The organism is Bremerella sp. TYQ1 (genome assembly GCF_020150455.1).
GTDB lineage: Bacteria > Planctomycetota > Planctomycetia > Pirellulales > Pirellulaceae > Bremerella > Bremerella volcania_A.
This window is the reverse complement of sequence record NZ_CP083740.1, coordinates 3,979,339-4,210,024: the sequence shown is the minus strand read 5'-3', so window position 1 is coordinate 4,210,024 and position 230,686 is coordinate 3,979,339. Positions and strand designations below refer to the sequence as shown.

Below are 230,686 nucleotides of genomic sequence, written 5' to 3'. Positions count from 1 at the left end.
CTTCTTCGTCGAGCCAGTTCAAGATGGTCTCGCGGAATTCAGGCGAGGGGCCATCAAAGCCGCTCGGGACCCAGACGATTACGTCGTGACGCAGCATCCCTGGCGAGACGGCCGTGTAGCTACGGATGCCGTAGCCAGCTTCGCGGAACATCTCGGACAACGCCTTGGTGCCGTTGATGCTGCCGACGCCGTTGCCGGTTCGTTTGCCATAGACCGTCGAGAGCTTGTCGCTCGGTTGACCGCAACCGGATAGTAACAGCGCTGCAACGACGAAAAGAAAGGAGGTGATGCGGAGGAGGTTCGTTGTCATCAGACGCTACCTCCTGCCAATTGCTGATTGAACTGGCTCATCTGATTCCAGCAACGCTCGAACCGATCTCGTGATAGATCTCGGTTGCCGAAGAAGACATCCTCGAACGCGTTCATCGTTCCTTGCAGGATCTTTCGCAGGTCGCGATTTCGACCAGCTTCGCGGAGGTACTGCCCGTTGGTCTTGCCCTTGGCCAAACGAATGATATGCCCTTTGTCGAGCTCCAGCAGTTGGAAACTGAAAAGATAGACGATCGCTTCGTTGAAGTTGCCAGACTCGTAACAGCGGCGTGCTTCGTCCAGCAAGTTGCCGTCTTTCTTTTTAACCTCGAAAGGAAGGTGTTCGACGCGGTCGACTTGGCGGGACTTTTCTTCGACGATGTTTTCAGGAACGTAAGAACTGCTGGCGGTAGCCCCCCCGGCGCTGACAGCACGGTAAATCAAATACGAAATGACACCCAGGATGATGATCAGCAGCGAGTACATCACGATGGATGCCAACGACATGCCGCCCATGCTGGGAAACCAATTTCCGCCGCCGACATTGTTGGCAGGCTTGGGGGTGATTTTTTTCTTCTCGACCCCAGGCTGAGAGTCGGGCATTTTGGTTTCGCCAGGGATCGGAACGCTGCGGATCTCACCTGACTTGCTGTCGTACCAATTGGCTTGCGGGATATTGGCGAGCGCTTCGCCACCTTTTTCGACGGGCTGTTTCAGTTGACGCTCGCCGTACTCGGACGTATCCCACTCTTGAGCCGACACAGTAGGAACCGCAGCGGCCATAAGTAGCAGGCACCAAAGCATTTTTAGCGCGAGGAGATAACGCATTATCCGGCTACCTCCTTGATTCGTGTCGCTTCGGCGCGAAGGACCAGTTCGACTTCCCATCCTTCGCGGCGAATGCGGAGGTCGAGATAGCAAAGGAAACGGACAACCGTCATGAACGCAACCACCAGCCACAACGCCAGCGGGAACCAGATGAACAGGAACATGTCGTCCCAGTTCCATTGCCCGAAAACATAACCTCGTAGTCCAAAGACGTTCATCACGATACTTGCGGCCAGCAAAATACTGATGCTGGAGGCCATCGCACGGATAATCAGTTCGCCGAAGTTAGGTTGATGCAAAGCCGAGCTGCGACGCCCTACGGTGATCGCTTCTTTCTGTTTCGAGAAGACAGGGTTCTTCTCCAGAATGAGGATCTCGCCGATGTATGGACGAACGGCGCGAAGAATCGCCGCGTAGCAGCAGACGAAGAAGATCAGCGTTCCAGCGACGATGTTCTCGTCGTAAGCGGCAAACGCGGCGAGTACCATGCCTGGCAAGATGGCGCGTAAAACCAGAATGATCCAAAACACACGCGGTATGACCGGCCACAATCCGGTACACATGCGTCGCCAGTCTGGCTTCTCGTGAAACAAAGCATCCCCCAGCAGCAGCGTGATCGGCAGGCCTGCCAATGGAGCTTGCAGGAAGATGAGCGATATCATCAGGTAGATGAACTGGGCCGCCGTTTCGTTCACCACCAAGTCGGGTTCCATCACCCACAGCAGCGCGGCATTGATTAGCGTCAGGGGGATCGCCGTGATGGCGAGGGCCTGGATGATCTTCCACCAATAGACCCGCATTACGATCAGTGCAAGATCGTAAATCTCGAGCAGCTCTCGTTCGCGGATCGCTATTTTGGTTTTATCAAGCTGCATCCGATTCCCTTCGTGGATAGCCGAGCACGATGAAGTACACCATCAGCAAACCACTGCAGAAGATTGCAACGACTTGCTTGGCTTGCTCCGGCAGAGGAGAAGGGGAGATCCACGCTTCGATCATCGCGGCGAGGATAAACAAAATGGCGGATGCGCCCATGATTGGTAGAGCTCGTTTCGCACCGATACGGAGCGAGTCGATTCGCTCGAAAGCGACACGACGTGACTTATCGAACAGGCTTTCCTCGTCCTTGCGTATTTCATCCTGCTCAAGCGATTCTTCTTTGTGGTAGGGACTGATGAGCGAGAACCCAATCCGTAGCCCGGCACCAGCGGCAAGCACGATGGCCGTTAGTTCGAACGGACCATGGGCGGTGACGAACTCGAAGAAGTGTTGGCTGACATCTTCCGAAACATTGGGACTTGCCATGTGCCCAAACGTTGCCCCCAACACTGCCGCGTTGAACAGCAGCACGCAGATGCCTCCGATTACGGTGATTCCCACGACAAAGCACTTGATACCGATACCGGTGTTGTGGTTCACATAGAACGCCGCGCCTGCTGCGCTGGGGCCGTTGTTGCCGCTGCTTGGTGCGTTGGCGTACATCTGTTCGTACATATCGATGTTTTCGGCACCGACAATCTCAGCTGCGAAGTTAGGAAAACGGTCCGGGTTGGAGGCCATGAAGCCAGCCAGCAGAAACACCATCCAGAACAGCCAGAACGTCAGCTGCACGCAACGATCCTGGAAGATCTCGCGAGGAATTTGCCGAAACAGAATATCCCCGATCTTCGACCAATCGACGCGACGGCTGCGGTACAACTGACCATGAGCACGACCGACAAGCTTATGGAGGTAGTCGACAATGTTCGGCGGCAGCTGGTAGCTATCGGCGAGTGCCAAGTCGGCACAAGCGGCTCGGTACAGTGTCGCGAAGCGAGCAATATTGCGGGCCCCGATCGTCTTCTTGCGCGAGCTGGCCATCTGAGCACAGAGACTTTCCAGCTCTTGCCAGTAGACGCGTCGCTTTTCGATCAGTTGGGCAACTTTCACCGCCGTGGTTCCTCTACTTTAAATTCGTTTCCGCGAGTGACTGTGACGCAGCATTTCCGGCATACGGATTGGCTTGGTGGGCTGGGTTCTGCAATAGCTCGGCATCATCCTTGGTTCCATCGGTCGATTGCTTTGACAGGAACGTGCGATAATACAGAGCACAGAGGAGTAGATCGTAGCTGGTATCGGCAGGCAAACCAAACTTTTCCAACAATGGTTCCGCCAAATGCCGAGCGATCTCGCGGCGGCGAGCCGTCGTGAAGTAACGTCGCCGTTCGACATATGTGGCCACCGCTTTGACCATACTTCGCGGCGCGACGAAATTGGGCGGAATGTAATCAGCCAACAGTCGGGCACGGTCGTCTTCGATCTTGGCGACTTTCATCAGCCACGAACGATCTTCGATCACCACCATCGTTCCCGCGATCAAGTCGCCGATCCGCTGAAAACGTTTATTAAAAATCGGGACGATCAACGCGAACAGAAACGTCACGACAATCGGTTCGGCGGTCATCTCTTCCCGCATCGCCGCGAAGGGAAGGGGAACCATCGGCCACATATCGACATAACGAAACAAGTTTCGTACGGCCGACTGAAACAGATTGATTGGTTCGCCTTCGTCGGTCGTCACACGTAAGTTCAACAGCCACTTACCCGGCGTGGTTCCATTCCACCAATATTCGAAGGCGGCCATGTAGAACCAATTGAAGAAGAAGGCAGCCAGCGTCATCATGGCGACCATCAGGTCTTCCAGGCCCGCTTGAGCCAACGCGTTACCAACGCCAGCGATGGCCAGCATGATGAAGAACGCGACGATCACCGCGGCACGGATGGCCAAATCCAACAGAAAAGCAAGCAAGCGACGGAAGGGTCCGGCGACCTGGTAGTTGAACGCGATGTTTTCCGGCGTCACGACTTTGAATTGTGAGTCGATTGCCTCGGTGTTCCACGGAGCTACCATCGAGGAGCTTTTCTATCCCTTGCCGATGCGGCGTGCGTTAATCGATTGCCGTCAGATGAGTTATCTCCAGTCTACCGCAACTACTTGCGAAAAGACGAGCACTCGTCCTAGATTAATCGGTTTTAACACCCCTCAACAGAGGTGACCACCTTTTTAGGCACAGCTTCTTACGCGTAAATACGTCGTCGAGAGGTTCGATTAACTCGGATTTCATTTTCGACCCCTGCTATCAGACGGTATGATGCCGATTACCCCCAAGGTTTTTGTCCTGCGGAAGGAATCACCTGAATCATGGCTCGCATGCGCAATGTCGTTGGCAAATCGCCCGATTTGATTTTCCAAGTCACTGAAGACCAACTGCCCGGCGGACAATTCCGGACCACATGCTTCGAGGGAAAAATTCGTTTCGTGGCAGGCCGAGGACCTCATAGCGGGTACTATCGCTCTGCGTTCGATCATCATGGGCACCTGATTGCCGATCAGTTTGGCGGCCCGGGTGATGCGGCGAGCGGAAATATTGTGGCGATGCATGGGCATGCCAACAACGGTTCCGGAGGCGAGTACAAGCAGATGGAAGATTCCATCAAGCAGCTCCTTGGTGACCGAGATGGCTACATGAAAGTCGAAGTCGGGTATCAAAACCTGACTGAAATTCGGCCTTATGTCTTTCATGTGCAGTGCCAATTCGACAACGGCATGCATTCGCGATGGAGGATCTTCAACTTCTATCCACACATGCCGAATCCATTTCTGGCGCAGCGATAGACACTATCCTTTGAACCAGCCGCGGCTGTAAAACCAGCCGATGAAGCCAACCGCTACGCCAATCATCAATAGCCAGCAAAACTCGTAGCCATACTTCCAATCGAGGCCGGGCATGTCCTCGAAGTTCATTCCGTACACGCCGGCGATAAAGCTAAGCGGGATGAAAACCGTGGCGATGATCGTCAGCGTCTTGGTCACTTCGTTGGCCCGCTGACTTGTCAGTGCGAAGTGGAAATCTCGCATGTCCGAGCAAATCTGGCGGTACGCATCGATTGCGTCGAGAAGCTGTGACGTATGGTCGTCGGCATCGCGCAGGAAGACGGTTGTGTTGTCGGTATACCGCGTGAAACGGGCCCCCATCATGTTTCGAATCGCTTCCCGATGTGGCAGTAAATTGCGGCGAATGGTTAGCAAATCGCTGCTGATACGTTGGATCTCGGGAATGATGTCGTTCGTGTAACCAGCTGCCAAAGGGTCGTCGATCGCATCGAGCCGATCGCCAAACGATTCGACCACGGGAAAGTAGTGGTCGATGACGGTATCGAGCAGTGCGTAGGAAAGGTAATCCGCTTTCATCTGGCGAATGCGTCCGACTGGCTTGCGAAGCCGTTCGCGAACCGGTTCCAAATAGTTGTTGTCGCTCGCCTCTTCGATACTCAAGACATAGTTGTCGCCGACCACCATACTCAGCTGCCGCGTATCGAGTCGCGGTTCCAGCTCGACCATTCGGGCCACGATAAATGCATAGTCGCCATACTCTTCGGCTTTGGCACGTTGATGAGGATGCAGGATGTCTTCATAAACCAGCGGGTGCAGCTCGAACATATCGGCCATTTGACGAAGCTGAGCCGTATGCCCCAGACCGTGGACATGAATCCAAGTCACGTCGTAGTTGCCCAGATACTCACGCAGGTCTTCAACTTCGGTGATGACTTCTTCTTTGATTTCGTTCGGACTGAACGCGGTGACATGAACGTGAGATGCGATTTCCTCTTCCGGTTTCGTGGCCGTGCCGGGGGCAGAGCCAGGCGGCGTGCGACGTTCAAACGGACGGCGGAGAAACTGCAAATCAATGGGCAACTTCATGTTTACGATGCATCCTGCGCGGCTTGGAGTAACTTCGAGACCACGTCCGGTTTCTGCGTGGCCAGGTTTTCAACGGGATCGGGCGTCTCGCTAATATCGTACAGTTCAATCTTCTGCGGTTTGCCTTTGGCGTTTTGCATGATCAATCGATATTGTTCGTCTCGAATGCTGACATTGCCGCCACGCCAATAACTGATCGCAACGTCCCGGACCGAATCGTTTTTGCCGTGAAGCAGCGGAGCCAAACTGATACCATCCAGTGGGAACTGCGTCTCTTGAAACTTTGGCTGACAAAGTTCGACCAGCGTTGGATAAATGTCGAGTGTTTCCGCGAGTGCCGGAGTAACGTTTCCACCATCGGTCACGCCAGGCACTTTAATGAGCAAGGGACTACGCAGTGCACGTTCGTGGGTAACGTGCTTGGCCCACAACGCACTTTCGCCCAAGTGCCAACCATGATCGCCCCAGACGACCACGATCGTCGAGTCCTCTAAGCCGCTTGCTTTTAGCCCTTGAAGCACTTTGCCAATCTGCCGATCGGTGTAACGCACGCAGGCGAGGTACGCTTTGCGAGCGGTGACTTGGTCTTCCTTAGCCAGCGGATTTGACTTGGGATAGTCGGTCTTGTATTTGTAGAACTCTCCAGAGGAATGCCAATAGTTGGTTTCGGGTTTCGTCCCGTGCGGAGCAGGTTCGATATCCATTTGGTCGACCGCTTCCCAGTCCTGCTTGGTAGCCACAAACGGCAGGTGCGGCTTGAAGAAGCCAAGCCCCATAAAAAATGGCTGGCCACTTTCGCCGTATGCTTTAAGCTTTTCGACCGCGGTTTCGGCCATCATCCCGTCGGGAAGATCGGTATCGTTCTCGACGGTGAACTGCATCAGGTCTTGGTGCCCACCCCCATCTTCGCGATGCTTTCCGTCAGCGTAGGCGAAGAAGATGCCCCAGCCTCGCTTCCACGGACCATACGGCGTCGCCAATTCGTCCCAGGCATGCGGCACTTCGTCGCGGCCATCTCCCTTACCGTTATAGGCATACACTTTTCCGTCGGCCGTGTGCGACACCTTGCCGATCAGCGTGGTGTGGTATCCGCTTCGCCGGAACAGTTCCGGCAGAGACTGAGCTCCCGGCAACTGCTTGTGTGACAACGCCACTTTGCCACTGTATAAAGCCTCGTTCCCCAGGGCATTTGTTTTCGCCGGGCTGCGTCCGGTAAGTAGCGCGTATCGCGAAGCCCCACATGTCGGAACTTGCACGAAATGATTTTGAAACAGGACCGACTGTTTCGCCATTTCATCCAGCGAAGGGCTCACCGATGGGGAACGTCCGTAGCAGCCAAGCTCGGGCCGCAAGTCGTCGACGGCAATGAACAGAACGTTATAGTTGTTTTCCGCGGTGGCTACGCGGACGAGCAGCAGGGCGAAAATCGCCGTGGTCAAACCGATTCGAAGCATGATGATCTCGTCAAAAAGTGGGTGTTCGGCGGATTCCATACCTAATCGATCCGCTGCCGAGAAACAAGGTTGCCGCCATTTCGGGCCTAGTCCCTGGGCCGCTCTTGCAGTAGGCTAAACCTTGTGAAGGAAAGGGTTTGCCCGCAGCCTTTTCCCGCGGTGGGGACCAGCGGGGCGGCCCGCTTTCTGGGATTTTGGCACGTGGCAACGGATTGGGCCAATCAGAACGAAGCCGGCGATCTGTCGGGCAAACGAGTCGCCATTGTCGGCAAGCTGGCCGGAATGACGCGGCGCGAGGTCTTCGCGGCCCTACGAGAAGCGGAGGCCACCCCCAGCGAAAAAGTCGACGATCGCGTCGATATCGTCGTCTTTGGCGAGAACGATCTGGGCGGGCTCGGCGATCAAGCCATCTCGGAAGAACTCCAAGAAAAAGCCGCTGCCGGCGATCTTAAGTTCATCAGCGAAACCACCCTCTGGCAGTGGCTCGGGCTGATCGAACCGCATCAGAAGCTGCACCGGCTGTACACCCCCGCGATGCTATCGGACTTGTTGGGGGTCTCGAAATCAATCATCCGCCGCTGGCATCGGCGAGGCCTGATTGTCCCGGCCCGACAAGTTCGCAGCTTGCCCTACTTCGACTATCGCGAAGTCGCCACGGCGAAGCAGTTGGCTTCGATGTTGGCCTCTGGCATGTCGCCTGATCGGATCGAGCGGCAGCTCTCGGCCATCTCGGAATACCTGCCGGATGTGCAGCGGCCGCTGGTTCAGCTGTCGGTCATGGTCGAAGGACGCGACATTTTGCTGCGGCAAGGGGAAGGGCTCGTCGAGCCAGGCGGCCAAATGCGGTTCGATTTCGACCGCGAAGAGGACTTCACCGAAGCGTTCAACGTCGTCGATCCCGGCAGCGAAACCCCCGAGACTGCCGCCCAGTGGGACGCTCGAGCTGCCGACTACGAAGATGACGAACAGCTCGAAGAAGCAATTCGGTGCCTACGGTCGGCGTTGTCGATCGGGGGACCGAATGCGGAGCGATCGTTCCGCCTGGCCGAACTGCTGTATCGAGCAGGCCACTTGGACGGAGCGATCGAACGCTATCACACGGCGATCGAGCTGGACCCGGAAATGATCGAGGCGCGAGCCAACTTGGGCTGCGTGTTGGCGGAGTCAGGCCAACTGGTCGAAGCGGTCACCGCACTGCGAGACGCGATCGAAGTGTACGACGACTACTGCGACGCTCACTACCATCTCGCACGAACGCTCGACGAGCTCGGCCGCGAGCGTGAAGCGGCGTCGCATTGGGAGAAATGTCTGCAGCTTAACCCCGACTCCCCCTGGGCCGACGAAGCGTATGCCCGGCTGAATCCGGAAGAGGTTTAAGCGATAACGTCTGAATTGCCAACGAGCTTTGGCACAAAGAACGGAGGTGCTGACATTCTACCAAACGAATGTCCAAGTACCTAAGGAAGTTTTGAAATGCGCGTCATTCCGGAGAGTTACGCGTCTTCTTGTTGGCGTTCCTCGTTCGCCTGAGGCACTCTACCCTTAATTCGAGCCTTGGTAACGCGCAAACTATCGAGGAAAACAGACTCAAAACCGTTTGTAAGATCAATAAGTCGCGAATAGTTCGCGCATGCTTGGACAATACTTGGTTATAATATCTCCCACGGAGGTTGGCCGAGGAGTGAGGCGAGAATAAGGGCATCGTGTTCGCCACTAACGGCGCATAAAAATCGCGTGACAACATCGGTCGACGTCGTCACGCGATTTGATTTTCGATGGTCGAGCGAGAAGCGACTTAGCTACCGACGTTGACTTCCAGTCCGGTCAGCTGCGACTCAAGTTCCTCGGCACCTTCTTTCGACGCGCCGGTTTGCCAGAGGTACAAGTTCTTCAGGCTGGTGATGTTGGCCAGCACATCGATTCCCTTGTCGGTCACTTTCGTCCCGTACAAGTTCAAGTACTCCAGCTTCGTGTGCGGCACCAGGTAAATCAGTGCGGCGTCGGTGACGTTGGTTTGAGCGAGATTCAGTCGCTGCAAATTGGGCAGGCCGACCAAATGCTTGATTCCTTCATCGGTGATGGCCGTACCACGGGCGTTGACTTCGACCACGTTTCGCAGGTTGCGAACCAGCTTGAGGGCTTCGTCATCGATTGGCTTGTCGCTCAGGTGAAACGACACGACTTTCTCGTCTGAGTTTTGTGCGAGCAGATTCACGCGGCCTCCTTTGGCGACGATCTGCTTGATCGCTTCTTCTTCGGTGGCATCGTCAACCGTTGGCGCAGGATTGGCTTTGACAATCTCGATCACTTGCAGCTGCGTCTTGATGGCGTCGGCCATGGCTTTGCGAAGATCGGTCGAAAGTTCCGCTTTGACTTCCTGCTTGATCTCGGCTTTCAACTTGTCGAGCGCGGCTTGATCGAGCACGAGACCTGATTCTTTTTCCCCTTCGGCAGCGGCCGGCATCGGTTCTGGCTGAGGCTCCGGTTTCGGTTCCGCTTTGGCGATGTCGGAAGGAAGGTTTCCGGCGCTGATGTTGTCGGCAAACGTCGGCGACTTTTCGTCGTCGGCGTTGACTTTCATCGCTTTCACTTTTTCGAGAGCGGCGGCCACTTCTGCGGTCGCTTTGTCTTTTTCCTTCTCGAGACGGTCCTTGCCGAAGTTTGCTTTGTCCAGCAGTTCGTCGAGTGCTGCGCCGTAAGCGTTGCGTTCCTTTTTGCTTTGCCCATCGATATGGCAGACGTTGCACTTCGAACCGGTGGCGGCCGCCGCGAACTTTTTGGCAGGCTCTTCCTTCGGCTCGGCAGGGACGACTTTCTCGTTGAAGACTTCCCAGAAAAATGGAATCGCGAAAGCGGGCTGGCTGATCAGGCCAACTCCGACGACAGCAAGTGCCGACGACAAAACGATACGCGCGAACATGATGGCTACCTCGTCAGATGACTTTTGCAATAGAAGCGAATTCGGCAGGGCCACGCTCGAAGGCGGACAGGTCCCTGGCGAGCTTTTGGCAATTTGGGCGAGTTATTACGATTCTGCCTCGCAAACCGGCCCGATGCAAGTCGGGACCCAAATTCGAGGCAAACTCGAAGCCCCGCGAAGCATTGTTACGCCGGTCGTGCGTGTTTGAACCTTTGGCGATGGCCTGTAGGGTGCGTTTCAACGCCCGATGTGTTTTCGGAGAAATTGCCATCGACCCTTTCGCTTAGTAGAGCTGAAAGTCCCTTGACGGCGTTGCCACGCGATGCTGTTGGGTGCCGGGCAGGCACTACTTGGTGCGTCGAGACGCACCCTACGGAAATGGGCCGGGTGCCATGCCGTCGTCTTCGTCTGCATGCTGAATCAGAAGTAAGTGGGACAAGTTTTTCGTTTGGACGATACGTCGCTTCTTCGGAGCTGGCGAGATGTCGTTAATCTACCATGGCAAGGAGCGTAGGGTGCGTTTCAAAGCACCATGTTATTACGAATGCGATCGCCATTGGGCTTTCACATTTTAACGTAGAAGGCTCGTTGATGGCGTTGCCACGCGATGCTGTGGGATACCGGGCAGGCAATTCCTGGTGCGTCGAGACGCACCCTACGCTTTGATTGGCAATCGCCGACAGGGGCTGGGGATTGTGTTATAGTGGGCCTCGCTTGAAGGTTCCCTTTCTTGGATGCATGCCCCATGAATTCGCAGACGCTTAGTACCGGTTCGCAGATGCCCTTATTGGGGCTGGGTACTTGGAAGATTGACAAGTCGCATTGTGCCGACGTGATTGTGGCCGCCGCCAAGGCCGGGTATCGGCACTTTGACTGTGCGTGCGATTATGGTAACGAGCAGGAAGTGGGGCAGGGGCTGAAGCGGATTGTCGACGAAGGGATCGCGACGAGGGATGAGTTGTGGATTACGTCGAAGCTTTGGAACACGTATCACGCGAAGGAGCATGTTCGCCCGGCGTGTGAGAAATCGCTGAGCGACTTAGGGCTCGACTATGTCGACTTGTACCTGGTCCATTTTCCAATCTCTTTGAAGTACGTACCGTTTGAAGATCGTTACCCGCCAGAATGGTTTTACGATCCGAACGCGAGCGAGCCGCAATTGGTCGAACAGCCGGTGCCGATCGCCGAGACATGGCAAGCAATGGAGTCGCTCGTCGACGCGAACCTGGCGAAGAACATCGGGATCTGCAACTTCGGCACGTCGTTGATTCGAGACTTGCTGTCGTATGCGAAAATTCGCCCGAGCGTGCTGCAGGTAGAACTTCATCCACGTTTAACCCAAGAAAAACTTCTGCGGTACTGCACGCAGGAAAAGATTGCGGTGACGGCATTCTCGCCGTTCGGGCCGAGCTCGTACTATCAGCTGGGCATGGCCGAGAAGAGCGAGTCGCTGCTGAATCATGACGTGGTACAAGGGGTGGCGAAGGAAGCGAGCAAGTCGCCTGCCCAGGTTCTTTTGCGATGGGCGGTGCAGCGCGGAACGATTGTAATTCCGAAAGCAAGTTCTGCGGAACATTTACAGGAAAATGGCGCAATATTTGACTTCGAGTTGACGAACGACCAGATGACTCAGCTGTCCGATTTGAATCAGAACCGTCGCTTTAACGATCCCGGCGACTTCTGCGAGGCAGCGTTTAACACCTTCTTTCCGATTTACGAATAGAGACGCATGGGCGGCGAACTGCTAACACTGGGTGCTATCTTTTTGGGTTTGGCTATCGTGATTGTCTTTGCCGGCAATTACATGGCGAAAGCGGCCGACGTGATCGGTGAGAAGTCTGGCATGGGGGCTTCGCTGGCCGGCTTGGTGCTGTTGGCCGCGGCGACAAGCTTGCCGGAACTGGCGATCAACATTAATGCGGTGCGCTTGCCGGACAGTACGCAGGGTGTCGACTTGACGCTGGGGAACGTGCTGGGAAGCTCGCTGTTTAACCTGCTGATTCTGGGGATCGTCGACTTGATGTTCCACTCGAAGGCGCGGATGTTCTCGTCGATCTCTTCGGCGCATGCATTGTCGGCAATGGTCAGCATGGCGTTGATCGCCATCGTGGTGCTGTTTCTGCTGCTCGAGCGAGACAGCGTCGGCATTCCGCTGCACTTATGGCATCTGGGCATTGGGACGATTGCGTGCGGTGTGTTCTATATCTTCTCGGTGCGGCTGATTTATTTAGATCAGCAGATGGCGGCGAAGATGGAAAAGGAACAAGAGTCGCCGCAGCAGGAAGAAGAACGCAAGAGCATGTCGCTAGGCGTGGCGATCGGGATTTACCTGGCCACGACGGTTGTGATTTTCATTGCCGCTGGTTATCTGGCCCCGACCGCGGATCGCCTTGCCGAGATTACCGGGCTCGGCGGGACGTTTGTCGGCAGCACGTTGTTGGCACTGACGACCAGCTTGCCGGAATTCGTGACGACGATTGTGGCGGTGCGCATGGGGGCCGCAGACATGGCGATCGGCAACATTCTGGGGAGCAACACGTTCAACATCGCGATCTTGCTGCCGATCGACGCGATTTATACCAAAGGTTCGCTTCTCGCGGATGCCAGCCCAGTCCATGCGATGACAGGGATGGCGGTCATTCTGCTGACCAGCGTGGCGACGATGGGCATTCTGTATCGCGCCGAGAAGAAGAAGTACTCGATCATCGAGCCTGACGCACTGCTGGTCGTGCTGTTGAGCTTGCTCTCGATCTGGGGAATCTACGAGCTGACTCGACCGACCGGAGAGCCAGAGATCAAAGACGACCCGCCGATCGAAGAGGTCTCGTACGTACCGCCGAAACCTGATGCCATCAACGTACCGCTCAACCGGTAGGGTGCGTCTCGACGCACCACGCAGCGGTTCGCAGCTTTGGGCGGCGAACCAGATGGCAACCAGATCGTTTTGTCTGGTGCGATAAAATGCACCCTACGGGGCACTGCGAGTTCGCCACTAACCCTTGAGCGAATCGGTCCATTCTTCGAGCAGGCGGAACTGTTTCGCGAAATCGTTTTCTTCGGTGCCTAGTGGCGATTTGAAGAAGCTGGAGAGTTGCGTTTGCAGGCCGGTGGCTCCTTTGCGCTGAGCCAGGTCGGCGAAGCGAGCCAGGTCTATCACCAGCGGGGCAGCGAGCAGTGAGTCGCTTCCTTGCCAGATGAACTGCATCACCATTGGCGTGCCGAGGAAGCCTTGGAAGTGGATGTGGTCCCACGCCGTCTTCCAGTCGCCCATGCTGTCGATGTTTTCGATGGTTACCAGCGTTTGCGGCGTGTATCCGAAGATCTTGCTGAGCAGTCGATCCTTGCTGACCGCTTTGGTCTTCTTGTTCTCAGGATCGTCGAGCACTTTGGCGTCCATGTTGCCAAAGATGTTGTGCCCCACCCAGCTCATGACTTTCAAGTTGCGATTGGCAAACATCGGAGCGAGCGTGCTCTTGAGAAGCGTTTCGCCCGTTTTGCCGTCGTGCCCCATGTGGCAGGTATCGTTCGACTTGGCCAGATCGTCCAGTGCGTCCAGCGCCGTGCCGAGCGAAGGGGTGAAGTTGATGAACGGGTAACCAAGTTCCAGCGAGGCAATCCCGTACAACGAACTGGCTGGTAACTTGCACTCGTTGGAAGCAAGCTGCGGCTGGAGCTCTTTCCAAGTCTTGGGGAACTGCTCGCCGTCGACCGAAGGTTCCGTCGACGAGATGTTGACCATCACGACGTTGTCCAAATCGTTCGCTTTGGCGAAGTCGGCGATGTGACCCTTCAAGCGGTCGACCGCTTCGCGCGGCGTTTCCTGCAGTGCTTGCAGTTTTTCGTGGGCGTACTCGGTAATCTTCTTGCCGGCGTTGATCAGCGTGCCGTCATGAATGTTGGCATCGAGCGCGGTCAGGTCGTCTTTGATCTTTTCGACTAAGCGGCCATCGATGGCGCGGCTCTCGAAGACCATCTTGTACGCTTCGTCCAGCAAGCTGGTTTCGCGAATGTCGTGACCACCGATGACGATATCGTCCCAGCCGACCAGGTTAAGATGCTCGAACTGCTTCAGTTCGCTCACAAGTCCGACGCTTTCGGTCAGCCCTTTCTTGAGCGCGAGCAATCCAACAATGGTGGTGGTGGCGACGCCGCCCTTGGCGCCGATCAGCCAGATCCCGGTACGCGAGCCTGCCATCTGTGAAACACTTTCCAATCGAGAGGCGAAATATCAGTTCCCGACGCTGCCCAAAGGGCCTGAGATGCCGTTGCTGCCAGCGTAACGCTTGGCAAGTTGGCGGCGACTAGTTCCGGATTGGGGGAGGAACTTTCCAGGCAGGCTTCGCAAGGAAGGGTGAAGCTTACCATTATGGTCGGTTTGGGCGGCGAATTCACCCATCCCCCAGGGCTGAGCCGCAAGAATATGTGTCATTTTTCTCAGTTTGGTACTTTTCAGCCGCGTCAGCGAACTATTAGACCGGCCGTGCATCTCGTAAAATGAATGCGTTTGTCCAACGATTAACGTCTGTGTCAGGAAACGTGATCTCGGAGACGGCCTGAATCGGATCGGTTCGGCTTGATGTCTTCCGCGGTTCCCCAGTGCAGACGTTCCCAAGACCCTCTTACCCATTGGAAGTGTATGTTCCAGCACGTCGAAACGGCTCCCCCGGACGCAATTCTGGGTCTCAACGAAGCCTTCCGCAACGATTCGAACCCTGAAAAGATCAACCTGAGCGTTGGTGTTTACAAAGACGAGCAGGGGGTGACGCCGGTTCTGAAGTGCGTCAAAGAAGCGGAAAAACGGTTGCTGGAAACGGAAAGCACCAAGAGCTATCTGCCAATCGATGGCCGCGCCGGCTACACCAAAGCGGTTCGCGAGTTGATGTTCGGCACCGATCATGAAGTGATTACCGCAAATCGCGCCGTCACCGTGCAAACGCCTGGGGGTACCGGGGCACTGCGTGTCGCAGGCGATTTTATCGCAGCCAATTTTCCTGGCGCCGCAATCTGGCTCAGCCAGCCCACTTGGCCGAACCACCCCAACATCTTCACCGCGGCCGGCGTTCCGCTGAAGACGTACGCCTACTTCGACAAAGCCTCCAACGGGCTCGACTTCGACGGCATGATCAGCTCGTTGAAGGAAGCCAGCAAAGGGGACGTCGTTCTGCTGCATGGCTGCTGCCATAACCCAACGGGGATCGATCCGACTCCGGAGCAGTGGAAAGCGATCGCTGATTTGGTTCAGGAAAAGGAACTGCTGCCGCTATTGGACTTCGCTTACCAAGGCTTCGGCGACGGTTTGAGCGAAGATGCGGCCGGCCTTCGCGAGTTGGCACGTCCTGGCCAAGAGATGCTGATCTGTAGCAGCTTCAGCAAGAACTTTGGTCTCTACAACGAACGTGTCGGAGCAATGACCGCCGTCGCTTCAGGCGAAGCGGAAGCGACCGCCGTGCTGAGCCAGCTGAAGAAGGTGATTCGCTCGAACTACTCGAACCCGCCGACGCATGGTGCCGCCGTGGTCGAAACGGTCCTGACCGACGCGTCGCTGACGAAGCTGTGGGACGAAGAACTGACCCACATGCGTGACCGCATCAATGGCATTCGTAAGCTGTTTGTCGACAAGATCTCGGCCGCTGGGATCGATCAAGACTTCTCGTTCATCCAGAACCAGAAGGGGATGTTCAGCTTCTCGGGGCTGAACCAGATGCAAGTCGATCAACTCCGCAGCGACATGAGCATCTACATCGTCGGTTCTGGCCGAATCAACGTGGCCGGTATCAGCGAAGCCAACGTCGACCGCCTTTGCGAAGGGATCAAAAAGGTCGTCAGCTAAACCAATTGGTTGGCATGCCCTCGTTCGTGTGGGCATGCCAACGAGACAAATCGCAGGATGGCTACCGGCAACCAGGTCGGATAGCCATCTTTTTTGCGCGGAGCAGGAAAAGTGGCTTGGGTTTGCTACATGCCTAGGGGGGAAGAAGTGTTGAAGCGTATGCTCAGTTTTCCCCTCACCCTAACCCTCTCCCCGCAGGGGCGAGGGGACCGGAGCTTGAAGCCTTAGCCCCAAGGGGACGACCGTTTCGCTTTTCGCGTGTTATTCTGGATCGGACGCTTCTTTTTCGGCCAGGCTCTCGTGCAGAGAGACCCATTCGGGACGTTCTTTGTTAAATGCGTGTAAATATTCGCGGCCAGCGTGGATGTAGTACGCTTCGCGAGGGCCGATGGGGTGTCGGCTTTCTCCGGCGGGATAGAACGTCGTGTTGCGTAGATCGGCGACGGCGGTTCCGGCCTGGCCATCCTTCTTGGTCGCGGCAATCAGGCGAACATCGCCGAAAAAGAAACCCAGCATCGCCGGCTGAGGTGTTTCGTAGCCTTCGCTAGCGACACGCTGCAAGAGGCTGTTGGCAAGCTCCTGCTGATTGGCTTGCCATTGGTGCGGTTCCAGCTCGAACACCTCAGGATGTTCAGCCTGCCATCCGGCGAACGCGGCATAGATGTCTGGCAGCGGCAGCGACGTGAGATCGACGGCGAAACTTTGCGTGACAGGGCCAACGATACCGACGCTTTGGAACGTACCGCCAGGCATGTGATAGGCATACTGAATCAAATGGCAGTGCTGCGTTTCTTCGAAGCCTGGCCAGCCGAGCTCGCGGCGATCGACTTGATGTACTTCGTGCGGCGGCATGCCGAACTGGGTGTCGAGCGCGAGCCACGCGGCGAGCTCTCCTTCGACTTTGGCCTCGTCGGTTTTCTGCTCGTTAGGAATCTTGTCGAGCATGTCCAGCTCTTCGGCGACGGCCAGCACGCGAGGGCGACACACGGCCTCGGCGGCCAGCTCGACAAGCAGCTCTTTACCTTCATCGTTGCCCAGTTTGGCCAGCGCGATGGCCGCTTCCGAGCGGAGTTTTCGATGCTTTAACTCTAAGGCGGACTTGAGTTTACCTTCGGCCTTGCTGTCGCCGATGAGGGAGAACGCATCGCAGATGGCCAGCGCGATGGAGGTTGCTTCCGTGACGGCAACTTTCGCTGCGGCGAAGTCTTTAGCTTCCTTGGGCGGCTCGGTTTCAAACTTGGAAAGCCGCGCGATGAGACCACCAAACAGTTCGCCGAGGGCTTCGACGCGATCGGAAGCCGGATGCTGCGCGACCATGCCGTTACGGGTCACATAGTTGGCGAGATCCAACACGAGCGATGCGACGGAGAGATGCGAGAGCGCTTCCAACAATTTTGGAAAAAGTGTCTCGGTCGGCAGATCGTCTTGGCGAAGTAGTGGCACAAACGCGATCGCGGCGGCGTTGGAGTTGGTCGGTGGTTGTTCGACGACCAGTTCCGTGAAGACGGCGAGTGCTTCGTCGTCGCCGGTGGCTGACAACAGCGCGAGCAGCAAGTGCCCCATGCGATGCGTCGCGCCCCATTGTCGATAGGCGGTCGCAATCCGCTGAAGGTCGTCCTGATCGAGCTGCTCGACTTCGCGCAAACGGATGGCCAAGAGGTTCAAAACGCGATCGAGAAAGCTTCGTTTGGCGTCGGAGATCTCGGGCGGAACGGACTCTAAAAACCGCAAAATACCCGAGATTTCCAGCTCTTCAGCACTCAGGATCCATTGCAGGGCTTCTTTCTGCGAGACCAACGCTTGAAGCGTTTGATCTCCTTCGAGCCAGCCACTGAGAACGGCATTCAATCGATCCGACATGGAAGTCACTTTCGCATAGGTCAACAGCAGACAACAACTTGGTCCATCTACAGTCTAAAGGGCAAAGCGTTTGCTCGCGACCACCAACTGCGCGGCATCGGCATGCCGCATCGAGTCGTTGCGTTTCGACATAGTGCGAAGGATCGTGCGAAGGTATTTCAAAGAAGTGTGCGCGATCAGCGATAGTTTTTCTGAACAAATTGGATTCGTGGTTCGATAATTCACCTTGACGAAAGAAAGGCAAAGTTGATTCAATTTGCGAGAAGTAGTTTTTCATGCTTTCGGTCGCGTCGCTCATGCAGTTTTTTGAGACGCGACAACATTTGCGAAAGAAGAAAAACGCCGGCTTGAAATTCCCGCGAGGATGCCGAGTCGAATAGGGGTGAGGCGACCATGGTCGCAGTTCTCCCGATCGAATCTGCCATGCATTCGGACGGATGGAAATGGATGTTAAAGCCCACTGCCGTTGGCTTTGGGATTGGCATAACTGCCTATGCAGATTCGAGAGGACTTTTGTGATGCCCCGAAAGACCTCTCTACTACCTACCCGGGCATCGAACTCTTGAGGAGCCCACGGAACGATGGCAACCAAGAAGAAAGCTGCACCGAAGAAGACCGCCAAGAAAGCAACCACCAAAAAGGCTGCGCCTAAGAAGGCTGCGAAGAAGACGGTCAAGAAGAAAGCTGCCGCGAAGAAGGCTTCGCCTAAAAAGGCCGCTAAGAAGACGGTAAAGAAGGCCGCCACCAAGAAGACGGCGACCAAGAAGGCTTCCCCTAAGAAGGCTGCCAAGAAGACCGCAAAGAAGAAGACCACCAAGAAGGCTTCGACCAAAAAGGCCGCTGCCACCGCCACTCCGGCAACGCCTGCGACCTAAGCAGTCGGGCCGAGCTTATCCCTCGGCCACTTGGTTCTTTCTTCGAAATAAGGTCCCCCCCAGGGTGGCCTGGCATATAACGACGAGAAAGGCCGAACCTTTGTCCCGTAGCGATACGGGCCGGTGGTTCGGCCTATTTGTTTGCGCGGCGCCAATTTCTTGACGGAACACCGCTTTGTTCGGCCAGTGCCAGCCGATTGAGGGGCACGCGAGATTGTCCTATCGCCCTTTGTGCATTATCGTTAGGGCTTATTGATGTAACGCAAAGTTGCGGTAACGGTAGGTCCAGCGTACCCATCCGGTGGTACGGCTATCGTGAAATGCCAGCCCCAAGGGGGCGATCCTTCATAACCAGCGGCGAAAGTCTGCTTCCCACTGGTGATCAACGGTCGCCCCTTCGGGGCTGTCACACGAGCTCTCGCTCGAATGTCAGGGACCTGCTGAGGATACCGCGGAATTTCACTCCCGCGTCTTTTCCGATGAAGACGTCCTACGCAGAAACGGTCTAGTACCTTGTCGACCTCCGAAGATTCTCCTGAAAAGCGATTTACTGATCTCGACCTTTCCCAAAAGATGCTCGCCGCGCTGAAAGAGGCCCGGTACGAGGTTCCCTCGCCGATTCAAGCTGGCGTGATCCCGATCGCCTTGGAAGGGAAGGACGTCCTCGGCCAGGCCCGCACAGGGACCGGCAAAACGGCCGCTTTCGGCATTCCGATCATCGAAACGCTTCCCGAAGGCAAAGGGCCGCACGCGTTGATCCTGGTGCCGACGCGAGAGCTCGCCGTGCAAGTGCGTGACGAGATCACCAAGCTTTCCAAAGGCATGGGCGTCAACACGGTGGCGATCTACGGCGGCAAACCGATCAAAAGCCAGATCGACAAGCTGAAGCGAAACCCAGACATCGTCGTCGGCACGCCAGGCCGCGTGATCGATCATATGACGCGGCGTTCGCTGTCGCTGGAAAACTTGAGCATCGTTGTGCTCGACGAAGCGGATCGAATGCTCGACATCGGCTTCCGCCCCGACATCGAAAAGATTCTGCGTCGTTGTCCGGATGATCGCCAAACCATGCTGCTGAGCGCTACCGTTCCGCCGCCGATCGAACGGCTCGCCAATCGCTACATGCAAGATCCGGTGAAGATCGACTTCTCGCCGACAAATATCTCGGCCGACACAATCGAGCAGCATTACTTTACCGTCGACGGTCCCAAGAAGATGGAACTGCTGGTCCGTTTGCTTCGCCGCGAACAACCGACCAAGTGTATCGTGTTCTGCCGCACCAAGCGGGGGACGGAGAAACTGTTCCAGCGACTGCAAAAGAAGACGAAGCTGGTCCGCTGTATCCATGGCGACATGCATCAAGGTGCCCGAAACCGCACGATCCGCGACTTCAAAGACAACAAGTACCGCATTCTGATCGCCACCGACGTCGTCGGCCGCGGGATCGATATCTCGGACGTGACGCTGATTGTCAATTACGACGTGCCGGAGTACTCCGACGACTACGTGCATCGCGTCGGTCGAACCGGGCGAATGGGCAAAGAAGGGGTGGCTTACACGTTTGTCACGCCGGAAGAAGGGAACCAGCTCACGCGGATCGAAATGCGAATCGATAAGCTGCTGATCCGCGACGAGATTGAAGGCTTCAATCCGTACGTGAAGACCACCGTCGAAACCGGCCCCACGCATGCCCGTGACGCCAACAGCGAACCGGCCGACGAAGAAAAGAAAGAGCCTCCCAAAAAGAACCCTCGCCGCCGCCACCGCCGAGCGCTTTAAGAGACGGCCGAAGGGGCCATCGGTCGGTTGGGACCGCTGTCGTAACTTGAGCTTGCCGGCTTAGTTCGTCAGGATGGTCTCGCGCAGAAACTCGGCAGCTTTGTCCCATTGATCGACCGAAGCGTCCCAGTCGACTTTCATGGCGCGGATCGTTTTGGGGGATTCGACTTTCAGCGGAATATCGAGCCTTGTGTTGAGAGGAATCTGGGCACTGGGGCCCTGGGCGAGGGCCGTTTCAACTTCCGCGGACAGCAGGTAATCGACCAACGCTTGGGCCGCGTCGGGGTTGGGGCCACCTTGGATGATGGCGATGGTGTTGGGAATGAAAAGCGTACCGAGCTGGCCATCCGCTTGATCGGGATAGACGATCTCGACAGGGCGGCCTGACTCGATTTCCACCATTGCATCGTCAGTGTCGGTCAGACCGAACGCTATTTGCCCACTGGCGACGGCCTGGGCGACTTGCTTGTTGCCGGGAAACATCTTGGCGTTGGTTTGTAGCTGGGTGAAAAACTCTTTCGCTTTCTCCTCGCCCAGTTCATCGAACAGCACGGCCGCGTGCGTCGCCGTCGTGCCAAAAAGTGGTTTCGCGTAACCTCCTTCTCCTTTCCAAGAATCGCTGGCTAAGTCGAAGATCGACGTGGGAGGCTTACGTTTGCCAAGCTTTTCGGTGTTGACCAGCAAGATCCGAGCCCGAGCCGCGAAGCCAAACCAAAGCCCCTGGGAAGAACGAAAGCTGGCAGGGTATTCCTCCTGATGTTTGGGCTGATACGGAGCAAGCAGACCTGCTTTTTGCAGGCGGAGCGTGTTGAGGATCTCGTTGTTCCAGAAGACGTCGCAGCGAGGCCGTTCTTTCTCGGCCAAGATGGCTTGGGTTAGGCCGACCGTTTTGTTCGCTTCGGTATCGTACTTCGCCACGACATCGACCCCTGTCGCTTTTTCGTACGCGTCGAAGTGCGTTTCCGAGAACTCTTGATCGAGCGCCGTGTAGGCCACGACTTCCTGCTTTGCCGCAGGACGACAGCCGAAGGAGCAGAGACCGAGCGACAGAATCAAGAGCGTGGCGAGCGAAAGACGATCGGTCATAAGGGATAAGCTAAGCTTTAAGTAGGCGGGTTCGGTTTGCGGGGCGTTATTTTCCAGCGAATGGCCCAGACGGTCAACGACACGATACTGGTGACCAGAAGCGAAACGAGTGTCGTCGTTTGCCCTGTGAGAAGCGGAATCGATTCCGATCTTCGAGCGAAGAAGAGAGCTACGACAACCAGGACGACGACGTTGGCGATCATCCAGCCCACGTCGGACTGACGTTCGTAACGGCTACTGCTGAACAAGTGCTGATGATCCAGCACCGAGGTTCGCAAATGGCCTGCAGCGAGCAGAAATTGATACAGCGCTGCGACTCCCCAGATCAAAAGAGCCGGCATCATGGCCGAAGCATGCTGCGGAGCGGGGGAGGGCCAATCGAAGCATGTCATGATCGCGCCGGCGAAGCAAATTAACGCACACGCGGCATGGGCTTTCGGCAAACCGGTTTTTCCAGGCGAGGTATGGTCCTGCATCAGATGTCTTAACATGAACAAAGACGTGAAATCGATTATCGTCTAAAATACCACCAATCCGAACGTTTGTCTTCCTTTCGGGCAGAGGCGGCCCATGCAACGCATTGTACTCGCAATTCTTCTGGCATCACTGGTTGTTCCTGGTTGTGGATCGTCCGATCCGCCGGCCAAACCGGTAGCTGCTGCGCCGGATACTTCTTCGCCGGAGTCGAAACCCAAACCGAAGCCAGTGCCGGAGAAGCCGAAGCAGCCCAACATTCGCACGGCAAACACAACCCTTTCTAAGCCGAAGAGCGACGCCGATGCGTTAGGGCAAGGGTTCATGAACTCGGACGGGCTACGGAACCGCTTGAAGGTCGGACGGATCGAGCCGGAAGTGCAGTTCACCGTGGACGAAGCGAAGCTGACCGCCAACGGGATCCGCACGATCCAAGGGAAGCATGTCACGCTGTATACCGATCTGGAATCGTCGCCGGAGATCGACGAGTTGCCGAGCGTGTTCGATGCGGCCTATCCGCAGTGGTGCGAATACTTCCGTGTCGATCCCAACGCAAACGACGACTGGAAAGTCAAAGCGGTGTTGATGTCAGACAACGAGAAGTTCCGCCGAGCCGGGATCTTTCCCGATACGCTGCCGGAGTTTTTGCATGGCTATTACCAGGGGGATGCGTTGTGGCTGAACGATCAGCCGAGCGACTATTACCGACGACATCTGCTGATCCATGAAGGGACGCATGCGTTCATGTACATCCTGCTCGGCGGAGCAGGTCCGCCCTGGTACATGGAGGGAATGGCGGAACATTTCGGAACGCATCGCTGGGAGAACGGCCAGCTGGAAACCAGGGTGATGCCGGAGTCGAAAGAAGCGACGCCGATGTGGGGCCGCATCAAGATCATTCAAGACTCGATCAAAAAAGGCAAAGCGCTTTCGATCTCGACTGTGATGCGGACGGAGAACAAAGAGTTTAAAAAGAACAGCCCCTATGGCTGGTGTTGGGGTGTATGTGCCTATCTCGACAACAACAGCCTCACTCAGAAAACATTCCGCGACATGGTGGCTCAAGTGAAGCTGACCGGCGGTTTCAGTGAACGCTTGTGGAACGAACTGGGCGACGTGATGCCGAAGGTGGAAGAAGGCTGGGAAGTCTTCATGACCAACGCCGAGTATGGCTACGACTGGCAGCGAAACGAAGTCGAGTATCGGGAACCGGTTCCGTTTTCTGGCGATGCGATGACTGTCGAGATATCAGCCGACCGAGGCTGGCAGTCGACTGGGATTTTGCTTGATCCCGAAGTCGACTATGAAGTGAAAGCGATCGGTCAGTATCAGATCCGCGACGACGGACAGGCATGGATGTGTGAACCGAACGGCGTGACGATTCATTACTGGAAAGGAAGGCCGCTGGGGCAGCTGGTCGGTTCGCTTCGCAACGAACCATGGCTCGGCGGAACGATCACGCCGTTGTCCAAGAGCAACACGGTCGGCCTGGGGAATTCGCTCTATCCGGAAGGGCCCTGCATTCTGTTCCTAAAAGTGAACGAAAGCCCGGCCGAACTAGCCGATAACCAAGGGACCATCCAAGTCCAGATCAAACCGCTCGCGAAGAAGGACTGAGCGGAGGTTGAGTTCTGATTGGTAAGTGGGAACATGGCTTGACCCCTTATCCTGGCCCTCACTTCGCTCTCTTCAAAAACAGAAGCGAGGGCACCGGATAAGAAGGCATGTGCTGCGAGCGATTCTTCGCTACTGCCCGATGCAGTAGAGGTGCTCTTTACCGCGAATGAACAGCTTTCCGTCGGCGATCGCAGGCGAGGCGATCGTGGTGTCAGGCAATTCGTTTTCGCTGACGAGTTGGTAGCTATCTTTCGCGGCGACCACACTACAGCGGCCGTCGATGTTGATGTAATAGACATTGCCGTTGGCGACGATCGGCGATGCTTTGAAGTTACCGCCGAGGCGTTCTCGCCAAACCAGTTCCCCATTTTGGGCGTCGTAGGCATGCGCGATGCCGTCGTCGGTGACGGTAAAGAGCATGTCGTTGGCATAAACGGGAGAAGGCGTGTCAGGCGTCGACTTGTCGACTTCCCACAAGATGGCATCTTCGGTCAGCTTGCCTTCGTTGCCGCTCAGCTTAATTGCCAGAAGAGGCTTTCGCATGCCTCGCGTGGTGAAGACTTTGCCGTCCGCGACGATAGGCCCTGTTACCGTGCGTCCACCGACCAACCCCGGAAGCTGCCAAAGCTGCTTACCGGTCGCAGGATCGTAGGCGTCGAGCGTGTTGCCACCCATGACGACCAGTTGCACCTGGCCATCTTTTTCGAGCAACAGAGGCGTCGTGTAGGCGTCCGCTTCTTCCGCAGGGGCTCCCGTCATACGAAGCGTCATCCAACGCTTCTCGCCGGTCTTCAAGTCGTGGGCGATCAAGTAGCTTTTGACCGGTTCATCTTGCAAGTCGGAAAGCGAATCTTGCATGCAGACCGAGATGACCAGGCCATCGTAGATGACTGGACTGTTGGCGTGTCCCCACCAGATGGAATAGGGGCCGTACAGCTCTTGAAGATTGTGTCGCCACAGTTCTTCGCCTTCCTTGGTGTAAGTCGCCAACAGGCCATTACCGAAATGAACCACCACGTGATCGCCATGCACGACGGGGGAAGGGCTCGCCATGTTGTGCAGATTGTGGAACTTCTGAGTCTTGCGGCGGGGCGCTTTGCGAGGCGTTTCGGCTTGATCGACGAGGATGTTCTTTTCGACCTTTCCCGTCTTCGCATTCAAACGGAGCAGACGCAGTTCGTTGGCGTCGTTTTGCAGCGTCAGAAAGACTTGATCGCCGACGATCGCAGGCGTCGAATCGCCCCAGCCTTCCAGCGGTGTCTTCCACGCGATGTTCTCTTCGGCACTCCACTTGGTAGGAGCGTCTTGGGCCGGACTGAAGCCAATTGCCTCAGGGCCACGCCACTGCGGCCAATCGGCGGGGTCGCCTTGGACGAGCGGTTTCCAGTGCGATTCGTCCGCGACGATCGCCGACGGCAGAAGCAAAAGGAGAATCAGCATAACCGGACGAAACGGCAGCGAGCGACGAGAATTGGCGAACATCATGTTTTGTGGGGTAAGATTGGGGAGCGGGAAGGAGGAGTTGTCGCTCTAACTTACCACGCGGCCAAGCCAAAATCGAGAATTTCTTAACGAACGTCTGCCAGGCAAAGGGCAGGCAAGTTAGGGGCGCACTGGGGGAAGAGAGATGTCCGAAAACGAGCAATACCAAGAACTTCGCGATTATCTTCGCGGCGAGAACTATTCCGATATCGAGATCGATCACATCATCGCGCAAGTCGAAGAATACGACGCGGGAACACGAGTCGATTCAATCATGGACAGCATCAACTCGGGCGATCTCGACATACAAGCGGTCATCGACGAGGCCCTAAAGAAGCTGGCCGATTAACGCTTGCCGATGAATTTCAGCGGGGGAAGTCTACCAAAATCCTTCGGTGAAGCGCAGAAATTTCTCGGGAAATCATCTTCCTTCCCATTTCATTACCCGCATAATGGAGGTTCCGCTTTCGTGCGCGAGAGAAGGCGGAACTTTTTTGTTTCGGTTCGGCTTGCTCTATACCCTCGTCCGAACGTTCCGAATTCCCTTTGTGGGAACGGCTGCGCCTAGCAGGTCCTCCCATCTTCAGGAAAAGAACTATCTCATGAAACGTTTTGCTCTCGCCATTCTTGCAGCATTGCTGCTGGTCTCGGGGTCGTCGTATGTTGCCCGAGCCGAAGACAAGCCTTCCGAAGAGAAAGCTCCCGAAGCTTACACGGGAGAAGTCGTTGCTTTGGATTCGCTCGAAGAATTCAAGGAAGACACGACCGAAGCGAAGCCTCTGTTGGACTTCGCCAATCAGAACTTCAAGCTGTTGATCGGTCAGATGTCGGAGTCGCCAGACACGGCTGAAAAGCACATCGCCGCGATCAAGGAAGCCATGGAAGGTGTCGAAGCGGGAGAAAATGTTCAAGCCAAGGGTTTGATCATGAGCATCGATCGCTCGTTGGACATGTTCCGATCGCGCATCGCAGCCAAGCGTTTGACGCTGGACGAAGTGAAGTCGCAAGTGACCGAAAGCCCAAGCGATACCGACGCGATCACGTTGTACATCACCCGCGTCAGCATGGCGTTTTCCGAAGAAACCGGCGAAGACGTCGCCAAGATGGAAGCGTTCCTGAAGGCAGAGAACGAGTTCATCGATTCGCTGCAAGAAGAAACCGAAGAATCGGACGCGTTGGCATCCTACAAGCGTGCTTCTTCGTTGCTGAAATCGCTCGGTAGCCGTATCGAACGTTTGAAGGTTTACCAAGAGATGGTCGGCAAAGAAATGATGCCGGTCGAAGCAGAAGTGTGGGCCAACGGCGAAGGCTTTACGCCGGAAGAGCTCGAAGGCAAAGTGGTTCTGCTCGACTTCTGGGCCATCTGGTGCGGTCCCTGTGTGGCCAGCTTTCCTCACTTGGTCGAACTGCAAGAGAAGTATGGTGACGAAGGCCTGCAAATTGTCGGCATCACACGTTACTACGGTTACACCTGGTCGGAAGAGACCGACAGCCCGCAGCGTGGTGAAGAGGAAGTTGCTCCGGAAGTGGAGCAGGAAGTGCTGAACAAGTTCACCGCTCAACATGACTTGAAGCACCCAACCGCCGTGGTTACCGATCCCAAAGCTTTGTACGAATTCTACGCCGTTTCCGGCATTCCTCACTTTGTCTTGATCGGCCGCGACGGCAAGATCAAGTATGCCAATGCCGGCATGGGGGAAGCGCGTGCGAAGCAGCTCGAGGAACTGATCAAGCAAGAGCTCGCTGAGCCAGCTGCAGGTTAGTCGCGCCTTTTCTAATGCGTCTCTGACAGGGCCATTCCTTCCGAATGGTCCTGTTCTCATTCTCTCTGGTTTCGCATGCGATGCGATGTGCGCGGATGCTGCGCACACGATCTACACCTTCATTCCCAAAAGAAAACAAAACATGAAAACCTATATTCCAGCCATCCTGGCTTTGCTGCTGGGTGTCGTTCTCACGCCGACGGCCTTCGCAGAAGAGAACGCTCCGGCCGTTGAAGTGGTCAATTTGTCGGCATTGAATGCTTATGCGGAAGATCCCGAAACCAACGTGCGACAGCTTTCAGAGTTTGTCCGCGATAACTTCACCATCATTCGCGCACAGATGGAAGACAGCCCGGAGCAAGCTCGCGCCACGATCGAGGCTGTCCGAACGGAACTCGACCGCATCGCGCCGAAGGATGACCCTAAAGGTGCCAACCCGGTCGGGGCGATGCTGCGTTCGTTGAATCAGCTTGAAGTGCAATTGGATGCCAAAGCGTTTACGTTGGATTCGATCAAAGCGGAAATTGCCAAGTCGCCCAAAGATTTGCGGACGGCCGAGATCTATGTGCAGAAGCTTCGCGAGTTCTTTGCGACGCCTGAGTTCCGGAGCGACATTGCCGGCAACGAAGCCTTCATCACTTCCGAAAAGCAGTTTGCTATGGATGCCGTAAAAGGAGCTGGCGAATCGGCAGCGGCAAAGATCTATGAGCGAGCGCAAGGACAATTCGTTTCTTACGATCGGCACATTGCCCGCCTCAAGCAGTATCGCGACATGGCAGGCAAAGAGATGATGCCCTTCAAAGCAGACGCTTGGGTCGGTGGTCCTTCGCTAACGGAAGAAGACCTTAAGGGCAAAGTGCTTCTGCTCGATTTCTGGGCCGTCTGGTGTGGTCCTTGTATGTGGTCGGTGCCGAATCTTGTTGAACTGCAAGACAAGTATGGCGACAAAGGCCTCCAAGTCATTGGCATCACTCGCTACTACAACTACCACTGGCCCGAAGGGACGGATCATGCCGAGAAGGCGGATGAAGAGATTTCTCCGGAAGTCGAACAGCAAATGATGGCCAAGCTGTGCGAAGAGAAGAAAACCAATTACCCAACTGCGATGATCAAAGAAGGTGCTGACGAGCTGTACGAGTTCAACCTCGTGAGCGGGATCCCTCACTTCGTTTTGATCGACCAGCAAGGAAAGATCCACTCGATCGATATTGGTGCCCGGGACGAGGTGTTCCAAAAGTTTGAACAGCAGATCCAGCAGCTCCTTGAAAAGCCGGCAGCCAACTAACAAAGTTGGGGGCATGCTGCCTACGCTTTGAGGAGTTCCCTGGTGCGGCACGCGAACCAACCATCGCGTGCCGTTTTTCGTGCTAGCAGAGCGTTATGCGATGACTCGTTTGCTGGTATCGCCGGCGATCTCTTCCACATAGCGTGGGACCGCGTAGCCGGGCAGCTTGGCTCGCATGGCCGCGACGATTCGCTCTCCTTCGTCGCGAGGCACCATAAAATGTGCCGCTCCTTGGACGCGGTCCAGTTGGTGCAGGTAATACGGCATCACCGACAGATCGAGCAGTTTCTCGGACAGCTCAGCCAAAGTTGCCGCATCGTCGTTCACTCCCCGCAACAAAACGCTTTGATTAAGCAGCGGGATGCCTGCTTCCGATAGCCTGCCTAGCGCGGCGGCGACATCGTCGCCCAGTTCGCGTGGGTGATTCACATGGACGACCATAAACGGTTTCAGACGCGTCCCCGTCAGCCAAGCAAGAAGTTCGTCGTTGACCCGGCTGGGGATCATCACCGGAAGCCGCGAATGCAGTCGCAACCGTCGAATATGCTTCGCGGCGGCAATTTTCTCAGCCAATTGCCGCAAAATGGGATCGGTCAGCGTGAGGGGATCGCCCCCTGATAACAAGATTTCGTGAAGGCTTTCGTCCTCGGCAATGGCTTGCAATGCGAGGGCCCAAGCGTCGATTCCCTTAGGGCCCTCGCCGTAGGGAAAGTGCCGTCGGAAGCAGTAGCGGCAATGGACCGCACACGCTCCGGTAGTGACCAGCAAAGCCCGGCCATGATATTTCTGCAGCAGCCCTGGACTAAGGGTCGCTTCGTCGTCGCCTACAGGATTTGTTGTAAATCCTTCTGTGGTAAAGGTTTCCTGCTCGATTGGAAGCACCTGGCGGAGCAGGGGATCGTTCAGATTGCCAGGCTGCATCTTCGCGGCGAATTCGCGCGGGACGAACAGCGGGAAGTCGGCGGTCGCCGTTTGCCCTGTTTCCCAGGCCGATTTAGGTAGCCGAAGGTGCTCGGCGAGGTCTTCCATTCGGCGAAAAGCATGCCGCATGGAGGCCTTCCAACCCTCGCTAGGCGATGTGGCAGGTCTCGCGATACAATTGCTACTCGCAGTTTGCGAATCGGTAGTTACAATGTTCATCTTTCCATTTTAACGAAATGGCCAGGGGCGGAAGATGCCCTAACGCCTTGGATAGACGACGGATATCTTTTTTCAGCGAGTCCCCACGTGCAATACAGTACCAGCGATTTTCGTAAGGGTTTGAAGGTTCAGATCGACGGCGAACCGTACATCATGACCGAGTGCAACTTCGTGAAGCCCGGCAAGGGGAACGCGTTGTACAAGTGCAAGCTGAAGAATTTGATCCGTGGATCGAACTTGGACCGCACCTTCCGTGGTGGTGAAACGTTGGAATCGGCCGACGTCGAAGAAACCGACGTGCAGTACTTGTACAAGCAAGGCGACACCTGGGTCTTCATGGACAACGAATCCTTCGAGCAGTACGAATTGGACGCCGACGCCGTGGGCGATGGCTGGAAGTTCCTGAAGGATGGCATGAAGTGCATGATGACGCTCTTCAATGGCAATCCGCTTGATATGACTCCACCGATGCAAGTCGAAATGGAAGTCACCTACTGCGAACCAGGCGCCAAAGGCAACACGGCTACGAACGTGACCAAGCCAGCCACCATCGAAACCGGTGCCGAGATCCAAGTCCCAGCTTTTGTGAACTTGGGCGACGTGATCAAAGTTGACACCCGCGATGGCAGCTACGTCGAACGCGTGAAGAAGTAAGCTTCACCGCGACAACACGAACCAACCCATAGCGCTCGGTCCATCAGCCGAGCGTTTTTGGTTTCTTGGGGCCAAACGAAACGGTTGTCTTCATCAGCATGCCGAAAACCAGGGAAGTCAGAGCGTTACTGAATCGTATCGCATACTTTCCGGCATCGGATACAACTCAGCGATCTTCATGAGAAGTCGTAGTGCTTTTCGGACTTGATAGTCAGAAGTGCTGACTTCATCTTTTTCGTTCAACTCGAGAAGAACAGCACGAAGTTCGGAGCTCGTCGCTTCGCGCAAGATCATGTTCATGAGTTCAATCGAATGATTTTCAAAGGGACTGCCGTCGACCTGCTTGAAACTTCGTTTTCGATCTTCTCCATCCAAGTGTCACCTTCTTCGAGGCCTTTCGCATGAGAGAGAACGACACTCAAGCTTAGTTCATGAAATATCGGAGCTATTAACAGTGCGCTACGGATCACACAGACCCCGGGGAAGGTTGACAGTCGTTGGGCAATTTATCATGATTTTGTGTTGAGACCCTTGGGTAGAAATCGGGGCGAAATGTCATTTCGCCTCCTTCTGTCGCCAGCGAATAAGCTAGAGCTTTCTCTCCAGCGATATAGCCAGTTCCAGCCTGAATTCCCTTGGGGTTTCTTGATCAATCGTCATGTGGCTGGCAGCAAGTTCTATTGAACTACGTTCCTTGGAAAGGGCGTTTCTTTTCGTAGCCGAGTGGTTACGTTTGTCATTCCACCGCATGGCTAGTTCATTTTCGCTTCGTTCGACGGTCTTAAGGAATTCACCATGTCTCAGTCGCCGTTTCGTAAAACGTCCGTGATGTCTGCTGCTTTACTTTGTTTGGGATTGGCGTTGGTCAATTACGTATCGGCCCAGTCCACGCGTAACTTCACTCATGCCCAGGGGCAAACCGAGATCGCTAGTGTGCCACAGCGTGTTGTTGTTCTCGACTTGGCTGCCCTCGATATTTTGACGGCGCTGGACATCCCCGTCGTGGGGGTTCCTTCGCTCCAGGATGATATGTGGCCAGGCTACATGCAGAAATATGCTGGCGAGAAATACACGAAGGCAGGTTCATTGTTCGAACCAGATCTCGATGTCATCAAGACCCTCAAGCCTGATCTGATTATTGTTGGTGGACGATCGAGTCGTTCGTTCGATGCGGTCAGTGCGATTGCTCCAACGATTGATCTATCTACCAGCACGACCGGATTTGTTCCCAGCGTTGTACAGAACCTTCTCACGCTTGGAGCTATCTTTGAAGTGGAATCACAAGCCAATGCCAAAGCACGACAATTGCTTCAGAGCATCCGCGAACTGCAAGCCAATGCAGCGTCGCAAGGCGAAGGGCTCCTGCTGTTCAGCGTAGGGGAAAGGGTCATGCCGCAGCAACCGGCGACCCGATTTGGGATCGTCTACGAACTGATTGGTATTCAGCCGGTCGTTAAACCAGAGGATGCCGGCCCAGCCCGAAGCCGTGACCGAGACACGAACGAAACCGAAGCGGAAAAAGATGCTCGCGAAAAAGCAGAAGCGAAAGCCTCAGCAAAACGTTTGGCCAACATCATGAGTCGCAAGCCGAGCTGGATTTTTGTAATCGATCGTAACTCGGCCTTTAACGAACGGCAAAACTCGGCCGAAATTCTCGCTGCCGATCCTGCCATCTCAGCTTCCTCTGCTTGGAATGACAAGAAGGTGGTTTACTTGAGCGGCCGTGGTTGGTACCTAGTCGGCGGTGGCGTCACTCAACTCGAGACAACCATCAAGCAGCTCGCCGAAGCTTTCGATCAGCATTCGGCAGTCCACTAAAACTAAAAGAGCGATTCGATAAAACCACGCTCAACGAAAAAGATTTGAGCGTGGTTTTTTTCACTTCTTGAGCATACCAATCACGCAACGCCTCGCCACGTAATCGAGCGCGGCTTGGCTTGGGAAGCATGCGAGCAAGTCGGCACCTGTTTTCCCTACTTTATTTCCACTACCACTTTTTCAATTTTCCCGGTGAACGAAAAGGGCGGGTCGTAGGCAGGCGTTACTGGCTGTCCGGTGTCTTCGCCGATGCCGAAGGTGTCGATGCCAAATCGTCCAGCGACGGTCGCTTGCATCTTGCCGGAGGCGACGTTTTCGCCGTTGACCTTCAGCATGATATTGGCAGGACCGCCGGCAGTTTTACCTTGGTAGTCAAAATCGACTTCGACGGTGACGTCGCCTGACGGGATAGACTTGGTACCTTTTAGAACATGATGTTCGTCGAAGTAGTTGTAGTCGAAGATCGGAATGCCTTGGTCGACATAAAGGACCATCCCAGCGGCGACGCCTCCAAATGCCATCACGACTCCGTTCGTCTTTTCGCCGTCGCTTTTGATGTCAGCCGTTAATTTCCACGTGTGGTTTTTCATCGGCGGAGCCGCTGGTTCGGCGATGCGCGTTGCTCCTACGAAATAGGTATAAGTCGAAGAACCAGGGTCGGCTCCGGGAACCGGTGGCTTAGGAATGGCAATGCGTGCTGCCCCACGATCATCCAGCGGATAGATTTCGTGCTGCTGGGCAGCGGCGTCGAACAGCTTCTTCAGCTCGGCAAGTTTCTCGGGCATGCTGCTTGCTAAATTATTGGATTCGCTGAAGTCTTCATTCAGGTTGTAAAGTTCCCACTTGTCCTGGTCCCAGTTGCCGGGGGCAAAATCTTGTCGCCAGGGGAATGTGTGTTGGGCGTTAGCTTTCCAGCCATCGGCATACATCGAGCGATTGCTGAAGATCTCGAAATATTGCTGCGGACGTCCTTCAAATTCTGGATCCGAGAAGCAAGCCAAGAATGACTTTCCTTGCAGCGGTTTCTGCTCGATTCCTTTCACGGTCTCTGGCATCGGAATATTGGTCGCTTCCAGTATGGTAGGGACCACATCCACCAGGTGTAAAAATGCATCACGTGGCTGGGTATCATGTTCGATCTTCGCAGGCCAACTGATTACCATCGGATTGCGAGTTCCGCCTAGATGCGATGCGACCTGTTTGCACCATTGAAATGGTGTATTGCCAGCCCATGCCCAGCCCATGGGATAGTGCGGTTCGGTTTCTGGTCCTCCAAGTTTATCGAGGTTTTCGACGACATCTTCCAGCTTGGTTGGCAAACCGTTGAGATTCATGATCTCGTTAAGCGTGCCGTCAGGGCCTCCTTCCGCAGAGGCACCATTATCGCCGACGATGTAAATAACCATCGTGTTTTCGGCATCAGGCAGTTCTTTCACTGCGGAAAGCAAGCGGCCAACTTCGTGATCTGTAAAGGCAAAGTACCCTGCGAAGTTTTCGTACAGAGCCGAGTAAACTTCCTTTTGCTGGTCGTCGAGACTGTCCCACGCAGGGACCCAGTCGGGACGATCGGTAAGTTTCGTACCTGGCGGAACAATCCCTTTCTCCAGCTGATTCTTCAAAACGATCTCGCGGTATTCGTCCCAGCCCATGTCAAACTTGCCTTGGAATTGATCACGCCATTGGGCAGTCACATGGTGCGGGGCATGCATCGCTCCTGGAGCGAAATACATGAAGAACGGCTTTTTGGGTGCGACCGACTTGGAAAGCTTCATGCGAGCGATGGCGCGATCGGTCATGTCGGTCATGAAGTGATAGCCTTCCTCAGGCGTTTGATCAGGTTCGACCGGTGTCGTGTTCTCGAACAACACGGGATAATACTGATGCGTTTCTCCGGCGTTGAATCCGTAGAAGTAGTCGAAGCCCATCCCGGTCGGCCAACGATCGAAAGGCCCTGCGACGGTCGTTTCCCAGTCAGGCGTATTATGATTCTTGCCGAACCACCAAGTCGTGTAGCCGTTGTCTCGAAGCACTTCCCCAATGGTGGCTGTGCTCTTAGGAATCATCGTCGAATAGTTTGGGAATCCAGTGGCCCATTCCATTAAAAAACCGCTGCCACACTCATGATGATTTCGGCCGGTGAGAAGAGCTGCCCGCGAAGGTCCGCAAATCGCGGTTGTATGAAAGCGATTGAACTTCAAGCCTTCCGAGGCAAGCTTGTCGAGATTGGGGGTTGGAATAAGACCGCCAAATGTCGATGTCTGTCCGAAGCCAACATCATCCAGCAGGATGACAATGATATTCGGGGCCCCATCCGGTGCTGCCACAGGACTTTGCCAGGCCGATTCCGAATCCTGATAAGTCTTCCCGATCTTGCCTTCGAACGGCGTCAACGGAAGCGGAAGATGCTTGCGATCAGGGTCTGCGTTGGCCTCTTCCGCCGAGAGATTGTGCAGGGGAAGCAAAAACATGGCAACGCAAGCGACAGCCCATAGAATTCGTATGCACATTGTGAAATCTCTCCTGGAACGACAGCAAGATCTGCTTAAAAGACAAGTAGAAAGTTGTGCTGCAACTATTGTGAGACCAGGCGAATACGCACGCAAACGAATTCGAAGAAAGTTGATGTCCCCTTCACATAAACGGCAAGAAACAAACGAGAGCCGGAAATCATAAGATTCCCGGCTCTCGTAGGATGGTCGATCAATGATCGTTTGTAAACTTGTGTTGCGAGTTAACCGTCGGTAGTTACCGCGAAGTTAAATTCGTTGCTGCCACCTTCAACAGTGACGGTCTGAGTCGACTCCGAATTGTACTGCGGCGGGAACTTCTCTTTAACGGCCGCTTCGACGACACGACCACGATCGTCGCGCGTGGCCGATTTCGCCGACGTGATACGAACCAGGTTCTCTCCGGTCCGTGTGCCTTTGGCGTTGCCGCTGTACTTTAGTGCGTATTCCCCATTGGCATCGGTCATGGCCCAACCGGTGCGGCCTCCTTCGACAGGCTCGAACGAGACCATCGCGCCTTCGACCGGTTCGCCATTTAACGTGACTTTGCCATGTACCTGACCGATGTCGGGCATGTTGCTGGTACCGCAACCAATGGCTACTGACGCGGCAAGCAAAATCAGAACGAATCCAAAACCAAAACGACTATTCATGATGGGTACCTCGAAACTGGAATAATGCGAAAGAAACAGTGGAGGCATGTTTCACGTATACGACATGCCTCCGAAGGGAGGTGTTACTTCCAGTTGCTAATCGGGTTGCCATCTTTTCGGTTCAGGATTCGCTCGTAGGTGGAGTCAGAAGCGTTGAAACCGTCCGGCGTATGATCGATGTGCTCAGTCAGAAAATGTACTGAGCCATCCGCGAATACGAATTGAGCTCCTCCGGGGTGATTGCTGGAGAACCCTTGGCGTCCATCCTTATCGTTACAGCCATGGCCGCAAGTTGCCGTTTCATTGATATGGGGCTTGCCACCGCCGACGACGGTAATGAATCCGTTGTCGTAGTCGCCGTTAAATTCAACATCGGAATTTCCGTTGTGGCCATAGACAACGGCAGCGCCAAGCTCGACGCCGTAAAGCATCCAAGCTCGTTCGCCGATCATTGCCGTATTGCTTGAGCCGTCTGTTAAGTCACGCATGCCGACACGCGTGGTTCGGTTGCTGTTCACATCGGTTCCGGCCACGAAGATGCCGCTTGGACCGCCTGGAATACCGTCCGATCGAGCGATGTCGCCAGCCGAGTTTACGCCAATGTAGTTCGCCGTTGCCAATTCATGGTCCGGACTTCCTTGATTGATCAGGTAGTGGGAATTCAGGTCAGGGCCAGAATCAGAAGGGCAGCGAAAGCCGTTGATCGGATTCTTAAGCACGTTCAACTTCGTTGCATTGGCAACCGCGGTGTGCAAGCGATCCGGCGAGCTGGGGGCCAACGTATCGTAGGCAGCCGTCTGTTCAATTTGTGGCAAGATCAACGTTCCCCAACTCCAACTGGAATGGCTCGATTCGTTGCCACCGTTGACTTCGTGATCGTAGCTGATCGCCGGAAATGCTCCGTAGGTGTCGTGATAGTTATGCATGGCCAAACCAAGCTGCTTCAGGTTGTTTGTGCACTGCATTCGCCGAGCTGCTTCGCGAGCCTGCTGAACTGCTGGCAGCAACAAGGCGATCAAGACACCAATAATGGCAATGACCACGAGCAGTTCGACGAGAGTAAATCCACTTCGCGCGACGGTCTTCATCAGACGTACCTCTTTCATGACTACAGACAAGATTTGGGGCATACGACAAATGAAAACGTGTCAGTTATTCATCTGTCGAAGAGCCAGGAATCGCAACTGGCATGCGCACTGGCTAAAAGAATTGATGGTTATTGAGTATTTTTGCGACTAACATTCCCTGCGCCATTATCAGGTTGTCTTAGCTATGTTGGCATTTTGTCACAAGTATTGAGAAGGGTTGCGGCCGTTTTGTGTTGCGTATCTGGAATTGAAATAGGTTGCGAGGGAATTGAGAAACTATGCGTGGTATAAGCGGGTTCGGATCGGTCCGATTTGGGTAGACAATCATCCAAAACCATCTCGAAAGTACCGATAACGGTGGCGTTGGACGTGCATCCAGAGGGGAGTAAAACGGTCAACGTGGACTCTGCGCGACCAATTTCAAAGCGATCGACGTAGCTTCCTAAGAGAATGGATGCCTGATTGCGAACGTTGAGTCTTAATTCAGAGCGGCGCCCAAAAGTAACGGGCATCCGAGGAACGCCAATCCGTAAGCCAGGCGTCGAGCGATTACTCAATGAAAAAGCAGGGGTACCGAATACCCCTGCTATCCATGTCAACTAATTGCCGTGCGATCAATAGTGACGTTTTACTTTTGCAGGCCTTCCACTTTGCGGACCATTTCCAGGAACTCTTCGCGGTACGACGAGCCTGGTCCGTCGACGTTGGAGGCGACGAGTTCTTCGATTTCGGCGAAGTTGGTTTCGTTGTGGAAGTGGCTGCCGCGGAGTTTTAAGCCGAACATGGCCACGGCCGTCGCGAATTGGAAGTCGCCACTCGCTTTATTGAACTGATGGCCAGCGTCGACGACAGGGTAGGTCATCAGCGTGCTGACATCTTCTTCTGGCTGCTTGTATCGCAGCTTCAATGTCATCAGCTCATTCGAGTCGGCCGCTTCGGTTGTTTCTGGCTTCGTCTGATATTTCAGCTCGTCCACTTTGGGATCGACCGAAGCGACTTCGCTTTCACCGTTGCCAGCCGCGGGAACCACTTCGTAGAAAGCGGTGACCGTGTGACCAGCTCCGATTTCACCGGCGTCTTTCTTATCATCGTTGAAATCTTGTGCGGCCAGCAGACGATTTTCGTAACCGACCAGGCGATACGAGGCGACCTTCTTCGGATTGAACTCGATCTGAATCTTCACATCCTTGGCGATCGTCAGCAGCGTGCCGCTCATCTGTTCAACAAGCACCTTCTTGGCTTCTTTCTCGTTGTCGATGAACGAGTAGTTGCCGTTCGCTTTGTTAGAAAGCTGTTCGAGCATCGAGTCGTTGTGGTTGCCGATGCCGAAACCCATCACGCTTAGGTAGATGTTTTTCTTCGCTTGCTCGGCGGCCATGCCGACTAAACCACCGGTGCTCGTTTCGCCGACGTTGAAGTCGCCGTCAGTGCAGAGGATCACACGGTTTGTGCCACCTTGGATGAAGTTTTCCGTTGCCGTTTTATAGGCCAGCTTGATCCCTTGTCCACCATTGGTCGAACCGCCTGCTTGAAGGCGATCGAGCGCTTTCAGGATGTTCGCTTTTTCGTATCCGTAGGTTGGTTCCAGCACCATGCCGGCGGCACCTGCGTAAACAACGATTGAAACTTTGTCGTTTTCTGTCAGCTGATCGACGAGCATCTTCATGCCCTTCTTCAGCAGCGGTAGCTTGTTGGGTTGATTCATCGACCCGGAGACATCAAGCAGGAAGACCAAATTGCTCGCGGGGCGTTCTTCCGTGTTGATCTCTTTGCCCTTGATGCCGACGCGGACCAAACGATTGGTTGGGTTCCACGGACAACTGGCCACTTCCACGTTGGCAGCGAACGGGTGTTCGTCGGTGGGGGTGGCGTAGTCGTAGGTGAAGTAGTTAACAAGTTCTTCCACGCGAACCGCATCACGTGGCGGCAACGAATTGAACTGGCTCAAGTAAGAACGAATCTTCGAGTAGCTGGCTGTGTCGACGTCAATCGAGAAGGTCGACAGTGGCTGATCCGCGACGGCGATGAAGTCGTTCTCTTCGATTGGCTCGAACTTGTCGCCACCTTCTCCGGGGCCGAGTCCTTGGCCGGGCTGGTCTTGCGGAGTGTCAGCGAGGCCACCAACGCCACCAACGCCAGAGCCGGCGTTCGGGCGAAAACCAGGTTCCACTTGCATTTCGGATTGGCGAGTTAGTGACCGATTCGAGGAGGGCACAGGGTTGCTGGCAACGCGAGCGGCTGGTTCTGCCGCAGGCGCCGGCGGAGCTTCTTTTTTGGCCTCGCCAGCAAATCGTTGTCGCTTTAAGTCCATGAAATCGTTTTGCTCGGCCACTTCGGCATCCTTCAGCCCCTTTTGGAGTTGCTGAAGCTGTTTGCCTTTCTCAGCCACTTCGCCTCCTCGCATTGCACCGGCCTCGCCAGACTGAGGCTTTGATGCTTCTGCGGGAACGTCGAATTCAACGGCGTCGACCCCTTCCGTAGCGGCGCCATCCATTCCCAAGCCATACTCGTCGCTACGAACAGATTTGCCTGGGACCGGGCCCGAGGTTTCGGCTCGCATACGACGACCGCTGACGTTCCCCATTTCTTCCCCTTCAGGCGAAGTGACAGCGGGGCTCGCAGGCTCGAATTCTTCCAAAGGCTGTCGCACTAAAGATTCGTCGACCGTGCTGCCGTTAGACGTCGATTCGACGCTTCCAACCGACTTGACCGATTCGTCCATGCTGGCAACGTTGTCTGGCTGATTGCTACACCCGACGATAGAGACGCCGAGAAGCAGGGGCGTCAGGATCCACATTTTTTTCATCGTATTTGACCCGCACAATTTTCAGTTGGGAATGGCTGGTTCGTGTATCACGTTTCTGGTGAGCTCACCCAGAGAGACGAGACAGTTGGCCGCTCCGATTTGGTCAAATCTGAATTTTTTGCAAATTCTTACTACGGCTGATGTTGGGGGCACGCCCTAGCAGCCGGCGAGTTCGGCCCAGTCGATTGGGTCTAAAAACTGCTTTGCGCCGTAAGGAACGTGCGTCAGAATCGGTACGACCGTTCTTTGTTCAAGTTCCGATCGATTCGATTCGCGGCTGACGTCGCTTACGTCCGGCGAAACGTCATTCAATACGATTCCGGCGATATCGATCCCGCCGCCATAAACGCTGGCCGTCAGAAGTGTCTGCAACGTCTCGTTGATCATTCCTAGTCGATTGGCCGCGACGATCACCAGTGGTAGGCCGAAGTCCTGAGCAAGATCGGCGACGCTGTCTTCGTCCGACATTGGCGAGAGCAGCCCTCCGGCACCTTCGACAAGCAGAAAGTCGCATTCGCCGGAAGCCTGGCGATGTTTCCACAGCGAAAACTCACTTCTCAGGCGACGGGTATCGATCTCTTTTCCTTCAGCGCGAGCGGCAAGATGGGGAGCGAGCGGGGCCTTGAATGTTTGGGGGCAGATATGCTTCGTATCCCAGATTTTGCCGGTGGCTTCCCACAGCGTTTGGACATCTTCCGAGATCCATTTGCCGGCTTGTTCGACGAGTCCGCTAGCGGCAGGCTTATAAACTCCGACGCGGAGGCCCGCATTTGTAAGGCTTTGGGCAATCAATCCGGCCACGTGGGTCTTGCCGACGCCTGTATTATTTCCGGTAATGAAGAGTCCCTGTGGTGGTTTTCCATTCATAGGGGAAATAGTACCATTTTGCCAGTTCGTCTCCCAGCATCGATCAGGCCCCTAAGCAGTCAGAATTATGAGCAAACCGGAGAAGATCAACGTTGCCGTCGTACAGATGACGTGCAGCGCTAAGAAGGAAGAAAACGTCGCCAAGGCGGTCGCCAAGATTGCCGAAGCTGCCCAGCAGGGAGCGAACATCGTTTGCCTGCAAGAGCTGTTTCCCGGCCTCTACTTCTGCCAGGAAGAAGACCACATCCAATTTGAACAAGCCGAACCGATTCCTGGTCCGACAAGCGATCGCATTCAAGCGGCTGCCAAGGAGCATGGCGTCGTCGTAGTCGCGTCGTTGTTCGAGAAGCGAGCCGAAGGCGTCTATCACAATACGGCTGCGGTGTTCGATGCCGACGGCGCGTTCCTGGGCATCTATCGCAAGATGCATATCCCAGACGATCCGCACTACTACGAGAAGTTCTATTTCACGCCTGGCGATATCGGTTTCCGAACATTCGATACGAAGTTTGGCCGTGTCGGTGTGTGCATCTGCTGGGATCAATGGTTCCCCGAAGCGGCTCGTCTGACGGCGCTTACAGGCGCCCAGATTTTGGTCTATCCAACGGCGATCGGCTGGCTGCATCCCGAGAAGGAAGAGTACGGCCCCGCCCAAGTGTCGGCCTGGGAAACAATGATGCGAAGCCATGCAATCGCCAACGGCGTGTTTGTGGCGGCTCCGAATCGTGTGGGCATTGAAGAGAACATTGAGTTCTGGGGACATTCGTTCGTGGTCGATCCGACAGGGACGCTGCTGAAAGTAGCTTCGCACGATCAAGAAGAGATCATGGTCGTGGAATGCAACTTGGCTCAGATCGACTTCTCGCGGACGCATTGGCCGTTTCTGCGAGACCGCCGTATTGATGCCTACGGCGGAATCACGAAGCGATTCATCGATGGGGATATCACCTCATGAACGATCGGCTAACGCCCAAGCAGCAAGGATATCGCTGGCCGGCCGAGTGGGAACCGCACGTCGGAACGCTCTTGTCGTGGCCGCATAATCGTGAATCGTGGCCAGGCAAGTTCGAGCCAATCCCTGGGGTCTATAAGAAACTGGTGACGGCGCTCGCCGAGGTCGAGGACGTCCACATCTTGGCCGCCGCCGGCGATGTGCTGACTCAAGCCGAAGATCTTGTGGGGTACTTGCCGAACGTTTCGATCCACGCGATTCCGACCAACGATGCCTGGGCACGCGACCATGGTCCAAGCTTTTTGGAAGCCCCGTCGGGGAAACCATGGATGGCGGTCGATTGGAACTACAACGCCTGGGGTGGGAAGTATCCGCCGTGGGATGACGATCAGGCCGTACCGGAGCGGTTTGCAGAGAAGCTCGGCTTCGGACGTTTTCAGCCTGGCATTGTGATGGAAGGGGGCGCCGTCGATGGCAACGGGGCACGTCTGGTGCTTAGTACGACAGAGTGTCTGTTGAATCCCAACCGGAACCCACACCTTTCGCAGGAACAGACCGAGAAGTATCTGTGCGATTACCTTTGCGCGGAAAAGATCTTGTGGCTCGATCGCGGCATCGCTGGCGACGACACCGATGGGCACATCGATGAGCTGGCCCGATTTGTCGGTCTGGGGACGGTGGTCGCCGCGTATGAAGAAGACAAGAACGACGAGAACTACGAGGCGCTTCAGCAGAACTTCCGCGATCTTGAAGCAATGACCGACTTGAATGAACAGCCGCTGGAGGTCATTCCTTTGATGATGCCGAAAGCCAAGTATCAAGACGATCAGCGGCTTCCGGCAAGCTACTGCAATTTCTACATCGCCAACGGAATTGTCATCGTTCCGCAGTTTGGCGACGATGCTGACGACAAAGCGTGCGATACGCTGCAACAATGCTTCCCGGACCGCAAGATCGTACCGATTGAAGCGATCGATCTTGTATGGGGCTTGGGGGCTTTCCACTGCATATCGCAGCAGATTATGAAGTAGGCAATTGGCTTTCGACGAGCCATTTTCTACTATGCCAAGCGGTTGCCGTTGGCAGTTGGTTTATCGGGGACGGCCAGGGTTACCGCGCCGTCTTCGCCATAGAAGCCCGTGACAAGGACTTCGCTGCGAATAGGACCGATCTGCTTGGGAGGAAAGTTGGTAACGGCAATGATCTGTTTACCGACGAGTTCTTCTCGCGAATAGAGCTGCGTGATCTGGGCACTCGATTTTTTGATTCCCAAAGGCTCGCCGAAGTCGATCTTCAGCTTGTAGGCAGGCCGCCGAGCCTCGGGGAAGTCTTCTGCTTCAACGATCGTGCCGACGCGTAGCTCGACCGCTTCAAATTCGTTCCAGGTAATTTCGGGCATGATTAATCTAAATAGGTTTGTAGCATTTTCAGGGTCGTTTCTTTGCCTAGCTCTCGCTTACCAAACCCCGGGACGGCGCCTGCTTCGACCGCGGCAGCTTGGGCGTCCTCGTAGTTCGAGAGAAGCATGACAGGGATTTCTTTCAGCTGGTCGTCCGCTTTCATCTCTTTCAAGATGTCCATTCCGTCGGAATGATCGCGATCGAGCTTACGATTAATGACCACCAACGCGAAGGTTTGTTCGCGCAGCATTTTCAATGTATCGGTGGGCCCGTGCGATTGGAGCAATTTCGCGTCGAAGTTGCGTTCGATCAAATCTTTCAACGAACCATGGTCGTAACCACAGTTGCCTACGTCGAGAACTTGCTTAGGCATATTGATGGTTCCTTCAGAACGGGGTGAGAAAGGGAAATGCGTATGGAGGCGTTGACGTAGGATGGTTGCCGACGTCTTCGGCGGATAGCCATGTTGGACCGCTAATCCATTTCAACCGGAAGTGGACGGCGATCGATTCGGAAGCCGCATCCTACGTGCGGTAGGGGATCGGGGCGTGGCTTGCCGTTTGAATCACCACATTAGGGCATAAAAAAACGCGAGAGGGAGCTTGGCCCCTCTCGCGTCTTGGATGCCGTAAATTGCTCAGAGGTTACTCGCCGCCTTCGGTGATGGCGAAGAGATGCGTCTTATTGGCGATGTAAAGCACGCCATTGGCAACGATCGGGGTCGAGTAGACCGAGTTGCCCATGTTGATTTCCTCAAGCGGTTCGCCATCTTCTGGATCGGCCGACAGCTTGAAGACTGCCACGTCGCCATCTTCGTCACCGATGTAAACATGGTCGTTGACGATCAGGGCCGAACCCCATGCGGCGGCGAACATGTCGTACGTCCAGTTCGGCTTGCCGGTCTTGGCATTCAAGCAGTGCAGCAGACCGCTAAAGTCGGCGATGTAAAGGATGTCGTCCTTGATCGTGCAGGTACCGATGCTACGGTGCATCGTTTCCTCGAACTCGATCTTGCCGTCGCCATCTTGGTCGAACGTGGAGTAGTGCCAGATGACGGCGCTGTTCGGGTTGGGAACTGCCACTTCGCCATCTTCTTCGATGACCGCTTGAATGCGGCGATGGTCGATCGGCACACGCTGGCTGCCTTCGATCTTCATGGCCAGCTCGCTACTGACGTCGCCACGCTTGGTGGGGTCCAGGCACCAGAGGTGACCTTCGCCTTCGCCATGTTCGGGGTCCTGACCGACGGCCACGTAAACTTTGTCGTCGTAGATGACCGGCGTAGCAATGATGTTGTTGCGTGTACCGCGACCACCGAGAACCCACTTCGAGGTCTTAGGGTTGCCGTCAAACTTCCACAGCAGTTCTGGCTTGCCATCTTTGCCCTTGTCGGCTTTGAAAGAGTACACCCAGCCGTCACCGCCGGCGAAGATGACTTGAGGAACACCACCCAATTCAGCAACGGTCGGGCTCGACCATTGTCCGTGCAGGATGTTCGTGCCAGGGGACTTGTCTGTCCACAGGACTTCGCCGGTGTTCTTGTCCATGGCGATGAAGCTCGGGGCTTCGGTCGATGGAATCACGATGTGCGATTCGTCGACACCATTGGAAGTGTTCACGAACAAGACGTCGCCGAGGCAAGTCACCGAGCAACTGCACATGTTGTGCTGCGAAACGCCCAGATCCTTCATCATGTCGTAAATCCAGATCGTGTCGGCTTCCTTTTCGCCGGTGAACTCTTCCTCTTTGTAAGGCCCGTTGTTTTCGCCGTCGCGGAAACCTTCGGTGTCGAGGCAACGAACTTCGCCGCGGCTGGTAACAAACCACAGGCGTTTGCCTTCTACGTAAGGAGCACAGCAGATGCCTTGGAGTGGCCAGTCATGAACGCGGCCGGTAGGCAGCTTTTCGCTCGAGTGTTGCCAGAGGAATTCGCCGGTTGCTTCGTCGAAGCAAACCAGGCAGCCGAGATCGACTTTGGAAGGGTAGCGATCGATGTAGCCGCTACCGTTGTTGGTACCGACGAACACTTTGCCGTCCGCAACGACAGGGTTGCCGTACGATTGGCTTCCCAGCGAGGCGACCCATTTGATGTTCTCGGCATCTTCTTTCAGCCATTCACCGGTCTTGCGATCGAAGCCGCCGATTTCCCACGTGGTGGGAATATCTTTGGCGGATGGCGTGTTGTTGCGCTTCGAGTCACCGCCCCATTGAGGCCAATCCTTGGTGACTTCCGCTTTGGCTACTTCGTCCTGGGCAATGGCTCGTTCTTCCGGCATGAGGCCTGCGAGCGTCATGCCGACACAGGCCGAGCCCATGATTGCAAAGTAAGCATACGTCGATTTCATAGGTTTTATGCTCGTACGTGAGGTAGTTGGGTTGGGGGAGGAATGAAGGAGGGATTCCGAATAATTAACTATTCGGAGTCACCTTGATATTGTCCAGGAAGATTTCGCCGGTCTTCGCATTGCCGAAGAGGCCAGGGCTGCCGGTCGTGTTGGGAACGTCGTCCACGACTTCCACCATCCACTCTTCCGGTTCGGCTTCGTCCTTTTTCCAGGCTTTACCCTGGGCTTTGGCAGTGCCGTCTTCCTGGTTCGAGACCTTCAACTTGAGGTGGTACCAGGTGCCTGGTTCCAGTTTGAAGTCAACATCTTTGGCGATTCGTTGCTGTGTGATCCACGTCAACGCACGTGCCTTCGACTCGTTGCCCATCAGGATGAACTCGTACCCTTGAGCGATCAAGCCGATGTCTGGCAGCTGACCTTCAAGTTCCTGAGCCATTACGTCGGCTTCGATCGTGTAGTCGTGCAGATCGGTGTGACCCATCCACGACTGGCTTCGTGTGCCCTTAGGAATGGTCGTAATTTTGACCATCACTTTGCTGCCATCTTCTTCACGGACAACGTGACGGTAGCGGGCTCCGACCCAAGTAATCGGTGGCTCACCTTTGCCGGACTTCTCGTCGATCTTGATGCCTTCGAAGTCGAACTCCCACGGCAACGGTGGAATGATTCGCAGGCGAGCATTGCCGGTCAGATCGCCTACTTTGGCGGTGACATACGCAGGGGCGTGTGCTGCGTCTTCGTTGGCGGTCAGCTTGCCTGATTCATCAATCTTGGCAGGACCTTCGACGCTGTATTCAACTTTCTTAGCGTCTTCCACAAACTGACCACGCGAGTTGAACAGCTTCACGCGGTAGTCGACTCCCTTGCCAGGATAGATGAGCGCTTCGGCTGGAATCACTTGAGCGTGAGCTGGTTGGGGATCTTCCGAAACCGGCACTTCTTTCGACTGCTCGGGCAGACCACTGAAACCGGTTTCTTTCTTTTCGTTGCCCACGCAGTAAAGTGCCGTGGTCGTTGGGAAGTAGATACGACCCTGGGCACAAATCGGCGAGCCCAACGCGTCCCCTTCCGGCAAACGTCCTTTCGTCAGGATATCGACGCTGCCATCTTCCTCAATGCCGAGGACATAGTAGCGACCGTTTTCGGTGATCGTGTAGATCTTGCCATCCGCGTAAAGCGGGGAAGCAAACATCTTGGTACCCAGCGGAGTCTTCTTGAACAGTTCTTCGCCGGTCTGCGGATCGAGCACGAACAGCTTGGCTCGGTCGTCGATCACGTACAGCTTGTCGTTGACGTAGAGTGGTGCACTGCGGTTGCCGTTCAGCTCGACGACTTTCCACTTCTGGCCACTGACGGAGATATCGCCAGATTGCGTTGCATCGACAGCGACGACGGCACCCATGGTGTTATCGACATCGACGACGATCTTGCCATCGACTTCTTTGGGCTGAACGTTTTCTTCACCCTGGGCCATGAAGACTGTGTCGCCTTCGATGATCGGGGTGCCGTACAGACCGCGAGCAGCGAATGCAAAGCTCCAGTTGTGCTGGCCGGTACGGGGTTGAATGCTCCAGATCTTACCGTCGCCGGCTCCGATGACGTACTGCGGAATTCCGTTGACGATCTTGATGCTTGGGGCACTGTAGGTCGTGTCGTAGGGAAGAGGAGTCGTTTCGGTGAACCAGACGACTTCGCCAGTTTCCTTATTCAGACCCAGGAAGCGATGTGCCGGCTTGGCCATGTCGCCCCAGCCGATCACGATCCCACTGATGATAACGAGGTCTTCGTAAACGATCGGGAAGTTGGTACGGCCGCCATAAGTGGTCAGCATACCGAACTCTTCATGCATCTTACGCAGCCACTTCGTTTCGCCGGTGTTGGCATCGATACACTGGAAATGGCCAGCGACGCCGAGGGCAAAAACGGTGTTCGATTCTGGATCGGCAGTGACAGCCGACCAGCCAACGCGTTCGACAGGTACGTCCGAAAGATAGACGTTAAAGCGATTTTCCCAAATTGGTTCGCCCGTTTTCGCGTCGACGCAGACAACACGTTCCCCTTCGCGAGGTGTGCCTTGTTCGGCGGCGGCGAGAACGAACAACTTGCCATTCATCACCACGGGGGTGCTACGCGTTCCGAGATCTTCACTCTTCCACAAGACGTTGCTGCCTTCACCACCTTCGGGGTCCCAGCTATCCGGCAAGCCAGTGGCTCGACTGATACCGTTGAATTCAGGGCCGCGCCAGTAAAGCCAGTCCTGTGGATCGGCTTTGCTTTCCTCGCTGGAAGAAGCGGCGGTGGTGGTCTTCTTCGCTGAAGCGACTTCCGCGACAGGCTCTTCTTTCTTTTCTTCTTCTTTGGCAGGCGTTTCTGGAGCTGGTGCTTCCTGCTTGGTCATTTCTTCCGGAGGTGTCAGCTCTTCGCTGTTTTTGGCTGGCTTGGTTTCCACTTCGTCAACAAGCGTAACGCCTGGCTTTTCGTCAGGAGTCACGACCGGATTGAGCTCTTCGCTACTCTTAGCTGGCGTTACTTTGCTCGCTTCGGTGGCTGATTCGGTTTCACCGACGGGCACTTCGTCCGGGCCAGGCAGTTTGGCAGGAGAAGTCACATTCGTGCTCGGCACGGTCGTGTTGGGATTCGGGTTCAGAGTTGTATTGTTGGTCGAAGGTCGCCCTGCGGGGGGTGGCGTGCATCCAAGAGATAGGACAGCCAGACAGAGCGAGAGCGCCAACGTCGCCGTTGGCGCGAGCCGATGTGCATTGGGCCGGAACATAGGTTTCTCTAAATCGTTGGGGGGAAGGTCGAAACGCAGCTTCAAGCTTATACCTGTTTAAACGACTATGCAAGGAATCTCTGGCCTGGGAGGTCCAGGAGAGGGAGGAAAACGTTGCCGCTGCTAGCAGAGATCTAGCCGTGTTTCAGTCGTCAAAGGCGGGAAAAACAGGGCCCAATCCCATAGATATGGCTTTTAGCCGGGGCGAAAAAAGGATGGGGCTTAGTCAAACCATTCGTCGGAGGGGTCGAACTTCGGATAAACGATGTTCACGATCTTCATTTTGCCGAGGGCACGATGACGCGTTCCAGGCCGAATCATGATGCACATTCCCGGATGGACCGAGATGATCTCGTCATCCAGCTGCATCTGGGCATCTTCACCACACTCTAGAAAGAAGTACGTTTCAGTCAGTTGTTTGTGGTAATGGACTTTGGCATCGGTGGAGATCTCGGTGACGTGGATTGTCCCGGGATAGTCACTGACATCGGCCAATCCCCGCTTTGCCGTTCCACAGGGGCAGGGGACACCCGGAATATTGGCGAAGTCAACGACTTCGTATCCCTTGGTTGATGGGGTAGAGCTCATGGCGCTTCCGTTAAAACGTCCGCAGTAAGTAAAATCGGCGTGCGAATTTCCGCATATTCTACCCGCCACGTAGCCGAGGGGCCAGCGATAGCACGAGCGTTAAACTGTATCGATTGTTGGCTACTCTGACGCCATTTATGGCAAGCTGTAACGGCTGGCCGGCCGGCATAACCGTTAAGGTTTATCTGTTTTTCGTGGCAGGCAAAGTTCCCGCATCCGTAGATGTAAACCAAGTAGCTGAAATTGGTTCTGAGCGATTAAGCCTGCCTAGTCATTCCGCCGATACCGAGTGTCAGACATACCTGCACGATGTGTCTATCAAACGGAATTCCCTCTGGCGGATCATGAGGGGCTGTCGAGTTTCGATGGGGAACTTCGGGTCAAGGATTGGCTCGACGGAACTTAGACAGAGGACTGTGGGGATTATCAAGACCAAGAAACTTTGTTCAACAGGTTCGACTACACGCTCAATCTCTTGAAGCATTGTTGTCCAACCCGCCACACGGACAGCTTTCGGAGTGCGAGCAATCGCGGCGTGGTAGTCGCATACCGTGATTGTTCACGAGAGCGCCGGCCTGGCGACAAAGAGTAATGGAATTGGAAGTCCACCACTCAGAAGGAGAAATGACTCGATGAAATGGAACACTCTCTTGGCAACGCTAGTGCTCGCCTTCGTGTGTAGCCAAGCGAACGCCGCAGGACTTCTGAACCAAATGCTGGGAACCGGCTGTGGTTGCGATACGTCCTGCTGTCAAACACCGAAATGCTGCTCGCCAAAACCGCGTTGCTGCATGCCAAAGCCGACTTGCTGTGCTCCGGTTGCCGCTACTTGCTGTGCTCCGGAACCAACCTGCTGTGCACCGGAAGCTTGCTGCGATCCAGAACCTTCCTGCTGTGCTCCTGAAGCAACTTGTGCTGCACCTTCCGCTTGCGGTTGTGCAACCACCAGCTGCTGCAAGAAGAAGAAGTGCTGCACGCCTTTGAAGGACGCTCTGCACAACCTCTTCAGCTGCAAGAAGAGCTGCTGCAAGAGCAGCTGCGGATGTGCCGCTCCAGAAGCTTCGTGCTGTGCACCTGAAGCTACTTGTGCTGCTCCAGAAGCTTGCGGTTGTGACTCGGGTGCTTGCGGTTGCGAACCAACCTGTGGTGCTCCAGAAGCTTGCGGTTGTGAACCAACCTGTGGCGCTCCAGCTTGTGGTTCGTGCTGCAAGAAGCACCACCACAGCTTGTTCGCTGGCAAGTGTGGCTGCAAGAAGAGCTGCACCCCGCTGAAGGACGCCATCGCTCGTCTGTTCTGCTGCAGCAAGAAGAGCTGCTGCTCGAGCAGCTGCGGTTGCGACACCGGTTGCGGTGACGCTGGTTGTGGTTCGGCTTGCGGTTGCGGTGCAACCTACTCGGCTCCAGTCGAAGCTGGCGAACCAACCGAAGCTGACATGATGCCACCGGCTCCAGTTCCGGCTGACACCATGACCTTCGTCCCAGCTCGTCGTCGTCTGGCTTCCGCTCGCTAAGCCAAGCGATAACAGCTTGAAAACAAAAAGCCTGGTTGGGGTAACCCAGCCAGGTTTTTTTGTGCGCGCATCATAAGCTGATTTTGTATCCATCACGGATACACGGGAAAGCAGATAAACACGCCCCACTTATTCGATGCTTCGCTGCTTATCTTGGAAGGTAGTATTCCAGCTGACGCGTCTCGTCCAAGCTCCAGCGAATCAACGCGTTCACGAAGGATCCAGTTGACTCGACAAACTTGTTATGGATCGATTCCGGAAGAACGACTCTTACCGGGCGTGTCTCGGAACGTGCAATTCCTGGGAAACGCATGCCGTGGATCTCGAGGTGTGGCTCGTCACCCCACGGATCACCCATGAAATAGGCAACCACAAACGACTTATCTTCCGACACGAGGCGAAGATGGTAATTGTCGAAGTACCAGACGAAATACTCGCCAAGACACTCGAAACGTGCTCGGCCTTTCTTACGAACACCCATGACACTCTCACGATGATCCAACAAAAAAGGCTACGTCCCGAAAGACATAGCCTTTTCTTGATAGGTAATGCTGCACCAGCTTAATACTTGCCGTTCTCGCGTGGCGTATCGTCCTGATACTGCTTGCGTAGCTCTTTCAGTTTTTCATGCATCTTGGTCTGTACTTCGGCGTAATCTGGCTTGCCGTAGACGCTGTTCATTTCGTTAGGATCTTCCTGCAGATCGAACAGCTCCCATTCGCCCAGCTGATAATAGTTAATCAGCTTGTAACGTCCGTCGAACACGCCATAGTGCCGCGGTACGCTGTGCGCTCCGGGGAATTCATAGTAGTGATAATACAACGCGTCGCGCGGCCAATCTTGTGGCGTGGTGCCATCCCCTTCGAGAATCGGCAAGATGTTCAAGCCTTGCATATCTTCCGGAATGTCAACACCGGCGGCGGCCAGCATCGTTTCGGGGAAGTCGAGATTCATTACCAGCGATTCGCTGACGGTGCCGGGCTTGATATGGCCTGGCCAACGCACCATCAGGGGCGTGCGGAACGATTCTTCGTACATCCAGCGTTTGTCGAACCAGCCATGTTCGCCCAAGTAGAAACCTTGGTCGGAGGTGTAAATGACCATGGTGTTGTCGGTCAAATCGTTGTCATCCAGGTAATCGAGCACTTTGCCGACCCCTTCGTCGACCGAGTCGATGCAGCGAAGGTAATCCTTGATGTAACGCTGGAACTTCCAACGTACGAGATCTTTGCCTTCGAGCTGAGCATCTTCAAACGCTTTGTTCTTCGGGCCGTAGGCGGCGTCCCAGACTTTCTTCTGGGCTGGAGTCAGGCCTCGCTGGGGGGCAAGCTTCAAGTCATGTGGCGTCATCGTCTTCGAGATCGTCATGTCCTGATTCTTGGCACCGGAAGCACGATTGCTGTAGTCGTCCCACATCGTTTCTGGTTCAGCGAATTCAACATCGTTGTACTTATCCAAGTACTTTGGAGCCGGCATCCAGTTGCGGTGTGGTGCTTTGTGTTGATAGACAAGCAGAAACGGCTTGTTCGGATCACGTTTCTCGTCCAACCAATTGAGCGCCAAATCGGTGATGATCTCGCTCGTGTGCCCTTCATACTTCTTCGGGCCATCGCTGGTCCGCATTTGCGGATTGTAATAAGGGCCTTGGCCGCGGAGCACGTTGAAGTAGTCGAAGCCGGTCGGTTCGGTGCCCAAGTGCCATTTGCCGATCACAGCCGTTTGGTAGCCGGCCTTCTGTAGCAGCTTCGGATACGTCATCTGGCTGCCGTCGAACTTCGGCGTCTTGTTGTCGTAGAAGCCGTTCAAGTGGCTAAACTTGCCGGTCAAAATCACCGCGCGAGCCGGACCGCAAATGCTGTTGGTCACATAGCAGTGATCGAATCGCATGCCTTCTTTGGCAATGCGATCGATGTTGGGCGTTTTGTTGATGGCTCCGGGGTAAGCTGAGATTGCCTGAAACGCGTGATCATCCGACATGATGAACACGATGTTCGGTTTCTTGCCGGCCTGATCGGCGGCATTCACATCGCTGACAAGCCAGCCTAACAGCGGCAGCGCAAGTAGCAACGTTTGGAAGAGGGGACGCAAAGGTGTGGTCATGGGATCTCCATCCAAGCCAGTGGAACGGTGGGGAACGAAGTGGAATCAACCACGGCTCGTGCGCGAAACCCAAAAAGGGCGAGCCAGATCGGAGTAGATCTCTATTTTGTTAGCTGAAAAGTACCGAGTCAATTCGACGAGCGCGTAAAGCCTCCGCACGGACATCGGAATTGCTGACACTGCGCATAAAAAAAGGCCCGCCACTGAAACTCAGCGGCGGGCCTTTGAATTCGATTTATTCGTTTTCTTCCAAGGCTTCGATCAGGCTCGGATCGGCGAGACCCAGCACGCCGCGGCCTTCGATCAAGCGGTCGCTCACATCGAGGTTCAGGAACTCGATTTCAGGAACGTAGAACTTCACGGCGTCCTTCTTGGGAAGTTCTTCCAGCGGGCGAATCACGCGGAAGCCAACCATCGTGGAAGGATAGCTGGTGAACCACCATGGGCTGAGCGGAATGTTCGGATCTTCTTCTTTCCAATCCGACTCGCTGCTGCCCATCTTGGAAGCGGCACGGCAGTTCTGAGGTTCTTCGTCCCAGCCGCCACCTTTGACCATCAACAGATCAAGTTCGGTTGGCCAGACAACGGTGTCCAATGCCTTCAGCTTTTCTTTGCCAGCGAGGTGCTTGAAACCTTCGTCGCTGTACTGATCGAGAACCCATTCCCACACGTTACCGTGCATGTCGTACAGACCGTATTGGTTGGGCTTCTTCTTTTTGACCAGTTGGGGCGATTCGTCCGAGTTGCCGACGAACCAACCATACTCTTCCAGCTTTTCAGGATCGTCACCAAAGTGGTAAGCCGTTTTGGCACCACCCAGGGCAGCATATTCCCATTCTGCTTCGCTTGGCAGGCGATACTGTTGACCGGTCACACCGCTTAGCCATTTGGTGTACTGACGTGCCGAATAGTTGGTCATCGTTACGGCTGGCAGTTTAGGATCTTCGCCATACTCGTAGGTGAAGCTTGGTTCGTACAACGGAGTCGGCACGGTGATCGCGTCGATCTTGTTCTCGTCGGTAACGGCCCGAATCCCTTCCGCTTTGAAGTCTTTGAACGGTTGGTACAGTTCCATGTACGGCTGATACTGCTCCCAAGTCGTTTCGTGTTCGGCCATCCAGAAAGGACCAACTTCGACTTCGACTTCAGGAGCTTCCGCTGAAGTATGACCCGCTTCCGATTCAGGGCTACCGAGCTTGAAGGTTCCGCCGGGGACGGGAATCATCTTCAGCTTGGCTTTCGAGCCAGGAATGGAAACTTCGTAAGGCACCATGAAACCTTTATCGGTTTCTACGTAAGGGCCTGAATCAGGCTTCGTCGAACTGATGCCAGCAACTTCCGCGGCAGAAGCGGAAACGGCGATGACCGAAGCCATTGCCAATGTCAAAACAAACTTGTGCATGTGGTCTGTCTCTCTTGGTATCGAAAGGTCCCATCGTGCGCGAGGCAGGCTTTTCGCCGCGCTGCGCTTCCTTCACGTCGTCCCCTAAAGGTAGGCGGGGGGGTGACAACGAACGGTTCAGTATAGGCAAGATGACCACGCTTTACCGGCCCAATTGAGCTTAATCACTCAATTTCCCGCCCGAAGAGGGGCGAAAGTTATTTCGAGCCGGTTTCCAACTTTATGGCGATCGAATTACTGGTTGCTTCTTTCCCGTTATGCTTCGATTTTGCAACCAATCGAACGTTCTCCAAGGGCTTTGCTGGGATCCCAGAGGGAAGTGTAATTTCGATCACAAAGTCGGTTTTATCGCTGGCGATTTCGACTGGCGGAGACTTAGCTTCTTTGGGAAGGCCTTCTGCGACAATCGTGACCGCTTCCGAGAATCCACCGGCTCGGGAAATCGAGCCATTCAAGCGGATGACTGCCTCGCCGGTCAAAGCCAAGTAGACAGGCGAGCCAAGTGTCATGCGAACGGCCGGCGTTGTCGCGGACGCTTTCACTTGCTTCTGATCGTCCGAAAGAAGTTCTCCTTTGACACTCACATCCCACGCAATGTCTTTCAATTGTTGAGGTATAGAAAGCGCAAACTTCGCGACGTTTTGATCTGCTTTGAGGACAAGGTCGCCCTGCAGCTGGATCGCCTTTGACAGATCCGGTTTTCCTTTCACTTGAGGAACGACCTGAGAGGTGAGCAACGAAAAACGGACGGGCCCGTTCTGATTTTCGCCTCGCTGGATGTTCACCGAAAGTTCGGTCGTTTGACCAAGCCCCAGCGAATCAGCTACCGGCGTTTCGCTCCAACTGACCAATAGCGCCGGCTTCTCGATAATGCCGACGCCCAAATTGACTTCGTCTGGAACGACACCAAACGTGCCTGGTTCCGTTCCCACTGAGGCGACTCGTGTTATCGATCGTTCCCCGGCCGTCACGATTCCAATAACTGGGCCGACATCGGCTGTTTTGGCGTCGGCCGATGCGGTGAATGTTACCAACGCACGATCTGCTTTCGCAGGGATCTCGGCCAGCGAAGCGGTGACGCCAGCAGGCAAATGGGGAAAGTCGAGTTGGATGGGACCGTTGAAGCCACGACGAACGGCCACTACTTCCAGTACCGCGCTACCGCCGGCTGGCACATTGACCGACGGCGAACGCACATGCAGGTGAAAATCGGCGGCGTTGGCTGGCGTAATCGAAAGATCGTAAGCATTCACCGGGCCGCCAGAATGACCAATATCGTGGATCGATACTTTGACTTGGTTCACACCTTGGGGAACATCAAACAGAGCCGCAGGATCTGGCGTGTCTTTCTGATCGTCCGAACTGGCCAGCATGCCTCCGTCCGGTTTACGGATTTCCAGAACCGCATCGACCGGAGAATGAATTCGCTGGGCAAACACTTCTGCACGCAGCTTGGTACCAGGCGTCACATCTACCAGAAACTCGTCACGCTGCTTTGGCTCTGAAAGAATTCCTCGAATACCTACAGGCACAGCGCCGACGGTCATCGCGGTACCGTCCGTATCCGCGGATTCGACAACTTCGCGAGTTCCCCCATACAGAATCACCGGTAGAGGTTCGCTGAACGCATGGGCATCGTTCGCCATTAACCGGCGGGTTTCGACGAACGTCTGCGAAAGAGAATCAACAGAGTTCTGCCATGCTTCGGTTTCGTTCGGCAAACGTAGCGCCGCAGGGAAGATCGGATCGACGGAACCAGTCGTACGGATCCTCATTCGAAAGTACCCGGGCGACGCGCCTTTGAACAAAACGTCTTGCAGTTTAATCGTGTAAGGACCGTCGGCGGGAAGCTTGACTGCTACGCGAGCATCGCCCCGCAGCGTGACTTCTCGCGACGAATATGCCAGCTGAGTACCCCGTTCGTCCACAATGCTGACCAAGGGCTGTAGCTTGCTGCCGATCCTTTGAGCTTCGATATCGACGACAACCGCCTGGCCACGCTTTCCTGAAAGCGTTGTGCTGAGAAGCTGCGAGCCGGTCAGGCTTCCGTTTAATGCGATCGGCAATTCGTCAATCGTGTCGCGAAATGCCACATTCGGAAGCATATCGACGCCAAGGGTAACCGGGGCACTGATTCCGGTGGCCGTGGCAACACGCAGTCGACCAAGCCCCGGCGGCACACCTTCAGGAAGATCAATTTCGATTTCAAGTTTCTCGGCATTCGATTCCGGCAGAACGCGGATTTCCTGTGACGGGAAATCGAGATGAATTTTCGGATCTGGACCGAGCTGCTTTCCTTGCAAGCTTAGCCGCGTTGTTTGGCCGATCGTCACACCACGTAGCGAAACGTTATCGATTCGAGGGGCAGCCAACGCAATCGAGGCAAGAAGGGGAGTCAGCACGAGACTGACTAGCACTACGTAGCGCTTCATGAGATAGGTTCCTTGGTTCTGCATGGCGAGACCGCCGGCGGGAGCAGTGGGGCAGGAAAAGTTCGGACTCATTGTCCGAAACGGAACAACGGCGCGTCAAGGAAAAACGCTGCCGAAGTTCCGCGTGTGCGAGATCATGGTGTCTCGTCGAAGTGGTTCGCTAGTTGCCGAATGGATCGTCGGCAGGTGGCGTCATCTCGGGCATCGGAGCGGCGCCGAAAGGGTCGTCCGAAGGAGCTGGCGTCGCACCGAATGGATCGTCGTTTGGCGTCGTATCCGCAGGAGCAGGTGCGGCCCCGAATGGGTCGTCACTTGGCTCGGTCGTTGGGGCTGGAGCAGCACCAAAAGGATCGTCCGCAGGCGGATTCATTGGCGTTGGAGTCGTCGGAGCTGGAGCGGCACCGAACGGGTCGTTGCCGGCAGCCGGTGGAGCGGCTCCGAATGGATCGTCGGAAGGAGCATCCATTTCTGGCATCGGCTGAGCACCGAACGGATCGTCGTTGCCAGCAGGAGGTGCGTCACCAAATGGGTCAGCCCCAGGAGCTGGCTGTCCGCCGAAAGGATCGTTGCCGCCTGATGGCATCGCGTCCGATGGCATCGCGCCCGGGGGAGTCGAAGCTCCGGAAGGACCACCCATTCCAGGAACGGAAGGAACTTTCACACTGGGGATCAACGCGTCGCCGAGCGCCCCAAAAGCGGCCGTCACAGGATTCGGCTTGCTGCTTCCAGGAGCGGCTGCGCCAGCGTTGGGGGCCGGAGCGGCACCGAACGGATCGTCGTCCGCGGGAGCAGTCATCTCAGGCATCGGAGCAGCGCCAAATGGATCGTCATTCGCAGTTCCGCCTGCAGGAGCAGGGGCGGCGCCGAATGGGTCATCACTTGGTTCGGCCATGGGCGATGGAGCCGGAGCGGCACCAAACGGGTCGTCCGCAGGGGCCGTCATTTCTGGCATAGGAGCCGCGCCGAAAGGATCATCGGCTGGGGTATCCATCGGCATCGGAGCACCACCGAAAGGGTCGTTCGCTGGAGGTGCGGCACCAAATGGATCGGCAGGTGCTTCCGTGGTTGGCATCGGACGAGCAGGTTCCGGAGCAGCACCAAAAGGATCGGCCGGAGCTGGATTCTCAGGCGTTTCCGTCGGAGCGGCGCTACCGAAAGGATCTTGCGTCATTTCCGGACCGTCAGCAGGTGTTTCAGGAGCCGGTGCCGGAGTGGGTGGCGTTACCGTCGCGGCGCCAGGGGAACCGAAGGGATCGGTTTCGTCTTCGGCAGGAACGTCGACAGGAACATCGGTCGTTGCACGCTGCTGACGATTTCGCAGCACCTGATCTTCGGCCCGCTTAAGTTCTTCGTAGATGGCTCGATCGCGTTCTTTCTTTTGCAGGTACATCTCGGCACGAACTTTGGCGCGGTAATCTTCCAGCATCAAACGTTCTGCGCCTTGGACGCGTTCCAGCGATTTGCCGACAGGGTAGACCTGGCTTCGATCAAGTTCCAGCTGTGCACCCTTGGTGAAATCGGCTTTTGCTTCGTCCTCGTTGCCCATCTTGGCGTTGGCCAGGCCAAGGAAGTAGTAGACGCGTGGATCGGTGGTGCCTTCATCGACGACGGCACCGAGCAGCTTTTGCGCTTCCAGGTAGTCGCCGCGGTTGTAAGCGTGCACGCCTCGGCCGTAAAGGTCGAGAAGAACCGTGTCTTGCGCGGCTGCCTCCTGGGTCGTACATACCGTGAGAAACAGAGTCAGGCAGGACAAAATTCCGCAGGCGATAACGTTCCTCGTCATCAAATAAAACTCCCTGGGTACCGATCGGTTGGCAGCGCTCGAAGGGCGCAAGTGTTAATAAGACTTGTTTGGGAAGTGGACGTGCTCGTGGAGATCTTGTGGGCCGGCGAAGCCTTTCACCCGACAAAATGACTGGCATTTCGTCCTTCGTCCATGAAGAGAACCCGAGACGGCTAGGAATCAGCGGCTCAGGCAGCATTGAAACCGTCCCTGGAACGGGGACCACGGCTTTCCGGTATCGTAGTTGGCATTTCATCGGATTGCAAGTTTCGACCGTGATCCCGCCCATTTGGGGTAAGTTCCCGAGCGGTGAGGACTTGCGGCGTGTCGAGTCATGTTAAGATGAGCACTGACTCGCGGACGAATCCTCACCTTCAGTCTATCTCAAGGCAGCTCTTGTCATGGCAAAAAATGTCCTCGGAACCGATCTGCAAGATTGCAGCCACGACCCTTTAACCGGATTTTTCCGGGATGGTTGCTGTAATACTGGGGCGGAAGATATGGGACTGCACATCGTCTGTAGCGAGGTCACCGAAGAGTTTCTGGCGTTCTCCAAGCGCGTAGGAAACGACCTCTCTACGCCCCATCCCGAGTTTGGCTTCCCTGGACTTAAACCGGGTAACCGCTGGTGTTTATGTGCACTTCGCTGGAAAGAAGCCTTTGAAGCTGGGGTGGCCCCGGCGGTGGTTCTGGAGTCGACCCATATCTCGACGCTCGAGTTCATCGACTTGGAAGATCTGCAGCGTCATTCGGTCGAACCGTAAGTTTCGCTAAGTTCCTGGGGAAAAAGGCTTTATCTCGTTTCGATCGCTGCTACAGTGCAAGGAAGTGAATTCCCTGCGTTCGGACCAACTTTGCCTGAAAGGTTTCCCTCATGCACCGCTTGGCTATAGCTGCGATTTGTGCCGTAACTTTGGCTGCGACAACAGCTTATGCAGAGGCAGCGCCGCCTGACTTAAGCGGAACGTACCGCTGCGTCGGGACGTCCGATCAAGGAACGAAGTACACCGGTCAGGTACAGATCAAGAAAGTTCGCAAGGGCTATCAAATAACTTGGGTGGTCGGCAAAACGAAGTATTCTGGGATCGGTTTCGTCGACGAAGACCGTTTCAGCGTCGCTTGGACCGTCAAAACTCAGAACGGAACCGCCATAGGGGTGGTGCTCTATAAGATCAAAGAGAATGGATCTTTAGAAGGCAAATGGACCGATCCGTCACTCAACGGGGTGTACGACGAAACGTTAGTGCCGATTCGCGAAGAGCGTGTTATCTGACCGGCAAGCCTTCAAACGTGGGGCGAAACAGCGAACGGCTATTCGTCCCGGGCCAATCGGATCGAGGGGGACTTGGGAGCGTGAATGCGTTGGTACCATTCTTTCCAAGCCGAAATGTTGTAGCCAAAGTCTTGTCCGTCGCATAACTCGATGAGCGCTAAGTGGACGCCCTGATTCTGAACGCGGACGGTATCGTAAGCGTTGCGGCTGCGGCCTAAGAATTCTGGCAGCGTCAGCATGCGGTACGACTCTTTCGGGCCAACGACATCAAACCGATCGGTTGGCTGCTGCGCCGTATAGAAATAGGTATACCGCGTGGAATGGGATGCGAGATGCTGCGTTTGCAACGCGTCGGCCAGCGGATAGACGGCCGTCGGATAGTTCAACTTGGCCAGCACGAACGCGGTTCGATTGACGATGGTGTTGTCGTAGCTCTTCAGCAAGTTCGCGAAGAATTCGACCATGTGCGGGTCACGATGCCGTAGCACGACATGCACACACTTCTCGCGGTAAAGCACGTTGTTTTGAAAGACCGCGTTCTCCATGAGAAACCGTCGAGCGACAGGGCTGTCGATTTGCCCCAGCGTTTCTAAGTACAAAAACGCAAGATTCGGATCAGGCTCGTTGCCCAGCAATTGAATCAATCCTTCGATCGCGCTAGGGTCGTTCAGTTCCGAGAAGTCAATCTGAACCTCAGGAGCCGGATTGCTGCCGAGCTGCTTTCTCCAGCGATCGAGCCGCGTTTTCCAGTCGATTACCTTTTGCTTCTGTTGTTCTTTGGCGACAAGCAGGGCGGCCTGTTGCATGGTCATCCAGCGGCCATCGAAGCGGACGTACCCACGCTCTGACAAGATCTCTGCGCGACTTACCCATTGGCCATCGCGGCGTTCAAATCCCAACGCTTTTCGCGCCGGAAGATAGTTCGGGTCGAGCTCAAGGACTCGCCATGCATGCCGCTGAAAAGGGAACTCAAGCCCCTGGTTCCGGCACCACTTGGCAAGTTTCCATTGATCACCGACCGAGTCGGCAAAGTTGGCGGCGTAATCGAAGTACTCGTCTTCGGTAACTTTGGGCGTTTCGGTTCGCTCGACTTGATGTTCGGCCAATACGACGGATCCGACCCCTTCCACGATCAGCTCGACGTTGCCTTGCCCGGCGAGTTCCGACTGATGATGCACGGCCGCTTCGACTTGCCCCCCATTGGCGAGCATCACCACTTGGGCATTGGCGCAAAGGGGTAGCCCCAGCAGGCCCAAGAAACTCGCAATGATAGCACTCCGGTGCAAGAAACCGCGCTCCGTGAAATAGAAAGGACAAGCACCTTTCAGGATAGGCACTGATAGCACGAACGACAACGATTTCTCCTCGAATTGATATGGAATCGCTCACATGGTTTGAGCTATTGTCTGCCACCCCGCGTTACGCGCGGGTCACGGAAGCAATGGTTATGTGAGGAGAATCACACGGTGAAACGGACGAGTGCCTTGCTGTTGGCAGTAATCGCTGGTGCCGGCGCTTGGTTCTTTTTTCAGAACTATCGCATCGAAGGGATTGATAACCTGGTGGTCGTTCCGCGCGATGCGGCTACGGCGAAACCAGCTGCTCCGGCTGGCGATCCGATGGTGGCCGTCCCTGCGATGGCGCGTAAGCAAGATTCCATTCGCATTGCATCCTTCAACATCCAAGTCTTCGGCACTGCGAAGATGGAAAAGCCGGAAGTCATGTCGCGCTTGGCCGAAATCATTCGGCAGTTCGACGTGGTCGCCATTCAAGAGATCCGCGCCACCGATCAAAGTATCATTCCTCGCTTCGTCGAAATGATCAACGCGGCTGGACGGCACTACGACTACGTCATCGGTCCGCGGCTTGGCCGAACATCCAGCAAAGAACAGTTCGCCTACATCTTCGACACGGCCAGTCTGCAAGTCGACCGTTCGCAAGTCTACACGGTGGAAGACCCCATGGATGTCTTGCATCGCGAACCGCTTGTGGCGTGGTTTCGCGTGCGTGGGCCAGATCCCAGCCAGGCGTTCACTTTCAGCCTGGTCAACGTGCATGTCGATCCCGACGAAGTCGAACAAGAGATGAACGTGATGGACGACGTCTTCCGAGCCGTGCGTGACGATGCTCGCGGCGAAGACGACGTGATCCTGCTGGGCGACTTTAACGCCAACGAATCGCAGATCGGCCAATTGGCAACCATTCCAGGAATTACCTGGGCGATCAGTGGAGTGACAACGAATACCCGCGGAACGAAGCTGTACGACAATCTCTTCATGCAGCGTAGCGCCACCAGCGAATACACGGGACGGAGTGGTGTGTACGACTTCCTGCGGCAGTTCAATCTAACACTCGACGAAGGCCTGGAGGTCTCCGACCATCTTCCCGTTTGGGCCGAGTTCAGTATCTATGAAGGGGGCGCGCCGAGTGCTCCTGTCGCCGCGGTACCGAGCGAGAAGCGATAACACCCGTTTCTCGCCGTTCTCCTCCCAGGGGCGGTTATCGACCAGCCCTAGTGACGGTTCCCATAGCGGAATCGAACACTCATGCACCGCGGGGCCGAGGGAATGCAATACGAGTATGAACGCGAAGAGGACGTCGAAACGATCCACTTCGGTCGGATCTGTCTGGCCATTTTCGGCCTGCTTCTTGGCATTCCGGCGATGCTTTTCGCCTTGTTCGTTTTTGCATGTTTAGCGATTCGTTTTGAAAGCGAGTGGGAAGACCAACGCCGCCAACGTCTCGCCCATGAAGTCCTTCAGCTAGGCTATGCGGCCCGAGAAGACCCGAGCGACTCACGTGCCGCGAAGAAACTGTTGGCCATGGCCAACGGCGACGAATTTTATGATGCGAGTAAAGCCACTAATGCCATGGGCTTGATGGGAGAAGCGGCACGTCCCCATATACCACAGATTGCTAAACTACTACGGCACGAAGACCGCTGGGTGCGGATGGAAGCAGTGCGTACGCTGGAGAAACTTGGCCCCGTAAGTGCTGAAGCGCTGCCTGAGTTGGTGAGCTATCTCGAACGCTGCGATTCGACAGGCACCAGCTTTGAGGATACCGTCGATGCTATCGCCAGGATCGGCCAGCCCAGCGTCGCCGCCTTGCCGAAACTCCGCTCGCGTGTCGGACGTGGCGATGAATCTCAGGATCGAATGCTCAACCGGGCAATCACTTATCTGGAAGCCTTGCAGCACGGCAACACTTCGGCTGTGTACGACGACGGTTGTTGTTGCCGTGAATCGAATGCTGCGGAACGAGACGAATCGAGTTCAAGGGAGGCGGAATGGCTCGCCAATACTCATTCTGTCTTAGAGAAATGATACTGCTGGCGCGCACTCCCGCCCCAAAAGCCCGCATGACGTTCTCCCATAGCATTGCGGACTCGGGGGAGGAGATTGCCAACAGAAGCGAACGGTCGAAAACGATTATGCGTGAGCTCCGGCCATTTTTTGACATGCGTCTGCACAGCGACGACATGCCTTCGCACAGGCCTGACAATGATCCATGTCGTGTTTCTCACACTCGTCCGCACACGATTCACATATTTCAGCGCAAAGTCGACATAGTTCCGCGGCAAACTGCGAGTCGCGACTCATCAACGCAGCCGCAGTCCAGCAGATTTGCGAACAGTCGCGATCAGTGCGAATGCACTCAGCCATCTTGGTCACATCCGACTCACTTAGGCAGCTGTCAGCGCAATGTTCGCATGCTTTAGCACATTCGATACAAGCTTGGATGCATTCCGCGTATTTTTCGTGTGACATATCGTCCTCCTCGAAAATTACCAACGAATCTGACGACCGATAGGCGTCGTCCCATTTCTGGGCAGAATGCGGTGCAATCACTATGCCACAAACAAACTATGAACGTAGCCACTCATCCTGAAAGACCCGCGCGAGTGGTTCGCTTTGGGTGGCTTCGATCGCGGTTTCGGTGCGTTGGCGAAGATCGCCGATGTCTCCGTGAAGTCGCAGGGCTTTGACGGCGTCGGCGGCGGTACGGATGTCGCGTTTATCGATCAAGCTGAGCAGAAAGTCTTGCGACTCGGTCGTTCGGAGCAAACCGATGCACAGCAGCAAGCTTTCGCGAACGTTCAATTCGCTGCGGTGCCCCCAGGCGGTTCGTAAAATATCGAACGTGCCTGGCAGCCGGGCCTCGCCGAGTGCCAGCGCGGTTTGAACGCAAGTGTCGGCGTCGTGCGATGGGAGAAACTGCTGAACGAACGCAAGGCCTTCTTCGCGATCCGCTTTGAGCATCGCCGAGCAGCATTCGCCATGCACTTCTGGCTGAGTGTCGCCTGAAAGGAGTTTCAGCCGAAGCAGAGGCGCCGCTTCGACCTGACCGAGAGCCCCAATGGCCTGTGCCGCTCCAAGCCGCGCTTCCGGCCAGGGATCGCACAGCAGCGCCGCGCAGTAGTTGAGCACCTCCAACGTCGGAGCGAAGTGGACTAGGCCAATCGCACAAACGCCTCGCAGTTCCGCGGCCGAGTCGATCTCGCCTTTCCAGTGCGGTTCCAGCTGAACGTAGCCGATCCCATCACGAAACAATTCGGCGTCGGTATATTCAATTTGAATGAGCGCTTTCAGTAGACTTGTCTTCCCCAGACAGCCGGGGTCTTTCTTCAGCGGGTTTCGTTTCAGCCGCCAGTAAGCTTTCACCAAATCGGCCGCAACAGATGCCATCTCCGCGTCGCCGATCAAGTCGGCCGCTTGTTGGACGATGCGATTAGAAGCATGCCCCAGCGCAGCCCGCATCACTTTCTCGTCCAGTTGGTCGGCAGTCGCGTGACGAAGTTGATCGGCGATGGGGTCGCTGCTCATCATGCGTTTCCTTGACGAAGGTGACAGGGATTAAGGACTTGCTGTTGGGTCTCGAAGGCTTGTTCGATGAGTTTTGCAGCCAGCTCTAGTCCATCCAGCTTGGCCAGCTGCTGGGCGAACTGCCTTGCTTTCTGTTGGTAGGACGGATCGTTGAGCAGTTGATCGAGCTCTCGCTGAAGACGTTTGGTCGTTACCTTTTGAACAGGAATCATGCGGCCGTTGCCGAGGTATTCGACACGTTTCGCCACGCCCGGCTGATCGTTAGTCACCGGTAAGCAAAGCATCGGCACGCCATGGGCGAGACATTCCATAGCGGTGTTCATGCCGGCATGGGTGATCACTAAAGTCGCTTTCTCCAGCAGCCGCAGCTGGGGAGCTTTGTCGACCAGCAGCACGTTGCTGGGGAAGGGGCCCGGCAGGTCGACCTGACCGCCTCCTTTGCTCAGCACCACTTGCATCGGAAGGTCTTTGACGGCATCGATGATACAGCGGAAGACATGGCTCACCCCGTTTTGCAGTGTCCCCATCGACGCGTAGATTAACGGGCGGCCATCGAGCCAATCCCACGGGAAGTCGATGGAAGTATCGTCGCGTGCCGCGCGATGCCATGGCCCGGTATAGTGCAGTCGCTCCGGGTACCGAGTTCGTGGGTACTCGAAGAACGCCGGTTGCTGAGCCAGGTGAACGAGCGCTTTGTCATCTTCGCGAATGAGTTTTAGAGGATCGACTCCGACGGTCTTCTCCGCAGCGAATAATCGATAGGCCGACAACACCAAATGCTTGGCCACTCCGTTGCGAAGACGCCCGTATAGATCGTCGCGAAAGTCCCATGCCAACGGTGGCGGCGGCATCAGCGGATCCCAATAGACCGACAACGCGTTGCAAGCGACCGCGTAAGGAATGCTTCGCTGCTCTGCTTCCATCGCCGCCGCTGGGGCCACTTGGTCGATCACTAGGCCGTCGAATTGTTCCGCTTCGAGTACGGCCGGCAAGTAGGTTCGAACGATCTTCGATTGCACGCCGAATAAACGACCTGTCTGGATCATCGCTTGAATGCCAGACATTTTCCCGAGCGCTTGAAACCCTTCGTCCAGTTGTTGGGAAAGCTCGTCGCCAGAACCAAGCGATAGGAAGGGAAGGCCGGAACGCTGGACGATGTTTTCGGCCATGGGACAGCCAAGAAACGTCACTTCGTGTCCGCGTCGCTGCAGTTCGCATCCCAGCGTTGTCAGCGGATTTAGATGCCCCGGCACTTCAGGGCAATGGAGACCAATCCTCATGGCTCCAGCTTTTGCCGAATACCGGTCATGACTTCGATTAAGTTCCGCGGGTTCTGCCCGAGGTCCCCTTTGCCGACACGCGATTGACTGGTCGCGGTGATATGAATGCCATCGTCGGTGTCGTTGAGATAGATGCGAATGTCGTCAACGAACCGCATCAGCTTGGTGGTGCGTGTTGCGTGAATGATCGTGCGACGGGCTTCTTTGGAAGTGCTTTCGACTTTCCAGTTGGGAATGTCCTGGACGGCGTCGACGACAGTTTGAGCGATCTCGCTCCGATCGCCAGAAACGGTTATCGGATGCAAGTCGGCGTTGGGATGGCTAGGGGTTGTTTCGGCATGATTGGTTGTCAGATCGCGCGACCAATCGTCGACGATCAGCGCCAACGTCACGAGCGGTCCGATCACGATGACCGCCAAGAGACCTAATAGCAGATAAAGCCAAATCATGCGTCGGCCTTTCTTCGGTGGTGAAGTTTCGGTGGCTGGCGGCTGGTCGTTCATGCGGTTATGCGAGTTCGCCTGACTCCCACGGATTTTCCCAATCGCCCCAGCCTTCAAGGTAAGTCTGATAGATGGGCGTTTCGGTCGTTCGCTGCTGGAGCCAGCTTTTGGTGTCCTGAATCAATTCCTGCTCGCGATCGAGGGTAATCTTTCCCAGCAGCACACAGCAGCGCAGAAAGACGAAGTAGGTATCCAGCACGTCGCAGCGGCAATACTCGTTGATCTCTTCCAGGCGACCCTCATGATACAAGTCTTGAACCATATGCCCTTCGATTTCCATCTTCCCAGGCTTACCCAGCAAGTTGGCGGCAAGATTCAAACCGCCAGTAAAGCGGCTCGCTCCGTAGTTGGTCAGCACATCGTACAAATCGAAATGCGAATCGTTGTTGTAGCGATAACGTGACTGCTCGAAGTTCTTCGCGTTTAAGTTGAACCAGTCCGGCACGCTTAGCCCGAACCGAAACGCGGCAAGCTCCATTAACGGAATATCGAACGCTCGGCCGTTGAACGTCACGAACGTTGGCCGTCGATATGCTTTCCAGCCTCGCCAGAAATGATCCGTGATGACCGGCGGGCGAAACTGGGGGGCATCGAGGACAACCTGATCGATCAGGTTCAGTTCGATGTCCAGCTTGGCAATCGCCACCGAAACGGGCATCTGATAAGTATAAGGAATAAAATCGCTTCCTTTTTCTTCCATCAGCTCGGCACGAAAGCGATTGACGGCCTCGTCGGCGGGGAGCCCTTCGCCGGGGTATTTCAGTCGCGAAACGAGGTTGCCGTCGGCGACCGATTCTACATCGAACACCAGGTATCGAACCGCCGTTTCCGCCATGGGGACTGCCTTCCGTTGTTGCGAATGAATGATCGAATGTTGGGTTGGCTTGGGCTGACAAACCGCGACCACCCAAGTTCTACGAACATCAACCTATCACATCCCATGGACCGCCACGACGGCGGGTGTTGAATTCCGTGCGGTTTCACTAAGCTGATAGATATCGAGATCCCATCGCACCGAGGAAATTCCATGAGCCGTCAGCGCCTTCTTGAACGCTTCCTGAAATATGTCCAAATCGATACCACGGCCGGCGAGCCTGGCGAAAAGTACCCCAGCAGCGACGGCCAATTGGTGCTCGGAAAAGTGTTGGCGGACGAACTGATCGCGATGGGGGTTGCCGATGCCCATCAAGACGAACATGGATTGGTCTACGCGACCGTTCACGGCAAAGTGATGGGCTGCCCGGTGGTGGCGCTGAACTCGCATGTCGATACCTCGCCGGAAACGACCGGCAAAGATGTGAAGCCACAAGTGATCGAGAAGTATGCCGGCGGCGATATCAACTTGCCTGGCGATTCGTCGAAGGTGATTACCGTTCGGGATAATCCGGAACTGAACGACCTGCACGGCTGCACATTAATCACGTCCGATGGGACAACGCTGCTGGGTGGCGACGATAAAGCCGGCATCGCCGTCATCATGGAAGTCGCCCAGCGGATCTTGGAAGAGGGAGGCAGCAACGTCGGCATGCTGAAGGTGCTGTTTACCTGCGACGAAGAGATCGGTCACGGCGTCGATCATGTCGATCTGGACAAAGTGGGCGCCGATGTTTGTTACACGCTTGATGGGCCAGGAGCGAACGAGCTGAATGCCGAAACGTTCTCGGCCGACTTGGCGACCGTGGTGGTCCAAGGAGTCAACATCCATCCTTCGATCGCCAAGGGGCGGATGGTTAATTCGATTCGTGCCGCGTCGGCATTGGTGGCGAAACTGCCCACTGATAAGCTTTCGCCGGAAACGACCGACGAGCGCGACGGATTCATTCATCCTTATATCGTCGAAGGGGGCGTCGCAGAAACGACGGTGCAGTGCATCTTGCGAAGCTTCGAAACGGATGAGCTGGATGCCCAGGCTCAGTTGATCCGTGACTTGGCAAAAGAAGTAGAAGCCGACTTCCCCGGCTGCGAGATCAGCGTGACCATCACGCCGCAGTATCGCAATCTGCGAGATGGCTTAGACAAAGAGCCGCGTGCTGTGCCGATCGCCGAACAAGCCCACAAGGCGCTCGACCGTCCATGTCACAAGCGCGTCATTCGTGGTGGGACCGATGGTTCGCAGTTGACCGCGATGGGACTCCCGACGCCGAATCTTTCGACCGGACAGCACAATCCCCACTCGCCGCTGGAATGGGCCTGCTTGGACGAGATGGAACAAGCCGTTCAGTTGGTGCTGAAGATGCTTCAGTTGTGGGCCAAAGAAACGAAGACGGCCGACGCATAAGCGGCTAGATTCGCATGTGTGGTTTTACCAATAGCACCACTTCTGTTGGGCAAACGTGTCGCGAGTGCTAGCTGCTGTCGTGCTGGCACTTCCCGATTCTGCCAGCGGCATCGTCGGTTTTGAGGCAAAACAGGTAAACTTGTGACCACGTTCGGTCCGAATTATTCCAACGTGAGCCCGGCCAACCTAGCCCCATACCTAGCGTACTTTGTCATTCCCCCTGAGTGAAAAGGCCGTGGCAGAAGGAATTGTTTCTGTGCTGAACGCTTCTATCGTCATTCCGAGTGTTTCCGACGCTCGTCGACTGGAAACGACGTTGATCTCGCTGTTGGAAAACCGACCCAGCGATTGCGAGATCGTCGTACCTCACTCCGGTTACTACGACGACCCCTACGATATCGCTGATGAAGTCCGACTGATCGATGTGCCTGCCGCTCGTACCGAGGTCGAGTTGCTGGCTGTCGGCTGGTCGATGTGCCAGGCCCCGATCGTCCACACGCTCGCTCCTGGAGCGACTGTGGAAGCTGGTTGGATGGACGATGCGTTGGCTCGTTTCCAACAGCCAGAAGTCATGGCCGTTGCCCCGCAGTCGCAGTTCAGCGACGGCGACGCGACCTACGGTGTCGTGGCGGATGACTTCGGGATGCGTGCCGCGGGAACCACCGCCCAAGTGCAAGCACCGATGCGGCAAGCTGGCTTCTACCGTTATTCACTGCTAGCTGCTTTGGGCGGCTTCAGTACACGGATGGAAGAGTACGCCGACTTGGACATCGGACTCTGGCTCGCCGAAGCAGGCGGTCAGTGTGAAGTCGCTTCTGGCTCGGTCGTGCAGCTGAATGTGCCAAACGATCTGGCTTCGGTTTCGGCCGATCGCATTCGCCTCGCGAAGACTCTCCAGCTGCGTCATCAAGAGTGGTTCGCTGCTCGAGGGAAAGCCAGCAGCGGCAAGCTGGGTTGGCTTTCGCGTAGCGTCGGCAGCGGGTCGATTTCGACAATGATGTCCGCACTCACGGCCAAAGCAGATGCCAAAGCGGCGCTGCATCGCCTGCCAGATTTGGACGACGTTCGAGCGGTGATCGAAGGACGGGATCAAACGTTCCGCTTCGACCCACGTAACGATCGTCCGACGCGGCCCATTCATCGCAGTGCCGCCTAAAGCGGTTCTCCAAAAACTGTAGTGTCTTGGACTGGCTGCTGTGGCGCTAGTGCCCAAGGCCGATACACCTATCGGAAAAACGCTCTAACGCAGGCATTGCTCGAATCGATTTCACACGCGCATAAAAAAGGCGTCCGGAATGTTCCGGACGCCTTGGTTGTTTCTTGCGAGAAGTGAAGCGGCCAACTAGTTGACGCTGACTTCCACTTCATCGGCACCAGCTTCTTCTTCTTCGGTCTTGGTGGCGTAGAAGAGATCACGCGTGGCGGTCAGCAATTGGCAAGCTTCCCCTTCGCCTGGCTTTTCTTCGATCTTCTTGCAGAGCGAATCGAGCAAAGCGCGACCTTCTGGCCAACGAACGGCCATGATCTTCTGGCAATCTTCCAGCAGTTGGTAGATGCGAGCACGAGTCACGCCCAGGTTACGAGCCTGCATACGAACGCTTTGTGGAGCCGATTCCAAACCGAGACGTCCTGCGGCCAGGTCGTGAACCGTTTCGCCGGCGTCGGTCATGATCTGTTGCAGCAGAGGACGCGTCAGGCGATCCATCACTTCGCTGCGGCTCAGTGGCGATTCGCTTACCAGGCGGTCCAATCCCCACGTATCGAGCACAGGGACGAACTTCGGACGAAGCGTGATGGCCAGGTGTGGTTGGCCTTGAGCGAGATCAAGCGTTTCGTGAACGCGGTAGAAGACTTCCAGCACGACGCGAACGCGTTTTTCGCCGTGGGTCTTCAAGCGGCGGATTTCAGCCAGGCTGTGGCCCATGTAGAACTCGAGTGGCGTGTTCCAGATGACCGTTGGCAGATCGTTCAGCGTTGGGGCAAGACGACCAAGACGTTCGTTGCCCAGGTTATGGCGACGAACCGTTTCTCGCCAGCGAAGCCATAGGACTTCCGATACCAGCGAAGGATCGAAGTTGCCGTCGGCATCCAGTGGGCTCTTCGTCGAGAAGTTGTCTTCGGCAGGCGCTTCTTTCGGCGTAGCGACCGAAGGCTCGAAACCGGCGTCTTCCTTCGTAGCACGGTTGAGCAGCGTGACCAGCGAGCTGATCTTCTTCTGACCGATGCCAGGGGTAGCCGAAAGCTCGTCGAATGGCGTTGCAAGCAAATCGCCGATCGTGCGGCCCAGGAACGCCAGCGGCAAGCGGCGGTCGTTTGGAAGTGCCCAGTAAGCCAGTGGCTTGTCTAGACGGTCAGCATACTTGGTGTCTTCGAGCAGTCGCTGTTTGACTTCATCGAAGCTGTTAATCAGCTGAAAGTCTTCAGCCGAGGTGATCTTGTTAAAACGCATGTCCTAAGCCTCTTCAATATGTTTCCGACAACTTGGGTCGAGTTGGGCGGCACATCTGGGGCAGGTGCCGGAGGGTCAATCAATCAGGAGGTGTTCCGTAAGTCTCCAGGGATTGCGATATCCCGTGCAATTAAATTGTAGTCTCACACAGAACAATTTCGCTACCTAAGAAACTTATTATTTCGGTAATTCGCAAAAAGACAACAAAATTAGTATGCGGCAGTCCGCAGCAGCTGTGTGAGCTATCGCTAAACATAGCTTATGCGCCTAACACTAGGCAAGTAAATCGTTTACAGGCAGGGTGGCAATTATTCAACAAATCAGGAATTATCAGTTGAAACCCTGAAGAGCTCATTTAGTTTCTGTAAAAATGCTACATTCAAGTGAAAAATATCTATGGTCACGCTTTGACCACCTTTTTTTAAGGCGAGATCATTCTCAATTCGACCCGCTCGTAGGGAATAGAATTTCGCGCAGAATGCCTCATCTCGTTCATTCCTGAAAATCGTTACAATTGGCCGTATGACCTCACTTCGTGATTTTCGTGTACTGGTAATCGGTGCGGGACCATCCGGTCTTGTTGCGCTAAAAAACCTGCGCCAGGTCGGAATCGACGCCATTGCGGTTGACCGCAATTCTGGTGTCGGGGGCAATTGGGACATCGATTCACCCCACAGCAGCGTCTACGAATCGACCCATTTGATCTCATCGAAGGGGATGACCGAGTTTCTCGATTTCCCGATGCCGGATGCGTATCCCGAGTACCCCAGCCATCGTGAAGTGCTGGCATACCTACACTTTTACGCAGAACGTTTTAATTTGGATCGCGTAGTTCGGAAAAAAACTTCGGTTGTTTCCGTTAAAAAAGGCGAGACAGTCTGGGATGTTCGGCTGAAAGAGGGGGACGACGGTCCCGTTACATCAGAGAGCTTCGATGCCATCGTGATTGCCAATGGGCATCATGCGGTACCGATGCGGCCTGAAATCGCTGGCCAGTTCCACGGGGAAGCAATCCATGCCCACGACTATAAGCATCATCGGCAGCTGACCGATCGCCGCGTGTTGGTCGTCGGGGCGGGCAACAGTGGCTGCGATATCGCTGTCGAAGCGGCCATTCATGCCAAGTCGGCGGCCATCAGTATGCGGCGGGGTTACCACTTCTTCCCCAAGTTTATCCGTGGTAAACCGGCCGATGTCGTGGGCGATCGTCTCCGGCGATGGCCGCTCCCTCGCTTTGTGAAGGATCGAATTTCGAAGTTAGTGGTCGACTGGACAGTGGGCAAGCCGCAGAGATTTGGCCTGCCGAAGCCGGAACATGACTTGTTCGAAACCCACCCGATCATCAATTCGCAGCTTCCTTACTATGCCGGGCATGGCAAGCTGGACGTCTTTCCCGACGTACGGCAATTCGATGGTGACCATGTTGAATTTACCGACGGCCGTCGTGAACGGTTCGATGTCGTCGTCTTCGCGACCGGGTATCAGCTGACGTTTCCATTCATCGACGCCGATCTTCTCAACACGCACAACGGTGTGCCGAAGCTTTACCTGCATGCCTTTCATCCGAGCGACGATACGTTGTTTGTTGCCGGAATGATTCAGCCCAACAGTGGCCAATGGCCGCTAACCGATTTGCAAACGCAGATCATGGCTCGTTATCTCAAAGCTCGGCTCAGCGGAGATGCGGTGGCGGACAAGTTCCGTTCGCAGAAGCAGTCTAGCGGCGTCGGCCTCCCTTCTCGCGAACACTTTCTCGCGACCCCGCGACATCGATTGGAAGTCGACTACTTCGAGTATCGAAAGCTGCTGACGAAGATCCTCCGCCAGTTCGATTCGGTCTAAGTCATCCCAAGTGAAAGAGTGGTCCAGGTTTGTAAACCTAGACCATCCAGTGATGTTCGGCGCTCGATGCCCATTTCCCGCATTCGGTTCGTGCGTCGTGGTTTCATTCTGTCTAGAATACAAGCCTCCACTTATCTCGCCCCGCACCTCGATCTGGAACACCTCAACATGATTCGACGCACCCTATTGCTTGTGCTTGCGGCCGGCTGTTTTGCTTGGCAAGCAGCCTCTCTGGAAGCCGCGGAAACGAAACGCCCGAACATCTTGTTTGCCTTCGCCGACGATTGGGGCAAGCAGGCCAGCGCCTACGGTCAACTGGAACCTGGTGGTATCAACGATGTCGTGAAGACGCCGCACTTCGACGCGTTGGCCAAGCGTGGCGTGCTGTTTAAGAACGCCTTCGTCAATGCTCCGTCCTGTACGCCATGCCGTAGTTCTCTGTTGTCAGGGCAATACTTTTGGCGAACCGGACGTGGGGCAATTTTGCGTGGTGCCGTTTGGGATCCCGCGATTCCCAGCTATCCGCTGCTGCTGAAGGATGCCGGCTACCACATTGGCGAAACCTATAAAGTGTGGAGCCCTGGGACTCCTGTCGATGCTCCTTACGGTGGCGGCAAGTATGCCTATCAGAAAGCAGGCGGGTCGTTCAATCAGTTCTCGCAGCGTGCTACGGCGCTCATGAAACAAGGGAAGTCCGCTCAAGAAGCAAAGGACGAACTGTATGGTCAGGTACGCGGCAACTTCGCCGACTTCCTGAAAGATCGTAACGAAGACCAGCCGTTCTGTTATTGGTTCGGGCCAACCAATGTGCATCGTAAGTGGATCGCCGGCAGCGGTAAGCAGTTGTGGGACATCAACCCGGATGATCTGAAAGGGAAGATGCCGAAGTTCCTGCCAGATGTTCCCGTCGTGCGAGAAGACCTGGCCGATTACCTCGGCGAGATTCAGGCGTTTGATGCGGCGTTGGGCGTTCTTATGGAACAATTGAAAGAGGCAGGCGAACTCGACAACACTCTGATCGTTGTCAGTGGCGACCATGGCCCACCTGGCTTTCCACAGGGGAAATGCAACTTGTACGACTTCGGCACGCATGTCGCGTTGACCGTTGCCGGGCCTGGTGTGAACGGCGGACGCGTCGTCGACGACTTCACGATCTTGCCCGATCTCGCTCCGACATTCCTCGAAGCGGGCGGACAGGAGATTCCCGAAGTGATGACCGCGAAAAGCTTGTGGCCTGTTTTGAAGTCGGAGAAGGAAGGCCTTGTCGATCCTTCTCGCACGGCGGCATTCACCGGACGCGAACGCCATGTCGAGATGGCCCGAGAAGGGAATCTGCCGTATCCGATGCGAGGTATTCAAACGGCCGACTACCAACTGATTGTCAACTTCAAGCCGAATCGCTGGCCAATGGGGGCTCCTTATCATTTGGATAGTGATAACCCGCCCACGAAGGACGAACTGACCAACAAAACGTTCGTGACGTTCCCGGACGACGACGCCGGACCGACGAAAGCGTTCATGGTGCTGCACCGAAACGACCCTGAGGTGAAGCCTGTTTTCGAACGTTGTTTCGGCAAACGTCCCGAAGTGGAACTGTACGATTTGAAGGCCGACCCGGATCAGATGACCAACGTCGCCGACGATCCGAAGTACGCGAAAGTCAAAGCGGAACTTACCGCGCGTCTGATGGAAGAACTAAAAACGAGCGGTGATCCTCGCGTGGTCGAAGGAGGCAAGTTCTTCGAAACGCCTCCGATGGCCGGCCCCCTCCCCAAAGGCGGCCCTCAACCGAACCGGAAACGGTAAACAGTTCCTGAAATAATGTGGTGCATCGCAGGCGTAGAGCGATGCACCACCAAGCATTGCTGTTTCCCAACGAAAAAAGCCAGGAGCGAATGGCCCCTGGCTTTAGGTTTGAAATGACGCAGTGGAAGCTTACTTGCCTGCTTCGATTTGGGCGAGCAGCTTTTTCATTTCGGCGAACTTGTCAGCGTTTTGCTTTGAGACATCTTTTTCTTCGCCGGGGTCGTTGGCCAGGTTGAATAGCGAGTAGCTCTGGTTCTTGTTTCGACCTTGGCGGACGAGCTTCCACTGATCGACACGCAGGCCGATGCCACGCGGCGATTCTTCCACGACGTAGTCGCGACCTTTGGCGCTCGCTTCGCCCAGCAGTGTTGGCTTCAGGTTTTCGCTATCGGGCAAAGCACCTTGGGGAACTTCCTGACCGACGAGTGCTGCGAATGTCGCACCCAGGTCGGTGGTGGTGATCATCTTGTCGGACGTGGTGCCAGGCTTCACAACGCCAGGCCATTTGACGATGAACGGTGTGCGACAGCCTCCTTCAAACGGCGTATACTTGCCGCCGCGATACGGACCGGCCGGCTTGTGATCGCCCAGCTTTTCGACGGCGCCATCTTTGTAACCATCGTCCAGCACAGGACCGTTGTCGCTACAGAACACGATCAGCGTGTTGTCGGTCAGGTTCAATTCGTCGAGCGTCTTCGTCAGTTCGCCGACACACCAGTCCAGCTGCACGATCGCGTCGCCGCGAAGGCCCATTTCGGACTTGCCCTGGAAACGTTCGTGCGGCATACGGGGCACGTGCAGATCATGCGAAGCGAAGAACAGGAAGAACGGTTCGTCTTTGTTAGCACGGATCCACTCGTTCGACTTCTTGACCCATTCGTCGGCCAGGTCTTCATCGCGCCAGCGAGCCGCATGACCACCGGTGTAGAAACCGATTCGGCCGATGCCGTTGTGGATGGTTTGGTTGTGCCCATGGCTCCAGTCGAGCTTCAGGGTATCGCGAGCCGTGACACCGGTCGGCTGATTGTTGGGGTTCTTATTGCCCACCCACAGCGGATCGCTCGGGTCGAGATCACGCACACGGTAGTTCTCGACATAAACACTCGGGACGCGGTCGTTGGTGGTCGGCAGCAGGAAGCAGTAATCGAAACCGATTTCGAGCGGGCCTGGCTTGAGATCGCCATTCCAGTCGGGGCCTTTGCCTTCGCCGAGACCCAAGTGCCACTTACCGACAACCGCCGTTTTGTAGCCTGCCGACTGCAGCACGTCGGGCGTCGTGGTTGTGTCAGGCTTGATGATCGACGTGGCGTTGGGCGGGGCGATGCCGGTTCCTTGCTGACGAAACGCGTACATGCCGGTCAGAAATGCGAAACGTGTCGGCGTGCAAGTCGACGTCGAGCAGTACCCGCTGGTGAACTTCAGCCCATCGCTGGCAAGTGAATCGATGTGGGGAGTTTCAACTCCTGTCGCGCCGTAGCAACCGACGTCGCCGTAGCCGAGATCGTCCGCCATGATGACGATGATGTTCGGTTTCTTTGTTTCCGCTGACGCAGCTGAAGTCAGCACGAGGGCCAGCAGGCAGCCGGCGAACGCATGCAGCAAAGATTTCATGAATCCAATTCTTCCAATCGGGGTGAGGGGGGATCATTAGGGGATGGAAGCGCGAGACTTCATTCTAATCAGAAACAACGCGAGATATCTAACCCGCCTCACACGCGAGGGGGGCAATCGGTCAAAAGCGTCGTGTCGTAGAGCATTTCAGCCGTACGACCGGTGAATCTGACGGAAAAATTGCCAGCGACTGTCGAATGTGCGATCTTCCGTTCGGCTACTATGCAGCCGAGACCGCGGACGTACTGCGCGGCGGGCATGTCTATTGAAAAAGGATTTGGCACGATGAAATATATTTTGCTGATGTACCACACCGAAGGCGTTTTCACCAAAGAGGAACTGCCGGGCGAAATGAAATACTCGGTGGGTCTATGCGAAGAGCTGCTGGCCAAAGGGCAGTTCGTGGGGGCTTCGCCGCTGCAAGAGATCCGCACGGCGACCAGCTTAACCGCGAAGTCGGGCCGTACCGAAGTTCGCGACGGACCGTTTGCGGAAACGAAAGAACAGCTCGGCGGATACGTGATTGTCGATGTCCCGAATCTCGACGAAGCGATTGCCATCGCCGAACGTTTCCCCGCCGCCAAACGAGGCACCGTCGAGATTCGGCCGCTGTTTCCGCTGGAAGGGATCCCCGTCGTGAAGTAGCCGTCGACCGAAGAGACATCCTAGGCGAACGTAACACCGGCAAGAAAAGAAACTGCCCACACGATTGTGGGCAGTGTTGTTTCGGGTTCGCTGAGGTAGTTAGCCTTGGTTTTTGAAGACCATGACTTGAACGATCGTTTTAGCTCTCGTCTTGTCCATTTCGAGCTTGATCATCAAGTCGTCGATGAATTCCTTTTCATCTGCTTCGACCACGCCGTCGGCGAGAACGATATCGCATGCGTTGGCGAAGACTGTTTCTCGCAGCTCAGGCGGAATCGCAGGAACGGCCGACGCGATCAGCTTTTCCGGGCCGCCTCGTTTGAGGATGCCCAGCAGGCGATCCATCATCGAGTTGAACTTGTGCGGCGGAACGTGCTGGTACATCTTCATGCGGCCGAGCGTGGTAACGAGGGCACCGACTTCTTCGTCGGCGATATGCCCGTCGCATGCCGAGGCGGCCAATAGGGTGCCAGCGAAACCTTCCTGCGGACCGAACTGTTCCGGGGCGAACGACGAATCGTCCAATACATCATCGAATAGTGACATGAATAATCCCAATCGTCTGAAGGGTTGGTTTTTGCTTTCGCGACGTGTCTGAAAACGTCGTTAACCTCGATTCTTAATGACCATCACTTCGGCGATCGTCTTGGCCGTTTTACTTTCGATCTTCAGCTTCTCGCGGAGCTTTTCGATGAAAGCCTTCTCGTCCGGTTCCACAATCCCATCGGCGAGCACAATGTCGCACGCGTTGGCGAACGCAGCTTTGGCCAACTCTTTGGGAAGCGTTGCGGTGCACGAATCGATCAGGGCATCGACCCCTTTCTTTTTCATAAATCCGTGCAGCTTATTCAAGGTTTTTCCGTATTGCCGACCATCGTAACGTTGGTACAGCTTCATGCGGACTAAGCAGGTAATCAAGCTGTTCACTTCTTCGTCAGCTATGTGTCCATCACAGCCGCTGGCGCCCATCAGGATGCCAGCAAACGATTCTTGTGGCGTCAGCTTCGAGGAACCTTCCATTCCTCCAAACAGCGAATCAAGTAATCCCATCGTTTGGATTCCCTTTATCGACAAGTGAGTAGTAGACAGATCGTAGGATGAGAAAGGGTGTTGGTTGGGTGATGTCGCGAGAGACGCGACGTTCGCCAGTCTACAAAAGAAAAGGACGCGATGCCTCTAAATTTTCGGAGAATTTAAGGGGGAAGATTCAGGCAATCACAACCGCATTCAAGCCGCGGCATGCGCTGTGGAGGGGTGGTCTGGGTTTGCAAACCCGGACCACCCTATCATTCGCATGGTTCGGTTGATTCGGTCTACCAACCAAACCAGCCGACGATGCTGAAACCGAACGATCCGGCAACTGCGTAGGCGATGAACAACGCGTACAGAAACATCAGGAACAGCGACTTGCCGCGCGTCAATTGATGCTTGTGCCACAGTACGCCGAGGGTGATCGCCGAGAACGTCACCAGCAGCAAACGCAAGTCGACTAAGCCTTCAATCGGTTTGCCATCTTGAATCAACAACACCGGTTCCCAGCCGATTAAATACGAGTTCACCAGCAGCGGAATCGAAAGGCAAATGCAGATGTCGAAGATGTTCGAACCAAACACGTTCGAGACCGCGCCGGAGTCGTCGCCCCGCATCGCAGCACCCATCGAAAGAAACGTGTCAGGCACACTGGAAGCGGCTGCTGCTAAGATCACCGCAACAAAAAAGACCGGCACGTTCAACGCGTGAGCCGTTTCGTTGGTGACTTCAACCAGCCAATAGCAAGAGATGGCTGCCAAAGCCGTGCATGTCAGCAGCACGACGGTGGCGGTGACACCATTCAGCGGAATGTCGAACATTCCGTAGAAGGCGCCCGCGGTGTCGGCTTCGTCCTCTTCTTCATCCTCGTCGGCAGAGCGTTTGATCTTATCGACCAGCGTATGGGTCGCTTTGATCTTTTCTTCCTGCAGCGTGGCAACGATTTGCTCGGTGGGCGTATCGTGACCGACTTCGCCCAGGTGAGCATGAATCGCATCCATCGCGTGCTGATACCGTTTTGCATCGATGAACAAGTGCACGATGTAAGCGATATACATGCAGATGAAGACCAGCCCCATCCACCAATACATGCGATCGTTGAACAGGAACAGGATCAGCACCAATTCGCAGGCAATGAACCAAAACCCATCGCGGGTAATCACCTCGCGTTCGACATCGACGGTCGGTTTTGATTTGCGATAAATCGAGATCACCAGCGCACAGAACGCAGGAATTAAAATCATGTTATAGACGGCACTTCCCGCACATGTGGCGAGCGTGCTGCCGTACCCTTCGGCGCCCGTCGAAGCCATGTCGGCGACCGAATCACTTTGGACGCTCATTACCGCGACGACGACAAAGAAGATCCCGCTGAATAGTTCCGGCATGCTGCTCGCCACCGCGTCGAGCGTTGCTCCACGAACCGAACCGGGCAAACGCAATGTCTCGCCGACCCACTGGGCCGCGTCGGCAAACGGATCGCAGGCCTGCCAAATGACAATCGAGATCAGCACGACTTGAATAATGAGAAAGCCGAGCTGAATGTTGAGCACCCAAGGGGAGAAAACGACCAGCAAGATCAGCGACAAAATGGTGACCCCAATGGCCACCCAATCGGCTCCGCCTTCATCTTCTTGATGATTCTGATCGACATCCTGACTCATGCACGGCTCCTAAAGGAGAGATAATTTGCGAGAAGGGGAAGGGGAGGGAACGCGATTTACTTTAGTGGAAGGTAGATGTTGGTCCGCAATTGATCAATCGGGGTCTCGTCCGGATTGTTCTCGTAAATCTCGAAAGCACTGCACCCGCGCTGCTTCAGTTTCTTGTAGCGAACGTGCTGATTGGCCGCGCTCCACGCATTGCCCAGGTGATTGTAATCGCCCAGATGTTCGACGCAGAAGGCTTTCGTTTCGGGGCACGTCCATTGCTCGAGCGGAGCCGGGGCTTCACCTTCGGCCGGAGGTATGATTCGCCCCAGCGTGAACTCGCATGTCTGCTTGCCAATATGGAACTTGTGGTAGGACGCCATCAGCTTGCCATCGGACGGAATGCCATGCTTGGCCAGCAGATCGGACAGTTCCCTCATCGCTCCTTGCATCGTGCCGCCGATATCTTTCAACGAGCTTGTCCGGCGCACGCCAGCCATCGTCAGAGGACCGATCGGTTGCACCCCTTGGATGTTGGTTTGGCTTTGGATCGAACCAGTTTCGATCCATTCTTTCAGCATCTTCAGGCCACGGTCGTAGTCCATGCTGATGAAGCCTTGCATCATGCCCTTCATCCAGAACATGAACCAGGGGAGCGAGCCATCCATGATCCAAGAGACTTTCGTTCCGAGTCCTGAGGGAGCGAACGTAAAAGCTACCTTCGAGGTAGATGCGAACGGCTTCAGAAAGCGAATCTCGTCTTCGATCTTTTGATTCGGAACGAGCTGCTTATGTTCGATTTCTCCGGCCCCGACCACTTCGCCGCTCCAGCGGTAAATGGAACCAACCGAGTTGGAATTGTCGGTCACCGTCACATCGGCATCCGGTTCGGCACACAGCCAAGGTGACCAGGTTGTCCATGTTCCAAAGTCGACGACTTTTTTGTAAACCGTTTCTGGCGGCGCAGCGATTTCAATCGAGCGGTCAACATGGAAGCGCGGCATCGGTCTTCTTTCGATTGCGGCAGGGAAAAGCGAGAACTGCCTTAAAGGCCCACGAGGGCAAGGGATACGGAAAGTTCCGATTATGGAATTCCGAGATCGCCGCGTCAAAGAATTTCAAGAGAAGTTCGCGGCGAAGAAGCAAACCGAACTATTCGGTTTCGAGATCGATCGAACAGCAGCCGAAATCAATACGTCGCATCTTGTCTTTCCCTTGGGCCGCCACTTCCGGATGCAGCGAGTAGATGACGAATCGGCCCTGTTTTTCGGTCTGGACCACTTCCGCGTGCCGCAAAACGCCGAGGTGATGCGAGATCTTGACGATTTCTTCGCCCAACTCCTCAGACAATTCACTGACATTCTTGGGCCCATCGAACAGCCGCTCTACGATCCGCAGCCGATCAGGATCGGCAAGCGCCTTCAGGCGTCCAGCACACAGTTCGTAGTCACGTTTTTGTTTCATGATGGTGAATGGCATCGTTTTCAGGCCACTATTTCGCTGGCGTTAGGCTGGAAATGTTCGTGGTTTGTCGCGATTGTAGATTGGTTTGTCTTCTTTCACCAGGGAGCTTTTCGCTTACGCGGCAATCCGCTAACAGTGCGGGTCCACCGCAATCGCAACAAGATTCGTCTCGGCGGTTACGTTCGTCTATGATCTGGATAGCAATCTTCCGTACTTTCGGAGATGCGAACAACATGATTGACAACTGCGAAAAATGATTGCGCCTAACAAACTATTGAACTACTGGAACCGCATACAACATAGCCTATGGTTTATCCCGGTGCTTTGCACATTAGGAGGGGTCGCGTCGGCAATCTGCATGTTGACGCTGGATCATTCGCTGGACCTTTCGTGGGACGACTACTTCTGGCTGCAAACCACGACCAACGGCGCTCAGACGGTGCTATCAACCATTGCCGGTGGCATGATTACCGTCGCTGGTGTGGTGCTTTCGATGGAAATGGTCACGCTGTCGATTACCTCCTCGCAGTTTGGGTCGCGTGTTCTTCGAAGTCGCTTGGGCGATCGCACCACGCAGTGGACCATCGGTGCGTTCATGGGAACTGCCGTTTACAGTTTGGTGGTTCTGAAGATGGTTCGACGCATAGGCGAAGACAATTTCTTCATTCCGCATCTGTCCGTGATGGCGGCCATCATCTTCGCGCTCGGCAGCCTGACGATCTTGCTCTACTTCATCCATCATGTCGCGATGATTGCCCAGGCCCCCGAAATTGTCGCCGGCCTGGCTTCCGATTTGAAACACTCGATGGAGCGGATCTTTCCCGACAGGATTGGCGACCCACCTCCGAAACAAAACTCGCACGACCGCGACGTGACCGACGAAGAGTGGGAACTGCTTCGCCATGGCATCACCGTCGAGTGCCGCAGGGAAGGGTACATCCAGGGGATTGAAGGGGACGATCTCATTCATTTGGCGACCAAGCAAGACTTGATCATTCAGCTGCCCAAGCGACCTGGCGATTTCCTTTCCCGCGGCGAAACGATGGCCAAAGTCGCGGTGAAAGGACAAGTGGACGAGTCGAAGTTGTCCGCCGCCATTAACGAAGCCTTCTTCATCGGCAACAACCGGACCCCGTGGCAAGATGTCAATTGCTCGGTGCATGAACTTTCGCAAATGGGCGTCCGAGCTCTCAGCCCCGGGATTAACGATCCCTACACGGCGGTCAACTGCATCGATCGCCTCTCATCCGCGTTGGCGCAGTTGGCTCAGCGGAAGATGCCTTCCCCGAACCGCTTCGACCACGATGGGCACCTCCGGCTGGTCGTCGATCGGCAGACGTTTTCCAGTGTCATGCATGCGGCGTTCGATCAGATGCGAAGCTACGCGATCAGCAGCGCGGCCGTTTCGCAACGATTGATGGAAGGCTATCAGCGCATCGCCGATGCCGTCGTTGGTGGCGATCAGGCCGAAGACGTTCTGCACCAGGCGCGACTCACCATGGAAGGCGCCCTCGAGCAGTCGCATCATCCGGCCGACATGAAGGTGATCCAGGAACAGTTCCAGCGTCTCACCGATCAGCTTCAGCCCTTGATTCAGCAAAAAGAACAGCAGGCGCCAGACGAAGACGAAAATCCAAACGATGACGAATCGAGCGACGAAGGGGAGGCCAGCGGCGAAGTGATCGGTTAGGCTGCACAAAGCATCCCAAGGAAAATCAAAAAACTTTCTACCCTAACGATCACCCTTTTTCGCCAATAACGGGTAAGCCAAACGATGGGCAACACCAACCAGGCACGGCGTCGTCGTCCTGCGGAACACTGAAAGCTACCCCCAAATGATTCAGCTTCAAAACCTTTGCAAATCGTGGGACGCCGGGCAGACGTTTGCGGTCAAGGACGTCACGCTGGAAGTTCCCGAAGGCCAGGTCCTTGCTCTGCTCGGCGGCAGCGGAAGTGGCAAGAGCACGACGGTGAAGATGATCAACCGCCTGATCGAGCCGACCTCCGGCAACATCTTCGTCGGCGGCGAAGACATCACCCACCAAGACCCTGTCCAATTGCGACGCCGTATTGGCTACGTCTTTCAAAGCATCGGCTTGCTGCCCCATTTAAGCGTGGCCGACAACGTCACGCTTCTGTTGAAACTGCAAGGCGTGCCAGCCAACCAGCGAACCGATAAAGCCAACCAACTGCTCGACATGGTCGACCTGCCGCATGAAACGTTCGCCACGCGGCTTCCCAGCGAACTCTCCGGCGGGCAGCGGCAACGCGTCGGCTTCGCGCGCGCTTTAGCAGCCGAACCCAAAGTGATGTTGCTGGACGAACCATTCGGCGCCCTCGACCCCGTCACCCGAGACACGCTGCAGATTGAATTTCAACGCATCCAACAAAACCTCGGCCTGACCGCGGTGATTGTGACCCACGACATGGCCGAAGCGTTGCTCTTGGCTGACGTGATCGCTGTCATGAACCAAGGCGAAATCCTCCGCATCGGCACCCCTAAAGAACTCCTCCAAGATCCCGGCGACGATTACGTCGCCAAGCTGCTGGAAACCCCACGCCGACATGGCGAATTGGTGCAGGAGTTGGGAGGGGGGTAGTTTTCAGTTTTCGGTGTTCAGTTTTCAGCCGGAAGGAGCTGCCGCTCCCCGCGTTGAAGAGGCACTGGAAACGCATGCCGACGAAGACGACGGCATGGCACCCAATGAGAATGGTCACCTAATCAGGATGGTTACCCGATCAGGATGAAACTGCCCTGCGAACTCAGCCCATAATTCCGGTCCCCTCTCCCCTCAGGGGAGAGGGAACCAGAGGGATGGGCAACACCAACCAGGCTCAAACCACCCCCAACCGTCCCATCAAATCTTGCTGAAAACTGAACACTGAAAACTAACCCCCATGTTCAACCTCGACTTCTGGACTCGCGTTCCCTATCAACTCAGCTTTCTTCCCGATCGCTTGGGTGGGCACGTGTTTCTCGCGTTCACGTCGATCCTCGCTGGCGTGCTAATCAGCATTCCGCTGGGGATCTACTGTTCGCGGCGGCCAAAGGTGGAACGCATTGCGGTGACGATTGCCAACATCATTCAAACGATTCCCGGCATGGCGTTGCTGGCGATCATGGTCTTCGCTCTCAATCGTACCGGGATCTTGCCGGCTTGGATTGCGCTGGTGCTCTACAGCATTCTGCCGATCTTGCGAAACACGATTGCCGGGATGAAAACGGTCGACCCTGGCTGCATTGAAGCGGCCGACGGTATCGGGCTGAACAAATGGCAACGCCTCCGCATCGTCGAGCTTCCGTTGGCGTCCCCTACCATCATTGCCGGAATCCGCACCGCATCGGCTTGGGTTGTCGGGGCGGCAACGCTCGCTTATCCCGTCGGTGCGACCAGCCTGGGCGACTACATCTTCGCCGGGCTACAAACAACCAATCCGGTCGCGCTCTTCGTGGGCTGCGTCTTCTCCGCCGGCTTGGCGTTGGTGCTCGACATGCTGCTCGGCGGACTGGAAAAAGCTTCGCAGCAGCGCAGCAAAGCGTGGGCCTTCGGTTCGATCGGCGGCATGCTGCTTGTCGCCGTCAGCCCAATGCTGCTCAAAGCAATCCAGCCGTCGCCATCGATCACTCCGGTCGAGCAATTGGCCGAAACAACCGAGTTCCAGCAAGACAAGCCGTACGTCATTGGCGGCAAGCCATTCACCGAGCAGTACATTCTGATCGAACACCTGCAGAACACGTTGACCGACATCAATCGCCAGACCGATGTCAAAGCAGGGCTTGGTTCGACAGTCGTTCTGCAGTCGCTACAGCGTGGCGAGATCGATTGTTACGTCGACTACAGCGGCACGCTTTGGGCGAACGAAATGAAGCGGACCGATAACGTCTCGTCGGCTGAAATGCTGATCGACATCGGCACGAACTTGAAGGAAAGCAGCGGCGTGCTTGCGTTGGGGCCGCTCGGTTTCAGCAACGACTATGTCTTCGCCATGCGAAAGGAACAAGCCGATCAGTTGGGCATCACGTCGCTCAGCGATCTGGCGCAGCATGCCGATCAACTGACGGCAGCCTGCGAGATCGAGTTTTGGTCGCGGCCAGAATGGAAAAACGTCCAAGCGAAGTATGGCCTGCAATTTGGCGAAACGAAGTCGATGGATGCGACGCTGATGTACGGGGCACTGCTGCGTGGCGATGCCGACGTGATTGTAGGCTACCGCACCGATGGCCGTCTTGCCTCAGACGAAATCGTCGAACTGACCGACCCACGCTTCGTGCTTCCACCATACGATGCCGTGCTGCTGGTTTCGCCCCGACTTGCCCAAGACCGCGAAGCGACCGAACGCCTGCGAAAGATGGTCAACAAAATCTCGACCGAAAAGATGCGCCGCGCCAACGGCATGGTCGACATTCAAAAGAAAGCCGTCACCGAAGCAGCCCAATCGCTGGGCGATTCATAACGCAGCGGCATCACCCCAGGATCGTGAAGCTACGTAGGGTCCGCTGTGCGGACGCGGACTACTAACCGGGGAGCGCAGCAAGTCGGGTCTTTGATTGACGCTCGTTCACGATGAAGACCTCGTTTCGGCTTCGCCTCCCCAGGTTGCAAGCAACCATGGGCTATCCACTTAAAGGCGATGCCATCATTGCTTGCTGGCCCCGATTCCGCGTCCGCACAGCGGATCCTACTCGCGTGTTGCCGCAATTACTTTTCGTTCATTTGGCCGATCGTTCCGTTTGCTCCTATCGGCCCCTGCCAAATCAGGGCACAATGCAAGATTACCCCATGGGGCCGCACTTCTATCAACGAGATCAATCCTTTGACGCCATTTGAAACCGTCGATTGCTACGACTATCCCAAGTACTGGGATCTTTCCTTTCAGGACGAAACCGAACTGGAATGCGACTTCTTCGAGGACGCTTTCAAAAAGTTTGGCCAGGGGGAAACGCATCGCGTGTTGGATCTCGGCTGCGGCGGCGGGCGGAACGTGATCGAGATGGCTGATCGCGGTTTTCAGATGATCGGTTTGGATAACAACGAACCGTCGCTCGCTTTTCTAAACGAGCAGCTGCTGACGAGAAACCTGACCGCCGAAACGATGTTGGCCGACATGGCTAACTTTCAAATCGAGCAGCCTCTCGATGCGGCGCTCTGCACGTTCAATACGTTTCGTCATCTGCTGACCGAAGAACAAGCGGAAAGTCATTTGAAGAGTGTCTCGACCGCTTTGCGACCTGGCGGGCTGTACATTCTGGGGCTGCACATTCTGCAAGACTACGACGACCCTGAATGCGAAGAACATTGGACCAATCGGGATGGGGAAGTCGAAGTAACGACGACGTTGGAAGTGGTCGAATCGTGTCGTGACAATCGCCTGGAAACGTTGCTGTTTCATCTGCAAGTTCGCGATGGCGCGAAGAAGTTGATGCTCAAAGCGGAGTATCCTTACCGCCTCTATAATCCAACGCAGCTTCGCAGCCTCTTGAAGAAATTTCCTGAGTTGGAAATCTGTGAAGTGTACGACTTCAATTATGACATCGACGATCCGATGCCGTTCGACGATGAGATCAGCGACGCCGTTTTCGTGCTGCGAAAGAAGTAAATTACGCAAGCGAGAACTGCCCGGCCAAGAGAGGCGGTCTGGTTAAACCGCACGCAAACAGGGCTCTGCGAGAAGCTGCTGATATTTTAACGAAGTTTGCGCGTACATGTCAAAAAGTATGCGCGAAATAATGACAGGGTGTGTAGCATCTCTTAGGCAGTTATTGGCCGCTCGAAACGCCATTGTTGCGCTGATACGGCAACCGGCGGGTGCTTTCAGATTGCGAATGAGACTGGTTTTTAGGCGGTTTTTGCGAATTGCCAAAAGAACGTTGGTAGCGTGTACACTTTTTCGTTCCAATAGCGAGCGACTCTCTTTCAGGGGCTGATTTCTTCACCCCAAAGTGTCGCTCTTTCACAACTTGTAGGTATCCTCCGCGTGTTCCTGCGAGCGCATAAAAAAAGGCCCGACAGGTATTCGTCGGGCCTCTGCGAGTGAGCTTTGCTGTCGCGTTACTTGGCGTCTTTTTGCAAGTGAGCCAACGCCAACAGGCTGTATCCGGTGACCAGGTTCGGGTCGCCTTCCATCCAGCGTTCCGCTTTCTCGTTCACCCAGCTGCCGTTCACTTGTTGGCGGCCGATCAGTTCTTCGGTGAACTCCTTGCGCCAGTCGTGCGACTTGCCGTCAGCGGTGACAAACGCTTCGTCGCCGTAGGCATCCAGGGCTTTCGCTACGGTGTGGTAGTAGTAGTACAGCCCGGTATCGCCCATGCCTGGGTTTTGCTCGGTGCTGTAGTTTTTACCAAGCCAAGCAACGGCCGCTTTGACACGTTGGTCGTCTTTGTCGACGCCAGCGTAGATCATGCTTTTCAAGCCGGCATACGTCATCGAGCCATAGCTACGAAGTCCACCATTTTCGGTCTGACCTGCTTGGCTGGTACCGCCGGCGGCAACCGTGTAATAGAAGCCACCATCCGGATTTTTCGGAGCGAACTCGAACTGGTTGTGCGGCGATTCAAGGTTCTGGCAGCGGCTGATGAAGATCAACGCTTTCTGCATCGCGGGATCGTCATCGCTGGTGCCGCTTTCCTTCAGGGCTTCGATTAGGAAAGTGGTGTTCGACATGTCTGGTCGCGAATGACCGCCGTAGCCAGCCCCACCAAAGAAGGCGTCGTCTTCGCTTTTGCCTTCCTCTTGATCCCACTGTAGACCTTTGAGGAACTTGTTGGCGTTGGCCAGTAGCTTGTCGTATTGGCCGTCGTTGTTGGCCGCGGCGAATGTCATCAGCGCCAGGCACGTTTCGTAGTTACGATGCCGCGTTCCTTCGACGTAGATGCCACCGTCGGGTTTGACATGCTTTTCGAGCGCGGCGAGCCCTTTCTTCACCGCGGGGTCGAGCGGCGTACGGCCATGTTCCAAAAGACCGAGCGTGCAGACGGCAGTCACACCAATTCCGGTGTTGCCGCTGAATGTGCCATCGGAGGCCTGGCCTTGATTGGTGAGGTAGGAGATCGCTTTCTCGACCGCTTTTTCATAAGCAGCGTTATCGGCGGCGTGAACGATTGCCGGCGAAAGCAACAGCGACGCGACAAGGAGGATCGCGAGGCCAAATCGAAACGGACTTACGAGCAACTGAGACATGTAGGAGGACCTCATCTCTAAGGAAAACAAGTCAACGCGGATGACAAAACGAGGCGTCATCGGGGCGAGTTGCTAGGTGCGTGTCGGGCTGCCGATGGCGAAAAGGGGATGGCAGCCGCCAAAAGGTGCTCGTTCGCAGAAGGAACGACTCCTATGGCACCGTTGCGAAGCCCAGGACGAACCAACACGTTCGCCATGAAACCAAAGCATAGGATACGCCATTGTAAACGGCGAATGCCGATTCAACCACTGTGGGGCTAAACCTTGTACAGAGAAAGGCTTAGCGAAAATCAGTTTGGTCGCCAGGAAGGGGCCGCTTAGCCGCGAATGGCGAGAATATCGCTTTCGGCCATAATCAGCAGCTCTTCGCCTTCGACTTTGATTTCGGTACCAGCCCAGCTACTGAAGAGGACTTGATCCCCTTCTTTGACGCTCAGAGGAGTCTTGGTGCCGTCCTTCAGCACGTGGCCATCGCCAACGCTGAGGACGCGACCCTGCTTCGGTTTCTCTTGAGCGCTACCGGGCAAGACGATGCCGCCGGCTGTGGTTTCTTCCGATTCCATCCGCCGCACGACCACATTGGCTCCCAGGGGAACAACTTTCATACTTGCTTCAGCTCCGGCTCAAAACAAAAGGGGATCACGCAAAGATGCAGATTCTGCAAGGAATGATTCTGACACGCCGATGGATGTGTTTCAAGAAGTGGCCGTTCCAGCTGTGGCAGGTAATGGCCCGTTAAGGGGGAGGGAAGTGCGGTTTAAGTCGAATTGGCAAAATACCCGGTGGAAACTGGCGGCTAAATCGGCTCTTGGATCCCAGATGCTGGCAGATAACTTTGCAGCGGGCAGCCCTCGCACTTAGGTGTTTTGCGGCAAAACTGGTTGCCGGTCCGGACGATCAGGGCATGGAATTCGTTGTAATGCGAGACTTCGTCGGGGACCTGGCTGACGAAATGGTCTTGGATCTGGTGGTAGTCCGCCTCCCAGTCGATCCAGCCATGCCGCTTCAAAATCCGAGCCGTATAGGCGTCGACGACGAACGTTTTCAGGTTTCCTGCATAAAGGAGAATCGAGTCAGCCGTTTCGGGGCCAATTCCATTGATGCCAAGCAGTTCCTCGCGAAGCGTGGCCACATCGTGCGAGAACATCCATTCCAAGTCGCCATCGTACTTCGTCATGACGTGGTCAATCAGGTTCCATAAACGCTTCGCTTTCAGCCGGTAATAGCCCGACGGCCGGATGATCTCGGCGAGTTCTTCCTGCCGCGTCGCATGCAGCCGGCCCAGATGCAGGAGGTCGGCATCCTTGAGGTTGGCGATCGCTTTTTCGACATTTTTCCACGACGTGTTTTGCGTAAGTACCGCTCCAATCATGATTTCCAGCGGCGAGTCGCCTGGCCACCATTGTTGGGGACCGTAATGCTCGAGCAGCTTTTCAAAGACGGTATTCAGGGAAACGTTCGAGTCGCTCAACGCTTTTTCCAGTGCGTCCGATGAGGAGAGGGTAGGCGAAATACGGTCGTAACAGTTGTTCCAGTCAGGCGAAGAGGAATCAAGTCCTGCTGGCAACCATTCCGACGCAAAAGAGTGTGGAAACTTCGTTTGATCAACCGTCGCCAGCAAAGAACGCGTGCATGTCCGCTCCTGAAGTGGAACTTGAAAATCCACCGATCAACTACTGGCAGGCCACCGCGCGGCCGCTGACCAGTTTAATCTTCGTATTGCCGATGTTGGCGATCTACGAAGCAGGCATCTTGATGCTCGGTCCCGAAGCAATCCGCAACGGGGTCGATGTGTGGCTACGGCAATTTCTCAGCTTGATGGGTTTGGGGCAGTACTTTTTGCTGCCCGTTTTAACGGTAGCCATCTTGCTCGCCTGGCATCATTTGAAGGCGTATCCCTGGCAATTCCGAGCAACCAATCTGCCTTTGATGGCGGCCGAGTCGATGGTGCTCGGGCTGTTCCTGCTGTGTTTGGCTCATTTTCAAGCCTCGATTATGCAGTTGCACGTCGTTGCGGCGAATGCGGGGCCCGAAGTTGATACCACCACCAAGCAGGTCGTCGCTTATTTCGGTGCGGGCATTTACGAAGAACTGCTGTTCCGGCTGATGCTGATCCCGGCGCTGATCATCTTTATTCAAGGGTTTGCATTCCCGAAGGTGATCGCCACGTTCGCCGCGATGCTGATCAGCAGCCTGATCTTTGCGGCGGCCCACTACAATTTTTTCGTCGTTGGTGGTGACCCAATCGACGGTTACACCTTCTTATTCCGCTTATCGGCGGGGCTGATCTTCGCATCCATCTTCGCCCTTCGCGGCTTTGGTATCGCAGCCGGTTCCCACGCCATGTACGACGTGCTTGTGGCGTTTTCTTAGGGCAAGAAATACACGACCGCAACGCGCACGGAATCAACCCCCGAAGATTCCATGTGGCTGCGGTCGGTGTCTTAGGTTTGCCATCGATTTCTGGCAAGCCAACTGAAATCAGGGATCGGCCGACACGTTCGTTGGGCCGTGCCGGCCGATCGCCCCTCGCATAGTATGTCTCGCGGCCGCGAGTGATTGACCCGTTTCCCCGTCGAGTCAAAAAGGTTATCGCGGCGAACCGCGGACGGTTGCTTCGAATCCTGAGAAAAAGTGGAATCGGCCAATTTCGAGTAGTAAAACATTGGGCATGAGAAACTCGCCGCAATAAACCAAATCGAAAGCTGGTAGCGATGTTTCCGATATTCCCAATCTGTTCCCGGCGATATCGATGGACGAAACGACCTTAGAAGAACAACCTCGACGAGCTACCCGGCCGCAGTTTCCACTTTGGTTTTTGCTGTTCGTGCTGCCGACGATTGCGGGGCTGGGGTTTGCGATTTACGCCAATTTCCAGGAGCAAGCGAAACTGCGTGAGTCGCTCGAGCTGCAGCAGGTCATCCTCCAAGCGAAAAACGTTGATGTCGATCTGGAGATAAAACGCTGGAACGTGATCGCAGTGCGGGCTCGTCGGAACTGGGATCGGTGGAAGTCGGCCGACGCAGTGGTCGATTATCTGAAGATTCAAATGGGACGCCACGAACAAGGCCCTGTCGTCTTTGAGACCGTTCCGTCAGATTCGGAAATGCGTTTGTTTTTTCATCAGGCAGACGACTACGACCTGCGGCGGCTGCTTCAGTTGATGCAGCAGGAGTACGGCACTTTTGGTGTAGGCTCGAAGTATGCGATGTTCGATCTCGTTTCGCGACTGCCGCAATTCGTGCCGGGCAAAGTGGAGACGTTGCGGCGGGATGTGAAAGAGCTGCTGGCCAAAGTAACCGACGAAGACCATGCAATGGTGCAAGCGAAAGCGAACAACGCGAGGGAAGCCTTTCAGCTGGATGACGAAGCGATTTCGCGGGAGGCAGCCTCTTGAACGATTTATTTGCAAGGAAGTCGCATGCGTGGCTGGCGGCAATCTCGGCGCTTGTGATCGTCGTGATGCTGGGCGTTTTGTTCATGCAGGTTCGCTACATTGCGGAGCAAAATCACCAGCTGCATTACGACAACGAACGATTAGCTGAGGAACTTGAAAACGCAAAGTCATCTCGCGACATCGTCGTTGCGTCTTTGATTAAGGAACTTGATAGGGGATTGCCGCTGGTCCTTGAGCCTCAGGTTAACTCGTTAAAGTTCAGTACCGAAATGGATGGCCAGATTGTCGGGGCATTGACGCGGCAATTGAAAGACGACCGAGACTATGTCCGGCATTACGGCTTGAAAGGATTGCTGGCGATCAATCTCAACAAGGATCGTCTCGATGTCTTCGCACCGATGGTGGTCCCTTATTTGATACCGCTACTACAGGAAGAGCGACTTCGCGATGACACGGTTTCGCTTCTGTTTCATTACCGAAAACGTGCCGCCGCGGCGGCACCTGTCGTACTGGAAACGGCGGATGCCACTCCATGGAACAAAGTGACTTCCGCGATCAGCCACGCGCAGGCGATGGATCCAAAATGCGATATTGTTCCGCTCCTGACGCGTCATATTCGGGAAAGCAAGGAGAGCTGGAAGGTAACGTTAGAGCGTCTCGAACGAGGCTACTCGATCCCAATGGTAGCGAAGGCATACCAGCAAGCCGCCGAAGCGACCACGGACGCGGCGCTTCGAAAACGTTATCGGGGCATCGTGCGTTATCTGAACAGCTTTCCGCCTGAGGGTAAGCTTGAGTGGCGACCCGATGTCGAGGAGTTCATCGAATGACGAGCCCTGAAAGGAAACGCCGTTGGTTCCAGTTCGGACTCGGTTGGGCGGCGTATTGGATGCTTGTTGCGGGGATTGCGATGGGCTGGGCTAGGGCTCATCAGGAAGCAAGTCAGAAGCTGATCCAACTGCCGCTCGAAATTGACGTGATGAACCGGCAGATTTCGGACTTGAATCTCGAAATTAAAGGGGACTTATACTATTACGATCGGTCGAAAGCCTTACGGGTAACGCCCGAGAATGTCGTCAGCTGGTGGAATCCAATTCCCAGGGTACCCTTGGAGAGTCCTGAGCAGTTTCTCAAGGTGCTGAAAGCACATCAAGAGATCGATCGACAGCCTGGCCGGTATGGCGAAGTCTATTCCAATGGCTGGACCCAACAGTTGTTGGTGACATCTGATCCAGTTTTTCATGAAACGATCGCTCCGCTGATTCCGCTGCTGGAAGTTCCGGAAACAGGCATACGCCGCGAACTGGTCCGAATGTTTCATGGGTTGGTCGCGCACGATCGAAAGCGAATCGAATTGCACTTCGACGTGATCGTACCGGCGCTGATAAATCGGCTGAACGATCCGGGCGAACGTGTTCGTATTGAAGCAGTACAGGCCCTGGAGACAATAGGCCTTGAAGCTCATTTGGCTCGGGGGCCGCTGGAAGAGATCGCAGCGGACGACGACGATCCGGTGGCGATCTTCGCCGCGCTGGCGCTCGAATCGATCGACCCGGAGTACGACGCAATTCCGCGTCTTAAGCAACTGGTCGAACAGAGAAAATCTGATTGGGAATGCGCGACGCAGTTGCTTGCGGATATTTTGCCTCCCGACGAAGCCGAGGCATTTCTGACCAGTCAGGTAAGTCAAACGGCAATTACGCCGGACATCGAACTGTTTGCCCGAGAATTGAACCGGCTCATGCGGCGGCAGAGATTTGCGACTGTCAAAGAGGTCGCGCCATGACGATGGTAGCCAAGCGGTCTTGGTGGGCCCTCGTTTCGCGTACAACGGCAGGGCTCTTGCTGTTAGGGCTGGCGGTTGGCTGGGGTGTCGATCGGATGCAGTGGCAGGAGTCGCTTCAGCCATTGCAAATCATCGCGGCCGAGAAGCAAGCAGAGCTCGATGCCCTGCAGGCTCGGATGTACCAAATCGAAACGTTCGATGGATTCGATAGCCTGGAAGAAGTGCTGCACGTGATCGACTACGTTCAGCCAGAGTCGGTTTTCGAGAAGCAGTCTCACTCGCTTCATCGTGCCGAAGATCCGGTCTTTGACGTGACGGTACCACGCTTGATCGAAATGCTCGACGATGAGCAGTCGTCGCGACGGCAACGAGCATGGCGACTTTTGCAAGTGGTTCGTGGGGGCAAGCGGTTTGTTCCGTATGAACAGGCATACCGCGATGGGCTGGCAAAGATGTTGCATCGCCGTTCGGTCGTGGGTTTCAACAAGCTGCTGCCGTGGCTTCGTGACGCGAAGGTAACCGACAAAGCCATTCTGGATGGTTTGAGGTCTCGCATGATGGACGACGAAGACCGGTTTGCACCGATGGCGGCGTACACGCTGGCCGAACTCGATCCGACGGTTGATATCGGCCCCAGATTGATTGAGATGATAGAAAGCAAGCACTCGCAGTGGCGCTCGATTCTACATCGTTTGCCCAAATATATGCCGCAGGAACAAGCGGATGCACTCTTCGAGAAGTACCAAGATTTTCGTTAGGTCGAGCCGCTTTTTCGGGGTCAAAATTGTTCGTTTTGCACGTTGCTTTTCAAAGAGCCTTTCAGGCCGAAAAAACGATTCTCTAAGTGGCTATCTGCCAACCACTTAGCACTTCTCCGAATCCGGGCTCCCCTAGTGGTTCGGCGCCCTCGGATTTGGTACATTACGGTGTGCAATTTGAAAGGCTTGCGTGGCCTGGGGAAACGCCGGTTTTCTCGGGGATTTCGCCCCTTTTTTGCACCCTTGAAATACGCAGAATGATAGTCGCCCCGAGCCGATTTGCTCGCGGCGCTGGATAACCTCCGAAAGGACGCTCACTTGGCAACGGACGGTAATAACCCCAACGGCGGCAGTAACGGAAACGGTGGTAGTGATGGCGGGTCGCCAGAGGACCCGACAAAGCTGTTTACCATGTCGATCGAGGACGAGCTCAAAGAGAGCTACCTCACCTATGCCATGAGCGTGATTGTCAGCCGCGCTCTGCCGGACGTTCGCGATGGGCTGAAGCCTTCGCAGCGACGTATTCTGGTGGCGATGAATGACTTGAACCTGACCCCTGGGGCTCAGCGAGTCAAATGTGCCAAGATCAGCGGTGACACCTCGGGTAACTATCACCCGCATGGTGAATCGGTCATCTACCCGACCCTCGTTCGTATGGCCCAGGAATGGAACATGCGATACGTGCTTGTCGACAAGCAGGGGAACTTCGGTTCGATCGCAGGTTTGCCACCGGCCGCTATGCGATATACGGAAGCTCGCATGTCGGGCTTCGCCCAGCTTCTGCTGGAAGATTTAAAGCTCGACACGGTCGACTACGTTCCGACATACGACGAAGCTCGCACCGAGCCGACCGTTTTGCCGAGTAAGTTCCCGAACTTGCTGGTCAACGGTGCCAACGGGATCGCAGTCGGTATGGCGACTTCGATTCCACCCAACAATCTGCGTGAAGTCTGCCGAGCCGTCATTCAGCTGATCGACGATCCCGGCACGTCGATCGACGAAGTGCTTAACATCGTCCAGGGACCTGACTTCCCGACCGGCGGTATCATTTGTGGTCGCGCAGGCATTCGCCAAGGCTACAAAACCGGCCGCAGCACGATCGTCGTGCGCTCGCATACGACGATTGAAGAAGGGAAGAGCGGCGCGAAGATCATCATTCACGATATCCCTTACCAGCAGACTCGCGACCGCGTTGAAGAGAAGATCGCCTCGCTGGTCAACGAAGGCCGTATTCAAGGGATTCGCTCGGTCAGCAACCTGTCCGACTTGCAAGAACCAGTTCGGATTGTCATTGAGCTGAAGCGGGATGCCGATCCCGATGTCGTGCTGAACCAACTGTACCAGTTCTCGCCGATCCAGGATTCGTTCTCGATCATCTTGCTGGCCTTGGTCGACGGCAAGCCACGCACGATGTCGATCAAGGAGCTGTTGGAAGAGTTCATTCGTCACCGCGTGGTGGTCATTCGTCGCCGCACGCAGTTCCTGTTGGCCAAGGCACGTCAGCGTAAGCACACCATTGAAGGTTTGCTGCTCGCACTTGCCGACATCGACGAGATCATCCGAATCATTCGCTCCTCCAGTACGCAGGCCGAAGCGAAGCAGCGATTGATGGGCGTGGAATGTCCCGCTTCGATGATGGCGCGTGCTCTCGGCGAACAAGGATTCGCTCAGTTCCAATTGGAACGTGGCGAGTCAGACGTCTACTTCCTGACGTCGGTTCAAACCGATGCGATCTTGCGAATGACGCTCGGTCAGTTGGTCAACTTGGAACAGGAGAAGCTTTCCGGCGAGCATTCCAAGCTGCTGGAAGAGATTGCCGAGTACCTGCACATTTTGTCGGACGAAGCGAACATCCTCGCCATTATTCGCGAGCAAATGGAAGAGATCGATCGCCGCTTTGGGGACGATCGTCGTACCGAGATCTCGCATGAAGAGATTGGAAACTTCGATCTTGAAGACCTCATCGAAGAAGAAACGATGGTGGTCTCGATCAGCACCAAGGGCTACATCAAGCGAACGCCGGCAAGCATTTACAAAGCACAGCGACGCGGCGGAAAAGGCATCAAAGGAGCCAAGAGCGAAGAGGAAGATCCAATTCGCCACTTGTTTGTCGCTTCGACGCACGCCTATGTGTTGTTCTTTACGACCAAGGGCAAAGTGTTGTGGCAGAAGGTTTACGATCTGCCAAACCTCAGCCGAGAAAGCCGCGGCCGAGCCGTAGTCAACTTGCTGCAGCTGGAAGAAGGCGAGCACATTGCCGACTGCCGAGCCGTCCGAGACTTCGATATGCCGGACCACTGCCTGGTGATGGCGACACGCAAAGGCTTGGTTAAGAAGACGCTTTTGGAAGCGTACAGCCGTCCCAAACGAAACGGTATTATCGCGATCAAGTTAAAGGAAGATGACGAACTGATCGACGTTGCGATCACCAAACCAGGCGACGAATTGGTTCTTTCTACGGAACAAGGAATGGCGATTCGCTTCCGGGAAAGTGATGCCCGTGCAATGGGTCGCAATTCCAGCGGTGTGAAGGGAATCAATCTTGCCAAGGGAGACAATCTTGTCGGCATGGTCGTCGCCGATCCAGAAGCACAGTTGCTGACGGTTTGCGAGCATGGCTACGGCAAGCGAACCAACTTCGGCCCCGGTCTGACTGTCGATGATGACGACAACGGCTCGGACGGCAGTGATTCCGAAAACGGCGGTTCTGAAAATGGCAGTTCGGAAGAAGAGTCAACTTCTAGCGGTGCTCGCTACCGTACTCAAAAGCGTGGCGGTAAGGGTCTGCGAGATATCAAGACCACCGCGCGAAACGGTAAAGTCGTTGCCGTGGCTCGTGTCGATGATTCGGATGAAGTCTTGATGATGACCGCACGGGGCAAGATCCAGCGAATCTCGGCTGCGGAAATCAGCATGGTGGGTCGCAACACGCAAGGTGTTCGCATCATGTCAATGGACGAAGGTGATTCGCTTGCGGCAGTGGTTCGTGTGCCGAAGGAAGATACCGAAGACGAAGCAGCAGATGCCGAAACGCCAGTGCCAGACGCACCGAATCAGGCAGAGGCACCAGAGTCGCCTCAAGCCGATAGCGATGCTGCCGAGCAGGATAGTGCTGATCAAGATAGCGGCGAGGAGTAATCCATGTCGCGCGTTGCACTTATTACTGGAATCACCGGGCAGGACGGAGCCTATCTCGCCAAGTTCCTGCTCGCCAAAGGCTACACCGTTCATGGAATGGTTCGTCGTGGCAGTACTTTGCCATTTGAGCGAATTGCTGATTTGACGGATAAGATCGAATTGCATCAAGGCGACTTGCTCGATCAGATGGCCCTCAATCGTTTGCTTGAGCATGTTCAGCCGACTGAGGTCTACAATCTAGCAGCCCAAAGCTTCGTCCCGACCAGCTTCGATCAGCCAATCCTAACCGGCGAAGTTACTGCGCTGGGGGTAACGCGAATTCTGGAAGCGGTTCGGACGGTCGATACGAACATTCGTTTTTACCAGGCATCTAGTAGTGAGATGTTTGGGAAGGTTTATGAAGAGCCACAAGACGAGTACACGCCATTTTGGCCTCGCAGCCCTTACGGTGTGTCGAAAATGTATGGTCACTGGATGACGGTTAACTATCGCGAAAGCTACAACCTCTTCGCTTGCAGCGGCATTTTATTCAACCATGAATCGCCGCTACGTGGATTAGAGTTTGTAACTCGTAAGGTTACCGACGCGGCGGCTCGGATTGCTCAGGGAGTTCAGGAAGAACTGCGACTGGGGAATCTCGATGCGGAGCGAGACTGGGGATTTGCAGGGGATTATGTCGAAGCGATGTGGCTGATGCTGCAAGCCAAGACGCCTGACGATTATGTTGTTTCGACCGGAATCAAGCACACCGTCCGCGAACTATGCCAGGTTGCCTTCGAGCGCGTCGGGCTCGACTGGGAAAAGTACGTTGTCGTTGATGAGCGGTTTTATCGGCCGGCAGACGTGAATACACTCTGCGGTGATGCTACGAAAGCTTGTGAAGAACTCGGTTGGAAGCCGAAGACAACCTTTGAAGAGTTGGTCCACTTGATGGTCGACACGGACATGCAGCGAGTAGAAAACGAGCTAAAGTGGTGTAAAGGCGTATTGTGAAAGCACTGATCACCGGCATCAACGGGTTCGCTGGTCAGCATCTCGCGACCTACTTGCGGTCTTGTGGCGATGACGTGTGTGGTACCTATGTCGGAAGCCAGTCTGCTGCTTCTCCTGTCGACCTGAAGTGGGAAATTTCTCAGCCTGCAACGCCTTCGATTATCGACACGCTTAAGTCGTTTGCTCCCGATGTGATTTATCATCTCGCAGCGATGAGCCACCCCGGCAGTTGCGGAGATGACTTACCGACCGAGCAGTGCAAAGCCGTCAATATTCTTGGGACGCGACACGTCGCAGAGCTGGCATTAGCGCTACCTTCTGAGCCTAGGATTTTGTTCATCAGCAGCAGCAAAGTGTACGGCAGCAGAACCGCCGATCAGCCATGGGCTAAGGAGGATGACGTTCTGCAGCCGAAGGGTGGCTACGCTCACAGTAAGTGGGCGGCAGAGAATCTGTTGCGGGATCGAATTTCCGACGGGCTGAAAGTTATTATCGCTCGGGCATTTAACCATACTGGCCCCAATCAGAGCTCGATCTATTTGGTCCCAGAATGGTGTCAGAAAGTGGCGTCCGCTGAAGGACCTCAAGTGGTTCGCTCGCTGAACACGTCACTTGACTTGAGCGACGTACGAGACGTTGTCCGCATCTATCGGATGCTCGCCGAGAAGGCTTCGCTTGGTGAAACGTTTAACGTAGGCAGTGGGCAACCGGTCACAACGGCCGACATTTGGGACACACTTTGTGCGATTCGTGGGCAAGCGGTCGAAGTCTCGGCCGAAAAGCTGGAAGCATCTCAGCAGCCGATTGCTAACGTGACTAAGTTGCATGAAGCGATTGGGCCACTTCAGCGAATTTCACTTCGGGAGACGTTGGAAGGCGTTTATCGCAGCGTGAAGGCAGCAGGCTAAATCGTTTGGGCCGCCAACGCGACACCACGCAAAACCAAGTGGTCAATCGTTTCGATCTCTAAGTCGATCCAAGGTGCAAGATAATTGACGTCGCCGCCGCTAAAGAAGATTTGCGGTGGTTTCTTTGAGTCGAGTTGCTCCGAGACTCTACGAATTGTTTCTCGAACGGCACCGACAGAACCCCAGAAAAGTCCGCTTTGCATCGCTTCGGTCGTGTTGGTCCCGATCGCGACCGGTTTGTTCTCTAGGTCAACGGTGATATGTGGGAGGGCATCGGTCTGTGATGCCAATGCTTTCGCGCTAGTACGCATTCCGGGAAGAATAGCGCCCCCGACGAACTTGCCTTCGCTGGAGACGGCATCAACGGTAATCGCTGTTCCCGCATCGACGACAATCGCGGCGCGATCACTTTCTCGCAGGTGATTTACGGCAACGGCTGCCGCGAGACGGTCGAGGCCAATCTTCTCCGAAGCTTCGAGACCAATTTCGATCGGTAGCCGAGAGCAGTCAAAAGCGAGGAATGAATGAACGCGCGGTTCGATTTTCGAGAAGGCTTCAAGCGAAGCGAGCGCCGATCTATGGACACTGACCGCATACCAGGGCAGCTTGTTTTCTGTCAGCCAGTCGCGAAGCCCTTGAATGTCGGACGAATAGGTCGAATAAGAGTAAGTCGAAACCGGCGCCGTGACTTCCTGAGCGTTGAAGTTCTCGAAACGAGCAAAGTGCACTCGCGTATTGCCAATGTCGACAGCGATGAGAGAGTCAACCGGCACTAGGCACCTTCCGTTTCGTTTTTGGCGGCCTCCAACTGCGTGGCGACGTGCCGAATCATTTCATTCAATCCTTGTCCAGTGACTGCTGAGATCAGGAATACGTCACGCCCGAGTTCCGATTGAAGCTTGGCGTGGAAGTCCTCTGCATCAGGTAGCTCGGCTTTGGTCACGCAAGCGACTTCTGGACGGGCAGCCAGTTTCGGATTATAAGCTTCCAGTTCCTTCCGGATGGAGTGGTAGTTCTCTAGCGGATCGGTGCCATCTACTGGTGATGGTTCAACTAGGTGAACTAAGAGTCCTGCTCGTTCGACATGTCGAAGAAATTCATGGCCCAGGCCGACGCCTTCTGCGGCGCCTTCGATTAGCCCTGGAATATCGGCCATGATGAACGTCGTGTCCATGTCGATCTGGACTTGGCCAAGGTTCGGAAACTTGGTTGTGAAGGGATAGTCCGCAATCTCAGGACGGGCACGCGAGAGTCGAGAGAGGAGCGTGCTTTTGCCCGCGTTTGGTTTGCCAATCAGGCCGACGTCGGCAATCGATTTCAACTCGAGTGAAAGCAATCGTTTTTCGCCAGGATCACCAGGCTGGCATTCGCGCGGCGCCCGGTTGGTGCTCGATTTGAAGCTTAAGTTGCCGCGGCCACCTTTGCCACCGCGCGCGGCGACTAATTGATCGCCGTCGTTAGCGAGGTCTTTCAGGACGAAGTTTTCCTTTGCATCAATCACGACGGTACCTGGCGGCACTTTGATGATGACGTCTTCGCCTTTGCGACCTGTACGATTGGCGCCGCTTCCGTGGCTGCCTCGTTTGCCACGCCAATGATGTTGATGGGCTAGCTGAACGAGGCTGTTCACGCCTTCTTCGGCAACGATGATAATGCTTCCACCGTCGCCGCCGTCACCACCATCGGGACCGCCTTTGGGAATGTATCGTTCGCGTCGGAAGCTGGAGCAGCCATTGCCGCCAGCGCCCGCTTCGACTTCGATTTGTACCCGATCGACAAACATGGATGGTGATTCACCTTCGCGCGAATGGAATAAAAATAGGGATGGCCCGATTAGGCCATCCCTACCATGTCTTATCTTTTGCGAATCGTTCGCCTAAGCTTCCCGGCAGGGAAGGGCGATTCGCCTAGTTGGCTTCCACGACGATGTTGACGCGACGGCTGCCTTGGTCAAACATCACGGTGCCGTCAGTCAAAGCGAACAAGGTGTAGTCCTTGCCCATGCCAACGTTCTTGCCAGCACGGAACTTGGTGCCCAGTTGGCGAACGATAATGCTGCCAGCTTTCACAGCCTGGCCGCCATACTTCTTAACGCCACGGTACTGTGGGTTAGAATCGCGACCGTTGCGGCTAGAACCTTGACCTTTCTTATGGGCCATGACATCTGCTCCTGAGGTATCTTATAGGGCCGCGAAAAACATGCGGCGATAGCTTGCTCGATGGATCTTATGGCCCCCAGGGTGCGGTAGCATGCCCAGGGGAAACTAGTTTTTTATCGAAAGATCCACTCGTAGTCAACCTCCCCAGGCGAACCGAACCGGATTTCCCGTTCGTTTTCTTCGAGACGATCGCCAGGACGCCAGAAGTTGAGTTTCAGCGTCTTTTGCTCGTAATCTCGGTAAGAAAGGGGGTTAGCACTCGCATCGATTTTTTCGTCGGAGTCTTTCCAGCGGAAAGCATTCGTCAAGCCATCGATATAGATGCTGAAGAAGTCGGTTTCAGGATCGACATCTTCCCATGTCACAACACCCCAGATGCTGTTGTCTTCATCTTCCGTGGTGACAGGAATGTCAAATCGGCTGATTTCAACCGTATTATAAAGCTTGCTGCCGCCAGTTTCGCGTTCCGCAATCTTATCGACAGCAGACGGGATAATGCGGTCCAGGTACTCCTTCTTTTCCCGAGTGTCCTTCGTTTCAAGGACAAATCGAGGGAAGAAGCGAACCGGAGCTGCTGGCAAGCCTTCGATCTGCTGAACTTCGAATTTCACGTTCTCGAATTGATCTTTGACAGGGACGTGACGAAGCGGATCGCCATGGTTGGTGACTTTGTAAACCATGTACCAGATCAGCTTTTTCTGTAGTTTTCCGCTCGGTTGAGGGACGTCGACTTCGATCATGCGAATTGGTTTGAACGAGAATTCCAGGCCCCAAATATCGCGACGATAGATGACTTTGCTAGCCATGGCCTTCAGAGTTCGCGTGTCGGCCAGGAAGTTGGGTGTCCAATCCAAATTGGGAATACCTTCCAGGATGTCCCGATATTGCTCAGGGTTCGAGAATGTGTCTTGAGCGTTGAACTTCATCGGAATCGTAGTCAAAACGCCATCGACAAACTTCCGATTGGGCGGGTTGGCCTGGGCTAGGCGAATGGCATCGCCAGCAGCGTCGTTGCTTTCTTCGGGGGCTGCTGCTGTTGCAAGAGGAGACGAAATGACCGAGCAGGTCATGAGCATCGTCAGTAGAAGCAGAAACCGAGTGCGAATGGTTGCAACTGTCATGCGGAAACGCCTGGAGATGGGAAAAGGAACTCGTACGGTGAAGGCGCAGTGGCGCCGTCCGATTTTATCTCAAAGTCTAATATAGTTGCCCAAATTAACAGGCGTCAAGTTTTTGGGCCTTTTGAGGTTAGGTTCTCTCGGAATGGGCCCCCGAGAGGTACCCTGACCGTCGTCATCCGAATGACCATGGGGCGGGTTGGAGCGATTATGCCGAAACCTCAAGCATTCTTTCCAACGCTACCCGCGACCATTGAGCCGTTTCGTCATCGACGTGGATCTCGTTCACTGGCGTTCCCGCGGCCAGATTCTCGAGGGACCAGCACAGGTGGGCCAAATCAATCCGATACATGGTCGCACACATGCAGACCACTGGGCTGAGGAAATGAATCTCCTGCTCGGGGTGTTCCTTCTTGAGCCGATTGACCAAGTGGAGCTCGGTGCCGATTGCCCATTTGGTGCCTGCGGGAGCGTTGCGAACCGTTTCGATGATCTTGCCTGTCGATCCGGATACGTCTGCGATTTCGTTGACTTCCCGCATGCATTCCGGGTGAACCAGGATCTTGATTCCTGCGTGATTCTGGCGGAACGCGTCGACATGTTCTTTTTTGAACATCTGGTGAACGCTGCAGTGGCCTTGCCACAGAATTACTTTGCTATCAACGAGTTGCGCCTCGGTACTACCTCCCAGGTCGCCGGCGTACGGGTTCCAGACCGGCATCTGATCTTCAGTAATGCCCATCGTCAGGGCCGTGTTTCGTCCGAGATGTTGATCAGGAAAGAACAGAACGCGGCTCGTTCGATTGAAAGCCCATTTCAGAGCTTTGTCGGCATTGCTGGAGGTGCAGACGATTCCACCGTGCTTGCCTACGAAAGACTTCAGGCTGGCTGCGGAATTGATGTAAGTGACTGGAGTGATATCATTTGTGTCAATTACTTCACCCAAGTCCTCCCAGGCATTTTCAACTTGATCGATAGCAGCCATATCGGCCATGGAGCACCCAGCAGCCATATCTGGCAAGACAACCGTGACGCGTTGGCCGTCGCGTTCTGCGACCTTTTCGGGGCGATTTGCCAAGATGTCGGCCGTTTCCGCCATGAAGTGGACGCCGCAGAACACGATAAAGCGGCAATCGCTGCTCTCGGCAGCCATTTTGCTCAGCTGATAGCTGTCGCCGCGAAGGTCGGAAAGCTCGATTACTTCATCCTGCTGATAGTGGTGCCCCAAGATCAGCAGCTTGTCTCCCATTTGATCGCGGATCTTCTGGATGCGATCGGTAAGCTCTTCGTTGGAAAGGGATCGATAAGGGGCGAAATCGAAGGATCCCAGGGAAACAGTCGACATGATGGGCTCTCTCAGGCGCCAAGTGTTGATTGGCATCCGCGTGGTTGGGGGAATTGGCTTCGGAAGGGACCGAAACTACCGAGTATTATAGGCGTCGGTGGCCAGTTAACCCACCCACGCACTGGCCGGCGAAGACCTTATATATGGCAGTGAATTCGTGAAATTACGTGATGTCGGGGAAGTGATCTATCGTAAGTGACTTGAATTTCTTAGGTTAGCAGCATCAATGCTGGCACTTGTTTCGCCCGAAAACCGCTTTGCGGCAGGGGGTTGTGAACTTGTGAGGGTGAGATTGGCTAGGTATACTGCTAAGCTTTAATTTCCCGGCGGTAGGTCAGTAAGTACCTTTTTGAAAATTCGTGACGCTAGTGAGCTGAGATGAAGTTCAGTCTGATCGATCAAATCTCGGAGATTCATCCCGGCGAGCGGATTTCAGCGGTCAAATGTTTGACGTTGGCCGAAGAGTACTTACAAGATCACTTCCCGCGTTTCCCGGTCATGCCGGGCGTATTGATGCTGGAAGCAATGACCCAAACGGGAGCTTGGTTGGTTCGCGTCACGAACAACTTCAGCCACAGCCTGACGGTGTTGAAAGAAGCCCGTAACGTGAAGTACGGCAACTTCGTCGAACCCGGTGAGATGCTGATCGTGAAGGCCGAGTTGGTCAAGATGGACGGAAACCTGGCCTCGCTGAAGGTGTCCGGCGAATTGAACGGCAGTGTGGCGGTCAGTTCGCGGATTGTCCTGGAAAGTTATAACTCGTCGGGAACCGACGAACCGAACAGTTCGGATCTGAATGCGATCCGGATTTTGAAAAATCAATACAACCTGCTGTATCGCCAGAAAGCGTCGGTATAAGCAGCTTCCGCGGTCGTGCGTGCGACTTGCGAATTGCCGCGTAGGGCAACGTTTTTCAAGCAACTTACAGCCAGTCTTTTCCCAGTCGGAGAGCAAGAAATTATGGCACCCTCGGATGACGAAGTTTTTGAAAAGGTCCGCGAAGCCTTGGTAGACGCCCTGGGCGTTGACGAGGAAGAAGTGGTACCGGAGGCCACCATGGTCGGCGATCTGGGTGCCGAGTCGATTGACTTCCTGGACATCGTGTTCCGCCTGGAAAAGGCTTTTGGCATTACTATTCCGCGTGACGAATTGTTCCCGGAAGACATTCTGACCAACGCCGAATATGTTCAGGGTGGCAAAGTCACCGACGAAGGTTTGGCCGAACTGAAGAAACGCATGCCGTTTGCCGATCTGAGCAAGTTCGAAGCAAACCCGGTCGTTTCTGACTTCGGTAACCTGCTGACCGTCAACGATATGTGCAGCTACGTTAAGTCGAAGCTGGCCTAAGTGGTTTCGGCACGGTAATCAAACTTCGGTCCGTCGACTGCGCGTTGACGGGCCGATTTGTAATTGTGCCCAAGTGAAGTCGAAGGGACCTTCGGGATGCGCTGGTTTTGGATCGACAAGTTCATCGAATTCGAGAGTGGCAAGTCGGCCAAGTCGGTCAAGTGTGTCTCGTTGGCCGAGGATCACCTGCACGACCACTTTCTCTTTTTGCCGGTCATGCCGCATTCGTTGGTGATCGAAGGCATTGCTCAGACGGGTGGCCTTTTAGCCGGTGAAGTATACGACTTCCGTGAACGTGTTGTGCTGGCGAAAGTCGCCAAAGCGACGTTTCACTGCTCGGCACACCCCGGCGATCAGCTGACCTATTCGGTCACGATGAACGACATACGTGAGAATGGCGCCTACATTTCGGCGACAAGCCACAAAGGGGATCAGCTTCACGCAGAAGTCGAGATGTTCTTCGCCCATTTGAGCGATAAAGATCATCAGAATCGCGAGTTGTTCTTTCCCGCCGACTTCCTCGCCATGCTACGACTGCTAAAGCTATACGATGTAGGCAAAGCAAAGGACGGCTCGCCTCTTCAGCCGCCAGAATACATGCTTGAAGCGGAGTGTACAGCGGCTCGTGCTCCATCCACGTTAGAGCCGAATCCGTAACGTCAAGCCGCCGACGTTTCGCCTGCGATCCTGCGACTGCCCCAGAATTTCCCAACCTTCAGGGGAAAAATCGCCGATCAGGCTTAACGTAGGGAACATCGCAACACGTAAGCGACGCCGTCGCACTGGTATCGCTAGCAGCTGGCGATGCATGTAACATTTGGCGAATTTTCAGCATCCAATCCAACTGCCGCCGTTAGGGTGGCGACCCCGCCCAAACGGCGAGATACAATAGAATAATCAGCCCGGTCGGCCTAATCTGGTCGTCCATATTGCTTCCTGTGCAGAGAGAATCTTCTATGACTAGGCGAGTCGTTGTCACCGGTGTCGGCATGGTCAATCCCATGGGGCACGATGTGGAAACGGTCTGGAAGGGCCTGAAAGAAGGAGCTTCAGGCGTCGGCTATACCAGCATTTTCGACGCTTCGAACTTTCCCACCAAGATCTCAGCGGAAGTGAAGGACTGGGACGTCTCGAAGTGCGGCGAGAAGATTGAAGATTGGGAAAAAGCAGGGCGTCATACTCGCTTCGCGGTTGGTGCTGCCAAGCAAGCCGTTGAATCTTCCGGCGTGCTGGATGTGATCAAGGATCCGACGCGCTTCGGTGTTTATCTGGGCTGTGGCGAAGGCGACCAAGACTTCCATACGTTCACCAACATGGTGGTCGCCGCGATCAGCAGCGGCAACGGTGATTGGGATAAGTCTGCGTTCATCAAAAAGGGACTGGCAACGCTCGATTCGCAGCGTGAAATGGAGCAAGATCCAAGCATGCCATGTGGGCATCTTGCTTCGCTCTTCAACGCCCAGGGACCAAACCTCAACTGTCTGACCGCTTGTGCCGCTTCGAGTCAGGCAATCGGTGAAGCACGCGAATTGATTAAGCGTGGCACTGTCGACGTGATGCTCTCCGGCGGAGCTCATTCGATGATTCATCCGTTTGGTGTAACGGGGTTCAATCTGCTGACTGCGCTTTCGACACGCAACGACGAGCCCACCAAGGCGTCACGTCCCTTCGATCGTGAACGGGACGGATTCGTCCTCGGTGAAGGCGCGTCGATGGTGGTTCTCGAAGAACTCGAGCATGCCAAGGCTCGCGGCGCGACAATCTTCGGCGAAATCATCGGTTACGGTACCACCGCCGATGCGTTCCGTATCACGGACACGCATCCAGAAGGACGCGGTGGGATTGCCTGTATGAAGATGGCGATGCAGGATGCCGGCATTGGCCCTGAAAGCGTCAACTACGTGAATGCTCATGGGACAAGCACCACCGTCAACGATAAAGTTGAAACGCTTTGCTGTAAGGAAGCGTTCGGTGAAGAATGGGCCAAGAAAATTCCCGTTTCCAGCACCAAGAGCATGATGGGGCACTTGATTGCCGCCGCTGGCGTGACGGAAGCGATTGTTTGCATGCTGGCCATTCGTGATAACGTTTTGCCTCCAACGATCAACTACGAAAATCCGGACGACAATTGCGATTTGGATTACGTGCCAAACGAGGCTCGCGAAGCGAAAGTTGACATCGCGTTGAACAACAGCTTCGGCTTCGGCGGCCAGAATATTACGCTGGCACTCAGCCGGTTCAACGGCTAGTTAAGCAGATTAATTGAGACACTTTAAACGGCGAGACCTCTCTTGGGGTCTCGCCATTTTTTCGTGGAGGGCTGCCAACCAATGGAGGCATTGCTGCGCGGGATCGAGCTTTGATCGCACGGCAATTCGCGTAATCGTTACGATCGGACCTGCCTCGCCGGCGAAGAAAAGCCACCAGGCTTACTCTTGGACGTAATTCCCCCTTGGCGTATATGATGAAAGAGAGGTGTCTTTCTTTCCGATTGGCTTAGGGTGGCTGTGCGTCTTTTAGGTGTTTGGGTAGTTCGTTCGGCGATGGTCTCAGCGTTTGCGCTGATGTCCATTCAAACGCTGCGCGCGGAACTTCCCAGGATCTCATTTGCGGAAGAAGTACAGCCGATTCTTGCTCAGCATTGCTATGAATGCCATGGCCCTGATGCGGCAACGCGAAAAGCGGACCTCCGACTTGATCAAAGTGATTCCGCATTGCGACAGATCACGCCTGGGAACCCGCTTGAAAGCGAGCTTTACCAACGCTTGATTTCAAGCGACCCTGGCGTACGCATGCCTCCACCTGCGTCAAAACACCAGCCAAGCTTGTCGGAGATTGCCACGCTTAAAAGGTGGATCGAGCAAGGGGCCGAGTGGGAAGATCTGTGGAGTCTCCAGCCGGTAAGGCGGCCAGAGTTTCCCGAGGTCAAACAGAAGCAATGGCCGCGGAACGGGATCGATTATTTCACACTTGCCAAGTTAGAAGCAAACCATCGTGATCCCTCACCGCCAGCAAATAAGTATGCTTGGCTGCGGCGAGTCACGTTTGATCTGACAGGTCTTCCGCCGACAACAGGCGAGATCGTGGCATTCGTCGCTGACGATTCAGAAGACGCCGAGCGAAAAGTGATCGACCGGTTACTCGCTTCTTCTGCGTATGGAGAGAACTTCGCCAGGCAGTGGCTCGACTTGGCCCGCTACGCCGACACTCACGGTTACAACGTCGATAGTCATCGCGATATGTGGCGTTATCGCGAGTGGGTCATTCAGGCCCTCAACGAGAATATGCCATTCGATCAGTTCACCATCGAGCAGATTGCTGGCGACTTGTTGCCGAGACCGACGATCGATCAACTGACGGCAACAGGATTTCACCGCAACGTTCCGATCAACGATGAGAATGGAGCGTTTGACGAAGAGTACCGACACGCTTACGTCGTCGATCGAGTTAACACGACTGGCACTGTATGGCTAGGCATGACGCTTGGATGTGCTCAGTGTCACGATCATAAGTACGATCCAATTTCTCAGCGAGATTATTATCAGCTTGCCGCGTTCTTCGACAACATCGACGAAAAGGGGTTGGATGGAGAGCAGGGGAACGCAGGTCCGGTCATCCTTAGCCCGACTCGCGAACAGCAGCGTCAATTGGCTGGTTTGCAGCAAGAGCTCCAAAAGTGGCGACAGTCGTATGCCGACTATATGACTACGCCTCAACCGCAGATGCTGGAATGGGAGTCTACCGCCCGCGAAGAAGGGCGAGCGGAGGTGGTATCAGAAGCAAACATGCTTGCGAAGCTGAGCTTCAATCATGATGAGAAGACTTCTGGTGGCGTAGAAGTCGTGGGGGACATAACGTTGGTTCCCGGCAAACAAGGCAATGCGATTCTCGCAGGCGGCGACGTGAAGTTAGCGTTGCGGCAAGAGTTGCCCGTCAATCTTTCTGTTTCGGCATGGATCTATCCGACCATCTCGCGGCCGCAGGTTCTTTTTCATTGGATCGCGGAAAATGGAGAGCAACTAGAGCTCGTACAAACGGCCGAGACCTTTTTGCTGAGGCATGTCTCGGAAGATGGTTCAACGGAAGCCTGGCAAGCATCGGCCGAGGCCTGGACAACGAATGTCTGGCAGCATTTGGCTTATGCGATTGATCACGAAACGCCCAAGCAATCGAAAGTCTGGGTGAATGGCAAATCACTCACGTGGACGCGGGATGATTCGACGGACGACGAAACAATGTTGGAGGTCGCTGCCGGGGACCCCGGTATTAGTTTCCTGCAGATACGCGGACTGTTGGACAACGTGCGCGTCGATGCAGCAACATGGTCGGACGCGGAAGTTCGGACGTTTTCGGAAGAGGACCCAATCTCGGCCTTGTTGTCCAAGTCGCCCCGCGATCGAACGGAAGCGGAATCGCTGCGGCTCAAGAAGTTCTATCTACGCGAAACGAATGGAGATTTCGTTCGTCTAGAAGCACGCTTGGAAGATACAGAGCGGAAGATCGAGCTTCTTAAACGACAGTTTCCAGAAACCATGGTGATGCGTGAACGCGACGAGCCGAGGACGACGCATATTCGGAAGCGTGGTGAGTGGGATCAGCTTGGTGACGTCGTTAAGCCTGGTGTTCCTAAACAAATCTTTGGTGGCGTTCCTGATGGTCCGAAGGGGCGTCTTGAATTAGCGAAATGGTTGGTCGATGCCAAGAATCCACTCACCGCGCGTGTGGTGGCTAATCGTGCCTGGCAGCACTATTTTGGCACCGGGCTTGTGCAGACGGTCGACGACTTCGGAACACGTGGAGCATTGCCGAGTCATCCGGAGCTGCTCGATTATTTAGCGAGTGAGTTGGTTCAAAGCGGGTGGGATCTTAAACACTTACATCGTTTAATCGCTTCGAGTCAAACCTATCGTCAATCGAGTCAGGTAGGGCGTGCCGAGTATGCAGACGATCCTGAAAATCGCCTGCTTGGAAGAGGGCCGCGTCTTCGATTGTCCGGAGAAGAAATTCGTGATCAAGCCTTGGCGGCTAGTGGCTTGCTGGTGCGAACCATGGGTGGCGTCAGCGTGAAGCCTTATCAGCCGGAAGGTTTGTGGGAGGAACTTTCCAAGGGGGCTGAATACACGGCTCAACGATACGTTCGGGATCAAGGGGAACGGCTTTATCGGCGTAGCTTGTACACCTATTGGAAGCGTTCCAGTCCGCCTCCCAACATGGCAGCATTTGATGCTCCGAATCGAGAAGTTTGTACCGCGACACGTAGTCGGACCAATACGCCGATTCAAGCTTTGGTTCTGCTGAATGACGTAACGTTTGTAGAAGCTGCTAAGGTTTTAGCTGCGGATCTTTTATCGATTCAACCAAATCAAATCGATCGCACCATCGAAGAAGCCTTTTTACGAATCGTTTCCCGTCCATTGCAATCGGACGAGCTTGGAATGCTGCGCAAGCTATACGACCAGGAATTGGAACGATACGAGAACGATCCAGAGTCGATGCAGCAGCTTTTATCCTTAGGAGATAAAAAAGTGGTAGCGAGTCCGCGATTAGCTGCGATGACGATCGTGTGCCACGCGATGTTTAACCTGGATGAAGCGGTGATGACACCCTGATGGAACACGAATTTCAGCAATTCGCCGACCGTCAAACGAGGCGGTCTTTTCTCAGTTCGGCAGGCGTTTCGCTTGGAGCTTTTGGGCTTCATGCGCTTTCGGCAGGTCCTCTCTCGGCGAGTGAAGCGACCATTCCGCACTTTCCGGCGAAAGTGAAACGCGTCATCTATCTTTGTCAGTCAGGGGCCCCGTCGCAGCACGATCTGTTCGACTATAAGCCGGCCCTTCAGCAGATGGCGGGAGAGGAGTTGCCAGAGTCGGTGCGTATGGGACAACGCCTGACGACGATGACATCCGAACAAGACATGCTTCCGTTGACGCCAAGCAAGTTTGCATTTGCTCGACACGGAAAGTCGGGAATGTGGTTTAGCGAGCTTGTTCCTCACCAGGCAGGTATCGCGGATCAGATGTGCCGCATACGTTCCATGCACACAGAGGCGATCAATCATGACCCAGGGTTAACGCTGCTCGTTAGCGGGCATCAGCTTCCAGGACGCCCTAGCTTGGGAAGTTGGCTTAGCTATGGCTTGGGTAGTGAAAGCAACGACCTGCCGTCGTTCGTCGTTTTGGTATCGCAGGGGAGTGCCAAGCTTGATCAGCAGCCAGTCTTCGATCGTTTGTGGTCGAGCGGATTCCTGCCGTCAAAATATCAAGGTGTTCGGTTCCGGGGAAGTGGCGACCCAGTCTTGTATGTGAACAACCCCAGGGGTGTTTCCATGCGTGACCGCCGCCGCGTTATTGATACGATTACACAACTGAACGAACGCCAAGCCGCTGCCGTCGGCGATCCTGAGATTGAGAGTCGCATTGCTCAATACGAGATGGCATATCGTATGCAGATGTCGATTCCAAGTCTGACCGATTTTTCAAGCGAGCCTGAGTCGATTATCGCTTCCTATGGCGAAGATGTAAGAAAGCCAGGCACCTATGCGGCGAATTGTTTACTAGCACGCCGGCTTGCGGAGCGAGACGTTCGGTTCATTCAGCTGTTTCATCGAGGCTGGGATCAGCACCGAAGCTTGAACACCGAACTGCCGCTTCAGTGTCGAGACACCGATCAAGCCTCCGCTGCATTAGTTAACGATTTAAGCCGCCTTGGCCTGCTGGAAGATACGCTTGTCGTTTGGGGCGGAGAGTTTGGGCGAACCGCATATGCTCAAGGAAAGACGGATTCGGGAGATTACGGTCGAGACCACCATAGTCGATGTTTTACGATGTGGCTCGCTGGGGCTGGCGTTCGACCTGGCTTCGAGCTCGGGTCCACAGATCCGTTTGGCTATAACATCACGTCCGACCCTGTTCATGTGCACGATCTCAACGCGACCCTGCTGCATCTCTTAGGGATCGATCACGAGAAGTTTACGTATCGTTTTCAAAGTCGTGATTTTCGACTTACCGACGTGCACGGGAACATCGTCGAAAAGATTTTGGTGTAGCTATGCGCCAACTTGCCCTCTCGGTTCTGTGAGAGGACAAGTTCTTTAAGCAGCGTCTATGTCTATGCCCAAACCATCCACCAGGGACGCTTAATGACGTGCGGCTTGGCTTTGAAGGGCTTGTGCTTAGCACACGCGTTAATGGCTCTTTCTACGTAGCAGCCCTCAAGATGGGCATCGGTCATCGAAGCATCGGTAAAGTTTGCTTCGTCGACTTTGGCATTCGTGAGATCGGCCCCTGTCAAATTTGCGCCCCGCAGGTCAGCTCTCGTAAGATTTGTCCGAGGCATATCGCAGCGCAAGTCGCACATGCTGATATCGGCTTCAACAAGCCGTGCTGAGGAAAGATTGCAGTTGTGAAGCTTGGCGTAACGCATGTTCGCTTTGCTCAAGTTAACATTCTTCAATGAAGACTCATTGAGGATCGCGTCGGTCATGACAACGCCGACCATGTTGGCACCATCGAAGCAGGCATGCTTCACACTGGCACCCATGAAACTGGCTCCTTCCAGATCCGAATTCTCGAAGGATACCTCATCAAGGTTATCGCTATCGAAGACGCAGTTGCGAAGTACGAGCGAAGAGAGGTCAGCGCCGGCAAGGTTCTTGCCGACGAGCTTTGCGCCCGCAAGCGTATCTGCATCGACCTCGTACAGCACTTCGCCGGTGCTGCGATGCTTAATCTGAATCATGGCGTCACTCCCAGGGTTACTGGCCAAAAATTGGGGGTGTGACGTCGCAGGGGAACGGCCCAGCGACGACAAAATCGACGCCTCGACTTTTTTTGTTCCGTAGAGGAAGAGCCGTCTAACGCTTCTTTCGTCGAGAGCTCTTCAGGTTGAACCAAATTCAGTAGGGAGAGTTTCGTGTGGCGATCGAAAAATCTTTTCGCACCACACTTATTCACCTTACTTGATTCGTTCTTCGTCACAAAGAACAAAATATTAGATAGAGCCAATATTCCATATTTGAAATGGTAGTAGGCTTATAGTTTGCAGATGCCCGGATGTCCCCCGGAGCGAGTGTGTAAAGGGCGTATTGCAGCGTATTGTGCTGTCGAAGGCTAAAAGAGCTCGACGCAAATGGCATCGGCGACGAGTAGTCCTTTACGCGTTAATCGTAAGCGCTCATAACGGTACGTTAGTAGGTCTAGCTCCAAGAAGTGATCAATTTCTGCCCTACATAAGTCCCATGGAGTCATTCCTGTATCCTTCTGGAAGGTGGGAATGTGTAGGCCTGAGATCATTCTTAAACCAAAAGCGAGCATTTCCCTGGCCTTGATTTCCTGGCTGAGCACTTCCTGTTCTGCCACTGGAGACTGGCCTTGTTGCATTCTGCGGATGTAGGTGGTGGTGCTACGATGATTCGTTTCGCGAGTCATCCCGACATGCCGCGATGCGCCTGGGCCAGCGGCAAAATATCTTTTCCCGAGCCAATACTGCATGTTGTGTCGGCTGAAATGCTTCGGCTTTGCGAAATTGGAAACTTCGTAATGCTCCCTACCAGCGGCGGTCAGTTGAGCGATTGCCGACAAGTACATGTCTCGCTGAATCTCTTCGTCAACTTCGGCGAGTTGGTCATGACGCAGTCGATTCCAGAACGTCGTTCCTTTTTCAAATGTGAGCCCATAAGTAGAAATGTGCGGAACACCAAGGTCGATCGCCTTGCGCAGGTCTTCCTCCCACTGCTGTAGCGATTCGTCTGGGGTCGCAAAAATGAGATCGATCCCCAGGTTGGGAATCTTGGGGAGAATCAGCTCGATGGCATCTTTAATTTGGCGTTCGTCGTGATCGCGTTCTAAGAGTTTCAGTTTCTTATCGCGAAAGGACTGCACGCCAAGACTGACTCGATTGACTCCGGCAGCTTGGAGTACGTCCACTTTCTCAGCGGTGATGTCGATTGGGTTCGCCTCGACACTAAGCTCAGCATCTTTGCTCAGCGGAAACCATTGCGAAGCCAGCTTGAGTAGGCATTCCAGTTCACTCGGCGACAGATGCGTTGGCGTCCCACCTCCGAGAAAAAGTGTGTCGACTTCGTACGGCTTTTCGAGAAGCTGAAGTTCTTTTTCAATTGCTTCTAGGTAAGCGCCTGTCAGGTCATTTCGACCGGCGATTACCGTGAAGTTGCAGTATCCACAGCGGTGCGTGCAGAAAGGAACATGGATATACGCACTGCGAGGCGGCGGGATCATAGAACGAATTCCGCAAAGCGGACTCAGTATGTTACAGCCACAAATGGAGGCGACCGTCGAGCATGTCGGGGAGTTTGGCCTTCACGTGCTCTTGGATTTGACGATTGTTGTAACGCGTGCTGAAGTGCGAAGCGATTACTTTCTGATTGCGAAAACGATCTTTTCGTGCGACGACATCGTCCAAATGGATATGCCCCATCTTGTGGATCTTTTCTTTGCGGTGCTCAGGCGAAACGAACGTCATCTCCATGATCAGGATATCGGCCTCGTAAAACTGCGGCGAGTCGTCCATCGCTTCCGCGCGACTATCGCCTAGGTAGGCAAGCAGCGGATGTCGATGCTCTTCGGTGACTTCGGTGCCAGCCAATCGCAGATCACGAATTTGATCGCCTTGCAGGCTTTGATATTCTGCTTTTAGCTTTCGGCGGCGCTGCGAAACGATATAGCCGACCGACGGAACGGTATGCTTCGTTTCGTACACGTTCACGACTAACTCACGAGACAACTCAATCTCTTCGCCGGGATGCACCGGATGAATCGTACAGGGCATTTTACCGCGATCGAGTCGGCTAAACGCTTTCAAAACTTGAAGTGCAGGGCCGACAGCCACTTCGGGCATATAGATGACCGGTGGCGGCATTTTCATCAGTCGTCGACGAGAAACATAGACCGGTAGTGCAGCGATATGATCGAGATGGGCATGCGAAACAAACCAGGTTGCCGTGCCCATGAAGTCCCATGGCTGTAGGCCAAGATCAAAGCCAAGCTTCATCTCGGGGATGCGCCAATAGGTTTGCACGGCCGCGCGGGAATATCCCTCGATCGTCAGTCCGTTGAATTCCAGTTTTCGCAGCGGGGCGTTATCGAGCATTGTCTTCGGTATCTAGCGTGCGTATCACTTTGGGTTTCCCAACTTCCGGGGAAACGTGGAAGAAAGGGACTCGCATCCATCCGGTAAGGTTCACTCAGAGGTGAGTTTTCCGGATTCGTATTCGTCAACGTCTTCGAATTGGACTTCTGCCTCAAAGCCTTCCCCGGCGGTAATCCAGATTTCGTCTTCCCCTTCATCCTGATGGGCCAGCGTATTATAGTGCCGAATCAATTCGAGCAGGGCGAGGAAGATGCCGATAATCCGTGTCTTGGCAGCATCCGACGGAAAAAGCGTGTGAAAGCGGACTTTTCCTTCTTCGACAATCCGTTGATGAACGGCTTTCATGTGTACGCGTATGGGGGTGTCGTCGTAAACAATATTGGTAGGCTGCTGGGCCTTGTTGTCTTTGAGAAGGCGATTGAGGGCACTGACTAAGTCCCACAGTTCTACTTCATTGATCGGCTGATCGGCCATGTCGATCTTACGTGGAGGCAAATCGTCAGCAATCCGAGTGAAGCGTCTCTGCCAATTGCGGCCTTGGTCTTCAAGCAGACTGGCCGCATCTTTGAATCGCTTGTACTCCAGCAGTCGCTCGACGAGCTGTTCCCTGGGGTCGTCGATGGCTTCCTCATCGGCATCTTCGACTTGGGGAAGAACGAGCTTCGATTTGATTTCGATCAGCGTACTCGCCATCTCCAGGAAGTCGGCGACACTATTGACATCAAGTGCTTTCAGAATCTCGAGGTACTGAAGATATTGCTGGGTGACTTGAGCGATGGGGATATCGACGATGTCGAGCTCATGCTTTCGCACAAGGTACAGCAACAAATCGAGCGGTCCGCGATAGATCGGGATTTCAACTCGAAAGTTCATTAATGGGTACCGTCTCGACGATGGCCTGGAATGTCGACATGCTGCACAGGAGACGTCGACGAAGGAAAGTTCTCAGGTAGATTCTGCTTGCTGGCATTGAATTCCTGAAAACGCGGGACTGATTTATTATTCCTCTTCCTCGTCTCCGCCGGAAGGGAAATGCGTTGTCCAGCTGTCGATTTGGTCGTGAACTTCTTCCAGAGAGAGTTTCCTGAGCGGAATCGCTTCGCCAGGTTGCCAGGCTTCGTTCTCGGTCGAGAAGCTAGCTTCGAGTTCTACCTTGGTCACTTCTTCATCGAGGGCCTTGAGCCATGTCGGAATATCAAGTCCAACTCCGCTTGGCTCCTCGACCAATGCTTCTGCTTCGTCATACAGCAAATGGAAAGCAGTGTCGGCCTCTTCGCTACCCATATTGGTCATTGCTTGTTCGACCAGGGAGCAGATCCGATCGACGGCCAGGGGACGGACAAATCGCTCCTTGATACGATCGGCCACCGTCGGCATCTGCATGGCATACTCCCGCTGCAGATCGCGGAGCTTGCGAACGTACTTGTCGGCCTCGTCCTCGATGCGATCGGCGAGGGCCTTTCGCCACATCTGTGCGGCATCGGCATGCCCGGTTCGAACGAGGATCTCATGGGTCATCACGATCGGTTTCAAGTTCCACGATACACGATCGTAGGCCGTACGAAGTCTCAGGAAATCGAGGAACATGTACAAGTACTCGCCACGGTCGCTTTGCGTGGTGGTGCTGTTGTAGTCGCGGTACTCGGCAAAATTCTCGAGGACTGCTTCCAGAACCATGCTGAAACAAGCAATCGATTCCGTGCGATTGATGTTGGTCCCCATCGCTTGAATGAACAACGGCCAGTCATCGTCAGGCCATTGCTGGCGGACTTTCTCGATCCACGTTTCAACGCCGCCATGTAAGATACTGCGGATGTTGCCTCGATTGAAAAAGTGCTGGGTGAACAAGTCGGCGCCATACCTTTGAATGAAAGCTTGTACCAGCTTCCACTGAGCGGGGTCCGAGAACTTTTCGACTGCTGATAGCCGTAGCGTTCGACTATGGTTGAGCCATACGATCAGCAGGTTTTGCGTGACATGCTCAAGGCACTCGACTAAAGCGTTATCGAGTTCTAAAGAGCCTTCGTTGGCAACTTCCCAGCTTTCCGAGGAAGCGACAACGGCATCGATGATAGCGAGGAAGCCGGTCTCGAAGAGGGCGTCGAATTCGGTAATGGCACCAGGGCCGATCGGGTTGTCGTTCTCCATCTTTCGCGCCGTGTCGAGCAACTGGCGAGAAAGATCGTACTGCCCCACACGTGGCAACCAGTGCAGCAGTTCTCGGATGGTGGATTGGCGGACACGGGTCGAAACAATTCGCAGCGGCCCACCCCGTTTCGAGATCGGCACATAGAGCAGCGGCTTGTCTTTCAGCGTGTTCAGCATCGGCGGAAAATGCTTTTGAACCCCTTCCGCATCACCCGCTAGGATCGACGCTAAGAGATCGACCGCGAGGGTCTGCTCGGCGCCAATCTCCTTCTCCAAGTTCTCCAGCGACTGCTTATGTTCGGGAGCAATCGCGGCGACCACGGACGACAAAATTCGTGCGGCCGAAGCAGTACTGACGGTCGTCATAATGATACGTTCGAGCATGAATTCCTTCACGGCTCGCTGACGATCATATTCGACCATCTCTTGGTGATCGCCACTAATATCGCTTAGCTTGTGCTGATTGACGACTAGCAACAGCTCGAGCAGCTCACGGTAGTTGCTGATCGCTTGCTCGCGCCATTGCAGAAGCTTTTCGATGACGACTCCTTCGCCTTGCGTGCGAAGTGCCTGGAAGGCGGCCATTTGCCACTGCTGGGCAACGCAGCTGAGAAACGAGATGTGCATGTTCACGCGGCGCGATTCCACTTGCAGATCTTCGCTTGAGTCGGAGCCGCTGGTGCTGCCATCGAAAACGGCGCCTTCGTTGCCGTCGTCGGTGCTGTCGGTGAAAGTGACATCTTCATAGGCGGCTTGGAAGATGTCGTCTTCATCCCCTGGCTCTTCGCCTTGAAAGAGGGCGTCCAGTTCTTCGTCGAACTGCCCTTTCTTGGCCTGTCTCGAAAACCATCCAGGCACTTGATTATAAATACCGGCGTTGGCCTCCTGGAAATCAAGGAAACGCTGGATCATCTGCCAGGCTTCGGTTTGATTCTCTGGAGTATCCGGCATGCCATCGCGATGCTTCTGAAACGTCAGCAACCACTGCGTCGCCATGCTGAAATAGGACGTATCGAGGTGGTGTAGCGGAATGTCGTCCGCTTGCTCCAGCCAATGCATCAGCAGAGCCATCGTCGTGACGAAATCGTTTCGCTCGAGCAAAGCCTGGATCACCAACCCATACGCTTTGGGCGAATCAAACATCTCGGCGTGGGGCGACCAGAATGCGACATCGCCAGCTTCTGCACCTGCTTTATGCCACAAGCGAAGAGCATCGGCGACACGCCTGGCCGCCGCGAACGCGTCATCCCCACTTGGACTGTCGACGCTCGAAAGTTCATGAGTCGCAAACTGATGCCACCACATGCTGAACTCTTCAAATGCCCAAGCTGTTTTCGAGCGAACCGCTTCGTCATCGCGGACAGCCGCTTCGCTGAGTGCTTGAGACATCAAGTCGAAGATCTGTTCGATCATCCGAGCCAAATCGTCGACGCGATGATCGCGGACGCTGTTCTCGTACGCCGGAAACAGGCTGAACTGACCGTCGAAGCCTAAGATATTCCAGGGGTCGACAATCGCACCACATTCGATCGCACGATGCAGGCGATCGACGATCTTGTGGATGTATTCGATCGTTTCGTTCAAGTCGTCGCGACGCATGGCCTGATGAGCGAGCGTGATAAAACACTCGATACGGCATTGCATGCGTGCTGAAGCGGTCGGAACGACATCCACTTGTTTGCCAGCTGCGTCGGGGTAACCCATCCGAGAATAGATGAGTGCCAAGCGGACGTGGGCCAGTTGTTTCGCTCGCCGGTTGCTCAGGTAAGCGTTCAAGTGTTGACGAGCAGCACCAAATGGCTGACGACGCTGAATCGACTCTTCGTTGAGTCGCTGCGTCATGTTCTCGGGGCAGTTATCCAGCAACTGGTTGTAAAAGCGATCGCGGTAGTTCGCGATGACGGGGACTAGTTTGGAAAGCGTTGTTTCCGAATCGTATGCCCCTGGTCCGCTGCCACTAATACCAGCACCCATGAGAATTACGCCAGCGAGTACAGCCGCACCTTCGTAAATCACCTCGTCATGGGAGAGGTTCTCAGGCGGATTCTGATCGACCCGATCGGTGAGAGCTTCCAGTGTTACCTGCTGAACGACGAATCGATTGTAGTGACCACTCAGATCGATGCTGTCTGGGTCCCACTGACCAAACTGATAGTTGGGCCGTTTGTTGACGGGGTGCTCGAAGTCGTAAGCCCTTGGGTCGATGGCAAGCTCTTGCAGCTTTTCGGGATCGAAGCCAGCATCTTGCAGAATGTCGGGCGCAGTATTTTGAAGGAGTTCGAGCGTCTTCTCGACGATTTCTTGATGCCGACCAATGCAAGCGCCGGAACCCTTCAGCCAGATCGGGATCGGTCGACAGTACTCGTGAGGGTACGGCTCTGTCTTGCGCGTTTCGAGTGCCGGAACAGGGCGGTGACCAATATAGTCGTTTAGTTGATGAAGACAGTTTTTAAGAACTCGATCTTCGTTCCCCCATTCGGCCGATTGTGTTAGTACGGCTTGAGTCGCTCGAACGACGAAATAAGGGGAGAAGAGCGTTTCGCCACTTTGGTGAAACAGAAGATCGTGGTGAAACTTCAAGTAGCCTGGCAAAACGACTTCGAAGACATATCGCAACGCCGTCTCAGCCTGCTCGCTTTGCTTCAGAGCGGCTGATTCACCTTTAAGACGTTCCAGCCCATCGGTCAGCGCCTGACCGACTTTCTCCCATGGCCAATAAGGGCCATCTGGTTGCTCTTGGGCGACCTGTCGGAACAGATGGTCCATCGCGGTCGCGAATCGAGCATCGAAATCGCCGGAAGAGAAGTTGAAATAGCCGAGAATCTTCTCAAGCAAGCCATTCTCTTCGTATCGATCACCCATGAACTATCCGCTGCGATTAAGAAAAGAACCCTAATTCGGGGGATGCTGCCCGTGAGCGGTCAGAACGTATTGTCCGTCCCCCTCACCAGAGCGGTAAGATTTCCCACAGAAGTTCATCGTAGAGGGGAGTGGCGATGGGGTCTAGGCGATGCAGAACCCTAGGAATCGTGGAAAAACGAGGTTTTGGCGAAAACCGAGCCGAAAAGATGACGCGGAGCCTAGTTCTGAATTAAGATGAAAAAACTCGGCAAGGTATTTCCTAATCGAGTGTTATGCTTATAGAGAACGCTCTTTGCAGCGTTCTTTTCCGTTCCGAATCTCGTCTTCATGTCTAAAACTGCGCAGCAACGCTGTTTTAGGTTTAGTCTGGGTAGTTTCCACAGAGAATGCTGATCCGATGCCAGGATCGGTCGAAGGAAGCACAAACGATCATGCAAATTCAGAAATGTGTTACGCGGATTGCCATCTTCTCCCTGGCTGTTCTTGCCGCGAGTCCCGCGATGGCTCAGCTTGGTCCGCGAAATTTCTCTCACTTGGAACTCGAGCGGCTTGGTCTCGAAAAGATGTGGTCTGGCCAATTGCCGATCAATCCGAACCGCTCCGAGATCGAGACATTCAACCAAGTTGTCAGCTTGAAGAACCCGCTTGTCATTTTTGAGGTTCAGCACAAAGGACGCACCGTTACGTTTGCGTCCAATGAACTGAACTACTCTGGCAGTCCTCTTGGAGAGGAAGGGGCCAAAGTAAAAGCTGATCAGCACGTTGCCCGGCTCGATCAAAGCGAAGAAAAGCCGGTCGTCAATCGCTTGGAAGTTCCGGAAGTGACTTTCCTCGCCCAAAGTAATGCCGGCATGTTGATGGCCATCAATGGTCGAACCGGCAAAACGGAATGGACAAAGATGTACGGTCGCCGAGGTTACCCTCAACCGACGGCCGACGCCAACGACGATTCCGTCTTCGTTATCAATGACTTCACGCTGAACTGTTTGCGTCGCGTCAACGGCGAGATCCGTTGGAGCAAGAAACTGGAAGGTGTCCCATCGGCTGGACCAGTCGTGGGAGACGAGTTCATTTATATTCCCATGCAAGATGGAACCGTCGAAATGTACAACTTCGATGGTGGACCTCGTCTGACTCCGCGATACAAGTCGCTGGGGCGAATTTGTAAGCCTATGGTGGCGTCACAAACTTCGGTCGCCTGGGCAACGGATCGAAACTATTTCTACGTTGGATATGCCGACCGTCCTTTGATTCGTTACCGAATTGAATCAAGCGGACAGATCCTCGCCGCGCCCAGCAGCGAAGGTCCCTTGCGATTGTTCTTCACCACCGAGACCGGCTATGTCTACTGTATTTATGCACCTGACGGCAGTGTCCAGTGGCGATTCTCGTGTGGGCTTCCGATCGACAGTTCCGCCATTGCCGTTGGAGACAGCGTATTTGTGACGCTGCAGCGTGGAGGAATGTACAAGCTTGGTTTGGAAGAGGGCGAAGTGAAATGGTTCGTTCCGCGAATTTCCAAGTTCCTTTCCGCCAACGATCAATACGCTTATGCGTTGGATCAATCGAACGATTTAGTCGTGTTGGATATCAATACCGGCGCTTCGGTCGGTTCGCTTGATTTGTCTGGCTACGACTTCTTCTACACCAATGGCCAGACCGATCGAATTATCATCGGCAACAAGACTGGACGCATGGTCGTCCTTCGTTCGGCGGCACACCCTTATCCGATGGTGCATGTGAATGTGAAAGCACCGGCCAGCGAAGAAGAAGCTGCTGAAGGGGATGCGACTAAGGAGAATGAAAAGCCAGGCGAGAAGCCGGCCGTCGATCCATTCGCTCCGCCAGCCGCAGGGGGAGGAGCCGCCGATCCATTTGCCGCTCCTGGAGGTGGCAATGCCAATCCGTTTGGTCCACCAAGTGGTGGTGGCGCGGCCGATCCATTCGGAGGCGGTGGCAACAGCGGAGGCAACTCCGATCCGTTTGGAAGCGGTTCGAGCGATCCATTCGGTGGTGGAGGAGATTCCGGAAACGATGCCAGTGATCCATTCGGGAGCGGTAGTTCCGATCCGTTCGGCAGCTCCAATGACGATGGAGCTGGAATGAGCAATCCATTCGGTAACTAGCTAACGATTCAGAGTGAAATCTTAAAAGACTCGCAGCCAATCCGCTGTGAGTCTTTTTTTGTAGCTACGGGCGAATTGATCTCCCTTGTAATACACATTCGGCTTAGCCATTTTCCAAAATGAGCCGAGAAATACTCTCCGGATAGTGCATTGAGCACTCATTCCCCGCTAAACTAGGCCATGTCCACCCGCGCGCTCGTCGCATAGGGGAGTTCGTGTTGACTGCGAATTCCCTCCAGCCTGACGACCTCCTTCACCCTGACAAGCTTTTCGTGAAACGTGCGCGGTTGCTGACTCGCATTACGAATACCTCAAGATTGCAGGAGAATTCTTTCTCATGATCAAACACCTGACATGGCTCTGGGCCGGTATGGTTGTCTTTGCCGCGAGTGGTTACGCGGTGGCCGACGACGCTGGATTCAAGCCGATTTTTGATGGCAAGACGCTCAACGGTTGGAGCGGGATCGACAAGTTCTGGAGTGTCGAAGACGGCGCAATCACTGGAACGACGACCCCCGAAAATCCAACCAAAGGGAACACGTTCATCATCTGGGATCAGGGGAAAGTCGACGACTTCGAACTGAAGCTCAAGTACCGAATCGTCGGTGGTAATTCGGGTATCCAGTATCGCTCGACTGATCTCGGTAACCATGTCGTCAAAGGCTATCAGGCCGACATCGACAGCAAGGAAACCTACAGCGGTATTAACTACGAAGAACGTGGCCGTGGCATCCTCGCCCAGCGTGGTACGAAGGCAACCGTTACCGATGGCAAAGGGCCTTACAAGTCGGAACGATTCGCCGATTCGGCCGAGCTGCAAGCCAAGATCAAGAACGAAGACTGGAACGATTACCACATCATCGCCAAGGGCAATCACCTGATCCATAAGATCAACGGCGAAGTCTTCAGCGAAGTGATCGACGACGGCAAGAAGGATTCGCGAACCAGCGGTATCCTGGCTCTGCAGCTGCATGCCGGTCCACCGATGAAAGTCCAATTCAAGGACATCATGCTCAAGCGATTGCCATTGCAGGAAGGCAAGAAGAAAGTCGTTTTCGTTCCTGGAACGCCAAGCCATGCTTGGGGCGATCATGAACATGTGGCTGGCTGTCGCTTATTGATGTTGGCACTGACGGAAAACATGCCACAGTTTGAAGCTTCGATCTATAAAGGTGGTTGGCCTGACGATCCGACCGCGTTTGATAACGCCGATGCGGTGGTCGTTTACTGCGACGGCGGCGAGCGCCATTTGCTGAAGCCTCACCTGGAAGAGTTTCAAAAGCTGATGGACGACGGCGTCGGTCTGGCATGCATTCACTATGGTGTGGAGATTCCCAAAGGCGAGCCAGGCGATAAGTTTGTCGACTGGATCGGTGGATACTTCGAGACATGGTGGAGTGTAAATCCACACTGGACCGCCTCGTTCACGAAGCTGCCAGATCACCCGGTTGCCAATGGCGTCGAGCCGTTTGAGATCAACGACGAGTGGTACTACAACATGCGTTTTCGAGACGACATGGAAGGTGTCACGCCGATCTTGACCGCCATTCCACCAGAAAGCACGCTGAGCCGACCAGATGGCGCGCATAGCGGCAACCAACATGTTCGTGCGATGAAGGGCCAGCCTCAGCACGTGGCCTGGGCTTCTGAACGTGAAGATGGTGGACGTGGCTTCGGTTTCACAGGCGGTCACTTCCATTGGAATTGGGCCGACCCGAATTTCCGCAAGACGGTTCTCAATGCCATCGTCTGGATCAGCCACGAAGAGGTTCCCAAGAACGGTGTCGAATCCAATTCGTTCACTCGTAGTGATATGGAAGGCCTGATTCCGGGACCGAAGCCGCAGCCCAAGAAGAAAGAAGCCAAGAAGCCAACGAACAACAAGGTTTCTAAAAATGCAAAGCCTCTTTACCAAAGCCCCGTCGTCACCACGGCGACCCCAGGGCATCAGGTCGACATTAAAGTCGACCTGAAAGGGGCCAAGAAGCTGTTTCTCGTCGTCTCCGATGGCGGGAATGGCTACAGCTGCGATTGGGCCGATTGGATCGAGCCAAAGCTGGTCGGTCCCAGTGGCGAGAAGCTTTTGACCGAACTGAATTGGAAGAAAGCCACCACCGATTGGCGGAGCGTCAATAAGAACCGGAACGTCGACGGCACACCGCTGATGGTCAACGGCAAGGCCTATGAAAATGGGATCGGTACGCACGCCAATTCTGTTATCGAATACGATTTGCCAGAAGGTTACACCACGTTTGTCGCCAAAGGGGCGTTGGACAATGGTGGAACGAATCAGAATGGCGGCAACGACACGTCGGTTCAATTTGCTGTTTACAGCGAGAACCCTGGCAACGTTTCCGAGCAAGCTGCCGCTGCGGGACGCGAGCCTGAAACTGCGGTTGCTAATCTCGACATCTACCCAGGACTTGAAGCGACGCTAACTGCTTCGGAACCTGATCTAAAAAGCCTAACTAACATCGACATCGATCACCGCGGCCGAATCTGGGTCTGCGATGTGATGAACTATCGCCGCAACAACGGCAGCCGGGAAGCAGGGGATCGCATCCTGATTCTGGAAGATGAAGATGGGGACGGAGTGGCCGACAGCTCGAAGGTCTTCTATCAAGGTCGCGACATCGATTCGGCGATGGGCATTTGTGTGCTTGGAAACAAAGTTATCGTTTCCGCGTCACCGAATGTTTACGTCTTCACCGATGAAAATGGCGACGATAAGCCGGAAAAGAAAGAGCTTTTTTTCACGAAGACCGGACAGCCTCAGCACGACCACTCCGCCCACAGCTTCCTCTTTGGACCCGACGGAAAACTGTATTGGAATGTCGGTAACACTGGAAAGCATGTCCACGACGCGAATGGCAACGTCATCGTCGATAAAGCGGGCAATCCGGTCGTCGATAACGGCAAGCCTTACTTCGGTGGTATGCCGTTTCGTTGTAATCTAGACGGCAGTGAATTCGAGGTTCTCGGCCATAACTTTCGCAATAACTACGAAGTAACTGTCGACTCGTTCGGCACGCTTTGGCAGAGCGACAACGACGACGATGGTAACCGTGGTGTACGCATCAACTACGTGATGCAGTACGGCAACTATGGCTACCGCGATCAAATGACGGGCGCTGGATGGCGGGATCCGCGGACCAACATGGAAAGCGAAGTTCCGCTGCAGCATTGGCATTTGAACGATCCCGGTGTCGTTCCCAACTTGCTGCAAACAGGTGCCGGTTCGCCGACTGGGATTTGCATGTACGAAGGCGACTTGTTGCCGGAAGTCTTTCACAATCAGGTCATCCACTGCGATGCCGGCCCAAGTATTGTGCGTGCCTATCCTGTGAAGAAAGATGGCGCCGGCTATTCGGCCGAGTCGGTCGATATCTTGCACGGGGCTCGCGACAACTGGTTCCGTCCGGCCGATGTCTGTGTTGCGCCGGATGGTTCGATCTTCGTCAGTGACTGGTACGATCCCGGCGTCGGCGGACATGGTCAACGCGATCTTGATCGTGGTCGCTTGTTCCGCGTCGCTCCAGAAGGCTCGAAATACATCATCCCGAAGTTCGATTTCTCGACGATCGAGGGTTGCATTAAGGCGCTTGAAAACCCATGCCTATCAGTTCGTTATATGGCGTGGACGAAACTGCACGAGCAGGGAGCCGAGGCGGAAGCCGCGCTGAAGTCGGCTTACGATTCAGCCAAAGATCCGCGCTATCAGGCCCGCCTGTTATGGCTGCTCGGCAAGATCGAGGGGAAAGGACGCCAATACGTTGATCTGGCTCTTGCATCGAGTAACCCCGACATCCGCATCACCGGTTTGCGAATGGCCCATCAGCTCGATATTCCGGCCACTGAGGTCGTTGCCAAAGTGCTCAACGATAAGTCACCGCAGGTTCGCCGCTCGGCAGCTATCGAACTTCGCTTTGACGGAAGCGACAAAGCCTCGCAGCAATGGGCGGCACTTGCCAAACAATACGATGGTAAAGATCGCTGGTATCTGGAATCGCTCGGCATCGGGGCGGATCTACATTGGGATAGCCGCTTGGCAGCTTACCTCAAAGCAATCGATGGAAAGCTCGATACGCCGGCCGAAAAAGATATCGTCTGGCGAAGTCGCGCGACCCAGACGCCGAAGCTAATCGCGACGATGGTCGCGGATCAGAAGAATCAGCCCGATCAGCTGCCGCGATACTTCCGAGCCCTCGACTTTCAGCCAAATGCCGACGCGGTCAACGAGGCCGTCGCAGCACTCGCGTTCTCAGGCACTCGGCATGACGACGCGGAGACGTTGATCATTTCCGAATCGGTCAAGCGTCTTAAGAACTTCGACGCCAACAATCCCGAGACCGCCGCCGCAATGGAAAAGGCCCTCGCGAAGTTGGCAGGGACGCCGATGTATGTTGATCTTGTCGAACGTTTTCAGCTGAAGAATCACTATGGTGATCTGCTGGAAATTGCGTTGGCTCAACCAGAGACCGAATCAGGCGTCGCTGCTGTAAACGTGCTGCTTCGTCGCGGTCAGAATCAAATGCTCGGCAAGACGCTCCGGAATGGTACGACAGAGCAGAAGCTTGCATTGACGACTGCCATTTCCAATAGCAGCACAGGGCAAGCCAATGCTTGGCTGACACGCACGTTGAACGACTCGTCGGCCGACTTGCAAGTCCGAAGGGCTGCCGTGAAGGGCTTGGCGAACAACGAAAAATCGGCCGAGCAGTTATTGGAACTAGCTAAAGCAGGAAAGCTTGATGCCGAATTGATGCAGGCCGCCGCAGCTCCCCTGAAGATTGCTGTTTGGGCGGACGTTCGCCGTCAGGCCGCCGAGCTCTTCCCGCAACCACCGTCGAAGGACAATAAGCCACTGCCTCCGCTGGATGCGCTGGTGAAAATGAAAGGCTCAGCTGCCAAAGGAAAGCAAGTCTTTGCAACGACAGGAACATGTAGCAAGTGCCATGTGGTAAACAACGAAGGCAAAGAGGTTGGTCCAAACCTGAGCGAGATCGGCTCGAAGCTTAGTCGTGAAGCGATGTTCGAGGCCATTCTTTATCCCAGTGCAGGGATTAGCCACAACTACGAGAATTGGGCTGTGCTTACCGACAGCGGAACTGCCGTGGCAGGCCTGAAGACGAGCGAAACGGCCGATTCCATCACAATCACCAACGCGGAAGGCTTGGCTCGAACGATCCCTAAAGACGAAGTCGAAGAGATCCGCAAGTTGCCGATCTCAGTGATGCCCAACGACCTGCAGAAATTGATGACGGTGCAAGAGCTTGTCGACGTTGTTGATTACGTTTCGACGCTGAAAAAGAAATAGTCGCCGCCAGATTTCGTTTTAAAAGCTTGAAGGTCGTGTGAACATCGTCGTTCACACGGCCTTTTTTGTTGGTTTCTGCCGATTCTGCGGAATTTTCTACATTTGGGTCCTTCGACTCACCCCAAGATGCGACCTAGAATAGAGAGTTTAAGAAGAATATGCGGCTCCGTGCCCCTTCCGATCCGATCCTCGCGAACGTTCCTCTGACTTAAGCCAGCCATGATTCGACTTGCCGTCTCTTTCGCTTTGACCCTGGCCATTTGCCCCCCATCGCTTGCCCAGGAAGCCATTTTTCCCGCGTCAGATCTGCTGCCTAAGAAAGAAATCGGGGCGACTCGCTTTCTGCAGAAGCATCGCAAATTTGACGGACGTGACGTGATTGTGGCTGTCTTCGATACCGGCTGCGATCCGGCTGCCCCGGGGCTGCAAGTCACTTCGGATGGCAAACCAAAAATCATCGACATGATCGATGCGACTGGAAGTGGCGACGTCCGAACGACCACGATTCGCAAAGTGGAAGAAGGCCAGATTGAAGGGCTCACCGGCCGCAAACTAACGATTCCTGAGAAATGGAAGAACCCCAGCGGCGAGTATCGCGTCGGCATGAAGCCCGCCTACGAGCTGTTCCCCGGTCACGTCATTCCGCGACTTCGCTCCGAAAATCGTAAGCCATGGGATGAATCGGTTCGCGTGAAAGTCGAGCAGTTGACGCGCGAGATCGCGGCGTTCGACAAAGCGAATCCGAAGCCGAAAGGGGAGAAGAAGAAAGAGAAGAAGGAACTTGAAACGCGTCTCGAAGAGTTGACCAAGCTTGGTAAGAATTGGAGCGATCCAGGCCCGATCTACGACTGCATTGTCTTCAGCGACGGCAAGTCGTGGCAGGCCGCCATCGATACTGACGAAGATGGCGATCTGGCCGACGAAAAGCTGATGACCAACTACAAAGTGAAGCGTCAGTATTCGACGTTTGGCGAAGTCGACTTGGTCACCTTTGCCGTCAACATTTATCAGGACGGAGATGTGCTTAGCATCGTCGTCGATGCCGGTACGCATGGAACACACGTTGGTGGTATCATCGCCGCCAATCATCCTGATTCGCCGGAGCTCAATGGCGTTGCCCCTGGGGCACAGATTGTTTCGGTGAAAATCGGCGATTCGCGACTAGGTTCGAACTCAACCGGCATTGGTGAAGATCGTGGTCTGATCGCAGTGCTGGAAAACAACTGTGACCTGATCAACATGAGCTACGGCGGTCCTTCGCCTGAGTGGAGCACCGGCCGTACGGCTCGTTTGTTCTCGGAGATTGTCAATCGATACGGGGTCATCTTTGTCGCCAGTGCTGGAAATAGCGGCCCGGCCCTTAGTACCGTGGGCGGACCTGGCGGAACGACATCAGCCATTCTAGGCGTCGGTGCCTACGTTTCTCCTGAGCTGATGTCGGCGGCCTACTCGGTTCGAGAAGAACTGGGTGAAACACCGTTCACATGGAGTTCGCGCGGGCCGACGATGGATGGTGACTTGGGTGTCGACATTACTGCCCCTGGAGCTGCGGTCGCGCCCGTTTCGCGTTCGGCGCTTTCGCCAGGCATGTTGATGAACGGTACGTCGATGTCTTCGCCGAATGCTTGTGGCGGGGTCGCATTGATCTTAAGTGGCTTGAAGCAAGAGAAGATCGAGTACACGCCTGAGTCGGTCAAGTTGGCCATCAAGAATACCGCTCGGAAGCTGGAAGGGGGCTCGGTTTGGGCTAACGGCCACGGCTTGATCCAAGTCGATGCGGCATTCAATTGGTTGGAAGACCATCACGAAGATGTCGAACCAGAAGTTCGCTACGAAGTTTCGCTGCCAGGCATGCGAACCAAGCGTGGCATATATCTGCGAGAACCGGACGAGCTTGCCCGAGTTCAGGAAGTGACTGTGGATGTCGATCCAGTCTTCAACGAAGACGATAAGTTCGATCCACGTGCGAACTACCAGGCCGAGTTCTTTTTGAAGTGCGACGCTGACTGGGTGAAAGTGCCAGAGAATTTTTACCTGAATCATGGCGGGCGAAGCTTCAAGATTGAAGTCGATCCACGCCAACTGAAGCCTGGAGCACACTTTGCTTCTGTTGAAGGATATTACGCCAATCGGCCTGAAATGGGACCTCGTTTCCGTCTGCCGATCACCGTGCTTATGCCGACTCCTCGCAAGACGCCAACCCAATTTCAGACGACGTTGCGTCTAACGCCAGGCCAAGTGGATCGAACGTTTGTTGACGTTCCGATGGGGGCGACATGGGTTAACGTGCGAGTAAAGCCAACAAAAGCGGATGACTCGAAGTTGTACGTGTTTCACGCACTGCAGCGATTGGAAGATCGAGCGTTTCCGACGATCGAGAACAAAAGCTTCCTCCGGGTCGAACCAAACGAAGTCAGCGAAATCAGCTTCGCCGTCGCCGAAGGAAAGACTTTGGAGATGACGTTGGCTCAATATTGGTCGACCCTCGGCGATACCGAAGTCGAGCTGGAAGCCAATTTCTTTGGCATCGTTCCCAGCCCCGGCGATTTGGCTTGGGATGGAACGAATCCGATTCATCGCGTCGACGTTCAATCGAGCCTGGGGCCGATCGAGCTGAAGCCGAGTGCTAAGTTCACGAAGCTGCGTAAGACGCTTCTTCCCGTGAAGAGTGATGTTGAGGCTCTCGACCCGCAGCGTGACGAGTTCCCACGCAAGCGTTTGAATTACGGAATCACGTTGACGTACGAGTTCAGCCTGAGCGAAAAGTCGACGGTCACTCCAGAGCCGATCATCTGGGCCAATGGTTACGATCGCTATTCTGGTGGCGTGTATGTGATTTACGACACTAATAAGCGTGTCATGCAGACCGGGGCAGGGGGACGCAGTGCTTCGCTGGAAAAAGGAAAGTACACGTTGACGTTCTACTTCCGTCAGGAAGATCGCGACGAAGTCTTGGAACTCGAAAACATGCCGATCTGGCTTGATTTCGATATCGGCGGAGGCCCTGGCGTTCGTACGTTTAACTCGCACGCAAAGGCGGCCAGCCAGTCAGGTGGCTTCAGTTCGACATGGCTGCGGCCAGGCGAGTTGCTGCCGGTCTTCCTGACACTTAATACCAAGGGTTTGCCGAAGCAGGCTTCGCCGGGAGATCTATTATTGGGCGAAATTCAATTCGGTGATCCAGATGCGAAGCTCGGCGGCGACGCACGTCGCCCTGGCGGCTTCCCCTTGGAGTATGTTGTCGCTCCTCAGCCAAGTCCCAAAGCAGAGCCTTCCGATGAACCAAAAGAACATGAACCTTCGTTGGAGGATAAGCTCTTTGAAACGAAGCTGGCTCATCTGAAGACACTGAAAGATAAGAAGCAAAAGAAAGAGTTTGATAAGTTGTTCAAGGAGTTGGACAAGCAAAAGAAGAAGCACATTCCGCTGCTGCAGGCCAAGCTCATTATTCTGGATGACAACGATCGCAAGGATCACCTTCCGGAAGTCGTGGAAGCGGCTGACGCGGTGCTGAAAGCGATTAACGTGGGAAAAGTCCGCAGCTACTTTGCGGAGCGTCGCGATCCCGAGACCGACAAAGAAAAGAAGCAGATGAAGGAAATGACCGAGCAGAAGGAAGTGATCATCGATACGCTTTATCGCAAAGCTCGTGCGTTGGCCTATATGGATCTGCCTGAAGACGACCCAGAGCATCCTGAAAACAAGGACATCCGCAAAGAGCCTAAGGACGAGAAGGAACGCACCGAACTGTTCGAGAAGACGTTTGACCAGCTTGCTAGCTGGATTGATACGACGGACAAGAAGTTTGCCCTGTTGCACCTTCGTCGACTGCGACGGCACGAACGCCAAGCGGAAGCGTTGCAATTGCTTAATAAGCTAATTGCTGACGACCCAACGAACTTGCTGCTGTACAAGAAACGCTCGGATATCTACGGAGAACTGGGCTGGGACTTTGCAGAGCAGTACGAAGAGCAGTGGCGCAAACTACGCAAGCGTGACGCGTTTCTGCCAAATTAGGGCGGCATTTTGCAAACTAGAGGAGAGCGCAAGAGATCCTCGTGCCCAAAATGCGAATTTTCTCAAGGGATCGGGTGGTTAAATATTGCTGTTCCGCCCGAATTGAGAAATAATGCATTTGGCTTGAGCACCCTTTCTCAATCCTGCCGCAACACAGCCCCTCTGGTGTCTGATGAAAATATTAATTCGCTCCGCTCTAGCAATTTTCTGCTTGAGCGTCTTGCCGATGGTCGCAACGGCGGAAGAACTCGAGATTGATTTCGGACGTGATATTCGTCCGATCCTTTCTGGCAAATGCTTTCATTGTCATGGGCCTGATCCCGAATCGCGAGAGGCCGGGCTGCGCCTGGATCTCGAGGAAGAAGCACGTGCCGAACTCGAAAGCGGCATGCAAGCCATCATCCCGGGGCATGCCGATGACAGTGAATTGATTGCGCGGGTAATTTCCGACGATGAATTTTCGCGGATGCCACCTCCCGAGATCGGAAAGCCTCTTACGGAGCGAGAAGTTCAGCTGCTCAAGCAGTGGATTAACGACGGTGCCAAGTATGCCCCGCACTGGTCGTTTGTGCCGCCCAAGAAACATGACCCACCTCAAGTCGAACAAACAGATTGGGTGAAACATCCGATCGATCATTTCGTGCTCAAGCGGCTCCAAGCGGAAGGGCTCACGCCAAACGAAGAAGCCGATCGCTACACGCTGGCTCGCCGCGTTTCGTTCGCGTTGACCGGCTTGCCGCTTTCGGTTGAAGAGACCGAAGCATTCGTCAACGATGACTCCCCCGATGCCTATGAAAAGCTGGTCGATCGGTTGTTGGCCGATCCTGCTTACGGCGAACGCTGGACGCGTGTCTGGCTCGATATTGCCCGATATGCCGATTCGATGGGATACGCTTCCGATTACCTGCGAACGATCTGGCCGTACCGCGATTGGGTCATTCAGGCGATCAACGAGAACAAGCCGTTCGATCAGTTTTCGATCGAACAGCTTGCCGGCGACTTACTGCCGAATCCGACCCAAGAGCAAATCGTTGCGACTGGCTTTAACCGCAACACGATGACCAACACCGAAGGGGGCACCAACGACGAAGAGTTCCGCAACGCAGCCGTCGTCGATCGTGTGAATACAACCGTCTTGGCTTGGATGGGACTCACGATGGAGTGCGCTCAGTGCCATACGCACAAGTACGATCCGATCACGCAGAAAGAATACTTCGAGTTCTTTGCGATCTTCAATCAGACCGCCGATGCCGATCGTCGTGACGAAGCCCCTGTCCATAGCTGGTTTACCGACCAGCAGAAGGCTCAACAGGCCAGCATCCAATCGCAGATTGACCAGGCCAAGGGCAAACTCAAAGGAATGTTAGAGAACTCGACAGACATTGTGCTTTCCGAAAGCATTCCGAATGTCGGGCGATATGTTCGCGTCGAAAATCTGACCGACGGCGGTTTCCTGCACATTGCCGAGGTCCAAGTTTTCTCCGGTGCTGATAACGTTGCCATGAAGGGAAAAGCAACGCAAAGCAGTGTCGATTACAACGGCCCGCCCAATCTGGCGATCGATGGCAATACCAACGGAGACTACTCCGGGGCGATGAGCACGACGCACACCAAGGAAGAGAAGAATCCTTGGTGGGAAGTCGATCTGGGTGCCAACACGACGATCGACAAAGTGGTGATTTGGAATCGTACCGACAACAATCTCTTCAACCGAATGAAGTCGTGTCGCGTGATTCTGCTGGACGAAAATCGCCAGCCGGTTTGGGCCGGTCGCGTGAACTCGCCATTCAATCCAAGTGCCGAATTCGTTCCGCCGAAGACAATCGACGGTATGGACGAGCAAGCTCGCAATGAATTGGCCGCCTATTTGAAAGGCAATTCGCCGGAACTTGAAAAGCAGAAGAAACAGATCGCCGCGTTGGAAAAGAAGCTGAATGCCATCAAGCCAATCACCAGTCCGGTGATGCAGGAATTGCCAGCAGATAAGCAGCGCAAGTCGTTCATTCAAATTCGGGGTAACTATCAATCGCATGGCGAGGAAGTCGGCCCGAGCGTGCTCGATAGCTTCCACGCATTTCCGGAAGATAGCAGAGCCGATCGACTGGCGATGGCCGAGTGGTTGGTCAGCAAAGAAAACCCGCTGACCGCTCGCGTGGTCGTGAACCGCCACTGGGAACAGCTGTTTGGCATTGGCATTGTCGAAACGAGTGAAGATTTCGGTTCGCAAGGCGAGCTGCCGACCCATCCACAATTGCTCGACACATTAGCGGTTGAATTGATGGAGCATGACTGGGACACCAAATGGCTGGTCAAGCAAGTGGTGATGAGTCAGGCCTTCCGCCAATCGGCCACCACAACGCCAGAGAAGTTGGAAAAGGATGCACGTAATCAATTGGTTTCGCGTGGTCCGCGGGTTCGTCTTTCGGCCGAAATGGTTCGTGATCAGGCATTGGCGGTCAGTGGTTTGCTGAGCGATAAAATGTTCGGCCCATCGGTTCAGCCACCACGGCCGAACTTGGGGCTGCGTTCGGCGTTTGGTGGTTCGACTGACTGGACTAACAGCACCGGGGAAGACCGCTATCGTCGCGGGCTTTACACGACCTGGCGTCGTACGACTCCTTATCCATCGATGGCAACGTTCGATGCCCCGAGCCGTGAAGTTTGCACAATTCGCCGCATCACGACCAACACGCCACTGCAAGCTTTGGTCACATTGAACGATCCGGTTTACATCGAAGCGGCTCAAGCTTTGGGGCACGAGGTTTGGAAGCAGCAAGACAAGTCGCTCGAAGCGAAGTTGGAATACGCCTTCTATCGATCGCTCCAACGACCACCGACCGCGCAGGAAACGGCTCGCCTCAAGCAACTGTTCGAGCAAGCCAAATCGCAATATGCCGAAATGCCAGAGGAAGCCACCAAACTGGCGACCGACCCACTGGGTCCTCTTCCTGACGGAGCCGCTGCCGATGAAATGGCGGCTTGGACGATCGTGGGCAACGTGCTGTTGAATCTGGACGAAGCACTTAACCGCTAAGCCTGATTCGCAGCCACCAACTCCCTTACTTCCCAGAGTAATCCGATGAATCCTTTCCATCGACCTCTCCAAAATATCACGCGTCGCTACTTCCTATCGCAGTGCCAGGCCGGTATTGGTGGCATGGCGTTAAGCTCGTTGTTGGGAGGTTCACTGCAAGCTTCCGATACGCGAAGCAAGAACCCGATGGCTCCGGATCAGCCGCACTTTCCTGCCAAAGCAAAGTCGGTCATCTATTTGCACATGACCGGTTCGCCGCCGAACTTGGACATGTTTGATTACAAGCCGGAGTTGCTGAAGTACAACGACAAGGACTGCCCGGCGGAGTTCCTCGAAGGGAAGGAGTTCGCGTTTACCAAGGGCACGCCCAAGCTGATGGGCACGCCGCACAAGTTCCGCAAAGTTGGTAAGTCTGGCTTGTGGATGTCGGACGCGCTGAATCACTTGGAAGATGTCGCGGACGATCTTTGTTTCGTCCACTCGATGAATACCGATCAGTTCAATCACGCTCCGGCGGAACTGCTGCTGTTTACCGGATCGCCACGCTTGGGACGCCCTTCGATGGGCTCTTGGGTTACTTATGGATTAGGTTCAGAAAATCAAAACTTGCCAGGCTTCGTCGTGCTCGTTTCCAGCGGATCGAATCCGTCAGGCGGCAACAGCGACTGGGGCAGCGGGTTCCTGCCATCTGTCTATCAGGGCGTTCAGTGCCGGTCGAAGGGAGACCCCGTTTTGTACTTGAACAACCCGCAAGGGATGAGCAAGGACATGCGGCGAATGACGCTCGACGCGATGAACGACTTGAATGAACTGGAGCTTCAGCGAAACGGCAATCCGGAAACGGAAACGCGAATCAGCCAATACGAGCTGGCCTTCCGCATGCAAATGGCGGCTCCTGAGGCTATGGATTTAAGCCAGGAAACGCAGTCGACGCTCGATGCCTATGGCGCGAAGCCAGGTGACTCGAGCCTGGCCAACAACTGTTTACTGGCTCGTCGCCTGGTCGAACGAGGCGTCCGCTTTGTTCACCTCTTTGACTGGGGCTGGGACTTCCACGGCACCGGAAAGGCAACAGGACTCGGCGATGGTCTTACGGGCAAATGTGCCACGATGGACAAGCCAGTGACGATGCTCTTGAAGGATCTCAAGCAGCGAGGTCTGCTGGAAGATACCTTGGTGGTTTGGAGCGGCGAGTTCGGCCGAACCCCATTCCGCGAAGGACGAACGGCCGGCAGCCAAATTCTCGGTCGCGATCACTACCCCGACGTCTTCACCGTTTGGATGGCCGGCGGTGGAGTGAAGCCAGGCTATTCGTACGGATCAAGCGACGAGCTCGGTTTCAAAGTTGCCGAAAACAAAGTCCACGTCCACGACTTGCAAGCCACCATCTTGCACTGCTTGGGTATGGATCATGAACATCTTACGTATCACTATGCCGGTCGAGATTTCCGTTTGACCGACGTTCATGGGCATGTGGTCCACGACATTTTGGCGTAGCCGTTATTCGTCTTCCGGCTGCACCGAGACAAGGCCCTTGATGTTCTTGGCGTAAATCCAAGACGACTTCTCGGTGCGAATGTGCGTTTCCGCGGTGATCAAGCCGTCGCGTGCGAGCGTCTTCAGTTCGGCCAGACGGTAGGGGCCCGACTCCTGAAACTTGGGCGGGAACTTGACGTAAAACTCGGTCAAGTCAGGCTTCGCATCTTTGGGTGGTTCCGGAGCGAAGATCGGCGTCTTCCGCTTTTCACGCCCAGGATACTGGTGCTTCTTCTTTTTGCCTGACTCAAGGAACGGCTTGAGGGTAGGGAAGATCTCGCCGAGTTTTTGGTAAATCAATTCCGTTTTCATGGCGGGGGCCTGTAGGAAAGGGGCTTCTTCACCGGGTGTTCCGTCGTTCGTTACGCATGCGGTGTTTGTTCGTTCGGGAAGTACGATCGAGTTCATCGAACCTTCATCACTCCTTCATGGTGCTTGCGAAGCTAGCAGGCTCGGGCAAAGTAGGGGATTGATATTGATCCGTTTTGCCAAAATGGAAATGATCATGCTCTACGCCTCCATCATGCATGGCCCCTGAAAACGCTACCTGTTCAGGAGCAGGGCCATCCGTCCCCGGCACATTCGGTGCTTTGGATCGACCAACTACGGCTGCCTTTGAGTAGGGCGGCTTCGACACAGCGAACGGCGCCCGATAGCGAAGCGGCACGATCGCAAGTCATATGCTTCAGGGATGATCACGTTATGTCGCGTCTCAAGTACGACCCGTGGGTGCTCGCGCTCCATTTGCTCGATGCCAGTGGCAACCACCGCGTGGTGATGTCACCAGGTCGGTTGTCTCAAATCCTGACTGCCAGCCGTCGTGTCGAAACGATTCATTCGGTCCACGTCCGCGGCATCCAAGCCGACCCCGGCGAACTCGCTCAGCTGGTCGACCAGGGCCGAATGATCGCGCTGACGGGGTTTCCGCAGCGGGTTCTCTTCACCACCGGAGAAGGGATGATGCGGCAGGAAGTCGAAGAGGTCTTTCGGGCCTTCACAACCATCGAGTTCGCGCTGCCTAACCCCCTCCGGCATCAACTGCTGCCGTTTCATGAGACCGACTCCGAGCAGCTCGAAGCAGGTCTCGAATCGTGGCTGCGTACCATCGAGTACTATGCTCGCGTGAAGCATGCCTGGCAGCTTTCGTCGGAGCTGATCGTCCGCATACCCCAAGGAAACCTGGCGATCGATCTGGCCGGTCGACTCGACTCGCTTGGCTGGCGAGCCGCATTCCGTGTCCAGCGAAGCGGCGGCGCGAGTGCGTTTTCGCTCGAACAGCAGAAAGCCGACTACGGCATGAAGCTATGCGAAGAGCCATACCGCGTGATGACGTTTGGGGCTTGCGGGCAACTGACAGGGTGCAGCGGCCAGCGGCGACAACGTGTTTACTTCGGCGGCTTGGAAGAAGACTCGCTACGCGGGCTGTGGGAAAGCTCGGCGATGGAGGCGTGGCGGATGAACCGTACCGAAAGCCAATGCCAAGGCTGCCCCGGTCTTGGAAGCACACTCCGTCGACCATCGCTGATCAGCGTTTACGACTCGGTCGGCGAACAACGCTTCCACGAGTACCCACACCAGCAGCTGCGAAAGATCGCCGATGAATCAGAAGGCCGCCTGACGGCACGCAGCTCGGCGAGAGAGATCTTTCGGACGCCACGAAAAGCGTCGTAAAGGAAGCCATGCATCGAGTTGCCAACGATCGTCCGTTAAGAAAGAATCCGCTTCGACCATTGTACCAGGGTGTCCAAGCGAAGCGGCACTTCGGCGTAACGGATGCCTGCGCTTGAGGTTACGCAGTCACGCTTTTAAAGCATGAAAACGTGACGGAATCGTTTCCCTTATTGCGAGCCTCTTTTTGCCGAAAAGGACGCGAGTTTTCGCATAGACTCGCCGTATGCCTGGCTAATAAATCGTGGATAAAAGATGTATTCTTGTGCAATACTTCGTTACAATAGGCGCATCGGTCAACGAGGGGGCAGGGCGGCCGAATTAAGGGTGGCGAAAGTTGCCCTGGCGGAGCGACGACCGAGGGCCAAGTCGACCTCGCTACTTTTTTTCTGCGCGACGTTTCTCTTCCGGAACGCGAATCGGAAGTCGCGCGTGACCGACAATGCCGACTTGCCGGTTGTCAGGCAATCGGGTGTCATAGATCGGACGGCCATGCAGCGCTTCCACGGCGTCGGGCGTGAACTGTAATTGGTCGCGATGATCGTTCACGAAGTCCCACGTCAGAGACACTTCAATCCGTTTGGCCGGCTTGCCATCCCCGCGCGCTGACATGTCGCAGATTACCTGGCTCGGTACGAACGTTTCGCCGATCATGGCCCACGTTACTTCGGCCGACGAAGTTTGCTGCCAATCTTCCCGCTCGAATCCAGAGACCCAGCGTCGGCACTTCGTTACCACGCCTAGTTGGTTGCGATCGAACGAGAGCATCGTGCGTCCCCGCAGCACACCAGGGCGTTTTCCCTCGTCGAGTACTTTCAAGATCTGTTCCTTGAGGCTCGCATATTTTTCCGGCAGGTTCTCGGCGACTTCGCGAATCGACTTCTCTTTGTTTTGAATGGTCACATGCACGCTGGCTCCGTCCGTTTCGACCGCGATAATCTTCTGCATCTCAAACCCTTCACGCGGTGATTGAAACGCGACCGGCTTCGGCACGATCAAGAAGCCGCTGCCGATGATAGGCATCTCGCGGAAATCGAACGGCATGTAGGCCGGGAAGAACTCCGGCATTTTGTCCCGTTCGTACATCAGCACGCCACAGAAACGGTCGCGATTTTCAATCATGAACACCGCTTCTTCGTTGCGAACCCAGTAGGTCGAACAACTGGCCCGGTCCAGCATGTTGCAGCTTTCCATGTCGCGTGGAAAGTCGAACTGGTAACGTCCGGTGGTCTGTTCGATGACTTGGCGTTCGCGCTGGACATTGGGAAAGACTTCTGACTTTTGCTCGACGAGGAACGAGAACGCTCCGTATTCGATTCTTTCGAGATGATCGCACAACGCGTCGAGATGCTGCCGGGCCAGGGCCTCGTCGGCCGGCGAAACGGCCTCTTGGCCCTGGGCCGCGGCGCTCCACGAAAGAAGGCTAAGCAAAACGGCCAAGCCGCAGGTGATCGGTTCACGTCCCATTCGCATGGTTCCCCTCCGTAAGTCAGATCGCTTGAATCCCTTGGTCCCAGCCGCCGTTGTAATTGATTTTTGATCGACGGTCACCTGAAAAATGACCTGAGCATGGCATCCGGGACAAACGATTGCACAGCGTAAGAAGACATGCCGACGAAGACGACGGCATGGCACCCTCTGTTTGAGAGTTATCACGCGGACGTGAGCACGACGCCTTCGACTATTGTGGCAACGGTGAGGATGGCACCTGGAGTTATGTGGATGCGTGAAGCGTTGTTTCGACTAGATGCGACCGAAGCTGGTTTTTAATGAGACGCCGAGTGCTTGGGAGATTTGTTCAGGGATCGAGATTTGCCAGCCAGGCGATTCGAAGGTAGGCCAGTTCCAGAAAAGCGCGGCAACGTAACATAACCCGAGGTCTGGTTTCGTTCGCCAACGCGTCACGTCGAAGCTTCTTTCGCACGCAGGGCAGGGGATGTCGGTCGAACCTTCGTCGTTATAGAAGTTGGCGGCTGCATCGACGAGTGAGCCGACCAAATCGTGGGGATCGTTGAACGTTGCTTCACACGTGGGACAACGCATCCAGTGAAAAACGGTGAAGCCGAAGAAGTTGACCCACTTCTCCGCGACGATTTGCACGCCGATCTCGGTAAGGTCGTTCCAATAGTCGAGTTCCGCCGGGCAATCGGCTGTGGCGGGCTGGCATCGGTAAAGCTCGTTCAGTTTGGGGCCGGGCAAGTACCCTATTCCGTTGAGCACGACGTCGGATGACGTTTCGGCCGCGATGATACCTGCGTCGATCAATGTGTTGCGCAGACGAGCGGCCTCTGCAGCGGCATTGTCAGGGGTGGCGGTCGGATGGATGAGGACTTGGTAGGTCGTGCTCATGGGCGGCCCATTGTTGACGCAAAGGAAGTACCTCTTTGTAGCAGGCCGATGGCTTCGAAACAAAAAAAGGCAACCCGGTGGGGCCGGGTTGCCTGCACGATGGTGTTGTCGCGCTAGGGGTTAGCGTTTGGGTATTTCAAAGTTTTGCGTCGAGTCTTCCTTGGGGAGGTCGATTCGCTGCGAGTATGGCTTGAACAAGCTCACGCCGAGGTCGCTTTCGGAATTGGCTTGGCCATCGTAGCCGACAATGCGAACGCCGTAGGCACCGCCGAGGACGCCTTTGCCGGGGGCCGTTTCGTAGTGGCCGTTTTCAATGTTGATGAACGTGCCTGGGCCTGGGTTGCCTTCGCGCGAGTTGGGCGTGAACTGGATTTCGCCTTTGGGGACCGGTTGGCCGTCGTAGGTGACTTCGCCGGATAGGTGAAAGCGATCCAAGCCGTCCGACTTGGCACAACCGAGCGTCAGCAAACCACAGCCAAGCAATACCGCGGCATAAAGGGTGTTCTTCATGGGTCGCGTTCCTTCGCTTAGTTGCTGTTATAACCGCTGACCGGCAGGCCGTCGTTGCGGATGGCCAACTGGCTATACATTTGCGTGTCCATCGTTTCGATGAAGAACTGCACCGAGGCATCGCTGAGCAGCATTTCGCAGCCGCCGGGGTGGTAGCTGCCGAAGCAACGCGATTGAGTACTGTGCGAGGCTTCCTGCAACGAATTGATCGGAGCCAAGGCGCTGGCAAGCGTGCCTGGCATGCACCACAAGTTGTTGATGTTGGCGCTGCTGGCCCAGCCGAAGTTCTTGCCGTCGGGGCGATTGTGGGTTTGGTAACGGCTTTCTCCCACCATGATGACATTGGTCGTACCGTCGGTGGCGTCGCGGAACTTGGTGCCGGAGTTGTGATACAGCATGCCGTTGGTGTCGTTACCACGCAGCGGATCGCTGGAAGCTCGGCACTGGAAGTCGTACGTGCTGGAAGACGAATCCCAGATACCGCCCCCCATGACACCCATGTAGGAAAGCAGGTTTTCCTGTTGCGAGGTGCGTGGATCGGAAGGGCACTGGTAGATGTCCAGCTGCGTATCGAACAACGCCTGATTGGTGGCACTGCCGGCACCGTCGATCGGGTTCATGGTGAACTTCTCGGAGAAGTTGAACCGATCGTGCAGGTTGCCTTGTTCAATGAACGGCAGCAGCATGGCGGTCCAAGGGGCAAACGCATTGTTCGACCCGGAAGAGCTCCAGCAGTTGCCGCTGGAAGCGACTTGGGTGCGATTGCTGATGTAACCTGACGGGAAACTGCCGAACGTATCGTGATAGTTGTGCAGGCCCAGGCCGATGTTCTTCATGTTGTTGGTGCAGCTCATGCGTCGAGCTGCTTCGCGAGCTTGTTGCACAGCCGGCAGCAGCAATGCAATGAGCACACCGATGATGGCGATCACCACGAGAAGCTCCACAAGGGTGAAGCCGCGGCGCGAGAATGCTTTGGTCATGGGGTTGGCACTCTTCAAGGGAGGAAGATAAAGGATGGCGTTTTGCGGTAGGATTGCATGTAAACAATAAAATGCAGCTACTTAGCCTAACTAAATAATGGAAGCGACAACAGATTAATTGTGGCGATAGAGGTGCCTTTTTGGGCACGCTGGAACGGGGGCCGCTCCCCTAAAGAGAGTGGCTGCTCGTCCCTGGGGAACGGCAGCCACTGCGTAAGTATTAAATTGACAAGCGGTTAGGCGTGGTTATTTTTTGGCCTTCGTAGGCGATTTGTCTTTGTCAGGGTTCGGCGTGCTGAGGTCAATTTCTTTCTTGCCGGTTCCTTCGAAACCTGGTTTCGTCGTGCCATCTTCGTTCAAGCCATCGACGGTCCAAAGCAAGCCGCGAGCGACGAGGCTCAGCCAAACATCGTTGTTCATCGTCTCGTTGTAGTGTCCGAGCGTGGTCGAGAAGCTCTTCGTGCCGTCGTACTCGTTGCACCAGATGACGTTGTGATCCTTCTTGGTGTCGACCCCATAAGCTTTGGCGAGCGGGGTGGCGGAGTCCCAAGTCTTTTCGATCTTGTAGAGCTCGCCGCGGTCGACTTTCCAATCTTTAGGGAAGCCTTGCATGATGGGGTGATCCGACTCGAGCGTGACGATGTCTAGCGGATGCTTGCCTTCGTGGCTGGTGCTTCGCATGCCGATCAGTTTGCGCCACTCGTCGGTCTTTGCGTTGCGATAGCTGTGCATCGAGCAGTGCACGAAGATGGCCGGAATGTTGTTTTCAGTGTGCGCTTTGACGATCCCTTCGACGAACTCGACGTCGTCGACGTGGCCGTAGCATTCGTTGTGGAAGACAACGTCGTACGGTTTGATCCAGTCGTGATTCAAGTAGACTGGCACTTTCACCTGGCGGCCGTCGCCGGCGATGACGACATCCCACTCGATGTTGACGCGTTGGCTGAGGCCTTCGGTGATGATCTTGATTTGGGCAGGGTAATCGTGGCAGCAACCGCCAGTGATGAGCAAGCCTTTGAGCTTCGCTTTCTCTTCAGCGAACGAAGTTCCAGCGACGGCCAGCACAAGCAGCATCGTCAGCAGCGGACGAGCAAAGCGATACGACATAGGGGCATTCCTTGAACAGGTTTTAGGGGGCAGGGGTAGGGGAACTGGGCGATCTACTTCGAACCGCTGGGGGCGGTGGGGGCTTCGATGTCGCCGAGAGCGAACTGGATGCCGTCGAGGTAGAACTTCAGCATTTGGGGATTCCAGTAAATCTCTTCGCGATGGCCGAGCGAACTGTAAAAGACGCGACCGTCGCCATAGCTACGAACCCAGGACACAGCGAAGTCGCCATCTTTACGCTTGATGTTCTTCTTGTCCATGTTGGTTTTGTCGACATCCAGCGACAACAACACGTGCAAAGCATCGCGCGAGTAAGGATCGCGGAACTGGTAGATCTCGTCGACAATCGCAAAGTCCTCGCCGCCGAAAGCTGCCATCAGTGGATGGTCGGGGCTATCGACTTTGATGCCGACTTTCTCGTGCCAAGGGTGCTGATCGAAGTAACCGCCGATCAACTTGCCGAACTCTTCCCAGTGATAGTTGGCATCGCTCGCGGCATGAAAACCGACAAGTCCTTTGCCGCTGGAAACGAAGTCGAGCAGGCTCTTGCGGAACATGGCTTCCGCTTCGTCCTTGGTCATCTCTTTGCCGGCTGCGGCAAGCTTGGCGATGTCTTCGTCACGCGGCTTGATCCATTGCCCGGTGGTGTTGACCATGACGATGGCGTCGTAATCTTTGAGCGTTTCCGGATCGAGCATCGTCAAGTCGTTGGTGATGCGAGCATCGAAGGCGCCTGTCTTGTCACCGAGCATCTGCACCGCCATCGCCCCGACAGGGATCGAGCTGTGGCGGAAGCCATGGTATCGGGTAAAGACCAACACGTTTTGCTTTTCCTGTGGCGCAACGCGAGGCTTCTCCGGCAAAGCGGCTGCCATCTTTTCGATCTGATCCGGCGTCACTAGCTCGCGGATATAGATGTTGCGGAAGTAGAGCGTGTTGCCATGGTTTTGCAGTTCGATCTGTCCGGTGCGATAGATCGGCTTGTCGCGTTCCCAATAGTTTTCCAGCACGACGTCGTCGGTGACCAACTTGCCGTTCAGCTTGATCGTTACGCGGTCGCCGATCATGCGGATGAAAAACGTATTCCATTCGCCGATCAGATGGTCGGCGGTGACAAGAGGCTGACTGGGGTTCTTCTGATTGTTGTAGAGCCCGCCGGAACCGACCCCGTCAGGGTTCGGGCCTTTGTTGCTGGGGTCCCAGATTTGAACCTGGGGACTGCCACGCAAATAGATACCGCTGTCGCCAGCTTCCTTGATTTTGAAATCGACGTACATCTCGAAGTCGGCATAGTCTTTGGCGGTGCAGAGGCTTTGCCCTTTGCCGTCGAAAACGAGAACGCCATCTTCCACTTTCCAATGGGCGTTCATCGACTCGTCCGCTTTGGTTTGGGCGGCGGCGAGTTCTTCGGCCGACATCTCGGCTCGTTTCTTGGGATTGGCGACAAGCCCTTTCCAGCCATTTAAATCTTTGCCGTTGAAGAGCAGCTTGAATCCCTTAGGCGGTTGGTTCAAAGCGGCATCTTCCGCGGACGCAAATGAGGTCATGCTCAACAGCAGGCCCAAGCAACACACCAAACGCAACATGGAAACGTTTCTCCTCGAGATGATTAGTAGGTGGGCGAGAGGCATGATATTTGCCCCTTTTCGGAAGGCTGCCGCAGCGAATCGCTCGGGCAGGGTGGGCTCGAACACCGCCAACCATCATAATCGGTGAGGTGGGCAAAAGGAATCAAATGCTTTGATCCCTGCACCGAATCGTGAGTATCCCCTCGGAAATGAACCGTTTTTAAGCCGTCATGAAGCGTTTTTTTCAGCATCTCTACGCGAAATCGATCTATTGGCCCTCGTACGTCTATAACTGGACCATGATCCGGCGGCTGAAGTGGTGGCGTTGGTACGACCAGATTGAAGAGCATGTCTTCGTCGGGGCGGTTCCTTCTCGGAAAATGGCCGTCGACTTGGCCGAAAGCGGCATCAAAGGGGTAATCAACACATGCCAGGAATACGAAGGCCCCCTGGATGTCTATAAAGAACATGGGGTCGAGCAGCTTTACTTGCCAACGGTCGACTTCACTCCGCCCAGTGTCGAGGACATCGACGAAGGAGTCCGCTTCATCGAGAAGTTTGTCGCCGAAGAGAAAGATGTCTACATCCACTGCAAAGCAGGCCGCGCGCGAAGTGCGACCATCGCGCTTTGCTGGCTGATGAAGGCCAAAGGAATGACTCCGGAACAAGCCCAGGTGTTTTTGCTCGAGAAACGAAAGCAAGTGCTACCAACTCTCTACCGCCGTCCTGTGGTGCAGTCGTATTACCGCGGCTTGCAAGAGACTGCCAAAGCGTAACACTTGCGTGAAAACACCGGTCGTCGAGTGCCATGCTCTCGTCTTCGTGAGCATGTAGGGTCCGCTGTGCGGAGGCCGGATCGATTTACTCGTAAACCGCGAGATACTTGAAATCAGCGGAACATTGGCAGCAGAAGCAAGTCGCCTCTTACAGAATCAATTCTGCGTCCGCACAGCGGACCCTACGAAATTCACCAAACGTTACCAGCAAACTGACTCGATGTTACAAAGCACCGCCGGCGGAGTTGGCTTGTTCCATGGCATCGACGATCGATCGAACGAGGAATTCGCCGCAGTAAATCGTCACCGCGATCGGCAGGATGATCGTGAAGAAGAGGGTGAGAAACGAGATGAGCACCTTCATCCAGATGGAATACTTCGGGCTCAACCACAACAGCGGCAAGCCAAGCGGTCCGATCGAAAGAATGACCGTCCAGATAATGACGTGGCTGCGAACGGCCGTACGAATTGCCGGTGGAAGGCCTGATTCGATGACCTGGTTGGCGGGAAGCTGGGCTTCAGTTTGAACAGCCGGAAGCTGCGGTGCGTCGAGGACTTCCGTAGGTTCGGTCATGGAACTGCCGTTATCAACAGACGTTTAAGTGCGTGCGCAAGGACTCCCAAAAGTGTAGGTCATCAGACAGGAAACGCAAATTGCGCGTTGCCGGGGCTTAACCAGGATTTCACGCGACACATTGGTTAATGGGTGGCCCAGTTTGCTTGCAAACTGGGGAGCGGAGCGAACCGAGGTCTTCGGGGCAAGTTGACCGCTCGCCAGGACCTCTATTCGGCTTCGCCTCCCCAGGTTGCAAGCAACCGTGGGCTACCCGGTGAGGATACCGATGTGAACAGCGGTAACTCCCTGGTTCGTTTTTAGGAACGAAGTGCCGCGTCGCTTACGACTTCACTTCGACGGGGACCTGATCGATCTTGGCGGCGAGGATGAAATCGTTTTCGCTCAGGCCGCCGATGGCGTGCGTCCACAGTTCAATGGAAACGTTGCGATAGCCTTCGATGTGAAGATCGGGATGGTGACCATCTTCTTCGGCGATCTCGGCGACTTTGTTAAAGAACGTCAGTCCGGCCATGAAGTGCTTGACCGTCCAGTCTTTGCGGATCCGTTTTCCATCGTGGGTGAGATACCAACCGTCGAGCTTGGCCAGCTGATTGGTCGCTTCGTCGAGGGTGCAAGGGTCGACGCCTCCTTCGCAAGGCTTGCACTTCTTTTGCGTCAGTTGATCGGTCGTTTGAATATCCATGGCGGTTTCGATCCCTTCATAAAAAAAGCCCCGGCCTAAGAGCACAGTCTCTAAGAGGCCAGGGCATGTTTCATTGCGTCGTGAGCCTCTGCCGTCATTCTTGCGAATCGATCGAGGCGAAGCAAACCGAAGTTTCCATGGTTACGAGACAGGAGCCATATCAGGAGCCGGCTCGGTCATTTCCGGCTTGTCCGATTCGTCCTTCTTTTCTTGATCGGCAGGCTTGTCCGACTTGGACTCTTTCAGCTTCTCGGCAACTTCGGAGGCAGGACCGGCGATCGTATCGGTTTGGCCACCTTCCTTGGTGTCCTGGATTTCACGCCAGGCTTCGTTGCCTTCATAGGCTTTCAATTCGTTTTTCAAGTGCTCGCGAATTTCAGCGGCTGCTTCGTCTCCACCAGCCACTTCGACAGCCTTCTTGGACCACTTTCGAGCTTCGTCGAACTCACCCTTCTCGGCATGTGCGGCCGCCAATGTCGACAAGATATGTGCTTGCGAGTAATCGGTCGCTTCGCACGCTTCCACGGCATACTTGAGTGCCTTCTCGCCATCGCGAACGTTGTCGTTGGTCGACGTGGCCATCACCCAGGCCAGATTGTTCAGGATGCCACCTTCTTCGTCTTCCTGAATCTTCAACGCGTTCAAGTAAGTCTCGACCGCTTCGGCATGCTTGCCGTAGGAAAGCAGAGCGTCCCCTTTGCCACGCATGGCGTTGACGTTTTCAGGTTCAAGCTTCAACACCTGGTTGTAAACTTCAACCGCTTTGCGAGGCCGCTTGGCGGCCTGATAGAGGGTGGCCAACTGCAGCGTGATCGTGGCGTTCTCGCTGTTGCGAATCTGCAGGGCTTCCAAGTCACGAATGGCTTCGGCGAATTTGCCTTCCTGAGCATACAGCGTGGCACGTATCAGCAGGGCCTGCATGTTGCCGGTGTCGGCGGCCAAGGCACGCTCGACATCTTGCAGTGCGGCTTTGTAGTCTTCGCGTTCGATGTACATGCTCGCACGCATCAGCAGAGCTGGAACCGAGCGAGGCGCGAGAACGAGGACTTGATCGAGATCTTCAATGGCGGCGTTGACGTTACCGGCCATCACTTTGAACTGAGCACGCAGCAAGTAGCCAATCGGCGAGTTAGGATTGGTCTTTACGATTTGGTTGACCGCTTTGATCGCTTCGTCGAACTCGCCCAGCTTGGCGAACGTTTGAGCGTAGGCTTGCAGCGAAGTGAGATCGCCGGGGGCAAGCTGTTCGGTGACCATCTTCAAGTCGGCGAGCGCTTCCTGGAACTTTTCCTGTTCCAAGTACATCAAGCCACGCAGGCGATAGGCATCGGCGTTGTTCGGATTGGCTTCGATCGCTTTTGTCAGCACGTCGACTTGGGCGTCTTTGTCTTCGGCGAAAACAAGCGAAACAACGAGTGCTTTGGAGAGCGGTTCGCCGGTTCCTTGCAGCAGCTCGATGGCTTTGTTGATGCTTTGTTCGGCCTGATCGCGATCGCCGTCGGGAAGGAGCAGCAAGCGAGCTTTCAGGAAGTGAAGCATGCCGACGGTGTCGTCGTACTTCAAACCTTTGTCGACTTCTTCGACCGCTTTGGCGCGTAGGTCTTTCCAGTCTTTTCGCTGCTGGGCTTCCTCGAAGATTCCTTTGCCCATCGTTTCGGCGCGTTGGTAACGAACGGAAGTAAGCAGCTGTTTGGCGAAGACCTGGTCTTCTTCATGCAGGCCTTTGTCGAGAGCCGATTCGCACAACTCGGCCACTTGGGCTAAGTCGTCCATGCCTTCGGCGTCGAGCTTCAAGTCGACAGCCTTGTCGAGGTCGGCTTGGCCGGCATAGTCTTCGGCGTGCAGAGGGAAGCAGAGCAGGCCGCAAACCAGCGCGGCAGCCACGAAGAGGGAGAATCGCCCAACCATGATGTTTTATCTAACTCCGTGAGAACATTTTGTAATCGGATTGGCGTAGAATGTTATTCTATGCAATTAGGCAGACCTTGCCACGACGAGAATTCAGGGAATTTATTTCGATCCGGCAATTTGCGAAGAGGCAGTTGCCAAGGCCTTGCGACACGGGAGAGGCATGATGCACGTCAGTTTTCGCCAGAGCGTGGTTCTTTCGAGCATGCTTGGGATGCTGCTGCTGGGCTGCCGTCAGGAACCAGTCGAAGAGATACGTGCCCCGCAAGGAGAAGCGGCTCAAGCAGTTGATCCGATCGAAGTGCCGCCGCACAGTTGGCCCTGGTGGCGGGGCGAACAGCGCGATGGCATCGTGCATGACGAACCGGCCGATTTCCACTGGAGCAGCCAGCCAAATGTCGCTTGGAGTGCGAAAATCCAGGGGCTAGGGCATTCTTCGCCGATTGTGATCGGCAACAAAGTTCTGCTGACAACTGCCGACGAAAAGCAAGAGACCAAGTCGCTGGTCTGCTACGAAACCGCCATGGGCAAGCCGCTTTGGACGACCACCGTCCATCAAGGCGGTTTTATGCGGACGCATCAGAAGAACTCGCAAGCTTCCACCACCCCGGCAAGCGACGGGAACTACGTTTTCACCGCGTTTATGGTGAAAGACTCGCTGTACGTCACCGCGGTGGACTTGAAAGGGCAGATTGTCTGGCAGAAGGAAGCGGGGCCCTTTCGCAGTCAGCACGGATACGGCAGTTCGCCGGTGATTTACGACTCGTACGTGATTGTTCTGGCCGATTCGGATGGGCCCGGCTTTTTAGCGGCTCTGCGTCGCGACACGGGAGATATCGCCTGGCGGGTGAGTCGGAGCAACGATCCCAGCTACGGAACGCCCATTTTGGCGACCGTCGGCGGAAGAGACCTGATTCTGGTCGGTGGAACCGGCACGACATCGGCCTACGACCCCCAGAATGGCGACATCGTCTGGAGCGTTAAAGGGCCAGCGAAGACGACCGCAAATACACCGGCCGTGGCAGGAGATATGATTATCTCGACGGGAGGTTACCCTCAAAACGGCGTCCTGGGGATCAAAACGGCGGAAGGAGAAGCCGCAAGCGACGACCGCATCGCGTGGCAGGCTCGCGAACGAATCTACGTTCCCTCGCCGCTGGTGTTTGACAATAAAGTGTTCGCCGTAAATGATGATGGCATAGGACTTTGCTACGATTCTGCGACAGGCGATCGACTCGCTCGAAAGCGGATCGGCGGCAATTTCAGCTCGTCCCTTACACGGTATGGTAATCACATGCTTGTTCCGGACGAGCAGGGAACGATGTATGTCTTTGACGCGACGGAAGACTTCGACGAAGTCGCGAAATTCCAGTTGGAAGGTGGAGGTTTCGCGAGCCCTGTTTTCGCCGACGGCAGGCTGTTTTGGCGAACGACGACCCATTTGTACTGCTTAGTGCCGGCAAGTTAGGCCGATCGGGAACGACTCGCCACGCAATCTCTAACGACTGGCAAAACGGGCATCTCTGTGTGATCTGACGTACAAACCGGTGCTAGCGCTAAGAAATTCGAAAGATTTTGCTGATGGCTCGTGACATCATGTATTTCTAAGTGATAACTATTTCACAGGTTACGGCAACAGAGTCAAGGGCGTAAAACGTCTTAGTACGGTTATAATTCTTTTGACAATCGGGGAGAGCCTCGTTATATTAACCCCTCAATGGATCAGGCTGCTTCTATCCGAAGTAGGTTGGAATTAACCCCATTGCCCACCAAAATTTGCCTGCCTTTTGAAGATTGCCGAGTTTAACGGCGATCGCTGGATGTTCACCTGTTCGCGTCCCAGTCCCTTGCGCTTCATACCTTAGGGGTCAGACGTGGATCCTTCCGTTTTGCTCGAATTTGTTGAAACCTTCCCAACGTTCGAGTCATTCCCAATAAGCTGAACGCACCCAAACAAACTGTTGGAGATGGTCAAGATGAAGTGCAAGGGTAACCCTCTTAGTCGACGTAATTTCCTTACCGTCGGTGCCGCCGCTGGCCTGGGGCTGAGCATGTCAGACATGTTCCGCCTGCAGCAAGCCCAAGCGGAAATCAAAGACTACGATTTCATCGAAGCGAAAGCGAAAAGCGTCATCCATATCTATCTGCCGGGTGGTGCTGCTCAGCAGGAAATGTGGGATCCGAAGCCATACTCGCCGATCGAATACCGTGGCGAGATGAAGACGGTCAAAACCAACACCGGCGAAGTCTTCAGCGAATGCCTCAAAAACACCGCTCAAGTGGCGGATAAGTTGTGTATCATCCGCTCGATGAGCCACGGCGAAGCGGCCCACGAACGTGGTACGCACAACATGTTCACGGGGTATCGCCCCAGCCCAGCGTTGAAGTTCCCAAGCTTCGGTGCCGTGGTGAGCCACGAATATGGTCCTCGTAAGAATCTGCCTCCTTACGTCTGCATCCCGAATGTACCGAACGAATTCGCCGGGACTGGCTACCTGAGCTCGTCGTTCGCTCCGTTCTCGCTCGGTTCCGATCCTGCCAGCGGTGGTTTCAAAGTTCGCGACTTGAGCCTCCCCGGTGGCGTCGATGAAGCTCGCTTCTACCGTCGTCGTAGTGCTTTGGAAGCGGTCAACGATTACTTCGCTCAGAAGAACGAATCGGACCAGGTCGCTGCCATGGACACCTTCTACGAACGAGCTTACAGCTTGGTTTCGTCGCCGGAAGCTCGCGAAGCATTCAACATCGACGCTGAAGATGCCAAGCTGCGTGACGAATATGGCCGCAATCAAGCCGGTCAGCGCATGCTGATGGCTCGTCGTTTGGTTGAGTCCGGCGTCCGCATGGTCACGATGACCTATGGTGGCTGGGACATGCACAACAACATCACCAACGGCATCAAAGCTCGCGTGCCAGAATTCGATCAAGCGTTTGCCGCTTTGATTCGCGACTTGGATCGCCGCGGTACGCTGGACGATACGCTCGTCATGGTCTCCTCCGAATTCGGCCGTACGCCGAAGATCAACAAAGACGCCGGTCGCGATCACTGGCCAAAGGTCTTCAGCGTCGCTCTGGCCGGTGGTGGTCTGAAGCAGGGCTACATCCATGGTGCCTCGAATGCGACTTCCAGCGAACCGGAACTCGATCCGGTCGGTCCAGAAGATCTCGCGACCACCATGTATCACCAGCTGGGTATTGTCGCCGACAAGGAACTGATGGCTCCTGGCGATCGCCCCATTGAAATCGTTGACGGTGGTAAAGTCGTCAAAGAACTTCTGGCCTAAGATGCCGAAAACCGGCCGCGCGAAACGAGAAAAAGCTTCGTCTTCGCGCTACGCAGGTTAGAATGAAACTGTCGGCCTGGGCGTCAAAACTCAGGCCGATCCTGTCATCCCGCCTATCATCACAAGTTCTCCTGCCAGCTACGAGCTTGTGTTTCCTCCCCCAACGATCCATTTCATCTGGACGCGGTACTGTCATGAAACGCCTCCAAATTCTTCTATTGGCCTTGGTCGCTACGTCGCTGATCTCAGCTGACATCTTCGCCGCGAAGCCATCGTTTTCGCGGATTGAACCTGCTGGTTTTCAGCGGGGGCAAGAGATCGAAGTGTTGCTGCGAGGGGATCGCTTGAAGGACTCCCAAGAGGTGATGTTCTTCGAGCCTGGCGTGTCGATGAAATCGATCGAGGCGGAAGACGACAAGAAGGTCAAAGTCACGCTCAACGTTTCGCCAGACTGCCGTCTCGGTCAGCACGCGATGCGTTTGCGAACCGCTTCCGGGCTAAGCGATGTGGTGCTGTTCTACGTCGGGGCATTGCCTGAGATCGAAGAGAAAGAACCAAACAACGACTTCAAAGAACCGCAGCCGGTCGAGATGGGGACCACCGTCAACGGCATCATTCAAAATGAAGACGTCGACTACTTCGTTGTTGAAGCGAAGAAAGGCCAACGCATCACGGCCGAACTGACCGGCTTGCGTCTCGGTCGTACGTTCTTCGACCCTTACGTCGCAATTCTGAACGAACAACGATTCGAGATCGCCAAGAGCGACGACGAACCGCTGCTGTTCCAAGATTGCCTCTGCTCGCTATTGGCTCCGGAAGATGGCAAATACATCATCCAAGTTCGCGAAAGCAGCTACGGGGGCAATGGTAACTGTGCCTATCGCCTGAGCGTCGGTAGCTTCCCACGTCCTAAAGGTGTTTTCCCGACCGGCGGCAAGCCAGGGGAAGAAATCGAGGTGACCTGGTACGGCGATCCTTCCGGCACGCAAACCGCGAAAGTGGTTCTGCCGGAGAAGGAAGGAGAGTTTCTCTACTATGCCGAAGATCAGTACGGCATCGCTCCTTCGCCGAACCGCTTGTTTGTTTCCAGCTTGCCGAGCGTGGTCGAAAAGGAACCGAACAACAGCCTGAAAGAAACGACGCCGATGCAAGGACCTGGCGTGGCCAGCGGCGTGATCGAAGAGAAGGGTGATTACGACCACTTCTCGTTCCCAGCCAAAAAAGGCCAGGAATTTGATGTCCGCGTGTATGCCCGCGAAGCGCTGCGATCTTATCTCGATCCGGTTGTCGACGTGTATCAGGCGTCGAACAACAAGCGTCTCGGTGGCAACGACGACACCGGCGGCAACATCGACAGCTATGTCCGCGTGAAAGCAGAAGAAGATACCGACTTGATCGTGCGAGTTCGCGACCACCTTGGTTCGGGGCACCCGCTGAATATCTATCGCGTGGAAGTCACGCAGCGTTCGCCGGAACTGACGCTTGAGATTCCTGAAGTGGAGCGTTACAAGGCTCGTACCATGAGCGTTCCTCAAGATAACTACATGGCCGTGCTGCTGACCGCTCGTCGTGAAAACTTCCGTGGCGAATTGAACCTGAGCTTCAACGACCTACCGGAAGGGATTGAAGTGATCACCTTCCCAATGGAAGAGAGTTCGAACAAGGTACAAGTCTTGATGCGAGCCAAGCCTGACGCAAAGCCGAATGGCAAGTTGGTTGATGTCGTTGCGAAACCCACCAACGAAGAAATCAAAGTTGAAGGGCACGTGAAGCAGCGGAGCATGTTGGTCCGCGGCCAGAACAACCGAGACATCTGGGGGCATGATGCCGATCGCATGTCAGTCGCCGTCGTCGAGAAGGTGCCCTACAAGCTGGAAATTGTGCAGCCCAAAGTGCCGATCGTTCGCGACGGTTCGATGCAGTTGAAAGTCAAAGCGATCCGCGACGAAGGTTTCGATAGTGAAATTCGTTTGCGATTGCTGGACGACCCATCCGGCATCGGTGCTTCACGCTCGATCAAGATCGAAAAGGGCAAGACCGAAGCTTCGATTCCGATGACCGCCAACGGTGGTGCCGCGATCGGAACTCACAAGATTTGCGTCCTGGGAACTTCCGGCGTGCTGGAAGTCGCTTCGCCATTTGCCGACTTGGAAGTGGCTGACCGCGTGGTGGGCTTTGCATTCAACAAAGCGGCCTGCGAACAAGGGCAGGAAACCAAGATCATCGTTGGCATGGAACCGAAGCGAGAATACCCCGGCGAAGCAACCGTGCAGTTGCTAGGTCTTCCGGCTGGTGTGACCGCCGAGCCAATTAAAGTGAAGAACGATGCCACCGAGGCTGTCTTCGACGTCAAAGTTTCCAAGGACGCGAAGGACGGCATGCACAAGTCGATCGTCGCTCGGATTACCGTGACTGAAAACGAAGAGCCGATCATTCAAACCAACGGCAACATTGAACTGCGTGTCGACAAGCCGCTGCCACCGAAAGTGGCCACTGCCAAGCCGAAACCAGAAGCGAAGAAGGAAGAGGCTCCTAAGCCTAAACCGGAACGACCGCTGAGCCGCTTGGAACAACTGCGACTCGCCAAGGAAATGGGCGAATAACGTTCGCCATTTTCGTTTCCCTCGATCCCCCTAAGATTTCAAAGATTCCTTCCCCAGGATTACCGGCGCGAGCCGAAGGAGAGCCAACCGTGTCCCGTAACACTGACGCTCATTACTCAGGCGCTCATTTCACTGCCGCTCATTGGATGGTCAGTGGGCTGCTCGTCTGCCTGGCGGCAACCACCGCTCAGGCCGAGTCCGCCATTCGTGAAATCAACGTCTATCCCGAATCGATCGAGCTGCTGACCAGCCGCGATTCGCAGCGTTATGTCGTGGTGGCAACCCGAGACGATGACGTCACCCTGGACGTCACCGCTCAAGCGACCGCAACGCTTGCTTCGGAAGGCAACGTCAAGCGAGACGGCAACTTGATCGTCCCAGTTGCCGATGGGGAAACGACACTCAAAATCGAATACGCCGGCCACAAAGTCGACATTCCTGTGAAAGTTGAAAAGGCAACCGAAGAACGCCCTGTCAGCTTTCACTTAGACGTCATGTCGGTCTTCATGCGTGCCGGCTGTAACACGGGTAGCTGCCATGGGGCGGCTCGTGGGAAAGACGGCTTCCGCTTGTCGCTGTTTGGTTTCGACCCGGCCGGCGACTACTTCCGAGTCACCCGCGAGCAAGCGACGCGTCGTGTGAACCTGGCCGATCCTGCTTCCAGCTTGCTGTTGGAAAAAGCGATTGGCAGCGTGCCGCACACCGGCGGTAAGCTGTTCGAGAAAGATTCCGATTACTACGCCACGCTGCTGCGTTGGCTGGAAACCGGTGCCAAGCAAGATGAAGGGGAAGTGCCCCGATGCGATAAGATCGAGATCTATCCACCCAAGGCTGTGCTCGAAGGGGAAGGGGCTCAGCAGTCGTTCATCGTCAAAGCGTTCTACGCCGACGGCACCACGCGTGACGTGACCGACTTGGCTGTCTTCATGTCCAACAACGACAACTCCGCTCCTGTCGATGCGAACGGTCACTGCACCGCTTCAAAGCGTGGCGAAGCATTCGTCATGGCTCGCTTCGACACCCACACCGTCGGCAGTCAGGTCATCGTTCTGCCGAAAGAACTGAAGTACGAAAAGCCAGAGATCGCCGGTAACTACATCGACGAGCTAGTCGGTGCCAAGCTGCACAAGCTGCGAATCGTCCCTAGTGGTCTTTGCAGTGACGAAGAATTCCTGCGTCGGGCAACCGTCGACATCACCGGGCTGTTGCCAACGGAAGACGAATACAACGAGTTCATGGCCGACAACTCGGCCGACAAGCGAGCCAAACTGGTCGATCGCTTGTTGGAGCGGAAAGAGTTCTCTGAAATCTGGGCCATGCGTTGGGCCGAGCTGTTGATGATCAAGAGCACCAACCGTGTGAGCAACAAGTCTGCCTTTCTGTATTACAGCTGGCTGACCGAACAGATTTCCAACGACGTGCCGCTCGATCAAATGGTACGCGACTTGTTGTCCGCTTCCGGGGGAACGTTCAGTAACCCGGCGACGAACTACTACGAGATCGAAACCGATACATTGAAGACCGCCGAAAACGTCGCGCAAGTCTTCATGGGTCTGCGAACCCAATGTGCCCAGTGCCATAACCATCCGTTCGATCGTTGGACGATGGACGATTACTACGGCTTCGCGGCATTCTTCTCGCAGATCGGTCGTAAGAACACCGAAGATTACCGCGAGCGAATTATCTACAATCGAAACGGCGGCGATGTCCGTCACCTGGTAGATAACCGCGTGATGCAGCCGAAGTTCCTCGGTGGTGTCGAGCCCGAAATGAAGAATCGCGATCGCCGTGAAGTCTTGGCCGAGTGGCTCACCGCTCCGGAAAATCCTTACTTCGCAACGAGCGTTGCCAACCGTATTTGGGCCAGCTTCTTCGGCGTGGGGATTGTCGATCCTGTCGACGACGTTCGCGTGAGCAATCCAGCCTCGAACCCAGAACTGTACGAAACGCTCGGTAACAAGCTGATCGAATACAACTACGACTTCAAGAAGTTGGTTCGTGACATTTGTGCCTCGAAGGCTTACCAGCGAACGACCGTTCCAAACGAAAGCAACAAGACCGATACCAAGAACTTCGCCTACGCTCAGGTTCGCCGCATTTCGGCCGAGCAGCTGCTCGATTGCATTAGCCTGGCAACGAATCATGATGAGAAGTTCCGCGGTCTGCCGCTCGGTTCGCGAGCCGTTCAGATTGCTGACGGTCAAACGTCGAACTACTTCCTGACCACCTTCGGACGCAGCCAGCGTGAAACCGTTTGTAGCTGCGAAGCGACCACGTCGCCGACTTTGTCTCAGGCCCTGCACATGCTCAATGGCTCGGCAACGCAAGACAAAATCGCTCGTGGCAAGCTGGTCGAAACGTGGATTAAGGAAGAACTGACCAACGATCAGATCATCGACAAAATCTTCATCCGCTGCGTTAGCCGAAAGCCTACGGCGGCTGAAAAAGAGAAGCTGACAGCGGTCTTGAAGGAAGAAGAGAACCGCCAACGGGGGCTCGAAGATGTCTTCTGGGCAGTCCTCAACTCCCGCGAGTTCATGTTCAACCACTAAGCGTAAGCTAGATTGAAGTGTGCCGTCCCATTTCGGACGGCACACGAAACCCCGCCTTCGTTTGCCTGCCTTTTTTCGCACAGAGACTGAGCGATGCGTTATACCCTTCCACTTCTCGTTCTGTTCGGTTTGACAACTCTGGCTGCCGCCGAAGACGCCAAGCCGGCCGGGGACGCCGTCGAAAAGATCACGTACGAAGATCACGTCAAGCCGATCCTTCGGCAGCACTGCTTCACGTGCCATAACCAAGGGGACGCCAAAGGTGGTTTGAACCTGGAAAGCTTCGGCGCGACGATGGAGGGGGGAGCCAGTGGTGAAGTGGTCATCGCGCAAGATGTCGAAAGCTCGCGTCTGTTCGCGCTGATCAACGGCGACGAAGCACCCGAGATGCCGCCGGGCCAGGACCCGATCGCTCAAGAGAAGCGAGACATCATTAAGAAGTGGATTGAACTGGGTGCCCTGGAAAACAGCGGCTCGAAAGTCAAAGCCAAAAAGAAAAGTGGCCTGGCGATGGATGGCCCCGTCACCACCGGCAAGCCCGAAGGTCCAGCCGCCATGCCGGAAGGTTTGTGGAAGGCGCCTGTGCTTGATATCGATCACAGTGGCGCGATCACCGCTATGGCACACAGCCCTTGGGCACCGCTGGTTGCCATCGCCGGTCAAAAACAAATTGCGTTGTACAACACCGACACGCTTAAGCTGCTCGGCGTGATTCCTTACCCGCAAGGCATTCCTTACATTCTTCGCTTCAGCCGCAACGGCGAAGTGCTGCTCGCCGGTGGCGGCCGTGGTGGCTATGCCGGTAGTGTGACGCTGTTCAACGTTCGCACCGGGAAACCGATGGTGACCGTGGGGGACGAGTACGACGCAGTCCTCGCAGCCGATGTTACCCCCGATCTTTCCCGAGTTGCCCTGGGTGGTCCGCAGCGTTTGATTCGTATTTATTCGACGGCCGATGGTTCGCTGTTGTACGAAATCAAGAAGCACACCGACTGGGTTACTTCGCTTGCTTACAGTCCTGATGGCGTGCTGCTGGCTTCCGGCGATCGCTCCAACGGATTGTTTGTCTGGGAAGCAGACACCGCTCGTGAATACTTGAACCTGCAAGGACACAAAGAAGGCATCACTGCCGTCAGCTGGCAGCCAGACTCGAACGTTTTGGCTTCGGCCAGCACCGACAGTACCGTCAAGCTGTGGGGCATGGTCGATGGCAAGAACGTCAAGTCGGTCAACGCCCATGGCAACGGTGCGGAATGGGTCAGCTACACCCACGACGGCCGCATGGTGACTGCCGGTCGTGACAAAGTCGCCAAGGTGTTCGCTGGCGATGGCAAGGAACTCGCCAAGACCGGCGGCTTCCCCGAGCTAACGCTGCGAGCCTGCTTCAATCACGACAGCAGCAAGATTGTCGTCGGGGACTGGACCGGAGAAATCCGCGTCTACCAAGTCGACGGCATGAAAGAGCTCGGCAAGCTGAAAGCCGTTACCCCAACGTACGACGAGATGATCGCCACGCTGACCACCGACATCGGCACGTTCGATAAAGCGGCAGCCGACGCGGGGGGAGCTGCTGCGGCTGCCAAGCAGGCCTGGGATAATCACCTTGCCGCGATCGAAAACGCCAAGAAGGCCAGTGCCGACGCCAAAGCCGCGATGGACGCCGCCAACGCGAAAACCGAAGAGTTGAAAAAAGCAATCGTTGCTTCCCAGGCGAAGCAGAAAGAGCAAGAGCAGCTTGCCGGAACCAAAGACGCCGACGCGAAGAAGTGGGCTGGTGAGATTGCCAAAGCGGAACAGTCGCTGACGCAGGCAAACGCCAAGCTGGCAGACTATGGCAAGAAGATCGAAGAGAAAAGCTCGGTCGTCAACGCAACGAAAAAGGCCCAGGCAGAGCACCAAAAGCAGCTCGACGATCTGAAGAAGCAGCTTGCTTCCCAGCAACAAGCGATGGAAGCGGCCCAGAAGAAAGTCGCCGATCTAGATGCCAAGATCGCGGAAGCGACCAAGCAGAAGGAAGAGGCTGCCGAGGAACAAAAGGAATCGAAGCAAAAGGAAATCGATTCGCTCAACGGTGAAAAGAAAGCGGCTCAGGCCGAAGTCGACAAGCTTGCCGGCGAGGTGAAAAAGTCGACCGATGCTGTCGCCGGTAAAGAAGGCGAACTGAAGAAAGACGTCGAACAGATTGCCGCCGCCGAAGCGGAAGTGAAGAAGCTGCAGGATGAGTCAGCCAAAGCGAATGGCGAGAAAGCCAACGCTGAAAAAGCTCTCGCCGCCGCGAAGCAAAACAAGCAGACTGCCGATACCGAGTTGGCTTCGGCCAAGTCCGCCATCGAAGCGGCAAAGAAGGCCCAAGCCGATGCCAACAAAGAAATGGGCAACCAGCAAAACCTTGCTAAGAAGTACGATGCCGACATCAAGAAGCAGGCCGATCAGCTCAAGAAGCTGGAAGAAGGCAAGCCGAATGTCGAGAAGGACATGAACGAGAAAGCGGTCGCCGCCAAAGCGGCCGCCGAAAAAGCGGCTGCTGCCAAAGCAGAGCTCGAATCGCTGAAGAAAGAAAAAGCGGAATTCGTCGCACTGCCAGCTAAGTTGCAAGTAGAACAGCAAGCGATGCTGACGGGCATCAAGACGAAGGAACAGCAAGTCGCCGAAGCGGCCGCGAAACAAGCTGAGATGGAAAAGCAGATGGAAGCGAAGCTCGCCGAAATCGCCAAGCTTCAAGCTCAGCTTGATAAAGTCATGGAAGAGAAGTCGGCCGTCTATGCTCAGCTTCGCGAGCACAAGCAAAAAGTCGAAACCGGCACCGACGAAATGGCCACCGTTCAAGCCAAGCTGGAAGAACTGAAACGTCAGTCCGAACTGCTGCAGAACGTTTACCAGTAACGTCGTATGATGCGAGCGGTAAAACGCATCGCGTTGAATCGCGCAACTAAAAAGGCGAGCCGAATAGTCGGCTCGCCTTCTTTTTTGGTCTGATCAAATGATGTTGGCTTCGTTAAGCCGTTAGCCTTCCAGGCCACCGAACAGCGGCGTCGAGAGGTAACGTTCGCCAAGGCTGCACAAGATGACGGCGATTCGCTTGCCTTTCATCTCAGGGCGAGCGGCCACTTGCTTGGCGGCCCAGATGGCAGCGCCACTGCTGATCCCCGCGACGAGACCTTCTTCCTTCGCCAACAGACGACCATATTCGAAGGCGTCTTCGTCATCGACTTGAATCACTTCGTCGACGATCGACGTGTCGAGGTTCTTCGGAATGAAGCCAGCACCGATCCCTTGAATGCGGTGCTTGCCAGGCTGACCGCCGCTGATCACTGGGCTGTTCTTCGGTTCGACAGCGATTGCTTTGAAGTCCGGGTTCTTCGACTTGAGGAAACGGGATGCGCCCGTGATCGTTCCGCCGGTGCCGACGCCGGAGATGATCGCATCGACTTTGCCGCCCATGTCTTCCCAGATTTCAGGCCCCGTCGTTGCTTCGTGAATCGCTGGGTTGGCGGGGTTATCGAACTGGCCAGGCATCCAGCCGTTGGGTTCCTTCTCGGCCATTTCGGTGGCTGTGTTGATGGCGCCCTTCATACCGTCGGCCGCTGGCGTCAGAACCAGGTTCGCACCCATCGCACGCAGCAAAGCGCGACGTTCGAGCGACATCGATTCTGGCATCGTCAGTGTCAGCTTGTAACCTTTGGCGGCACAAACAAACGCCAACGCAATGCCGGTGTTGCCGGAAGTCGGCTCGATAATGTGGGTATCTTTGGTCACCACGCCACGCTTTTCACCGTCGGCGATCATGGCATAACCAATGCGGTCTTTCACGCTGTTAAGCGGGTTGAACCACTCGCACTTGCCGAAAACCTCGGCCCCACCCTGGGGGATCAACCGATTGATCTGTATCATCGGGGTATCGCCGATTGCGTGGCACGCGTCGTTAAACGTCTTGGTACGGGGCATGATTGGTTTTCCTTCGTGGTGTCCGTGAAAGCGCGAAGCTTGGGCAGATTTTGCGCCCAAGTATCAAGAAACGCCCAATTGTGTCAATAAGATTCTCGCATAGCCTCCGCTGCTGTGCCAGAACACCCCCGGATAAGGCCACCGCCATGGATATCGTCAATCTGACCGAAGCCGAGCCGTTCACCACCAAAGATGGCTCGGAAATTCGCGAGCTGCTCGCCCATCGCAACTCGTGCATCAAGAATCAGACCCTGGCCGAGGCCCGCTTGCCTCCTGGCGCCGCGACTACGCCCCATTACCATCCGAAAACGGAAGAGATTTACTACATCACCCATGGCCGCGGTCGCATGCAAATTGGCGAAGAGCTGCGCGATGTGACCGTCGGCGACGCCATCGCCATCCCGCCCGGCGAAGTACACCAAATCACTAACACCGGCGAAGAACCGCTACGACTGCTATGCTGCTGCGCCCCAGGCTACGAGCATGAGGACACCGTACTGGTCGAAGAGTAGAATGGACTTCGCATGAACGGGGCTTCTCGTTTATGCATGGGATACCAACGGTTGGTAGCGGGGCGTTTCTCAACCTTTGAAAAGGAGCAATCCCAATGGGACGCATGCCCGAAGAACGATTGAAGACAGCGCTTGAGCAGTTAGCAACCATTTCCGCAGAGGATCATGCTAAGGTTCAAGCCTTGGCCGCCATCGTAAAGCCTCTTCGAAGCTTTCTGCATAAAACGCCCGACGACTATGGTATGACGAATTGGTCCGAAGTGATTATCTCGTCGGAAGATGGCACACCTTTGGAAGGCTGGTACATTCCCGCCAAAGGAGGCCAAAGCGATAAGCTCATTATCTTCAATCACGCGTTACCGATGTGCCGGTCTGGCTATCCTGGACATTTTGGCGAGCCATGGAGTAACTTCGATGCCGTCGAAATCGACTTTGTGGTTCAGTACAAGCATTTGACCGACGCGGGCTACAACGTGCTGACGTACGACATCCGCAACCATGGTAACAGCAGCGCGGCCAATGGTGGACTGAGCGGCATCGGATGCTGGGAATGGCGGGACTGCGTTGGTGTAAAGCGGTATGTCGATGCCCATCCCGAACTATCCAAGATGGATGTCGGGCTTTACAGCCAATGTATGGGCGGCAACTCACAGTATCACGCAATTCATCGGCATCCTGAACTCTTCGAAAACGTGAAGTGCATGGTCAGCCCGATGGTCGTCTCTATGGCTGCCATTTACGACGCTTTCTCCGAGTTGCAGGGAATCCAACAGTATCAGGAATTGATCGATCTCGAGCTACTCAAGATGGGCGCCTTCGTCGCAGCCGATATGACGCCACATCACTGGGCTGCTAGTGTGAAAATGCCGGTGTTGATGGTTCAAGTGCTGGAAGACGAATGGACGCGTAATCCCGAAGATGCCCAGAAAACGTTCGATCTGCTTGGCAGCAAGGAGAAAGAGCTGTTGTGGATTGAAGACACCAAGAAACGCTTCAAGGATGGCTACAATTATTTCGGTCGCTTTCCACAAAAGATCTTGCCGTTCATTGATAAATATATGAAGGCTTGATGCTCGTATATCGCGGAGAATCAGTAGAACGCTTCCTTAGGGAGTGAGCAACGAAGCGTATCGCACCAGTCCATGCCATGGGCGCCAAATCGGTGCGATACGTTCTGCTTCGCGACTGTGCTCACATCCACGGAAAGGAAAGAAGATGATCCGAGTTATTTACCAGTGGCAGGTTCCGCCGGAGAACCTCTCGGCGTTTCAGCAGGCCTGGAAGCAGACGACGACATCAATTCATGAAACGGTCCCCGGTGCTCGGGGGAGTTTCCTGCTGCAAGACCATGCCAACCCTGGCAAAATTCTTACGATCGCACGATGGGATTCGCGGGAAGATTGGCAAGCATTCTTCGAAGCCGAAAATCCCCCGCAAATGCTACGTATGCGCGAACTCGGCGAACGTGTTTCGGTGACGTCGTACGATGAGTTTGAGGACGTGACGGTTTAGTCTTATGCAAAGCACGCTAACGACGGCATGATAGGTAATGGCGATTAGATTCTACGAATTGGAAAGTTGGAATCGGCTTTATTAAAATGTTCAGCGCGCCTAACCGCCAAATATTTAAGATTGAAAAAGGGGCAGCGATGTTATCCAGAAGTTTTCGCAGCGCTTTATATCTCACAATTCTCTTAACGACGGCCATTGTGGGAATCGCAAAAGCAGATAATGGAAAATCGCAGGAACGAGAAATTGCCGAAGCGAAAGAAGCCTTTAGAGGCAGTGTTGACTCGGCAAAAAAACAATTGCAAGAACGGCTCGACGCAAAGCTGGCATTTGCTCAACGGCGTGGTGAGTTAGAGCTAACCGAAACAGTTTCTAAGGAGTTAGAAGCGTTTAAGACCAAAGGCATTCTTCCGACAACAGTGCCCGCAGATGGTTATGTAACTACATTGCAGCGAGCACTTGGACAACTGGAAGTTGCCTACGATCAAGTGATTCGTAGTTATGTGCGCGAAGGTCTTCTCGATGATGCTCGCTTTTTGAAAGAGGAGTTCGCGGCTTTTAAGGCTTCGTCTGTAAATCATCCAGAATACGCGAATGCTGTTTTTAGCGTCGTTTCTGGTGCATCGAAACCGCAAGAGTTGAAGAATGGTGCGAAGGCTTTCCTGGATCGAACGTATACATGGGGTGATATTCCTAAAGATTTTCCATGTCGCCAGTTTGCTCCCATTCGAGGTGAAGGGCAAGATCCAATAGTGATCCAGGTAAAGTCTCCTGGGATTGTCTATATCGCTTTGAACAACGAGCACCCCCAACGCGTGGCTGCTTTTTTGAGGAACTTCGATTGGAAGCCCACGGAAGCTAAGATGTCTCATAGCGCAAGAGGCAAGACTCCGGTCTACGTTTTTCAACGCGTATATGAGACCGGCGAACATATAATTCCGCGAGTTAACTTTTCGGGACCGACGTTGCTTCTGCCATAGAGTTGCTCGCTCTTCTTTCTGCTCTAACTCTTATGCAACCGGCAAGAGCTTTCCTCGGTGCAGACGTCGCAGATGGGGCCGTTTTCTTCGCAGTGGGCCAGGCAGGTTTCGACGCGTTCTTGCATGACTTTGGCCATCAGCGGGTGAAGCCCTAGCGGGGCCGTGACCAGGTGGGTGGTTCCGGGGTGCTGCGTGGCCGCTTCCTGGGCTAGGCGGGGGATGTCTTCATGCCAATGTCGACCGGGGGAAAGGAAGTAGGGGTGCACGACAATGCGCGTTGCCCCTTGCTCGACACACTTGGCATACGCGTCGGCAATGCTCGGCTCGGCAAGCTCCATGTGGGCCGGTTCGACGATCTTGTATCCGGTCGATTCGCGGAACAGCTGAGCTACTTCCAGCAACAAGTCGTTGCTTTCGGCCCGACGTGATCCATGGTCGACGATGATAATGGCCAGATTTTCCTGGTCGGATGTGGACTGCCGCATAGGGTCGCTGCTTAGGAGTGAAGTTTCGCGGGGCCTAATTGTTGCTTCGAGGGCTAACGATTAAGTTAGGACGATGAATCTTACGCAAGTCATTACGATTCTAAGCATAACGGCCGCCGTTTTCACCGTGATGGGGATTGGCGGGACGGCTCGTTATCTGAATTGGATTTCTCGGGCAGTCGATGCGGGACTGCTGAAGCTCGGTATTCGCGTGCTGATGCCATGCTTCATTTTCGTGAAAGTGGTCGGCAATCCGGCCTTCGAGGAAGCTGCCAACGTCTATTTGCCGCCGGTGTGGGGTTTTCTGTCGGTCGCGCTGGGCTGCTTCATGGCTTATTGGTGGGCTCGTGGAAGCGGGACAACGCTTGGCTTCGATCATCAAGACAAAGTCCACACGTTCGCCGTTTGTATTGGGATTTTCAACTACGGCTTCATTCCGATTCCGCTGGTGCAGGAAATCTTCGGCGAAAGGGCGTTGGGCGTTTTGTTTCTGCATAACGTCGGAGTCGAGCTGGGCATTTGGACCATCGGCGTGAGCCTGGCCAGTGGTGGCTTGACCAAAGGGTGGTGGAAAAACGTCTTGAACCCACCCAGTTTGACGATCATCCTTTCGTTGTTCATCAACGAGATGGGACTCGCCGAGCAAGTTCCCGAGTTCGTCACCCAAGTGACCGGTATCTTGGCGAGTGCGGCAATTCCGATGATGATGCTGCTGATCGGAGCAACGTTTTACGATCAAATCTTTCATGCCGACGTCAAGGGAGACAACAGCAGCCCTTGGCCGACGTATGTTTCCGCGGTCTTGTTGCGACTGCTCATATTACCGATCTTGTTTCTGCTGGCCGCGTTGTGGCTACCGATTTCGATTGAATTGAAACAAGTCGCCGCAATCCAAGCTGCCATGCCAGCAGCCGTCTTTCCGATTGTGCTGACGAAGCATTACGGAGGCGATCCCCGCACCGCTTTGCGTGTCGTGATGGCGTCGACCGTGGTCGGATTTGTTACAATCCCCATATGGATCTCGACCGGCATTGCATGGCTCGGTCTAGAGAACACCGTGCTTCAGCAAAATCCCCAGGAGGTAACCGTGGCACCTCAGCTCGAGCCACTCGAACAGGCAATGCATGTCGCCGGCATTTCCGTTCGTACGACCAACCGCAAGGAAATGAATCCGGAAACGGGACAGATTCCGAAGCTGTACGAAAAGTACGAAACGGAAAGCATCGATTCGTTGATCAGCGATCCTGTCGCTCCGAAGAAACGGATTGCCGTGTACGCCGATTACGAATCGGATCAATCTGGCGAATTCACGATGCTACTCGGCCGGCAGGTTTCGCCGGAAGCGGAAGTTCCGGATCAACTAGACAAAGTCCGCATTCACAAAGGCAAGTATTTGCACTTTGTCGGAGAAGGGGAGATGCCGCAGGTCGTTTTAGACACCTGGAAAGAGATCTGGCATCACTTCGAAGAGAGCACGACCCACACGCGAACGTTCGAGGCTGACTTCGAGGTTTACGACGAAGCCAGCCCGAACCGAGTCGACATTTTTATTGCGGTGGAGTGATTCCGAAGTCTTCGATCGTCAGCAACGTACGAAGCTCGTAGCCGGCATCGGCAAACGCTTGCTTGCCACCTTCCATGCGGTCGACAATCGCGATGACACCGAGCACTTTCAGTCCGGCCGCTTCGACTTTCTCGATCGCTTTCAGCGAGCTGCCACCGGTGGTAACGACATCTTCCACGATGACGCACTCGTTGCCGGAGACGACAGGGCCTTCGACATCTTGCCCAGTGCCGTGTGCTTTGGCTTCCTTGCGAACGATAAAGCCGGCCAGTGATTTGCCCTGAACCGCCGCCATGGTGATGACCGACGCCGAGATCGGATCCGCCCCGATCGCCATTCCGCCGACGGCATCCGGAAGGTCGTCGCCGAGCATTTCCAGAATACCAAGCCCAACTTGCAGAGCCCCTTCGCTGGAAAGCGTTACCTTGCGGCAGTCGAGGTAATAGGAAGCCTTTTTGCCAGAAGCGAGCGTGAAGTCGCCAAACTTCAGCCCTTTCTCACGAACAATTTCAATCAGCTTCTCTTTGCTGTATTGCATCGGTTTTTCCTCGATCGCGGTGAACGGTATCAATCGAAACCATGGTACCCCATCCCGAGACCAAGGGTCAGGGGGGAGTTCACGCGAGCGACGACGGCGAACTTGCCGAACAGGCTGCCTTACGACTCTGCGGCGGATTCCTCTTCATACAGCGGCATGATCTTGGCATCGGGCAGGGCCTCGCGGAGCCGTTGTAGGCCTTCCGGTGTAACGGCCGTTTCCTGCAGATAAAGCTCTTTTAGCGACTTCATCTTCGAGAGCGGCTCGACGCTTTGATCGGTGACGTTCGTGCCCAGCAAAAACAGCACCTCCAAGTTGGTCAGTGCCGGAAGCTTGCTGATGGCTTTGTCGCCGATATCGGTCCTGGCCAGGCTGAGCGTCTTGAGTGTCGTCAGCTCCACCACCGGATCGATCGCCGCATCGGTGAAGCGGGCATAGAAAAGCGTTGGTTCCGTGTCGGTGACGACCGATCCGCCGAGGTACAACTGCTCGAGCTTGGGCAGGTCTTTCAAATGGGTGACCGCTTCGTCGCTGATTTGCGTTCCGCGAAGATCGAGGACCTCTAAGTCTGCCAGGCCGGTGATCATGGCCAGGTCTTTGTTGGTCACCAGCAACGGTTGCAAAGTCTGCGGGGTAGTGATGACTTGAATGCGGTTTTCGCTGTCGCGTCCGATTTCAAATCCGACACGGCGAAACTTGCTGACCATCGGGTCTTGGTCGCCGCCAACTACCGACGGTGGGCTCGGTTTCGCAAACCAGATGAAGATGATCGCGCCGATCAGCAGCAGCAAAACCGCGACGACGATCGACATCAGCGCGATGCCGATTTCCATGCCAAAGCTTTCGCGCTGGGGACGCGTCGGTAGGTTGTTGTCAGGCTTCGGCATGAAAGCGGTTCGCTAAGAGGAGTGTGCCAGCAAGCCTTCAGGATAACATCAACCGACCCCCATGTGCCAACGGCGACATCGACAATCGCTGTGCTATCAGTGGTGACAAACCGATTCGAAAGATTTCGCGAACAGCCTTCCTGCGGCTCGCGTATCAGAAACCGTCCCCAGGCGAGGTTCAAGACGGAGAGCAACTTCGGCCCTGGCGACTAAGTCGCGATAGCACACGGAGGAACGAGAGTGACAAGAAAACGAAACGCCCACCGCAGTGGCAAACGCAACTCGCTCGCCGCAGGCACGCACCTGCTTCGGGCGATTGTCCTGGAAGGGATGGGCATCCTGCTTCTGGCCGCGGCAATCGGTTATCCGATTCTGACGCAAACCCAGTGGCGAGTTTCCTGTCAGGACTGCGAACCTTCCGCTATCGATCAGGGCCTGCACGTGCTGTTGGCCAAAGTCGGTTTGGTAAACGAACCGGACTAACCCCAAATCCAACTTGGGTGCCGCCGCCACACAAGACGGCACCCCGCAACTGAACCTTTGAGGAGTTATTGCCAGCAACCGATTCTTTAAACGAACAGTTCAATCTTAGCAACAACCACGGCGTGCCCTCGTAAGAGGGCACGTTCGTTTCGAATCTCGACTTCTAGTTCGCCCCCTCTGGGCGATGCTTGAAACGCTTTGAGAGTCGACTTCCCGAGCTTCCGATTCCAATACTCGCCCAGTACACAGTGGGCTGAACCTGTCACGGGATCTTCCGCAACACCGGCCGCAGGGGCGAAGAATCGCGAGATGAAATCGTATTCCGGCAAGTTGCTTTCCGCGGTCACCATCACGCCGCGCGATGTCACCGGGGCAAGCAGCGCGTGATTCGGATTGAGCCCTCGTACGATGTCGGCCGAAGGAACTTCGATCAGCCAATCCCACGCATTCTTTCCACTAAAGGTAATCGCTTCGATGCCGAGACTTTCCAGCAAGCCGTCGACCGGATCGGTTGACACGGCCGGGGCGATCGGAAAGTCGAGCTCGATCGTATCGCCACGCGGTGCGGCGGTGAGCGTTCCGCTGCGGGTTTCGAAACGAAGTGTCTGGTCCTCCGGAAAACCTTTTTGCTGCCACAACGTGTGGGCGGTTGCCAGCGTAGCGTGACCGCACAAGTCGACTTCCACGGTCGGGGTGAACCACCGCAATCGGAGCGTGTCACCTTCAGGGTAGACGAATGCCGTTTCCGCCAGATTCATTTCTGCCGCTACATTTTGCATCCAATGCGCATCGGCTGCTTCGTCCAGCCAGCAAACAGCGGCCGGGTTCCCAGCAAAGGGTTTGGATGTGAACGCATCGACTTGATATAGCGTACGCGGCATATGCTTGCTCTTGGGGCCTCTTTCGCCTCGAAAACGAAAGGGCATTGGGGAAGGGCGACGACAAAAGGGCTACGGCAATGATTTCTCGGCCGGGCAGCTTTCTGACACATCGCGGTACCAAACAGGTTCGCCTCCCTCGGCGAAATGGCATCAGAAGGTACAATAGAATAGGTGCACCTCACTTGCCACTAGAAAGAAAGTTGAAGGCGTGTTGCATCCGCGAATTATTGTGACCATGGGCGACCCCGGCGGCGTCGGTCCCGAGGTCTGTCTGCAATTGCTGGTCGATCCCAATCAGTACGCGGGAACCGTACCGATTGTCTTCGGCGACGCGGCCATCTTGCGAAAAGTGGCCCATGCGTGCGGTTATCCTGAACCGAAGAACGTTGTGCCGTTTCATGAAGGCATGGATCTGCACGCGCTCAAGGAAGCGACCGTCGTCGACTTCGGCACGATCGATGCCGACCAGTTCGTCCACGGCAAAGTGACCGCCGAGGGGGGTGAAGCTTCCTATCAATACTTCACCAAAGCGATCGACTTCGCGCTCGCTGGCAAAGCAGATGGCATCACGACAGGGCCAATCAACAAAGAAGCCCTCCACGCGGCTCAGCATTTCTACCCTGGGCATACCGAAATACTTATTGAACGCTGCGGCAGCGAGTCGGGCTGCATGATGCTGACCAGCGAAGAACTGACGTGCAGCTTCGTCACGACGCACGTCGGGTACCGCGATGTGCCAGAGCTGTTGACGATCGAGCGAATTGATGAAGTGATCGATCTGACGGTCGAAGCGATGCGGAAGATTCGCAAGCGAGACCCACGACTGCTGGTGTGCGGGCTCAATCCGCATGCCGGCGAGCATGGCTTGTTCGGCGATCGTGAAGAGGAGCGAATCATCGTTCCTGCCGTCGAAGGAGCGAAAGCGAGAGGCATTAAAATCGACGGCCCTGTTCCGCCTGACACGGCTTTTCTGGCGGAACGTCGTCCGCTGTACGATTGCGTGATCTGCATGTATCACGACCAAGGGCACATCCCGCTAAAAGCCCTCGCGTTCGATGTCGCCGTCAACACGACGCTCGGCCTCTCAATCGTCCGCACCTCAGTCGATCATGGAACAGCATTCGATATCGCCTGGCAAGGCAAAGCAAAAGTGTCGAGCATGATCCACGCCGTCCGCTTGGCACGCGATCTTTCTTCGCATTGAGTTGGGCAACTGTGACATAGGATGGCTTCTCGCCATCTTCTATACTCACGTACTGGCAATTTCATTTCAGTGTTCCACTCTCGCATTCACTAGGCGACTATGAACATTTTCGAGACCGTAATGACCGTGCTCGGTCCGTTGTTCGTGATTTATTTTCTATGGAGTGTCTACCTCTACTTCACCAAGGGAATCGATCAAATCGGTGTCGAGCCATTGAAACGCTGTTTCGAAGGGCTGGAACTTCACGAGACGCAGCAGTCGGGGGATGTTTCGTTCGTCTACCACACCTATCGTGGGCTTCTCTTCTGCACGATTCAGGAAGAGCATCATGTGTTTGCGGATCCCGAGACTGCCAAGACACTTCTCAAGCGGCTGTTGCGATACAACCTGACGTGGGGAATGCGAACCAATGCGGTCGTATTTATCCCTATCTTAGCCGTGGGGAATTACTTTGCCCAAAAGGGAGCCATCGCTCGTCAGGCCAAGCAACTCGCATCGAGCGATAAGGGGTAACCTGCTTCGTGTGCGTTGATGATCTTCCGGTTTCTTTTCCGAGAATATCTTCCACATCAAATTGGGGGAGATGGGCACCGAGAATAGATTGGTGCGTAGAATCGGGCCATAGGGCGAGCTAGAATAGTGGCGACGTACCTGCCGCTGGTCCTACCCGGTTTCCTTCTGAGAGAGAGCATCTCGACCATGAATCGTTTGCTTCGTTTGTTTTTTGTTCTTCCGCTGATGGCGTTGTTGGCGGTTCCTGTGTTGGCTCAGCAGAAGGAAGAGGGCCCGCCGATTCCGAACGATCCTGTGCTGAACGTCGTGCCTAAGAAGACGTTCACCAACTTGCGAATTCGCCGTCCCGTGACAATCACCCACGCCGGCGACGGAACGAACCGCTTGTTCTTCGCCGAACAGCAAGGCGTCATCCTTGTCGTGCCGAACGATCCGGAAGTGGAAGAGACCGAAGTCTTCCTCGACATCGAAGATTCAGTTCGCTTCAACCCAAAGCAAAACGAAGAAGGCCTGCTCGGTGTGGCGTTCCACCCGAACTTCAAAGAGAACGGCGAATTCTTCGTTTATTACACCATCAAGAAGGGACTCGTCTCGCACGTCTCGCGCTTCAAGACCAAGGATGGCAAAGGCGATCCTGATTCCGAAGAAGTGTTGCTGACGATCGAACAGCCATTCTGGAACCACAACGGCGGTAGCATCGAATTCGGTCCTGATGGTTACTTATACGTTGCCCTGGGCGACGGTGGGAAAGCCAACGATCCGTTTGGCAATGGTCAGAACCTCGGCACCTGGTTGGGTTCGATCTTGCGTATCGACGTCGATAAGAAAGAGAACGGCAAGAACTACGGTATCCCGGCCGACAACCCTTTCGTTGGCAAAGAAGGTGCTAAGCCTGAGATCTACGCTTATGGCTTGCGTAACGTCTGGCGTTTGACGTTCGATCGCGAGACGGGCGCATGCTGGGCCGGTGACGTCGGTCAAAACTTGTGGGAAGAAATCGACATCATCGAAAACGGTGGCAACTACGGCTGGAACGTTCGTGAAGGCCTGCATCCGTTCTCGAAGGAATTCGCCAAGTCTGGCGACAAGTACATCGACCCCATCTTCGAGTACCATCACAATGTCGGTAAGTCGATCACCAGCGGTTATGTCTACCGCGGTAAGAAGGTTCCGCAGCTGGAAGGTAAGTTCCTGTACGCCGACTACGTGACCGGAAAAGTCTGGGCCCTCGAGTACGATTACGAAACGAAGAAGGTCGGTAAGAACTACCGCATCGAAGAACCTTCGAATCCACCGGTCGTTTGCTTTGGCGAAACGGAAGATGGCGAAGTGCTGATGTGTGCGATCTTCGGCGATTACGGCTCGATCTACGAGTTCGCTCCCGCCGAGTAAACGGTATTCGCCTGACCAATTACACGATCGAACTTTGGTCCTCTCTCCCTTGTAATGAGAGGGCTAGGGCGAGGGGGCTCACCAAACGTGTGACCCCGACAAAAAAACTTCCAAGAATGGCCGACGGCTGACGAACCACTTTTTTGGGGAACGTCCCGATCGGCCGTTTTCATTTCTTGTTCGCTTTTGCACGCAAAGGGGCAATGCATGACGCAGTCGCCGTTGATCGTCGGGCTGTCGATATTGATGTGCGTGATCTACGGCGTGATCCACGATCAGATCACCGCGCGGATCTGCGTCGAGTACTTCACCATCGGTCACAAGCCGATCCTTGGCGGCACCGACGACCCGACGCTGCTTGGGTTCGCGTGGGGCTTTCTCGCGACATGGTGGGTCGGGGCGATGCTGGGCGTTCCGCTCGCATTCATCAGCCAGACAGGCTCGCTGGTGAAGAAGTCGGCCCGCGACTTGATCAAGCCAATGCTTTGGCTGATGGCCGGCACCGGAATTCTCGCCGCGGCGTCGGGCGTGACTTGCTATTTCCTCACGGCGAACAACGTGATTCATCTGGCCAGCGGTTTTCAATCGGCCATTCCTGCCGAGAAGCAGGATGCGTTTTTGATCGATCTTTGGATTCACACGGCAAGTTACGTCGGAGGTTTCCTGGGCGGGGCCATCCTCATGGTTTGGGTCATCGTCGATCGGTATCGCCGCACACATCGCGAGAAGGATGAAGTCACCCCCAATCCATGTTAGGCTGAGCACCAAGACACGATTCAAACCACGAAGGATTTCTTCATGTCGAACGACTTTTCCAATACATTCGGTGATCCTCCCCCGAACGAAGTCTCGCAGGATGACCGCAACATGGCGCTGCTTTGCCATATTCTCGGGTTCCTGACCAGTTTGCTCGGACCGCTGATCTTATGGTTGCTCATGAAAGAGAAGTCGCGCTTCGTCGATTTCCACGGCAAGCAGGCCATCAACTTTCAGATCACCCTGATCATCCTGTACTTCGGTTCCGGCATCTTAATGTGCATCTATGTCGGGCTTTTAACGGCTTTGGCAACCTTCGCTATTCAGGTCATCTTCACGATCTTGCCAGCCATCAAGGCCTACGAAGGGGAAGAGTATGTCATTCCTCTGGCGATTCCGTTTTTGAAATAAGTGTCTCAACAGAAATCGTTTCCCCACGAATTGCCCTTCGGCAAGGCGCATCAGGGAGCGTCGATCAACGGGTTAGGCAGAATGAACCGCCCATAAGTGCGTATAAACGGCAAAATACGCGGGATATTGGGCACTCAATCCCCTGGCTGGTAGAGTAGTAATTAGGCCGCTTGTGATTAGACTGGCCTTAACATTGCCTTCATTCTCGGTTTGCCACATCGCTTTCAACGGCGTTGTAGCGAGAATGTAGTCAGCTAAGCAACTGACGTCGGACGCACGTTTCGTCCCACGACAGTCACCATATTGGCGACTCTGGTTGGCCCGTTTCCCCCGACGTTTGCCCCTGCCGGCCCGAGTCGCCTTTTTTTCTCTCTTGTTGCGTGCTTATCCCACCTGGCACGCTGCGGAAGGCCGTAACCCCCCGACGACCTCAAGGGAAAAATCCTGCCAATAAAGTTTTCACCATATCTAAACAGATACGGCGAAAGACTGCCCCGCGAAATCAGCTATTGGAGTCCTTTCTTGCCTAAGCAAGATGGCCAAAAATAGACCTTCGAAAAACCATTGCAAGAAAATCGATAATGGGGGAATATCATTCACAGATCGATACGAAGTCATGTTTAGAGAAGCTTTGATTTCCATCGAGCAAGAGGCGGAGCAGGCGGCCTGAACAACCGCGGCTCAAAGCAAACCTACCCACCTAAATACCCACCTACCGGAACAGAGACTGAGGAGAAACTCAGATGGGCAAGATGACCGCAGCACAATTTGCTAAGTCGGCTTTAACTGTCGCCATCATGGCTGGCATCTTGGGCGTCGCTTTTGGCGAGTCGCTCGCAAAGAAGGCCAACTACGTCACTTTCATGGCAACCGAGTCGTACCCGACGATGAACTTGTTGCATCGGGACAAGTTGATCTCGGAAAACTCGTTTGAGGACGAAGGGGGCTATATGCACCGCTTGTTCGTCTTCGAGTCGGCCGACAGTACTGAAAAGAAGACGACCTGTCGCGTGGTTGTCACCGACGAAAACTACCACGTCACTTCGTCGTGGAACGCCGATCGCAACGAGAAGCTGCTCAACGTCGGTTTCATGGAGCACACTTCGCCGCCGGTTCTCGAAATCGTGCGTCACGATGCGACGAAAAGCTCGCTGATCTGCGAGCATCTCTGCCTGCACATGGGCGTGCTGCAAGCTTACGAGTACAAGCCAAAACGCAACGGTCCAATCACCCAGTAGTCGACTTGCGAAAGCGACTACCGATTGACCCTTTAGGTAACCCCAGTAAAATCTTGCGGTAACTGGGGTTACACCGTTTTTACGGCAACAACAGCCTCTACTCGCAGTGGGTAGACGCGTGCTGGCCCCGATCTTCCCGCTCGTGTATGCGACCAGAACTTCGGAAGGGGCCATGTCCGCCAAGCCAACCAATCGACCGTCCAAGTATCAAGTCTTTCTGCTTTGGTCGAACGACACCGTCAAAGAGTGTCGCGATGTCCGCAAGTTCTTCAAAGAGTTCAACAAGAAGACCGCCAAGCCTGAGTTCGGCGTCACCTTCGAGATCATCGACCACTGCTTCGATACCGACGACAAAGGGCATCCCGGCGCGGTTCCTGCCGAAGAGCTGTTGGTGAAAGCCAAAGACACGCTCGCGATTACGATCGGGCTCTGCACCGACGACGAGACGTCGCTCAATCCGTACACCGAAGAGAAAGCCCAGCAGCAGTTGGATTTGGTGCTGGAAAGTGCGAAGCAAAACAAGTTCCACCAGTCGGTATGGTTCGTCCGCACACACCGCGACAACGGTGGCGAGCAGCGCGAGGAAGTCTCCGGCGAGATTCACGACTTGCTGCGTCTGCCGGAAGGTTTGAAACCAAACAGCGTTTGCCTGTTCGACGAACACGACAAGTTCGCCGACGTGTTTGCCGAGAACCTGACGAAGCTGCTTTCGGATGATAACCGTCCGTGGATTGAAGATCAGAACGCGGCCGTCCATGCCATTGAAGCGGCACGTCGTCAAAAGATGGACAAGCTGGTCAGCCTTGGCATCGATCCTTGGGGCCAGCGTTTCGACAACAAGCAGGCCATCGCGGACGTCCGCGCACTCGAGTCGGAGATCACCGAAGAGAAGACGACCACCGAAGGGGGCCGCGAGCAAACCATCTACAGCGGTCCGAAAGTTCGCGTTGCTGGACGTATCGTCCTGATGCGGCCAACCGGCAAGCTGATCTTCATCAACTTGACCGACCGTAGCGGTACCATCCAGTTGTTCCTCGGCCAGGCCCAAGTCGGCGAGCGCAACTGGGAGATCGCCCAATGTTTGGATCTCGGCGACATCATCGGTGTCGATGGTGAACTGAAGAAGACCAAAACCGGCGAACTGACCATCTTCGTCGAAGAGCTCCACTTCCTGACCAAAACGCTGGAAGCTCCGCCCGAAAAACACAAAGGCCTGACCGATCCGGAACTGCGTCAACGTATGCGGTATTTGGATCTCGCCTACGGAGAAGGGGTGCTCGACCGCTTTGTCCAGCGAACGCAGATCGTGCGTTCGGTGCGCGATACGCTGGTCGGCGAAGGCTATTACGAAATCGAAGGCCCGACGCTGCACACCATCGCCGGGGGTGCCGCCGCACGTCCCTTTGAAACCTTCCACAACGCGCTGGGCATGCCACTGGTCATGCGTATCGCGCTCGAGCTGCATCTCAAGCGGCTGTTGGTCGGCGGCATGGAACGTGTCTTCGAGCTGGGACGCGTTTACCGCAATGAAGGGATCAGCCCGCGACACAACCCTGAGTTCACCATGCTGGAGGTCTACCAGGCCTTCGGTAACTACGAAACGATGATGCAGCTGACCGAGAACATCATCACCGGGGCTTTAGATGCGATTGGCTCTGGCTACAAAGTTCCCTTCGGCGAAAACGAGATCGATTTCACGCCACCGTTCGAGCGGAAGTGCTACAGCGATCTGCTAGCAGAACATGCTGGCATCGATCCGACCAACGAATCGGAAGTGATTGCTTGTGCCAAGAAGCTGGGCCTGGAAACCGAAGGCAAGCACCCCGACGTGCTTCGCAACGAGATCTTCGAAGAGACGGTCGAAGACAAGCTGGTCGGCCCGGTTTTTGTGATCGACTATCCTGCTAGCATCTGCCCGCTAACGAAGCGAAAGACCGATAATCCTGCGGTCGCCGAGCGTTTCGAGCTCTTCATCCAAGGTATGGAACTGGCCAACGCCTACACCGAGTTGAACGATCCGGACCTGCAGGAAAAGCTGTTCCGCACGCAGCTGGAAGGGATGGACGAGGAAGACTCGATGGCCAAAATGGACACCGATTTCGTGCGTGCCCTGCGCAACGGAATGCCGCCAGCTGGCGGACTTGGTATTGGCATCGACCGCCTAGTCATGTTACTAACTAACAGCGCGACGATTCGCGAAATCATTTTGTTCCCGCTGTTGCGGCATGAAGCGACCTGATCGGAATCAGATTCCGGTCTAAGGGTGCCATGCTTACGTCCGCGTAAGCATGCGACTTGAAAGACATGTCCACGAAGACGTGGACATGGCACCCAGAACAAGGCTTGCCAATGCTTCTCTTGGTGCCCATTGCCAAGAAAATGCCGCGTTTGCCGAAGGATTGGCAATGTACAAGTTGATGCTCTGTCTGCGTTACCTGAAGACGCGTTATATCGCCTTGGCGTCCATCATTAGTGTGACCCTGGGCGTCGCCACCATGGTGGTTGTGAATGCCGTGATGTCAGGTTTCTCGCACGAGATGCACATTCGCCTGCATGGCATTCTTTCCGACGTCGTCATGGAAAGTCACAGCCTGGATGGCTTCTACCAATGGGAGAAGCACATGGCCGCCGTCCGTGAAGTGGCCGGCGACGACATCGAGGACATGACGGTCACCGTGCATGTTCCTGCTATGCTGAACCTGCGTGTCCGCGATCAGTGGCTTCCGCGTCAGGTCACCGTCATCGGTATCGACGACGAAACGTACAACAACGTCAGCGACTTCTCGAAGTACCTCAAGCATCCTTCCAATCGGCAGCAAGTCGACTTCAACCTGAAGGAAAATGGGTACGAAGGTCCGGAAGATTCCATCTTGGTCGATTCCGGCTGGGAATATCGCCGCGAAAAGATCGCTCATCAAAAAGCGATCGAAGAAGAGATGCGGCGTTTCGAGATCCTGCATCAGCGCGGGCACATGCCGGAACGAGCCAACCCCAACGACATCTCGGCAATCGACAGTCCACTCAATGCGGACGCTGTTGATCTCGCCACACCGAAGTTTTCGGACGACCCCGACGCACCGCCGCTGCCTGGTCCGCCGCCAGCCGATCTCGCCCAGCGGATGGCCAAGCAGTCCGAAGCGAAAGGTGCACCGCTGGCCGCGAACGGCGATCCGTTTGCCGAGCGTTACGAGCAGCCAGAAAGCACCACCTTCGATCCCATGAAGCATCAGGCCCCCGGCATCATCCTGGGTATGGCCGTGGCCAGCATCCGTCAACGTGATGCCGAAGGGCAAGTGAAAGACTTCTTTCTCGCCGTGCCAGGCGATGACGTTCGCCTGACGTTCCCTTCCGCCGAAAGCCCTCCCAAGGCAATCAGCGAAACGTTCACCGTCGTCGACTTCTACGAAAGCAAGATGAACGAGTATGACGCCGGCTTTGCGTTCGTGCCGCTCAGCAAGCTACAGTCGCTGCGCTACATGACCCATCCAGAACTGGGCAGTGCGATCTCGACGATTCAAATTCGCCTGAAACCAGGGGCGGATCTCAATCAGTTTACCAACAATCTGCGAGCCGCGTTCCCGGCCGAAACCCATCCGTTCCGCATTCAGTCGTGGAAAGACATGCAAGGGCCGCTGTTGGCTGCCGTGCAGATGGAAAAAACGATCCTCAACATCCTGCTGTTCCTGATCATCGGCGTCGCAGGCTTCGGTATCTTGGCGACGTTCTACATGATCGTCGTCGAAAAGACGAAAGACATCGGCATCCTCAAATCGCTCGGAGCGAGCGGCGGCGGGATCATGAGTATCTTTGTCGGCTATGGTTTGTCGCTGGGCATCGTCGGTTCCGGCGTCGGCTGTATTCTCGGACTGCTATTCGTTTGGAACATCAACCACATCGCCAAGCTGATCGAGATGATCACCGGCCGCGAAGTGTTTGACCCAACGATCTACTACTTCCAGGAAATCCCCACCATCATCGAACCGCTGGCGATTGTCATGGTCGTGACTGGGGCAATGCTGATTGCCGTGATGGCGAGCGTGCTGCCGGCCATTCGCGCCGCACGACTGCACCCGGTAGAGGCCCTCCGTTATGAGTAACACGATGAGCGATAGCTACACGACCACTGCCACGGCTCCGGCTGTCACCCCGGCCACCAAAAAGCCAGGCCCGCACGTCCACACCGATCGGTTCGATACGCCGATCGAAGTCGACAAGCCGATCTTGCGAACGACCGGTTTGCACAAAAGCTACCGCAAAGGGCAGCACGTCATTCCCGTGCTCCGCGGCGTCGACTTCGTCGCCAACGAAGGCCGCATCACGTCGATCATCGGGCAAAGCGGATCCGGCAAAAGCACGCTGCTGCACTTGATGGGTACGCTCGATGTGCCGGACGAAGGCGAGATCTACTTCCAGGATCAACGCACCGATAACCTTTCCACGCGGCAACGCGACCGCATTCGCAACGGCCAGTTTGGGCTGATCTTTCAGTTCTATCACTTGCTGCCGGAACTGACGACACTGGAAAACGTGTTGACGCCGGCGATGATCTCGCACGGTTTCTTCAAGTACTGGGCCGTTCGGAAGCAACTGAAAGAACGGGCCAAGCATGTGCTCGATCTCGTCGGTCTGGGACACCGTTTGAATCACAAACCGCGTGAACTTTCCGGCGGCGAGATGCAGCGTACCGCCATCGCTCGCGCACTGATTAGCGATCCTAAAGTCTTGCTGGCCGACGAACCGACAGGGAACCTCGACCGTCAAACAGGCCAAGAGGTGCTCGGCATCCTCCGCAAGCTGAACGAAGAACAAGGCCTCACCATCGTGATGGTCACCCACGACCAAAGCATCGCCGACGAAGCCGACGCTATCGTCCGCCTCGCCGAAGGCTGCGTCGAAACCGTTTAACGCCCGCCAACTGTAGGGCCCGCGTGTCGCGGGTCACGATCTTGATATCCGGCGATGCCGCCCTTTCAGGGCTAAGATGTCGTTCCATTTTCGACGGCGCTACGACTCGTCTTGCTCTAACGGCTCCCAATGAATCGCACACCATGGCATCTGGGAGCGGAGCTTATCGACGGCCGTTTTGCTGGTGCGTGTCTGTCCCAGCTTCAGTGTTTGCAGATTTTTTCGTTCGGCGAACTTGGCCAGGTGTTGATCCGTGATGCGCGTCCGCGTGGCATCAAAGTATTCCAACGTCTGCGGTAGATCGTCGATCGCCGCGTCTGAAAATGCACTACCGGCGACGGTTAGTTCTCGTAAGTTGGTCGTTCGCAAATAGGGAAGATTGCCTGGGCCGAGCTGGGCGGCATCCATGTAAAGCGTTTCGATCTCGACGTTCTCCAGCAGCGTGATGAACTGCGACTCATCGATCTCGACTTGAAAGCAGCTGACGGTCTTCACCGCACCTAGGCGATGGATCTGCTGCAGTGCCGCATCGACATCGTGCGGCGACATGGAAGACTTGAGGATGACGCGGTCGATTCGCTGAAACGCCGGCTCGACTCCCAATGCCTGCATCCAAGCCGGACCTCCTTTCACCTTATGAGTAAGGAATGGAAAGGGAGCATAAGTGGTTCGGCGAATCTGGACCAGCTTCCACTGAATGTCCGCCCCAAGCTGCTGCAACTGCTTCGCGGCATCCTCGTGAACTTGTCCCTGATGAAAGTAATACGCGCCCCAGCCCAGCAGTACGCAAGTCAGTGTCACTATCCCAATCAATACCCGCAACGACCAACGCAGTCGCCACGAGTGTCGCTTCGAGGTGTCAGGCTGGTCCGCTTCGGTCTGGTGCAAGGACATCGTTCCGTCTATTCCCAAGGTTTGAGGCTATCCGCAGCGGGAAGAATTCTGGGCGACGCGCAGTCTTCGGCAAGGCAGAACTCGATGAAGGTGTTCGGCATTTCTTCGGCAAGTTTGCGACACCCGTCCGGTGTGGCTGGGGCGATCCAGATATGAAACCTTCGCAATTGCTTCAAACGTGTCAGCTTTGGCAGGCCACGATCGTTGATCTGGCAACGCGAAACGGAGAAGTGCAGAAGCGAGTCCGGCAGGTCATCAATGGCCGCATTGCCAAACTGAGAGTCTTGTATCGTCAAGAATAGCAAGTTGGTATCGCGAAGGAACGGCATTCGATCGGTTTGCATGTCTAGACCACCAACATACAGATAGGAAATCGAAGTGTTCTTAAGAAGCCGTTCCAGTTGTTCGGTCGAAACGATACAGCGCTCGAAAGTTACTTGGTCTAGCTGACCCAATTGCGTGATCTCATCGAGGACGAGATCGATATCTTCCTGGTTCGCCTTCCGAATGGTTACGCATTCGATCCTTGTGAACACGGATTTCAGGCCTGCGAATGCCAACCATGAATTGTGCTGGTTGATCTCGACGTGAATCTCGCCAGATAGTTCCGCCGTGTTCAGGCGATCGACGATCGATTGGTGAAGTCGACCCGTCCGAGCCTCCAACGCCAGCGGGCCCAATATGGCGGCGCATAACATCGCAAGTCCAATGCTCAACGTCCGCAAGGAAAATCGAGGCTTCAATGTTACGCTCTAAGTGGAAAAGATATAGATCGCCGTCAGCAACGCCATCGTAGCATCAGTGATTGTCCTTGTCACTTTGCACGAGTGGCTCCCAGGCGACTTCGCAGTTTGGCAGATCTTGCCGTAGCTGGTCGATCGCTCTTTCGCTGGTGGGTGTGCGATCGAGTCGGAGGAATTTCAGATTCTTCAGACGGCGTAGCTCTGTCAGTCCGTCGTCGGTGATCGCCGTTCGCGTCAAATTTAAATCGGTGAGTGTTGTTGGTAAATCGGCGGCTGCTTCGTCCGAGAACCAAGTGTGCGAAAGATCGAGCGAACGTAAGCCAGAACCTCGCAGCTGCGGAATCGGCCCTGGTTTCAGCTTGCAGCGCGGTGCCCAAAGTTGTTGAACGCGAACGTGGGAAAGGATCGCTGCTAGATCGTCTTGGGTCAACTGCTGTAAGTTGATGCTACTGCCGAATTCGATCGATTCGACCTGATCAAGCCGCGTGATTTGATCGATGATTTCTTGGAACTCATCACCGGGTAACGCATCGCGATGGCTAATACTTTTGATCCGCTGAAACATCAAGCTAGTGCCAGTCCACTCCATCCACGATGGCGTTCCCTTCACCTTGACGTAAATGATGCTGGGAGTGGCATAGGTGAGTCCGTTCCTAAAGGAGATCGGTAACTTCTGCGGTTCGGTGACTTCGTATTGCCATACGATAAAAAGGCTTGGGTGATGCTTAGAATAAAGTACCGGGGAGGAACGCCCTAACATAACGAGTTCGCGCCCGACCTCTTCATGCAGCTGCCCCACGCGAATGCGATACGCCCCCCAGCCCAGCAGGACGCAGGCCAGTGTGACCATTCCAATCAGGACCCGCAACGACCAGCGGACTCGCCACGTCCGTTTCGGTTTGCCAGACTCGCCAGTCTGTTCAGCTTGCATGGTTACCCACCTTCAGAGAGGGGAAATGGCCGGAATGGCCAAGGCGGATTGGGGAGCAAGATAGCATTTCAAAAGTATGCGACAAGTTTGCGCCTAATATTAGGAAAGTATTGTTCAAGTGTCTACGAAAACATCGCGAGATATGCCCGACATGTGCTATCCCAAATCGCCATGGTGATTGGTTGGTGAGACATTCTTGCGCATTGTCAGCAAGTAAACAGGCCATTTTTCCCGAGGGTTTTGCACGGTGAAAAATAGTTTTGGTAACGAGTACACATTTCCCATCTAATAGGCAACGAGTCCCGTAGGGCTCTTCTCACGAAGCGGCAAAGTCACGAAAAGTCGCTGCCCTGCGGTCCGAGATCTCGGCTCTTTGACAACTCTGTTTGTAGCTATTTCTTTTCCAGTGGCGACCAACTGGTAAAGCACCGCGGCAATTGTTTTTCCAGAGCGTCCATCGCTTCTTTGGATGTCGGCGTACGCTTGAGTTGCAGGGTATTTAGGTTCTTCAGGCGAGCCAGTTTGGGCAATCCTTCGTCGGTAATTCGCGTGCGAGTCAGGTTGAGGTACTTCAGCGTTTCGGGGAGATCGTCGAGCAGCACGTCCGATGCGTGCGTCCGAACGAGGATCAGATCGGTCAACTTGGTATCGCGCAGAAACGGTAGCGGCTTGCGTCCGATCGTCGTTTCACGGATGCCCAGTTTTTCGATTTCGACGGTCGTCAGCAGATCTTCCAGCTGAGCTGCGGTGATTGGGTTTCCACCGATGTATACCCCTTCGACTTCAACGAGCTGCTTCACTTCCTGCAGAAATTGCTCGAACTGTTCTGGCGATATGCGATAGTTCAAGTGAACGAACTTGATTCGCTGAAAGACTGGTTCCGCCCCAAGTGCTTTCATCCAGTCTGGGCCCCCTTTTCGCATGCTATAGGAGCCAATTGCCATTTGTGGCGAAGCAGGTTGGAGGGGCGCCTTCTGTTCCAACTGCCAGCTGACATGGCCGCCGAGTTGAGCGATTCGCTGCGATGCGTCTTCGTGCATCTGGCCGACGCGCATCTGATAGCTGATCCAGCCGAAGCCGACGGCGGCGATGGCGATCAGAAGGAAGAAGGCCCGGAGAGACCAGCGTAGCGCCCCCGAGGGACGCCTGGCGGTTGTGTTGCTTTCCTTAGCCGTCGAGTCGGTCATGATAGCCTCCATCCCCTGAATCGATGCCGCGGCGGCACCTCTTAAGCGGTAGGCTATCCGCGATGGAGTCCGGCGTCAAATTATCGGCGGACCGTTACCTTCGAGCCGATCGATAAGATGCCGTAGATGTCTTCCGAGTCGCGAGCACTCATGCTGATCGAACCGCCAGGGCCGCCACTGCCATGCAGGACGATGCCGCCATCCAAGTGGACCGCGTGGCCGCCGTAGGGGTTGGCGGGATCGTCAGCGGTGAGGATCTTCTGCGTCGCGTCGTCGTAGAACTGCGGGCTGGCTTCCTTCCGCAAGACTTCATGTTCGCCGGCAGGAATGATGGCACCGTTTTCGATGGTGATCGGGAACCGTCCGGCGTAGCAGCCGTCGATTTCGAGCGTCAGTTCGTTATGCGTCAGATCGACTTTGGCGGTGAATGGACCTCGCAAGACTTTCAGCTTCTGGCCAGGCGTGAGGCTGCTAGGGTCTTCGATGCCATTGATCCGCTGCAGCAAAATGGATGGGACTTGAAACTGCTGGGCGATGCTGGCAAGTGTTTCGCCGCTGCCGACGGTGTACGGTTCTTCCAGCGAATGTTGGGTGGAATAAACAACGGTGCCAGCGAGTTGGCTGAGCAGCAGGTTCAGCTTTTCTTTCTGGGAAGGATTCAGTTCAGGACGATTTCGCCAAGGGCTGAGGCGACGCGTCGCTTCGACGAGATCGTTCTGGCGAAGGTAAACTTGGGCTTCGTCCCAATCGGCATCGAATTGAGCGGTCGACTGCGGGGTGCCGGAGGACATGGGATTGGTCATGCCGCCCATGTTGCCGCCGCTATAGACCGACGCAAGTTGATTCCTTGAAGCGTCTGCCGAAGTCGGAATGGCTGCTTCGGCGGTCGGTTGCTGCTCGGCTGGATTCGACGGCATAGAACTAGCCAACGGTGGGAGGCTGCCGCCACCATCGAACTGAGGAACGTTGCTGGGTTCGTCCGATTCGTCCGCGAGATCGGTCGGTTGGGGATTGAACGAAGGGGCCGAGTCGCCAGATTCGCCTAGCTGCGGGGCGGTCAAACGGCCGCTCGCAAAGCCAGGGGCTTCGGTATCGCTTGACGAAGCTGGCGTTCCTAATGTTTGCGAAGGAGATGTCGCAGGGGAACCGCCAGGCATGGCCATGTCGGAGAAGTCTGGCAGCGTCAGTTCCATGTTGTCCGAGGCGCCGGCCACTTCAGGCGGAACTTCTTCCGGCTGATTCAAGACGGTGTAGACGCCGTAGCCGATGGCCATGAGTACAATGACCATGCAAGCGGTTTTAATGGTTTCCACCTTCGTCCTCCTTGACGAATTCGGCTCATCCGCGGCGAGTCCTTCTGCCGAAGAATGATGATGCCGAGGTGTGCTCTGACGTTTCTTAACCCATCCTAAGGTCATGCACGACAGCGACGAATATTACGACGAAGATTGGATCGACGACGAGCCTGAAGAAGATCAGGACGACACGATGCTATGCCCCGAGTGTGGTGCGGAAATCTTCGACGATGTGGATGTTTGCCCGGTTTGCCTTCACGCGATCATTCCCGACACCAGTCCGTGGGCAGGGAAGTCGTATGCGTGGGTGTTTTTCGGCTTTCTGGGCATCATCGCGACAATCGTCGCACTGATCATGCTGTTTCCATAGCTTGCCAATTCCAGCAAGCGTTCCCAGATAGTAACGAAACGGCCAAAACGGACAAAGGCCGGTTTTCCCTGGCTGCTAGCTGGGCAGGTTACGCCATGCAGATGCAGAGGGGGGCTTACTCCTCTTCACCGCGAAGCCGTTTGCGATAGACTTCGACCCGTTTCTGCAGCGTTGCCTCGAAGCCTCGTGGTACCGGACGGTAGTATTCGCGGTCGATGGCTAAATAGCTTTGAGCGGCGATGCCATCAGGCGCGTTGTGGGCATATTGATAGCCTTCGCCGTGACCGAGGTCCTTCGCCCCGCCGTAGTGGGAATCGCGAAGGTGGGTCGGAACCGGTTCGACGCGCCCTTCGCGGATGTCGGCCCTGGCTTCACCGATCGCGACAGTCGCCGCGTTGCTCTTCGGAGCACAAGCCAGGTAAGCGACTGTTTGCGAAAGTGTGAGTTGGCATTCCGGCAGGCCGATCATTTCACAGGCCTGCATACAGGAAACGGCCAGTGACAATGCGTGAGGGTCGGCGTTGCCGATGTCTTCGCTGGCCGAGATGATCAGCCGCCGCGTGATAAAGCGGATGTCTTCGCCCCCTTCGAGCATTTTCGCGAGCCAATAGATGGCCGCGTCGACATCGCTGCCACGAATACTTTTGATCAACGCACTGGCCGTGTCGTAGTGGGTGTCGCCATCGCGATCGTACTGAACGGCCTTTTTTTGAATCGATTCTTCGGCCAACTGTTTGGTGAAGTGGATTGGCTTTTGATCGGTAGAAAGGACGCCGATTTCCAAAGCGTTCAATGCCCGGCGGGCGTCCCCGTCGCAAACTTCCCCCAGAAAGTGCGCAGCGTCGTCGTCCAGTTTCACCTCGAATTTACCGAGGCCCCGATGCGGATCGTTCAGCGCAGTGGTGAGCACCTCGTGGATTTCTTCCACGCTAAGGGGTTCAAACTGAAAGATCTGGCTACGACTGACCAGAGCACTGTTGACCGCAAAGAATGGATTGCTGGTCGTTGCTCCGACAAGAATGACGATCCCGTTTTCGACATCAGGCAAAAGCGCATCTTGCTGCGACTTGTTGAAGCGATGGATTTCGTCCACGAACAAAAGCGTCTTGCGTCCGCCGGTCGCGACTTCGCTTTGTGCTTCGGTAAGGACTTCGCGAAGTTCCTTTACTCCAGAGGTTACGGCGTTGAGTTGACGGAAGCGGCATTTCGTTTCGGATGCCAGCAGTTGCGCGAGGGTCGTTTTGCCACAGCCAGGCGGACCGTAAAACAGCACCGATGTCAGCCGGTTCGACTTGATCAATCGCCAAAGCAGTTTGCCTTCGGCAAGAAAGTGTTTCTGCCCGACGAACTCGTCCAAGTTGCGAGGTCGCATCCGCGCAGCCAGCGGCTTGGCTCGATCGAAATTTTTGGCTTCCGCTTGTTCAAACAGGGACATCGTTCACGACGGAAAAAAGTTTCAGAAGATGGTCTTTCCCTTCAGTCTAACGCAAGCAGGCTTGGACGGGGACGACCGATCCATTTTACCGAGAACCGGCCAGGAACTCACGCAAGCTCATTGGGGGATGGCCTGTCAGGCGTTCGACCGTATCGGAAACGACTTCCAGTTCGCCTTCCGCGATCGCTTGATAGCTGGTCACCCAGCCACGTTTTTCGAAGTCGCTTCCTTCAAGATCGGCTCGACTCGCGTAGGCCTCCTCGATCGTTTCCGGCTGATAGGAAATTGGCTGCTGCGTTGCATCGCTCAAGATTTTCGCGACGTCGTGCAGAGTAAGAAGTTCCGGACCGGTTACGTCGATCGGACCGGATGCCAGGTTGGCATCTACCAACACGGCAGCGGCCACGTCGGCGATGTCGTCTCGAGCCACTGGGGCAAAACGGCCCTCTCCGCCTGGACCACGAATGACTCCGTCGGTGACGAAGTGGGGAAGCAGATCGAGATAAAAGCTGTTGCGAAGGGCGACGAACGGCAGCCCTTTTGCGGCTAGGTATTGTTCCGTTTCGTAGTGATCCCACGCCAACGAAAACGTGGCATTTGGCGACGTATTGAGGAACGACGTGTAGACCACGCGACCGATACCAGCTTCATCGAAAGCATCGACCGCCGCGCGATGCATCTGCATGCGCTCGGCACTTTCAAAACCAGAAACCATGAAAACGGTATCGATTCCACGCAGCGCTTCCAGCATTGCGGCACGGTCTTCGTACGAAGCAACAGCGACTTCGGTGTGGGGTAAATCAGGCGCACGACTGGCATCTCGGACGATCAAACGCAGAGGGATGTTTTGCTGGGCGAGGCGCTGAGCAATTCGGCCTCCCATTCCGCCGCTGGCTCCGTTAATGGCGATCGTGGGCGAACTCATGATGAGGATCCTTTTCGAGGCGTAAGGGTAACCGATGGCACTGTTTGAGATGCCCTGGCGGCGGCCAGCGTTACGATAAGAATCGAGCAGGACGCATAAGTCGGTAAAAAGTTTCTTGCCTCGCCTGGGAAACCATGCTAGGTTTCAATTGTCCAGCCGAATGGGCCCTTTGGATGGTTGCTCCAACCATCTGCGGCAGGACGAGGACACCGCACGGAGCGTTAAGCAACTTTCCGCGGTGTGAGCCCGACGTACGTTGACGCTTAACAGACGTACGCCGGGTTTTTTTATTTCTTGTTCGCGGCGTAGTTACGCGAGCGCATCAAGCATGCCGTTCCACAGCAGTTGCCGGGCTTCCAAGCTTCGCACGGCAGCATCTTCGGCGGCTTGCCACTTTTCGTCGTCGTCGCCGCACAAGTGAGAAAGCAGTCTGTGGGCCATCGGTCCGTGCGTATCGCCATCGAGCTCGATGTGGCGATCTAAGTAGAAGACAAACTTCGACGCCGAGCCAGAAAGTTCTTGATTCACTTGGTCGACGATTTTCTGGAACACGCCTGGCAGCAAGTCTTCGCGGCCGTAAGTAAAGCCTGAGGCGATCGCGCACAAATTGTCGCTGGCGATCAGGTCGAACGTGTTAGTCACGAATTGCACGATGGAACGGGGCAGTTGGGCTTCGTGCAATGCGGCAGTAACGTCGCGGCCTTGCTCGATCTTTTGCAGGAAGCGGTCGATCAGGTAGCCATCGGCTCCCATTTGCTGCATCGAGGCTTGGTATAGCTCGAAGTGACTTAAGAATCCCCCTTCGCCATCTTCATCGCTCTCTTCGCCCAGAACGATTTCGTTGACCAAACGCCGGCCGAGATTGTTTTCTGTCGGCACCCAGGGAACTGTCGTGCAGGTCAGTTTCAGCTGCAGTGCTTTGAGCAGCGACATAAAGTCCCACACCGCAAAGACATGGTACTGCATGAAAACCTTCAGCGCGGCCGCATTGCCGATACGTCCGTAAACAGGATGATCGAGCAGTTCCTGCCGCTGCGGCTTTAAGACCTCTTCAATTCGGTCAAGACGCTCTTGCGCCTCGGGTGGCATGACAATCATGGGTATCTTTTGGGCAGTGGGGTTGGGCGGTCCCGGAAAGCAGGGACATGCAGCTTATGAAGCTAACAAAACTGAAGCGGATCGGAAATGCTCTTTCAGTGTTGCAAGGTGATCAAAAAACAGACACCTTATGAAATGTCTGCGAAGATTGCTCCAGCGTACGAGTTCTTACGGAAATCGAGTGAACGTTCCCGCCAGAATGTCGGTTACCCGTACGTTTTGTGACCACCTAATCCAGTTTTGTCAGGACATGAAAAATGGAAAACGCAAATAACCCAGTAACTCCTGGTGATGTAACCGATGCCGGCAATGGGAATTCACCAGCGGCTTCCCCGCGAAATCCATCCGGACGCTGGGCGATGAACACGGTCTATGGATTCGCTGGTCTCGTCATGTTGGCGCTCGTCATTACGGTTGTTTCGCCGGATGCGGCGGTGGCAGTTTCGGAATACTTGCCGCAGCAATACCAGGAAACGCTTTTTGCCGCGATGGGTGCGAATCCCAAGACTTGTTCGGCAGGAACCCCTGTGGCAAGCTTTGGTGGCTGCTGTCCATCCCAGGGAGGTAGCTGTGGGGCTGGCTCTTCGTGTGGTGCTCCGGCAGGCAGTCCTGAAGAAATGGACGACATGCTGGTGGCCAACTTGCCCGTGCTATCGCTGGACGACATGCTGCAGGGCGTGAACCTGGCCGAGTAGTCCCAGGCCCGAAAAGGTTTCATGTTGGATTGAGATGGATTAATATCGAGTGTGTCGGACGAACCCAATTAATAGAGTCCGGCACACCGATACCCCTTCCATGCCATCCACCATTGAGAACCTGCCCCATGTCTCGCTTGAATCTTCTGTCAGCTGCTCTGCTGGCTCCGTTTTGCCTTGTTGCTGTTTCGATCGCATCGGCCGGTAAACCTACCGGGAATGCTGATGCCGTTTTGGAAACTCCAGGGCTGGTCGCGTTTTGGACATTCTCGGAAGAAGCAGGTCAGCCTCGTACGTCGATCACTCAGGAAGGGGACTACCCTCTGGCCGAAGTCAACGGTCCGATCCCCCGAGCCGACGAAGGACCATACTCTGGCTTCAGCATGAATCTTAACGGCAAGCAGTATCTGGAGTTGCCCTACGAAAAAACCGGTAAGCTGAACATCAGTGGCCCGGAAGCTCAAGTCAGCATGTTTGCCGTGGTCCGAATTGTGGATCTGCGTCAAAGCCGTACCATCGCTGGAATGTGGAGCGAAGGAAAAGGCCGCAACGACGACAGCGGTACCCGGCAGTATGCCATGCTGATGAACATGCCAACCTACGGCGGGCCGAACCAGTTGGTCCCTCACATCAGCAGCGAAGGAGGCGTCACGCGTCGCGCCGATGGTTCGGCCTTCCCATGGTGTGCCGACTATGCTGCAACGAAGCGCAAAGTGCCGGAAGAACAATGGTGCACGCTGGCGTTCACTTACGATGGCAAATACATCACCGCGTATATCAACGGTACGTACGAAAAGCGGGAGCTCGACCCGAAGAAAGATCGCCGCGACGATCGTTACTTCACCCAGGAAGGCCCCGACGGCAAAGACCGCGGCATGAACCCTTATTATCACGGCCGCGGTATCTTCACCTACGATCCCGAAAAGCATGCCGAGTCGAAGCCGGATGGGGGTGCTGACTTCACTGTCGGAGCACGCTACGCAGTCGGGTCGTTTTTGCGGGAAGCAACCATCGGCAAGTTCGGCGGTCTTGCGGTCTTCGATCGGGCACTGACCGATGATGAAGTCTTGGCTTTGCACAAGTCGGCCAATATCGAAAAGCTCAACGGCGCGGCGAAAAAATAACAGCCCTCGTTAACGCTTCCATCGATCTTCTGTTCCAGGCACTTCCCATGAAACGACGTACTTTCCTACAAGCTTCGGTCGCGGCTGCGTTGGCCTCTCGTGCTTACGCGGCACCTGCCAAGCGACCGAAGCTTATCCTTCGATCTTCCTGGCAAGTCGTCAACATCGGCGACATCGCCCACACGCCAGGAGTGATGGCGCTGTTGGAGAAATATGTTCCCGAAGCGGATGTCACGCTGTGGGCGTCGGGCGACTTCTCTGAAGCAGTCCACGCAATGGAAAAGAAACGCTTTCCCGATATGAAAGTCGTGAAAGGTTCCATCTCTCGTTCTGGGAAGGCGTCTAACGCAGATTTGCAAGAGGCGGTCGAATCGTGCGATTTCCTTTTGCATGGATCTGGACCTTCGTTTGTGGCGCGGAAGGATGTCGGTCAGTTCGTTGAACACTACAAGAAGCCGTTCGGCATCTATGGCATCACCTACGGAGGTTCCGACCAAGATACGATCGACTTGATGAGTTCGGCCGATTTTGTCTTCTTCCGCGATTCCATCTCGCTTGGCAAAGCGAAACAGGATGGCGTGCAAAGCCCGATCATGGAGTTCGGTCCTGATGGAGCATTTGCGTGTGATCTTCGTGACGACGAAAAAGCGGAAGCCTATTTGAAGGAAGTCGGACTGAAACATGGCGAGTTCCTTTGCTGCATTACCCGGCTGCGATACACGCCGTATTGGGAAGTGAAAAAAGGACGCAAGTTCGACGAAAAACGGAACACTCGAAACGAAGCGATGCGCGATCACGATCATCAACCGATTCGCGAAGCGATTGCTCGTCTGGTGACCGAGACCGATAAAAAAGTTCTGCTGTGTCCCGAAGACATGACGCAGATGAAAGTCACCAAGCTCAATATTTACGATCAGCTTTCGGACGACGTGAAGCATCGCGTTGTTTGGCGCGACAAGTTCTGGCTCACCGACCAGGCCCTCAGCACGTATGTCCGTTCGGCAGGTTTCTTCGGATTGGAAATGCATTCGCCGATCATGTGCATCGGCAACGGCATTCCGGCGATCGTCGGTCGCTTCGAGGAACAAACGTCCAAGGGATTCATGTGGCAGGACATCGGTTTAGGCGAGTGGCTGTTCGACGTCGACGAGCCGGATCAGGTCGCCAATTATCCCGAGACTGTGGTAAACTTGGTCAAGCGGCCAGAGCATGCCCAGCAGATGGTGGCCCAGGCCCAAGCCGTTGTCGAAAAACGACAGCAAGAGACCATGGAAGCAGTCCGCCGATCGCTTGGTATCTAAATCGCATCCCCCGGAAACGAATCCTTTAGTACGAATCGCTCATCATGATCAGAACCCTCGCCACTTTGTTCTTCGCTGTAATCGGTTTCGCATTGTGCGGCACCACGCAAGCGGAAACCAAGAAGCCCAACATCATCTACATCCTCGCCGACGACCTCGGTATCGGCGATCTTGGCTGTTACGGCCAAGTCAAATTCGAGACACCCAACATCGATCGCATGGCGGCCGAGGGGATGAAGTTCACTCAGCACTATAGCGGCAGCACCGTTTGTGCTCCGACGCGAAGCGTGCTGATGACGGGACTGCACACCGGACACACGCCAGTTCGTGGCAATGCCGAAGTGCGACCGATCGGGCAAGAGCCAATGCCGGCCGACACGGTGACGCTGCCGGAACTGCTGAAGGAAGCAGGCTACACGACGGGAGCATTCGGCAAGTGGGGCCTCGGATATCCTGGATCGGAAGGGGATCCGATGAAACAGGGCTTCGACGTTTTCTACGGCTATAACTGCCAGCGAAACGCCCACACCTATTATCCGACCTGGTTGTTCGACAACGAAAAGAAGGTCGAGCTGGACGGCAAGACCTACTCGCACGATTTGATCATGGACGAAGCGTTGAAGTTCATCCGCGACAACAAGGACAAACCGTTCTTCTGTTACCTGCCGATCACCATTCCGCATGCCGCGATGCATGTGCCGGAAGAGTACGTCGCTCCTTTCCGTGAAAAGTTCTCCGAGTATGAAAACAAAGTTGGCAAGTACGCGGGACCGGCGGTCAAAAATCCGATCGCTGCGTTTGCCGGAATGTGCACCAAGATGGACGAAGATGTCGGCCGCGTGATGCACCTGGTCAATGAACTTGGCTTGGACGACAACACGATCATCATGTTCACCAGCGACAACGGCGCCCATCAGGAAGGGGGCCACGATCCGGTCTTTTTCAACAGCAACGGACCTTACCGCGGTCACAAGCGTGACTTGACCGATGGCGGGATCCGCGCTCCGTTTCTCGTTCGCTGGCCTGGCCATGTGGAAGCTGGCAGCGAAAGCGATTTAATCAGCGCCCACTGGGACGTACTGCCGACCCTTTGTCAGCTTGCGGACGCCGAGATTCCAGCCAACCTCGACGGGATCAGCATGGTGCCGACACTGTCCGGCGAAGATGCCCAGCCGCAGCACGATTACCTTTACTGGGAGTTCCTCGAACGAGGCGGCAAACGGGCCGTTCGTATGGGACAGTGGAAGGCCGTGCAAAACCAAATGTCTGCCGACCCCGACGCCCATATCGAGCTGTACAACATCGAAAAAGATGTCGCGGAAAACGTCGACGTTTCGGAGCAGCATCCGCTGGTGATTGCCAAAGTGAAGGAGATCTTCAACGAAGCCCACACCGAAAACGATCGTTTCAAGTTCAAGTTTGAACGGAAGTAATGATTGCCTGAAAAAAAGGAAATAGCCTCCAGCACTCCGAGTTCAAAAACACAATTCGGTGTGCTGGACTTGATGTTACAGATTCTCTCGGTCGCGTATGTTTGCGGCTTAATAACGTTAGGACGGACTACCGATTACGGTACGAATTTTGTTGAACTAATTGCCCGAACTTCTACTGTTTTCGTTGCGGTCGGTTTTTGGGGCTATTGGTTCAGCCTGACATCGACAGTGTTTTTGCTGTTCGTTGCCTTTCGTTCTGAAGAGACAGCGCCTAGATTATTTCTAGTGACCAATCTCGTAATCATGCTGGCATGCTTCGTACTGCCATGGGTAATGACCGCGGATCAAATGATTGCTGTTGGAGGAACGGTGGTTACAGGGTTGTTGCTCTTTCTTCCAGGGTGGATTTTTCATCGCCTAGTAACTGGGAATTCTATCACGACAGCGAACTTGTGGACGTTCGGCTTGGCCTTGTTTTCCAATGTAGCCTTGCTAACCACACTCGCACTGCTTTGGGTATTTATGAGTGTCTAAAGTAGTTTGATCCATAGCGGATAGACCGGGCGGGTTTTTCAAGGCAAATAGTTCTAAAGTTAGTATCCCACAAAGTTGTTCAGGGGGCCACGAATCGTTCCCTTATGACCGGTGTGCCCTTATTTTCGGCCCTTTTTAGCGTGAGAAAAGGGCATCTTTAGAAGCAGATATGATGCATTGTTGTCGATAAAGTCGCGCAAAAATGTTGTAGAGTGTGCGCAGAAAAGTTTATAATTGGGATCGCGACGAAAATAGCGGCGTGCATTCTTTCTTAATTGGCCGCCGGGCATTAGAAGCGGAGCGTCATTCCGGTGACGACATAGTTCCGCCCGCCAGATCCGACTTCAAGTAGAACTTGCAGACGCTCGTCGATGGCCCACATGCCGCCGATCAAAAAGTTCCACGGACGCGGCTCGAATTGATCGACTTGCACGTGTAGTCCTGGCCCAAGCACCGGATGGTGAATGGTCAGATCAACCGTTTGATCGGTGTCTTGCCACATCGCACCGATATGCACTTCGCCATTGAAGCAAGGGGAAACAATCGGTACGCCAACGCGGGGTGTGATGACTACGGCGGTCAGCTCGGAATTCAAGTTAGAAAAGTCGGTCCACGTTTTGTTGTAGTCCAGCATTGCAAACCATCGCTTGCCACCGAAACCAGTCGTGAAGCCCCAGCCGTAGGTCGTTCCCTTCAAGTCGACAGGAACGTCGATGGTGATCGGCGGAGAAAAGCTGAACGGAAATCGATCGACGGTCACGTTCACGCTGCCGGTGCTGCGGGTATGCCCCACGATGCCGTAGACATTCAGGAACGGAAACATCCACAAGTCGATTCGGGCAATTTGCGTCGAAGCATGAAACTTGGAAGTCGGTACTTCCACACGATCGACCGACATCGGTGTGTTCGATCCGAACGCCAGGCGGACGTCCGACACAGCGACTGTGCGGTTTAACTCCGTGAAGACAACGCCGGTGCCGATCGGCGGAAGCAGTTCAATGTCGCGATCTTCCGCCAGGCTGGCCATCAATGGAAAGGGGCCAGGCGCTTCGGGCAGCGTATAGTCGATGGCGTTTCCAATCGCTTCCTGCATTCGACCGAACAAGCAGAAAGGGCACTCTTCGTCCTGTTGATTGGTGCGATAGAACGTCGCTTCCTCTTCGGCATACAGCGAGTACCCCATGTCCGGATCTTGGGTACTGACCAGCCAAGTGCTATCGCTTGCGATTCCCGCCGACGCAGGCGGATGGTTCACGTCGTCGTTCGCCAGCAGATGTCCCGTCAGGACATGCATCGCAAGAACGGCAATCAGAATGCGTTCCAACATGTGGCGATCTCGAAGTAAGGAATAGCCCAGCCGCACCAAGCAGGCGAGGAAAGAACCGCTAGCAACGAATCCCACCCAACAAGTGGGATCGTCTTAATCGTTGGTTCGGTTTCGAGACCGTCGAGCGAGAGAGTATTTCGCGAAATTCCTTGGAGATCAGCCGAAGAAGACGCTAGCGGGTCACGCGCGGCTTACTTCAGTTTGTCGCCGAACTGCTTGCGGAACTTGTCGACTTTCGGGCGGACGACCATCGCGCAGTATGGGTTGCCGGGGTTATTGGCCAGGTAATCCTGATGGTAGTTTTCGGCCGGGTAATAGTTATTGATCTCGGTCACTTCGGTAACGATCGGGGCAGGGAACGCGCCACTTTCGTTCAGCTTGGCGATGAAGCTTTCGGCGGCCGCTTTCTGTTGGTCGTCGTGGTAGAAAACGGCGCTGCGATACTGCGGACCGACATCGTTGCCTTGCTGGTCCTTTGTGGTCGGATCGTGCGTCTGAAAGAAGATCTCCAGCAGGTCTTCGTAGCTGATTTGAGCAGGGTCGAACGAAATTTGAATCACCTCGGCATGCCCCGTCGTCTTGGTGCAAACTTGTTCGTAGGTCGGATTGGCGACGTGCCCGCCGGCGTAGCCTGACTCGACATGGTTCACCCCGCGCAGTTCCAGGAAGACCGCCTCGGTACACCAGAAACACCCACCGCCGAAAGTTGCCGTTTGAAGATCTGCCATGAGGTTTTTAGTCCTTGTTATCACAAAGTCAGCCCAGTCTCGGGTGCCATGCTCACGTCCGCGTGGGCATGTCTTGGAAGTGAATGCCGCATTGCATGCTTACTTGGAAGTAAGCATGGCACTCCGGTCCTTAATTTTATCAAGTCGTCAAGGGTTCAGGCGACATTATGGCTTTGCGGCTTTTCGAGTGAGCAGTATTAGTGTCATCGTAGTAACGCAGAGAGTGACACGTGTTAAAAGATCTGGCCAGCTATCGCGTGGAGCTAGTCGAGTAAAAAGTTCCATCGGCGATTCGAATTCGGTCCAATACATGAAACACATTTGGAAATAAAAAAAGAAGATGACCAAAAGCCATGACCAGTCGAGAGAGCGAGTGAATTCGCTCGGGCAATTAGTTCGTCTGGCGTAGTAGGCCTGATATAAAATCACCACGAGGGCCAGAAAGGAAACGAACAAATACCAGCCAGAGAAAACAGAGTGAACAACTTGAAAAATGCCTGCGACTATGGCTGTTAGAAAGCAGACTGCCCATCCGAACAAGATGATATAAAAGGTCATGGTCTTTTTGACAACTAACAAGCTCGGGTACCCTGCTCACGTCCGCATGAGCATGGCAGCCGGAATCTGGTATCGGACCCGCGACACGCGGGCCCTACTTGGCTTTAGTCAGGGTGGCCGTTGAGCAGGGGTTTCAGGTATTGGCCGGTGTAGCTTGCTTCCACTTCGGCGACTTGTTCCGGGGTACCGGTGGCGATGATGTGCCCGCCGCCGGAGCCCCCTTCGGGACCGAGGTCGATGAGCCAGTCGGCGCTTTTGATCACGTCCAAATTGTGCTCGATGACGAGAACCGTGTTCCCCTTGTCGACCAGTCGACTGAGGACCGAGAGCAAGCGACGGATGTCCTCGAAGTGAAGCCCTGTCGTCGGTTCATCAAGGACGTACAGCGTGCTGCCGGTTTCGGTGCGAGCTAATTCGGTGGCCAGCTTGATTCGCTGTGCTTCGCCGCCAGATAGGGTCGTGCTCGGTTGGCCGAGGGAGAGATAGCCAAGACCGACATCGCACAGGCTCGCCAAGACGCGATGAATCGTTGGAACCGCTTCAAAGAATTCGGCCGCTTCTTCGATCGGCAAGTTCAACACGTCGGCAATCGACAGGTCTTTGTATTTGACTCGCAGCGTTTGCCGATTGAACCGCTTGCCGTGGCACTGAGGGCACTCGACGAACAGGTCTGGCAGGAAGTTCATTTCGATCTTCCGCAGTCCTTGCCCTTGGCATTCTTCACAGCGACCACCCTTCACATTGAAGCTGAACCGCGACGCCTTGTAGCCATATTGCTTCGCTTGCCGGGTGTCGGCGAACACTTTGCGGATTTCGTCGAAGACGCCGGTGTAGGTGGCCGGATTACTGCGCGGCGTGCGGCCGATCGGAGACTGATCGATCGGAATGACTTTGTCGATCTGGCTTGTTCCGCGAAGACTGGTAAACGCGCCAGGTCGCTGCGATGGTTGCCCCAAGCGACGCAGCAGTGCGGGGGTAATCGTCTCGTTAACGAGCGAACTTTTGCCACTGCCGCTAACGCCGGTCACGCAGACGAATGCCCCGAGCGGAACTTGCACGGCGACATCTTTCAAGTTGTTGGTCGTCGCGCCTTCGATGGAGATCATGCGTGTTTTGGCAACTTTACGCCGTGACGTCGGAACGTCGATCTTCGTGCGGCCGGAAAGGTATTGCCCAGTGATCGAAGCTTCGACGTCGGAGACGACCGCGGGAGTTCCTTCGGCAATGATCTGCCCTCCACGGTGCCCTGCGCCGGGGCCGACGTCGACCAGGCGATCGGCGACACGCATGATCGCTTCGTCATGTTCCACGACGATGACCGTGTTGCCATGGTCACGCAATTCGACGAGAGCTTCGATCAAGCGATGGTTGTCGCGCGAATGTAGCCCGATCGAAGGTTCGTCGAGGATATAGCAGATGCCGACTAAGCCGCTGCCGATACCAGTGGCCAGGCGAACGCGCTGCAGTTCGCCACCGCTGAGCGTATCGGCGGCGCGATCGAGGGTGAGGTAATCAGCCCCAACTTTCTCGAGGAACTCTAGCCGTTTGGAAATCTCGCGGACGATGGGCGTTGCGATCAGGCTTTCATGTTCGTCGAACTCGAGCTGATCGAAGAAGGTCCGCGCGTCGTTGATGCTGAGCCGGACGATCTGATGAATGTTGTGATCGGCCACACGCACGGCGAGCGCCTCAGGTCGCAGACGAGCCCCATGGCACGCAGGGCAGGGGAGCTTGCCGCGGAACTTGCCGAGTTGTTCGAGCCGCTTCTTCCGCGTGGTGGTGACGAATTCTTTTTCTAGCGCGATCAGAATCCCTTGCCACGCTTTGCCTTCGCCGGAAAGGAGTTTCGTGCGGAGGTCTTCGGACCAATCGCTGAGCTTCGTCGTGCGGTCGAGCTTATGCTTTTCGAGCCACGTGTCGAGGCCTTTGCTGACTTTGGTAAGTGCCGCGGCAGTGAGACCGCGCCAAGGAGCGATCGCGCCGTCGTCGAGCGACTGTTCGCGATCAGGGAGCACCAAGTCGGGGTCGAACTCTTCGCAGATGCCAAGCCCTTCGCACTTCGGACAAGTGCCGTAAGGGCTGTTGAAGCTGAACGTGCGGGGCTCGATATCGATGAAGCTGAGATTGCACTCGGTGCACGCCAGCTCGGTGTTGAAGATCTGGTCGATCCACGTTCCCTTGGGATGCTTGTCGTCGACTTTTTCGGTGTCCAAGTGGCACGAAAGAAGCCGCCCATCGCCAAGCTTCAGGGCCATGCCGACCGAATCGCTCATGCGAGCACGAAGCCCTTCGCGAATGATGATGCGGTCGACGATCGCTTCGATGGTGTGATTCTTCTTGGGGTTCAGTTCGGGGACTTCATCGATCTGATAGACCTCGTCGTCAACGCGAACGCGGAGCAGGCCTTCGCGGCGGATCTTATCGAGGACTTCCTTGTGGGCCCCTTTGCGTCCCTGAACCATCGGGGCCATGATCATCAGCTTGGTTTCTTCCGGCAGCGCGAGCAGGCGATCTTGGATTTGTTCGGCCGTTTGCTGCGTGATCGGACGATCGCACTTCCAGCAATGCGGTTGCCCCAGGCGAGCCATCAGCAGACGGAGGTAGTCGTAGATCTCGGTGATCGTGGCGACGGTGCTGCGTGGGTTTTGACTGCCGGTGCGCTGGTCGATACAGATGGTGGGCTGCAAACCGACGATCAAGTCGACGTCGGGACGTTCCATCTGATCGAGAAACTGCCGCGCGTACACCGAAAGGCTTTCGACATATTGCCGTTGCCCTTCGGCGTAAAGCGTGTCGAGGGCGAGCGAACTTTTGCCGCTGCCGCTAGGACCGGTGATGACGATCAATTGATCGCGCGGAAGATCGATATCGACATTCTTCAGATTATGAACGCGGGCCCCGCGAACGCTAATGGAAGAAGAATCCTGCGTCGGGTCGATGTCAGACAGCTTATCTCGATGAAAATCCACGGTAGCAGACAATCACGCTGGACTGATAAGACCGGGACTTCGCGCCTCGCCCCTGCCATGGGGCAAACCCGACCTTAAAGGTATAAATGATGAGCGACAATTCAGTTCAGGCTAACAGGGCCTGCTAGAGGTGGCAACTAGAGGATCGTTTTCAGTTTTCGGCGTTCCGTTTTCAGCAAGAGAGTGAACTTTATCGCTCAAAAGAGCGATTTGCCGGGTGCGCCCGTCACCCTAACCCTCTTCCCAAAGGGGCGAGGGGACAGGACTTAGGGCATACCTGCTGTGGCGGTCATCGATTCTCTCTGACTGAAAACCGAACACTGAAAACTGAAAACCAAAGCGAAGCGCAATGCATAGTTTCTTGAGTTACAGCGAACGAGAAGAGCGGCTTCTCGCACCTTATGCCCTCCGGAGTAAGCAGTCGCGGGGGCGCGAGCATGACGAGGCGGACCACCCGTATCGGTCGCCGTTTCAGCGCGATCGAGATCGGATTATCCATAGCAGTGCGTTTCGCCGACTAGCCGACAAAACGCAGGTGTTCATGAACATCAGCGACTATCACCGCACGCGGCTGACGCACACCATCGAAGTGGTTACCATTGCCCGCACGATCGGGCGCAGCTTGGGACTGAATGAAGAGCTGATCGAGGCTTTGGGATATCTGCACGATCTAGGACATCCACCGTTCGGCCACACCGGGGAAGACGTTCTGAAGGAATGCATGGTCGACTGCGGTGGGTTCTCGCACAACGCGTTTGGCTTGGTGTTGGTGAAGAACCTCGAAATTCGTAGTCCGTACTACGATGGATTGAACCTGACGCACGAGGTGCTGGAGGGACAGATTACGCGGGTCGATAAGCGGCAAATGACCTTCCTGCGGCCGTTGTTGGAAGCCCAGACGGTCGAGACGTGCGACAGCATTACCTACGACGCCCACGATGCCGACGACGCATTGAAGTTGGGGCTCGTGAAGTTTGAAGAGCTTATGCAGGTTCCGTTATTTGCCCAAAGTGCCGAACGGGCCTATCAACGCTACGGCGAGTTAACTGGGCGACGGCTCCGGAAGATGGTCATTCGGCAGCTGATCGATGTTCAGGTGACCGATGTCATGGAAACCGCCATGGAGCGGATCGGCAAATGGAAGCCGACGACCCCCGAAGAAGCGGAGATGTGTGAGCCAATTGTGACCGTTAGCGACGATCTGCGAGCACGGAAAACGCAGCTCGAGCAGTTCCTCTTCCACCGCGTTTACCGCCACCCTGACATTGTGGAGTTCCGCAAACGGGGACAGGACCAATTGAGGCAGATGTACGATGGCTATATTCGTCGTCCTGAGCTCGTACGTGGGAAATGTGCCGATTGGTTCGAGGTTTGGGGGCTGCCGAGGACCGTTGGCTATTATATAGCCACCATGACCGACTCGTATTGCCAACGGGAGTTTGAGGCCCATTTTCGCTAGTCTATGGGGATGCTTTCAACCGAGTTGCAAGGTAAAATACCTCACTTGGAATAGTGAACAGGTTTACTTTAAAGGGGATGGGACCAGCCTGAGGGGGTGGTGAACGCTCTCTTATTTGAATTGGGTCCAGTCCTGCAGGGTCTCTCGTGGCGCTGATAGTTCTCAGAATTGTGTTTATCTTGGTGGCCGCCGGCGTCGGCATCACCGTGATTCAAGTCGATGCGTTCCGTAGTGCGCTGCAAGATCAGCCATTCTGGGCGTTCGTCGGTGTCCTGATCTTGGCGTTGGCCGTGATCGGGATCGATATCTTCGTCAAGAATAAGCGGTACGACACCATTTCCGGCGTCTATTTCGGGCTGCTGGTGGGGTTATCGCTGACGTATATCTTGGGGCTCATTACCCAGGTTTGGTTCCCCGCCGATAACCCAGGGGCCGTCACAGCGCACCGTGCATTGCAGCTGGTGATCGGGATGGTACTGTGTTACAGCTGTATCAGTCTCGTTCTGCAGACGAAGGACGACTTCCGGTTCATCATTCCTTACGTCGAATTCGCCAAGGAAGTGAAGGGCCCCAAGCCGTACGTGCTGGATACCAGTATCGTGATTGACGGCCGCATCGCTGACGTCGTCGAGACAGGGTTCTTCGACAACGTGCTGATTATGCCGCGGTTTGTGCTTGCCGAACTGCAAGGCATCGCCGACAGCAGCGATAAGCTGAAACGAAGTCGCGGTCGCCGCGGGCTCGATATCCTCAATCGCCTGCGTAACAACGAGAAAGTTGATCTGAAGATCCACGACCGCGAAACGCCTGACATGGAAGGCCAACCGGTCGATATGAAGCTGGTCCTGCTGGCGAAGCTTCTGGAAGGAAAGATCGTTACCGGCGATTACAACTTGAACAAAGTGGCCAAGCTGCATAACGTCGAGGTGATCAACCTCAACGAGATCGCCAACGCATTGAAGCCTGTATTCCTGCCGGGCGAACATCTTTCGGTCCGGATTGTCAAAAAGGGTGAGGAAGAAAGCCAAGGCGTCGGTTACCTGGACGACGGCACGATGATTGTCGTCGAAGGGGGCCGCGATCATATCAATACGCAAGTTCGCATCCTGGTGACCAGCGTGCTGCAAACCAGTGCCGGCCGCATGATTTTCGGTCGCTACGAAGGAAGCGAAGGCAGCGGACCGGGCGGCAAACAAGCCCACGCCAATACTTCCGCTTAGATAAACGTTATTCCATTCGAGATTCCAGCGTAGGATGGCTACGGCTCTTGAGCCGATAGCCATCGCTTGCGTTATTCAGACGGTTGTCCGCCGCAGCGTTGGTCGCCATCTGACGAATAATTCATCAACATCGACTCTAGTCCCCAAGTATTCGCGTGACTGATTCTGACAAATCCGAAGCTTCGAGTGAAAGCCAAGAACGCAGCCTGAAACTGGCCATCGCCGCGGCTCAGGTCATCGAAGACAACAAGGGCAAAGATATCTGCATCCTCGACATGCGGCATCTAACGCCAATCTTCGATTACTTCGTCATCGGCACCGGCGGTAGCCGTCGTCAGTTGCACGCGATGAGCGAAGAGATCGACGACAAGCTTGAAAAAGAGCTGGGCGATCGCCGTATGGGTCGCGAAGGCTACGACGAAAGCCGTTGGATCTTATTGGACTACGGTACCGTCGTGTGCCATCTGTTCGACGAAGAGACCCGCGAATATTTCCAGCTGGAACAACTGTGGGCCGACGCCAAAAAGCTGGACATGTCCGACATCCTGCGCGAACCGGGTGAATAACACCAGGATTCAGAGCGATCGTTCTGGGTAATCTGACCCCAGTCACCCAAGCAATGAGATCTGCCAGGCGTATTGTCGCGTCCGCACAGCGGACCCTACGGTACACGTCGCATGTATTTTCGCGATAATCTAATCATCGATCGGGTGCCATGCTCACGTCTTCGTGGGCATGTTTTTGTTATTGCTTCCTCCTGAAGATAATCCATGAACATCCTTGCTCTGCTGCGTGCCCGGTTTAAGCCTGTGTTACAGCCGATGACCGATGATGTCGGTCCGCTGCTGGATATGATTCGTCCGGCCGGCGATCCGAAGTTCGGCGACTATCAGGCCAACTTCGCGATGGGCTTGGCGAAGAAGGTCGGCAAGAACCCGCGCGATTTGGCCGCGGAAGTGGTGGAAGCGGTAAACGTCGAGGATATCTGCGAGACGCCGGAAGTCGCGGGACCAGGCTTCATCAACTTGAAGCTGCGTGACGAGTGGATCCAGCAGCAGTTAGCCGCCGCGAAGACCGATCCGCGGATCGGCATTGAAAAAGTCGCCGAGCCAAAGACGTACATCGTCGACTATTCTTCCCCGAACGTCGCCAAGCCGATGCATGTCGGGCACATCCGTAGCACGGTGATCGGCGACTCGCTCTGCCGCACGCTCAAATTCCTGGGTCACAACGCGATTAGCGACAATCACCTGGGAGACTGGGGCACGCAGTTCGGGATGATCATCTACGGCTATAAGCACTTCGCCGAAAAGGATGCTTACCAGAAGGCGCCGGTTCCGGAGCTGTCGCGGATCTATCGCGTCGTGCGGGGGTTGATGGATTACTTCGACGCCAAGAAAGCGCTGCCGCAGTTGATCGATAAACTGGCCGAGCGGACCACCGAATACGAAACGGCCAAGAAAGCCCCAGAGCCAACCGACAAAGCGGAAGCGAAAAAGCAAAAGAAGGAAGTCGGCCGATTCCAGTCGCAGATCAAAGACTTGAACGAAGAGATCGAGTCGACCCAAGCGAAGATCGCTAAAACGGAAGAAGACCCTCAGCTGAAAAAGATGGCGGACGAACATGCCAACATCAGCACGGCCGTCCTGCAGGAAACGGCCAAGCTGCATGAGGGAGACGCCGAGAACATCGCGCTGTGGAAAGAGTTTCTGCCGTTCTGCGAAGACGAGATCAAGCGGGTCTACGAGCGGCTGAATGTGACCTTCGATCATCAACTGGGCGAAAGCTTTTATCACGATCGCCTGGCAGCGGTGGTGGAAGACTTCGAGAAACGAGGCCTGGCCAAAGAGTCGGAAGGAGCAACGTGTGTATTCCTGGACGGCTTCAAAGCTCCGATGATCATTCGCAAGCGGGACGGGGCGTTCCTTTACTCAACGACCGACCTGGCGACGATCGCGTATCGCATGGAAACGTGGAAACCCGATGCGATTCTCTACGTGGTCGACTTCCGCCAAGGGGACCACTTCGACAAGTTGTTCGCTGCTACGCGGCTGTGGGGTTATACCGATATCGAGCTGAAGCATGTCAGCTTCGGCACGGTAATGGGGGACGATGGCAAGCCGTTCAAGACTCGCAGTGGTGATACCGTTGGGCTGGAAGGTTTGCTGGACGAAGCCGTTTCGCGGGCCAATAAGATTGTTGCCGAGCAAGCGGCCAAGTCGCCGGAAGGGGAGTCGTTGAGTGCCGACGATCAGAAGGAGATCTCCGAGATCGTCGGGATTGCCTCGCTGAAGTATGGCGATCTGTCGCAGAACCGCGAGTCGGACTACAAGTTCAGCTACGACAAAATGCTGGCCCTTAACGGGAATACCTCGACGTACATGCAGTACGCTTACGCTCGCGTGCAAAGTATCTTCCGCAAAGGGGGCGTGAACATCGATGCCCTGCGAACCAGCGGCGCTCCGATCGTGCTCGAGCATCCTGCCGAACGTCAGTTGGCGGTCGCCGTACTGCGGTTCTCAGAAGCATTGGACGACGTGTTGATCGATTATCGGCCGAATTACCTGACGAGCTATTTGTTCGATCAGTTGGCGAAGTCGTACAGCAGCTTCTATGATCAGTGCAAAGTATTGGAAGCAGGCTCGGAAGAGCAAAAGAATAGCCGGCTCTTGCTTTGCGATTTGACGGCTCGGGTGATACAACAAGGCTTGGATTTGTTGGGTATTCAAACCGTCGAAAAGATGTAGTCGCCGGAGATCATCATGCCACGGAAGGGTTCTAAAGCGGCTTCGCCGGCGTTTGAGCCGAATAGCGTTCATCATGGGCATGCCCGCGATGTTCTGGCAGCCTTTCCGGACGAAGTGATCGACTGCGTGGTGAGCAGCCCTCCCTATTTCCAGCAGCGCAACTACGACGGCGACGATCAGATCGGGCAAGAGACTTCACCGGAAGAGTACGTCGAAAGCCTGGTAGCCGTCTTTCGTGAAGTCCGCCGCACGCTCAAAGAAACTGGGGCATTGTGGCTGGTCCTGGGCGACAAGTACCTGGACGGCGAACTGCTGGGACTGCCATGGCAGGTCGCCTTAGCACTGCGAGCCGATGGCTGGAAGCTTCGTAGCGATGTCATCTGGCACAAGCCGAACGCGATGCCCAGCAGCGTGAAGACGCGGCCGACGACCGATCACGAGTACATCTTTCTGCTGGTGAAGAACAACCAGTACTTCTACGACGCCGACGCCATTCGCGAGCCGCACGTGACGTTCAGCGAGAAGAGCAAGATGAAGGGGGGCCGCAATCATTTTCACCGCCGAGGCAGCACGCCTGAGGCGGGCAAGAATGGTGGCAGCAGCAATCTTCACGATGCCCGCTGGGATCAGGCCTTTCATCCGAAGGGACGCAACAAGCGTACCGTCTGGTCGATTCCGCTTTCCAAGTTTCGCGACGCTCACTTCGCCGTCTTCCCCGAGACGTTGGTCGAAACGTGCATCAACGCAACCTGCCCGGACGACGGCGTTGTGCTCGATCCGTTTTTGGGCAGCGGCACAACGGCGCTTGTCGCCAAACGTTTAGGCCGTAGCTACGTCGGTGTCGATCAATCGGCCAAGTATGTCGAGATGGCGCAAGCCCGCCTGGCCGATGCCGACTGCGGCCAACTCAGTTTGCCGGGTCTCGGGAAGTAACCCGGCGTTTCGCCTGCGCTTGAAACGCCAGCCATGTCGCGGCGATTCCTATCCCCACCATGACGCAGCCGAGCAGGGGCAAGCTGTTGCTCACTTTAACGGCCGTGAACGTCTCCATGTGCAAATACCATTGCAACGGAGGGTTTGCATAGATCACCGGCGTAACCAACAGTCCGGCGAAGTAGGCGAGCCCAATCGAGAGCAGCACCGACTGCCGCGGCTTCAAGATGCCAATGGCGACAATTGCTGCGAGCGAACCAGGAATGTACTCGAGGTACGGTAGCGATGCGAGAACGACTTCGGTGCGGAAGATGGCAAACAACACCAACAGCGTGACGATCAGCGCGACCACCCAGGCAGTGTCTTGCCAGGAATTGCGCGCCGCCGCGTCGGATGATTCAGACATGGCGAGAACTTTCCGGAATAGAGGGATGGATGAGTACTCACCCCCGATTGTGGCCGGAAAGTCCAAAGGGATCAACAATTTGGCATTTATTCCGGCGAGTCCTCGGCAATGGCCAACCGCTCGGCTGCTCCTTTTCCGAAGAACCAGAACATACCGGGCCGGACCAGGAATTCGCAGAAAGTCGACGTGACTAAACCACCAAGGATGACAGTCGCGACAGGGAACAGCATCTCTTTCCCTGGCTGACTCCCGCCGATGACCAGCGGAACGAGACCAATCCCTGTCGTCAGGGCCGTCATCAGCACCGGAGCGAGCCGCTCGAGACTGCCATTGATGATCATCTGCTGGGTGAAGCCTTCTTCGCGGTACTGCTCTAAATAGGTCGAAATGAGCAGTAGCCCGTTTCGCGCAGCGATCCCGCCGAGCGAAATGAACCCAACCAACGCGGCGATCGAAAGCGTTTGCCCGGTGAGCATTAGTGCCAGCACCCCGCCGACGAACGCGGCGGGAAGGCTGAACAAAATTTGCAGGACTACACTGGTCGACGGATAGGCGGAGTAGAGCACCACAAACGTTACCACCAGCGCCACGATCGATAGGCCAAAGATTCGCGTGCTCGCGCTTTGCTGAGCCTCGAACTGCCCCCCCATGGTGAAGAAGTAACCCTCGGGAAATTCGACATCGCTACGGATACGATCTTCGATTTCGGCAACGGCCGTTCCAAGATCTTTTCCCAGCGTATTAACGCGGACAACGATTCGGCGTCGGCCATCTTCTCGCTTGATCGTGTTAGGGCCGCCTGCCTCGTAGACGTTGGCAAGCACCGAAAGAGGCACATGCTGTCCGTTTTCGAGTTCCAATGGAAAGCGATTGAGGTTTTCCAGGTCGGTCCGGTAACGTTCGTCCAAACGCACAAGCACATCGAACGTCCGTTGCCCTTGGTACATCTGCGTCACGACACGGCCGTTGAGTGCCGTCTCGATCGTTTCGTTGACGTACGAAGCTGGTACGCCGTAATAGGCGAGCGAGTCCCGCTTCAGTTCAACTCGAAACTGTGGAATGATCGCTTGTTGTTCGACGACCGGCGGAGCAATTCCTTCGATATCGGAGATCGCGTTTTTGACGTTGTTCGCTGTGCGACGAAGCTCGGTCAGATCGTCTCCGTAGATCTTGATCGCAATCTGAGCGGTGACGCCAGAAAGCATATGGCTGATCAAGTGAGCGATTGGCTGCTCGATTTCAATCTCGACGCCAGGAACATCCTTGGTGGCATCGTGCAAGATTTCGATCATCTCTTCGCGGCCATAGTCGACCTCAGGATTTAGCGAGACCACCAATTCGGTCACGTTCACACCCATGGCATGCTCGTCCTGCTCCGCTCGTCCCGTTTTGGTGGTGAACCAAAGCAGCGGACCGTCAGGGTTCTCGTCCGACTTGGTCAGCTTGCCCAGTTCGTCGTCGACCAGCTTGGCAATCTCGCGGCTCGTTTCGAGCGAAGTCCCCGGCGGCGCGAACAAATTGACTTGAACCGCTCCTTCGTCAAACGGGGGCAGGAAGTCGGTTCCCAGTCGCGTGACCAGAAAGCCGCTGGCCACAACAGCGATTAACACCCCAGAGAGGATAATGGCGATCCCATTTTGCGTCAGGCCGCTCCGAATGATCGGTTGAACCATCCACTTCAGGAAGCGAAGGAATGCTCCGTCGCCACTTTGCGTTGCCTTGGCGTTGGGCAACAGATAGTACGACAGAACCGGCGTCACGGTCAGTGAAACCAGCGTCGAAGCAAGAATCGAAATAATGTAAGCGACCCCCAGCGGCGTGAAGAGTCGGCCTTCCATTCCGCTTAATGCGAACAAAGGAGCGAAGACGACAATGACCAGCACGGTGCTGATGATAATCGCGTTTCGGACTTCGACACTTGCATCGAAGATCACTTTCAATACCGGCCGCGGATCATCCAGTTTTGCGTTCGCTTTTAGACGCCGGAAGATGTTCTCGACGTCGACGATCGCGTCGTCGACCAGTTCTCCCATCGCCACCGCAATGCCGCCGAGTGTCATCACGTTGATCGACATGCCGAGAAAATAGAAGATCAGCGACGTGACGAGAATCGAAAGTGGAATCGCCGTCACGGTGATGAACGTGGTGCGGAAGTTGAAGAGGAACAGGAACAGTATGATCACCACTAGGATGGCCCCGTCCCGTAACGCTTCGATCACGTTCTCGACACTGTGGTCGATGAACTCGCGCTGCTCGTAGGTCGTTTCGATTTGCACGTCTTGCGGCATCGAAAGCTTCAAGTCGGCAATCGCCGCGTTGATTTGTTCGGTGATCTCGCGGGTATCGACCTCTGGTTGCTTCTGGATGGTCAGCACGACGGCGTCGCGTCCATTGACACTGGAGTCGCCTCGTTTGATTTGGGCTCCTTCGACGATTTCGGCCACGTGTCGCATCAGCACCGGACGTGTTCGGTCCGATGTCAACGGCACGTCGCGAATGTCATCGATCGTTTTCAGCAGTCCAAGACCGCGGACGAGGAACTCTTGCGAGCTGCGATCGACATAGCCGCCGGTCACATTCAAGTTGCTGTCGCGGAGGGCGTCTTCGATGTCTTTCAGTTGCAAGTCGTACTGATGCATCTTGTGCAGATCGACGAGGACCTGGTACTGCTTGCGACCGCCACCCATGGGAATGACCTGAGCCACTCCGGGAATGGTGAGCAGCCGTTGCCGCACCGTCCAGTCGGCCATTGTGCGGATCTCGATCGGCGAGGTGGTGCCGTCGTCGCTCCACATGCCGACGATCATGATTTGTCCCAGCAGCGAAGACATCGGTGCCATCTGCACATCGGTCTCCGGCGGAAGATTCTCTTGCTCCAGCGCCAAACGCTCCTGCACGATTTGCCGAGCCGTGTAGATATCGGTTCCCCAGTCGAACTCGACATAGATGACCGAGAATCCAATGTCGGACGAGCTACGAACGGCCTGCACGCCGGAAGCCCCGATAAGGCTTCGCTCAAGCACGTAGGTGATTCGCTGCTCGACTTCTTCTGGAGAAAGCCCGTGCGATTCGGCGATCACGACCACGCGCGGCCGAGTAAGATTCGGTAGCACATCGATCGGAAGCTGTACGGTAATAACACTGCCCACCACCATCACTGCCAACGCCGCCATGACGATGACGAGGCGATTGCGAAGGGCGAACAGAATAATGTTGTTCAACATGATGTCGCGCCTTCGTATTTAGTGGGAGTGTCCATGGTGTCCGCCGCCGCTATCCGAGCCGGCCTTGGAAAGCATCTCCAAGTACAGCTGGTAAGCGTGCGAAACAACGATCGTGTCGCCGAGACGGATGTCGCCGTCGCGGCTGATGACGGCCGTGTTGGTATCGCGATGCACGACGTCGACGGGAACCTTTTGGAATTCCAGCATGCCAGGCTCGACATGGCCAAACTGTTGTTGGAAGACAAACGTCTCGACGCCTTCTTCGACGAGTGCCTCGCGTGGCAGGACGAACTGGTCTTTATATTCCTCCATCGGCAGACGCAGGTGGACACGTTGGCCAGGCTTGAATCGCCATTGCCGCGTGATCGATTGATCGAGCAGCAGCGAGTCGGCGGCGACTTCGTTTTGAAAGCGAAGGTAGAAGTAAAACGTGCCTGCCGATTCGTCCGCATGGTTGTCGATGTAGGCGATTTCAGCTGTGCGAGTCGCATGGTCCCGTTCTTCTTCATCTTCATGCGAGTGCCCAAACTGGACTTCAATCGGAATGTTGTTCGCCTCGAGTCGGTATAGGTTTGGCACGTCCTGCTCGAACGCTTCGCCGCGGATGTACAAATAGCGGTGGTCGGCCAGGCGAGCCAGAGACGTACCGCGCGACACGGTCATGCCAGGATGGATGTCGAGCGATTCGACCACGAACGCGGCCGGGTCTTGCTCGGCAGATTTTACGTCGCGGGGGACATCGCTCACGGCAACTTCGATCGTCTTTACTAACGTTCGCTGCTCGACGATGGAAGAGACTTGCTTGGCGGTGAGTCCGCGCGCCATCAGTTCCTGCACGCGAGCATCTTTGCGATTTTGCAATTTCTCTTTCTGGTATTGGTACTCGAGGGCCGACTTGCGAGCGATGGCTCCGGTTTCAGCCAGCGGAGCGAGACGTTGGATTTCGGCGTCGGTGACGTCCAGCTGTCCCATCACGTCAAGCAAGTCGACTTGGGCGGAAAGGACCGGTTCGTCCACGATGTCGAGCGTGAATAGCGTGTCGTTCAACTTCACTAGCTGACCGACATCGACATGCACTTTGCGAACATTTCCACCGACAGGGGCCGCCACCGCAAAGCTGCTGCGGCCAGGGATCTCGACGACTTCGCCTGGAATAGTCAGCGGCGAAACGTACGTTTCAGGACGCATGATCTTCGTGGCGATCTTCAAGTTGTTGAACGCCGTATCGGTCAGCTCGACCACTTCGCCGCCATGGTCGTGACCATGATCGTCTTCGTGGGCATCTTCTTCCTCATTCGTATTGGCGGCCGGGGAAGGGGGCGCGGACTGATTGCCGAAGTAGTATCCGGTGAAACCGATCGCGACCGCGATACTCAAGAATATCGCGATTCGCAGCAGTATCGTGCGAGGCATGAGAGAACTTTCGTACTAGCGCATTGGGGCAATGCATTTCAGAGGTAACAAGTAAGCCAGGCATCGAGCGGCGACGACTGGGCACACACGGCGTTACGTCTGCTTAACTAGCAGCGAAAGAGTTGTGACTGAGCGCGCAGCGTCCTTGAAGGAGGCCCGGCGCGTTGAATCATGTGAATTGCTTCGGTCGAGAATGTCGAAGCAGTGAGAAGCTCTTGCACGTCGATATTCGGAACCCAGGCGATCGCCTGAGGTGCGTCATTATCCACCGTGCGAGCCGAAACGAGCAGCGGCGTGTCGGCTTTTTGGTCGCAATCGCAATGTTCGTCAGGAGCATGTTCGTGCGCGCACTCAGGCAACGCTTGGCAGTGCTCTACCAAGTCGTGAACGGCCGCATACCATTGGTTTTCCTCCAGGCATCCCCCCGGGCAAACGCCGTAGGAATAAACCAAGCTGAGGATTGCCAAAGCAACCGTCCAAGCGCGGGATCGAATTGATCGAAGTGCGAACATACGTTGGAATGATAGTCCGAGCGAAACTTTGTGGCAATTCCGATTAACGTCTGTTACGTAGTTCGGTTGCCACTATTTTGCCGCTTTCGGGGCCGGAATCTTCAATTTTGCGGGATCCAGCACCACATGCTTGATCCCCTCGCGGCGGTAAGTGTAGACGACGTGTACCTTTCCGTCGGAGGATTGGACGACCGCCGGATAGGAGTATTCCCCTGGCTGACGCTCTAGTGTTAAGACGGGATGCCAGGTGTGGCCGTCGTCGGAGATCGCCACGTTCAGCATGTTCCGCCCGGCCGGGAAGTCCGACTCGCGAATGGTGTGGTTATAAACCAGAAGCTGCATGCCGTCGGCGAGCGAGACCGCATCGGTTCCGGAATTCGGGTTCGGCAGATCGGTTGCGCTGAGGGCGCTCCACGTCTGGCCGTTGTCTTCCGACCAGGCTGAGGCCACGACGTTTTCTCGCGTGCGGCACAGGATCTGAAGTTTCCCTTCGCCATAAGTGAGAATGCTTGGCTGAATGGCGTTAAACAGCTTGGCATCGTTGATCGGACCGATTACTTCCCACGTTTCGCCCAAGTCTTTGGTCACCTCGAAGTGAACGCGCCATCCTTTGTGCTCGGTGCTGGAAGGGCAGACGATCGAGCCGTCAGCCAGCTGAACCGGCTTGTTCTTCACCGGACCGAGCAAGTTGCCGATTGCTTCATTTTCACCGAGACGTTTCGGTTCGCTCCATGTAATGCCGTTGTCGGTCGAGGTGGTCAACATGCCCCACCAGCGGCTTGGGCTTGGGCCAACTTTGTAAAACAGCATCAGCGGGCCTTCGGCAACTTGGAACAAAACAGGGTTCCAAGTTGGATGCCGAACTTCTTCCGATTCGTACCCATTGGCAACTTCGATTGGTGTGGTCCAGCCGTTGCCGGTGTTGCGCGAGATCCAGATGCCTACGTCAGGGTGCTTTTCGTGTGTGCCACCAAACCACGCCGCGACAAGACCTTCCGGAGTTTCGACAATGGTCGAAGCATGGCTGTTTTTGGTCGGGCGGTTTTCCAGTGGGAAGATAAATTCCGAGGTGACAAACGCAGGCGTCTCTTGCCCGGCCACTTTGGGAAGTTTGGCAGATTGTGTGTCGGCAGCTTGGCCGAAGGCAGGACATGCGAGAAGTCCGACCAACAGGCTAAACAATCCGACCATGGAGGTGATCGATTTCATGGCAGCGCTATGCAGTCGTCGTGAGCTGGGAGGCTCGGTCAGCGAATGGGGGTAGGGGAGGGCATCCAAAGATGCTGTTCCCAATGTTCCGACATTCGGCCATCTGTGTCAAAGCGAATCGGCACGGCAAATTGTCATTTGCCGCCGCGGTAATCCACTTATAGGTGCTCTAATGAAGTCTACGATACAAATTGGGCGCACGAAAAAACCCTCGGACACAAAAGCATCCGAGGGTTTTGATTCGTTTTGTTTCCGTGGCGATGGCCAAGTTTTGGCCGAGATCGCCCGGTTTTTGACTACATCGTGCCGAGCTTCTTGACCAAGTCAGCAGCACGAGCCGAGTAACCAGCTTCGTTGTCGTACCACGAAACAACTTTGACGAGCTTGTCGCTGATAACCGCGGTGAACGGAGCGGCGAAGATCGAGCTGTGTGGATCGCCGATGATGTCGGACGAAACGATTGGATCTTCGGTGTAGGCCAGGATGCCCTTCATTGGGCCTTCAGCGGCAGCTTTGACGGCGGCGTTGATTTCTTCCACCGAAGCCGACTTGCTCAGGTTCGCCGTCAGGTCGACAACGCTACCAGTTGGGACAGGAACTCGCATGGCGATACCGGTCAGCTTGCCCTTCAATTCTGGAATGGCCAGAGCGACAGCTTTAGCGGCACCCGTCGAAGTTGGGATGATGTTCTGAGCGGCAGCACGAGCACGGTAAGGATCTTTGTGCGGCAGGTCCAGCACGTTTTGATCGTTGGTGTACGCGTGGATGGTGGTCATCAAACCGCTTTCGATACCGAACGAATCGTTCAGGACCTTAGCGACAGGAGCCAGGCAGTTGGTCGTGCAGCTGGCGTTGGACACGGTGGTCATGTCGGCGGTCAGCTTGTCGTCGTTCACGCCGAGAACGCAAGTCAGATCTGGCTCGTCCTTAGCAGGGGCCGACAGAACGACTTTACGAGCACCAGCGTCGAGGTGCGAATCGTAGCCAGGCTTTTCGCCATTCTTCTTACCGGTGAAAACGCCGGTCGATTCGATGACAACGTCAACGCCCAGGTCGCCCCAAGGGAGGTTCGCTGGATTGCGTTCTTCGAGAACTTTGATCTTCTTGCCGTTGACGGTCAGGCCTTCGCTGTCGAATTCGACGGTGCCTGGGAAGCGACGGTGCGTGCTGTCGTACTTCAGCAGCGTCGCGAGCATTTCGTTGTCGGTCAGGTCGTTGATGGCAACAACCTCGAATTCCTCAGGACGAGCGATCATGTTGCGGAAGGTGAGTCGACCGATACGTCCAAAACCGTTAATTGCAACCTTTACTGCCACGGTACGTAATCTCCTGAGGGGGTAAATCGTTGAGCGGCGAGCGATTCGCCACTGTCTTTTCTGTTACTGTGTCTTTTGTCGATGGCCCAGTGTCTGTTTTATCGACGGCACCGAGCCAATCGTCAGTTGTCCCAAGGGACTATGCCGAGCGGGGTGCGTTCTCGGCGTTATAGCACGCATCCTGTGCGTGCCCAAGCGGGCAAGACATCCGTGCCCAGAGTTTTCTAGCGAAGCGCCAAGTGAAATTCACCAATAAGCCGGGCTCGTTGCCAGAGAAGGCGATTATACGGCCCCTTAATTTGATGCACAAGCGGCATAAGGGGTTACCGGCCACGCAGGAGTCGGTAAATCCCTAAGGGCTGCAAATGCCCGGTAAGGCGGCGTTAGTGTGCATGAAGATGCCTCAGAAGTAGGCAGAATGGCGATACACGCGAAAAATTCATCTTCAGAAAATCGCGATGGCCGCATGATCTCGCCCCTGTGGCGAGATCTTCGAGAGAGCAAAAAACTATCGAACCATGGCGGTTCGCTGATCGCCAGAGATTCCGCCAGACGAGACGGAGTTGGCAGATTTAGTCGTTGCTCCGGAACGCTTTTGCCCCTGGTTTTCCCGGTTTTGGACAACCTTATGAACGCCAAACAGCACGGCAAACACGGCTGCCCAGGCCAGCGGATAAATCAGCACGCCCGGTCCAAGGACAATCGCCCCCAGCACGCACCACACGGCACCGATCGTTGCTAAAAGAGATACCAATTTCATGGCGATTCAGCTCCTTGGTCAATTTGTGACCATTCCACTCCTCGGAATGTTGCTCACGCTGCTAGCGTGAGATAGGCCTGCGTTATTCGCTTTCTATGGTAAGTATACTCGCAAAATGTGAATCAGGACTAGATAAACTTCTACTGCAAATCGGGGTCCAACTCTGCCATCGGCCACTCTAATCCAAGGGGGGAGGCAATTTTGTTGCCAGAATGGCTGGGTTTTCCTATCTGAGGTCGGTTATCCTAGGCGGACACTTAGCACCAAGAGGGAGGAACCCGATGACCGATACTGCCGCTGCGCCCCCAAAAGATAACAGTATGCGAGGCCTGATCTTGATCCTTGTGGGGATCGTGTTGGGCGTTCTGCTGGGGCTGTTCTATGGAAAGACGATGTGGCTGGCATCGGAAGGCCCGGAAACGCAATTGTCGCGGCTCGAGAAAACGATCGAGCAAAAGAAGAAGGACGCCGACAGGTATCGACAGCAGGCCGAAGAGGCGGACGACCCCCAAGACGCGCAGCGGCTTGAAAAAGAAGCCGAGCGTCTCGAAGGGCAATTGCCAACAATCCAGAATCGAATTGACGAGACCGAGAAAACCGTCGCAGCGGTCGAAGCCGATAAAGAGGCCGGCAAATATGGATTGGCCCAAACGGTTTGGATCTTTTGCGAGTTCTGCGGTGACATCTTCCTTCAGGTACTCAAGCTGTTGGTCATTCCGTTGGTGGTGACCAGCATGATCAGCGGGATCACCTCACTGGGCGACATCCGCAAGATGGGCCGCGTTGGATTCGCGACCATTTTGTACTACTTCACGACTGGGGCGATTGCCGTGTTCATCGGGATTGTCTTAGTGGTGATCATCCAGCCAGGCAACTCGGCGGACGATACGTTCGCGTACCGCACGGAAACGGTCGAAGCGAAAGAAGGCCAGACGACGATGGAGGTCTTCCTCGACGTGTTCCGCGGCCGCAAAGATGACCCCGGCAGCGGCATGTTTCCTTCCAACTTGTTTCTCGCAGCGACGAACACCAACGTGTTGGCCCTGATTGTGTTCGCGATCGTCTTCGGGGGGGCGCTCACCACGCTCGGAGAAGAAGGAACATTGGTGATCCGCTTCTTCAACGTCTGCAACGAAGCAGTGATGAAGATGGTGCATTTAGTCATGCTGTTTGCGCCGATAGGTATCTTTGGGTTGGTCGCATCGAACATTGCCAAGAACGGTGGTGCGGCCGGGTTCCTGGAGCAGTTGCAAGCGATCGGCTGGTACGTAGCAACGGTGGTCATTGGGCTGCTGCTTCATTCGCTGGTCTTGGGGGGATCGCTCGGTCTGCTCGCCAAGCGGAATCCCATCACTTACACGTTCAACATGCTCCGGGCTTTGCTCACCGCAGTCAGCACGGCAAGCAGTGCGGCGACACTTCCTGTCACGATGGAATGTGTGGAAGAGAAGAACGGTGTGTCGAATCGAGCGGCGTCCTTCGCATTGCCGCTCGGGGCGACGATCAACATGGATGGCACCGCTTTGTATGAAGCGGTCGCGGTGATCTTTATTGCCCAGACGCTGGGAATTGAACTCGACATGGCCGACTTGGTGATCGTGTTTCTGACTGCCTCGTTGGCTGCCGTGGGGGCCGCCGGCATTCCGGAAGCCGGCCTGGTAACGATGGTCATTGTGCTGCAGGCGGTCGGCTTACCGATGACGGGGATCGGAACGATTCTCGCCATCGACTGGTTCCTCGATCGACTTCGCACGACGGTCAACGTTTACGGCGACTCGTGCGGGGCAGGGATTATCGACGCGATGGTCATTCAGAAACAAACGCCGCCGGCCGAACCAGTTCCGGCGCCTTCTTAGCCTCGGGAAGGTTCGTCGCGAAAGCCCAGCACCCGGCGGATTTCGGCGGGGCTTGTCTGCCCGGACGTGAGAAGCGTTTCGGCTTGCTGCCACCGCGTGATCATCCCGGCCGCGGCCGCCGTCGCTTCCACATGGGCGGTCGTCGCCGTATCGAGTTCAAGCTGCGAGATGTGATGTTTGTGCGGCACGAGCCATTCCGCCAACAGGGTTCGGCCGAGGTATCCGGTGCCACGACATTTCTCGCAGCCCTTCGCTTGTCGCATGTTGTCGAAGGAAAAGCCGAGACGATGCTCGTCTTCGCATTTGCTTGAGCAATCGCAGAGGGTACGAACAAGTCGTTGATGCAGTATGCCGAGAAGGCCACTCTGAATCATGTAGGGCGGAATATCCATGTCGATCAGCCGCCGGATTGCTTCGGAAGCACTGCCGCTGTGGAATGTGCTGAGGACCAGTTGTCCGGTGAGGCTGGCCTGCATGGCGGTTTCGACGGTGACGGGATCGCGGATTTCACCCACGAAGATCACTTCGGGATCTTGCCGCATGAGACTCCGTAGCCCCGTCGCGAAATCGAAGCCAGCGTTCGGGCGAATGTGGCTTTGCGAGATACCGGGGATTTCGTTCTCGATCGGGTCTTCCAACGTAACAATACTGCGGCCACTTTGCTCGTGATGAAGGATGTGACGCAAGCAAGCATAGGCAGTCGTCGACTTGCCGCTTCCGGCGGGACCTGCGATGAGGATCATCCCGGACGATTCCTGCAGCAGCGCGGCCAAGTCGTTCGAGATGGCTGGTGGTAGTCCTAAATCGCTGAGCTGATGGAGCGTCTGTTGTTGCCAAAGTATGCGAATGACCACGCGTTCGCCATGCAGAGCTGGAAACGTGCTTACCCGAACTTCCTGACCGAGCGGCAGATCGCTCACGCGTCCTTCTTGCGGGATGTCAGTTCGATAGGTGAGCAGGCCTGCCAAGATCTTCAGACGCGCGGCGGCGTCTGTTTTATCGCCGCGAGGGATTTCACCGACCGATTGAAGCACACCGTCGATGCGAACTTGCACATGGGTACCGCTGGCGGTTGGCTGCAGATGCACGTCGCTGGCATGCAGTGCGATCGCCCCTTCCAAAAGAGACGCCACGACATTCTCGGCGTACGCGTCACTTTTGGGGGAATGGCTTAGCAGGTTTTCGTGAAGTTCGGTCAGTTGCATCGGTTCGTTGCTGCGTGAATGGATCGCTTTAATCTATCGTCGTCTGCCAGAGGATGACAAACAACCCGACCGCAAAGCACCACCAGGCAAACCAGTGAAGGCGGCCTCGCTGAACCATGGAAAGTAGCAATACCAATGACGCCCAGCCTACGATGAACGATACCAACGCCCCCAATCCGAGCAACCACAAGGGTAAGCCTGATTCTGACTCGGACGTTTCCGCAAGCGTCTTGGCTGCTTCCAATGTAATCGCACCTAAGATCGCGGGCACCGCCATCAGGAACGAAAACGTTGCAGCGCCTTCGCGGGAAAGTCCCAGGGCCTGACCGCTGCAAATGGTCGAGCCGCTGCGGGAAATACCCGGCAGAATGGCCAAAGCTTGGGCACAGCCGATCCACCAGGCTTGCCACCAGGAAGTCGCTTCGTATGGCTGCTCTTTCTGACTTAGACGCTGCGAAAGTAACAAGATCGCTCCTGTTAACAGTAAGCAAATACCGGCGACGAATGGGGACTCCAGTAAATCGTCCGCGTCGGTAGCTTTCAGCAGAACGGCCGCGATAACGGCCGGAAGTGTGGCGACAGCCAGCAGAAACAAAATTCGCCAATCCTTGGTGAGTGCTTCGAAAAGCTGTTTGCGATAAACGACCAGGATCGATCCCAATGTGCCGGCATGCAGGACGATATTGAGTTCGACCAGGTCAAACTCTTCGGCATCGGCACCCATCAGCGACGCGAGTACCACCAGGTGACCGGACGAACTGATCGGCAGGAATTCGGCGATGCCCTGTACGATTGCCAGAAGAATGATTTGCCAGACTGGAAGATCCACCGATGATTGTTCCCGCTGCGACGCTTAATGGTTGTTCTATTCTCAGATGTCGACAGCGTTGCGGGGTAGCGGGGAAGGAGAAATGGTAAGACGAGAAACCACTTCAGCTGATATCTTCGGCAGAATCGGTATAACCTCCAGGCTCGCTTAGTTGGCGGCCTTCTTCATCGGTACGTTGGCTGGCACAGGCGTGCTTGGGGCGACATCGACATACTTCACCACTGTTCCCAGGCGGCCAGAACCATGGGCGTCGATCAGCAAGCGATAGCGGCCAGGCTCGTTGGGCAATTGAACGGGAATGGTGACTTGCCCTTGTGAGTCGGTCGAAAGACGCGGCTGCCATAACACTGGCTCTGGAAGCAGTGTTTGTTCGTTGATATCCGCAGCGGCGAAAGGTGTCGCCATGGGGGCGGCAGGCGCGAAATCGCCACCGGCGGAAGACATCGGTTCCGCGGGAACGGCTTCGCTTCGCATGATACGAGGAGCTTCCTGCATTGGGTTCGCACCGAAACCACCGATGCCGGATGACATCCCGCCAGGTGGTCCATTCATCGGAGCAACTTCCGCTTCCCCTTGCGAGAATCGGGCAGGTCCACTTCTCAGTTCGATCTGTGAGCGTGGCGACGGGGCCGCACTTCGTTGTCGTTCCATGGCAGGCCGTACGACATTGGCTTGAGCGTTTTCGTCCGCCGCCATCTGACTTGCCGCCGCATTTTTGCGGTCAGCGAATTCTATGGTTTTCTCTTCGACGACATTGGGGACCGCGTCCGCCCCGTCGTTCATCGCCACCATTTCAGGCTTGCTTAGCATTGCGTCGGTAAGTGTCAGATTAACGTTCAAGGACACCATTCCCCAAAGCAGTGCTCCAACACCAATCAGCAGGCCTGGACCCCAGACGCCGATCTTGGGCATTCCTTGCACGACGGCCAATCCAATGAGGCAGACGACGATAACCCCACCGGCAACCGACAGCATCCAACTGGACATTTGGCGAACATCTTCCAGGCGAGTTTCCCAGTCGGCATGAAGCGCTGCGATGGCTTGTTGGTATTCCGATTGGACAATCTTCTTATTGCTACGGCGCATGACAGGCAGTGCCTCACCTGACCCTATTTCAGCGGACGCATCGCCAAGTGTTTCTGCTTGTTCTTCCGCGACGTAGGCCATCATGCCGTTGGCATCAGCCGTGGGGATACTTGGTTCTTCTTTCCAGGTAGAAAGGGCAAGGACCTGATCGAACCAGGCGGTGTCTTGTTCCAGCTCGCGGATACTTTCTGGCAGCGAAGTGGCTGTGAGAGGAACTTGGACGCGGCGATTAAAGAACCATTCTCCTTCCAAGCCAAGGGGCTGCTGCGTGGTTGGAAGGACTTCCGAGAGACGTTCCATTTGAACACCCAGCGTTGCTTGAGCTGGCGTATCGTATTCGTCCTTAACGTTGACTTGAACGTCCAGCTGTTGGCCGGGCATGGCGGTGTCGGGAAGGCCTTCCACGGCGATGTCGTATCGCTGCACGGGAATACGGTAGATGATCCGTTCTGCCAACAACTGTGGCTTCGCGGTATCGTCGGTCGACTCGTCATCCAGTTTAGGAACACTGTACAATCGCACACGCTGTGCCCCCGTTGCCTCTTGAGGGAGGTTCAGCTGAACCGGCTGCGTAATCGGTGCATTGACACCGACGTCCCACAAGTTGTGTCCGATGGTGTTGTAGCCGTCGCTGGCCACCAGCGCGAGGGTTGTATTCGGCTGAGCGACTTTCACGTCGACTTCCAGCGGCTGATTAGAAAACGCGACGCCGTTGTTGACCTGTAGAGCAGCCGGCAGTGGCTGGGCCTGGGCGATCTGTTCTTCGAGCGGAGTCTCTTGGTCGTCCACCACTTCCACGGTGTAATCTTGCATCGCTTCCGGAACGAACTCGAAGTAACCGTAGTCTTGATCAGGCTTATCGTTGCCGGCGACTTGCTTGGCTGCAGCCCCACGAACTTGCGTACGAGCTGCTTTTAAGTTGTCCTTGTCACGCGTTGCCAAGTAACGCAGGCGGTTTTGAACCCCGGCGACCAGTTTGCCTCCTTCCGGCTTGGCCGCTAGTTGCGATGCGGCAGGCTCGGCAATGCCTGGCGGAACAAATGCTCCACCGTAAGCACGGCCATAGGTCGAGTTTTGTTGAGCTAGTTGCTGAGCATCCGCTTTGCGGGAATCGACTACCGGCAACGCACGCTGTTGAATTTGATTCTGTAGCTGGGGACTTTGGACTGCGAGTTCGACATTGCGAACTGCTTCGTCCGCTGGAATCTGCATCTGTCCTTGAGCGACGCCTTTGAGGGTGGAACGTTCGGCGCTGGCGATTTGGTTGAGACCTGGCTGATTTGGCAAGCTGTAAGCAAAGTCGACATTGGCGGACTGGTCGCGATTGGTTTGTGGATCGAGCACCACCGCGCGGAAATTGATCGTTTTACCAGGCTCCGCGATTTCGCGGTCGGTTTGAAGAACGGCAATTGGCTTCGGCGGAGCGGATTGGACGTCGATGCCGAATTCGCTCTTAGCTTTGCCATGCTTGGCAATCACTTCCAGCTTCGAGGCATAAGAAACTTCGTCGGCAGGAATCTGACAAACGACTTGTCCGTTGGTTGCCTTCGTGAGCCCATAGTAAACGGTGGCGCCTTCCGGGTTTTTGAACGTGTACTCCACTTCCGCGTCGACAGGTTCCGCGGCGGCATTTTCAACGGAGACGAAGAAGTCGTTGCGAACTTCAGCCGCCATCAACGAAGGCCCGCTGACCGATACGGACAGGAAGTCACTCGCGAGGTCTTTTTGCTTCTCGGCCAGTGCGATCGTTTGCTGTTGCTCGTCGATGCTGAACATCGGATAGCCGATCGCACCAATCAGTAAACAGGCAGCTAACGCCGCGACCACTTGAAGCGTGCGAGATGTCCACGTGATGGCCGAACCGCCGTTTGGTGTCGGGCGATCGTCTTCGCCTGCTTCTCCTTTCCACTGGTCGAAGTTAGGAGGCTGACTTTCCGCTCTGGCAACTTCGGCGAGCAGTTCGGTTCGTTCTTTCAGTTCCGCGTATTCCCGCGCCAGCTGCCCATCGGAACTGATACGATCGACCAGCTCTGCGGACTCTTCGTCCGAGAGTAAGCCGTAAATCAGTTCCAGCATCTGCTGCTGGATTAGTTCGCGGTCGTCCATTGGATAGGCTAACGTGGGTTCGGTTCGGAATTCAGCATCATTCGACGCGTGAAGGAAAACTTACAAAGGATTCTTTCGTGGGGATGTCTTGGGGGCCAGGTGTTCACGCAAGTGCGACAGGGCCATTCGCATACGAGTCTTGACGGTGCCGAGAGGTATTGAAAGCGTTTCTGCGATTGCTTCGTACGTAAGGTCTCCATTCTGACGAAGCAGGAACACTTCCCGTTCTTCGTCACGGAGCTCTGATACGGCAATCCGTAAACGTTCCATCTCTTCGGACCTATGGGCATGTTGGGCTGGGGAAGCCTCTTTGCTGGGGACCGCGGCTTGTTCGTCCCCCAGGGCCTGACGTTTTCGTCGCCAAGCCGTCATCCGCATGTCGCGACCCGTATTCACGGCAATGCGGAAGATCCATGCCCGGACATTCTCTATTTCGGGTAATTGTTCTCGGTTTCGCCAACACTTGATGAAGGTCTCTTGGAGGGCGTCGTTGGCGTCCTCCATATTGCCCAAAAGGTGGTACAGCGTGCCCAAAAGTTCCCCGTGAAGACCCGAAAAATGGGTCTCCAAGGTCTCCCCTCGGTTTTCCGAAGGGGGGGGACAGCTTGCGCGACGCGGATGCTCCACAATGGGCCCTTACGCTAGGTAGACGAGACAAACGGCCAAAACGATTCCGCTTCGGCACCGATTTTTTAACAGAATGGATGCGATTTAACACCAGATTGGCCGGTTTTATGGGTTAACGCCGGTCTAGTTCCCCCGGAATTCTAACCTAGTGGCTTGCTGAGCACCCCCTTTGCTCAAAATAATAAACATATGTGGCCTGAAACCGACAAAACACAAGAACTTCTCCAAAGTGCTCGCGACGGCGACACTGCGGCTCGCGATGCCCTCTTGCAGCGGCACCGCGATTCATTGCGTCGAATGATCGAAATGCGGTTGGATCGACGGATTCAGCAGCGTGTCGATGCTAGTGACATTGTCCAAGAGGTCTTGGTCGATGCCAATCGCCGGTTGGTCGATTATCTGCAGAATCCAAAAATGCCGTTCCACTTGTGGCTGCGGCACATGGCCAAAGACCGGATTATCGACGCTCACCGTCGTCATCGAGTGAGTGGAAAACGAAGTGTCGACCGCGAACAAAATATGAACGTCGGATTCAATATGGATCAGTCGTCGGTCGACTTGGCTGCCCAACTGTGCGATCAAAACACGACGCCAGGGGCTGCGGCGACCATGCAAGAGCTGCATGTTCGCTTCCAAGCTGCCATTGAAGAACTGGACGATCAAGACCGCGAAGTCGTTATCATGCGACACTTCGAGCAGCTCTCGAATCAAGACGTTGCGGCGGCGCTTGATCTCACTCCGGCGGCGGCCAGCATGCGTTACCTTCGCGCGATCCGTCGTCTTCGTGCATTGTTAGGGCCCACGGCGGTCGACGAATAATCTCTCTCGCATAGCAAGCTTCCGCATGGCCTCCGACCGAGATCAGATCGACGAACAACTGGCCCTGCTGCTGGACGAACTGACCGAGCGTGTGCAGAAGGGGGAAGCGGTCGATCTCGATACCGTTGCGTCGCAGCATCCCCATTTGGCTGACGACTTGAAGGAAGTCTGGGGCGCCGTGATGTTGGCCGACGCAGTGGCGTTGAATGTGTCGATATCACAGCCAGACGTGGCCGAAGAACCGATTCCGGAAAAGCTCTCGCAGCTGAAACTGCCAATTCGCTTTGGCGACTACGAACTGCTGGAAGAGATCGGTCGCGGCGGCATGGGCGTTGTCTACAAAGCTCGTCAGGTGAGTCTTAACCGAACCGTCGCGGTGAAGATGATCCTCAAAGCGCAACTTGCTTCCGAGGATGAACTGACACGGTTTCTCTCAGAAGCGGAATCGGCCGCGCGGCTAAGTCATCCTGGGATTGTCCCCGTGTACGAAGTGGGGCAGCGTGATGGCCGTTACTACTTCAGTATGAAGTACATCGAAGGGGAAACGCTTTCACAGCGACTCGCTCGGGGTCCGCTGCCGTCGAAAGAAGCGGCTCGGATGATGCGGATTATTTCGAGTGCCGTGCATGAGGCGCATCAGCATGGCATTCTGCATCGCGATTTGAAACCTTCCAACATTCTGATCGATCGAAACGATTGCCCCGTCGTTACCGACTTCGGTCTCGCCAAACAAGTTACCAGTGATGTCGACAGCATCACCCGAAGCGGCGCAATCATCGGAACGCCGGCGTTCATGGCCCCTGAGCAAGCCAGCGGGGATCGCGGCGCGGTGGGGGTTGCAAGCGATGTTTACGGGCTCGGGACGATACTTTTCGCGATGATCACAGGGCAGCCGCCGTTCCAGGGACGAACCCCAGTCGACGTGCTGTTGAAGGTCCTCGAACAAGATCCGCCGTTTCCGCACCAGGTGAATGCACGCGTTGATCGAGATTTGGAAATGATCACGCTTCGCTGCTTGCAAAAACCGATCGATCTGCGTTACCCCGACGCGCAGTTGCTTTGCCAGGACTTTGAAGCGTACCTGAACGACGAAGCGATCTCGGCACGGAGCGGGCAATTCTTTCAGGTGGTCTCGCGGTTGTTCCGTGAGACGCACAACGCCCAGGTCTTAGAAAACTGGGGACTGCTATGGATGTGGCATAGCTTGGTGCTGCTGATCTGCTGTATCACGACACAGCTTTTGCAGTGGAACAACGACGGGCACCGCTGGCATTACATTGCCATTTGGACGGTGATCTCAGGGATTTGGGCTGCTTGCTTTTGGTACCTGCGAAGAAGAATGGGCCCGGTCACGTTCGTTGAACGGCAGATCGCCCATGTCTGGGGTGCAGGGATGATCGGCGTGGCGTGTCTGTTCCCGATCGAATGGCTGCTAGGTTTGGCACCCTTGGAGCTCTCACCACTTTTGGCGGTGATCTCCGGAATGGTATTCCTCATCAAGGGAGGCATTCTTACCGGATGGTTCTACTTCCAAGCACTTGCGCTGTTTGCTTGTAGCGTGCCGATGGCGCTGTACCCTGACGCAGCCCACATCCTGTTTGGTGTGGTATCGGCGAGTAGTTTCTTTATTCCAGGCCTGCAGTATTACCGCCAGAGACTACGGATGCGGCGTGATATGCCGGCCGGTGCTGCTGGCTCTACTTTTGCAGAATGAGCTTGCCGGACTTGGTTTCGCATAGGCGATAGATGGAATCGCCATGCTGAATCCAAATCTCTTTCTCGCCAGCCATGATCTCTTCGGACGAGATCGTGCGTTTCATCATGGGCGAATTGTCTTGAGCAGGCGTCGACGGCTGAGTTTGTTGATCTTGTTGCGAGGTATTCATACGAGATCTATTTCGAAGCAAACGAAGCGTGATGGTCCGAGGAAAAATTCGCTGATGTCGTTGACACTGGCTACTGCTCTGGTACTTTATAGCGATATTGATACTCGGTATCAACCTGTGGTCGCGAAAACTTAAGTTCAGGTTTTTCAGCACAGGAAAGCTGCCAGCTATTCCATCTAGCCAGCGGTGAATGGTCCTTTTGGGGTGCCAGACCTCGCATAGGAGTTGGGATGTGACAGCAAAACGAGAACGGATGGGGCATTCGCTGTTTAACTTCGCGTTAAGCCAGTGTTCGCTCCGTCCCAGTCGATCGTTGGCAGTTCTAGAATCGATCGCTGCAAGGCGGCGCCGTGCCGCTGAGGAGGCTCGTAGGCCATGATCGATCGAGGATTGCAATTGATGTCGCGAAACCCAGTAGAAGCGAGTGTCGCATTGGCCGTGGTGATGGCCTTGGTGTTGATGATTTCATCCGGATGCGGGGCCCAATCGGCCGGAGAGGTCTCTGGCCGTGTGTTCTTGGATGATCGTCCCCTCGATGGTGCGGTCATCCAATTGAAGCCCAAGGGTAACCCTGAGGCGAAAGAAGTATCGACCGACGTTAACAACGGCGAATTCAAATTCTCGGGGGCTCAATGGATTAAGCCTGGCGAATATTACGTGATGTTCACCTCGCAGCAGCCAGGCGCCGGAGCGATTATCGACGGCGTTCAAACCGGTAAGGGCATTCCCGCCCCCAAGGCATTCGTTCCCAAAGCATACGAAAAGAAGGGCACCCTCAGTGCGACCATTTCTGCCGAGGGGCCCAACAAGCTACTGTTCCAGCTCAAATCAGGCGGCTTCTAAGTTAGCTGCCGTGAAGGCCGATTGGCCGTAACCGTTCTCTCCAGCAGATGCCGTGAGCGGATCCCTTGTCGCAGGGGGATCCGCCGCGGTTGTTTGTCTGTTAAGTGACATCAGGAATCTGAATCGGTATTATGCCGAGTCTGCAGCGGTATCTGGTGATGTGCCAGACAACCACATATCAAACCATGCTCCAGCGTTTTCTCAGATACCATTCCCAGCCCAGCAGACCAACGATCAGCATGAGGTTAATCCAGCTGTCGCGACCTGATTCTGGCCATGTCCATTTCGTTTGAACTTCGACTTCCGTTTCAGGCGGGCGGTTTTTGATTTGCTCGATCAACTGCGGAAGTTCCTCGGGCGTCCATGTTCGTCCGCCGACGTCCTTGGTGATCGCCGACAATGCGGCCAACTGGGAAGGGCGTGCAGATGGATCGCTCAATTCCAGATCTTGATCATACACAAAGAAACGTCCCAGCCCGGTTCCCAAGGTGGTGCCGTTTTGTTTGGCGACGACTTCAATCGTGTAGTCACCCATCGATTCACCAGCGTTAAGAGAGCCCTCGATCACGCTGTCGCCGGGAAGGGTACGAATAGGCGAACGCGTCCCGTCAGGAGCGATTAAATGGGTTTCAAACGTCGCCCCTTGGACAGGATCGCCACTTTGCGTGTTGGCTCCAGCGGTAAATGTGATCGGTGCGCCAGGAACATAGCGGCGTTGTCCCAGTTGGACCCAGACGTCGCGCGACTCAAGTCCATCTTTTCTGGCCAACCAAAGAACGACTTGCCGCCAGAATCGTTTATGGATGCTTCCTTTACCAGCCATCACCCAGCGCCACGTGCTGTCGGCAGTGAAAGCAAGCGTGCGACCGAGACCATACTCGCCGGCGACTAAAAGAGGTTGTCCGCTTTGCGATTCCAGGATGGTCACGCCTCGGCGTTTGGGGCCGACAATCTTGTTGGCTCCTGACAAACTTGGCACCGCCGTGAAAGCAGGCGTACCTTCTTCATCGGTCCCCAGCGAAGAAAGGAAGTGGTTTTCGCTGGCAACAATGGTGATAGGCCCGGCAATGTGCATGTCGGTGCGAATCGGAGCGTCGAAGTCTTGGCGATCGAAACGGCTCATTTCCACGGGAAGCACGTTTTGCATGACCGTGGTTTGGTAGCCTCCAGCTCCGAATGAATGAAAACCGCCGAGCATGATCAGCCCTTTGCCATCTTCGACTTGAGCGGCCAGCAGATCGAGCGTCTCCGGGCTAAGCGCGGACGAGTCTACATCTCCAATAATAAAAACATCGTATTTGCCGTTCTTGATCTCGTCTGTCAAATTCACCGGCCACAGATCTCGCCGACGTCGATCGATCCAGCGGAAGTCGAGTTCCATGTCCGCCGATTCGGCGACCACTTGCCGCAACCATTTTTGTTCGGGGCGATCAACCGTACGGCCTTCGAGGTAGAGGATTTTTAGGCCACCTTCGAGAACGTTGAGGTAGGCACTCAAAACGTTATTCTTAGTGACCAATTCGCCTTCTTGATCGGGAACAAGCACGCTCACTTTAAATTGACCAGACGCCTGTGGCGTATAGCGGAAGGTGACGTCGACCGTTTCTTCTACTTTGGGCGTTGTGACTTCCTGGGTCTCTACAATTGTCTTTTGGCCCTGTGAGTCTTCGATGATCAACTGAACCGGCACCGGCAGGTTTGCCATTCCTTGGATATGAATCGAAGACTTAATTGCTACTTCGTTTTTGACAAAGACCGTGTAATGATCGGCGAGTGTTTCCACAGCAACGTCGCGAGCTTGCGAAGGATCGATCGCTTTGCCATAGGTGACGGTATGGAGCGGTGTTTCCAGTCGAGCGAGATCCCTTGCCGCTTGCTGCATCTCGACTTTGGGCGTGTAGACACGCTGCGCTCCGTCGGAAAGCAAGATGACGCCAGCGAGCTTTTTGCCGAGGTTCTGCTGCATCACTTCGGCGATGGACGAACCGATATCGGTGAAACGCCCTTCAGGATTGCTCGGCAGTTGTACTTGGCCGTCGACGGTTTCCAGTCGCTGGGCGTTCTCGTCGAACTGATACAGCGCCACGTCGACGTCGTCTCCGAGGCTGGCCAATTCCGGAGCCAGCCGTTGCAAAGTTTGCTTTTGAGCATCCCAGCGAGATATCCCATCGGCCGCATCAGGGACCGACATGCTGCGACTGGAGTCGAACATGAGGACGAGCAGTGAAGACTGTGTTTCCTTGATGGTACGAACCCACGTCGGCCGCAGCAGGGTCAATGCGATCAGCATAATGACGGCGAAACGTAGCCCGGTGAGAATCCAGTGTCGTTTGGTCGTCAGTCCTTGGAACTGCGGGCGAATGACTAGCAGCGCAACGAGCGCGAAGACCAATATCCCCACCAGGAGATAGCTCTCGCCCAAAGGTTGCAAATACCAGTACGACATGATGACTTATTGCGGGGACTGCGAAATGAGCCCTACGAGGTTTCGCTGGGGGATTGTCGGTAAAAACGGTTCGCCAAAACGTTTTCCAGGCCAAAGACAATCACTACGATCAGCATCAGCCAAGGGAACAGCGGCACGCCGAGACGGGCTTTGCCTTGTTCGCGGACGATTTGTTCCTGCTGCTTGGCCAAGCGATAGCGGCCAGGCCCCAGGATTTCGTCGAGTTGTTCTTCGGTTAGTTTCTTCGTTTGCGTGGCATACGGTGGAAGGTTCACGCTGAACCCGGTCGATTGGCCGCCGCCTAACGGTCGAATGCGATAGGTTCCCAGGCTGCTGGTAAAGGGAATCGTGATGGTCCCTGCATCGGGAACGACTTCCTGAGGGTCGACCCCATTGGGTGTGAAAAGCAAGTGCGTTTCTGTTTCGTCGCCAGCCTCCGTCTTTACGGTCGCCACATCGCCGGCGGTATAGTTGACGTGCTGGTCACCACCTTGCACAACATAACGGGCCATCTGATTCCAAAGCACGAAGAACGGCCACGCATCGAGCCCGTTGAACAGTTGATTCCAAGCTCCATCGCGAGGATCAGAAACCGGGGTGGTAAGTGTCAGCACAACGCCATCGCCGATGCGCTGTTCGACCAACGCAGGAATTCCGTTGCTGAAAGGAATGATCGTATTCGCATCCTCATCCATCTCATCGAATGACCAATGACGATCAACGAGAAACTCTCGCCACGGTACCGAAGCACCACTTCCGCGAAAGGGAGAAAGAATCGAGTGCTGGTACTCGCGTGGCTGAAGATACCACTCGCGGTCGCCGGCACGCCATTGTTTCGAGATCTTGCCAGGCAGTACCGTTTGGGCCGCTTCGGTGTTGAAGTCTGCTTTGATGGCCGCACGTCCCAGCACCATCATCAAACCTCCGCCGCGACTGACATAGTCGGACAACGCTTGCCATGTTGCATCCGGCATCGGAGAAGGGTCCAGTAGTGCGACGGCCTGATATTCGTCCAGTTTCGTAGGAGAAAGTTCGTTCTGCTTGATGACGTCAATTTTGAAAGCCGCACGGCCTGACTCTCGAAAACTGAATGGAGCGAGCGCATCGACTAAGTCTTCGCTGATAGCGTTAGGCGATTCCACTACCAGAAGCGACCAAGGGGCCCGCGCGTTGATAGTGAACCATCGTTTGTCGTCGGCAGTCAAGCCATCGTCACCAACCAACTCGATCCAGCCATGATGCGTTCCGGCATTCAAGTTGGTCAGGCGAAAACTTACGCTCCGTGGCTCGCCGTCGGTCAGTTCGATTGTCTGACGATTTCGCCGCGTGGCCTTGGGGACGATCAGTTCGCCGTTTTCAACGATTGGTAACTTGTCATCGATTTCTTCGACAAACATTTCGATCGTCTTGGTTTGGCTACCACCATCCGAGATCACCTCGGCTTGAAGCGTAACATCTTGGTTCTCAGGAATGCTTTCCGAAGAAAGGACTAAGTCTCCAATGGCGACGTTGCTAACCTCATCCGCACCGACGTCGATTACGTAAAGCGGGATCTCTGGCATCTCAGCCAATTTGGTTCGCAGTCGTTGAGCATCTGCTGCATCCCATGCGGGAGCCGCGAGGTCGGTCAAGATGTAGATCTCTTTCCTCCCGAGCGGATTGCTCTCGAGCATCTCCAAGGCGTTTTCAGTCAGTTCGATGAGCGACTTTCCGCCGACAGCAATTTCAAGGCGCTGAAGGGCCTGGCGTGCGGCTCCTCGATCAGGGGCGAAGATGGTCGATTGGGTTCGCTGATCAAGCACCGCCATCTCGCTTTCCTCAGGCAACTGCGAGGTGAGCCACATTCCAAGCTCTTGAGCTTTCTCAAGTCGTGTTTGATTTTGGTGGCGATAGAGCATGCGAGGGGACGTGTCGCAGATGATTACCGCTGCGACAGGAGCTTCCTGTTCGCCAACTATTGGCCCGGTGCTGCTGGACATTGCCATCAGCGCGGTGACAAGTGCTCCGACGCCTACCAACGCCGTGATCCCTGTCAGGATGTAGGCCAGCATGCGGCTGCTGCCGGCCAGCCATGCGGCGGCAGAAACGAAAGCACCGATCAGCAGGATCACGCCGAGCGAACCGGAGAGAACCCAGCGGCCGAGCGACTCTGACGCCACGCCAGGTCGCGCTAGTGCAATCACCAATGCCAGCACTGCCAAGCAGCGTAGTGCCAACAATACCCAATGCTTCAGTTGCAAACGTCGCGTGTTTTGAACGCTTCGTTGCCGGACGAACCGCAGGGCAGGGAACTCCAGTTGTTTCGGCTGCTGCCGCATCACCAAATGCAGGATGACCGGCACGGCCACAAGCAGGCCTCCCAGCAGCAGGCCGACGTTGGCAAACTGCATGGATTAAAACCTTGATTGGCGGCTGATGAGGTATTCGGTCAGGGCTTTGTCGAACTGCATGCTCGTGTCGAGTTCCACGTAGTCGACCCCAGCCTGAAAGCAGTCTTGGCGATACTTATCGCGAAAGGCTTTGATTTCTTTTTCGTAATCTTTGCGGTAGTTGCTCGCATCAACTTTCATCCGTTCGTTGGACTCGGGGTCTTCCAGTTCGACCATTCCATCGAAGGGGAATGTCACTTCGGCTTCGTCCAGAATATGAAACAGGATGACGTCATGGTCGCGGTGGCGTAGCTGATAGATGGCCCGCATCACTTCGTCCGGATCGGCTAAGAGATCGGAGAAGATCATCACCACGCTACGGTGTTTCAGCATGGCGGCCAACTGCGAAAGGCTGTGGGCGATGTCGGTTTCGCCGGTCGGCTTCAAATTGGCCAGCAGCGAAAGAACGTCACCTAATTGCTTTCGTTTTGATTTCGGGGGCAGGCTCGCACGGATTTTTGTATCGAACGTGACCAAACCGACAGGGTCTTGCTGATGAACCATCAAGTAGCAGAGTGCCGCGGCCAGACTGATCGCGTAGTCGAACTTGGTCATCTCTTGCCGATAGGTGTACGCCATCGAGCGGCTCAAATCCATCGCCAAGTAGCCGGTGATGTTTGTTTCCGCTTCAAACTTTTTGATGTAATAGCGATCGGTCTTGGCGTAAACGAGCCAGTCGATATCCTTCGGGTCGTCTCCTTGTTCATAGCGACGATGCTCGCTGAACTCGACGGAGAAGCCGTGATAGGGGCTCGCATGTAACCCTTGGAGAAACCCTTTGACCACAAACTGAGCGCGCAGATCCAACCGCGATATCTGGCGGATCACCTCAGGCTTCAGATAACTTTCGGCAGTGGTCAACGTTCAAACTTTTCGATCTTGGGTTCCGGAATTTCCTGCAGCAGCTTTTCGATGACGTCGACGTTGGTCATCCCTTCCGCTTGAGCTTGGAAGTTTGTGCCGATACGATGCCGCAGCACAGGGATGGCGATCTTTTTGACATCCTCAATTGCCACGGAGAAACGGCCTTCCATTGCGGCGATCGCTTTACCGCCGTTAATCAAGTTTTGTCCGGCACGCGGGCCAGCTCCCCAGTCGACAAGTTCTTTGATGAACTCAGGGGCTTCGCTATCGCGGGGGCGAGTCGCACGGACCAGGCGAGCGACGTACTTGATGACATATTCGCTGACGGCCACCGACTGGACCAGCTTTTGAATGTTGAGAATGGCTCGGCTGGAAAACACCTTACGGACTTCGACTTTCTCTTGTCGCGTGGTGGCCATCAAGATCTTTTCCTCTTCGTCGAGTGAAGGGTAATCGATGATGATGTTGAACATGAATCGGTCGAGCTGCGCTTCCGGCAGTGGGTAGGTCCCTTCCTGTTCGATCGGGTTCTGCGTGGCGATCGTAAAGAACGGATCTGGCAGGTCCATGGTTTCGCGCCCCACAGTCACTTCGCGTTCCTGCATTGCCTGCAACAGCGAGGCCTGGGTTTTGGGAGGCGTACGATTGATTTCGTCCGCGAGCAAGATATTGGTGAAGACTGGCCCTTCGACAAAGCGGAAGTTTCGCCGGCCATCTTCGTCTTCTTCCAACACGTTTGTCCCGGTGATGTCCGACGGCATTAGGTCAGGCGTGAATTGAATTCGCTTGAACTGCATGTCGAGCACTTTGGCCAGCGTGCTGACCATCAACGTCTTCGCGAGACCTGGCACCCCTTCCAGCAAGCAGTGACCGCGCGTAAAAATGGCCGCGAACAGTTGCTCGATCACTTCGTCTTGCCCGACGATCACCTTCTGCAGCTCTTGCTGCATGACGATGCGTTGTTGTTTGAACTCTTGAAGAACTTCGCCCAGGTTTCTGGTTTTGCCCACAATAGACGCCTTGTCTTGGATGGGAATCGTCGATGGTCAGTAGGGGGATGCTTATGTGGTATCGGCACATAATTGGCCGAAGGCAAACGTTTCCTGTTCCCTCTCCCCAAAGGAGCGAG

General features: G+C 55.2%; 184 protein-coding genes (1 of these 184 cut by a window edge). 85 read left to right on the top strand and 99 right to left on the bottom strand.

What is annotated here, in order from left to right; translation table 11 throughout:
• The 5 genes in view from LA756_RS16780 to LA756_RS16760 are tightly spaced (at most 13 nt apart) and all read right to left on the bottom strand, a layout consistent with a single transcriptional unit that may run on beyond the window.
• A protein-coding gene (locus LA756_RS16780; RefSeq protein ID WP_224435873.1) for a hypothetical protein crosses the window boundary here: on the bottom strand, positions 1 to 310 show its 5' portion. It extends 914 nt beyond the left edge of the window; only the first 310 of its 1,224 coding nucleotides appear in the window; its start codon is at positions 308 to 310; its stop codon lies off the left edge, out of view.
• Positions 310 to 1,137, bottom strand: a complete 828-nt coding sequence (locus LA756_RS16775) for a DUF4129 domain-containing protein (protein ID WP_224435872.1) — start codon at positions 1,135 to 1,137, stop codon at positions 310 to 312. Before LA756_RS16775 ends, LA756_RS16780 begins: the two co-directional genes overlap by 1 nt.
• Positions 1,137 to 2,012 carry a hypothetical protein gene (locus tag LA756_RS16770; RefSeq protein WP_224435871.1) on the bottom strand — a complete coding sequence of 292 codons (876 nt, stop codon included), beginning with the start codon at positions 2,010 to 2,012 and terminating at the stop codon, positions 1,137 to 1,139. Before LA756_RS16770 ends, LA756_RS16775 begins: the two co-directional genes overlap by 1 nt.
• Positions 2,002 to 3,066 carry a stage II sporulation protein M gene (locus LA756_RS16765; RefSeq protein WP_224435870.1) on the bottom strand — a complete coding sequence of 355 codons (1,065 nt, stop codon included), beginning with the start codon at positions 3,064 to 3,066 and terminating at the stop codon, positions 2,002 to 2,004. The genes LA756_RS16770 and LA756_RS16765 overlap by 11 nt, the downstream gene beginning before the upstream one ends.
• A gap of 13 nt (positions 3,067 to 3,079) precedes the next feature.
• Complete coding sequence (locus LA756_RS16760) at positions 3,080 to 4,027, bottom strand: RDD family protein (protein WP_224435869.1); 948 nt, start codon at positions 4,025 to 4,027, stop codon at positions 3,080 to 3,082.
• 291 nt (positions 4,028 to 4,318) lie between these two features.
• Between LA756_RS16760 and LA756_RS16755 the strand changes: the two genes are divergently transcribed.
• A complete protein-coding gene (locus LA756_RS16755) occupies positions 4,319 to 4,792 on the top strand; it encodes a DNA/RNA non-specific endonuclease (RefSeq protein WP_224435868.1) in 474 nt (157 codons plus the stop codon).
• Between the two features lie 3 nt (positions 4,793 to 4,795).
• Here the strand turns inward: LA756_RS16755 and corA are convergent, their stop codons facing one another.
• Complete coding sequence (gene corA / locus LA756_RS16750; protein ID WP_224435867.1) at positions 4,796 to 5,878, bottom strand: magnesium/cobalt transporter CorA; 1,083 nt, start codon at positions 5,876 to 5,878, stop codon at positions 4,796 to 4,798.
• A gap of 2 nt (positions 5,879 to 5,880) precedes the next feature.
• A complete protein-coding gene (locus tag LA756_RS16745) occupies positions 5,881 to 7,371 on the bottom strand; it encodes a sulfatase (protein WP_224435866.1) in 1,491 nt (496 codons plus the stop codon).
• 162 nt (positions 7,372 to 7,533) lie between these two features.
• Between LA756_RS16745 and LA756_RS16740 the strand changes: the two genes are divergently transcribed.
• Positions 7,534 to 8,709, top strand: a complete 1,176-nt coding sequence (locus LA756_RS16740; protein ID WP_224435865.1) for a tetratricopeptide repeat protein — start codon at positions 7,534 to 7,536, stop codon at positions 8,707 to 8,709.
• A 418-nt stretch (positions 8,710 to 9,127) separates the two neighbouring features.
• Here the strand turns inward: LA756_RS16740 and LA756_RS16735 are convergent, their stop codons facing one another.
• Complete coding sequence (locus tag LA756_RS16735) at positions 9,128 to 10,252, bottom strand: hypothetical protein (RefSeq protein WP_224435864.1); 1,125 nt, start codon at positions 10,250 to 10,252, stop codon at positions 9,128 to 9,130.
• 745 nt (positions 10,253 to 10,997) lie between these two features.
• On the opposite strand from LA756_RS16735, the gene LA756_RS16730 reads away from it, so the two are divergent.
• Both LA756_RS16730 and LA756_RS16725 read left to right on the top strand, forming a co-directional pair.
• On the top strand, positions 10,998 to 11,975 hold the full coding sequence (locus LA756_RS16730) for an aldo/keto reductase (RefSeq protein WP_224435863.1): 978 nt from the start codon (positions 10,998 to 11,000) through the stop codon (positions 11,973 to 11,975).
• A 6-nt stretch (positions 11,976 to 11,981) separates the two neighbouring features.
• Positions 11,982 to 13,127, top strand: coding sequence for a sodium:calcium antiporter (locus LA756_RS16725; RefSeq protein WP_224435862.1), 1,146 nt, complete (start codon positions 11,982 to 11,984; stop codon positions 13,125 to 13,127).
• 117 nt (positions 13,128 to 13,244) lie between these two features.
• On the opposite strand, the gene LA756_RS16720 is transcribed toward LA756_RS16725, so the two are convergent.
• Together LA756_RS16720 and LA756_RS16715 are read right to left on the bottom strand one after the other, a co-directional pair.
• Entirely contained in the window at positions 13,245 to 14,447 is a 1,203-nt protein-coding gene (locus LA756_RS16720; protein ID WP_224435861.1) for an inositol-3-phosphate synthase, read from the bottom strand.
• A gap of 33 nt (positions 14,448 to 14,480) precedes the next feature.
• Positions 14,481 to 14,681: a hypothetical protein gene (locus LA756_RS16715; RefSeq protein WP_224435860.1), complete on the bottom strand. Its 201-nt coding sequence runs from the start codon at positions 14,679 to 14,681 to the stop codon at positions 14,481 to 14,483.
• Positions 14,682 to 14,888: 207 nt separating this feature from the next.
• Between LA756_RS16715 and LA756_RS16710 the strand changes: the two genes are divergently transcribed.
• On the top strand, positions 14,889 to 16,082 hold the full coding sequence (locus LA756_RS16710) for an amino acid aminotransferase (RefSeq protein WP_224435859.1): 1,194 nt from the start codon (positions 14,889 to 14,891) through the stop codon (positions 16,080 to 16,082).
• 261 nt (positions 16,083 to 16,343) lie between these two features.
• On the opposite strand, the gene LA756_RS16705 is transcribed toward LA756_RS16710, so the two are convergent.
• A complete protein-coding gene (locus tag LA756_RS16705) occupies positions 16,344 to 17,942 on the bottom strand; it encodes a HEAT repeat domain-containing protein (RefSeq protein ID WP_224435858.1) in 1,599 nt (532 codons plus the stop codon).
• Between the two features lie 581 nt (positions 17,943 to 18,523).
• Here LA756_RS16705 and LA756_RS16700 point away from each other — a divergent pair.
• On the top strand, positions 18,524 to 18,817 hold the full coding sequence (locus LA756_RS16700) for a hypothetical protein (protein WP_224435857.1): 294 nt from the start codon (positions 18,524 to 18,526) through the stop codon (positions 18,815 to 18,817).
• Positions 18,818 to 19,330: 513 nt separating this feature from the next.
• The gene (locus tag LA756_RS16695; RefSeq protein WP_224435856.1) at positions 19,331 to 20,596 is read left to right on the top strand and encodes a DEAD/DEAH box helicase; all 1,266 of its coding nucleotides are present in this window, start codon (positions 19,331 to 19,333) and stop codon (positions 20,594 to 20,596) included.
• Between the two features lie 60 nt (positions 20,597 to 20,656).
• On the opposite strand, the gene LA756_RS16690 is transcribed toward LA756_RS16695, so the two are convergent.
• Positions 20,657 to 21,682: an extracellular solute-binding protein gene (locus LA756_RS16690; protein ID WP_224435855.1), complete on the bottom strand. Its 1,026-nt coding sequence runs from the start codon at positions 21,680 to 21,682 to the stop codon at positions 20,657 to 20,659.
• Positions 21,683 to 21,699: 17 nt separating this feature from the next.
• Positions 21,700 to 22,158, bottom strand: a complete 459-nt coding sequence (locus LA756_RS16685) for a hypothetical protein (protein ID WP_224435854.1) — start codon at positions 22,156 to 22,158, stop codon at positions 21,700 to 21,702.
• Positions 22,159 to 22,252: 94 nt separating this feature from the next.
• Between LA756_RS16685 and LA756_RS16680 the strand changes: the two genes are divergently transcribed.
• On the top strand, positions 22,253 to 23,773 hold the full coding sequence (locus LA756_RS16680; RefSeq protein ID WP_224435853.1) for a hypothetical protein: 1,521 nt from the start codon (positions 22,253 to 22,255) through the stop codon (positions 23,771 to 23,773).
• A 129-nt stretch (positions 23,774 to 23,902) separates the two neighbouring features.
• Here LA756_RS16680 and LA756_RS16675 read toward each other — a convergent pair whose 3' ends face one another.
• Complete coding sequence (locus LA756_RS16675) at positions 23,903 to 25,258, bottom strand: PQQ-binding-like beta-propeller repeat protein (RefSeq protein ID WP_224435852.1); 1,356 nt, start codon at positions 25,256 to 25,258, stop codon at positions 23,903 to 23,905.
• A 142-nt stretch (positions 25,259 to 25,400) separates the two neighbouring features.
• On the opposite strand from LA756_RS16675, the gene LA756_RS16670 reads away from it, so the two are divergent.
• The 3 genes from LA756_RS16670 to LA756_RS16660 all read left to right on the top strand — a co-directional run bounded on the left by LA756_RS16670 (position 25,401) and on the right by LA756_RS16660 (position 28,303).
• Positions 25,401 to 25,604, top strand: coding sequence for a hypothetical protein (locus LA756_RS16670; RefSeq protein ID WP_224435851.1), 204 nt, complete (start codon positions 25,401 to 25,403; stop codon positions 25,602 to 25,604).
• Between the two features lie 253 nt (positions 25,605 to 25,857).
• A complete protein-coding gene (locus tag LA756_RS16665) occupies positions 25,858 to 27,018 on the top strand; it encodes a TlpA disulfide reductase family protein (protein ID WP_224435850.1) in 1,161 nt (386 codons plus the stop codon).
• A gap of 142 nt (positions 27,019 to 27,160) precedes the next feature.
• Positions 27,161 to 28,303, top strand: coding sequence for a TlpA disulfide reductase family protein (locus LA756_RS16660; RefSeq protein ID WP_224435849.1), 1,143 nt, complete (start codon positions 27,161 to 27,163; stop codon positions 28,301 to 28,303).
• A 93-nt stretch (positions 28,304 to 28,396) separates the two neighbouring features.
• On the opposite strand, the gene epmB is transcribed toward LA756_RS16660, so the two are convergent.
• On the bottom strand, positions 28,397 to 29,443 hold the full coding sequence (gene epmB / locus LA756_RS16655; protein ID WP_261362042.1) for an EF-P beta-lysylation protein EpmB: 1,047 nt from the start codon (positions 29,441 to 29,443) through the stop codon (positions 28,397 to 28,399).
• Between the two features lie 87 nt (positions 29,444 to 29,530).
• Here epmB and efp point away from each other — a divergent pair, with 87 nt between their 5' ends.
• On the top strand, positions 29,531 to 30,097 hold the full coding sequence (gene efp / locus LA756_RS16650; protein WP_224435847.1) for an elongation factor P: 567 nt from the start codon (positions 29,531 to 29,533) through the stop codon (positions 30,095 to 30,097).
• A gap of 117 nt (positions 30,098 to 30,214) precedes the next feature.
• Here the strand turns inward: efp and LA756_RS16645 are convergent, their stop codons facing one another.
• Positions 30,215 to 30,472: a hypothetical protein gene (locus LA756_RS16645; protein WP_224435846.1), complete on the bottom strand. Its 258-nt coding sequence runs from the start codon at positions 30,470 to 30,472 to the stop codon at positions 30,215 to 30,217.
• A gap of 420 nt (positions 30,473 to 30,892) precedes the next feature.
• Between LA756_RS16645 and LA756_RS16640 the strand changes: the two genes are divergently transcribed.
• Complete coding sequence (locus LA756_RS16640) at positions 30,893 to 31,915, top strand: siderophore ABC transporter substrate-binding protein (RefSeq protein WP_224435845.1); 1,023 nt, start codon at positions 30,893 to 30,895, stop codon at positions 31,913 to 31,915.
• Between the two features lie 155 nt (positions 31,916 to 32,070).
• On the opposite strand, the gene LA756_RS16635 is transcribed toward LA756_RS16640, so the two are convergent.
• The 5 genes from LA756_RS16635 to bioD all read right to left on the bottom strand — a co-directional run bounded on the left by LA756_RS16635 (position 32,071) and on the right by bioD (position 39,836).
• Entirely contained in the window at positions 32,071 to 34,422 is a 2,352-nt protein-coding gene (locus LA756_RS16635; protein WP_224435844.1) for an arylsulfatase, read from the bottom strand.
• A 224-nt stretch (positions 34,423 to 34,646) separates the two neighbouring features.
• Positions 34,647 to 35,075, bottom strand: a complete 429-nt coding sequence (locus tag LA756_RS16630) for a carboxypeptidase-like regulatory domain-containing protein (protein WP_224435843.1) — start codon at positions 35,073 to 35,075, stop codon at positions 34,647 to 34,649.
• An 83-nt stretch (positions 35,076 to 35,158) separates the two neighbouring features.
• A complete protein-coding gene (locus LA756_RS16625) occupies positions 35,159 to 36,163 on the bottom strand; it encodes a DUF1559 domain-containing protein (protein WP_224435842.1) in 1,005 nt (334 codons plus the stop codon).
• 628 nt (positions 36,164 to 36,791) lie between these two features.
• Positions 36,792 to 38,969 carry a VWA domain-containing protein gene (locus LA756_RS16620; protein ID WP_224435841.1) on the bottom strand — a complete coding sequence of 726 codons (2,178 nt, stop codon included), beginning with the start codon at positions 38,967 to 38,969 and terminating at the stop codon, positions 36,792 to 36,794.
• Positions 38,970 to 39,125: 156 nt separating this feature from the next.
• Positions 39,126 to 39,836, bottom strand: coding sequence for a dethiobiotin synthase (gene bioD, locus LA756_RS16615; protein WP_224435840.1), 711 nt, complete (start codon positions 39,834 to 39,836; stop codon positions 39,126 to 39,128).
• A 67-nt stretch (positions 39,837 to 39,903) separates the two neighbouring features.
• Here bioD and LA756_RS16610 point away from each other — a divergent pair, with 67 nt between their 5' ends.
• The gene (locus LA756_RS16610) at positions 39,904 to 40,791 is read left to right on the top strand and encodes a carbon-nitrogen hydrolase (RefSeq protein WP_224435839.1); all 888 of its coding nucleotides are present in this window, start codon (positions 39,904 to 39,906) and stop codon (positions 40,789 to 40,791) included.
• Complete coding sequence (locus LA756_RS16605; protein WP_224435838.1) at positions 40,788 to 41,819, top strand: agmatine/peptidylarginine deiminase; 1,032 nt, start codon at positions 40,788 to 40,790, stop codon at positions 41,817 to 41,819. Before LA756_RS16610 ends, LA756_RS16605 begins: the two co-directional genes overlap by 4 nt.
• Before the next feature lie 29 nt (positions 41,820 to 41,848).
• Here the strand turns inward: LA756_RS16605 and LA756_RS16600 are convergent, their stop codons facing one another.
• From LA756_RS16600 to LA756_RS16580, 5 genes are all read right to left on the bottom strand, one after another.
• Positions 41,849 to 42,187: a tRNA-binding protein gene (locus tag LA756_RS16600; RefSeq protein ID WP_224435837.1), complete on the bottom strand. Its 339-nt coding sequence runs from the start codon at positions 42,185 to 42,187 to the stop codon at positions 41,849 to 41,851.
• 2 nt (positions 42,188 to 42,189) lie between these two features.
• Positions 42,190 to 42,561 carry a response regulator gene (locus LA756_RS16595; RefSeq protein WP_224435836.1) on the bottom strand — a complete coding sequence of 124 codons (372 nt, stop codon included), beginning with the start codon at positions 42,559 to 42,561 and terminating at the stop codon, positions 42,190 to 42,192.
• A gap of 271 nt (positions 42,562 to 42,832) precedes the next feature.
• Positions 42,833 to 44,533 (bottom strand): PQQ-binding-like beta-propeller repeat protein, encoded by a 1,701-nt coding sequence (locus tag LA756_RS16590; protein ID WP_224435835.1) that lies wholly within the window; start codon positions 44,531 to 44,533, stop codon positions 42,833 to 42,835.
• Between the two features lie 64 nt (positions 44,534 to 44,597).
• On the bottom strand, positions 44,598 to 47,306 hold the full coding sequence (locus LA756_RS16585) for a PQQ-binding-like beta-propeller repeat protein (RefSeq protein WP_224435834.1): 2,709 nt from the start codon (positions 47,304 to 47,306) through the stop codon (positions 44,598 to 44,600).
• A gap of 222 nt (positions 47,307 to 47,528) precedes the next feature.
• Complete coding sequence (locus tag LA756_RS16580) at positions 47,529 to 47,894, bottom strand: cupin domain-containing protein (protein WP_224435833.1); 366 nt, start codon at positions 47,892 to 47,894, stop codon at positions 47,529 to 47,531.
• Between the two features lie 632 nt (positions 47,895 to 48,526).
• Between LA756_RS16580 and LA756_RS16575 the strand changes: the two genes are divergently transcribed.
• Positions 48,527 to 49,405 carry a hypothetical protein gene (locus LA756_RS16575; protein ID WP_224435832.1) on the top strand — a complete coding sequence of 293 codons (879 nt, stop codon included), beginning with the start codon at positions 48,527 to 48,529 and terminating at the stop codon, positions 49,403 to 49,405.
• A 148-nt stretch (positions 49,406 to 49,553) separates the two neighbouring features.
• Here the strand turns inward: LA756_RS16575 and LA756_RS16570 are convergent, their stop codons facing one another.
• The 5 genes from LA756_RS16570 to LA756_RS16550 all read right to left on the bottom strand — a co-directional run bounded on the left by LA756_RS16570 (position 49,554) and on the right by LA756_RS16550 (position 57,122).
• Positions 49,554 to 49,886 carry a hypothetical protein gene (locus tag LA756_RS16570; RefSeq protein ID WP_224435831.1) on the bottom strand — a complete coding sequence of 111 codons (333 nt, stop codon included), beginning with the start codon at positions 49,884 to 49,886 and terminating at the stop codon, positions 49,554 to 49,556.
• Positions 49,887 to 49,966: 80 nt separating this feature from the next.
• The gene (locus LA756_RS16565) at positions 49,967 to 51,505 is read right to left on the bottom strand and encodes a sulfatase (RefSeq protein ID WP_224435830.1); all 1,539 of its coding nucleotides are present in this window, start codon (positions 51,503 to 51,505) and stop codon (positions 49,967 to 49,969) included.
• Positions 51,506 to 51,740: 235 nt separating this feature from the next.
• On the bottom strand, positions 51,741 to 52,907 hold the full coding sequence (locus LA756_RS16560) for an SUMF1/EgtB/PvdO family nonheme iron enzyme (protein WP_224435829.1): 1,167 nt from the start codon (positions 52,905 to 52,907) through the stop codon (positions 51,741 to 51,743).
• A gap of 197 nt (positions 52,908 to 53,104) precedes the next feature.
• Positions 53,105 to 55,339 carry a hypothetical protein gene (locus LA756_RS16555; RefSeq protein ID WP_224435828.1) on the bottom strand — a complete coding sequence of 745 codons (2,235 nt, stop codon included), beginning with the start codon at positions 55,337 to 55,339 and terminating at the stop codon, positions 53,105 to 53,107.
• A gap of 160 nt (positions 55,340 to 55,499) precedes the next feature.
• Complete coding sequence (locus LA756_RS16550) at positions 55,500 to 57,122, bottom strand: tetratricopeptide repeat protein (RefSeq protein WP_224435827.1); 1,623 nt, start codon at positions 57,120 to 57,122, stop codon at positions 55,500 to 55,502.
• Between the two features lie 401 nt (positions 57,123 to 57,523).
• Here LA756_RS16550 and LA756_RS16545 point away from each other — a divergent pair, with 401 nt between their 5' ends.
• Positions 57,524 to 57,886 carry a DUF2237 family protein gene (locus tag LA756_RS16545; protein WP_224435826.1) on the top strand — a complete coding sequence of 121 codons (363 nt, stop codon included), beginning with the start codon at positions 57,524 to 57,526 and terminating at the stop codon, positions 57,884 to 57,886.
• Positions 57,887 to 57,996: 110 nt separating this feature from the next.
• On the top strand, positions 57,997 to 58,395 hold the full coding sequence (locus LA756_RS16540; RefSeq protein WP_224435825.1) for a hypothetical protein: 399 nt from the start codon (positions 57,997 to 57,999) through the stop codon (positions 58,393 to 58,395).
• Between the two features lie 38 nt (positions 58,396 to 58,433).
• Here LA756_RS16540 and LA756_RS16535 read toward each other — a convergent pair whose 3' ends face one another.
• On the bottom strand, positions 58,434 to 59,681 hold the full coding sequence (locus LA756_RS16535) for a HEAT repeat domain-containing protein (RefSeq protein WP_224435824.1): 1,248 nt from the start codon (positions 59,679 to 59,681) through the stop codon (positions 58,434 to 58,436).
• A gap of 180 nt (positions 59,682 to 59,861) precedes the next feature.
• Between LA756_RS16535 and LA756_RS16530 the strand changes: the two genes are divergently transcribed.
• Both LA756_RS16530 and LA756_RS16525 read left to right on the top strand, forming a co-directional pair.
• A complete protein-coding gene (locus LA756_RS16530) occupies positions 59,862 to 60,860 on the top strand; it encodes an endonuclease/exonuclease/phosphatase family protein (RefSeq protein ID WP_224435823.1) in 999 nt (332 codons plus the stop codon).
• A gap of 81 nt (positions 60,861 to 60,941) precedes the next feature.
• The gene (locus tag LA756_RS16525) at positions 60,942 to 61,721 is read left to right on the top strand and encodes a HEAT repeat domain-containing protein (RefSeq protein WP_224435822.1); all 780 of its coding nucleotides are present in this window, start codon (positions 60,942 to 60,944) and stop codon (positions 61,719 to 61,721) included.
• Between the two features lie 105 nt (positions 61,722 to 61,826).
• Here LA756_RS16525 and LA756_RS16520 read toward each other — a convergent pair whose 3' ends face one another.
• The 5 genes from LA756_RS16520 to LA756_RS16500 all read right to left on the bottom strand — a co-directional run bounded on the left by LA756_RS16520 (position 61,827) and on the right by LA756_RS16500 (position 65,839).
• Complete coding sequence (locus tag LA756_RS16520; protein WP_224435821.1) at positions 61,827 to 62,165, bottom strand: four-helix bundle copper-binding protein; 339 nt, start codon at positions 62,163 to 62,165, stop codon at positions 61,827 to 61,829.
• Positions 62,166 to 62,261: 96 nt separating this feature from the next.
• On the bottom strand, positions 62,262 to 63,224 hold the full coding sequence (locus LA756_RS16515) for a HEAT repeat domain-containing protein (protein WP_224435820.1): 963 nt from the start codon (positions 63,222 to 63,224) through the stop codon (positions 62,262 to 62,264).
• A complete protein-coding gene (locus tag LA756_RS16510; protein WP_224435819.1) occupies positions 63,221 to 64,501 on the bottom strand; it encodes a glycosyltransferase in 1,281 nt (426 codons plus the stop codon). The genes LA756_RS16515 and LA756_RS16510 overlap by 4 nt, the downstream gene beginning before the upstream one ends.
• Positions 64,498 to 64,950 (bottom strand): DUF1499 domain-containing protein, encoded by a 453-nt coding sequence (locus LA756_RS16505; protein ID WP_224435818.1) that lies wholly within the window; start codon positions 64,948 to 64,950, stop codon positions 64,498 to 64,500. Before LA756_RS16505 ends, LA756_RS16510 begins: the two co-directional genes overlap by 4 nt.
• Positions 64,951 to 65,008: 58 nt before the next feature.
• Positions 65,009 to 65,839, bottom strand: a complete 831-nt coding sequence (locus LA756_RS16500; protein ID WP_224435817.1) for a 3'-5' exonuclease — start codon at positions 65,837 to 65,839, stop codon at positions 65,009 to 65,011.
• Positions 65,840 to 66,031: 192 nt separating this feature from the next.
• On the opposite strand from LA756_RS16500, the gene pepT reads away from it, so the two are divergent.
• Both pepT and LA756_RS16490 read left to right on the top strand, forming a co-directional pair.
• Positions 66,032 to 67,282, top strand: coding sequence for a peptidase T (gene pepT / locus LA756_RS16495; protein ID WP_224435816.1), 1,251 nt, complete (start codon positions 66,032 to 66,034; stop codon positions 67,280 to 67,282).
• A gap of 256 nt (positions 67,283 to 67,538) precedes the next feature.
• On the top strand, positions 67,539 to 68,438 hold the full coding sequence (locus LA756_RS16490) for a glycosyltransferase family 2 protein (protein WP_224435815.1): 900 nt from the start codon (positions 67,539 to 67,541) through the stop codon (positions 68,436 to 68,438).
• A 186-nt stretch (positions 68,439 to 68,624) separates the two neighbouring features.
• Here the strand turns inward: LA756_RS16490 and LA756_RS16485 are convergent, their stop codons facing one another.
• Complete coding sequence (locus tag LA756_RS16485; protein WP_224435814.1) at positions 68,625 to 69,731, bottom strand: hypothetical protein; 1,107 nt, start codon at positions 69,729 to 69,731, stop codon at positions 68,625 to 68,627.
• A 522-nt stretch (positions 69,732 to 70,253) separates the two neighbouring features.
• Between LA756_RS16485 and LA756_RS16480 the strand changes: the two genes are divergently transcribed.
• Positions 70,254 to 71,573, top strand: a complete 1,320-nt coding sequence (locus tag LA756_RS16480; RefSeq protein WP_224435813.1) for an NAD(P)/FAD-dependent oxidoreductase — start codon at positions 70,254 to 70,256, stop codon at positions 71,571 to 71,573.
• 168 nt (positions 71,574 to 71,741) lie between these two features.
• Entirely contained in the window at positions 71,742 to 73,379 is a 1,638-nt protein-coding gene (locus tag LA756_RS16475; protein WP_224435812.1) for a sulfatase, read from the top strand.
• Positions 73,380 to 73,508: 129 nt separating this feature from the next.
• Here the strand turns inward: LA756_RS16475 and LA756_RS16470 are convergent, their stop codons facing one another.
• Positions 73,509 to 74,990, bottom strand: a complete 1,482-nt coding sequence (locus LA756_RS16470) for an arylsulfatase (protein WP_224435811.1) — start codon at positions 74,988 to 74,990, stop codon at positions 73,509 to 73,511.
• Positions 74,991 to 75,275: 285 nt separating this feature from the next.
• Here LA756_RS16470 and LA756_RS16465 point away from each other — a divergent pair, with 285 nt between their 5' ends.
• A complete protein-coding gene (locus LA756_RS16465; protein WP_224435810.1) occupies positions 75,276 to 75,635 on the top strand; it encodes a YciI family protein in 360 nt (119 codons plus the stop codon).
• Between the two features lie 99 nt (positions 75,636 to 75,734).
• On the opposite strand, the gene LA756_RS16460 is transcribed toward LA756_RS16465, so the two are convergent.
• The 5 genes from LA756_RS16460 to LA756_RS16440 all read right to left on the bottom strand — a co-directional run bounded on the left by LA756_RS16460 (position 75,735) and on the right by LA756_RS16440 (position 79,777).
• Entirely contained in the window at positions 75,735 to 76,181 is a 447-nt protein-coding gene (locus tag LA756_RS16460; protein WP_224435809.1) for a tellurite resistance TerB family protein, read from the bottom strand.
• Between the two features lie 60 nt (positions 76,182 to 76,241).
• Complete coding sequence (locus tag LA756_RS16455; protein WP_224435808.1) at positions 76,242 to 76,685, bottom strand: tellurite resistance TerB family protein; 444 nt, start codon at positions 76,683 to 76,685, stop codon at positions 76,242 to 76,244.
• A gap of 263 nt (positions 76,686 to 76,948) precedes the next feature.
• On the bottom strand, positions 76,949 to 78,328 hold the full coding sequence (locus LA756_RS16450; RefSeq protein WP_224435807.1) for a sodium:calcium antiporter: 1,380 nt from the start codon (positions 78,326 to 78,328) through the stop codon (positions 76,949 to 76,951).
• Positions 78,329 to 78,384: 56 nt separating this feature from the next.
• On the bottom strand, positions 78,385 to 79,317 hold the full coding sequence (locus LA756_RS16445; RefSeq protein WP_224435806.1) for an SRPBCC family protein: 933 nt from the start codon (positions 79,315 to 79,317) through the stop codon (positions 78,385 to 78,387).
• Between the two features lie 148 nt (positions 79,318 to 79,465).
• On the bottom strand, positions 79,466 to 79,777 hold the full coding sequence (locus tag LA756_RS16440; RefSeq protein WP_224435805.1) for a helix-turn-helix transcriptional regulator: 312 nt from the start codon (positions 79,775 to 79,777) through the stop codon (positions 79,466 to 79,468).
• Positions 79,778 to 80,135: 358 nt separating this feature from the next.
• On the opposite strand from LA756_RS16440, the gene LA756_RS16435 reads away from it, so the two are divergent.
• The 4 genes from LA756_RS16435 (at position 80,136) to LA756_RS16420 (ending at position 85,375) form a co-directional block, all read left to right on the top strand.
• On the top strand, positions 80,136 to 81,467 hold the full coding sequence (locus tag LA756_RS16435) for a DUF2254 domain-containing protein (RefSeq protein ID WP_261362041.1): 1,332 nt from the start codon (positions 80,136 to 80,138) through the stop codon (positions 81,465 to 81,467).
• A gap of 145 nt (positions 81,468 to 81,612) precedes the next feature.
• Positions 81,613 to 82,377 carry an ATP-binding cassette domain-containing protein gene (locus tag LA756_RS16430; protein ID WP_224435803.1) on the top strand — a complete coding sequence of 255 codons (765 nt, stop codon included), beginning with the start codon at positions 81,613 to 81,615 and terminating at the stop codon, positions 82,375 to 82,377.
• Positions 82,378 to 82,675: 298 nt separating this feature from the next.
• Positions 82,676 to 84,232, top strand: coding sequence for an ABC transporter permease/substrate-binding protein (locus tag LA756_RS16425; RefSeq protein ID WP_224435802.1), 1,557 nt, complete (start codon positions 82,676 to 82,678; stop codon positions 84,230 to 84,232).
• Between the two features lie 360 nt (positions 84,233 to 84,592).
• Entirely contained in the window at positions 84,593 to 85,375 is a 783-nt protein-coding gene (locus LA756_RS16420; protein ID WP_224435801.1) for a class I SAM-dependent methyltransferase, read from the top strand.
• Positions 85,376 to 85,827: 452 nt separating this feature from the next.
• On the opposite strand, the gene LA756_RS16415 is transcribed toward LA756_RS16420, so the two are convergent.
• The 3 genes from LA756_RS16415 to LA756_RS16405 all read right to left on the bottom strand — a co-directional run bounded on the left by LA756_RS16415 (position 85,828) and on the right by LA756_RS16405 (position 88,522).
• Entirely contained in the window at positions 85,828 to 86,955 is a 1,128-nt protein-coding gene (locus LA756_RS16415; protein ID WP_224435800.1) for a prenyltransferase/squalene oxidase repeat-containing protein, read from the bottom strand.
• A gap of 317 nt (positions 86,956 to 87,272) precedes the next feature.
• Positions 87,273 to 87,560 (bottom strand): co-chaperone GroES, encoded by a 288-nt coding sequence (gene groES, locus LA756_RS16410; protein WP_224435799.1) that lies wholly within the window; start codon positions 87,558 to 87,560, stop codon positions 87,273 to 87,275.
• Between the two features lie 191 nt (positions 87,561 to 87,751).
• Positions 87,752 to 88,522: an endonuclease III domain-containing protein gene (locus tag LA756_RS16405; protein WP_224435798.1), complete on the bottom strand. Its 771-nt coding sequence runs from the start codon at positions 88,520 to 88,522 to the stop codon at positions 87,752 to 87,754.
• 65 nt (positions 88,523 to 88,587) lie between these two features.
• Here LA756_RS16405 and LA756_RS16400 point away from each other — a divergent pair, with 65 nt between their 5' ends.
• From LA756_RS16400 to LA756_RS16365, 8 genes are all read left to right on the top strand, one after another.
• Positions 88,588 to 89,328 carry a CPBP family intramembrane glutamic endopeptidase gene (locus tag LA756_RS16400; RefSeq protein ID WP_224435797.1) on the top strand — a complete coding sequence of 247 codons (741 nt, stop codon included), beginning with the start codon at positions 88,588 to 88,590 and terminating at the stop codon, positions 89,326 to 89,328.
• Positions 89,329 to 89,707: 379 nt separating this feature from the next.
• Positions 89,708 to 90,352, top strand: coding sequence for a hypothetical protein (locus LA756_RS16395; protein ID WP_224435796.1), 645 nt, complete (start codon positions 89,708 to 89,710; stop codon positions 90,350 to 90,352).
• The gene (locus LA756_RS16390) at positions 90,349 to 91,182 is read left to right on the top strand and encodes a hypothetical protein (RefSeq protein WP_224435795.1); all 834 of its coding nucleotides are present in this window, start codon (positions 90,349 to 90,351) and stop codon (positions 91,180 to 91,182) included. Before LA756_RS16395 ends, LA756_RS16390 begins: the two co-directional genes overlap by 4 nt.
• Complete coding sequence (locus LA756_RS16385; RefSeq protein ID WP_224435794.1) at positions 91,179 to 92,138, top strand: HEAT repeat domain-containing protein; 960 nt, start codon at positions 91,179 to 91,181, stop codon at positions 92,136 to 92,138. Before LA756_RS16390 ends, LA756_RS16385 begins: the two co-directional genes overlap by 4 nt.
• Positions 92,135 to 92,896, top strand: coding sequence for a hypothetical protein (locus tag LA756_RS16380; protein ID WP_224435793.1), 762 nt, complete (start codon positions 92,135 to 92,137; stop codon positions 92,894 to 92,896). Before LA756_RS16385 ends, LA756_RS16380 begins: the two co-directional genes overlap by 4 nt.
• Positions 92,897 to 93,307: 411 nt before the next feature.
• Positions 93,308 to 96,034 carry a DNA gyrase subunit A gene (gene gyrA, locus LA756_RS16375; protein WP_224440399.1) on the top strand — a complete coding sequence of 909 codons (2,727 nt, stop codon included), beginning with the start codon at positions 93,308 to 93,310 and terminating at the stop codon, positions 96,032 to 96,034.
• A 3-nt stretch (positions 96,035 to 96,037) separates the two neighbouring features.
• Complete coding sequence (gene gmd / locus LA756_RS16370) at positions 96,038 to 97,027, top strand: GDP-mannose 4,6-dehydratase (protein ID WP_224435792.1); 990 nt, start codon at positions 96,038 to 96,040, stop codon at positions 97,025 to 97,027.
• Positions 97,024 to 97,935: an NAD(P)-dependent oxidoreductase gene (locus LA756_RS16365; RefSeq protein WP_224435791.1), complete on the top strand. Its 912-nt coding sequence runs from the start codon at positions 97,024 to 97,026 to the stop codon at positions 97,933 to 97,935. The genes gmd and LA756_RS16365 overlap by 4 nt, the downstream gene beginning before the upstream one ends.
• Here LA756_RS16365 and LA756_RS16360 read toward each other — a convergent pair.
• The 5 genes from LA756_RS16360 to nadA form a co-directional block, all read right to left on the bottom strand.
• Positions 97,932 to 98,708, bottom strand: coding sequence for a type III pantothenate kinase (locus LA756_RS16360; RefSeq protein ID WP_224435790.1), 777 nt, complete (start codon positions 98,706 to 98,708; stop codon positions 97,932 to 97,934). The genes LA756_RS16365 and LA756_RS16360 overlap by 4 nt on opposite strands.
• Entirely contained in the window at positions 98,708 to 99,718 is a 1,011-nt protein-coding gene (obgE, locus tag LA756_RS16355) for a GTPase ObgE (RefSeq protein ID WP_261362040.1), read from the bottom strand. Before obgE ends, LA756_RS16360 begins: the two co-directional genes overlap by 1 nt.
• A 124-nt stretch (positions 99,719 to 99,842) precedes the next feature.
• A complete protein-coding gene (rpmA, locus tag LA756_RS16350) occupies positions 99,843 to 100,094 on the bottom strand; it encodes a 50S ribosomal protein L27 (RefSeq protein ID WP_224435789.1) in 252 nt (83 codons plus the stop codon).
• Positions 100,095 to 100,207: 113 nt separating this feature from the next.
• A complete protein-coding gene (locus LA756_RS16345; protein WP_224435788.1) occupies positions 100,208 to 101,215 on the bottom strand; it encodes a hypothetical protein in 1,008 nt (335 codons plus the stop codon).
• Positions 101,216 to 101,420: 205 nt separating this feature from the next.
• A complete protein-coding gene (nadA, locus tag LA756_RS16340; protein ID WP_224435787.1) occupies positions 101,421 to 102,557 on the bottom strand; it encodes a quinolinate synthase NadA in 1,137 nt (378 codons plus the stop codon).
• A gap of 378 nt (positions 102,558 to 102,935) precedes the next feature.
• Here nadA and LA756_RS16335 point away from each other — a divergent pair, with 378 nt between their 5' ends.
• From LA756_RS16335 to LA756_RS16310, 6 genes are all read left to right on the top strand, one after another.
• Complete coding sequence (locus tag LA756_RS16335; RefSeq protein ID WP_224435786.1) at positions 102,936 to 103,415, top strand: 3-hydroxyacyl-ACP dehydratase FabZ family protein; 480 nt, start codon at positions 102,936 to 102,938, stop codon at positions 103,413 to 103,415.
• A 102-nt stretch (positions 103,416 to 103,517) separates the two neighbouring features.
• Positions 103,518 to 103,904, top strand: coding sequence for an acyl carrier protein (locus LA756_RS16330; protein WP_144969932.1), 387 nt, complete (start codon positions 103,518 to 103,520; stop codon positions 103,902 to 103,904).
• 96 nt (positions 103,905 to 104,000) lie between these two features.
• A complete protein-coding gene (locus LA756_RS16325) occupies positions 104,001 to 104,561 on the top strand; it encodes a beta-hydroxyacyl-ACP dehydratase (protein ID WP_224435785.1) in 561 nt (186 codons plus the stop codon).
• 299 nt (positions 104,562 to 104,860) lie between these two features.
• Positions 104,861 to 106,153, top strand: a complete 1,293-nt coding sequence (locus tag LA756_RS16320) for a beta-ketoacyl synthase (protein ID WP_224435784.1) — start codon at positions 104,861 to 104,863, stop codon at positions 106,151 to 106,153.
• 315 nt (positions 106,154 to 106,468) lie between these two features.
• Entirely contained in the window at positions 106,469 to 109,513 is a 3,045-nt protein-coding gene (locus tag LA756_RS16315) for a DUF1553 domain-containing protein (protein WP_224435783.1), read from the top strand.
• Positions 109,513 to 110,949 (top strand): DUF1501 domain-containing protein, encoded by a 1,437-nt coding sequence (locus LA756_RS16310; RefSeq protein ID WP_224435782.1) that lies wholly within the window; start codon positions 109,513 to 109,515, stop codon positions 110,947 to 110,949. The genes LA756_RS16315 and LA756_RS16310 overlap by 1 nt, the downstream gene beginning before the upstream one ends.
• A 62-nt stretch (positions 110,950 to 111,011) precedes the next feature.
• Here LA756_RS16310 and LA756_RS16305 read toward each other — a convergent pair whose 3' ends face one another.
• The 5 genes from LA756_RS16305 to LA756_RS16285 form a co-directional block, all read right to left on the bottom strand.
• Positions 111,012 to 111,641 carry a pentapeptide repeat-containing protein gene (locus LA756_RS16305; RefSeq protein WP_224435781.1) on the bottom strand — a complete coding sequence of 210 codons (630 nt, stop codon included), beginning with the start codon at positions 111,639 to 111,641 and terminating at the stop codon, positions 111,012 to 111,014.
• Between the two features lie 371 nt (positions 111,642 to 112,012).
• The gene (hemW, locus tag LA756_RS16300; RefSeq protein WP_224435780.1) at positions 112,013 to 113,140 is read right to left on the bottom strand and encodes a radical SAM family heme chaperone HemW; all 1,128 of its coding nucleotides are present in this window, start codon (positions 113,138 to 113,140) and stop codon (positions 112,013 to 112,015) included.
• 31 nt (positions 113,141 to 113,171) lie between these two features.
• Positions 113,172 to 114,011, bottom strand: a complete 840-nt coding sequence (locus LA756_RS16295; RefSeq protein WP_224435779.1) for an MBL fold metallo-hydrolase — start codon at positions 114,009 to 114,011, stop codon at positions 113,172 to 113,174.
• A 90-nt stretch (positions 114,012 to 114,101) separates the two neighbouring features.
• The gene (locus LA756_RS16290) at positions 114,102 to 114,884 is read right to left on the bottom strand and encodes a ScpA family protein (RefSeq protein WP_224435778.1); all 783 of its coding nucleotides are present in this window, start codon (positions 114,882 to 114,884) and stop codon (positions 114,102 to 114,104) included.
• Between the two features lie 126 nt (positions 114,885 to 115,010).
• A complete protein-coding gene (locus tag LA756_RS16285) occupies positions 115,011 to 119,021 on the bottom strand; it encodes a hypothetical protein (RefSeq protein ID WP_224435777.1) in 4,011 nt (1,336 codons plus the stop codon).
• Positions 119,022 to 119,452: 431 nt separating this feature from the next.
• On the opposite strand from LA756_RS16285, the gene LA756_RS16280 reads away from it, so the two are divergent.
• The 5 genes from LA756_RS16280 to LA756_RS16250 all read left to right on the top strand — a co-directional run bounded on the left by LA756_RS16280 (position 119,453) and on the right by LA756_RS16250 (position 135,012).
• Positions 119,453 to 121,147, top strand: coding sequence for a PQQ-binding-like beta-propeller repeat protein (locus LA756_RS16280; protein WP_224435776.1), 1,695 nt, complete (start codon positions 119,453 to 119,455; stop codon positions 121,145 to 121,147).
• A gap of 337 nt (positions 121,148 to 121,484) precedes the next feature.
• The gene (locus tag LA756_RS27190) at positions 121,485 to 126,464 is read left to right on the top strand and encodes a PVC-type heme-binding CxxCH protein (RefSeq protein ID WP_261362039.1); all 4,980 of its coding nucleotides are present in this window, start codon (positions 121,485 to 121,487) and stop codon (positions 126,462 to 126,464) included.
• A 219-nt stretch (positions 126,465 to 126,683) separates the two neighbouring features.
• Positions 126,684 to 130,481: a S8 family serine peptidase gene (locus tag LA756_RS16260; RefSeq protein ID WP_224435775.1), complete on the top strand. Its 3,798-nt coding sequence runs from the start codon at positions 126,684 to 126,686 to the stop codon at positions 130,479 to 130,481.
• A gap of 172 nt (positions 130,482 to 130,653) precedes the next feature.
• A complete protein-coding gene (locus tag LA756_RS16255; RefSeq protein ID WP_224435774.1) occupies positions 130,654 to 133,515 on the top strand; it encodes a DUF1553 domain-containing protein in 2,862 nt (953 codons plus the stop codon).
• A 45-nt stretch (positions 133,516 to 133,560) separates the two neighbouring features.
• Positions 133,561 to 135,012, top strand: coding sequence for a DUF1501 domain-containing protein (locus LA756_RS16250; RefSeq protein WP_224435773.1), 1,452 nt, complete (start codon positions 133,561 to 133,563; stop codon positions 135,010 to 135,012).
• Between the two features lie 3 nt (positions 135,013 to 135,015).
• Here the strand turns inward: LA756_RS16250 and LA756_RS16245 are convergent, their stop codons facing one another.
• Complete coding sequence (locus LA756_RS16245) at positions 135,016 to 135,459, bottom strand: DUF4339 domain-containing protein (protein ID WP_224435772.1); 444 nt, start codon at positions 135,457 to 135,459, stop codon at positions 135,016 to 135,018.
• 294 nt (positions 135,460 to 135,753) lie between these two features.
• On the opposite strand from LA756_RS16245, the gene LA756_RS16240 reads away from it, so the two are divergent.
• Positions 135,754 to 136,722 (top strand): SPASM domain-containing protein, encoded by a 969-nt coding sequence (locus LA756_RS16240; protein ID WP_224435771.1) that lies wholly within the window; start codon positions 135,754 to 135,756, stop codon positions 136,720 to 136,722.
• 375 nt (positions 136,723 to 137,097) lie between these two features.
• Here the strand turns inward: LA756_RS16240 and LA756_RS16235 are convergent, their stop codons facing one another.
• From LA756_RS16235 to LA756_RS16210, 6 genes are all read right to left on the bottom strand, one after another.
• Positions 137,098 to 138,192 carry a hypothetical protein gene (locus LA756_RS16235; protein ID WP_224435770.1) on the bottom strand — a complete coding sequence of 365 codons (1,095 nt, stop codon included), beginning with the start codon at positions 138,190 to 138,192 and terminating at the stop codon, positions 137,098 to 137,100.
• A 270-nt stretch (positions 138,193 to 138,462) separates the two neighbouring features.
• A complete protein-coding gene (locus LA756_RS16230; RefSeq protein ID WP_224435769.1) occupies positions 138,463 to 139,068 on the bottom strand; it encodes a hypothetical protein in 606 nt (201 codons plus the stop codon).
• Between the two features lie 120 nt (positions 139,069 to 139,188).
• Complete coding sequence (locus tag LA756_RS16225; protein WP_224435768.1) at positions 139,189 to 139,578, bottom strand: hypothetical protein; 390 nt, start codon at positions 139,576 to 139,578, stop codon at positions 139,189 to 139,191.
• 17 nt (positions 139,579 to 139,595) lie between these two features.
• A complete protein-coding gene (locus tag LA756_RS16220) occupies positions 139,596 to 140,558 on the bottom strand; it encodes a DUF1559 domain-containing protein (protein WP_224435767.1) in 963 nt (320 codons plus the stop codon).
• A 246-nt stretch (positions 140,559 to 140,804) separates the two neighbouring features.
• Complete coding sequence (locus tag LA756_RS16215) at positions 140,805 to 141,665, bottom strand: ThuA domain-containing protein (protein ID WP_224435766.1); 861 nt, start codon at positions 141,663 to 141,665, stop codon at positions 140,805 to 140,807.
• Between the two features lie 53 nt (positions 141,666 to 141,718).
• The gene (locus LA756_RS16210; RefSeq protein ID WP_224435765.1) at positions 141,719 to 143,251 is read right to left on the bottom strand and encodes a ThuA domain-containing protein; all 1,533 of its coding nucleotides are present in this window, start codon (positions 143,249 to 143,251) and stop codon (positions 141,719 to 141,721) included.
• A 212-nt stretch (positions 143,252 to 143,463) separates the two neighbouring features.
• Here LA756_RS16210 and LA756_RS16205 point away from each other — a divergent pair, with 212 nt between their 5' ends.
• Complete coding sequence (locus tag LA756_RS16205; RefSeq protein WP_224435764.1) at positions 143,464 to 144,009, top strand: phosphatidylglycerophosphatase and protein-tyrosine phosphatase 1 family protein; 546 nt, start codon at positions 143,464 to 143,466, stop codon at positions 144,007 to 144,009.
• A gap of 223 nt (positions 144,010 to 144,232) precedes the next feature.
• On the opposite strand, the gene LA756_RS16200 is transcribed toward LA756_RS16205, so the two are convergent.
• The 3 genes from LA756_RS16200 to LA756_RS16190 all read right to left on the bottom strand — a co-directional run bounded on the left by LA756_RS16200 (position 144,233) and on the right by LA756_RS16190 (position 147,176).
• Positions 144,233 to 144,583: a hypothetical protein gene (locus LA756_RS16200; RefSeq protein WP_224435763.1), complete on the bottom strand. Its 351-nt coding sequence runs from the start codon at positions 144,581 to 144,583 to the stop codon at positions 144,233 to 144,235.
• Positions 144,584 to 144,905: 322 nt separating this feature from the next.
• Entirely contained in the window at positions 144,906 to 145,268 is a 363-nt protein-coding gene (locus tag LA756_RS16195; RefSeq protein WP_224435762.1) for a 4a-hydroxytetrahydrobiopterin dehydratase, read from the bottom strand.
• A 141-nt stretch (positions 145,269 to 145,409) separates the two neighbouring features.
• On the bottom strand, positions 145,410 to 147,176 hold the full coding sequence (locus tag LA756_RS16190; RefSeq protein ID WP_224435761.1) for a tetratricopeptide repeat protein: 1,767 nt from the start codon (positions 147,174 to 147,176) through the stop codon (positions 145,410 to 145,412).
• A 163-nt stretch (positions 147,177 to 147,339) separates the two neighbouring features.
• Between LA756_RS16190 and LA756_RS16185 the strand changes: the two genes are divergently transcribed.
• The 5 genes from LA756_RS16185 (at position 147,340) to LA756_RS16165 (ending at position 158,495) form a co-directional block, all read left to right on the top strand.
• Positions 147,340 to 148,644: a PQQ-binding-like beta-propeller repeat protein gene (locus tag LA756_RS16185; protein WP_224435760.1), complete on the top strand. Its 1,305-nt coding sequence runs from the start codon at positions 147,340 to 147,342 to the stop codon at positions 148,642 to 148,644.
• Between the two features lie 508 nt (positions 148,645 to 149,152).
• A complete protein-coding gene (locus tag LA756_RS16180; RefSeq protein WP_224435759.1) occupies positions 149,153 to 150,457 on the top strand; it encodes a DUF1501 domain-containing protein in 1,305 nt (434 codons plus the stop codon).
• A 194-nt stretch (positions 150,458 to 150,651) separates the two neighbouring features.
• Positions 150,652 to 153,060: a PPC domain-containing protein gene (locus tag LA756_RS16175; protein WP_224435758.1), complete on the top strand. Its 2,409-nt coding sequence runs from the start codon at positions 150,652 to 150,654 to the stop codon at positions 153,058 to 153,060.
• Between the two features lie 146 nt (positions 153,061 to 153,206).
• Positions 153,207 to 155,612: a DUF1549 and DUF1553 domain-containing protein gene (locus LA756_RS16170; RefSeq protein ID WP_224440396.1), complete on the top strand. Its 2,406-nt coding sequence runs from the start codon at positions 153,207 to 153,209 to the stop codon at positions 155,610 to 155,612.
• Positions 155,613 to 155,705: 93 nt separating this feature from the next.
• Positions 155,706 to 158,495, top strand: coding sequence for a c-type cytochrome domain-containing protein (locus tag LA756_RS16165; RefSeq protein ID WP_224435757.1), 2,790 nt, complete (start codon positions 155,706 to 155,708; stop codon positions 158,493 to 158,495).
• 120 nt (positions 158,496 to 158,615) lie between these two features.
• Here LA756_RS16165 and cysK read toward each other — a convergent pair whose 3' ends face one another.
• Entirely contained in the window at positions 158,616 to 159,557 is a 942-nt protein-coding gene (gene cysK / locus LA756_RS16160; protein WP_224435756.1) for a cysteine synthase A, read from the bottom strand.
• A 146-nt stretch (positions 159,558 to 159,703) separates the two neighbouring features.
• Between cysK and LA756_RS16155 the strand changes: the two genes are divergently transcribed.
• The 4 genes from LA756_RS16155 (at position 159,704) to LA756_RS16140 (ending at position 162,558) form a co-directional block, all read left to right on the top strand.
• Positions 159,704 to 160,069, top strand: a complete 366-nt coding sequence (locus LA756_RS16155; protein ID WP_224435755.1) for a cupin domain-containing protein — start codon at positions 159,704 to 159,706, stop codon at positions 160,067 to 160,069.
• A 95-nt stretch (positions 160,070 to 160,164) separates the two neighbouring features.
• Positions 160,165 to 161,139: a S9 family peptidase gene (locus LA756_RS16150; protein WP_224435754.1), complete on the top strand. Its 975-nt coding sequence runs from the start codon at positions 160,165 to 160,167 to the stop codon at positions 161,137 to 161,139.
• Between the two features lie 145 nt (positions 161,140 to 161,284).
• Complete coding sequence (locus LA756_RS16145) at positions 161,285 to 161,581, top strand: antibiotic biosynthesis monooxygenase (RefSeq protein ID WP_224435753.1); 297 nt, start codon at positions 161,285 to 161,287, stop codon at positions 161,579 to 161,581.
• Positions 161,582 to 161,667: 86 nt separating this feature from the next.
• Positions 161,668 to 162,558, top strand: a complete 891-nt coding sequence (locus LA756_RS16140) for a hypothetical protein (RefSeq protein ID WP_224435752.1) — start codon at positions 161,668 to 161,670, stop codon at positions 162,556 to 162,558.
• 23 nt (positions 162,559 to 162,581) lie between these two features.
• On the opposite strand, the gene LA756_RS16135 is transcribed toward LA756_RS16140, so the two are convergent.
• Positions 162,582 to 163,043 carry a CbiX/SirB N-terminal domain-containing protein gene (locus LA756_RS16135; RefSeq protein WP_224435751.1) on the bottom strand — a complete coding sequence of 154 codons (462 nt, stop codon included), beginning with the start codon at positions 163,041 to 163,043 and terminating at the stop codon, positions 162,582 to 162,584.
• A gap of 73 nt (positions 163,044 to 163,116) precedes the next feature.
• Here LA756_RS16135 and LA756_RS16130 point away from each other — a divergent pair, with 73 nt between their 5' ends.
• On the top strand, positions 163,117 to 164,607 hold the full coding sequence (locus LA756_RS16130) for an AEC family transporter (protein WP_224435750.1): 1,491 nt from the start codon (positions 163,117 to 163,119) through the stop codon (positions 164,605 to 164,607).
• On the opposite strand, the gene pyrE is transcribed toward LA756_RS16130, so the two are convergent.
• Together pyrE and LA756_RS16120 are read right to left on the bottom strand one after the other, a co-directional pair.
• The gene (gene pyrE, locus LA756_RS16125; RefSeq protein WP_224435749.1) at positions 164,591 to 165,145 is read right to left on the bottom strand and encodes an orotate phosphoribosyltransferase; all 555 of its coding nucleotides are present in this window, start codon (positions 165,143 to 165,145) and stop codon (positions 164,591 to 164,593) included. The two genes, LA756_RS16130 and pyrE, sit on opposite strands and share 17 nt — an antisense overlap.
• A 119-nt stretch (positions 165,146 to 165,264) precedes the next feature.
• A complete protein-coding gene (locus LA756_RS16120; protein WP_224435748.1) occupies positions 165,265 to 166,032 on the bottom strand; it encodes a leucine-rich repeat domain-containing protein in 768 nt (255 codons plus the stop codon).
• A gap of 240 nt (positions 166,033 to 166,272) precedes the next feature.
• Between LA756_RS16120 and LA756_RS16115 the strand changes: the two genes are divergently transcribed.
• Entirely contained in the window at positions 166,273 to 166,515 is a 243-nt protein-coding gene (locus LA756_RS16115; protein ID WP_224435747.1) for a hypothetical protein, read from the top strand.
• Between the two features lie 86 nt (positions 166,516 to 166,601).
• On the opposite strand, the gene LA756_RS16110 is transcribed toward LA756_RS16115, so the two are convergent.
• Entirely contained in the window at positions 166,602 to 167,396 is a 795-nt protein-coding gene (locus tag LA756_RS16110) for a PhzF family phenazine biosynthesis protein (protein WP_224435746.1), read from the bottom strand.
• A 208-nt stretch (positions 167,397 to 167,604) separates the two neighbouring features.
• On the opposite strand from LA756_RS16110, the gene pdxA reads away from it, so the two are divergent.
• The 9 genes from pdxA to LA756_RS16065 all read left to right on the top strand — a co-directional run bounded on the left by pdxA (position 167,605) and on the right by LA756_RS16065 (position 177,815).
• On the top strand, positions 167,605 to 168,600 hold the full coding sequence (pdxA, locus tag LA756_RS16105) for a 4-hydroxythreonine-4-phosphate dehydrogenase PdxA (RefSeq protein ID WP_224435745.1): 996 nt from the start codon (positions 167,605 to 167,607) through the stop codon (positions 168,598 to 168,600).
• A 99-nt stretch (positions 168,601 to 168,699) separates the two neighbouring features.
• Entirely contained in the window at positions 168,700 to 169,113 is a 414-nt protein-coding gene (locus tag LA756_RS16100; RefSeq protein ID WP_224435744.1) for a hypothetical protein, read from the top strand.
• Between the two features lie 186 nt (positions 169,114 to 169,299).
• Positions 169,300 to 170,505, top strand: a complete 1,206-nt coding sequence (locus tag LA756_RS16095) for a sorbosone dehydrogenase family protein (RefSeq protein ID WP_224435743.1) — start codon at positions 169,300 to 169,302, stop codon at positions 170,503 to 170,505.
• Positions 170,506 to 170,712: 207 nt separating this feature from the next.
• A complete protein-coding gene (locus tag LA756_RS16090; RefSeq protein ID WP_224435742.1) occupies positions 170,713 to 171,261 on the top strand; it encodes a hypothetical protein in 549 nt (182 codons plus the stop codon).
• 42 nt (positions 171,262 to 171,303) lie between these two features.
• Positions 171,304 to 171,672 carry a DUF4870 domain-containing protein gene (locus tag LA756_RS16085; protein WP_224435741.1) on the top strand — a complete coding sequence of 123 codons (369 nt, stop codon included), beginning with the start codon at positions 171,304 to 171,306 and terminating at the stop codon, positions 171,670 to 171,672.
• Positions 171,673 to 172,415: 743 nt separating this feature from the next.
• Positions 172,416 to 172,910: a hypothetical protein gene (locus tag LA756_RS16080; RefSeq protein WP_224435740.1), complete on the top strand. Its 495-nt coding sequence runs from the start codon at positions 172,416 to 172,418 to the stop codon at positions 172,908 to 172,910.
• A 730-nt stretch (positions 172,911 to 173,640) separates the two neighbouring features.
• On the top strand, positions 173,641 to 175,149 hold the full coding sequence (gene lysS / locus LA756_RS16075; RefSeq protein ID WP_224440395.1) for a lysine--tRNA ligase: 1,509 nt from the start codon (positions 173,641 to 173,643) through the stop codon (positions 175,147 to 175,149).
• 85 nt (positions 175,150 to 175,234) lie between these two features.
• Positions 175,235 to 177,007, top strand: coding sequence for an ABC transporter permease (locus LA756_RS16070; RefSeq protein ID WP_224435739.1), 1,773 nt, complete (start codon positions 175,235 to 175,237; stop codon positions 177,005 to 177,007).
• The gene (locus LA756_RS16065; protein WP_224435738.1) at positions 177,000 to 177,815 is read left to right on the top strand and encodes an ABC transporter ATP-binding protein; all 816 of its coding nucleotides are present in this window, start codon (positions 177,000 to 177,002) and stop codon (positions 177,813 to 177,815) included. Before LA756_RS16070 ends, LA756_RS16065 begins: the two co-directional genes overlap by 8 nt.
• Positions 177,816 to 177,914: 99 nt before the next feature.
• Here the strand turns inward: LA756_RS16065 and LA756_RS16060 are convergent, their stop codons facing one another.
• The 5 genes from LA756_RS16060 to LA756_RS16040 all read right to left on the bottom strand — a co-directional run bounded on the left by LA756_RS16060 (position 177,915) and on the right by LA756_RS16040 (position 182,883).
• On the bottom strand, positions 177,915 to 178,709 hold the full coding sequence (locus LA756_RS16060) for a hypothetical protein (RefSeq protein ID WP_224435737.1): 795 nt from the start codon (positions 178,707 to 178,709) through the stop codon (positions 177,915 to 177,917).
• 8 nt (positions 178,710 to 178,717) lie between these two features.
• Positions 178,718 to 179,407: a hypothetical protein gene (locus tag LA756_RS16055; RefSeq protein WP_224435736.1), complete on the bottom strand. Its 690-nt coding sequence runs from the start codon at positions 179,405 to 179,407 to the stop codon at positions 178,718 to 178,720.
• A gap of 100 nt (positions 179,408 to 179,507) precedes the next feature.
• On the bottom strand, positions 179,508 to 180,383 hold the full coding sequence (locus tag LA756_RS16050; RefSeq protein ID WP_224435735.1) for a hypothetical protein: 876 nt from the start codon (positions 180,381 to 180,383) through the stop codon (positions 179,508 to 179,510).
• Between the two features lie 392 nt (positions 180,384 to 180,775).
• Positions 180,776 to 181,570 (bottom strand): hypothetical protein, encoded by a 795-nt coding sequence (locus tag LA756_RS16045; protein ID WP_224435734.1) that lies wholly within the window; start codon positions 181,568 to 181,570, stop codon positions 180,776 to 180,778.
• Positions 181,571 to 181,650: 80 nt separating this feature from the next.
• Positions 181,651 to 182,883, bottom strand: a complete 1,233-nt coding sequence (locus LA756_RS16040; RefSeq protein WP_224435733.1) for a LysM peptidoglycan-binding domain-containing protein — start codon at positions 182,881 to 182,883, stop codon at positions 181,651 to 181,653.
• A gap of 103 nt (positions 182,884 to 182,986) precedes the next feature.
• Here LA756_RS16040 and LA756_RS16035 point away from each other — a divergent pair, with 103 nt between their 5' ends.
• Entirely contained in the window at positions 182,987 to 183,235 is a 249-nt protein-coding gene (locus LA756_RS16035; RefSeq protein WP_224435732.1) for a hypothetical protein, read from the top strand.
• Between the two features lie 115 nt (positions 183,236 to 183,350).
• Here the strand turns inward: LA756_RS16035 and LA756_RS16030 are convergent, their stop codons facing one another.
• From LA756_RS16030 to LA756_RS16020, 3 genes are all read right to left on the bottom strand, one after another.
• Complete coding sequence (locus LA756_RS16030) at positions 183,351 to 184,670, bottom strand: replication-associated recombination protein A (protein ID WP_224435731.1); 1,320 nt, start codon at positions 184,668 to 184,670, stop codon at positions 183,351 to 183,353.
• An 85-nt stretch (positions 184,671 to 184,755) separates the two neighbouring features.
• On the bottom strand, positions 184,756 to 185,595 hold the full coding sequence (locus LA756_RS16025; RefSeq protein WP_224435730.1) for an SDR family oxidoreductase: 840 nt from the start codon (positions 185,593 to 185,595) through the stop codon (positions 184,756 to 184,758).
• 309 nt (positions 185,596 to 185,904) lie between these two features.
• Entirely contained in the window at positions 185,905 to 186,693 is a 789-nt protein-coding gene (locus LA756_RS16020; protein WP_224435729.1) for a DUF3050 domain-containing protein, read from the bottom strand.
• Positions 186,694 to 186,950: 257 nt separating this feature from the next.
• Between LA756_RS16020 and LA756_RS16015 the strand changes: the two genes are divergently transcribed.
• From LA756_RS16015 to LA756_RS15995, 5 genes are all read left to right on the top strand, one after another.
• The gene (locus LA756_RS16015) at positions 186,951 to 187,388 is read left to right on the top strand and encodes a hypothetical protein (RefSeq protein ID WP_224435728.1); all 438 of its coding nucleotides are present in this window, start codon (positions 186,951 to 186,953) and stop codon (positions 187,386 to 187,388) included.
• A 128-nt stretch (positions 187,389 to 187,516) separates the two neighbouring features.
• Positions 187,517 to 188,512: a hypothetical protein gene (locus LA756_RS16010; RefSeq protein WP_224435727.1), complete on the top strand. Its 996-nt coding sequence runs from the start codon at positions 187,517 to 187,519 to the stop codon at positions 188,510 to 188,512.
• Positions 188,513 to 188,559: 47 nt separating this feature from the next.
• The gene (locus LA756_RS16005) at positions 188,560 to 189,813 is read left to right on the top strand and encodes a polysaccharide pyruvyl transferase family protein (RefSeq protein ID WP_224435726.1); all 1,254 of its coding nucleotides are present in this window, start codon (positions 188,560 to 188,562) and stop codon (positions 189,811 to 189,813) included.
• Between the two features lie 44 nt (positions 189,814 to 189,857).
• The gene (locus LA756_RS16000; protein ID WP_224435725.1) at positions 189,858 to 191,246 is read left to right on the top strand and encodes an arylsulfatase; all 1,389 of its coding nucleotides are present in this window, start codon (positions 189,858 to 189,860) and stop codon (positions 191,244 to 191,246) included.
• 3 nt (positions 191,247 to 191,249) lie between these two features.
• Positions 191,250 to 191,780, top strand: a complete 531-nt coding sequence (locus LA756_RS15995) for a hypothetical protein (protein ID WP_224435724.1) — start codon at positions 191,250 to 191,252, stop codon at positions 191,778 to 191,780.
• 289 nt (positions 191,781 to 192,069) lie between these two features.
• On the opposite strand, the gene LA756_RS15990 is transcribed toward LA756_RS15995, so the two are convergent.
• The 3 genes from LA756_RS15990 to uvrA form a co-directional block, all read right to left on the bottom strand.
• A complete protein-coding gene (locus LA756_RS15990; protein ID WP_224435723.1) occupies positions 192,070 to 193,107 on the bottom strand; it encodes a hypothetical protein in 1,038 nt (345 codons plus the stop codon).
• A 191-nt stretch (positions 193,108 to 193,298) separates the two neighbouring features.
• Positions 193,299 to 193,835, bottom strand: a complete 537-nt coding sequence (gene msrA / locus LA756_RS15985; RefSeq protein WP_224435722.1) for a peptide-methionine (S)-S-oxide reductase MsrA — start codon at positions 193,833 to 193,835, stop codon at positions 193,299 to 193,301.
• A 662-nt stretch (positions 193,836 to 194,497) separates the two neighbouring features.
• Positions 194,498 to 197,305, bottom strand: coding sequence for an excinuclease ABC subunit UvrA (gene uvrA / locus LA756_RS15980; RefSeq protein ID WP_369123654.1), 2,808 nt, complete (start codon positions 197,303 to 197,305; stop codon positions 194,498 to 194,500).
• 406 nt (positions 197,306 to 197,711) lie between these two features.
• Between uvrA and dgt the strand changes: the two genes are divergently transcribed.
• The 5 genes from dgt (at position 197,712) to LA756_RS15955 (ending at position 203,721) form a co-directional block, all read left to right on the top strand.
• The gene (gene dgt / locus LA756_RS15975) at positions 197,712 to 198,821 is read left to right on the top strand and encodes a dGTP triphosphohydrolase (protein ID WP_224435720.1); all 1,110 of its coding nucleotides are present in this window, start codon (positions 197,712 to 197,714) and stop codon (positions 198,819 to 198,821) included.
• Positions 198,822 to 198,967: 146 nt separating this feature from the next.
• Entirely contained in the window at positions 198,968 to 200,041 is a 1,074-nt protein-coding gene (locus LA756_RS15970) for a PIN/TRAM domain-containing protein (RefSeq protein ID WP_224435719.1), read from the top strand.
• A gap of 155 nt (positions 200,042 to 200,196) precedes the next feature.
• The gene (rsfS, locus tag LA756_RS15965; RefSeq protein WP_224435718.1) at positions 200,197 to 200,607 is read left to right on the top strand and encodes a ribosome silencing factor; all 411 of its coding nucleotides are present in this window, start codon (positions 200,197 to 200,199) and stop codon (positions 200,605 to 200,607) included.
• 204 nt (positions 200,608 to 200,811) lie between these two features.
• A complete protein-coding gene (gene argS / locus LA756_RS15960; RefSeq protein WP_224435717.1) occupies positions 200,812 to 202,788 on the top strand; it encodes an arginine--tRNA ligase in 1,977 nt (658 codons plus the stop codon).
• A 15-nt stretch (positions 202,789 to 202,803) separates the two neighbouring features.
• Positions 202,804 to 203,721 (top strand): site-specific DNA-methyltransferase, encoded by a 918-nt coding sequence (locus LA756_RS15955; RefSeq protein ID WP_224435716.1) that lies wholly within the window; start codon positions 202,804 to 202,806, stop codon positions 203,719 to 203,721.
• Here the strand turns inward: LA756_RS15955 and LA756_RS15950 are convergent.
• From LA756_RS15950 to LA756_RS15920, 7 genes are all read right to left on the bottom strand, one after another.
• Positions 203,696 to 204,127 (bottom strand): hypothetical protein, encoded by a 432-nt coding sequence (locus tag LA756_RS15950; protein WP_224435715.1) that lies wholly within the window; start codon positions 204,125 to 204,127, stop codon positions 203,696 to 203,698. The two genes, LA756_RS15955 and LA756_RS15950, sit on opposite strands and share 26 nt — an antisense overlap.
• An 86-nt stretch (positions 204,128 to 204,213) precedes the next feature.
• Complete coding sequence (locus LA756_RS15945; RefSeq protein ID WP_224435714.1) at positions 204,214 to 207,351, bottom strand: efflux RND transporter permease subunit; 3,138 nt, start codon at positions 207,349 to 207,351, stop codon at positions 204,214 to 204,216.
• Between the two features lie 18 nt (positions 207,352 to 207,369).
• Positions 207,370 to 208,764, bottom strand: coding sequence for an efflux RND transporter periplasmic adaptor subunit (locus tag LA756_RS15940; RefSeq protein WP_224435713.1), 1,395 nt, complete (start codon positions 208,762 to 208,764; stop codon positions 207,370 to 207,372).
• 107 nt (positions 208,765 to 208,871) lie between these two features.
• Positions 208,872 to 209,231, bottom strand: a complete 360-nt coding sequence (locus LA756_RS15935; RefSeq protein ID WP_224435712.1) for a hypothetical protein — start codon at positions 209,229 to 209,231, stop codon at positions 208,872 to 208,874.
• A 117-nt stretch (positions 209,232 to 209,348) separates the two neighbouring features.
• Positions 209,349 to 210,485 carry an exo-alpha-sialidase gene (locus LA756_RS15930; protein ID WP_224435711.1) on the bottom strand — a complete coding sequence of 379 codons (1,137 nt, stop codon included), beginning with the start codon at positions 210,483 to 210,485 and terminating at the stop codon, positions 209,349 to 209,351.
• 296 nt (positions 210,486 to 210,781) lie between these two features.
• Entirely contained in the window at positions 210,782 to 211,801 is a 1,020-nt protein-coding gene (gene gap, locus LA756_RS15925; protein WP_224435710.1) for a type I glyceraldehyde-3-phosphate dehydrogenase, read from the bottom strand.
• 508 nt (positions 211,802 to 212,309) lie between these two features.
• Positions 212,310 to 212,561 carry a hypothetical protein gene (locus LA756_RS15920; RefSeq protein ID WP_224435709.1) on the bottom strand — a complete coding sequence of 84 codons (252 nt, stop codon included), beginning with the start codon at positions 212,559 to 212,561 and terminating at the stop codon, positions 212,310 to 212,312.
• A gap of 281 nt (positions 212,562 to 212,842) precedes the next feature.
• Here LA756_RS15920 and LA756_RS15915 point away from each other — a divergent pair, with 281 nt between their 5' ends.
• Positions 212,843 to 214,417 carry a dicarboxylate/amino acid:cation symporter gene (locus LA756_RS15915; protein WP_224435708.1) on the top strand — a complete coding sequence of 525 codons (1,575 nt, stop codon included), beginning with the start codon at positions 212,843 to 212,845 and terminating at the stop codon, positions 214,415 to 214,417.
• On the opposite strand, the gene LA756_RS15910 is transcribed toward LA756_RS15915, so the two are convergent.
• The 4 genes from LA756_RS15910 to LA756_RS15895 all read right to left on the bottom strand — a co-directional run bounded on the left by LA756_RS15910 (position 214,414) and on the right by LA756_RS15895 (position 220,270).
• On the bottom strand, positions 214,414 to 215,622 hold the full coding sequence (locus LA756_RS15910; protein WP_224435707.1) for a GspE/PulE family protein: 1,209 nt from the start codon (positions 215,620 to 215,622) through the stop codon (positions 214,414 to 214,416). The genes LA756_RS15915 and LA756_RS15910 overlap by 4 nt on opposite strands.
• A gap of 28 nt (positions 215,623 to 215,650) precedes the next feature.
• Positions 215,651 to 216,451, bottom strand: a complete 801-nt coding sequence (locus LA756_RS15905) for an undecaprenyl-diphosphate phosphatase (RefSeq protein ID WP_224435706.1) — start codon at positions 216,449 to 216,451, stop codon at positions 215,651 to 215,653.
• Positions 216,452 to 216,598: 147 nt separating this feature from the next.
• Entirely contained in the window at positions 216,599 to 219,643 is a 3,045-nt protein-coding gene (locus LA756_RS15900; protein ID WP_224435705.1) for a hypothetical protein, read from the bottom strand.
• 60 nt (positions 219,644 to 219,703) lie between these two features.
• Entirely contained in the window at positions 219,704 to 220,270 is a 567-nt protein-coding gene (locus tag LA756_RS15895; protein WP_224435704.1) for an RNA polymerase sigma factor, read from the bottom strand.
• Positions 220,271 to 220,459: 189 nt separating this feature from the next.
• Here LA756_RS15895 and LA756_RS15890 point away from each other — a divergent pair, with 189 nt between their 5' ends.
• Both LA756_RS15890 and LA756_RS15885 read left to right on the top strand, forming a co-directional pair.
• Complete coding sequence (locus LA756_RS15890) at positions 220,460 to 221,089, top strand: sigma-70 family RNA polymerase sigma factor (RefSeq protein WP_224435703.1); 630 nt, start codon at positions 220,460 to 220,462, stop codon at positions 221,087 to 221,089.
• A gap of 25 nt (positions 221,090 to 221,114) precedes the next feature.
• The gene (locus LA756_RS15885; protein ID WP_224435702.1) at positions 221,115 to 222,803 is read left to right on the top strand and encodes a serine/threonine-protein kinase; all 1,689 of its coding nucleotides are present in this window, start codon (positions 221,115 to 221,117) and stop codon (positions 222,801 to 222,803) included.
• Here the strand turns inward: LA756_RS15885 and hemP are convergent.
• On the bottom strand, positions 222,787 to 222,975 hold the full coding sequence (gene hemP, locus LA756_RS15880) for a hemin uptake protein HemP (protein WP_224435701.1): 189 nt from the start codon (positions 222,973 to 222,975) through the stop codon (positions 222,787 to 222,789). The two genes, LA756_RS15885 and hemP, sit on opposite strands and share 17 nt — an antisense overlap.
• Positions 222,976 to 223,350: 375 nt before the next feature.
• Between hemP and LA756_RS15875 the strand changes: the two genes are divergently transcribed.
• Positions 223,351 to 223,818 (top strand): carboxypeptidase-like regulatory domain-containing protein, encoded by a 468-nt coding sequence (locus LA756_RS15875; RefSeq protein ID WP_224435700.1) that lies wholly within the window; start codon positions 223,351 to 223,353, stop codon positions 223,816 to 223,818.
• Between the two features lie 178 nt (positions 223,819 to 223,996).
• Here the strand turns inward: LA756_RS15875 and LA756_RS15870 are convergent, their stop codons facing one another.
• The 4 genes from LA756_RS15870 to LA756_RS15855 are packed head-to-tail and all read right to left on the bottom strand — an operon-like array spanning position 223,997 to position 230,507.
• Complete coding sequence (locus tag LA756_RS15870) at positions 223,997 to 226,264, bottom strand: glutamine amidotransferase (protein WP_224435699.1); 2,268 nt, start codon at positions 226,262 to 226,264, stop codon at positions 223,997 to 223,999.
• A gap of 32 nt (positions 226,265 to 226,296) precedes the next feature.
• On the bottom strand, positions 226,297 to 228,654 hold the full coding sequence (locus tag LA756_RS15865; RefSeq protein ID WP_224435698.1) for a BatA and WFA domain-containing protein: 2,358 nt from the start codon (positions 228,652 to 228,654) through the stop codon (positions 226,297 to 226,299).
• Between the two features lie 3 nt (positions 228,655 to 228,657).
• Positions 228,658 to 229,554 carry a DUF58 domain-containing protein gene (locus LA756_RS15860; RefSeq protein ID WP_224435697.1) on the bottom strand — a complete coding sequence of 299 codons (897 nt, stop codon included), beginning with the start codon at positions 229,552 to 229,554 and terminating at the stop codon, positions 228,658 to 228,660.
• Positions 229,551 to 230,507, bottom strand: coding sequence for a MoxR family ATPase (locus tag LA756_RS15855; RefSeq protein ID WP_224440394.1), 957 nt, complete (start codon positions 230,505 to 230,507; stop codon positions 229,551 to 229,553). The genes LA756_RS15860 and LA756_RS15855 overlap by 4 nt, the downstream gene beginning before the upstream one ends.
• Between the last annotated feature and the right edge of the window lie 179 nt (positions 230,508 to 230,686).

Bases quoted from the DNA above. Each gene is read 5' to 3' on its own strand.
- LA756_RS16775 (WP_224435872.1), bottom strand. From the start codon at position 1,137: ATGCGTTATCTCCTCGCGCTAAAAATGCTTTGGTGCCTGCTACTTATG.
- LA756_RS16770 (WP_224435871.1), bottom strand. From the start codon at position 2,012: ATGCAGCTTGATAAAACCAAAATAGCGATCCGCGAACGAGAGCTGCTC.
- LA756_RS16760 (WP_224435869.1), bottom strand. From the start codon at position 4,027: ATGGTAGCTCCGTGGAACACCGAGGCAATCGACTCACAATTCAAAGTC.
- LA756_RS16755 (WP_224435868.1), top strand. From the start codon at position 4,319: ATGGCTCGCATGCGCAATGTCGTTGGCAAATCGCCCGATTTGATTTTC.
- corA (WP_224435867.1), bottom strand. From the start codon at position 5,878: ATGAAGTTGCCCATTGATTTGCAGTTTCTCCGCCGTCCGTTTGAACGT.
- LA756_RS16745 (WP_224435866.1), bottom strand. From the start codon at position 7,371: ATGGAATCCGCCGAACACCCACTTTTTGACGAGATCATCATGCTTCGA.
- LA756_RS16735 (WP_224435864.1), bottom strand. From the start codon at position 10,252: ATGTTCGCGCGTATCGTTTTGTCGTCGGCACTTGCTGTCGTCGGAGTT.
- LA756_RS16730 (WP_224435863.1), top strand. From the start codon at position 10,998: ATGAATTCGCAGACGCTTAGTACCGGTTCGCAGATGCCCTTATTGGGG.
- LA756_RS16725 (WP_224435862.1), top strand. From the start codon at position 11,982: ATGGGCGGCGAACTGCTAACACTGGGTGCTATCTTTTTGGGTTTGGCT.
- LA756_RS16720 (WP_224435861.1), bottom strand. From the start codon at position 14,447: ATGGCAGGCTCGCGTACCGGGATCTGGCTGATCGGCGCCAAGGGCGGC.
- LA756_RS16715 (WP_224435860.1), bottom strand. From the start codon at position 14,681: ATGACACATATTCTTGCGGCTCAGCCCTGGGGGATGGGTGAATTCGCC.
- LA756_RS16710 (WP_224435859.1), top strand. From the start codon at position 14,889: ATGTTCCAGCACGTCGAAACGGCTCCCCCGGACGCAATTCTGGGTCTC.
- LA756_RS16705 (WP_224435858.1), bottom strand. From the start codon at position 17,942: ATGTCGGATCGATTGAATGCCGTTCTCAGTGGCTGGCTCGAAGGAGAT.
- LA756_RS16700 (WP_224435857.1), top strand. From the start codon at position 18,524: ATGGCAACCAAGAAGAAAGCTGCACCGAAGAAGACCGCCAAGAAAGCA.
- LA756_RS16690 (WP_224435855.1), bottom strand. From the start codon at position 21,682: ATGACCGATCGTCTTTCGCTCGCCACGCTCTTGATTCTGTCGCTCGGT.
- LA756_RS16685 (WP_224435854.1), bottom strand. From the start codon at position 22,158: ATGCAGGACCATACCTCGCCTGGAAAAACCGGTTTGCCGAAAGCCCAT.
- LA756_RS16680 (WP_224435853.1), top strand. From the start codon at position 22,253: ATGCAACGCATTGTACTCGCAATTCTTCTGGCATCACTGGTTGTTCCT.
- LA756_RS16675 (WP_224435852.1), bottom strand. From the start codon at position 25,258: ATGATGTTCGCCAATTCTCGTCGCTCGCTGCCGTTTCGTCCGGTTATG.
- LA756_RS16670 (WP_224435851.1), top strand. From the start codon at position 25,401: ATGTCCGAAAACGAGCAATACCAAGAACTTCGCGATTATCTTCGCGGC.
- LA756_RS16665 (WP_224435850.1), top strand. From the start codon at position 25,858: ATGAAACGTTTTGCTCTCGCCATTCTTGCAGCATTGCTGCTGGTCTCG.
- LA756_RS16660 (WP_224435849.1), top strand. From the start codon at position 27,161: ATGAAAACCTATATTCCAGCCATCCTGGCTTTGCTGCTGGGTGTCGTT.
- epmB (WP_261362042.1), bottom strand. From the start codon at position 29,443: ATGAACATTGTAACTACCGATTCGCAAACTGCGAGTAGCAATTGTATC.
- LA756_RS16640 (WP_224435845.1), top strand. From the start codon at position 30,893: ATGTCTCAGTCGCCGTTTCGTAAAACGTCCGTGATGTCTGCTGCTTTA.
- LA756_RS16635 (WP_224435844.1), bottom strand. From the start codon at position 34,422: ATGTGCATACGAATTCTATGGGCTGTCGCTTGCGTTGCCATGTTTTTG.
- LA756_RS16630 (WP_224435843.1), bottom strand. From the start codon at position 35,075: ATGAATAGTCGTTTTGGTTTTGGATTCGTTCTGATTTTGCTTGCCGCG.
- LA756_RS16625 (WP_224435842.1), bottom strand. From the start codon at position 36,163: ATGAAGACCGTCGCGCGAAGTGGATTTACTCTCGTCGAACTGCTCGTG.
- LA756_RS16620 (WP_224435841.1), bottom strand. From the start codon at position 38,969: ATGAAAAAAATGTGGATCCTGACGCCCCTGCTTCTCGGCGTCTCTATC.
- bioD (WP_224435840.1), bottom strand. From the start codon at position 39,836: ATGAATGGAAAACCACCACAGGGACTCTTCATTACCGGAAATAATACA.
- LA756_RS16610 (WP_224435839.1), top strand. From the start codon at position 39,904: ATGAGCAAACCGGAGAAGATCAACGTTGCCGTCGTACAGATGACGTGC.
- LA756_RS16605 (WP_224435838.1), top strand. From the start codon at position 40,788: ATGAACGATCGGCTAACGCCCAAGCAGCAAGGATATCGCTGGCCGGCC.
- LA756_RS16600 (WP_224435837.1), bottom strand. From the start codon at position 42,187: ATGCCCGAAATTACCTGGAACGAATTTGAAGCGGTCGAGCTACGCGTC.
- LA756_RS16595 (WP_224435836.1), bottom strand. From the start codon at position 42,561: ATGCCTAAGCAAGTTCTCGACGTAGGCAACTGTGGTTACGACCATGGT.
- LA756_RS16590 (WP_224435835.1), bottom strand. From the start codon at position 44,533: ATGAAATCGACGTATGCTTACTTTGCAATCATGGGCTCGGCCTGTGTC.
- LA756_RS16585 (WP_224435834.1), bottom strand. From the start codon at position 47,306: ATGTTCCGGCCCAATGCACATCGGCTCGCGCCAACGGCGACGTTGGCG.
- LA756_RS16580 (WP_224435833.1), bottom strand. From the start codon at position 47,894: ATGAGCTCTACCCCATCAACCAAGGGATACGAAGTCGTTGACTTCGCC.
- LA756_RS16575 (WP_224435832.1), top strand. From the start codon at position 48,527: ATGAAATGGAACACTCTCTTGGCAACGCTAGTGCTCGCCTTCGTGTGT.
- LA756_RS16570 (WP_224435831.1), bottom strand. From the start codon at position 49,886: ATGGGTGTTCGTAAGAAAGGCCGAGCACGTTTCGAGTGTCTTGGCGAG.
- LA756_RS16565 (WP_224435830.1), bottom strand. From the start codon at position 51,505: ATGACCACACCTTTGCGTCCCCTCTTCCAAACGTTGCTACTTGCGCTG.
- LA756_RS16560 (WP_224435829.1), bottom strand. From the start codon at position 52,907: ATGCACAAGTTTGTTTTGACATTGGCAATGGCTTCGGTCATCGCCGTT.
- LA756_RS16555 (WP_224435828.1), bottom strand. From the start codon at position 55,339: ATGAAGCGCTACGTAGTGCTAGTCAGTCTCGTGCTGACTCCCCTTCTT.
- LA756_RS16550 (WP_224435827.1), bottom strand. From the start codon at position 57,122: ATGACGAGGAACGTTATCGCCTGCGGAATTTTGTCCTGCCTGACTCTG.
- LA756_RS16545 (WP_224435826.1), top strand. From the start codon at position 57,524: ATGGCAAAAAATGTCCTCGGAACCGATCTGCAAGATTGCAGCCACGAC.
- LA756_RS16540 (WP_224435825.1), top strand. From the start codon at position 57,997: ATGCACCGCTTGGCTATAGCTGCGATTTGTGCCGTAACTTTGGCTGCG.
- LA756_RS16525 (WP_224435822.1), top strand. From the start codon at position 60,942: ATGCACCGCGGGGCCGAGGGAATGCAATACGAGTATGAACGCGAAGAG.
- LA756_RS16520 (WP_224435821.1), bottom strand. From the start codon at position 62,165: ATGTCACACGAAAAATACGCGGAATGCATCCAAGCTTGTATCGAATGT.
- LA756_RS16515 (WP_224435820.1), bottom strand. From the start codon at position 63,224: ATGATGAGCAGCGACCCCATCGCCGATCAACTTCGTCACGCGACTGCC.
- LA756_RS16510 (WP_224435819.1), bottom strand. From the start codon at position 64,501: ATGAGGATTGGTCTCCATTGCCCTGAAGTGCCGGGGCATCTAAATCCG.
- LA756_RS16505 (WP_224435818.1), bottom strand. From the start codon at position 64,950: ATGATTTGGCTTTATCTGCTATTAGGTCTCTTGGCGGTCATCGTGATC.
- LA756_RS16500 (WP_224435817.1), bottom strand. From the start codon at position 65,839: ATGGCGGAAACGGCGGTTCGATACCTGGTGTTCGATGTAGAATCGGTC.
- pepT (WP_224435816.1), top strand. From the start codon at position 66,032: ATGAGCCGTCAGCGCCTTCTTGAACGCTTCCTGAAATATGTCCAAATC.
- LA756_RS16485 (WP_224435814.1), bottom strand. From the start codon at position 69,731: ATGCGTTTTAACAAGATCACCTCGGCTGAAGACTTTCAGCTGATTAAC.
- LA756_RS16480 (WP_224435813.1), top strand. From the start codon at position 70,254: ATGACCTCACTTCGTGATTTTCGTGTACTGGTAATCGGTGCGGGACCA.
- LA756_RS16475 (WP_224435812.1), top strand. From the start codon at position 71,742: ATGATTCGACGCACCCTATTGCTTGTGCTTGCGGCCGGCTGTTTTGCT.
- LA756_RS16470 (WP_224435811.1), bottom strand. From the start codon at position 74,990: ATGAAATCTTTGCTGCATGCGTTCGCCGGCTGCCTGCTGGCCCTCGTG.
- LA756_RS16465 (WP_224435810.1), top strand. From the start codon at position 75,276: ATGAAATATATTTTGCTGATGTACCACACCGAAGGCGTTTTCACCAAA.
- LA756_RS16460 (WP_224435809.1), bottom strand. From the start codon at position 76,181: ATGTCACTATTCGATGATGTATTGGACGATTCGTCGTTCGCCCCGGAA.
- LA756_RS16455 (WP_224435808.1), bottom strand. From the start codon at position 76,685: ATGGGATTACTTGATTCGCTGTTTGGAGGAATGGAAGGTTCCTCGAAG.
- LA756_RS16450 (WP_224435807.1), bottom strand. From the start codon at position 78,328: ATGAGTCAGGATGTCGATCAGAATCATCAAGAAGATGAAGGCGGAGCC.
- LA756_RS16445 (WP_224435806.1), bottom strand. From the start codon at position 79,317: ATGCCGCGCTTCCATGTTGACCGCTCGATTGAAATCGCTGCGCCGCCA.
- LA756_RS16440 (WP_224435805.1), bottom strand. From the start codon at position 79,777: ATGAAACAAAAACGTGACTACGAACTGTGTGCTGGACGCCTGAAGGCG.
- LA756_RS16435 (WP_261362041.1), top strand. From the start codon at position 80,136: ATGTTGACGCTGGATCATTCGCTGGACCTTTCGTGGGACGACTACTTC.
- LA756_RS16430 (WP_224435803.1), top strand. From the start codon at position 81,613: ATGATTCAGCTTCAAAACCTTTGCAAATCGTGGGACGCCGGGCAGACG.
- LA756_RS16425 (WP_224435802.1), top strand. From the start codon at position 82,676: ATGTTCAACCTCGACTTCTGGACTCGCGTTCCCTATCAACTCAGCTTT.
- LA756_RS16415 (WP_224435800.1), bottom strand. From the start codon at position 86,955: ATGTCTCAGTTGCTCGTAAGTCCGTTTCGATTTGGCCTCGCGATCCTC.
- groES (WP_224435799.1), bottom strand. From the start codon at position 87,560: ATGAAAGTTGTTCCCCTGGGAGCCAATGTGGTCGTGCGGCGGATGGAA.
- LA756_RS16400 (WP_224435797.1), top strand. From the start codon at position 88,588: ATGTCCGCTCCTGAAGTGGAACTTGAAAATCCACCGATCAACTACTGG.
- LA756_RS16395 (WP_224435796.1), top strand. From the start codon at position 89,708: ATGGACGAAACGACCTTAGAAGAACAACCTCGACGAGCTACCCGGCCG.
- LA756_RS16385 (WP_224435794.1), top strand. From the start codon at position 91,179: ATGACGAGCCCTGAAAGGAAACGCCGTTGGTTCCAGTTCGGACTCGGT.
- LA756_RS16380 (WP_224435793.1), top strand. From the start codon at position 92,135: ATGACGATGGTAGCCAAGCGGTCTTGGTGGGCCCTCGTTTCGCGTACA.
- gyrA (WP_224440399.1), top strand. From the start codon at position 93,308: ATGTCGATCGAGGACGAGCTCAAAGAGAGCTACCTCACCTATGCCATG.
- gmd (WP_224435792.1), top strand. From the start codon at position 96,038: ATGTCGCGCGTTGCACTTATTACTGGAATCACCGGGCAGGACGGAGCC.
- obgE (WP_261362040.1), bottom strand. From the start codon at position 99,718: ATGTTTGTCGATCGGGTACAAATCGAAGTCGAAGCGGGCGCTGGCGGC.
- rpmA (WP_224435789.1), bottom strand. From the start codon at position 100,094: ATGGCCCATAAGAAAGGTCAAGGTTCTAGCCGCAACGGTCGCGATTCT.
- LA756_RS16345 (WP_224435788.1), bottom strand. From the start codon at position 101,215: ATGACAGTTGCAACCATTCGCACTCGGTTTCTGCTTCTACTGACGATG.
- nadA (WP_224435787.1), bottom strand. From the start codon at position 102,557: ATGTCGACTGTTTCCCTGGGATCCTTCGATTTCGCCCCTTATCGATCC.
- LA756_RS16335 (WP_224435786.1), top strand. From the start codon at position 102,936: ATGAAGTTCAGTCTGATCGATCAAATCTCGGAGATTCATCCCGGCGAG.
- LA756_RS16330 (WP_144969932.1), top strand. From the start codon at position 103,518: ATGGCACCCTCGGATGACGAAGTTTTTGAAAAGGTCCGCGAAGCCTTG.
- LA756_RS16325 (WP_224435785.1), top strand. From the start codon at position 104,001: ATGCGCTGGTTTTGGATCGACAAGTTCATCGAATTCGAGAGTGGCAAG.
- LA756_RS16320 (WP_224435784.1), top strand. From the start codon at position 104,861: ATGACTAGGCGAGTCGTTGTCACCGGTGTCGGCATGGTCAATCCCATG.
- LA756_RS16315 (WP_224435783.1), top strand. From the start codon at position 106,469: ATGTCCATTCAAACGCTGCGCGCGGAACTTCCCAGGATCTCATTTGCG.
- LA756_RS16310 (WP_224435782.1), top strand. From the start codon at position 109,513: ATGGAACACGAATTTCAGCAATTCGCCGACCGTCAAACGAGGCGGTCT.
- LA756_RS16305 (WP_224435781.1), bottom strand. From the start codon at position 111,641: ATGATTCAGATTAAGCATCGCAGCACCGGCGAAGTGCTGTACGAGGTC.
- hemW (WP_224435780.1), bottom strand. From the start codon at position 113,140: ATGATCCCGCCGCCTCGCAGTGCGTATATCCATGTTCCTTTCTGCACG.
- LA756_RS16295 (WP_224435779.1), bottom strand. From the start codon at position 114,011: ATGCTCGATAACGCCCCGCTGCGAAAACTGGAATTCAACGGACTGACG.
- LA756_RS16290 (WP_224435778.1), bottom strand. From the start codon at position 114,884: ATGAACTTTCGAGTTGAAATCCCGATCTATCGCGGACCGCTCGATTTG.
- LA756_RS16285 (WP_224435777.1), bottom strand. From the start codon at position 119,021: ATGGGTGATCGATACGAAGAGAATGGCTTGCTTGAGAAGATTCTCGGC.
- LA756_RS16280 (WP_224435776.1), top strand. From the start codon at position 119,453: ATGCAAATTCAGAAATGTGTTACGCGGATTGCCATCTTCTCCCTGGCT.
- LA756_RS27190 (WP_261362039.1), top strand. From the start codon at position 121,485: ATGATCAAACACCTGACATGGCTCTGGGCCGGTATGGTTGTCTTTGCC.
- LA756_RS16260 (WP_224435775.1), top strand. From the start codon at position 126,684: ATGATTCGACTTGCCGTCTCTTTCGCTTTGACCCTGGCCATTTGCCCC.
- LA756_RS16255 (WP_224435774.1), top strand. From the start codon at position 130,654: ATGAAAATATTAATTCGCTCCGCTCTAGCAATTTTCTGCTTGAGCGTC.
- LA756_RS16250 (WP_224435773.1), top strand. From the start codon at position 133,561: ATGAATCCTTTCCATCGACCTCTCCAAAATATCACGCGTCGCTACTTC.
- LA756_RS16245 (WP_224435772.1), bottom strand. From the start codon at position 135,459: ATGAACTCGATCGTACTTCCCGAACGAACAAACACCGCATGCGTAACG.
- LA756_RS16240 (WP_224435771.1), top strand. From the start codon at position 135,754: ATGTCGCGTCTCAAGTACGACCCGTGGGTGCTCGCGCTCCATTTGCTC.
- LA756_RS16235 (WP_224435770.1), bottom strand. From the start codon at position 138,192: ATGCGAATGGGACGTGAACCGATCACCTGCGGCTTGGCCGTTTTGCTT.
- LA756_RS16230 (WP_224435769.1), bottom strand. From the start codon at position 139,068: ATGAGCACGACCTACCAAGTCCTCATCCATCCGACCGCCACCCCTGAC.
- LA756_RS16225 (WP_224435768.1), bottom strand. From the start codon at position 139,578: ATGAAGAACACCCTTTATGCCGCGGTATTGCTTGGCTGTGGTTTGCTG.
- LA756_RS16220 (WP_224435767.1), bottom strand. From the start codon at position 140,558: ATGACCAAAGCATTCTCGCGCCGCGGCTTCACCCTTGTGGAGCTTCTC.
- LA756_RS16215 (WP_224435766.1), bottom strand. From the start codon at position 141,665: ATGTCGTATCGCTTTGCTCGTCCGCTGCTGACGATGCTGCTTGTGCTG.
- LA756_RS16210 (WP_224435765.1), bottom strand. From the start codon at position 143,251: ATGTTGCGTTTGGTGTGTTGCTTGGGCCTGCTGTTGAGCATGACCTCA.
- LA756_RS16205 (WP_224435764.1), top strand. From the start codon at position 143,464: ATGAAGCGTTTTTTTCAGCATCTCTACGCGAAATCGATCTATTGGCCC.
- LA756_RS16200 (WP_224435763.1), bottom strand. From the start codon at position 144,583: ATGACCGAACCTACGGAAGTCCTCGACGCACCGCAGCTTCCGGCTGTT.
- LA756_RS16195 (WP_224435762.1), bottom strand. From the start codon at position 145,268: ATGGATATTCAAACGACCGATCAACTGACGCAAAAGAAGTGCAAGCCT.
- LA756_RS16190 (WP_224435761.1), bottom strand. From the start codon at position 147,176: ATGGTTGGGCGATTCTCCCTCTTCGTGGCTGCCGCGCTGGTTTGCGGC.
- LA756_RS16185 (WP_224435760.1), top strand. From the start codon at position 147,340: ATGATGCACGTCAGTTTTCGCCAGAGCGTGGTTCTTTCGAGCATGCTT.
- LA756_RS16180 (WP_224435759.1), top strand. From the start codon at position 149,153: ATGAAGTGCAAGGGTAACCCTCTTAGTCGACGTAATTTCCTTACCGTC.
- LA756_RS16175 (WP_224435758.1), top strand. From the start codon at position 150,652: ATGAAACGCCTCCAAATTCTTCTATTGGCCTTGGTCGCTACGTCGCTG.
- LA756_RS16170 (WP_224440396.1), top strand. From the start codon at position 153,207: ATGGTCAGTGGGCTGCTCGTCTGCCTGGCGGCAACCACCGCTCAGGCC.
- LA756_RS16165 (WP_224435757.1), top strand. From the start codon at position 155,706: ATGCGTTATACCCTTCCACTTCTCGTTCTGTTCGGTTTGACAACTCTG.
- cysK (WP_224435756.1), bottom strand. From the start codon at position 159,557: ATGCCCCGTACCAAGACGTTTAACGACGCGTGCCACGCAATCGGCGAT.
- LA756_RS16155 (WP_224435755.1), top strand. From the start codon at position 159,704: ATGGATATCGTCAATCTGACCGAAGCCGAGCCGTTCACCACCAAAGAT.
- LA756_RS16150 (WP_224435754.1), top strand. From the start codon at position 160,165: ATGGGACGCATGCCCGAAGAACGATTGAAGACAGCGCTTGAGCAGTTA.
- LA756_RS16145 (WP_224435753.1), top strand. From the start codon at position 161,285: ATGATCCGAGTTATTTACCAGTGGCAGGTTCCGCCGGAGAACCTCTCG.
- LA756_RS16140 (WP_224435752.1), top strand. From the start codon at position 161,668: ATGTTCAGCGCGCCTAACCGCCAAATATTTAAGATTGAAAAAGGGGCA.
- LA756_RS16135 (WP_224435751.1), bottom strand. From the start codon at position 163,043: ATGCGGCAGTCCACATCCGACCAGGAAAATCTGGCCATTATCATCGTC.
- LA756_RS16130 (WP_224435750.1), top strand. From the start codon at position 163,117: ATGAATCTTACGCAAGTCATTACGATTCTAAGCATAACGGCCGCCGTT.
- pyrE (WP_224435749.1), bottom strand. From the start codon at position 165,145: ATGCAATACAGCAAAGAGAAGCTGATTGAAATTGTTCGTGAGAAAGGG.
- LA756_RS16120 (WP_224435748.1), bottom strand. From the start codon at position 166,032: ATGCCGAAGCCTGACAACAACCTACCGACGCGTCCCCAGCGCGAAAGC.
- LA756_RS16110 (WP_224435746.1), bottom strand. From the start codon at position 167,396: ATGCCGCGTACGCTATATCAAGTCGATGCGTTCACATCCAAACCCTTT.
- LA756_RS16100 (WP_224435744.1), top strand. From the start codon at position 168,700: ATGAACATTTTCGAGACCGTAATGACCGTGCTCGGTCCGTTGTTCGTG.
- LA756_RS16095 (WP_224435743.1), top strand. From the start codon at position 169,300: ATGAATCGTTTGCTTCGTTTGTTTTTTGTTCTTCCGCTGATGGCGTTG.
- LA756_RS16090 (WP_224435742.1), top strand. From the start codon at position 170,713: ATGACGCAGTCGCCGTTGATCGTCGGGCTGTCGATATTGATGTGCGTG.
- LA756_RS16085 (WP_224435741.1), top strand. From the start codon at position 171,304: ATGTCGAACGACTTTTCCAATACATTCGGTGATCCTCCCCCGAACGAA.
- LA756_RS16080 (WP_224435740.1), top strand. From the start codon at position 172,416: ATGGGCAAGATGACCGCAGCACAATTTGCTAAGTCGGCTTTAACTGTC.
- LA756_RS16070 (WP_224435739.1), top strand. From the start codon at position 175,235: ATGGCACCCAGAACAAGGCTTGCCAATGCTTCTCTTGGTGCCCATTGC.
- LA756_RS16065 (WP_224435738.1), top strand. From the start codon at position 177,000: ATGAGTAACACGATGAGCGATAGCTACACGACCACTGCCACGGCTCCG.
- LA756_RS16060 (WP_224435737.1), bottom strand. From the start codon at position 178,709: ATGTCCTTGCACCAGACCGAAGCGGACCAGCCTGACACCTCGAAGCGA.
- LA756_RS16055 (WP_224435736.1), bottom strand. From the start codon at position 179,407: ATGTTATGCGCCGCCATATTGGGCCCGCTGGCGTTGGAGGCTCGGACG.
- LA756_RS16050 (WP_224435735.1), bottom strand. From the start codon at position 180,383: ATGCAAGCTGAACAGACTGGCGAGTCTGGCAAACCGAAACGGACGTGG.
- LA756_RS16045 (WP_224435734.1), bottom strand. From the start codon at position 181,570: ATGACCGACTCGACGGCTAAGGAAAGCAACACAACCGCCAGGCGTCCC.
- LA756_RS16035 (WP_224435732.1), top strand. From the start codon at position 182,987: ATGCACGACAGCGACGAATATTACGACGAAGATTGGATCGACGACGAG.
- LA756_RS16030 (WP_224435731.1), bottom strand. From the start codon at position 184,670: ATGTCCCTGTTTGAACAAGCGGAAGCCAAAAATTTCGATCGAGCCAAG.
- LA756_RS16025 (WP_224435730.1), bottom strand. From the start codon at position 185,595: ATGAGTTCGCCCACGATCGCCATTAACGGAGCCAGCGGCGGAATGGGA.
- LA756_RS16020 (WP_224435729.1), bottom strand. From the start codon at position 186,693: ATGATTGTCATGCCACCCGAGGCGCAAGAGCGTCTTGACCGAATTGAA.
- LA756_RS16015 (WP_224435728.1), top strand. From the start codon at position 186,951: ATGGAAAACGCAAATAACCCAGTAACTCCTGGTGATGTAACCGATGCC.
- LA756_RS16010 (WP_224435727.1), top strand. From the start codon at position 187,517: ATGTCTCGCTTGAATCTTCTGTCAGCTGCTCTGCTGGCTCCGTTTTGC.
- LA756_RS16005 (WP_224435726.1), top strand. From the start codon at position 188,560: ATGAAACGACGTACTTTCCTACAAGCTTCGGTCGCGGCTGCGTTGGCC.
- LA756_RS16000 (WP_224435725.1), top strand. From the start codon at position 189,858: ATGATCAGAACCCTCGCCACTTTGTTCTTCGCTGTAATCGGTTTCGCA.
- LA756_RS15990 (WP_224435723.1), bottom strand. From the start codon at position 193,107: ATGTTGGAACGCATTCTGATTGCCGTTCTTGCGATGCATGTCCTGACG.
- msrA (WP_224435722.1), bottom strand. From the start codon at position 193,835: ATGGCAGATCTTCAAACGGCAACTTTCGGCGGTGGGTGTTTCTGGTGT.
- dgt (WP_224435720.1), top strand. From the start codon at position 197,712: ATGCATAGTTTCTTGAGTTACAGCGAACGAGAAGAGCGGCTTCTCGCA.
- argS (WP_224435717.1), top strand. From the start codon at position 200,812: ATGAACATCCTTGCTCTGCTGCGTGCCCGGTTTAAGCCTGTGTTACAG.
- LA756_RS15955 (WP_224435716.1), top strand. From the start codon at position 202,804: ATGCCACGGAAGGGTTCTAAAGCGGCTTCGCCGGCGTTTGAGCCGAAT.
- LA756_RS15950 (WP_224435715.1), bottom strand. From the start codon at position 204,127: ATGTCTGAATCATCCGACGCGGCGGCGCGCAATTCCTGGCAAGACACT.
- LA756_RS15945 (WP_224435714.1), bottom strand. From the start codon at position 207,351: ATGTTGAACAACATTATTCTGTTCGCCCTTCGCAATCGCCTCGTCATC.
- LA756_RS15940 (WP_224435713.1), bottom strand. From the start codon at position 208,764: ATGCCTCGCACGATACTGCTGCGAATCGCGATATTCTTGAGTATCGCG.
- LA756_RS15930 (WP_224435711.1), bottom strand. From the start codon at position 210,485: ATGAAATCGATCACCTCCATGGTCGGATTGTTTAGCCTGTTGGTCGGA.
- LA756_RS15920 (WP_224435709.1), bottom strand. From the start codon at position 212,561: ATGAAATTGGTATCTCTTTTAGCAACGATCGGTGCCGTGTGGTGCGTG.
- LA756_RS15915 (WP_224435708.1), top strand. From the start codon at position 212,843: ATGACCGATACTGCCGCTGCGCCCCCAAAAGATAACAGTATGCGAGGC.
- LA756_RS15910 (WP_224435707.1), bottom strand. From the start codon at position 215,622: ATGCAACTGACCGAACTTCACGAAAACCTGCTAAGCCATTCCCCCAAA.
- LA756_RS15900 (WP_224435705.1), bottom strand. From the start codon at position 219,643: ATGGACGACCGCGAACTAATCCAGCAGCAGATGCTGGAACTGATTTAC.
- LA756_RS15890 (WP_224435703.1), top strand. From the start codon at position 220,460: ATGTGGCCTGAAACCGACAAAACACAAGAACTTCTCCAAAGTGCTCGC.
- LA756_RS15885 (WP_224435702.1), top strand. From the start codon at position 221,115: ATGGCCTCCGACCGAGATCAGATCGACGAACAACTGGCCCTGCTGCTG.
- hemP (WP_224435701.1), bottom strand. From the start codon at position 222,975: ATGAATACCTCGCAACAAGATCAACAAACTCAGCCGTCGACGCCTGCT.
- LA756_RS15875 (WP_224435700.1), top strand. From the start codon at position 223,351: ATGATCGATCGAGGATTGCAATTGATGTCGCGAAACCCAGTAGAAGCG.
- LA756_RS15870 (WP_224435699.1), bottom strand. From the start codon at position 226,264: ATGTCGTACTGGTATTTGCAACCTTTGGGCGAGAGCTATCTCCTGGTG.
- LA756_RS15865 (WP_224435698.1), bottom strand. From the start codon at position 228,654: ATGCAGTTTGCCAACGTCGGCCTGCTGCTGGGAGGCCTGCTTGTGGCC.
- LA756_RS15855 (WP_224440394.1), bottom strand. From the start codon at position 230,507: ATGCAGCAAGAGCTGCAGAAGGTGATCGTCGGGCAAGACGAAGTGATC.